This is a genomic window from Achromobacter insolitus (assembly GCF_002209555.1).
GTDB classification, from domain to species: Bacteria; Pseudomonadota; Gammaproteobacteria; order Burkholderiales; family Burkholderiaceae_B; genus Achromobacter; species Achromobacter insolitus.
In genome coordinates, this window is sequence record NZ_NJIF01000006.1 from 113,639 (window position 1) to 281,016 (window position 167,378).

At 65.1% G+C, this 167,378-nt stretch carries 157 protein-coding genes (1 of these 157 cut by a window edge); 68 read left to right on the top strand and 89 right to left on the bottom strand.

Annotation, left to right across the window (positions count from 1 at the left end; all coding sequences use genetic code 11):
- Together CEY08_RS19725 and CEY08_RS19730 are read left to right on the top strand one after the other, a co-directional pair.
- Positions 1-207, top strand: partial view of an MBL fold metallo-hydrolase RNA specificity domain-containing protein gene (locus tag CEY08_RS19725; protein WP_042794983.1) — the final stretch only. 1,152 nt of this gene lie to the left of the window's left edge; 207 of the gene's 1,359 nt are visible here — the last part of the coding sequence; its start codon lies beyond the left edge, outside the window; the stop codon is at positions 205-207.
- Positions 204-1,721: a thymidine phosphorylase family protein gene (locus tag CEY08_RS19730; RefSeq protein WP_076815316.1), complete on the top strand. Its 1,518-nt coding sequence runs from the start codon at positions 204-206 to the stop codon at positions 1,719-1,721. Before CEY08_RS19725 ends, CEY08_RS19730 begins: the two co-directional genes overlap by 4 nt.
- A 37-nt stretch (positions 1,722-1,758) precedes the next feature.
- On the opposite strand, the gene CEY08_RS19735 is transcribed toward CEY08_RS19730, so the two are convergent.
- From CEY08_RS19735 to CEY08_RS19765, 7 genes are all read right to left on the bottom strand, one after another.
- Positions 1,759-3,966 (bottom strand): TonB-dependent receptor, encoded by a 2,208-nt coding sequence (locus CEY08_RS19735; RefSeq protein ID WP_076815318.1) that lies wholly within the window; start codon positions 3,964-3,966, stop codon positions 1,759-1,761.
- A 101-nt stretch (positions 3,967-4,067) separates the two neighbouring features.
- On the bottom strand, positions 4,068-5,066 hold the full coding sequence (locus CEY08_RS19740) for a siderophore ABC transporter substrate-binding protein (RefSeq protein ID WP_076815320.1): 999 nt from the start codon (positions 5,064-5,066) through the stop codon (positions 4,068-4,070).
- Complete coding sequence (locus CEY08_RS19745; protein WP_076815322.1) at positions 5,063-5,839, bottom strand: iron ABC transporter ATP-binding protein; 777 nt, start codon at positions 5,837-5,839, stop codon at positions 5,063-5,065. Before CEY08_RS19745 ends, CEY08_RS19740 begins: the two co-directional genes overlap by 4 nt.
- The gene (locus CEY08_RS19750) at positions 5,836-6,783 is read right to left on the bottom strand and encodes an iron chelate uptake ABC transporter family permease subunit (protein WP_076815324.1); all 948 of its coding nucleotides are present in this window, start codon (positions 6,781-6,783) and stop codon (positions 5,836-5,838) included. Before CEY08_RS19750 ends, CEY08_RS19745 begins: the two co-directional genes overlap by 4 nt.
- Positions 6,783-7,724: an ABC transporter permease gene (locus CEY08_RS19755; protein ID WP_076815326.1), complete on the bottom strand. Its 942-nt coding sequence runs from the start codon at positions 7,722-7,724 to the stop codon at positions 6,783-6,785. The genes CEY08_RS19750 and CEY08_RS19755 overlap by 1 nt, the downstream gene beginning before the upstream one ends.
- Positions 7,724-9,478, bottom strand: coding sequence for an ABC transporter ATP-binding protein (locus CEY08_RS19760; protein WP_076815328.1), 1,755 nt, complete (start codon positions 9,476-9,478; stop codon positions 7,724-7,726). Before CEY08_RS19760 ends, CEY08_RS19755 begins: the two co-directional genes overlap by 1 nt.
- Entirely contained in the window at positions 9,472-11,274 is a 1,803-nt protein-coding gene (locus tag CEY08_RS19765; RefSeq protein WP_088607770.1) for an ABC transporter ATP-binding protein, read from the bottom strand. The genes CEY08_RS19760 and CEY08_RS19765 overlap by 7 nt, the downstream gene beginning before the upstream one ends.
- Before the next feature lie 142 nt (positions 11,275-11,416).
- On the opposite strand from CEY08_RS19765, the gene CEY08_RS19770 reads away from it, so the two are divergent.
- The 4 genes from CEY08_RS19770 (at position 11,417) to CEY08_RS19785 (ending at position 16,162) form a co-directional block, all read left to right on the top strand.
- Positions 11,417-12,046: a TetR/AcrR family transcriptional regulator gene (locus CEY08_RS19770; RefSeq protein WP_076815330.1), complete on the top strand. Its 630-nt coding sequence runs from the start codon at positions 11,417-11,419 to the stop codon at positions 12,044-12,046.
- A 96-nt stretch (positions 12,047-12,142) separates the two neighbouring features.
- Entirely contained in the window at positions 12,143-12,646 is a 504-nt protein-coding gene (locus tag CEY08_RS19775) for a sigma-70 family RNA polymerase sigma factor (protein ID WP_042794992.1), read from the top strand.
- Complete coding sequence (locus CEY08_RS19780) at positions 12,633-13,613, top strand: FecR family protein (protein ID WP_076815332.1); 981 nt, start codon at positions 12,633-12,635, stop codon at positions 13,611-13,613. Before CEY08_RS19775 ends, CEY08_RS19780 begins: the two co-directional genes overlap by 14 nt.
- 158 nt (positions 13,614-13,771) lie before the next feature.
- Positions 13,772-16,162, top strand: a complete 2,391-nt coding sequence (locus tag CEY08_RS19785; protein ID WP_063962254.1) for a TonB-dependent receptor — start codon at positions 13,772-13,774, stop codon at positions 16,160-16,162.
- 7 nt (positions 16,163-16,169) lie between these two features.
- On the opposite strand, the gene CEY08_RS19790 is transcribed toward CEY08_RS19785, so the two are convergent.
- Complete coding sequence (locus CEY08_RS19790; protein ID WP_076815335.1) at positions 16,170-17,612, bottom strand: M81 family metallopeptidase; 1,443 nt, start codon at positions 17,610-17,612, stop codon at positions 16,170-16,172.
- 449 nt (positions 17,613-18,061) lie between these two features.
- On the opposite strand from CEY08_RS19790, the gene CEY08_RS19795 reads away from it, so the two are divergent.
- The 7 genes from CEY08_RS19795 to CEY08_RS19825 are packed head-to-tail and all read left to right on the top strand — an operon-like array spanning position 18,062 to position 26,532.
- Complete coding sequence (locus tag CEY08_RS19795) at positions 18,062-19,501, top strand: M81 family metallopeptidase (RefSeq protein WP_076815337.1); 1,440 nt, start codon at positions 18,062-18,064, stop codon at positions 19,499-19,501.
- 57 nt (positions 19,502-19,558) lie between these two features.
- Positions 19,559-21,142: an ABC transporter substrate-binding protein gene (locus CEY08_RS19800; RefSeq protein WP_042794996.1), complete on the top strand. Its 1,584-nt coding sequence runs from the start codon at positions 19,559-19,561 to the stop codon at positions 21,140-21,142.
- Positions 21,143-21,176: 34 nt separating this feature from the next.
- Entirely contained in the window at positions 21,177-22,112 is a 936-nt protein-coding gene (locus CEY08_RS19805) for an ABC transporter permease (protein WP_042794997.1), read from the top strand.
- 18 nt (positions 22,113-22,130) lie between these two features.
- A complete protein-coding gene (locus CEY08_RS19810) occupies positions 22,131-23,033 on the top strand; it encodes an ABC transporter permease (protein WP_042794998.1) in 903 nt (300 codons plus the stop codon).
- A 9-nt stretch (positions 23,034-23,042) separates the two neighbouring features.
- The gene (locus CEY08_RS19815; RefSeq protein WP_063642722.1) at positions 23,043-24,110 is read left to right on the top strand and encodes an ABC transporter ATP-binding protein; all 1,068 of its coding nucleotides are present in this window, start codon (positions 23,043-23,045) and stop codon (positions 24,108-24,110) included.
- Entirely contained in the window at positions 24,107-25,114 is a 1,008-nt protein-coding gene (locus tag CEY08_RS19820; RefSeq protein ID WP_076815341.1) for an ABC transporter ATP-binding protein, read from the top strand. Before CEY08_RS19815 ends, CEY08_RS19820 begins: the two co-directional genes overlap by 4 nt.
- A complete protein-coding gene (locus CEY08_RS19825) occupies positions 25,111-26,532 on the top strand; it encodes an amidase (protein ID WP_076815343.1) in 1,422 nt (473 codons plus the stop codon). Before CEY08_RS19820 ends, CEY08_RS19825 begins: the two co-directional genes overlap by 4 nt.
- 22 nt (positions 26,533-26,554) lie before the next feature.
- Here the strand turns inward: CEY08_RS19825 and CEY08_RS19830 are convergent, their stop codons facing one another.
- Genes CEY08_RS19830 through CEY08_RS19860 form a run of 7 tightly spaced genes read right to left on the bottom strand, consistent with a single transcriptional unit; the run spans position 26,555 to position 33,034 of the window.
- Complete coding sequence (locus CEY08_RS19830; protein ID WP_076815345.1) at positions 26,555-27,532, bottom strand: Bug family tripartite tricarboxylate transporter substrate binding protein; 978 nt, start codon at positions 27,530-27,532, stop codon at positions 26,555-26,557.
- Between the two features lie 56 nt (positions 27,533-27,588).
- Positions 27,589-28,464, bottom strand: a complete 876-nt coding sequence (locus CEY08_RS19835) for an HpcH/HpaI aldolase/citrate lyase family protein (protein WP_063961820.1) — start codon at positions 28,462-28,464, stop codon at positions 27,589-27,591.
- Between the two features lie 7 nt (positions 28,465-28,471).
- Positions 28,472-29,245 (bottom strand): enoyl-CoA hydratase/isomerase family protein, encoded by a 774-nt coding sequence (locus CEY08_RS19840; RefSeq protein ID WP_076815347.1) that lies wholly within the window; start codon positions 29,243-29,245, stop codon positions 28,472-28,474.
- Positions 29,245-30,432: a CaiB/BaiF CoA transferase family protein gene (locus tag CEY08_RS19845; protein WP_084738597.1), complete on the bottom strand. Its 1,188-nt coding sequence runs from the start codon at positions 30,430-30,432 to the stop codon at positions 29,245-29,247. Before CEY08_RS19845 ends, CEY08_RS19840 begins: the two co-directional genes overlap by 1 nt.
- Before the next feature lie 13 nt (positions 30,433-30,445).
- Positions 30,446-31,378 (bottom strand): 3,5-dioxohexanoate:acetyl-CoA acetone transferase, encoded by a 933-nt coding sequence (kce, locus tag CEY08_RS19850; protein ID WP_042795001.1) that lies wholly within the window; start codon positions 31,376-31,378, stop codon positions 30,446-30,448.
- Between the two features lie 22 nt (positions 31,379-31,400).
- The gene (locus CEY08_RS19855) at positions 31,401-32,567 is read right to left on the bottom strand and encodes an acyl-CoA dehydrogenase family protein (protein WP_076815349.1); all 1,167 of its coding nucleotides are present in this window, start codon (positions 32,565-32,567) and stop codon (positions 31,401-31,403) included.
- Positions 32,568-32,578: 11 nt separating this feature from the next.
- Entirely contained in the window at positions 32,579-33,034 is a 456-nt protein-coding gene (locus CEY08_RS19860) for a MaoC family dehydratase (RefSeq protein WP_063642728.1), read from the bottom strand.
- A 122-nt stretch (positions 33,035-33,156) separates the two neighbouring features.
- Here CEY08_RS19860 and CEY08_RS19865 point away from each other — a divergent pair, with 122 nt between their 5' ends.
- Positions 33,157-34,173 (top strand): NADP-dependent oxidoreductase, encoded by a 1,017-nt coding sequence (locus tag CEY08_RS19865; RefSeq protein WP_076815351.1) that lies wholly within the window; start codon positions 33,157-33,159, stop codon positions 34,171-34,173.
- Positions 34,174-34,177: 4 nt separating this feature from the next.
- The gene (locus CEY08_RS19870) at positions 34,178-34,669 is read left to right on the top strand and encodes a MarR family winged helix-turn-helix transcriptional regulator (RefSeq protein ID WP_063642730.1); all 492 of its coding nucleotides are present in this window, start codon (positions 34,178-34,180) and stop codon (positions 34,667-34,669) included.
- Positions 34,670-34,685: 16 nt separating this feature from the next.
- Here CEY08_RS19870 and CEY08_RS19875 read toward each other — a convergent pair whose 3' ends face one another.
- Entirely contained in the window at positions 34,686-35,567 is an 882-nt protein-coding gene (locus CEY08_RS19875; protein ID WP_076815353.1) for a LysR substrate-binding domain-containing protein, read from the bottom strand.
- Positions 35,568-35,685: 118 nt separating this feature from the next.
- On the opposite strand from CEY08_RS19875, the gene CEY08_RS19880 reads away from it, so the two are divergent.
- The 3 genes from CEY08_RS19880 (at position 35,686) to CEY08_RS19890 (ending at position 38,653) form a co-directional block, all read left to right on the top strand.
- Complete coding sequence (locus CEY08_RS19880; RefSeq protein ID WP_076815356.1) at positions 35,686-36,309, top strand: glutathione S-transferase family protein; 624 nt, start codon at positions 35,686-35,688, stop codon at positions 36,307-36,309.
- Between the two features lie 98 nt (positions 36,310-36,407).
- Positions 36,408-37,367 (top strand): LLM class oxidoreductase, encoded by a 960-nt coding sequence (locus CEY08_RS19885; protein ID WP_088607777.1) that lies wholly within the window; start codon positions 36,408-36,410, stop codon positions 37,365-37,367.
- Positions 37,368-37,438: 71 nt separating this feature from the next.
- Positions 37,439-38,653: a hypothetical protein gene (locus CEY08_RS19890; RefSeq protein ID WP_076817894.1), complete on the top strand. Its 1,215-nt coding sequence runs from the start codon at positions 37,439-37,441 to the stop codon at positions 38,651-38,653.
- 12 nt (positions 38,654-38,665) lie between these two features.
- Here the strand turns inward: CEY08_RS19890 and CEY08_RS19895 are convergent, their stop codons facing one another.
- A complete protein-coding gene (locus tag CEY08_RS19895) occupies positions 38,666-39,913 on the bottom strand; it encodes a hypothetical protein (protein WP_076815358.1) in 1,248 nt (415 codons plus the stop codon).
- A 135-nt stretch (positions 39,914-40,048) separates the two neighbouring features.
- Here CEY08_RS19895 and CEY08_RS19900 point away from each other — a divergent pair, with 135 nt between their 5' ends.
- A complete protein-coding gene (locus CEY08_RS19900) occupies positions 40,049-40,708 on the top strand; it encodes a glutathione S-transferase family protein (RefSeq protein WP_063642733.1) in 660 nt (219 codons plus the stop codon).
- Positions 40,709-40,743: 35 nt separating this feature from the next.
- On the opposite strand, the gene CEY08_RS19905 is transcribed toward CEY08_RS19900, so the two are convergent.
- The 7 genes from CEY08_RS19905 to CEY08_RS19935 are packed head-to-tail and all read right to left on the bottom strand — an operon-like array spanning position 40,744 to position 48,642.
- Positions 40,744-41,490, bottom strand: coding sequence for a citryl-CoA lyase (locus CEY08_RS19905; RefSeq protein ID WP_042795010.1), 747 nt, complete (start codon positions 41,488-41,490; stop codon positions 40,744-40,746).
- A 32-nt stretch (positions 41,491-41,522) separates the two neighbouring features.
- Positions 41,523-43,694: an acetate--CoA ligase family protein gene (locus CEY08_RS19910; RefSeq protein WP_232033799.1), complete on the bottom strand. Its 2,172-nt coding sequence runs from the start codon at positions 43,692-43,694 to the stop codon at positions 41,523-41,525.
- Positions 43,655-44,152 carry a MaoC family dehydratase gene (locus CEY08_RS19915; RefSeq protein ID WP_063642735.1) on the bottom strand — a complete coding sequence of 166 codons (498 nt, stop codon included), beginning with the start codon at positions 44,150-44,152 and terminating at the stop codon, positions 43,655-43,657. Before CEY08_RS19915 ends, CEY08_RS19910 begins: the two co-directional genes overlap by 40 nt.
- On the bottom strand, positions 44,149-44,898 hold the full coding sequence (locus tag CEY08_RS19920) for an SDR family oxidoreductase (RefSeq protein ID WP_063642736.1): 750 nt from the start codon (positions 44,896-44,898) through the stop codon (positions 44,149-44,151). The genes CEY08_RS19915 and CEY08_RS19920 overlap by 4 nt, the downstream gene beginning before the upstream one ends.
- Before the next feature lie 60 nt (positions 44,899-44,958).
- Entirely contained in the window at positions 44,959-45,924 is a 966-nt protein-coding gene (locus CEY08_RS19925) for a Bug family tripartite tricarboxylate transporter substrate binding protein (protein ID WP_076815360.1), read from the bottom strand.
- A gap of 28 nt (positions 45,925-45,952) precedes the next feature.
- Positions 45,953-47,416 (bottom strand): aldehyde dehydrogenase family protein, encoded by a 1,464-nt coding sequence (locus tag CEY08_RS19930; RefSeq protein WP_082884753.1) that lies wholly within the window; start codon positions 47,414-47,416, stop codon positions 45,953-45,955.
- A gap of 11 nt (positions 47,417-47,427) precedes the next feature.
- Positions 47,428-48,642 carry an iron-containing alcohol dehydrogenase family protein gene (locus tag CEY08_RS19935; protein WP_076815362.1) on the bottom strand — a complete coding sequence of 405 codons (1,215 nt, stop codon included), beginning with the start codon at positions 48,640-48,642 and terminating at the stop codon, positions 47,428-47,430.
- Positions 48,643-48,702: 60 nt separating this feature from the next.
- On the opposite strand from CEY08_RS19935, the gene CEY08_RS19940 reads away from it, so the two are divergent.
- The 4 genes from CEY08_RS19940 (at position 48,703) to CEY08_RS19955 (ending at position 52,933) form a co-directional block, all read left to right on the top strand.
- A complete protein-coding gene (locus CEY08_RS19940; protein WP_063642739.1) occupies positions 48,703-49,524 on the top strand; it encodes an IclR family transcriptional regulator in 822 nt (273 codons plus the stop codon).
- A complete protein-coding gene (locus tag CEY08_RS19945; RefSeq protein WP_084738599.1) occupies positions 49,521-50,552 on the top strand; it encodes an NAD(P)H-dependent flavin oxidoreductase in 1,032 nt (343 codons plus the stop codon). Before CEY08_RS19940 ends, CEY08_RS19945 begins: the two co-directional genes overlap by 4 nt.
- A 253-nt stretch (positions 50,553-50,805) precedes the next feature.
- Positions 50,806-51,777: a Bug family tripartite tricarboxylate transporter substrate binding protein gene (locus CEY08_RS19950; protein WP_076815364.1), complete on the top strand. Its 972-nt coding sequence runs from the start codon at positions 50,806-50,808 to the stop codon at positions 51,775-51,777.
- Positions 51,778-51,781: 4 nt separating this feature from the next.
- Positions 51,782-52,933 carry an acyl-CoA dehydrogenase family protein gene (locus CEY08_RS19955; protein WP_042795016.1) on the top strand — a complete coding sequence of 384 codons (1,152 nt, stop codon included), beginning with the start codon at positions 51,782-51,784 and terminating at the stop codon, positions 52,931-52,933.
- A 47-nt stretch (positions 52,934-52,980) separates the two neighbouring features.
- Here CEY08_RS19955 and CEY08_RS19960 read toward each other — a convergent pair whose 3' ends face one another.
- The 4 genes from CEY08_RS19960 to CEY08_RS19975 form a co-directional block, all read right to left on the bottom strand.
- On the bottom strand, positions 52,981-53,919 hold the full coding sequence (locus CEY08_RS19960) for a VOC family protein (RefSeq protein ID WP_076815366.1): 939 nt from the start codon (positions 53,917-53,919) through the stop codon (positions 52,981-52,983).
- 47 nt (positions 53,920-53,966) lie between these two features.
- Positions 53,967-54,953 carry a Bug family tripartite tricarboxylate transporter substrate binding protein gene (locus CEY08_RS19965; RefSeq protein WP_084738600.1) on the bottom strand — a complete coding sequence of 329 codons (987 nt, stop codon included), beginning with the start codon at positions 54,951-54,953 and terminating at the stop codon, positions 53,967-53,969.
- Between the two features lie 68 nt (positions 54,954-55,021).
- A complete protein-coding gene (locus CEY08_RS19970; protein WP_082884756.1) occupies positions 55,022-56,041 on the bottom strand; it encodes a Bug family tripartite tricarboxylate transporter substrate binding protein in 1,020 nt (339 codons plus the stop codon).
- An 83-nt stretch (positions 56,042-56,124) separates the two neighbouring features.
- A complete protein-coding gene (locus CEY08_RS19975; RefSeq protein WP_076815368.1) occupies positions 56,125-56,979 on the bottom strand; it encodes a fumarylacetoacetate hydrolase family protein in 855 nt (284 codons plus the stop codon).
- Positions 56,980-57,092: 113 nt separating this feature from the next.
- Between CEY08_RS19975 and CEY08_RS19980 the strand changes: the two genes are divergently transcribed.
- The 3 genes from CEY08_RS19980 (at position 57,093) to CEY08_RS19990 (ending at position 59,171) form a co-directional block, all read left to right on the top strand.
- Entirely contained in the window at positions 57,093-57,800 is a 708-nt protein-coding gene (locus CEY08_RS19980) for a GntR family transcriptional regulator (protein ID WP_042795018.1), read from the top strand.
- 130 nt (positions 57,801-57,930) lie between these two features.
- On the top strand, positions 57,931-58,551 hold the full coding sequence (locus CEY08_RS19985; protein WP_076815370.1) for an NAD(P)H-dependent oxidoreductase: 621 nt from the start codon (positions 57,931-57,933) through the stop codon (positions 58,549-58,551).
- Positions 58,548-59,171: a TetR/AcrR family transcriptional regulator gene (locus CEY08_RS19990; protein ID WP_076815372.1), complete on the top strand. Its 624-nt coding sequence runs from the start codon at positions 58,548-58,550 to the stop codon at positions 59,169-59,171. The genes CEY08_RS19985 and CEY08_RS19990 overlap by 4 nt, the downstream gene beginning before the upstream one ends.
- A 31-nt stretch (positions 59,172-59,202) precedes the next feature.
- Here the strand turns inward: CEY08_RS19990 and CEY08_RS19995 are convergent, their stop codons facing one another.
- From CEY08_RS19995 to CEY08_RS20005, 3 genes are all read right to left on the bottom strand, one after another.
- Positions 59,203-60,216, bottom strand: coding sequence for a cyclase family protein (locus CEY08_RS19995; protein ID WP_063642744.1), 1,014 nt, complete (start codon positions 60,214-60,216; stop codon positions 59,203-59,205).
- A gap of 71 nt (positions 60,217-60,287) precedes the next feature.
- Entirely contained in the window at positions 60,288-60,968 is a 681-nt protein-coding gene (locus CEY08_RS20000) for a DsbA family oxidoreductase (RefSeq protein WP_088607774.1), read from the bottom strand.
- An 80-nt stretch (positions 60,969-61,048) separates the two neighbouring features.
- Positions 61,049-61,957, bottom strand: a complete 909-nt coding sequence (locus tag CEY08_RS20005; protein WP_076815374.1) for a LysR family transcriptional regulator — start codon at positions 61,955-61,957, stop codon at positions 61,049-61,051.
- Between the two features lie 305 nt (positions 61,958-62,262).
- On the opposite strand from CEY08_RS20005, the gene CEY08_RS20010 reads away from it, so the two are divergent.
- Both CEY08_RS20010 and CEY08_RS20015 read left to right on the top strand, forming a co-directional pair.
- On the top strand, positions 62,263-62,589 hold the full coding sequence (locus CEY08_RS20010; RefSeq protein ID WP_076817904.1) for a hypothetical protein: 327 nt from the start codon (positions 62,263-62,265) through the stop codon (positions 62,587-62,589).
- A gap of 305 nt (positions 62,590-62,894) precedes the next feature.
- On the top strand, positions 62,895-65,264 hold the full coding sequence (locus CEY08_RS20015) for a mechanosensitive ion channel domain-containing protein (RefSeq protein ID WP_076817907.1): 2,370 nt from the start codon (positions 62,895-62,897) through the stop codon (positions 65,262-65,264).
- Between the two features lie 58 nt (positions 65,265-65,322).
- On the opposite strand, the gene CEY08_RS20020 is transcribed toward CEY08_RS20015, so the two are convergent.
- Entirely contained in the window at positions 65,323-66,027 is a 705-nt protein-coding gene (locus CEY08_RS20020; protein ID WP_076815376.1) for a glutathione S-transferase family protein, read from the bottom strand.
- 104 nt (positions 66,028-66,131) lie between these two features.
- On the opposite strand from CEY08_RS20020, the gene CEY08_RS20025 reads away from it, so the two are divergent.
- Positions 66,132-66,461 (top strand): winged helix-turn-helix transcriptional regulator, encoded by a 330-nt coding sequence (locus CEY08_RS20025; RefSeq protein ID WP_042795024.1) that lies wholly within the window; start codon positions 66,132-66,134, stop codon positions 66,459-66,461.
- A gap of 15 nt (positions 66,462-66,476) precedes the next feature.
- Here CEY08_RS20025 and fes read toward each other — a convergent pair whose 3' ends face one another.
- The 5 genes from fes to CEY08_RS20050 form a co-directional block, all read right to left on the bottom strand.
- Complete coding sequence (gene fes, locus CEY08_RS20030) at positions 66,477-68,048, bottom strand: enterochelin esterase (protein ID WP_076815378.1); 1,572 nt, start codon at positions 68,046-68,048, stop codon at positions 66,477-66,479.
- 89 nt (positions 68,049-68,137) lie between these two features.
- A complete protein-coding gene (locus CEY08_RS20035) occupies positions 68,138-69,766 on the bottom strand; it encodes a PepSY-associated TM helix domain-containing protein (protein WP_076815380.1) in 1,629 nt (542 codons plus the stop codon).
- 15 nt (positions 69,767-69,781) lie between these two features.
- On the bottom strand, positions 69,782-70,072 hold the full coding sequence (locus tag CEY08_RS20040) for a hypothetical protein (RefSeq protein ID WP_063642752.1): 291 nt from the start codon (positions 70,070-70,072) through the stop codon (positions 69,782-69,784).
- Positions 70,059-70,346 carry a hypothetical protein gene (locus CEY08_RS20045; protein ID WP_042797334.1) on the bottom strand — a complete coding sequence of 96 codons (288 nt, stop codon included), beginning with the start codon at positions 70,344-70,346 and terminating at the stop codon, positions 70,059-70,061. Before CEY08_RS20045 ends, CEY08_RS20040 begins: the two co-directional genes overlap by 14 nt.
- A gap of 97 nt (positions 70,347-70,443) precedes the next feature.
- Positions 70,444-72,618 (bottom strand): TonB-dependent receptor, encoded by a 2,175-nt coding sequence (locus tag CEY08_RS20050; protein WP_076815382.1) that lies wholly within the window; start codon positions 72,616-72,618, stop codon positions 70,444-70,446.
- A 289-nt stretch (positions 72,619-72,907) separates the two neighbouring features.
- On the opposite strand from CEY08_RS20050, the gene CEY08_RS20055 reads away from it, so the two are divergent.
- On the top strand, positions 72,908-75,226 hold the full coding sequence (locus CEY08_RS20055) for a molybdopterin-dependent oxidoreductase (protein WP_076815384.1): 2,319 nt from the start codon (positions 72,908-72,910) through the stop codon (positions 75,224-75,226).
- Between the two features lie 96 nt (positions 75,227-75,322).
- Here CEY08_RS20055 and CEY08_RS20060 read toward each other — a convergent pair whose 3' ends face one another.
- The 5 genes from CEY08_RS20060 to CEY08_RS20080 form a co-directional block, all read right to left on the bottom strand.
- Positions 75,323-76,342, bottom strand: coding sequence for a Bug family tripartite tricarboxylate transporter substrate binding protein (locus CEY08_RS20060; protein WP_076815386.1), 1,020 nt, complete (start codon positions 76,340-76,342; stop codon positions 75,323-75,325).
- Positions 76,343-76,441: 99 nt separating this feature from the next.
- On the bottom strand, positions 76,442-77,221 hold the full coding sequence (locus tag CEY08_RS20065) for an SDR family oxidoreductase (RefSeq protein ID WP_076815388.1): 780 nt from the start codon (positions 77,219-77,221) through the stop codon (positions 76,442-76,444).
- Between the two features lie 28 nt (positions 77,222-77,249).
- Entirely contained in the window at positions 77,250-78,185 is a 936-nt protein-coding gene (locus tag CEY08_RS20070; protein ID WP_042795044.1) for a 4-hydroxy-tetrahydrodipicolinate synthase family protein, read from the bottom strand.
- A 49-nt stretch (positions 78,186-78,234) separates the two neighbouring features.
- Positions 78,235-79,443 (bottom strand): cystathionine beta-lyase, encoded by a 1,209-nt coding sequence (metC, locus tag CEY08_RS20075; RefSeq protein WP_076815390.1) that lies wholly within the window; start codon positions 79,441-79,443, stop codon positions 78,235-78,237.
- Positions 79,444-79,603: 160 nt separating this feature from the next.
- Positions 79,604-80,062: an Lrp/AsnC family transcriptional regulator gene (locus CEY08_RS20080; RefSeq protein ID WP_042795046.1), complete on the bottom strand. Its 459-nt coding sequence runs from the start codon at positions 80,060-80,062 to the stop codon at positions 79,604-79,606.
- A 212-nt stretch (positions 80,063-80,274) separates the two neighbouring features.
- Here CEY08_RS20080 and CEY08_RS20085 point away from each other — a divergent pair, with 212 nt between their 5' ends.
- Positions 80,275-81,234, top strand: coding sequence for a LysR family transcriptional regulator (locus tag CEY08_RS20085; protein ID WP_076815392.1), 960 nt, complete (start codon positions 80,275-80,277; stop codon positions 81,232-81,234).
- 137 nt (positions 81,235-81,371) lie between these two features.
- Positions 81,372-82,625, top strand: coding sequence for a D-amino acid dehydrogenase (locus CEY08_RS20090; RefSeq protein WP_063642758.1), 1,254 nt, complete (start codon positions 81,372-81,374; stop codon positions 82,623-82,625).
- Positions 82,626-82,677: 52 nt separating this feature from the next.
- Here the strand turns inward: CEY08_RS20090 and CEY08_RS20095 are convergent, their stop codons facing one another.
- Positions 82,678-83,571, bottom strand: a complete 894-nt coding sequence (locus CEY08_RS20095) for a LysR family transcriptional regulator (RefSeq protein ID WP_076815394.1) — start codon at positions 83,569-83,571, stop codon at positions 82,678-82,680.
- Between the two features lie 107 nt (positions 83,572-83,678).
- Between CEY08_RS20095 and CEY08_RS20100 the strand changes: the two genes are divergently transcribed.
- Positions 83,679-84,575 (top strand): NmrA family NAD(P)-binding protein, encoded by an 897-nt coding sequence (locus tag CEY08_RS20100; RefSeq protein ID WP_076815396.1) that lies wholly within the window; start codon positions 83,679-83,681, stop codon positions 84,573-84,575.
- Position 84,576: 1 nt separating this feature from the next.
- A complete protein-coding gene (locus CEY08_RS20105) occupies positions 84,577-84,810 on the top strand; it encodes a DUF2798 domain-containing protein (RefSeq protein WP_084738601.1) in 234 nt (77 codons plus the stop codon).
- Between the two features lie 34 nt (positions 84,811-84,844).
- Here CEY08_RS20105 and CEY08_RS20110 read toward each other — a convergent pair whose 3' ends face one another.
- The 3 genes from CEY08_RS20110 to CEY08_RS20120 are packed head-to-tail and all read right to left on the bottom strand — an operon-like array spanning position 84,845 to position 86,585.
- A complete protein-coding gene (locus tag CEY08_RS20110) occupies positions 84,845-85,477 on the bottom strand; it encodes a TetR/AcrR family transcriptional regulator (RefSeq protein WP_076815400.1) in 633 nt (210 codons plus the stop codon).
- Positions 85,474-85,791, bottom strand: coding sequence for a DMT family transporter (locus tag CEY08_RS20115; RefSeq protein ID WP_042795052.1), 318 nt, complete (start codon positions 85,789-85,791; stop codon positions 85,474-85,476). Before CEY08_RS20115 ends, CEY08_RS20110 begins: the two co-directional genes overlap by 4 nt.
- 56 nt (positions 85,792-85,847) lie before the next feature.
- Positions 85,848-86,585 (bottom strand): SDR family oxidoreductase, encoded by a 738-nt coding sequence (locus tag CEY08_RS20120; protein ID WP_076815402.1) that lies wholly within the window; start codon positions 86,583-86,585, stop codon positions 85,848-85,850.
- A 194-nt stretch (positions 86,586-86,779) separates the two neighbouring features.
- On the opposite strand from CEY08_RS20120, the gene CEY08_RS20125 reads away from it, so the two are divergent.
- Positions 86,780-87,670 carry an alpha/beta fold hydrolase gene (locus tag CEY08_RS20125; protein ID WP_076815404.1) on the top strand — a complete coding sequence of 297 codons (891 nt, stop codon included), beginning with the start codon at positions 86,780-86,782 and terminating at the stop codon, positions 87,668-87,670.
- A 53-nt stretch (positions 87,671-87,723) separates the two neighbouring features.
- Here CEY08_RS20125 and CEY08_RS20130 read toward each other — a convergent pair whose 3' ends face one another.
- Positions 87,724-88,596: a Bug family tripartite tricarboxylate transporter substrate binding protein gene (locus tag CEY08_RS20130; RefSeq protein WP_232033863.1), complete on the bottom strand. Its 873-nt coding sequence runs from the start codon at positions 88,594-88,596 to the stop codon at positions 87,724-87,726.
- 240 nt (positions 88,597-88,836) lie between these two features.
- Here CEY08_RS20130 and CEY08_RS20135 point away from each other — a divergent pair, with 240 nt between their 5' ends.
- The 6 genes from CEY08_RS20135 (at position 88,837) to CEY08_RS20160 (ending at position 97,228) form a co-directional block, all read left to right on the top strand.
- Complete coding sequence (locus CEY08_RS20135) at positions 88,837-89,793, top strand: helix-turn-helix domain-containing protein (protein WP_063642762.1); 957 nt, start codon at positions 88,837-88,839, stop codon at positions 89,791-89,793.
- Between the two features lie 103 nt (positions 89,794-89,896).
- On the top strand, positions 89,897-91,261 hold the full coding sequence (gene glcF / locus CEY08_RS20140; protein WP_076815409.1) for a glycolate oxidase subunit GlcF: 1,365 nt from the start codon (positions 89,897-89,899) through the stop codon (positions 91,259-91,261).
- Between the two features lie 7 nt (positions 91,262-91,268).
- Positions 91,269-92,795 (top strand): FAD-binding oxidoreductase, encoded by a 1,527-nt coding sequence (locus tag CEY08_RS20145; RefSeq protein WP_076815411.1) that lies wholly within the window; start codon positions 91,269-91,271, stop codon positions 92,793-92,795.
- Positions 92,796-93,055: 260 nt separating this feature from the next.
- Entirely contained in the window at positions 93,056-93,583 is a 528-nt protein-coding gene (locus tag CEY08_RS20150; RefSeq protein WP_063642765.1) for a sigma-70 family RNA polymerase sigma factor, read from the top strand.
- Positions 93,584-93,587: 4 nt separating this feature from the next.
- Positions 93,588-94,616, top strand: coding sequence for a FecR domain-containing protein (locus CEY08_RS20155; RefSeq protein WP_084738602.1), 1,029 nt, complete (start codon positions 93,588-93,590; stop codon positions 94,614-94,616).
- A gap of 131 nt (positions 94,617-94,747) precedes the next feature.
- Complete coding sequence (locus CEY08_RS20160) at positions 94,748-97,228, top strand: TonB-dependent siderophore receptor (protein ID WP_076815414.1); 2,481 nt, start codon at positions 94,748-94,750, stop codon at positions 97,226-97,228.
- A gap of 29 nt (positions 97,229-97,257) precedes the next feature.
- Here CEY08_RS20160 and CEY08_RS20165 read toward each other — a convergent pair whose 3' ends face one another.
- The 5 genes from CEY08_RS20165 to CEY08_RS20185 are packed head-to-tail and all read right to left on the bottom strand — an operon-like array spanning position 97,258 to position 102,000.
- A complete protein-coding gene (locus tag CEY08_RS20165) occupies positions 97,258-98,349 on the bottom strand; it encodes an SDR family oxidoreductase (RefSeq protein ID WP_076815416.1) in 1,092 nt (363 codons plus the stop codon).
- A 7-nt stretch (positions 98,350-98,356) separates the two neighbouring features.
- Positions 98,357-99,328, bottom strand: a complete 972-nt coding sequence (locus CEY08_RS20170; RefSeq protein ID WP_042795065.1) for a Bug family tripartite tricarboxylate transporter substrate binding protein — start codon at positions 99,326-99,328, stop codon at positions 98,357-98,359.
- 55 nt (positions 99,329-99,383) lie between these two features.
- On the bottom strand, positions 99,384-100,301 hold the full coding sequence (locus CEY08_RS20175) for an SMP-30/gluconolactonase/LRE family protein (RefSeq protein ID WP_076815418.1): 918 nt from the start codon (positions 100,299-100,301) through the stop codon (positions 99,384-99,386).
- An 11-nt stretch (positions 100,302-100,312) separates the two neighbouring features.
- On the bottom strand, positions 100,313-100,639 hold the full coding sequence (locus CEY08_RS20180) for an AtuA-related protein (RefSeq protein WP_042795067.1): 327 nt from the start codon (positions 100,637-100,639) through the stop codon (positions 100,313-100,315).
- Entirely contained in the window at positions 100,636-102,000 is a 1,365-nt protein-coding gene (locus CEY08_RS20185) for an acyclic terpene utilization AtuA family protein (protein WP_076815419.1), read from the bottom strand. Before CEY08_RS20185 ends, CEY08_RS20180 begins: the two co-directional genes overlap by 4 nt.
- Positions 102,001-102,108: 108 nt before the next feature.
- Here CEY08_RS20185 and CEY08_RS20190 point away from each other — a divergent pair, with 108 nt between their 5' ends.
- The 5 genes from CEY08_RS20190 (at position 102,109) to cysS (ending at position 107,884) form a co-directional block, all read left to right on the top strand.
- Positions 102,109-103,002 (top strand): LysR family transcriptional regulator, encoded by an 894-nt coding sequence (locus CEY08_RS20190; RefSeq protein ID WP_076815420.1) that lies wholly within the window; start codon positions 102,109-102,111, stop codon positions 103,000-103,002.
- Positions 103,003-103,947: 945 nt separating this feature from the next.
- Positions 103,948-104,460, top strand: a complete 513-nt coding sequence (locus CEY08_RS20195) for a GIY-YIG nuclease family protein (protein WP_076815421.1) — start codon at positions 103,948-103,950, stop codon at positions 104,458-104,460.
- A 167-nt stretch (positions 104,461-104,627) separates the two neighbouring features.
- Positions 104,628-105,350: a hypothetical protein gene (locus CEY08_RS20200; protein WP_076815423.1), complete on the top strand. Its 723-nt coding sequence runs from the start codon at positions 104,628-104,630 to the stop codon at positions 105,348-105,350.
- Positions 105,351-105,432: 82 nt separating this feature from the next.
- Complete coding sequence (locus tag CEY08_RS20205) at positions 105,433-106,080, top strand: hypothetical protein (RefSeq protein ID WP_076815425.1); 648 nt, start codon at positions 105,433-105,435, stop codon at positions 106,078-106,080.
- A gap of 400 nt (positions 106,081-106,480) precedes the next feature.
- Positions 106,481-107,884, top strand: coding sequence for a cysteine--tRNA ligase (cysS, locus tag CEY08_RS20210; protein ID WP_076815427.1), 1,404 nt, complete (start codon positions 106,481-106,483; stop codon positions 107,882-107,884).
- A 114-nt stretch (positions 107,885-107,998) separates the two neighbouring features.
- Here cysS and CEY08_RS20215 read toward each other — a convergent pair whose 3' ends face one another.
- The 6 genes from CEY08_RS20215 to CEY08_RS20240 all read right to left on the bottom strand — a co-directional run bounded on the left by CEY08_RS20215 (position 107,999) and on the right by CEY08_RS20240 (position 112,889).
- The gene (locus CEY08_RS20215; protein WP_076815429.1) at positions 107,999-109,054 is read right to left on the bottom strand and encodes an RNA methyltransferase; all 1,056 of its coding nucleotides are present in this window, start codon (positions 109,052-109,054) and stop codon (positions 107,999-108,001) included.
- A 36-nt stretch (positions 109,055-109,090) separates the two neighbouring features.
- A complete protein-coding gene (locus CEY08_RS20220) occupies positions 109,091-109,699 on the bottom strand; it encodes a hypothetical protein (protein ID WP_076815431.1) in 609 nt (202 codons plus the stop codon).
- 149 nt (positions 109,700-109,848) lie between these two features.
- Positions 109,849-110,394, bottom strand: coding sequence for a type 1 glutamine amidotransferase domain-containing protein (locus CEY08_RS20225; protein WP_076815433.1), 546 nt, complete (start codon positions 110,392-110,394; stop codon positions 109,849-109,851).
- A 146-nt stretch (positions 110,395-110,540) separates the two neighbouring features.
- Positions 110,541-111,209: a glycosyltransferase family 2 protein gene (locus CEY08_RS20230; RefSeq protein ID WP_042795082.1), complete on the bottom strand. Its 669-nt coding sequence runs from the start codon at positions 111,207-111,209 to the stop codon at positions 110,541-110,543.
- A complete protein-coding gene (locus CEY08_RS20235) occupies positions 111,181-111,804 on the bottom strand; it encodes a class I SAM-dependent methyltransferase (protein WP_076815435.1) in 624 nt (207 codons plus the stop codon). The genes CEY08_RS20230 and CEY08_RS20235 overlap by 29 nt, the downstream gene beginning before the upstream one ends.
- Positions 111,792-112,889: an acyl-CoA dehydrogenase family protein gene (locus tag CEY08_RS20240; protein WP_076815437.1), complete on the bottom strand. Its 1,098-nt coding sequence runs from the start codon at positions 112,887-112,889 to the stop codon at positions 111,792-111,794. The genes CEY08_RS20235 and CEY08_RS20240 overlap by 13 nt, the downstream gene beginning before the upstream one ends.
- A 295-nt stretch (positions 112,890-113,184) precedes the next feature.
- Between CEY08_RS20240 and CEY08_RS30005 the strand changes: the two genes are divergently transcribed.
- Positions 113,185-113,352 (top strand): hypothetical protein, encoded by a 168-nt coding sequence (locus CEY08_RS30005; RefSeq protein ID WP_164793032.1) that lies wholly within the window; start codon positions 113,185-113,187, stop codon positions 113,350-113,352.
- Between the two features lie 132 nt (positions 113,353-113,484).
- Here CEY08_RS30005 and CEY08_RS20245 read toward each other — a convergent pair whose 3' ends face one another.
- The 8 genes from CEY08_RS20245 to CEY08_RS20280 all read right to left on the bottom strand — a co-directional run bounded on the left by CEY08_RS20245 (position 113,485) and on the right by CEY08_RS20280 (position 121,327).
- The gene (locus tag CEY08_RS20245) at positions 113,485-114,108 is read right to left on the bottom strand and encodes a hypothetical protein (protein ID WP_232033797.1); all 624 of its coding nucleotides are present in this window, start codon (positions 114,106-114,108) and stop codon (positions 113,485-113,487) included.
- Positions 114,109-114,238: 130 nt separating this feature from the next.
- A complete protein-coding gene (locus CEY08_RS20250; protein WP_084738603.1) occupies positions 114,239-114,802 on the bottom strand; it encodes an SMI1/KNR4 family protein in 564 nt (187 codons plus the stop codon).
- A 79-nt stretch (positions 114,803-114,881) separates the two neighbouring features.
- A complete protein-coding gene (locus CEY08_RS20255) occupies positions 114,882-115,805 on the bottom strand; it encodes a DMT family transporter (protein WP_076815439.1) in 924 nt (307 codons plus the stop codon).
- A 267-nt stretch (positions 115,806-116,072) separates the two neighbouring features.
- Positions 116,073-117,068, bottom strand: coding sequence for a tripartite tricarboxylate transporter substrate binding protein (locus CEY08_RS20260; protein ID WP_082884766.1), 996 nt, complete (start codon positions 117,066-117,068; stop codon positions 116,073-116,075).
- A gap of 36 nt (positions 117,069-117,104) precedes the next feature.
- Positions 117,105-118,250, bottom strand: a complete 1,146-nt coding sequence (locus CEY08_RS20265) for an alpha-hydroxy acid oxidase (protein ID WP_076815441.1) — start codon at positions 118,248-118,250, stop codon at positions 117,105-117,107.
- Positions 118,247-119,155 (bottom strand): NAD(P)-dependent oxidoreductase, encoded by a 909-nt coding sequence (locus CEY08_RS20270; RefSeq protein ID WP_076815443.1) that lies wholly within the window; start codon positions 119,153-119,155, stop codon positions 118,247-118,249. Before CEY08_RS20270 ends, CEY08_RS20265 begins: the two co-directional genes overlap by 4 nt.
- A gap of 1 nt (position 119,156) precedes the next feature.
- Positions 119,157-120,350: a fumarylacetoacetate hydrolase family protein gene (locus CEY08_RS20275; RefSeq protein WP_063642795.1), complete on the bottom strand. Its 1,194-nt coding sequence runs from the start codon at positions 120,348-120,350 to the stop codon at positions 119,157-119,159.
- A 2-nt stretch (positions 120,351-120,352) separates the two neighbouring features.
- The gene (locus CEY08_RS20280; protein WP_042795087.1) at positions 120,353-121,327 is read right to left on the bottom strand and encodes a Bug family tripartite tricarboxylate transporter substrate binding protein; all 975 of its coding nucleotides are present in this window, start codon (positions 121,325-121,327) and stop codon (positions 120,353-120,355) included.
- Positions 121,328-121,599: 272 nt separating this feature from the next.
- Between CEY08_RS20280 and CEY08_RS20285 the strand changes: the two genes are divergently transcribed.
- The 3 genes from CEY08_RS20285 to CEY08_RS20295 are packed head-to-tail and all read left to right on the top strand — an operon-like array spanning position 121,600 to position 124,608.
- A complete protein-coding gene (locus CEY08_RS20285; protein WP_042795088.1) occupies positions 121,600-122,382 on the top strand; it encodes an enoyl-CoA hydratase-related protein in 783 nt (260 codons plus the stop codon).
- Between the two features lie 36 nt (positions 122,383-122,418).
- On the top strand, positions 122,419-123,639 hold the full coding sequence (locus CEY08_RS20290; RefSeq protein ID WP_076815446.1) for a CaiB/BaiF CoA transferase family protein: 1,221 nt from the start codon (positions 122,419-122,421) through the stop codon (positions 123,637-123,639).
- Positions 123,640-123,678: 39 nt separating this feature from the next.
- Positions 123,679-124,608: an amidohydrolase family protein gene (locus CEY08_RS20295; RefSeq protein WP_076815448.1), complete on the top strand. Its 930-nt coding sequence runs from the start codon at positions 123,679-123,681 to the stop codon at positions 124,606-124,608.
- Between the two features lie 19 nt (positions 124,609-124,627).
- On the opposite strand, the gene CEY08_RS20300 is transcribed toward CEY08_RS20295, so the two are convergent.
- From CEY08_RS20300 to CEY08_RS20315, 4 genes are all read right to left on the bottom strand, one after another.
- A complete protein-coding gene (locus CEY08_RS20300) occupies positions 124,628-125,590 on the bottom strand; it encodes a transcriptional regulator GcvA (RefSeq protein WP_084738605.1) in 963 nt (320 codons plus the stop codon).
- Between the two features lie 92 nt (positions 125,591-125,682).
- Positions 125,683-127,269, bottom strand: a complete 1,587-nt coding sequence (locus CEY08_RS20305) for an aldehyde dehydrogenase (NADP(+)) (protein ID WP_076815452.1) — start codon at positions 127,267-127,269, stop codon at positions 125,683-125,685.
- A 47-nt stretch (positions 127,270-127,316) separates the two neighbouring features.
- Complete coding sequence (locus CEY08_RS20310; protein ID WP_076815454.1) at positions 127,317-128,648, bottom strand: MFS transporter; 1,332 nt, start codon at positions 128,646-128,648, stop codon at positions 127,317-127,319.
- Positions 128,649-128,739: 91 nt separating this feature from the next.
- Positions 128,740-129,873, bottom strand: a complete 1,134-nt coding sequence (locus CEY08_RS20315; protein WP_076815456.1) for an iron-containing alcohol dehydrogenase — start codon at positions 129,871-129,873, stop codon at positions 128,740-128,742.
- Between the two features lie 129 nt (positions 129,874-130,002).
- Here CEY08_RS20315 and CEY08_RS20320 point away from each other — a divergent pair, with 129 nt between their 5' ends.
- From CEY08_RS20320 to CEY08_RS20335, 4 genes are all read left to right on the top strand, one after another.
- The gene (locus CEY08_RS20320) at positions 130,003-130,923 is read left to right on the top strand and encodes a LysR family transcriptional regulator (RefSeq protein ID WP_076815458.1); all 921 of its coding nucleotides are present in this window, start codon (positions 130,003-130,005) and stop codon (positions 130,921-130,923) included.
- A gap of 181 nt (positions 130,924-131,104) precedes the next feature.
- Entirely contained in the window at positions 131,105-131,392 is a 288-nt protein-coding gene (gene groES, locus CEY08_RS20325; protein ID WP_006221616.1) for a co-chaperone GroES, read from the top strand.
- A gap of 37 nt (positions 131,393-131,429) precedes the next feature.
- Entirely contained in the window at positions 131,430-133,070 is a 1,641-nt protein-coding gene (gene groL, locus CEY08_RS20330) for a chaperonin GroEL (protein WP_042795093.1), read from the top strand.
- A gap of 201 nt (positions 133,071-133,271) precedes the next feature.
- The gene (locus tag CEY08_RS20335; protein ID WP_042795094.1) at positions 133,272-134,198 is read left to right on the top strand and encodes a YihY/virulence factor BrkB family protein; all 927 of its coding nucleotides are present in this window, start codon (positions 133,272-133,274) and stop codon (positions 134,196-134,198) included.
- An 11-nt stretch (positions 134,199-134,209) separates the two neighbouring features.
- Here the strand turns inward: CEY08_RS20335 and CEY08_RS20340 are convergent, their stop codons facing one another.
- Complete coding sequence (locus CEY08_RS20340) at positions 134,210-134,707, bottom strand: MarR family winged helix-turn-helix transcriptional regulator (protein ID WP_063642803.1); 498 nt, start codon at positions 134,705-134,707, stop codon at positions 134,210-134,212.
- 140 nt (positions 134,708-134,847) lie between these two features.
- On the opposite strand from CEY08_RS20340, the gene CEY08_RS20345 reads away from it, so the two are divergent.
- From CEY08_RS20345 to CEY08_RS20365, 5 genes are all read left to right on the top strand, one after another.
- Entirely contained in the window at positions 134,848-136,305 is a 1,458-nt protein-coding gene (locus CEY08_RS20345; protein ID WP_076815460.1) for a 2-hydroxymuconic semialdehyde dehydrogenase, read from the top strand.
- Between the two features lie 25 nt (positions 136,306-136,330).
- A complete protein-coding gene (locus CEY08_RS20350; protein WP_042795096.1) occupies positions 136,331-136,783 on the top strand; it encodes a RidA family protein in 453 nt (150 codons plus the stop codon).
- A gap of 6 nt (positions 136,784-136,789) precedes the next feature.
- Positions 136,790-137,770, top strand: a complete 981-nt coding sequence (locus CEY08_RS20355) for a LysR substrate-binding domain-containing protein (RefSeq protein WP_076815463.1) — start codon at positions 136,790-136,792, stop codon at positions 137,768-137,770.
- Positions 137,771-137,897: 127 nt separating this feature from the next.
- Positions 137,898-138,449 (top strand): 3-hydroxyanthranilate 3,4-dioxygenase, encoded by a 552-nt coding sequence (locus tag CEY08_RS20360; RefSeq protein WP_076815465.1) that lies wholly within the window; start codon positions 137,898-137,900, stop codon positions 138,447-138,449.
- A 69-nt stretch (positions 138,450-138,518) separates the two neighbouring features.
- Positions 138,519-139,520 (top strand): amidohydrolase family protein, encoded by a 1,002-nt coding sequence (locus CEY08_RS20365; protein WP_042795099.1) that lies wholly within the window; start codon positions 138,519-138,521, stop codon positions 139,518-139,520.
- A 29-nt stretch (positions 139,521-139,549) separates the two neighbouring features.
- On the opposite strand, the gene CEY08_RS20370 is transcribed toward CEY08_RS20365, so the two are convergent.
- The 11 genes from CEY08_RS20370 to CEY08_RS20420 all read right to left on the bottom strand — a co-directional run bounded on the left by CEY08_RS20370 (position 139,550) and on the right by CEY08_RS20420 (position 151,699).
- On the bottom strand, positions 139,550-140,614 hold the full coding sequence (locus CEY08_RS20370; protein WP_088607775.1) for an Ldh family oxidoreductase: 1,065 nt from the start codon (positions 140,612-140,614) through the stop codon (positions 139,550-139,552).
- Positions 140,615-140,654: 40 nt separating this feature from the next.
- Positions 140,655-142,217, bottom strand: a complete 1,563-nt coding sequence (locus CEY08_RS20375; RefSeq protein ID WP_076815467.1) for a mannitol dehydrogenase family protein — start codon at positions 142,215-142,217, stop codon at positions 140,655-140,657.
- Positions 142,218-142,220: 3 nt separating this feature from the next.
- Positions 142,221-143,432 (bottom strand): D-mannonate dehydratase ManD, encoded by a 1,212-nt coding sequence (gene manD / locus CEY08_RS20380; protein ID WP_042795102.1) that lies wholly within the window; start codon positions 143,430-143,432, stop codon positions 142,221-142,223.
- 46 nt (positions 143,433-143,478) lie between these two features.
- Entirely contained in the window at positions 143,479-145,014 is a 1,536-nt protein-coding gene (locus CEY08_RS20385; protein WP_042795103.1) for a UxaA family hydrolase, read from the bottom strand.
- A gap of 24 nt (positions 145,015-145,038) precedes the next feature.
- On the bottom strand, positions 145,039-145,905 hold the full coding sequence (locus tag CEY08_RS20390; RefSeq protein ID WP_042795105.1) for a fumarylacetoacetate hydrolase family protein: 867 nt from the start codon (positions 145,903-145,905) through the stop codon (positions 145,039-145,041).
- Positions 145,906-145,934: 29 nt separating this feature from the next.
- The gene (locus CEY08_RS20395; protein WP_076815469.1) at positions 145,935-146,681 is read right to left on the bottom strand and encodes an SDR family oxidoreductase; all 747 of its coding nucleotides are present in this window, start codon (positions 146,679-146,681) and stop codon (positions 145,935-145,937) included.
- 14 nt (positions 146,682-146,695) lie between these two features.
- Positions 146,696-148,102, bottom strand: a complete 1,407-nt coding sequence (locus tag CEY08_RS20400; RefSeq protein ID WP_063642811.1) for a TRAP transporter large permease — start codon at positions 148,100-148,102, stop codon at positions 146,696-146,698.
- Positions 148,103-148,147: 45 nt separating this feature from the next.
- On the bottom strand, positions 148,148-148,777 hold the full coding sequence (locus CEY08_RS20405) for a TRAP transporter small permease (protein WP_197723195.1): 630 nt from the start codon (positions 148,775-148,777) through the stop codon (positions 148,148-148,150).
- Between the two features lie 64 nt (positions 148,778-148,841).
- Positions 148,842-149,816, bottom strand: a complete 975-nt coding sequence (locus CEY08_RS20410; protein ID WP_042795107.1) for a sialic acid TRAP transporter substrate-binding protein SiaP — start codon at positions 149,814-149,816, stop codon at positions 148,842-148,844.
- 61 nt (positions 149,817-149,877) lie between these two features.
- On the bottom strand, positions 149,878-150,912 hold the full coding sequence (locus CEY08_RS20415) for an L-idonate 5-dehydrogenase (protein WP_076817916.1): 1,035 nt from the start codon (positions 150,910-150,912) through the stop codon (positions 149,878-149,880).
- A 49-nt stretch (positions 150,913-150,961) separates the two neighbouring features.
- A complete protein-coding gene (locus tag CEY08_RS20420; RefSeq protein WP_042795108.1) occupies positions 150,962-151,699 on the bottom strand; it encodes a FadR/GntR family transcriptional regulator in 738 nt (245 codons plus the stop codon).
- Positions 151,700-151,881: 182 nt separating this feature from the next.
- Here CEY08_RS20420 and CEY08_RS20425 point away from each other — a divergent pair, with 182 nt between their 5' ends.
- The 3 genes from CEY08_RS20425 to pyrF are packed head-to-tail and all read left to right on the top strand — an operon-like array spanning position 151,882 to position 154,474.
- The gene (locus tag CEY08_RS20425) at positions 151,882-152,280 is read left to right on the top strand and encodes a diacylglycerol kinase (protein WP_063960534.1); all 399 of its coding nucleotides are present in this window, start codon (positions 151,882-151,884) and stop codon (positions 152,278-152,280) included.
- A gap of 49 nt (positions 152,281-152,329) precedes the next feature.
- On the top strand, positions 152,330-153,649 hold the full coding sequence (locus CEY08_RS20430) for an NAD(P)/FAD-dependent oxidoreductase (RefSeq protein WP_063642812.1): 1,320 nt from the start codon (positions 152,330-152,332) through the stop codon (positions 153,647-153,649).
- Between the two features lie 6 nt (positions 153,650-153,655).
- Entirely contained in the window at positions 153,656-154,474 is an 819-nt protein-coding gene (pyrF, locus tag CEY08_RS20435) for an orotidine-5'-phosphate decarboxylase (protein ID WP_042795111.1), read from the top strand.
- Positions 154,475-154,522: 48 nt separating this feature from the next.
- Here the strand turns inward: pyrF and CEY08_RS20440 are convergent, their stop codons facing one another.
- From CEY08_RS20440 to ribBA, 6 genes are all read right to left on the bottom strand, one after another.
- A complete protein-coding gene (locus tag CEY08_RS20440) occupies positions 154,523-155,089 on the bottom strand; it encodes a CinA family protein (RefSeq protein WP_042795112.1) in 567 nt (188 codons plus the stop codon).
- The gene (locus CEY08_RS20445; RefSeq protein ID WP_042797359.1) at positions 155,086-155,592 is read right to left on the bottom strand and encodes a phosphatidylglycerophosphatase A family protein; all 507 of its coding nucleotides are present in this window, start codon (positions 155,590-155,592) and stop codon (positions 155,086-155,088) included. Before CEY08_RS20445 ends, CEY08_RS20440 begins: the two co-directional genes overlap by 4 nt.
- A 55-nt stretch (positions 155,593-155,647) precedes the next feature.
- Entirely contained in the window at positions 155,648-156,613 is a 966-nt protein-coding gene (gene thiL, locus CEY08_RS20450) for a thiamine-phosphate kinase (protein WP_063642814.1), read from the bottom strand.
- 215 nt (positions 156,614-156,828) lie between these two features.
- Positions 156,829-157,323, bottom strand: a complete 495-nt coding sequence (gene nusB, locus CEY08_RS20455; RefSeq protein ID WP_042795114.1) for a transcription antitermination factor NusB — start codon at positions 157,321-157,323, stop codon at positions 156,829-156,831.
- Positions 157,292-157,822 carry a 6,7-dimethyl-8-ribityllumazine synthase gene (gene ribH / locus CEY08_RS20460; RefSeq protein ID WP_042795115.1) on the bottom strand — a complete coding sequence of 177 codons (531 nt, stop codon included), beginning with the start codon at positions 157,820-157,822 and terminating at the stop codon, positions 157,292-157,294. The genes nusB and ribH overlap by 32 nt, the downstream gene beginning before the upstream one ends.
- A 10-nt stretch (positions 157,823-157,832) precedes the next feature.
- Entirely contained in the window at positions 157,833-159,008 is a 1,176-nt protein-coding gene (gene ribBA / locus CEY08_RS20465; protein WP_042795117.1) for a bifunctional 3,4-dihydroxy-2-butanone-4-phosphate synthase/GTP cyclohydrolase II, read from the bottom strand.
- 151 nt (positions 159,009-159,159) lie between these two features.
- On the opposite strand from ribBA, the gene CEY08_RS20470 reads away from it, so the two are divergent.
- From CEY08_RS20470 to phnE (CEY08_RS20495), 6 genes are all read left to right on the top strand, one after another.
- The gene (locus tag CEY08_RS20470) at positions 159,160-159,975 is read left to right on the top strand and encodes an HAD-IIB family hydrolase (RefSeq protein ID WP_076815471.1); all 816 of its coding nucleotides are present in this window, start codon (positions 159,160-159,162) and stop codon (positions 159,973-159,975) included.
- Positions 159,976-159,987: 12 nt separating this feature from the next.
- Positions 159,988-160,806, top strand: a complete 819-nt coding sequence (locus CEY08_RS20475) for an IclR family transcriptional regulator (RefSeq protein ID WP_063642815.1) — start codon at positions 159,988-159,990, stop codon at positions 160,804-160,806.
- 161 nt (positions 160,807-160,967) lie between these two features.
- Positions 160,968-161,966, top strand: coding sequence for a phosphate/phosphite/phosphonate ABC transporter substrate-binding protein (phnD, locus tag CEY08_RS20480; protein ID WP_063642816.1), 999 nt, complete (start codon positions 160,968-160,970; stop codon positions 161,964-161,966).
- A gap of 6 nt (positions 161,967-161,972) precedes the next feature.
- Positions 161,973-162,743 (top strand): phosphonate ABC transporter ATP-binding protein, encoded by a 771-nt coding sequence (phnC, locus tag CEY08_RS20485; RefSeq protein ID WP_042795121.1) that lies wholly within the window; start codon positions 161,973-161,975, stop codon positions 162,741-162,743.
- Positions 162,740-163,624: a phosphonate ABC transporter, permease protein PhnE gene (gene phnE / locus CEY08_RS20490; RefSeq protein ID WP_063642817.1), complete on the top strand. Its 885-nt coding sequence runs from the start codon at positions 162,740-162,742 to the stop codon at positions 163,622-163,624. Before phnC ends, phnE (CEY08_RS20490) begins: the two co-directional genes overlap by 4 nt.
- A complete protein-coding gene (gene phnE / locus CEY08_RS20495; RefSeq protein ID WP_042795123.1) occupies positions 163,621-164,445 on the top strand; it encodes a phosphonate ABC transporter, permease protein PhnE in 825 nt (274 codons plus the stop codon). The genes phnE (CEY08_RS20490) and phnE (CEY08_RS20495) overlap by 4 nt, the downstream gene beginning before the upstream one ends.
- A 149-nt stretch (positions 164,446-164,594) precedes the next feature.
- Here the strand turns inward: phnE (CEY08_RS20495) and CEY08_RS20500 are convergent.
- The coding region (locus CEY08_RS20500; RefSeq protein WP_141099896.1) for an autotransporter outer membrane beta-barrel domain-containing protein at positions 164,595-167,378 on the bottom strand (2,784 nt) is incomplete at its 5' end.

Below are 167,378 nucleotides of genomic sequence, written 5' to 3' on the forward strand. Positions count from 1 at the left end.
GCCGAGGTGGCCGAACTGCCCATGCTGTCGGCCCACGCGGACAGCGATGAACTGATGCGCTGGCTGTCCGGATTCCATGAGGCTCCCCGTCGGGTCTTTATCGTCCATGGCGAACCCGAAGCCTCCGAAGCGCTGCGCGAACGCATCGAGCGCGAACTGAACTGGCATGCCACCGTGCCGCTGCAGGACCAGAGGTACGAGCTGTGAGCAGCATTCCCGAATTGAAGCCGCCCGCGCTGCGCGCCACGCGCATGCGTCTGCATGCGCAGCACCAGCCCATCGCGCTGATGCGCGCGGACTGCCACGTCTGCCGGTCCGAGGGACTGGCTTCCCGCTCGCAGGTCCTGATCACATCCAATGGCCATGAAGTCCAGGCTCAGCTGTACCAGATCGACAGCGACCTGCTGGCGCTGGACGAAGTGGCGCTGTCCGAGGAAGCCTGGGATGCCTTGGGCATCCGCGACGGCGACAGCGTGCACGTGCGGCACCCGCCGGTGCTCGAATCCCTGGCCGGCGTGCGCCAGCGCATCTACGGACGCCGCCTGGGCGAGGAAGATCTGGCCGCCATCGTCCACGACGTCGTGCGCGGCCGCTACACGGACGTGCACTTGTCGGCTTTCCTGACCGCCACGGCCACCCTGCCGCTGAGCATCGACGAGACCATTTTCCTGACCAAGGCCATGGTCGAGGTCGGCGACCGCCTGAGCTGGCAAGCCCCCATCGTGGTGGACAAGCATTGCGTGGGTGGACTGCCCGGCAACCGCACCACGCCGCTGGTGGTCGCCATCGCCGCCGCCAATGGCCTGGTCATGCCCAAGACCTCGTCGCGCGCGATCACCTCGCCCGCGGGTACCGCGGACACCATGGAGATGCTGGCACCGGTGGAGCTGGGTATCGAACGACTGCAGCAGGTCGTGCAGGCCGAGGGCGGCTGCATCGCCTGGGGCGGCGCCATGCGCCTGAGCCCGGCCGATGACATTTTCGTGCGCGTGGAGCGCGAACTCGACATCGACACCGAAGGCCAGTTGATCGCCTCGGTGCTGTCCAAGAAGATCGCAGCCGGCGCCACGCATGTCGTGATCGACATACCGGTAGGTCCCACGGCCAAGATCCGCAGCCGCGAGGCGGGCGAGCGCCTCGCCGGGCATCTGATAGAAACGGCCGCTCATTTTGGGCTGACCTTGCGCTGCCTGTACACCGACGGCAGCCAGCCCGTGGGCCGCGGCATCGGTCCGGCCTTGGAAGCCCGCGACGTCCTGGCCGTCCTGCGCAACGAAGCGGACCAGCCGCAAGACCTGCGCGAACGCGCCGCCCTCGTGGCGGGCGCCGTGCTGGAAGTCGGCGGTGCGGCGCCGGCAGGACAAGGCATTGCCCTGGCCCTGCGGACCTTGGACAGCGGCCTCGCCTGGGAAAAATTCAGACGAATCTGCGCCGCCCAGGGCGGGCTGCGCGAGCCGCCCCGAGCTGCCCACGTCGAACCCTTGGCCGCGCTGCAGGCCGGCCGCGTCACCCACATCGACAACCGCAAGCTTTCACGCCTGGCCAAGCTGGCCGGCGCGCCGGAACGGCCCGCCGCGGGAGTGTCCCTGCACGCACGACTGGGCGACGAGGTGGCGCGCGGGCAACCCTGGCTCTTTCTCCATGCGCAGACCCGCAGCGAAATGGCCTACGCGCTGGAGTACGCGCGGCACGCCGGGGATATCGTGACGATAGAAGCCTGAGGCGGGCGGCACAGCCATCCGCCATGCGGCGACACGCTTAGAAATCCATCGAGGCGGAAAGCATGAAAGTGCGCGGCGCGCCCAGGGCCAGGCTCGACAACTGCGGCATGCCCCAATAGGCCTTGTTCGTCAGATTGTTGACGGCCGCCCGCAGCACGATCGGGCGGTCGGCCACCTTGGTTGCGTAGCGCGCGCCCACGTCGTAGGTCGTCCGTCCCGCCACCGATAGCGAATTGTCGGCGCTGATGTACTGCTTGGACACGGCGGTCGCGTTGGCTGTCAACGTCAGGCCCTGCACCGCCGGCACATCCCACTCCACGCCCAGCTTGCCCTGGAGCTTGGGGATGCCGGTGGCCTGCTTGCCCTCATTGGCGGCGATGGCGGTCTTCGTTACCTTGGGATCGATGTATGCCACCCCTCCCATCAGGCGCAAGCCGCGCATCGGCTCGCCGAAGAAGCCCCATTCCACGCCCTGGTTACGCTGCTCGCCGCCGAACGAGAAAACGTTGGTGGCAGGGTCCGTGTAGCTGCTGGGCCGTTTTATCTCGAACAGGCTGACGGTATGGGTGAAGTCCCCCAGATCGACCTTGACGCCGACTTCTGTCTGCTTGGTCTTGTACGGCGCGAACAGCTGCCCCGCGTTGGCCGCGGTGACCGGCGCCGTCTGGCCCTTGCTCAAGCCTTCGATGTAGTTGGCATACACCGAAATATTGTCGGTCGCCTTGATCAGCAGCGCGGCGGCGGGCGTCGTTGCGCTGGCGTCGTAGCGGCTGGTCCGCGCCCCGGTCGTAACGCTGTAGCTATCGGTACGGACTTCCTGCCGCCGCGCGCCCAGCGTCAGCTGCACCCGGTCCTCTGCGAAAGACAAGGTGTCCGCCAGGCCATAACTGACCAGGCGCGTCTTGCTATGCAGTATCGGCGGCCAGCTGGTGTCGGGAGCCGGCCCCCAGACCGGGTGGTAGATGTTGGTCACCCAATCCGCCCCAGGCACCGTTCTGCGGCCATAGTCCCGCTGGTTGTCCGAATAGTAGGTGGCGTTCAGCACCCACTGGTGCTTGATGCCGCCGGTCTGCAGCTTGCCGCGCAAGCCGGCCTCGCCCGACGTTTTCTTCACGTTCATGTTCAGCTGGCCCATCGAGGTGCGATAGTCGCCCGCCTCGTTGAACACCTGCGCCACCATGGCGCCATTGTAGGTGTACTCGGACCGGCTCTTGCCTATGGCGGCGTAGGCCATCAAGTTGTCGCTGACGTCGAACTCGCCGCGGATCATGGCGGCCCTGTCCTGGTTCTTCACATAGGCCCAGTCCGGATTCAACAGGGTTTCAGGCTTGGGCGGCTTGGGCACGCCGATGCCGGGCGCCAGGTTGATGCCGCGGGTCACGCCGTCCACGCGCTCATCGCTGTCGTACATGTCAATGGAAATGCGCGCTCGTTCGCCGCGCCAGTCCAGGCCCAGCGCAGCCAGCTGCGCCTTCTTCTTCTGGTTATCGACCGGGCCGTCGCCATCCCTGTAGACGCCGTTCAAGCGCAGGCCGAACTGCTGGTTCTCGCCAAAGCGCCGTCCCAGGTCCAGGTGTCCGCCGAACTGCGAATCGGACATGTAGGTCGCGGTCAAGCGCGTCAGGGGCTCCGCGCCCGCGCGCTTGGGCACCAGGTTAACGGTGCCGCCGACGGAACCGCCTGGCGGCATGCCATTGAGCAAGGCCGACGGACCTTTAAGCACTTCGATGCGCTCGAACATTTCCGGCGTGGTCCGGTAGTACGGCGCCATGCCGAACAGCCCGCCAAAGGATATGTCGGTGGTGCTGGAACTGAAGCCACGGATCGAGTAGTTCTCGCTCCATGCCCCCGTCACGCCGTTGCTGAATACCGAAGGATCGGTCCGGGCGATCACGTCAGTGATGTCCTGCGCCTGCAGGTCCTCGATGTACTTTTCCGTGTAGCTGATGACGGAAAACGGCGTCTCCATGGAATCCTTGTCACCCAGGAAGCCCACACGCCCGCCATAGGTAACCTGTCCGCCGGCATAGGGCGTGGCCGGCGCTTCGGCCTGCCCCGTGACCGTCACCGTCGGCAGGGTTTTGACCGCGGCCTCGGCAGCTTCCTGGGCCCAGGCGGAAGGAGCGGCGCCCAGCGTCAGTCCGAACAAGGCCGCGGCCAGATGGTTGGGGGAAAAGATGGGGTGTGCGTGGCTGGCGTGCGATGAAGGACGTGCGACGCGGCCGCGATGGCGACGTTTGCTCATGGAATGCTCCGTTCGGTTGAGCGATGGGTCGCCTGCCATATCAGGCGACTGGGAATCATTTACATATGGACCGGCAACTTCCCCCGATCCCGGCACTGATATCAGTGCTGATAGGCCTTGATGACGTCGTCGATGATCAGCTTCAGCGAACTCACGCTGGCGGCCGTGACATACCAGGCCTCGGCATCGGCAAAGACCACGCGGCCGTTCTTCCAGGCCGTTGTCTGCCGCAAGAGCGGGTTGCCCAGCGTCTCGGCGTTGAGGACGGGCCGGCGCTCCATCACCGCCGTGCGATCCACCACATACAGAATGCCGGGGTTGGCCTGCTGGATGAACTCGCTGGAAATGGGCTGGCCGTGCAGTCCGGAGTCGGCTGCGGGGCTGGCGGACTTGACGCCAAGGGTCTTGAAGACAAAGCCGTAGCGGGACTGCTCGCCAAAGGCGCTGAAAGCGCCGTTGTTGTGCAGCACGATGAGCGCCGTCTCGGGACGGCCGTGCACAAGTTCTTTTGCCTGACGGACCTTTGCATCCAGCTCCGCCACCTGCTGACGGGCGAGATCTTCCTTTTCGAAGATCCGGCCCAGCGTCAGGAGATGGTCCTTGATGACCTCGATGTGGTTTGCCTGACTGTCCCGATAATCCACGTCGAAATGGATCGTGGGCGCGATCTCGCTGAGCTCCTTGTAGTGGTTCGCCTGCAGCGAGGTAATCAGGATCAGATCGGGTTTGGCCGCGTGCACCCGCTCCAGGTTGGGCTGGACAATCGCCCCCATGTCCTGCACGTCGACCGCGTGCCGGTACTTGGCCAGAAAGTGAGGCACGAAGTCCTTGGGCATGCCAACAACCTGGACGCCGAGCTCGTCCAGGTTATCGACTTCGTTCATGTCCAGCGCCACCACGCGCCGTGGCAGCTTCTCGATGACGGTCGTTCCCAGCTTGTGCTGGACGGTGATGCTGGCATAGGGCTGCCGGGAGGAAGGACTCCCCGCCGGCTCTCCCGCTGCCTGGGGTGGTTTGGCGGCTTCCTGGCCGCAGCCCTGTAGGGCGACCATTGCGGCCAACACCAGGGCCGGCGCCCAGGGCCTGTGTTTGGTGATCATTTCAGTTCTCCAGGGGGATTGAAGTAGTTGCACAGGCGCCCGCGGTCGCCTTGCATAATCTCGAAATCCAGTCCGTACAGTTCCCCCAGCTGATCCGCGGTCACGACTTGCGGTACGGTCCCCGCGCGATGCACCACGCCGCGCTTCATTGCGACGATGTGGTCGGAATAGCTGGCCGCGAAATTGATGTCGTGCACCACCAGGATTACCGTGCGGCCGTGCTCATCGCACAGGCGGCGTAGCGCGCGCATGATCTGAACGGCATGCTTGATATCGAGGTTGTTCAAAGGCTCGTCGAGCAGCAGGCAATCCGTCTGCTGGGCGATCGTCATGGCCAGGAACGCCATCTGGCGCTGCCCGCCGCTGAGTTCGTCGAGATAGGCCGCGCGCAGCGGTTCCAGCGAGAGGAATGCAATGGCCTCGCCGATCACGCGGCGGTCTTCCTGTGTCAACGCGCCGCGGCTGTATGGAAACCGTCCGAAGGCGACGAGCTCCTCCACCGTCAGCCGCAGGTTGAAATCGGGCGATTGACGCAACGTGGCCACGCGCTTGGCGTAATCCCCGATACGGATGTCCGACACCCTGGCGCCCTCGATCAGGATCTCTCCCCGGCTGGGTTCCAGCAGCCGCGCGGCCATCATCAGCAATGTGGTCTTGCCCGCGCCATTGGGGCCGATGAGCGAGGTCAGCCGCCCAGCGGGGAACTGCACGCTGACATCGCGCAGAACCGTCTTCGGCCCATAACTTTTCGAGAGATTCTTGATCGTGATCATGCGGTGCCCCGCGAGCGTGCCATCAGCGCCAGGAACCAGGCGCCGCAAACCAGGTTGACCAGGATGCCGACGCTCGTTCGATAGTTGAAGAGATGTTCAACCGCAAGCTGCGCCAGGATGAAAATGCCGACCGCGATCGCGCAGCCGGCGGGCAGCGTAGCTCGATGCCGGCGCGTGCGCGTCAGGGCATAGGCCGTGTTGGCGACGAAGATGCCCATGAAGGCGGTGGGTCCCAGCAGGCTGGTCGACACTGCGACCAGCACCGCAATCAGCGCCAGATGCAGCCGCAAGGCGCGCTGATAGTCCACACCCAGGGAGATGGCCTGGTCGCGTCCCAGCGAGATCACGTCCAGCGCCGGCAGCGTCTTGATGCCGGCCAGGCACACCGCCGCGACGGCGATCGCGGAAACCAGCAACTGGCCGGGTTCCGCCTTGTTGAAGGAAGCCTGGGTAAAGCCAAGCAAAATGGAGAATTCGCCAGGGCTGGTCTTCAACTGCACGAACTGCGTGAAGGTGCCGATCACCATCGTCAGCACCAGTCCCACCAGCAGCAGGAAGTACACGTTCTGCCTGCCATCGCGGAATAGCCAGCGTTGGATGATCCACGAATAGCCCAGCATCAGCAGCACGGACAGGGAGAAGTGCCCGTTTGCGCCCAGCAGGACCAGGCTCTGGGCCCCCATGGCCAGGATCATCAGGGATTGCAGCAACAGGTAGACGGCCTCATAGCCCATGATGGCCGGCGTCAGGATCCGGTTGCCGGCGATGGTCTGGAACACGATGGAGGACCACGCAATGCAGACGCCACCGATAAGCATGGCCGCAAGCCGGGCAAGCCGCCTGGGAATGATGTAGTCGAAGTCCAGGTTGGAACGGAACAGCAGGAAAGCCACGGCCAACGCGATGACCGCCACCCATACCGTATGCCGGGGAAGCGCGCGCATCACCGGTGCCTCCAGAAGATCAGCACGAGGAACAGGATGCCGCCCACGCCACCCGCGGTGAGGCCGATGGGCACCTCAAATGGGTAGATCAGAAGGCGGCCCAGGATGTCGCAGGCCAGCAGCAGCGTCGCGCCTCCCAGCGCGACGACGGGCAAGGTGCGGCTCAGGTTGTCGCCATAGCGCAGCGCGACCAGATTGGGGATGACCAGCCCCACGAAAGGAATTGCCCCGACGGTAATGACCGTGGCGGACACGGTGACGGCCACCAGGATCAGCCCCAGCGCGACGGTAGCCGGATAGTTCAGGCCCAGGCCCGCCGCCATGCCTTCGCCCATGCCTAGGACGGTGAAGCGGTGCGCGTAGAGATAGGTCAGCGCAACGATAGGCAGGATGAGGTAAATGATCTCGTAGTTGCCCTGCACGATCCTGGAGAAGTCGCCCAGCAGCCAACCCTGCATGCTCTGCATGATGTTGTTGCGATACGCGTAGAACTCCGCCAGGGCGCTCAGCACGCCGCCATACATCAGACCCATGACCGGCACGAGCACCGTATTTTTGAATTTGACGCGGCGGACGACGGCGATGAAGACCAGGTTGGCCGCGAAGCAGAAGCCCAGCGCGAATAGCATCCGTGCAGCCGGCCCGGCGGCAGGCATCGACAGCATCGACACCAGGATGCCGAGTTTGGCCGCATCCAGTCCGCCCGACGTTGCCGGCTCGACGAATTTGTTGCGCACGATGTGCTGCAGGATCACGCCGCACACGGCCAGGCCGATGCCTGTCAGCACCAGCGCCGCCAGGCGCGGTAGCCGGCTTGCGGTCAAGGTGAGCCACGCATCGCCCGATAGCGAGAACAGCTGCGGCCAGGCGATCTGGCGCGCGCCCACCAGCAGCGACGCGCCGCAAAGCACGAAGAACAGACCGACCAAGCTGACACGCATCAGGAGCGCGCCCCTGCAATGCGCCAGCCGCGGGCGGCCTTGCGCTGATCCAGGAATTGCGCGTATAGCCCCTGGCTCTCACGCAGCGCCGCGGGCGTGCCTTGCTCGGCGATCCGTCCGTCCTCAAGCACGACGATCTGGTCGGCCATCGCCACGGTAGAAAGCTGATGCGCGATCACCACCAGCGTGCGCTCCCCGCGCAGGCGCGCCAGAGCGCCGGTGATGATGGCCTGGTTCTCCGTATCCAGCGCCGCGGTCGCCTCGTCCACCAGCATGATGGGGGCATTATTGAGCAGCGCACGCGCGACGGCGATGCGTTGGCGTTCGCCGCCGGACAGGCGCGCGCCGCCCTCGCCTACCTGCGTGTCCAGCCCCTGCGGCAGGCGCGCGGCGACGCAGTCCACGCCGGCCCGACCTGCGGCTTCCATCAACTCGGCATCGCTGCAGCCCGGCCTGCCGGCGCGGATGTTGTCGGCGATGGATCCCGTGAACAGGTAGTTGTCCTGGAAGACCTGGCTGATCTGGCCGGCCAGCCTCGAGCTGGACATCTGCCGCACGTCCACGCCGCCAACCAGCACGCTGCCCTGGTTCACGTCGAAGAAGCGCGCGATCAGGCGCGCCAGCGTGGTCTTGCCCGAACCGGATGCGCCGACCAGGGCAATCATGCTGCCCGGTTCGATGCGCAGATCCACGCCTCGCAGTACCTCCGGCTCGCTATCCGCGTAGCGGAAATGCACATTGCGCAATTCGATCGACGCATCGCGCGGTTCCAGTGGCGCGTCGGGCTCGGGCAGCGGCTGCACGGCGTACAGCGCTTCGATGGCGTCGAGTTGTCCGCGCGCGCCGCGCAGCACCTCTCCATAGCCGGCCACCTCCAGCAACGAATCGATGTAGCGGACCGCGAGCAGAAGCGCGACGATCGCAGCCACGCTCTGTCCAGGTGCCAGCGGTTTGCCCAGGATACCGTCCAGCCACCAGGCCGCGGCGGCCAGCAGGACGGCAAAGACGGCCTGCACGGCCGCGAGGTTGAGAACGGCCGCCCCGGCCGATAGCCAGATCAGCCGAGCTCCGGACTGGCGCTGCCGCTCGACGGCCTGTTCGAGAAAGCGCGTGCTCCCGCCCTCGCCATTGAAGGCGCGCAGCACCGACTGGGCCTGGGCGAACTCGACCATGCGCTGGCTGGCATCGGCGAAGCGCTGTTGGAATGCCTCGTCCGCGCGCCGCGCCAGTCTTGCCGTGAGCGCCAGGACGCCGGCCAGCAGCGGCAGCGCCGCCAAGGCGATCAGACCCAATAGCCAGTGCTGCGCAAACAGGGCGACGACGAGCACCGCGGGCGTCACCACCCCGACGATGACGGGCGTAAAGACATGCGCGGGGAGCTGGGCCACGGACATCATTCCCTGCGTGACGACGTGCCCGAGACGGGCCGTGTTCTGCGGTGTGAACCAGCCCACGGGCAGGCGCGCCACATGGTCGCCGAGACGGTGGCGGGCGTCTTGCAAGATTGCGACGCCCACCCGCACGCCGGCCCGCTCCACATGGCGCCGCAGGCCCCAGCAGACCGCTACGCCGGCCAGCAGCGCGCCCAGCCACGGGGCGGCAGCCTGCACGTCTGCCGCAAGCAGATGCGTGAGCAGCGGCACCAGCGCGGTAATGGTTAGCCCGCAAAGCACGCCATAGGCCACGGCCATCCGGCCATAGCGGCGCAGCACGGATGCGTCCTGGCCAAGCAGCAGCATGAAGATCTTCAGCATGCGGCCACCTCTTTGTCCTCGGAAGTTTCATAACCGCCTTGCGCCCACAACCGCGCATAGCTGCCGCCTTGCGCGAGCAACTGTTCGTGTCTGCCTTGTTCGACAATGGCGCCGTTCTCGACGACGAGAATGCGGTCGGCGTGCATCACCGTATCCAGCCGGTGCGCGATCACCATCACCGTGCGCCCCCGGGCGAAGCGGGACAGCGCGCCCTGGACTGCCGCCTCGTTGCCGGCGTCGGCCCCGGCCGTGGCCTCGTCCAGCACCAGCACGGGCGGATCCAATAGCAAGGCTCGCGCGATGCTGGCGCGCTGGAGTTCGCCGCCGGATAGCTGCGCGTCCTCGCCGATCACCGAATCGTAGCCGCGCGGTAGCGCCAGGATGCGTTCATGGATACTGGCGCTGCGCGCGGCGTCCTCGATCTCTTGCCGGGTGGCGGAGGGCCGGCCGAGCGCGATGTTGTCGCGCACGCTGGCATGGATCAGGCGCACCTCCTGCAATACGAAGCCGACGCGCCGGTAAAGCTGCGCGCTCTCGATTCGCTTGAGATCTGCGCCGCCCAGCGTGATGCGCCCTTCGTCGGGGTCGAAGAATCGCAGCAGCAGCCGCGCCAGCGTGGATTTGCCCGCGCCCGAAGGACCGACGATGGCGGTGACCGTGCCGGGTTCCAGGGTGAAGCTGATGCCGGACAGCGTCCGGCGCTCCGCGCCATAGGAATAGCCCACGTTCTCGAACCTGACTTCATGGCCCTCCGGGATCTGCTCCTGGCCGGGCGCCAGGGGCTCCAGTACCGGTGTCTCCAGCAGCGCCTGCACGCGCTGCGCCGCGCTCGCGGCGCTGCCCAGATCATGCAGCAGCGTATGCAGCAGCAGCACCGGCGCGCATATGCCCGGCGCCACCAGCGCAAACGGCAGCACGTCCACGGGCGCCATCCAGCCCAGCCCGACGAACAAGGCGCCCGCGGCCAGCACCACGCCCAGCACGGTGACCGGCGCGATCATTGCATGGGCGTGCGCCATCGCCGCCACCAGCGGACGAGTAAAACTGGCGAAAGCTGCGGCAAAGGCGTCGACGGCCTCGCGGTAGCCGCGATGCGCCTTGCCCGGGTCGCCGAACGCCTTGACCACGGGCATGCCGCCCACGAACTCGACCGTTGCGCCATTGAGGCGCCCTAGCCGTTCGACGAACTCCTGCATGTTCGCCCCCCCGGCCTTCATGGCCCGGCGCAGGAACAGGAAGAAGCCGGGGAACGGCAGCAACGCCACCAACGCCAGGCGCCAGTCCTGCACGAACAGGTAGATGACCGCAATCGCGATGCCGCCCGCGGCGCGCCCCACCGCCGTGTAGAAATGCGCGGTCAGGCTGTGCAGCGTGCCGATGTCGTCCTGCATCGCCTGCTTGACCTCGCCCGACGCCCGGTCGGTGAACCAACCCAGCGACACCTGCGACAGCCGCTGCGCGGCGGCCAGGCGCAGGCGGTGCGTAAGACGGTTATCGGCCAGATGGGCCGTCAATTCACCGGCCGAGATCAGCGCCATGCCAACGAACATGGATGCCAAACTGGCAATGACAGTCCACCAGATTCCAGGCCAGGCGTGCGCGCCTGCGGAAGGCTCGGCGCCGGCGAGGGCGATACGGGCAATGTGCGCAATTCCCGCCAGCGGCACCAGGGTGAGCATGGTGCCCGCCGCGGCCAACGCTGCGGCGGCCATCAATTGCCTGCGTATCGGGGCCAGCACCAGGCCTAGCGGACCGGGTTTCCCGGGTCTGGCCGCGGTCGCTTCAGAACTGCTCATGAAATCAACTTATCCAGATGTTGGTGATAATTATTTGCATCACTATAAACTAAATTTCCGAATTAGTTGCATGACACTAAACTAAATAAATCGGGCCGGGTTAAAGTGCAGGTTGAATGACGCCACCCAACCAGGAACAGCCATGACACCGCCAGAGCGCCGCCCCGCGCGGGGACGCCCTCCTACGATCACCCGGGAACGTATCGCCGATGCAGGCATAGCAATGGGCCTGCCGAACATCACTTTCGTCGGACTCGCGGCGGCGCTGGGCGTCAGCCATATGGCGCTGTACAAACACGTGCCCAGCCTGGAGGAACTCAAGCGCCTGGTTGCCGAAGAGATCTTCAAGCGCTGGCAGATACCGCAGGCCTGTAGCACCGACCGCGGCGAACTGAAGGAATACCTGACCACGTTCGCCGCGTCCGTGCGGGAGTTCGTCAAGGCGCACCCAGGAGTCACGCCGTACGTGATCCGCAGACTGGCGGCCACGCCGTCCATGCTCGCGAAGATCGACGAGCAACAGCGCCATATCGCCAACGCCTACGGCATTTCAAGGGAGCAGTCCCGCATCCTGCTGGCGACCGTGGCCTTTCACGGCATGGCGGTCGCCGACACGGTGTATTCGGTCGCCGGGCTGGAGCCGGTCGTGGACGCGGAACGGACGGCGGAAGAATCCGAGATGGAAGTGGAATTGGACCAGGGCATGCAGGCGCTGATCGTCGGCCTGCTCGCCACGCTGGCGCTTGAAGATCCTCCGCGCGGTCCCGCATAAAGACCTGGGTTGTTGGCCGCAAGACCGGGGCGTCGCCGGCTCGCTTTCATATGCAAATAAAAAGCATTATCATGAAAGCCCTCCCGACCTCGCGCCATGCCATCACGTCCCCCCCGCCCGCAAGGCTTCCTGGCCTACTACGAAGAGCTGCTTGCGGTCTGGACCCGGAAGTTGGGCTGCCGCGATGCCGCGCGCGATCTCGCGCACGATGCCCTGGTCAAATGCCTGGAAACCGATCCCGACCGCGTGACGCAGCCCCGGGCCTATCTGCATCAGGCCGCGCGCAACATGGCCGTGGACAATTTCCGCCGGACGGACGGGCAGGAATGGGTACCGCTTGATACCATAGCCGGCCATCCCAGCACCTGGGGCGATCCCCTCGCCCAGGTCCGCACCGAACAACTGAGCCTGGCCTTGGAAACCGCGCTGGCCGAGCTGCCGCTCAAGTGCCGCCAGGTATTCATCTGGCAGCGCCTGGAAGGCCTGACGCAAGCGGAGATCGCGGAACGCATGGGCCTGAGCAAGAACATGGTCGAGAAGTACATGATCCGCACCGCTCTGCATCTGCGCGAACGGCTGGGAGCCTATGCCCCGAACTGACAATCCGCTCCAGGCGTCCGACGCTGGCGTCGATTCCGTCCGCAATGCAGCGGCGCGGTGGTTCGCGCGCGCGCACTCAGGCGAATGGAGTGCCGCTGCGCAGGCCGAGCTCGATGCCTGGCTCGCCGCGGATCCGCGCCACGCCGCCGAATACCAGATGCTGGAATCGATCTGGCAGGCGGCGGCCGCCCTGCCCGAGGACCGGCTGCGCGCGCTGGCGGAGGAACCCCGACGCGCGCAACGTCCGGCGCGGCGGCGGGCGCTGGGACTGGGGCTGTGCGCGTTGATGGGGGCCATTGCGCTAGGCCTCTGGCAGCACGCCGATCCCGTGACGGAATACCGTACGGCTGCAGGAGAACGCCGCAGCGTCACGTTGCCCGACGGCTCCACCGCTGAACTGAACAGCCGCAGCCGGATCGAGGTCCGTTTCGACGGAGCCCGGCGCCTGGTCCTTCTGCAAGAGGGCGAAGCCCTGTTCGCGGTGGAAAAGGATGCGGCGCGGCCCTTCGTCGTGGATGCGGGGCTGGGCAGCGCCAAGGTGACCGGCACCCGTTTTGACGTAAGCCGCGACGCGGATCAGCTGCGCATCGTGGTGGAGTCGGGCTCGGTCGAGGTGGCCGGCAGCGCGGACAAGACCGCGGTTGCCGTCCGCGCCGGCAGCGCGGTTCGCATCGATGCCGAGGGCCGTGCCGGCCAGGTCCGGGACTATCCCGTGGCCGCCGCGCTCGCCTGGCGCCAGGGTCAGATCGTGTTTGCCGATACAGACTTGGCCAGCGCCGTGCGCGACGTCTCGCGCTACCGCCCGCAGCCCATCCTCCTGGCGCCACACCAGGGATTGGAGACGCTGCGTCTGACCAGCGTGTTCCAGACCACCGACACCGACGCCTTCTTGACGGCGTTGCCGCACATCCTGCCCGTCGCGGTGCGACACCTGCCCGGCGGTCAGGCCGAAATCGTCGCGCGCTGACTCGGGCGGCCATCGCTGTTACAAAAAAAGCCGCCGCGGCGTTCAGGTATTTTCTGCGTATTGCGTCTTCTTCCTGATAACCAGGCGGGCATCGTGCCCGCCTACATGCTTCAGGAGCACAGGAAGTGGATCGCAAATCATGGGGAAGGCGCGCGCGGATGCGAGGCCTGGCAACGACGGCGCTGGCGGCGGTGCTGATGACGGGCGCCGCGGGCGCCCTGGCGCAGGCCGCACCGGTAGCGATCAATATGCCCGCGCAATCGTTGGACCAGGCTTTGCGCACGCTGGCCCAGGCCCATGGCTTGCAGATCTTCTATGCGCCGCAGACCGTCGCGGGCATGCAGGCGTCGGCCATCTCCGGAACGATGACGCCGCAGCAGGCGTTGTCCGCGCTATTGAAGGACCAGGCCCTGCGCGTGCGCCAGGACGGCGCCGCAACCATCATCGAGCCGGAAAGCGCGGGCCAGCCCCAGGTGATGGCGCCCATCGAGGTCTCCGCGTCTCGCACATCCAGCAATCTTGTCAGCCCCGTGCAGCAAACCATCGTGCTGGAGCGCGATGCCCTGCAGGAACTGCGCACGGGTTCTGACAGCCTGGCCACCGTGCTGTCCAAGACCGTGCCCGGCATGGCCGACTCCAGCCGCACCATGACCGATTATGGCCAGACGCTGCGCGGCCGCGGCGTGCTGGTGCTGGTGGACGGAATCCCGCTCAACACAAATCGGGACTCATCCCGCAACCTGGCGAACATCAACCCCGCCACCATCGAACGGGTCGAAGTGCTGCGCGGCAGCAGCTCGATCTACGGCGCCGGCGCGACGGGCGGCATCGTTTCGATCACTACCCGGCCTGCCGGCGGAGAGCCCGTATCCGAGACGACCGTGACCGCCGTCAGCCCGCTGAGCCGGCTGCGCGCCGACGGACTGGGCGGGCAGCTGCAACAGCACTTCGCCGGCAGCCAGGGCAAGCTGGACTATGCCCTGGACCTGGGCGCGCGCCACAATGGCGCCTCCTATGACGCGCAAGGCAGGCGCATCGCGCCCGAGCCCAGCCAGGGCGACCTGTTCGACTCCAACATCTACAGCCTGGGCGGCAAGCTGGGACTGCGCATCGACGACAAGCAACGCCTGCAACTGTCCGCCAGCTACTACAACGCAGACCAAGACTCCGACTACACCTCGGACCCCTCCGTCGGCCGCCTGCCACCAGGGTCGGCACGCGCCCTGCCCATGGACGGCCTGCGGCTGGCCGACCAGAACCAGATCCGCAACACGCTGTTGAATCTGGAATACGAACACCTCGACGTGCTGGGCAGCAAGGTCACGGCCCAGATGTACTACCGCGACTACTTCACCCGCTTCACGCCCTTCGACGCCCGTGCCGTCGTCACGCGCGGCAACAACGTGGACCAGGTGACGCAGAACACCAAGGTATTCGGCAGCCGGCTGACCGTAGACACGCCGCTGGGCGAGCAATCCAAGGTGCTATGGGGTGCGGACTTCAACCAGGAACGCAGCGATATGCCGATCGACATCTTCGATCCCGCGGCCTACGACCGCAGCGGCGGACGGGTATTCAACAGGATCGGCAGCCTCACCTACATGCCCGAGTTGACGACCCGCAGTACCGGTCTCTTCGCGCAGCTTGAACACCGCTTCGACGAGCAGTGGTCGGTGCAGGGCGGCGCGCGCTACGAATATGCTTCCGCCCGGTTCGGCGATTTCGTGCCGCTGTCGCAACTGCGCGTGCCCTCGCCTGCCACTGTCCAGGGCGGCTCCGTCAATTACGACGCCTTGCTGTGGAACTTCGGCGTCGCGTACGCTCCGGCGCGCGGCCAGGAGATTTACGCCAACTTCAGCCAGGGCTTCCAATTGCCCGACATCGGCGTCCAGATGCGCAATGCGCGTCCCGGCTTCGACATCGGCTCCTCTGACCTGCAGCCAGTCAAGACCAACAACTACGAGCTGGGTTGGCGCGGCGGCGCCGGCAATACCTCGGCGTCGCTGGCGGTGTTCTACACCACGTCGAAACTCGGCGACGTGCAGAGCTTCAACAACGGCCTGATCCTCACGCGCACCGAAGAACGCATTTACGGCGTCGAAGGCACCATTGACACCACCACCGACGACGAGAAGTGGGGCGCCGGCGGCACCTTCACCTGGATGAAGGGTCGCGAGCAACCGGATGGCGGCAGTTGGCAAGGCATGACCGGCTACCGCATTCCACCGCTCAAGTTGACGGCCTATCTGCAGTACCGGCCGAACGAGCGCTGGAACGGCCGGCTGCAGGCCAACTACTTCGGCGCGAAGGACTACCGCCTGGATGGAAAGGAGAGCTTCGGCCGCAGGGATGTCGGCAGCTATTTCACGGTGGACCTCATGGGCCGCTATCAGCCCGACCCGCGCAACACCTTCATTCTGGGCGTCGAGAACCTCTTCAACCGCGATTACTACCCGCTGTACAGCCAGCTGTTGCGCAGCAACACCAACACCAGCCGGCTCCCCGCCGCGGGAGCCGTGCTGACGCTGACCTACCAACACCGGTGGTGACGCGCCATCAGGCGATCGGCCATTTCGGCAACCTGGCCTTGCGGTAGGTCAGGCTGCGCCAGTCCGGGCTGGCTGAGCCGGGCGCCGCCACATAAAGCACCGCCTTGGCCAGCGGTGCGTACTTGGCGTGGAAATGGTGAGCGGACTTCACCACGATCAATCGCTGCGCGCTCAGGTCGCACCCTAGCTGCGTGAACAGATCCGTGTGATACGCCTGGGTGCGCAGCGAAACCAGCGCGACCAGGATGCCGTCCACGTCGACCAGCGCGCAGTCCCCCAGGGCGATGCGGGTGTTGGAATTGCCCGTCATGGTCATATCGGCATGCGTGGCCACGACCCGGCAGCGCGCATCCACCGGGCTGCCGGACAGCGGGCCGACCTTGCCGCCGATGCGCAAGTCCAGCACCGCGCCGGGGCCTGCGTCGAAGGCAATGCGGGCCGCTACTGGATCCCACATGGGACCGATGGCGGCATTGCGTATGCCGCGCTCTCGCATCCTGGCGAGCAGGTAGGTGGAGTCGCCCGCAGCGCCGCTGCCGGGATTGTCCGAGCGATCGGCCAGCACGACGGGACCGTCGCCGAAAGCCAGCGCTTCGTCCAGCGCCTGATCGACGCTACGGTACGGCACCATGAGCTGTTCACGCATGGCGATGAGTTCGTCGGCCAATTGACGGGCCAGCGCTTGCGCGCGGGCGGCATCGCCGTCGGCATAGACCAGCACCTTGGTGCCCATTTCCGGCACGTCGCCGGTGGCAAAGCCTTGCGCCGCCGAGATCGACAGGATGCCGTCGCGGCCTTCCAGCGCCTTGATGCGGCTGACGAAGCCCTGGGCCGGTTCGCGGGTGGTATGCATGGGCACGATCATTTCGCAGTCGACCAGCGCGGCCACGGGCCGCGTGCGGCCGGCCTGCGCGTCCAGGCACAGGGCCAGCAGGTCTTGGGCTCGCTCCAGCACATCGATGTGGGGATACTCCTTGAACAAGACCAGTACCGTGGCCTGCTGCACCATCAGCGGGCTCAGGTGCGCATGCGGATCCAGCTCCGCGCCGACCACGACGTCGGGGCCGACGATCTCGCGCACGCGGCGCAGGATGTCGCCTTCGCAGTCGTCATAGCCGTCGGCCACCATGGCGCCGTGCAGGCCCAGCAGCACCATGTCCACCGGCAGCGCCGCGCGCAGGTCGGCAAGCAACTCATCCCGCAGTGTCTCGTATGCGGCGCGAGTGGTCGTGCCGCCCGGTTGCGCGGAGGCCACCAGCCCCTCGACCAGCGTCCAACCCATTTCCCGCGCGCGCTGCCGCGCCGCCCACAAGGGTCCGGCATAGAAGGTCATGTGATCGGGATGCGTGCCCGCAGGCAGGTATTCCCGCGATTTGAACGCGGCAAGGCCGGTCGGCAAGGGCGAGAAGGTATTGGTTTCCGTGGCGAGGGCGCCAGTGAAAATGCGCATGGGGCGGCTCCAAGGCGCGGTGCGCCGTTCAGGGCAGGAAAACACCGGACCGCGGCTGGCCGACGGAACCGGAACGGATTCTGATTCTGGGCAAGTCCGCGCAAGCCAACAAATTCCAATTCATGAACTGTCCATAACCTTTCATATCCGTTGCGCACAGCCTTCCGGGCGCCCTATCGTTTTCCCTTAAAAAAGGTCCATCTGCACGCTTTTCGCCGCGATTTCCCCCGAAAAACCGCACACCATAACCTTGGGTTATCCATGGACGCACGTTAGCTATTTGTGCCGCGCTTGTGTGCCGCCGATGATCCGCGGTACGGAACGCAAGGCCCCCTTTTCATGTGGCGGCAGTGACGGTCTTCCGATCCATACAAGGGGAAATCTATGTCGTCGTACTGGAACGCCGCGCGCACCGCGGCGCATGCTCCAGCCTGTCGCGGAGCACGCCCATGAAAATCTTCAGCGCCGGCCTGGGCACGGAAACCAACACTTTCGCCCCCATGCCCACCAGCCTCGCCTCCTTCCAGGACCGCGACTACTATCCGGCGGGCACGCACCCAGACACGGTCACCTTTGCCGGAGCGCCCCTTTACGTGGCCCGCCAGCGAGGCCGCGAGGCCGGCTGGACCCTGGCGGAAGGCCTCGTCACCTCGGCCCAGCCAGGCGGCACGACGACGCGTGCCGCCTACGAAACTTTGCGAGACCAGATCCTGGCCGACTTGCGCGCGGCGCTGCCGGTGGACATGGTGCTGCTGGGCCTGCACGGCGCCATGGTGGCCGACGGCTATGACGACTGCGAAGGCGACATGCTGCGCCGCGTGCGCGAGATCGTCGGCCCCGACGTCGTGGTCGGCGCGGAGCTGGATCCGCATGCGCACCTGAGCCCGCTGATGGTCGAACAGGCCACGATCCTGGTGCTCTTCAAGGAATATCCGCACACGGACATCCGTGAACGCGCGGAAGACCTGCTGGCCCTGTGCCTGGACGCGCAGGCCGGCCGCACGCGGCCCGTGGCCGCGCTGGTCGACTGCGAAATGATCGTGCCCATGCACACTACCCGCGAACCGGCCCAGGGCTTCGTCAGCCGCATCAAGGCGCTGGAAGGCCGCGACGGCATCCTGTCGATCTCGGCGGCGCAGGGCTTTGCCACCGGCGACGTGCCGGAAATGGGCACCAAGGTGCTGGTCTATGCCGACGGCGATGCCGCCCGCGCGCAAGCGCTGGCCCGCCAACTGGCCGACGAACTCATCGCCATGCGTGAACAGCTCATGGTGCCGTACCGTAGCGTCGATCAGGCGCTGGACGAAGCGCTGGCCTTCGGCGACGGCCCCATCGTGCTGGCCGACCGCCCCGACAATCCCGGCAGCGGCGCGCCGGGGGACGCTACCTTCGTTTTGAGCCGCATGGTGGAGCGCGGCGTGACAAACGCGGCGCTGGGACCCATGTGGGACCCGGTATCCGCGCGCATCGCCTTCGACGCCGGCCCCGGCGCGGTGCTGGACCTGCGCATCGGCGGCAAGGTCGGCCCGCTGTCCGGCGATCCCCTGGACCTGCGCTGCACGGTCAAGGCCATACACGCCGAACTCGTAATGACGGGCCTGTCGGGCGCGCCGGCCGCCATGGGCGATTGCGCTCTGGTCGAAGCCCAAGGCATCGAGATCGTGCTGACCTCGCTGCGCAACCAGGCCATCAACATGGACCTGTTCACGCAGCTCGGCTGCGATCTGGCCGCCAAGCGGATCGTGGTCGTCAAGTCCGCCCAGCATTTCCACGCCTCGTTCTCGAAAGTCGCGCGGCACATCATCTATGTCGGCGGCAAGGGCGTCGCCACGCCCGACTGGAAAACGCTGACCTACCGCAATATCCGGCTGCCCAAGTGGCCGCTCTAAGACCCCGCCGGCGCGCCGACGCCGGCAAATCCACCAACACGATGGGAGCCTAGCGCGATGAAAAAACGCCTGCTTTGCCTGTTCTCGACGGCCACGCTCGGCCTGGCCTTCACCTTTGGCGCCGCGCCGGCGCACGCGCAGCAGGCCAAGACCCTGCGCATCGTGCCGCACGCCGACCTGAAGGTGCTGGATCCGACCTTTACCACCGCCTACATCACGCGCAACTTCGGCTACATGGTGTACGACACGCTGTTCGCGATGGACTCGCACAGCAAGCCGCAACCGCAGATGGTCGAAAAGTACCAGGCCAGCGACGACAAGAAAACCTGGACGTTCACGCTGCTGCCCGGCCTGAAGTTCAGCGACGGCCAGGCGCTCACGACCGCGGACGTAATCGCGTCGCTGCAGCGCTGGTCCGCGCGCGACAACATCGGCCAGGCCATTACGCGCGCTGGCGGCAAGTGGGAAGCCGTGGACGACGCCACCTTCAAGCTGACGCTGGACCAGCCGTTCGACCTGGTACTGGACGGCCTGGCGAAGGTGTCCAGCTATCCCGCCTTCATCCTGCCCAAGCGCCTGGCCTCGCAGCCCGCCGACCGCCCGCTGACCGAAGTCGTCGGTTCCGGCCCCTACGTCTTCAAACGCGCCGAATGGGTGCCCGGCAGCAAGATCGTGTTCGAGCAGAACCCCGCCTACGTCGGACCCAAAGCGCAAGCCGATGGCCTGGCGGGCAACAAGACGCCGAAGATCCCGCGCGTGGAATGGCGCGTGCTGCCCGACTCCAACAGCGCCACGGCCGCGTTGACCAATGGCGAAGTCGACATGATCGAGCAGGCGCCCGCCGACTACATCGATGCCTTGCGCGGCAACAAGAACGTCAAGATCGGCGTGATGGAACGCGCCCAGGGCTACATCATCCTGAACCAGTCCATGCCGCCCTTCAACAATGAGAAGGCGCGCCAGGCCGTCGCGCACCTGGTGGACCAGGACAAGTTCACCGCGGCGATGGGCTATCCCGACGACCTGCGCATGAAGTATTGCGCCACGGTCTTCATCTGCGGCGGCCCCCACGACACCACCGCCGGCGCGGCGCCCTATGCCAAGCCGGATCCGGCCCTGGCCAAGAAGCTGCTGGCCGAAGCCGGATACAAGGGCGAAAAGGTCGTGATCCTGCTGCCCACCGACCTGGCCTACCTGAACTCCGCTACGCTGGTCGCGATTCAGGCGCTGCAGGACATCGGCGTCAATCTCGACATCCAGTCCATGGACTGGGCGACGCTGACCGCCCGCCGCGCCCGCAAGGAACCCATCGACAAGGGTGGCTGGAACATCTTCCTGTCGGCCGCCTCCGAGTTCAACGTCGATTCGCCGATCAGCAACACGTATCTGGGCGCGGTATGCGGCAATAGCCTGCCCGGCTGGCCCTGCGACAAGAAGCTGGACGAACTGCGCGCCCAGTGGATTGCAGCGACTAGCTCGGACGAACGCAAACGTGTCCTCGACCAGTTCCAGGAACGGGCCTACGAGGCCTTCCCCGCGATTTCGGTGGGCCAGTACTCGCGGGCCTTTGCCTCGCACAACAGCCTGAAGAACGCGGACAAGATCTGGAGCCTGCCGAACCTGTGGGTGCTGGACAAGTAGTCCGCCGCCGGCACCATCGATACGCGAGACAACTATGGGTTACATCATCCGGCGAGTGCTCGCCATCGTGCCGGTCATGGCAGTGGTGGCGGTGATCGTCTTCCTGCTGATCCACCTGTCGCCCGGGGACCCGGCGGCGCTCATCGCCGGGGACTTCGCCTCCGCGGAAGACATCGCCAAGCTGCGTGTGGCGCTGGGCCTGGACGAGCCGCTCTGGCGGCAGTTCGGGCTATGGGCCGGCAAGCTGCTGCAAGGCGACCTGGGCACGTCCATTTTCACTCACGTGCCCGTGACCCAGCTGCTGGCGCAGCGGGTGGAACCCACCTTGTCCATCGCCGCGCTCACGATGCTGGTCTCCATCATCGTGGCCGTGCCTCTGGGTGTGCTGGCCGCCTACCGGGCGGGCACCTGGATCGACCGCCTCGTCATGCTGTTCGCGGTGCTGGCGTTCTCGGTGCCGGTGTTCCTGGTGGGCTACCTGCTCATCTATGGCTTCGCCATCAAGCTGCAATGGCTGCCGGTGCAGGGCTACGTCAGCCTGTCCGAGGGCGTAGGCCCCTGGCTGCGCAACCTGACGCTGCCCTGCATCAACCTCGCGCTGGTGTACATCGCGTTGATCACCCGCATGACCCGCGCGACCGTGGTGGAGGTGCTGCACGAGGATTACATCCGCACGGCGCGCGCCAAGGGCCTGGCCGTGCTGCCTGTGCTGGAGCATGCGCTGCGCAACGCCGCCATCCCCATCGCCACCACGGTGGGCGTGGGTATCGCGCTGCTGATCGGCGGCGTGGTCGTGACCGAAACGGTGTTCGCCATCCCCGGTATCGGCCGGCTGGTCATCGACGCGGTCCAGCACCACGACTATCCGGTGATCCAAAGCGTACTGCTGCTATCGGCGGGCACCTACGTGCTGATCAATCTGCTGATCGACCTCAGCTACCGGCTGTTCGATCCTCGCATCCGCTACTGAGCCGGGCAGGAAAAAATCATGTCAGAAAGTTCGATTTCGTCCAACGCTCCCGGCGCGCCCATCGTGCTGCACGAGGCGCTGAGCGCCAGCGGCCGCCGCTGGCGCTGGGTACGCAAGCACCCGACCCTCATCCTGGGCCTGGCCCTGCTGCTGATCGTGGCGGGGCTGGCGATCGCAGCGCCGTGGATAGCCACGCACAACCCCATCAACATCAATCCCCTGCAGCGCATGAAGCCGCCCTCGGCCGATCACTACTTCGGCACGGATGCGCTGGGCCGCGACGTGTTCAGCCGAGTGGTCTGGGGCGGCCGCGTATCCCTCGTGGTCGCCATCGTGGTGGCGCTGATCGCCACCGCGGTCGGCGTGGTGCTGGGCCTGCTGGCGGGCTTCGTGCGCTGGGCCGACGCCATCATCATGCGCATCATGGACGGCATGATGGCCATACCCGACATCCTGCTGGCGATCGCCCTGATGGCGGTGATCCGCGCCAGCCTGACCACGGTGATCATTGCGATCGCGATCCCGCAGGTACCGCGCGTGGTGCGGCTAGTGCGTTCCCTGGCGCTCACGCTGCGCGAGCAGCTGTACGTCGAAGCCGCGCATGCCGTGGGCACGCGCCTGCCCGTCATCCTGCGCCGCCACGTTCTGCCCAACATGGTCACCCCGCTGGTGGTGCAGGCGACGTTCATCGCCGCGACCGCCGTGCTGACGGAAGCCGTGCTGTCTTTCCTCGGGGTCGGCGTGCCGGCCCAGGTTCCCAGCTGGGGCAACATGATGGCCGACGCCCGCAACTACGTGGCCGTGGCGTTCTACACGATCCTGTATCCCGGCATCCTGCTGGCCATTACCGTGCTGGCGATCAACCTGATGGGCGACGGCCTGCGCGATGCGCTGGATCCGCGCCTGACCAACCAACGCTAGGAGCACGCCATGGCCATATCTCCCGCCGCCGTCGCCCCTGGCGACGTGCTGCTCGAAGTCGACAACCTGCGCACCTACTTCGATACCGTGTCGGGCACCGTTCGTTCGGTGGACGGCGTGTCCTACCAGGTGCGGGCCGGCCGCACGCTGGGCGTGGTCGGCGAGTCCGGCTGCGGCAAGAGCGTCACGGCACTGTCGATCCTGCGGCTGATCCCGACCCCGCCCGGACGCTATGCCGGGGGCCAGATCCGCTATCGCGGCACCGACCTGCTGGGCCTGACCGAAAAGCAGATGCGCCAGATCCGCGGCAACCGGATTTCGATGATTTTCCAGGAGCCGATGACCTCGCTGAACCCCGTGCTGACGGTGGGCCGGCAAATCGCCGAAACCGTGATGCTGCATCAGAAGCTCGGGCGCCGCGAGGCCTACCGCCGTGCCGAGGAAATGCTGCGCCTGGTGCAGATTGCCGAGCCCGAGCGGCGCGTGCATGAGTATCCCTACCAGTTGTCGGGCGGCATGCGGCAACGCGTGATGATCGCATTGGCCCTGGCCTGCAATCCCGAAGTGCTGATCGCCGACGAACCGACGACCGCGCTGGACGTGACCATCCAGGCGCAGATCGTGGATCTGCTGCGCAGCCTGCAGCAGAGCCTGGGCATGGGCATCGTGCTGATCACCCATGACCTGGGCGTGGTGGCCGAATGCTGTGACCGCGTGGCCGTCATGTATGCCGGCCGCAAGGTAGAGGAAGCGCCCGTCACCGAATTGTTCGACCGGCCCCTGCACCCGTATACGCGAGCGCTGATGGCATCGATGCCGTCGATGAACACAACCACGCAGCGCCTATCCGAGATCCCCGGCATGGTGCCCGCGCCCAGCGAGCTGGGCAAGGGCTGCAGCTTCGCGCCGCGCTGCGCCTACGCCACCGAGCGCTGCCGCGCCGAAGCGCCCGAGCTGATGGAACACGGCAGCGACCATGTGGTCGCCTGCCACGAAGCGGCGCGCGTCGCCGCGCAACCCGCCCCGCAGGCGGCTTCGGCGACGCCTGGCGACGCCCTGACTGGAGTCCGAGCATGAGCGCCCGCAACGAGCCCGCCGCCCCGGCCACGCCCTTGCTGGACGTGCGCGACCTGAAAATGCACTACCCGGGCGCGGGAGGCTGGTTCAAGCCGCGTCGCAAAGTCATCCAGGCCGTGGACGGCGTATCCTTCACCGTGGCCAAGGGAGAAACCCTGGCGCTGGTGGGCGAGTCCGGCTGCGGCAAGACCACCACGGGCAAATCCGTCCTGCGGCTGATCCAGCCGACCTCGGGATCCGTGCGGCTGGAAGGCGAAGAGATCCTGGCCCTGACCCCCGAGCAGATGCGCAGCCGCCGGCGCGACATGCAGATCATCTTCCAGGATCCGTATGCCTCGCTGAATCCCCGCCTGACCGCGGGCGAGATCGTCGGCGAACCCTTGCAGAACTTCCCTGCCTCGGGCGACCGTTCGCGCGCGGACGAGATCGCCTGGCTGTTCTCGAAAGTCGGCCTGCGTCCGGAGGCAATGAAGAAATTCCCGCATGAATTCTCTGGCGGGCAACGGCAACGCCTGGGGATTGCGCGCGCGCTGGCCTTGCGGCCCAAGCTGATCGTCTGCGACGAACCCGTGTCGGCACTGGACGTGTCGGTCCAGGCGCAGGTCATCAACCTGCTGATGGACCTGCAGCAAGAAATGGGCATCGCCTACCTGTTCGTCGCGCACGACCTCGCCGTGGTGCGCCACATCAGCCACCGGGTTGCAGTGATGTACCTGGGCCGTATCGTCGAAGTTGCCGACCGCGACACGCTGTTCTCGCGGCCGCAGCATCCCTATACCGAGATCCTGCTGTCCGCGGTGCCCGTGCCGGATCCGCACAAACCCGCGCAACGCAAGCTGCTGCAGGGCGACCCGCCCAGCCCGGCGAATCCGCCCAGCGGTTGCCGCTTCCACACGCGCTGCCCGCTGGCCCAGCCCTTGTGCAAGGAAAAGCAGCCTGTCCTGACGCAACGCCCTGGCGCCTCGGATGCCGGGCAACACTGGGTGGCGTGCCACTTCCGATGAACGTACCGCGCCTGCTGGCGGCCCCCCTGCCAGGCAACGATCCCGTCTTTGGCCGCGGTATTGCCGAGTTGCGCGCGGCCATGGACAGCGGACGCCTCGGCGCCATGGACCTGGTGCGCGCCTACCTGGCGCGCATCGCGGCCCACGATCAGGCCGGGCCCACGCTGAACGCGGTGCTGGCGATCAACGGCCAGGCGCTGGCCGAGGCCGCGCTACGTGACGCGGAAAGGCACGCGGCAAGTCGCCGCGAGGCGGTGCTGGGCCCTTTGCATGGCATTCCCATCCTGTTCAAGGACAACATCGATACCGCCGGCATGCCGACCACCGCGGGCTCGCTGGCCCTGGCCGCTCGTCGGCCGCAACGCGATGCCGACGTCGTGCGACGGCTGCGCGAAGCCGGCGCCGTGGTACTGGGCAAGACCACCCTGCATGAACTGGCCTGCGGCATCACCAATGTCTCTTCCCTCTCCGGCCGCACGCGCAACGCCTACGATGCCTCCCTGGTGCCGGGCGGTTCCAGCGGTGGCAGCGCCGTGGCGGTGGCGTCCAGTTTCGCGGCAGCCGCAATAGGCACGGACACCAGCGGTTCGATCCGCATTCCGGCGGCGTTCAACCAGGTATGGGGACTGAGGCCCACGGCCGGGCGGTACAGCACCGCTGGCGTGGTGCCGCTGTCGCCAACACTGGACACCGTTGGCCCCATGGCGCGCCGCCTTGGCGATCTGGAAATCCTGTGGGCCGCGATGACCGGCGCCGAACCGCCACGGGAAGCAGACCCGCGGCAAGCATCCCGCGTTTGGCGCATCGGCACGCTGGACGCCCTTTTTGGGTCCGCCCTGGCGGAAACAGAGGTGTCCGGGCACGTCCGCACAGCGCTCGGCGGCTGGCGGGCCGACGGCGCGCACGTCCAAGCCGTTTCCCTGCCTCTGGAAGACGCGCGGCTGGCGGCCGCCAACATCACCGGCTACGAATTCCGCGATGCGCTGGCGCGTTGTTTGCGCGACGCGGATCTGCCTGTGCAGAGCCTCACGGACATCCTGGATGGAGGCTATCCGCATCCCGAAGTCACCGCCCTGCTGCACGAACGCGACGCCATGCGGGACCCGGATGGCAGCGCGCGCCTGGCCGTGCTTGGACGCGCTCGGGCGCTGCGCGACGAAGTGCTGGCGGCGATGGAGCACGGCCAGCTGGATCTGCTCGCCTATCCCACCGTACGCGGCGCGCCGGCACGGCTGGGCGAGCCGCAGCGTGGCGGCAACGGCCTGCTTGCGGCGGTAACGGGACTGCCGGCCTTAAGCGTGCCCATCGGCTTTACGGCCAGCGGCGCCCCCGTCGGCCTGGAGTTGCTGGGCCCCGCAGGCAGCGAGCGCCTGCTGTTGGAGGCGGCGCGGCGCTTCGATGCTTGCGGGTCCGCGTAAATCCCGGCTTCCCAGAGGCCCGTCATTCCGGCTGTATGCCCGCCTGCTTCACTTTTTCGCCCCAGACCTTCAGTTGCTGCGCCACGAAGGGGCCTAGCTTCTCCGCCGGCGCCGGCGTGGGTTCGGCCCCCATCTGCGTCAGCTTTTGCTTGACCTCCTCGGAAGACACGACGGCGTAGAGTTCGTCGGCCAGGCGCTTGCTGACGGGCGCCGGCATGTTGGCCGGCCCGAAGATGCCGACCCAGGCCGCCAGGTCGAAACCCGGCTGCCCCAGGGCCTCGGACACGCTGGGCAGGTCCGGCGCCAACGCGCTGCGCTTCTCCGTGGTGACCGCCAGCGCCTTCAGGCTGCCGGCCTTGATCTGCCCCGCCGCCGAAGCCAGATCCACGAACATGAAGGTCGAGCGGCCGCCGATAATGTCGGTCATGGCCTGCGGCGTGCTCTTGTACGGAATGGCAGCCGCGCGCATCGAAGTCAGCTTGTCGAACGACGCGGCCGAGATCTGCCCGGTGCTGTTGCCATAGGCGTAATTGACTTTGTCAGGATTGGCCTTGCCGTACTTGAGCAGGTCCTGCACGCTGGACACGCCAAGCTTGTCGCTTACCACCAGCACGAAGGGAAAATTGCACACCTGCGCCAGCGGCGTGAAGTCCTTGACCGGATCGTAGCGCAGGCTCTTGTAGAGGAACGGGTTGGATGAATGCGTGGTGTTGGTGGCCAGCATGATGGTATAGCCGTCAGGCTGGGAACGCGCCACCAGATCGGTGGCGACCTGCCCCGACGCCCCTGGACGGTTCTCCACGATAACCACCTGGCCCAGCCGCGTCTGCAACCGCTCCGCGATCATGCGGGCGACGATGTCGCTGGCGCTGCCCGGCCCGAAGGCGGTGATCATTTTGATGGGCTGTTGGCTCGGGAAGTCGGCGGCCGCGGCGGCCGACGCCGCTCCCAGGAAAATAGCGGCGGCGGCACATAGCCGTCTTGCTGCGGAATGCATCATCTCAGTCTCCTTTGGTGAAACGCCGCCCGTCTCAGCGGGCGGTCGCATGGGGTGCACTACGGCATGTCGGGCGCCCCCGCCAGTACGCGCAATGCCTGTTTCAGATGCGGACGGTCCAGCATTTCGCCATCCAGCTGCAACGTTCCCACGCCTGGCGACTGATGAAACGCGGCGACAATCCTGCGGGCCTTTGCGATCTCGTCCGAGGAAGGCGTGAACGCCTCATTGATGATGGCGATCTGGTCCGGGTGGATGGCGATCTTGCCCAGAAAGCCCGCGCGCCGGGCGCGCTTGGCATCACGGCGCAAGCCTTCGGCATCGCGAAAATTCGCGCAGATGGTGTCGATGGGAATGACCCCGGCCGCCTGCGCGCCAAGCAGGCAGAGAGAGCGTGCCAGCCGGTAGCTGAACTCGTACTCGCCATCCTCTTCCCGGTTGCTGATGGCTCCCACCGCGGCGGCAAGGTCTTCCGCGCCCCAGGTCAGGCCGCGCAAGCGCGCACTGCAGTCCACATAGCTGCCCAGGTTGAACATGGCTGCCGGCGTCTCCGTTGCCACGGGGATGATGCCGATTCCGCCGATGGGCAGTCCTTCGCGGGCCTCCAGGGCGCGCAGATAGTGATCCAGGGTGACAATGTCTGCCCGCCCCTCGCACTTGGGCAGCAGAATGCCGTCCGGCGCCGCGCGCACCACGGCAGCCAGGTCGTCCAGGGCCAGGCCTGAATCCAGCGGATTGACGCGCACCCACAGCGCCGGGCCCGTCTGGGGACGCGCCTGCAGGTACTCCCGCACCATGCCGCGAGCCTGCGGCAGGCGCGCCGCGTCCACCGAGTCTTCCAGGTCCAGCACCAGCGCGTCGGCGCCGCTGGCGGGCGCTTTCGCCAGCTTGCGCTCGCTGTCGCCCGGTACAAACAAAAGAGAACGCATTGCCATGGCTACCTCATCGTCCGTTGAAAACAGGCGGGCGGCGTTCGGCGAACGCCTGCACGCCTTCCGTCACATCTTCCGAGCCCTGCAGCACCCGCAGGAAAAGTTGCTCCATGCGCAAGCCTTCCGTCAGGCTCAGGTCTCGGCTGCGCACAGCCAGCTCCTTGGCCGCCTGCACGGCCAAAGGCGCGTTGGCGGCAAGGCGCCGCGCGTAATCCATCGCCGCCGCCATCAGGCGGTCCTGGGCCACGATGGCGTTGACCAGCCCCCAGCGCTCGGCGCGCTCGGCATCGAAGGCATCGCCGAGCAAGAGCAGTTCCATTGCAATGGCGTGCGGCAGCTGCCGCGCGATGCGTTGGGTGCCGCCGTTGGCGGGAAAGACGCCGCGCTTGACTTCGGTCAGGCCAAAGCTCGCATGGGGCGCACAAACGCGGATGTCGGTGGCCAGCAGCAAAGTCATGCCTCCGCCCAGGCAGTAGCCGTTGACGGCGGCAACCACCGGCTTCCAGACCTCCAGGCCGCGGTTCAGCAGCTGGCCGCTCTGCGTCATCGCCAGCGCGGCCAGCGAAGGCGGCGCGCCCACGAAGGATTTGAGATCGGCTCCGGCGCAGAAGGCCTGGTCGCCGGCTCCGGTGATGATTGCGGCCCGGATCGACGTGTCGTCGCGCACCCTGCACCAGGCGGCCGACAAGGCGTCGTAGTGTTCCTGGTCCAGCGCATTGCGGCGTTCGGGCCGGTCTATGGTGATGCAGGCAATGGCGTCCTCGACCTCGAATCGGATAGGCATCAGCGTGGCTCCTGCGCGCGGGGGAAATCGCGCTGTATGGCGGCATCGTCGTAACCCAGCTCGCGCAGGACATCCTCGGTATGCGCGCCCAGCACGGGCGGCGGCGCGCTCGGCCGGGGCCGCTGTCCATCGAAGCGCAGCGGTTGCGACACGACGTTCAGGCTGCCGCGCGCGGGATCATTCAGCGCGTGGACCATGCCGCTGGCCTGCGTATGCGGATGCGCGATCAGTTCTCCCAGGCTGTGTATCGGCGCGCAAGGGATGCCCGCGCTTCCAAGCCGAGCGATCCAGCGCTCGCGCGTGTCCGTCAGCAGGATCCTGCCCACTTCCTCCAGCACCTGCGGCCGGTGGGCGACGCGCTGCGCATTGCTGGCGTAACGCGGGTCCGAGGCCAGGTCTTCGCGGCCAGCCTCGTTGCAGAAGGCCCGCCACAGCGTGTCGTTGGCCACGCCCAGCAAGAACGGCCCGTCGCTGGCCTCGAATACCTGGTAGGGACACAGCGACTCGTGTGCCGAGCCCCAGCGGCGCGGCTCCGTGCCACGCTCCCAGTAGCTCTGCATCACGTATCCCATGAAGCCTACCGCGGTGTCGAACAGCGAGGCTTCGATCTGGCAACCTTCGCCGCTGCGCTGGCGGCGCAGCGCGGCAGCAAGGATGCCGATGGCCGCATGCATGCCGGTGGCCTGGTCGATGGGGGAAATCGGGCTGCGCACCGCGGCGCCCTCTTCCTCGCCCGTCAGCGCCATCATGCCGCTGAACGCCTGCAGAATGACGTCATAACCCTTGGCCTGGCTAAGCGGCCCTTGCGTGCCGAACCCGGAAATACTGCAATAGATGATTTCCGGACGCAGTTCGCGCGCGCTGGCGTAATCGATCCCCAGCTTTGTGGCCACGCCAGGCCCATAGCTTTCCACCACGATATCGGCGCTGGCGATCAGGCGCCGGACGGCCTCCCGCCCGGCGTCTGACTTCAGGTCCAGTACGACGCTGCGTTTGTTGCGATTGGCGCTGAGGAACACCGTGCCGTCCTCGCCGCGAAACGGCGGCCAGCGCCGGGTATCGTCGCCGCCCAGCGGTTCGACCTTGATCACCTCGGCGCCCATGTCGCCCAGGTACTGCGTGCACAGCGGACCGGCCAGCACCTTGGAAAAGTCCACCACCCGCATGCCGGAGAGCGCATCCATCATGTTTGGCTCCTGCTCAGAACGCGACCTGGTCGCGGCCCTTGGTCTGGATCATGGCGCGTGCCTCGGCCGGGCTGGCGATCTCCAGCGACAGCGCTTCCAGGATGCCGCGTATCTTCGATACCTGCTGCGCGTTGGACGCGGCGAGCTGCCCGCGGCCCAGGTACAGGCTGTCCTCCAGCCCGACGCGCACATTGCCGCCCAGCAGCGCGCTGGCGGTCACGAAAGACATCTGGTGGCGCCCCGCCGCCAGCACCGACAGGTAATAGTCGTCGCCGAAGAGCCTGTCCGCGATCAGCCGCATGTGCATCAGGTTGTCGTGGTCCGCGCCTATGCCGCCCAGGATCCCGAAAATGCATTGCAGGAAGAACGGCGGCTTGGCCAGTCCGCGGTCCACGAAGTGAGCCAGGTTGTAGAGATGGCCCACGTCATAACATTCGAATTCAAAGCGCGTGCCGTTGTCGGACATGCTCCGCAACCCACGCTCGATCTGGCTGAAGGTGTTCGACAGAATGAAATCCCGCGTCATCTCCAGATAGGGCTTTTCCCATTCGTGCTTGAACTGGCTGATGCGCTCGCCCGCTCCCGCGATGTTGAAATTGAGCGAGCCCATGTTCATCGACGCCACTTCCGGCTTGGCCCAGAGCGCCGGCGCCAGCCGCTGCTCCAGCGTCATGCCCAGGCCGCCGCCCGTGGTCAGGTTGATGATGGCGTCGGTGCGCGCCTTGATGTCTGGCAGGAACTGCGCGAAGCGCTCCGGCGTCTGATCGGGCTGGCCCGTCTTCGGGTCGCGGGCATGCAAGTGCACCATCGCAGCGCCCGCTTCGGCCGCGGCCACCGCCTCGTCGGCGATCTGTTGCGGCGTGATGGGCAAGTGCGGCGACATGGACGGCGTATGGATGGATCCCGTCACAGCGCAGGTGATGATGACCTTCGGCGATTTACGCATGGCTGGCCTCCTTGAATTCGGATCAATAGGATTTCGGCAGGCCGAGCACTTTCTCGGCGATGTAGCAGAGGATCAGCTGCGGCGAGACGGGCGCGATGCGCGGCAGCATGGCCTCGCGCAGATAGCGTTCGACGTGGTATTCCTTCGCATACCCCATCCCGCCATGCGTGAGCACGGCCGTCTCGCAAGCGCGGAACCCGGCCTCGGCGCAAAAGAACTTGGCGGCATTCGCCTCCGCGCCGCAGGGCCGCCCCTGGTCGTACAGCCAGGCGGCTCGCCGGTACAGCAACTCGGCAGCCTCCAGGTCCACCCAGCGCTCCGCCAGCGGGTGCTGTATGCCTTGGTTCTTGCCAATGGGACGGTCGAACACCACCCGCTCGGCGGCGTAGCCCGCGGCCTTGCGCAAGGCCGCGCGTCCCAGCCCGGTCGCTTCCGCCGCCAACAGGACGCGTTCGGGATTGAGGCCGTGCAGGATGTAGGAAAAGCCCTTGCCTTCCTCGCCGATGCGGTCCTCGACCGGGACCTCCAGCCCGTCTATGAACAATTCGTTCGAATCCACCGCTTTGCGGCCCATCTTCTCGATCTCCCGCACGCTGACGCGGCGGCGGTCCAGGTCGGTGTAGAACAGGCTCAGCCCGCCGCCGGGCTCCGTGACCTGGTCCAGCGGCGTGGTGCGCGCAAGCAGCAGGATCTTGTTGGCCACCTGCGCCGTGGAAATCCAGATCTTCTGGCCGTTGACCACATAACGGTCGCCGCGGCGCACCGCCTGGGTACGCAGCTTCAAGGTGTTCAGGCCGGTGTTCGGTTCGGTCACGCCGAAGCATGCCCGCTGTTCTCCGCTGATGATGGGCGGCAGCCAGCGGGCCTTCTGCTCCTCGCTGCCATGCACGACCACCGGGTGCAGGCCAAATACATTCATGTGGATCGCGGAGGCGCCGCTCAGGCCCGCGCCGCTGGCAGACACGGTCTCCATCATCAGCGCGGCCTCCAGGATCCCCAGGCCGGCGCCGCCATAGGCCGCGGGCATGGCTACGCCCAACCAGCCCGCGCCGGCCATTGCCCGGTAGAAATCCTCGGGAAAGCCGCCCTCCCGGTCGCGCTCCAGCCAATAGTCGTCGTCAAAGCGCGCCACGGTTTCCTGCACGGCGCGCTGGATCGCCAACTGGTCTTCGTTCAGGGAAAAGTCCATCGCGCGCGTCCTCAGGCCTGGGGTTGGCGCAGCATCAGCGCGCTGCGACGGCATGACGCCACCAGTTCATTACGCTGGTTGAACGCCAGGTGCTCGAAGATGACGATGCCGTTGGCGGGGCGCGACTTGCTGTCGCGCAGTTCCAGCACCCGCGACTCCGCGCGCAAGGTATCGCCCGCGAAGACCGGCATTGGAAAGCGCACCTCGTCCCAGCCCAGATTGCCGACCGTGGTGCCCAGCGTGGTGTCCCCCACCGAGATTCCCACCATCAACCCCAGCGTGAACGCGCTGTTCATCAAAGGCCGGCCGAACTCGGTCGTCTTGGCGTACTCGGCGTCCAGGTGGATGGCTGCCGGATTGTGCGTCATCGTGGTGAACAGCACGTTATCGGTCTCGGTGACGGTGCGTCGCACGTCATGCACGAAACGCTGGCCGACATGGAACTGCTCGAAATACAGCCCTGCCATTCTTGTCTCCTTGGCGGTGTGTCCCGCAGTCGCGGCAAGCCGGTAGCTACGCTTGCGTCTTAATTTACGCTACCATACTGTATGCATGCATACAATATAAGTAAGAACCCGAGGAGACCCCCATGCCCGTCAATCGCCAGGTCGTCCTGACGTCTCGCCCCCACGGCATTCCGCAGGCGGAACATTTCGCCATTCGCGACAGCGCGCTGCCGGCGCTGCAGCCCGGAGAACTGCTGGTCCGGAACCTCTATCTTTCGGTCGACCCGGCCATGCGCGGCTGGGTCAACGCCGCCGCCAACTACTCCGATCCCGTCGCCTTGGGCGAGGTAATGCGCTCCTTCGCCGTGGGCCGGGTCGTGGAATCGCGTCACCCGGACTATGCCGCGGGCATGCACGTCATGGGCATGTTGGGATGGCAGGACTACGCAGTCACGGATGGCAGCCCCATCCGCCGCATCGTGCGCGAAACCGATCTACCCTTATCCCTGTCGCTCGGCGTGCTCGGGCTGAACGGCATCACCGCCCATTTCGCGTTGTCCACGCTGGGACGGCCGCAGCCCGGCGAGACCTTGGTCGTCTCCACCGCGGCCGGCGCGGTCGGCTCCATCGTGGGCCAGCTTGGCCGGCTGGCTGGCTGCCGCGTGGTGGGCATCGCCGGCGGCGAGGAAAAGCGCCGCATCTGCCTGGATGAATTCGGCTTCGACGCCGCCATCGACTACCGTGCTGGTGATCTGGCCCAGGCGCTGACGCAGAGCTGTCCCGACGGGATCGACGTCTACTTCGACAACACCGCCGGCCGTATCAGCGACGCCGTGCTGCCGCGCATCAACCGCCACGCGCGCATCGTGGTTTGCGGCACCGCCGCCATCGCCAGCTGGGATCCCTGGCCCGAAGGCCCGCGCGTCGAACGCCACCTGCTCAACAAGGCTGCGCAGATGTCGGGTTTTCTGGTCTGGGACTACGAACACCGCTACGAGGAAGCCGTTGCGCGCCTCGCTCCGCTGGTGCGCAGCGGTGCGCTACGCTATCGGGAAGAAATACAGGAAGGCCTGGAAAGCGCCCCGGGAGCCATCGCCGACCTCTACGCCGGCCGCAACCTCGGCAAACGCCTTATCCGCCTGACCTCCAACGATGAATGAACCTATGGCCAACAAGGCTGAAAAAAGCAGCTCCACCCCCGAACGCAACGTGTCCGAAAACTGGGATCAGCGCCTCGGATTCCTGATGCACGACGTCTCCCGGCTGCGCCGCAAAGTCTTCGACGAAGTCATGAAGCCCGAAGGCATCACCCGTTCCCAGTGGTGGGTGCTGGCCCATCTGTCACGCCATGACGGCATGTCGCAAAGCGACCTGGCCGATCGCCTGGACCTCGGCCGCGCCGCATTGGGCGGTTTGATCGACAGGCTGGAAGCCATGCGGCTCGTGCGCCGGGGCGCCGACGGCCAGGACCGCCGCGCCAAGCTGGTCTTCCTGACCGAGGACGGCGTGGCCATGATTGAACGGATGCGCGGCAAGAGCGACCGCATGAGCGAAGCAATTCTTGAAGGCTTGAGCCAGGCGCAACGCCACCAGCTGGCCGACATGCTCAGCCTGGTAAAGGCGAATCTGCTGGCTTTCGGCAAGCCCCTGGATTGAGAGCCGGGCCGGCGAGTCACGCCGCCGCCTCTTCCAGGATCCAATCGATAAAGGCCCGGACTTCGGGACGCTGCGCCGCGCCGGGACGGCTTACGGCGTAATAGGCGAAGCGCGAGGGCCAGGGCTTGTCCAGCACCTGCACCAGGCGTCCGGCGGCAATCTCCTCCTGGGCATGGGCTGCCGGCACTAGCGCAAGGCCCTGTCCCGATTCCGCCGCGCGGATCAGCAGAAAGTCATCGTCGAACGCATTGCCGCGCTGCGCCCTGGGATCCTGGGCAACGCCGTGCGCGCTCAACCACAGCGGCCAATCGGCGCGGTCCGCATCATGCAGCAGCGGGTAATCCAGGCAGTCCGCCGGTTCTGCCAGAGTCACGCTGGCGGCCAGCCCTGGCGCGGCCACGGGCACGAGCACCGGCGCCATCAAAGGCACCACGTCCAGCCCGGGATAGTCGCCCAGCCCATGGCGCAGGGCGACGTCCACATGGTCGCGCCGCAGATCGACCAGGGCGGGCGTGGCTTCCACCCGGATTTCTATGTGGGGATGCCTCTGCTTGAATCGTCCCAGGCGCGGAACCAGCCACGACGCCGCAAACGTCGCCACGGTGCTGACCGTCAGGCTCTGCCGCGCCTTCATGGCTTCAAGCATGTCCACCGCCTTGTCGATCTGCGCGAACGCGGCGCTCAGCATGGGATAGACATCCGCGCCTGCCTCCGTCATGCGCATGCCATGGCGTTCGCGCACCAGCAGCGCAATGCCTAGCCGTTCTTCCAGCAGGCGGATCTGTTGGCTGATGGCGCCGGGCGTGACATGCAAGGCCTGCGCAGCGGCCGTGATGCTGCCGCGCTGGCTCACCTCGACAAAAGTACGCAGCGCCTGCAGGGGAAGCATCGCCGTCATTTTAGGTTTCCTAAATTCAATGTTGAGAAATGATCGCTGTACTCGACACATAGACAAAAGCAGAATTCCAGGACTGCAGCAGATCCCGAATATTTAGCAAATCTAAATAGGCAAGCATATGTTGAATCTATACACCGATAGTTCGCCGAATGGCTACAAGGCAACGATTGCCCTGGAGGAACTGGGGCTGCCTTACCGCCTGCATCATGTGCGCATCGCCGAGGGCGATCACCGCCGGCCGGAATTCCTTGCGCTGAACCCGCATGGCCGCATCCCCGCCCTGACCGACGAAGACACCGGCGTCGTGCTTTTCGAGTCGGCGGCGATCCTGCTGTATCTCGCGGAAAAGACCGGGAAGCTGCTTCCCGCCGACACCCTGGGCAGGTGGGAAGCGATCAAGTGGCTGCAATTCCATTCTTGCAGCGTCGGCCCCATCATCGGACAGCGCGTGCATTTCGACGTGTTCGACAAGTCCGGCAACGCCGCCGCAATCGAACGCTACCGGCGCCTGACCGACGACGCACTGGCGGTGCTGGACCACCGCCTGGCTGAACACCACTATCTGGCTGGCGACACGTACTCCATCGCCGACATTGCGCATTTCGGCTGGAGCCATATCGCGCGGGTGATCGATTTCGACTTCAGCCATCACCGGCACTTGAGCGCATGGCACGAACGCGTGGCCGCCCGCCCCGCCGTCAGCCGGGGCATCACCCTGCCCGCGGCGGCAACCGGCGCGTGACGACCAGAAGGACACCCGGCATGGATACCACTCAATCGCGCCTGGACACAGCGGGCGCATCGTATTTCGCGTTTTCCGCCCATCCCGGCTATCGGCGCATGTTCGCGCCCGGCCGCCTGACACTGGGCATCTTCCTGCCACTGCGCTTCTTTGAAGGCAGCATGGCGGTGCTCGCAGGCCAGGCGGAACTGGTGAAGCAGATCGATCGGCAGGAGTTTGCCGCCGTGTGGGTGCGCGACGTGCCCTTGTTCTCGCCGTCATTCGGGGATGCGGGACAAGTGTTCGATCCGTTCACGTACCTGGCGTTTCTGGCGGGACACACAAAAAAGATCGCGTTGGCGACAGGCAGCGCCATCTTTGCCCTGCGCCACCCCATCGACCTGGCCAAGGCGTCGAATACCATCGACCAGCTGTCGGGCGGCAGGCTGGTGCTGGGAGTGGCGTCGGGAGACCGGCCGGTCGAATTTCCCGCTTACGGGCTGGAACATGACGAACGCGGCGCGCGTTTCGCCGCGGCGGTGGCGTACTTTCGCCAGTTGATGCGGCCCGGCCCGCTGGAAATCGATTCGCCGCTGGGACGCTTCAACCGCGCGGAGTTTCTGCCCAAGCCCGCCGCTGGCGTCATTCCGGTGATCGTGACCGGCTCGTCGGGGCAGCCGCTATCGTGGATCGCCGAACATGCCGATGGCTGGCTGACCTATCCCGATGCCACGCATACGCCCCAGGGGCCGCAACGCCTGGCGGAAAAAATCCGTGCCTGGCGCGCCTTGATACCCGACGGGGGCTTCCGGCCGCACATGACCAATGAGTGGCTGGATCTGACGGACGACCCGGACCATCCGCGCACGCCGTTGCACAACGGATTCGTGCTGCGCACGGGTAGAAAGGGTCTGATCGCCTTGCTGGAGGAATGGCAGGCGGCCGGCGTCAACCACGCCGCCCTCGGCATCCAGTTCTCGCAGCGGCCCCCGGCAGAAGTGCTGCAAGAACTGGCGGAGGAAGTGCTTCCGCTTTTTCCTTCACACCCGGGCCCGCCCACGCTGCCGGCCTCGTGGTAGCGACGCACGGCCGCAAGCCATGAACGGGGGCCGCTACGCTATCCTTGACGGTTTTCATCCCGAAGCCCGCCATGGCGCAGCCCTCCGCCCGCATACTTGAAGGAACCATCCACCAGATCCGGCTCGCCGTGCCCGTCGTGCGGCGCGATGCTTTCCTGCGCATCGGGACAGACAGCGTCATCGCCGCCGGACTCGAAGCGTCACAGATCAACCAGCTGCAGCGCATGCATGAGCAGGGGATCCCGCTGCGCGTCGGCGTGATGGACGGCAATGACGGCCAGCTCGTCTTCTCCTGGGCTGTTCCCGCAAGCGGGGAGCCCATTCCACCCCGCTACTACCAATCGTTGAAACGGCGAGGATGGCGCGAGGTTGCCATCGGCACGGCGGTGGGCGCGGCATTCCTCTGGCTGGCGTGGCTGCTTGGCATCGGCAGCCTCACGCGGGTGTTCTTGATGGTCTTCGCCCTGGTCGTCGCCCTGGTGGCGTTGATGGTGGCCGGGTCTGCTTTGCATGGTCTTTGGCACAACCGCCGCGACCGCCCGCTGATCCTGGCAAGCGAAGCGCTGTTCGATCCCCGGCGCAAGCCCAAAGCCGCCACCGCGGGCCCGCCGCCCAAAAGGCCACGGCTAGAGCCGCTGTCGCAAGAGGACGCTGGCGAGCCGCCCATCGCGCAGGTGCGGGGCCATATTTCAGGCCTTACGCACGAAACGCGGCAGGTCCACAAAGGGCCCAACTATGGCATCTATCGCTATACGGTCAATGGCGAGAACTTTGTGCTGCTCGCCCAGGAATCCTTCGGTGACGCGCTACCCTTCCTGGCCGAGGATGACCGCGTCGACATGGCGGTGCGCGCGGCCCCGGCCCATGACGGCCAGCGCGTCGTTTATGCGCTGCGTAATCTTGAAGACGGCCGTTGCTACATGTGCCACCGCTTCCATGGCGGCGAGCAAGGCAAGGACACGCCCATCCGCGTCGGCATGTCCCAGCGCGCGCGCCTGCTCAAGTTGATGGGCGGACTGATGCTGACAGCCTGGCTGTTGGTGGTCGGCCTGCAGTACTTCGCCGGCGCGGACGATCGGTCGTCACAGGATTTTCCGGAATTGGCCACGTTCCTGCTGGTGGCTTTCTTGGTCGTCTGGATGGCTTTTGCCCTGCCTCTGCTGTGGCTGGACACGCGCTGGCGCATGGGCAAGCCCACGCGGCGCCAGCGGTTCACGCAACGGATCTATGCGCTTCTGCAACTGGGCACGCCTTTCGCGCCATCGCAACGCGTCGAAGACGTGTAGCGCGCGCTGGCCTCAGTTATCCAGCAACTTCACGGTTTGCGGGTTGTAGCCGAAGTATGCGCCGCCGCAGCCCGTATAGGCTTGCGCCGCGGCGGGCAATCCGGTGGCGCGTACGAAGAGTTCTCCTCGCGCGCGGATCTCCTTGTAGCGCTCGGCCGCCACCGTTCCGTCAGGCAGGAAATACAGACGCACGCGCAACAGGCCTTTGTCCGGATCTTTTTTGCTCGCCGCAGTGAAGGCTGGCACGGTAATCGTCGCCTCGCGCCAGGCCCCGGGCGTCTCGATCGTCTGCCAACGTACCCGCACGGGTTGATCCAGATCCAGCAAGACCGGGCTGCCACCGCGCATGGGGTCGCAAGGCCGGGACAATAGGCTGCGCGCGGCGTACGAACCCATGTCGTAGGACTGGCCGTTGATCTCCACCCTGGCGATCGTCTGCTGCGTGAGATTCTCCAGGCCGAACAGGGCCAAGCCGGGAATGCCGGCAGCCTCCATCTGGCTCTCGGTCGTGCCGGCAAAGCGCGCGATGCCCGGCGCGACCTCGACGTGGTCCGCATAGTGGTAGTACTGATAGACCACCAGCGCGGCCTCGCCGTACGCAAACGCCGAAGGCAGCTTGCCCAGATCCGGATACGGCAGCCGGCGCAGCGGCAGGGAAGCGGCGGGCTCTCCATCCTGGCTGGAATACACGTAGCGATCCACGCCATCTCGCAGGCGCGCGCCCACGTAGGGGAACAGGTCGCCAGACGCGGATCCGGGGTTCGGATAGCGGTGAAGGTTCAGGAACATGCGTTGCTCAGCCGATGCGGGTTCCAGATACCGCGATGCGCCGGAAGATATGCTCCCGCCGCGCATGTCCGGCCAGATGCCATGGCCGCTCAGGTTGACGTGCGTTTCCTGGATCGCGGGGTTCGATTCCCGGAAGCTGTCCTGCCGGCTCCGCTCGATGGAGTCGCTGATGGGCACGATGGAAAGCGCGGACAACGCAGGCAGGAACAGCAGCGCATGGACGCGCCCCGGCACTCGCCCCTTGTCGCGCACCATGTACACGATCCAGCAGAGCGCCAACAACACCGCCAGCGGTCCGCCCAGGATCACCCCGTAGCTCAGCAGCGCCTGCGCCCCCCAACCCAGGTTGTCGGCGGACACGAACACGATGCCCAGGAATGCGAGCAGGCTCGCCAGCAGGAGCGAGACCGCGATGCCAAACCAATAATCCCGGAACTTCTTCAACTGGATCGTCCTCGTCGGTTGCGACATGGCCGAGTGTAGACGGTCAGGGCGTCGCATGGCATACGGCCGCCATGAGCCGGGTCCGGGAATTCCAGCTTGCGATAGTTCACGGCCTGGGCGATGCTAGGTCTCACCTCACGCGTTTCCGCCCGGAGCCCCATCATGTCGCTTGCGCTTTACGGCCACCCGTTCTCCTCTTACACACAGAAGGTGTTGATCGCGCTGTACGAAAACGGCACCCCGTTCGAGTTCCGCTGCATCGGTCCCGAAACCCCGCAGCACGCGGCGGAATGGCTGCGCCGCTGGCCCTTGCACAAGTTTCCCTTGCTGGAGGACGGGGACCGCAATATCGCCGAGACCAGCATCATCATCGAACATCTGCAACTGGAACATCCCGGACCGCAGCGCTTGCTGCCCGCCGAGCCCAAGGCGGCGCTGGAAGTGCGCTTCCTGGACCGGTTCTTCGACCTGCACGTCATGAACTGGACGCAGCATGCGGTGGGCGGCGCGCTCTCCGGCGACGAAGCCAAGCGCCGCGAAGCGCTGGCGCTGGCCGTGGAAAAGCTGGAGGTCGCCTATGCCTGGCTGGAAACCCATCTGGCCGGCAAGGCCTGGGCGGCTGGCGAAGCCTTCACACTGGCGGACTGCGCCGCCGCGCCCTCGCTCTTCTATGGCGACTGGACGCATCGCATTGCCGAGACGTATCCGGTGTTGCGCGCCTATCGGGCGCGCCTGTTGGCACGCCCCTCGTTCGCGCGCGCGGTGGAAGAAGCGCGGCCTTATCGGCCGCTGTTTCCATTAGGCGCGCCGGACCGGGATTGAATCCAGTCCTGGATCCGTAATGGACCCGTCGGACGTCACTCATTGCCCGCGGCCATGTCCCATACCTTCTGCGCAATGGGATTCTTCTGTTCCTCGATGATGTGCGCCATCAAGCCCACCGAGCGGCCGATCATCGTCAGCGCCTTGCCCAGTTCAGGCGTCAGGCCCATGTCCAGGACGATGGCGCCCTTGGCCCCCGTGGCATTCAGTGGAATCTTGCGACCCGACTGCCGGGCGGCCGCGGCCGCCAGTTCCACGGCAAAGCGCGAGTAGTTGCCGTAATAGCCGCAGTCCTTGGCGATCTCGAACATCTTCTCGCAACGAGGATCGCCGTCCACGTGTATCGGGTGCCCGACGCCGGGAATCTTGCGTTTGGCCGCCTTGTTGGCCTTGACGCATTCTTCGGCGTAATGGCGCAGCTCCTCATCCGTGTAGCGGTCCTGCTTAGGCAGCGCGTCGCGCAAAAAGCGCGCCGCGTATTCGATCACGCCCAGAAAGCGGCTCCCGGCGCCCAGCAGCCCGGCTGCCAGTGCGCCTTGCATGGCCTCGGGCGCGCCGTGCAGGGTCAACCGGGCCGACAGGGCGCTGGGCGTGAGGCCATGGTCGGTGGCGCTGACCAGGAACAAGTTGAGCATGGTCTTGAGCTGGGGCGTGGGGAACTCGCCCAGCAGCTCCAGGGCCAGCACGTCGATGAAGTCGCGCTTGAACAGGTCGTGCACCAGGTCATGGCCACGCACCAGAATGGTATGGGCGTCGCCGCCTCCGATCTTGCTGTCGAACATCTGAAATCTCCGTGAACTTTTTGGGCGGTCTGCTATTCAATGACGGCGTCCAGGGCCACCACGCCCCTGCCTTCGTCCAGCACGACCAGCGGGTTGACCTCCAGCGATTGCACGCCGTCTCCCAGGGCGCTGAACAAGGCGGCGATGCGCCGCACGGCGTCCACCAGAGCCTGCCTGTCGCGCGCCGGCAGGCCGCGATGGCTGGCCAGGCGCTTTGCAATGCGCGCCCGGTCAAGCGCGCGTTCGATCTGGGCGCGACTGGCAGGAAGATGGCAGCGCGCCACGTCGGCCTCCACCTCCACCCACACGCCTCCCGCGCCCACCGTCAGCACCGGACCGAAGACCTCGTCCCGATGCAGGCCCACCAGCATTTCCACGCCATCCACCACCATTTCCGACACGAGCACGCCGTGGATGGCCGCGGACGGCACCTTATGCCGCGCCGCATTCGAGAGGATGCGTTCAAAGGCGCCACGGACCTCGGTTTCATCGCGCAGCCCCAACTGCACTCCGCCGATCTCGCTCTTGTGCAGCACGCCGTCCGCCACCAGCTTCAGCGCCACGGGAAAGCCGATGGCACGCGCTGCGGCAGCCGCCGCGTCGGCGGTGGCTGCCTGGGATTCCCGCGGCGAACGCACTCCGTACTGGCCCAGCAGCGCCTTGGCCTGCGCCTCGTTGCAGGGGAACTGGATAGCGGGCGCCGCGACTGGCAGCCCCGCAGGCGGGGCATCCTGGGCGTCGTCCCGGCCCTGCTCCGCGTACCCGCTGACGCGCTTGAGCGCCAGCATTGCATTGCGCAAGCTGTAGAAAGGCGCGAAGCCCTCCTCGATGAGCAGATCGTGGGCCGGCCCGCGCCGGCTGCTCATCCAGACGGGCACGAAAGCCTTGGCGCCGCCTTGCGCAACGGCCAGCATGTTGCGCACCAGGCCCTCGGTGCTGGCCGAATAGTTGGAGGTAATGGGATAAAGCACCGCGTCAACGCCGGGATCCGCGAACAGCGGCGCCAGGCAGCGCCGGGCCAGGTCCGGATCCACCAGCGCCTTGGTGGTCAGGTCCACCGGATTGCTCAGGGCAGCATAGGCAGGCGCATGGCGCGCCATTTCAGCCACCGTGCCATCGGCCAGCACCGCCATGGCCAGGCCGGCTTCGCCCACCTTATCGGCGGACAACACGCCCGCGCCGCCCGACGACGAATACACGCAGATGTTGCGCAGGCTGCGCACCCCCACCCGCGACATCAGGCTGGCCACATCCAACAGCTCGTCCAGGTCCTCCACGCGGATGACGCCGTACTGCGAGAACACTGCATCGTTGACAGCATCTTCGCCCGCCAGCGATGCGGTGTGCGACTGCGCCGCCTTCTTGCCGAAATCCGAGCGGCCGATCTTCAACGCGATCAACGGCTTGCCCGCTCGGCGCGCGGCGGCCGCGGCCGCGATGAAACGGGGGCCGCTGCGTATGCCTTCCATGACTGCGCAGATCAGGTCGGTGCCGGGGTCCTGCGCCAGCCAATTGATGAAATCAGCGCTGTCGAGGTCCAGCTCATTGCCAGTGGAAAACCAGCGCGAAAAACACACGCCGCGCTCATTGCCCTGCATCAGCGACCGGCCCAGTCCGCCCCCTTGCGTCACCAGGCCGATGCGCGAGAGCCTGCCCGTCCTGCCGTCGTTGCGAAATTCAGTGGAGAAGGTCAGGCCCAGGCGTGGCGCCAACATGGTCATGCCCGCGCAGTTGGGCCCGTACAGGCGCATGCCGCTACCCTGGGCCACGGCCAGCATCTCGGCCTCGACCGTGCGCCCCGCGACGCCAAGCTCGGCGAACCCGCCCGTGAACACGATGACGTAGCGCACGCCCTTCTCTGCGCAGGCGCGCAGCGTGGCAACGGCGGACTCGGCCGGCACCAGCAGCAAGGCCACATCGATGCCCTGGACCGGCACCGCCGCCACGCTGGCGTGCAAGGGCTTGCCGAAAAGCTCTCCGCCCTTGGGATTGACCAGATGCACCTCGCCGTCGAAATCCGAATGCTCCAGCACGTTGACCACCGTGGTGTGGCCCAGCGTGCCCGGCGTGGTGGACGCGCCCACGATCATGACCGACCGCGGCTGCGTCAGCGCCACGAGATCGTCGAAACGGACGTCGGGATCGAACTGGGACGGACTCACGCTCATTTCGCCTCCTGCCGGCATTTCATCAGGGTGGTCCATTCCGACTCCACCACGATCTCGCCATTCTGGTTCTTGACCGTGCGCAGCATGGTCACGCGGCCCGTGCCGGGACGTTTCTGCGACAGCGCCTTTTCGCCGATGCTCAGTTCGACGTGGATGGTGTCGCCGATAAGCACAGGCTTACGCCACTGGCAACGCAGTTCCGTCAAGGCCAGGCGGGTACCATCCATCAAGCGGTACACGGGCATGCGAGTGGTCAGCCCCGAGGCGATGGCCAGGGTCAGCATGCCGTGGGCGGCGCGCTGGCCGAAGGGATGGCTGGCGGCGAACACCGCGTCCGTATGCAGCGCGTTGTAGTCGCCGGACAAGCCGGCAAATTGCACCACGTCGGCTTCGGTGACCGTGCGGCGCGGGCTTTCCCAGCACTGCCCGGAAGCCAGATCCTCGAAGTACAGGCGACGGCCCAGATGCTCGTCCAGATCGAATGGCGTGCTCATGCGTAGCGTCCTCCGGTTACGTGCACGGTCTCGCCCGTGGTGAAGCCGGCCAGCCGGGACGCCAGGAAGGCAACCGTGGCGGCCACGTCCGCGGGGTCTCCCAGGCGGCCGACCGGCGTGTTGGTCTTGGCGCGTTCGGTCAGCTCTTGGTAGTCGGGCCGCTTCTGCATGCGCGGAGTCGAAATGACGCCGGGGGCAACCGCATTGGCGGTAATGCCGAACTTGCCGGATTCCAGCGCCAGCGACCGCGTGAAGCCGATCAGGCCGGCCTTGGCGGCCGAATAATTGGTCTGCCCGGGATTGCCCAGGTGAGCGCGCGAAGCAATATTGATGACGCGGCCAAAGCGCTGTTCCATCATCAGCGGCAGGACCGCCCGCGAGCAATGGAAGGCCCCCTGCAGCGTCACGTCCAGCACCGCGTGCCAATCTTCCTCGGACATCTTGGTCAGATAGCGGTCGCGCGCGAAACCCGCGTTGTTGACCAGGATGTCGACCTTTTTCCAGCGCTCTACCGCCTGCTGCACGGCTTGGCCCACATCGTCCTTGTTCGTCACGTCGGCGCGCACGCCCAGCACCTGACCGCCCAGGGCCGACAATTCCTCGCAGGCGGATTCGATCGCCGCTTCATTGGCGTCGCACACCACCACGTTGCAGCCTTCCTGCACGAAGCGCCTGGCCATTGCCATGCCCAGCGTGCCCGCGCCGCCCGTAATGAATGCGGTGCAACCGTTCAATTCCAGATCCATGATGCCATTCCATTCAAGTTTCAATGTTCCTGCCGCGCGCGGCCCGGCTGGGCCCGGCGGTCAATCGACCTGCAACCGGGCTTGCTCCACCAGGGTCTTGGCGCCGGCTCTTTCCTTGGCCCAGAACGCCGCGAAGGCTTCCGGCGAGCTCCCCACCAAGGGCGTGTATATGCGTGCAAAGCGCTCCCGTACTTCCGGCATTTGCAGCGTTTCGCGCAGCGCAGCGGAGAACTTGTCGACGATGGGCTGGGGCGTCCCGGCCGGCATGACCACGGCCTGCCAGGTAGTCACCTTGAAGCCGGGCACGCCGGACTCGGCTACGGTCGGCACGTCCGGCATGTCGGACACGCGCTGGTCGCCGCTGACCGCCAGCGCGCGCAGGGTGCCTTCCTTGATGAAGGGTGCGGTGGTGGAGCGGCTGTCCACCATGAAGGACAAGCGTCCGGCGATCAGGTCCTGCAAAGCGGGCGCGCTGCCCTTGTAGGGCACGTGCGTCATGGGCGCGCCCAAGGCCAACGACAGCGCGGCGCCGGCCACGTGCATGGAGCTGCCATGGCCAGCCGATCCATACGACAGTCCTGAGTCCGGCTTCCTGGCGGCCTGCACCAGGTCCTCCATGGTCTGAAACGGCGACGACTTCGGCACCACCACGACCAGGGGCGAATCGGTCAATTGCGTCACCGGAACAAAAGCCTTGCCGGGATCGAGTTCCACTCCCTTGTAGAGATAGGTATTGATCGCCAGCGGCCCCACATTGGCCCACAGCGCGGTGTAGCCGTCAGGCTCGGCCGTGGCTACGGCCTGGTTGGCGATGTTGCCGTTGGCGCCCGGCTTGTAGATCGGCACCACCGGCTGTCCGAGCTTTTTCGAAAGCTCGTCCTGCACCATCTTGAAAGCGATGTCCGACGCGCCGCCCGGTGCAAAACCGATGACCATGCGGATGGGCCTGTCCGGCCACGCGGCATGCGCGGCCGCGGCCAGCATGCAGGCCGCGAAGCCCGAGGCCAGCTTGACGATGAATTTCATGTTGTCTCCGTTGCTAGCCGCTGACGCGCTAGATGGTGGTGTCGTACTTGACGTTCTTGAGTTGCGTGTTTTCGTAGATGGCTTCCAGCCCGCGTTCCTTGCCGATTCCGGACTGCTTGTAGCCGCCGAACGGCGCGTCGAACGACGTGCGCAGGCCGGTATTGATGGCGACGCTGCCCGACTGCAGGCCGCGCGCCATGCGCAGGGCCCGGCCCCCGTCGCGCGTGTACAGCACCGCGGCCAGGCCGTAGCGCGTGTCGTTGGCAATGCGCAGGGCCTCTGCCTCGTCGCGAAAGCCGATAAGGGACTGGACCGGGCCGAATATCTCGTCCTGCGCGCTTTGCATCCGCGCATGGGAGTTCAGCAGCAGCGTAGGCGGCACGAAATAGCCTCGGGCCGTATCGGCTTCCAGTTTCATCTGGCCGTAGCGCGCAGGTAGCGCGCCTTCTTCCGCCGCCAACCCCACGTACTTCTCGACCCGCTGTTTCTGCGCGGCGCTGACCAGGGGCCCCATCTCGGTGGCCGGGTCCGTGGGTGCACCGATGCGCACGGCGTCCAGGCGCTGCTGCAACAAGCCCAGGAACTCCTCGCGCACGGATTCCTGCACCAGCAACCGCGTGCAGGCAATGCACACCTGGCCGGAATTCTTGATGAGGTCCCCCGCGGCCACGGCGACCGCCTTGTCCAGCGGCGCGTCCTCGAACACGATCAGCGGTGACTTGCCGCCCAGTTCCAGCGTGACCCGCTTCACGTCGGCCGCCGCGGCCGCCTGGATGCGCGCTCCCGTCACCGTGCCTCCGGTAAACGAGACCCGCGACACCAGCGGATGGGTGACCAGCCGCTCGCCCACCGTGGCGCCCGGTCCGTTGACCACGTTGATGACCCCCGGCGGAAATCCCGCTTCCTCGAACAGCCGGGCCAATGCCATGCTGGATAGCGGCGTCACCTCCGACGGTTTGAGGATCACCGTATTGCCCGCGGCCAGTGCCGGGCCGAGCTTGTTGACCGTGAGGGTCATCGGATAATTCCACGGCATGATGAGCGCGCACACGCCCAGCGGCTCGCGGATCGTGAAATTGAGCACGTCGACGTTGCCCACGGGGATGGTCTCGCCGCGCAGGGCCGGGATGATGCCCGCGAAGTACTCCAGCGATGCCGGCATGCCCTTGAGCGAATCCAGCGAATGCGTGATGGGCTTGCCCACGTTCAGCGTTTCGATCCAGGCCAGTTTTTCTCGGTCACGCTCGAACAGCTCGGCCAGCCGCCGCAACAGCTTGCCGCGGTGGGCAGGCGTGGTGCGGCGCCAATGCGTTTCGTAGGCGGCGTGCGCGGCTTGCACCGCGGCGTCGACGTCGGCCGCCGACGCCTCATGCACGCGGGCAAGCACCTGCGCCGTTGCAGGATTGAAGGTATCGAACGTGCGGCCTTCGGCGCCTGCGCGCCAGCTTTCCCCGATCAGCAGATCATAGGGACGGGAATCAATGACATCCATGCGGGCGCTCCTTACGCGGCCATTTGCAGGTATAGGGATTGGATTTCTGCGGGCGCGAGGACCCTCGGATTGATGGGCATGGAAGCGCTCAGCATGGCTTGGCTTGCAAGCAAGCCAGCATCCTGTTCCGACAGCGTCAAATCCGCGAAACGCAGCGGAATACCCGCCAGCCGCGCCAGAGACTCGACCGCTTCGATCAGCGCCGTGGCGTCCTGGTGATCGTTGCCTGTGGCGGCGATACCCAGCGCGCGCGCGGCCGCGGCGTAGGGTGCGGCGGCGGTCTGCGCCGTATGGCGCGCCACCACGCTGAAGATCGGACCCAGTACTTCCGCATGCGCCATGTGGACGCGCGACTCCAATGGCGTGCACATGGCGTGCACGGCGTCCACCTTGCTCATGCCGATGGCCAGCCCCGCCATGTAGGCGCCCATCTGCATGTCGGCGCGCGCGCGCAGACTGTCCGGCGCGCGCAGCACGTCGGGCAGCGTCCGCATGCACAGGCGCAGTGCCTGCAGCGCCATCGCCTTGCCAACCGGCGATGGATCGGTATTGATCCACGCGCCCAGCGCATGCAGCACCGCGTCGAAGCCGCCTTGCGCTGTGGGGCGTGGCGGCAGGCTGAGCGTCAAGTCTGGCTGCAACGCCACCAGGGACGGCCGCGCGCGATTGGAACGGATCAGCCGTTTGCGTCCGTCGTCGCCCTGGATCAGCGCCGCCGAACTGCTTTCGCTGCCAGTGCCCGAGGTGGTGGGAACGGCAATAAAGAGAGGATCGGCCGCGTGGGCGGCGGCGGCCAGCCAGGCCTGTCCGCTGGGCTCCTGCAGGTCCTCGGCATCCAGTCCGCCCGCCAGGCAGGCGTAAACCGCCTTGGCCACGTCGATGGCGCTGCCGCCGCCGACGGCCATGACGGTGGCGCAACCCAACTCGCGGGCCGAGCGCAGCGCGGCCCGCACCTGCGCCATGGCGGGATTGGGCACTACCCCGTCATAGACGTGCCATTGCAGTCCTGGCACGGCCGCAAGCGCCGCCTCCACGCGAGTGCCCACCGCCCCCCAGGTGCCGGCGTCGGTCACCACGAGCGGTAGCCGCAGGCGCGTGCCGGCGGCACCCAAGGTCCGCGCCAGGGCATTGGCGCCCCAATGGCAAACGCCCGGCCAGGCCATCACGCCCTGGGCCTGGAGCGCACAATCCTGCTCACCGCTCACATCGTCCTCCTGATCTTGCATAATTTGCTATGCGAATTTATAATTCATTTAGTGAATTGATCATAAAAAAGGAGCTTGCCCGTGTCAAGAGCCTCATCCCGCGCGCCCAAGCAGGACGCCACCGAAGAATCCGCCGAACCCGACCGCCAATTCGTCACCGCGCTTGCTCGCGGGCTGGACATCCTTCGCTGCTTCAGCGCCGAACGGCGCATGCTGGGCACGACGGAATTGGCCCATCTGACCGGCCTGGCCCAGCCCACCGTCTGGCGCCTGTGCCATACCTTGCAGAAAACAGGGTTCCTTGCTGCCGTGCCCGGCAAGGACAAGCTGCAACTGGGCATCGCCGCCATTGCGCTGGGCGGCTCGGCGCTGGCAGGCCAAGAAGCGCTGGACGTCATCCGGCCCATGCTCCAGGCCTTGGCAGACCGCTATCAGGTGGCTGTGGCTCTGGGCCGGCGCGACGGCGACAGCATCGTCTACCTCCTGCGCTGCCAGGGGAACTCGCCCCTGCTGATGAACCTGCGCGTGGGTTCACGCATTCCGCTGTTCCACAGCGCGATCGGCTGGGCTTACCTGGCCTGCTGCTCGGCCGAGGAACGCGACGCGCTGCTGCAGGAAGCCCGCGCCTCCGGCAAAGCCGGAGACACGGCGGAACAGCAAGCCATCGCGGATGCCATCGCGCTGTACCCCGAACGCGGCTTCGTCTATCACGAGCGTCCCGCCTATCAGATCAACACAGTCGCCGCCGCGATCGACCTGCCCGCCGGCGAACGCTATGTCGTCAGTTGCGGCGGTCCCGCGGCGCTGCTGCCCCGCGCACTGATGCTCGATGAAGCCGGCCCTACGCTGCAGCAGCTGGCGCGCGAACTCCAACCCATACTGCTGATGGGGAGGCATGTGTGACGCCGCCCCTCGCGCCGGCCCGCGTGCCCGCCATTCCCCAAAGCTGGCCCACCCGCATCACGGAATTGATGGGCATACGTTGGCCCTTGCTGCTTGGCGGCATGATGTGGCTGTCCGATGCGCGCCTGGTAGCGGCCATGGTGCGCGCTGGAGGCATGGGATTCATTACCGCGCGCAGTTCGCGCACGGATGAAGATTTCAGGCAGGCGCTGCGCGACTGCGCCGCGCTGACGGACGGCCTGCCCTTCGGCGTCAATCTCACGCTGTCGCGCCGCGCCGCCCGCAATGACGCCATGCTTACCCGCCTGCGCATCGCGCTCGACGAAGGCGTACGCCTCTTCGAAACGGCGGGGCTGCCGCCCGCTCCCTTGCTACCCGCCATACGCGAGGCCGGCGCCATCGTCATCCACAAATGCGCGCACGTGCGCCATGCCGTCGCCGCGCAGAACATGGGCGTGGACGCGATCACCCTTGTCGGCATGGAAGAAGGCGGCCACCCCGGCAGCAACCAGCTGCCAACTTTCCTCAACGGCGCCTACGCCCTTGAACAGCTGCACATTCCGCTGGCGCTGGGCGGCGGCATCGGGCATGGGCGGCAGATCGCCGCGGCATTGGCACTGGGCGCCGATGCGGTGGTCATGGGCAGCGTCTTCACGCCAGCCCAGGAAACGCCTGCGCATGACGCCTATAAGCAACGGGTGGTCGCCACCAACGAACACGGCACTCGCACCGTGCTTGGCGGCCTGGGCGACACCTGGCGCATCCTCGACAACGAAAACGCCCGCAAAGTCGCCGCCCTGGAACAGGCGGGCGCGAACAGCTATGCGGACTTCGGCGAGCTGATCAGCGGCGAACGCACTCAGGCGCTTGCCTATCAAGCTGGCCTGCACGAAGAAGGCATGCTGTCGATGGGCCCCGCGGTGGGCTTTGCGCGCTGCATCGAGCCCGTGGAAAGCATCGTGCGGCGGCTGCAGCAGGAATGCATGCAGGCCAGCGCGCGCTTCCGGCGCATGGTCGATTCCGCCTGAAGCTTCCCGCGCCAGCGGCGTCCTTCCCCCTCTCATCCCTGCCCCGCCCCCAAAGCGCGGCAGGGATTTTTCATTGCCGCGTAACGCGCGCTCTCTCGCCAATTCACAACCCTTATTGCGGCGTGAAAACCGGCGCAGTATTATCAATTCATTAAACGAATTATTAATTCGTTATGCGAATTACAAACGGACCAGGCAAGAGTCCGTCCCGCGCGTCGCGAGCGCGTTCAATCCAAAAAAACAGGAGACAGGAATGGAGTTCAGCAAGATGGTTGCGGCAGTTCTGCTGGCCGCGGGCTTCGCAACGGCGGCCTCCGCCGCGGAATGGCCGGACAAGCCGATACGCGCGGTGATCGGGTTTGCGCCAGGAGGACCTTCGGATATCGCGTTCAAAATGATGCAGGACGAGCTCAGCAAGAAGCTGGGCCAGCCCGTCATCCCGGAATACAAGCCTGGCGCCAACGGCAATCTGTCGCTGCTGGCCGTGGCCAGCGCTCCCGCCGACGGCTACACCATCCTCTGGACCAATGCGGCCACCATCGCCGTCAATCAGTACCTGTACAAGGACCTGAAGGTCGATCCCGCCCAGGCCTTCGCGCCCGTCGCCCAACTGACGGATTCGCCCCTGGTGGTCGTGGTACCCAAGGATTCGCCCTACAAGACCATGGCGGACCTGATCGCGGCCATCAAGGCGGACAAGCAGGCCACGCTGACCTATGGCTCACCCGGTTACGGCAGTTCGGCGCACACCGCGGCGTCCTCCCTCGCGCTGGCCCTGAACACCAAGCTCACGCACGTGCCGTACAAAGGCAGCGCGCCCGCGCTGCAAGACCTGATCGCCGGACGGCTGACGTTCATGATCGACAGCCGCTCCAGCTCCCTCCCCTACATCAAAGACGGCATGCTGCGGCCCCTGGCCGTCAGTGGCGCCACCCGCGTCAAGGATCTGCCAGACCTGCCCACCATCGCCGAATCCGGCGTGCCCGGCTTCAAGGTCACCACCTGGCAGGCGGTGGTCGTCCCCACCGGCACGCCCAAGCCCATCATTGACAAGCTCGCGCGCGCCCTCGAAGACACGGCCGCCATGCCGATCGTGCAGGAACGCTTCGAACGCATCGCCACGCCGCTGGTCAGCAGTTCGCCCGAGGCGTTCGCCAAGTTCTGGGCGGAGCATCGCGAGGCCACCCGAGACCTGGTGGAACGCGCCAATCTGAAGATGGAGTAAGGGCATGAGCAACATTGACCTGACGCCAGAACAAGAAGCGCTGCGGGACAGCATCCGCCGCTTCATGCAGGCGGAAGTCGTGCCCATCGTGGCGCAGCACGAGAAGGCGCGGACGTTTCCGTTCGACCTGATGCCCAAGCTGGCGGAACTTGGCTACCTGGGCGGCAACCTGCCGGAAGAGGAAGGCGGGCACGGCATAGACATGCCGACGTGGGCCATGATGATGGAAGAGCTGGGATACCACTGGCTCTCCTTGCGCACCATCGTCAACATCACCAACGGCTCCATCAAGCGCCTGGCCGCGCACGGAACGCCCGCGCAAAAGGAGAAGTACCTGAAGCCGCTCATGGCCGGCCGCCTCAAGGCCTGCACCGGGCTGACGGAACCGAATACCGGCTCCAATATCGCCGGCATCCAGACCCGGGCCGAGCTGGTCGGCGACGAATGGGTCATCAACGGCCGCAAGCTATGGATCACCAATGGCTGCGACGCGGATTTCGTCATGGTGGTTGCGCGCAGCTTCAGCCCTACCTGCGAAGGCAAGCTGTCTACATTCATCGTCGAACGCGCGCTTGCCAACTATGACGTCCGCAAGCTCGACACCATGGTGCTGCGCTGCACCGGCACTGCCGAGTTGGGTTTCACGGATGTGCGCATCCCGAAGGAAAACCTGGTCGGCGTTGAGGGCGCGGCGCTCTCCGGCACGCTCAAGGGCCTGGACGCCGCGCGGCTGAACATCGCCATGGGCGCCGTTGGCGCGGCGCAGGCAGCGCTGGATCTGTCCACCGACTACGCCAGGCAGCGCGAGCAGTTCGGCCGCCCCATCGGCAGCTTCCAGCTCGTGCAAAAGCATATCGTCGACATGACGGTTCGCGTCGAAGCGGCGCGCGCCCTGGGCATGCGCGCCGCCCACGCGCTGCAAGCCGGCAAGGACGTGCGCCAGGCCTGCTCCATCGCCAAACTCTACGCAACCGAAGCCGCCCACGAAGTGGCAAACATGGCGTTGCAAGTGCATGGCGGCCTGGGCTATTCGGAGGAGTATCCGATCGAACGCATCTTCCGCGACACCCGCGGCGGCATGATTCCGGAAGGCACGACGGAGATCCAGACCCTGATCGCCGGACGCGAGATCCTGGGCATGAACGCCATCAGCTAGGCGGCGGACGCGGCTGCCATCCCCGTTCGGGAGCGCAGCCGCGTTGCTCAGGCATCCCCCTCGTAATTGACGATAAAGTCCGACGGCAATGCCGGGCCCCACACGTACAACGAATCCTCCGGCGGATAATCTCCCGACGGCCACTGCTGCCCTTCGGCGATGTAGTCGATGTCGTATGAATACTCCGCGTAGCTGCCCCAAGGATCGCGCACATAACGGAAGTAGTTGGAGCCCAGTACATGGCGGCCCACCCCCCAGCCCTCCGCGTAACCCGCCGCCCCCATCTGCTCCATGCCCAGTCCCACCGCATCGATGGACGACACGCACCAGCTGCTGTGATGCAGGCCCAGGCCATGGGATTTGGCCAGCGCGATCAGATGATGGTCGCTGCCGTGCGGACTGTGAATGAAGGCGATCACATCGCCCGAAATGTCCGACACACGCAGGCCGAGCGCGTCGACGTAGAACCGGGTCGCGCCGACCACGTCGGCGCTGAACAGCAAGATGTGCGACAGGTACAGCGGCTTGACCTGGCGCACCTGGCTGCGCGCAGGCGCGCGGCCGGCGTTGCCGCTGGCCTGGCGCGGTTCTTGCGGCGCGGGAGCCGATGGCGAGGACTTGCGGGCGATCCGCAGCTGCAAGGCCAGCCCGTCGGGAGCCTCGATCCAGAGCCCGCCGGGATCGGCGCCCGGCGGCGCGGCGATGCGCGCAATGCCCTGGCTGTCCAGGTGCGCGGCGAAGCGCTCCGCGTCGCTGGCGTGGATCCCCATGCTTAGCCACAGGAGGCGTTTGCGGTCCCCTTGCCGGATACGCGCCCAGCGTTGCGGATGACCATGGGTGTAAAGCGCCAGGTATTCGCCTTCATCCCGCACATCCAGGCCGAAGTTCGAATAGAAGCGCCTGGCCTCTTCGATATCGGGAACGCTGAACACGAACTCATCCACCGAGTGCACGGCGAGCGGCGCTGTCTGCGCATTCGATTGCATGTCTGTCTCCAGGAATCTTGTTCTGTTTTGGCCCGCATGCCCTGCATTTACTGCTCGACGGCTACTTTCCGCGCCAGGCCTTCATACAGGGCCGTCTCCGTTGCATAGAAGTCGCGCAGGTCCGCCAGAGTATTCTGCGCGGCCAGCTCCATTCCGGTCGAAACAACATACTCGCGAAACGCTGCGTCTTCCATGGCCTGGACGATCGCGCGGTTAAGGCTGGCGACAGTCGCATCCGGCGTCTTGGCCGGCACCAGGAAGGCTATCCAGGTCCCGTACACGAAATCCCGCAGCTTTACGCTGGACGCCGAGAGGGACGGAACTTGCGGCAACTTTGGGCTCGGCGAGGCGCCAGTCGTGCCGTAGGCCCGTATGCGCCCCGACTCGATCAGGTCCAGCGTCGAGCCGCCCAGGGGCAGGAAGCTCAACTCTATCTGTCCGCCCATCAGATCCTGCGTGACCGGCGGCACACCGCGATAGACGACATGATTAAGTTTGAATTCACTTTGCCGCGCCCATTGCTCCCCCAATAGGTGAATCATCGAACCCGGGCCGATATGGCCGAAGTTCAGCCCCTTGTCCCCCTGGTTCCGCGCGAGCTGGGTCAGTTCATCGAGGTTCCTGGCCGCAAGCGCATTGCTACCGGTCAGGATGTAGGGCAGGCGCGCCACCACCGCCACGGCGCGCAGGTTTTCGGCCCGATACTTCACATGCTGCATCGTGGCAGGCGTCAGGATGGGTTCGGTCTGGGACGCGATCAACAACATGCGCCCATCCGCCGGCGCGTTCAGCACCCGTTGCGTGCCGATCGAGCCGCCCGCCCCAGGTTGATTCTCCACAATGACGGTTCTGCCCAGCGCGGCCTGCAGCAGCGGCTGCAGCTTGCGAGCGACACCATCCGTGGGATTGCCCACCGGTTGTGGAACGACAATGGAAACAGGCGGCGCGTCGGCCTGCGCGTGCCCAGGAGTGAACGCCAGGACGCCGATCAGGGACTGCAGACATGCGGCAACGCCGCTAAGCAACGCTCTCATTGCTGGCCTTTCTGGTTGGACTCGTTGGACGGTGAGACGCCGCCGGCGATCAGTGTCCCGCAACGTCGTCACTCGAGTTGAAGGCGTGAAACCATAGGGCCGAATTGGGCGAACTGCCCTTTCAGCAGTGCGCTCATCTGGTCGGGGCTGGACCCGCTTGGTTCGGCCCCCAGCTCGGCAAGACGTTGGCGGATCGCGGGCTGCTGGACGGCACTGGCCACCGCCTCGCGTATACGCGCCACGACGGCATCGGGCGTCTGTGCCGGCACAAGTAGACCGTTCCATCCCTCGGTGTCGATACCGGTAAAACCCAGCTCACTGGCTGTGGGTACGTCAGGCAGGGATGGCGAACGTTGCGGAGACGTGACGGCCAGCGCAGTCAAGGAGCCGGCCCGGATGTCGCTCAACGATGAAGACAACTGGTCGCCGCCCATCTGGATGCGGCCCGCAAGCATTTCACTCTTCAGGGGCGCCGCGCCCTTGAACGGCACGTGCGTCATGGCGGCGCCGGTCTGCTCCTGGAACCATACGCCGAATACGTGGATGTAGGAGCCTGGGCCCGTCGAACCGTAGGCGTAGTGGGTGGCGGGATTCTGCTTGAGCAGGTCCGCGAACTCGCGCAGATTGCGCGCCGGCACCGAAGGCGTGGACGTGATGACCAGCGGCACGTTCGCCACCACGCTCACGCTGCGCAGGTCGGCCAAGGGATCAAAGTTCAGCCGCTTCGCCCCCTGCGCCACCAGCGCGGCCAGCGGGTAGGAGATATTGGCCATCAACAGCGTATAGCCGTCTGGCGCCGCCTTTGCGACGGCATCGGCGCCTAGCAGGCCGCCCACGCCCGGACGATTCTCGACCACCACCGCTTGCCCCAGCTGCTGCGACATAGGCGTCGCGATCAACCGCGCGATCAGGTCGGTGGTCCCGCCTGCCGCGAACGGCACCACGATCTTCACGGGCCTCGCCGGCCAGTCCGCGGCGCTGGCCACGCCCAGACTGGAGGCCAGCCCGGCCGCCAACAGCAGTTTCGCCCAGCGCCGGCGCGCGGGACTCGTCACGGATCGGTTCACAACGGAAGCTACGGTACGCATGTCTGGAATTCCTGGAAGGGAGCGGGGCTGCGCACCTCGGCGCCATGAATGGCGCCGAGGCCTCTGGATGCGTGGCGAACTGCCTAGGCGGCGGAGACTTCGTCGCGGATGCGGTTGCGCAACACGCCGATGCGTTCAATATCGACTTCGACGGTGTCGCCGTCCTTCATGTACAGCTTGGGTGTGCGGCCGAAGCCGACGCCCGCGGGTGTCCCGGAAAAAATGATGTCCCCGGCCTGCAGGGTGATGGCCTCGCTGACCGTCGAGATCACGGTGGCCACGTCGAACAGCATGTCACGGGTGTTGGACGACTGCATCGTCTCGCCATTGAGGCGGGTCTCGATCCGCAACCCGCTTCCGCCCGCCGGCAACTCGTCCGCCGTGACCACGTATGGCCCCCAGGTACCCGTGCCGTCGAAGTTCTTGCCCACCGTCCATTGCGGCGACTTGAACTGGTATTCGCGCACCGAGATTTCATTACCCACGGCGTAGCCGAACACATGGTCCAACGCCTGTTCCTTGGAAATCCTGCGCCCGCCCTTGCCCAGGACCACGACCATCTCGCCCTCGAAATCCAGCGTATCGCTGAGCGCGGGACGCTCCACGACGGCATCGTGGGCGCCCAGGCTCGTCGACACCCGCAGGAAAAGCGTCGGGTAATCAGGCTGCGCGTACGGGCTTTCCTTGGTGTGGTCCGCGTAGTTCAGGCCGACACAGAGAATCTTGGGCGGTTCGATCGAGGGCGATAGGAAGGTCGCGCGGTCGGGATCGACGAACTGCGTGGCCGCGGCGGCCAGGCGTTCCAGGTCCGTCAGCGTCTTGCCCTGGCGCAGCAGCGCGCCCAGGTCGGTGCCGGGAGCGGCAAGCAGCGCCAGGCGGCCTTGCACGAGAGCGGCGGCGCACGGCGCGCCGTCGATTTGTAGGGTGGCCAGTTTCACGTGATCTCCTGATGGTGAGGGCTGACCGAAGAATATGTAATCCTAAAAAATATATATATTCTGGTTTTCCCTGGATAACTTGAGCTTCATAGATAAAAACCTTATCGTTTCGCATGACTTCCGCCTCGACCCCATTCCGGACTGCGGCATCGGCCCTGGCCAATGACATCCGCGCAGACATCATCACGGGCCACCTGCCCCCAGGGGCACGCCTGCGCATCAAGGATCTCTGCGAACGCTACGACAGCGGGGCCATCCCGCTGCGGGAAGCGCTCTCGCGCCTGGCCACCAGCGGATTCGTGGTCGCGGAAGACCAGCGCGGCTTCCGCGTGGCCGACGTCTCGGCGGAAGAATTGCTCGACATCACCGAAACCCGGATCCACATCGAATGCGAAGCGCTGCGCCGCGCCATTGCGCGCGGCAGCCTGGACTGGGAAGAGCGATTGGCGGGCGCGCACTACCGCCTGAGCCGCCTGCCCCTGCATGCGCCCGACGGATCGGGGCTATCCGCCGAATGGGAACAAGCGCATTCCGCCTTCCATTCGGCACTGATCAGCGGCAGCGATTCGAAGTCGCTCATTGCTATCGCCGAACTGCTGCGCGATCAGACCGCGCGTTACCGCTACCTGTCCGTGCAACGCAATACCGGTGCTAAAAGCGCAACGGCCCCGAAGAAGGGCAAGGAACGCAACGTGGCTGACGAGCACCGGCAACTGCTGGAAGCCGCGTTGACCCGCGATGCCGACACCGCCGCCGAACTGCTGGCCCAGCACTTGCGCCAGACAACACAATTGGTACTGGCGCAGATTCCCAGCCACTAGGCACAAGGCCGGCCTCTCCGGCATTCCTTCATCGCAATCCGCTCGCAGGGCTTGACACTGCACGTCCAGTCTACAACCTACCAATAGTAGGTTACTATTGGTAGGTTAACTATCAATGGAGTGGATAGCCATGCACGCGCTCATCGTTGTCGCACACCCCGATCCCGCCTCGCTCACTCATGCGGTCGCAAGACAGGTAGCGGAAGGAATTTCCGCTTCCGGCTCGGGGCATACTTTCGAGATCGCGGACCTGACCGCGGAAGGATTCGACCCCGGTTTCACGCAACGGGACGTGCTGCTCGCCCAAGGCAAGGCAGAGCCGCTGCCGGAAATCGCCGCAGAGCACGCGCGCCTGGAACGCGCGGATGCCCTGGTACTGGTCTATCCGGTGTATTGGTGGTCTTTTCCGGGGCTGCTTAAGGGTTGGATCGACCGCGTCTTCACGCAAGGCTGGGCCTACGACGATACGGACGGCAAGCTGGTCAAGAAACTGCAGCGCCTCAAAGTGCATCTGATCGCCCTCGGAGGTGCTAACCAGCGCACCTATGCCCGCCACGGTTACTTCGGCGCGATGAAAACCCAGATCGACCACGGCATCTTCGGCTACTGCGGCGCCAGCGTGGCGACGTCGGAACTGCTGCTGCCGTCGGACGCCGGCTTTCCCGCCGCGCACCTCGCTACCGCCCGCACGGTGGGCGAGAAGGTTTTCGCTTCGCGTGCTGTAATCCGCGAGGAGGTAGTCGAACCATGACCATACAAACACCGGGCGTCGCCAAAGCAGCCACTCATCGCCGCTTGTCCAAGGACGAGCGGCAGCGCCAGCTGCTGGACGTCGCCTGGAAACTGATCCGCGACGAAGGCACCGACGCCCTGACCCTGGGACGACTGGCCACGGAAGCGGGCGTCACCAAACCCGTTGCCTATGACCACTTCGCCACACGCAACGGGCTGCTGGTCGCGCTGTATCAGGACTTCGATGTCCGCCAGACGGCGTTGATCGACGCCGCCATCGCCGCCAGCAAACCCGTCCTGAAGGAAAAGGCCCGGGTCATCGCATCCGGCTACATAGAATGCGTCATGACCCAAGGGCGTGAAATTCCCGGCGTGCTGGCGGCCCTGGGCGGCTCGCCGGAACTGGCTGCGGTCAAACATCGGTACCAGCAGGCCTTCATCAAGAAATGCCAGGCCATCCTGGCGCCTTACGCCGGCCCGGCCGGCATTCCGCCCGCCAGCATGTGGGCGATGCTCGGCGCGGCCGACGGCCTGGCGCATGCCGCCGTCACGCATGACATCAGCGTGGAACAGGCGCGCGACGAGTTGATGGAGACCATCCAGGCAATGGTCAAGCGCAGCAAGTCAGCAAGCGCATGAACGTCAGCGAAAAGCGTGCGCCCCCAGTCCCTCACCGCAAGGGCATCGCCACCGGGCGCAGCGGCGCGGCATCGCCGCCTCGGATCTTGAGCGGTCCGCCGATGAAGGCAAATTCATAGACCTTGTCGCGCGACAATTCGTCCAGGGCCGCCAACTCGATGATGGGCACGCCCTTTTGCGCCAGCAGATAGGTATGCAACGGCACATAGTCGTCGGCGACCTCGGAGGGGAAAGTCTCGAAGCTGAGATTGTCCGCGCCCAGGATCATGGCGCCTCCTTCCTCGACCAGATAGCGCGCCGCGTCCAGCCCCATGCCCGGCGGCTTGGCCATGTAGGCGGCGGGATCGTTGTACAACTTCATGCGGCCCGTGCGGATCAGGACGATGTCGCCTTCGCGCAGCTCGGTCTTCTGGCGCGCCAAGGCAGCCTTCAAGTCCTGTCGGGTGATGCGGTATTGGTCGGGCAGCATGTCCACCCCCTTGAGCGCGGCCACGTCGATCAACACGCCACGCGCCACCAACGGCGGGAATTTCTCGATCCCCGTGCGCTTCCAGCCGCGGTCGCCCAGATGCTCGTCGGCGCGAAAGCCATTCCAGATCTTGCCATGGATGCCGAAATGGTTGAGCGCATCGATGTGCGTGCCCGTGTGGCTGTACATCGAGAATGCCGTGCCTGTGTAGCTGCGCATGGCATTCATGTCCTTGCCCACGCCCATCGGGTCGTCCACTTCCGTGCCACGCGGCGTGTGCGTCATCCAGAACTGATAATGCGGATCGCCGGCGTCCTGCCAGCTGGGCATCCCCACGTAGTACTCCGTGGCCAAGTCATAAACCTTGCCGCCCGCCACGCGCGACATGACGGCGGCGCGCGACTCCGGCGTGATCAGATTGAGGCGGCCGATTTCATCGTCCGGCCCCCACGGACTGATGCCAACCTCCTGCCCCGGCGCGGGCGGCCGCGCGGGCGCGCCGTGCGCGAGGGCGTTGAAGCTGATGGCGGCGCCCAGCGCCAGGCCGAGCAATTTTTGGGTGTAGCGGATAGTCATGGTGCACCTTGTGCGTAGTTTCCCGTGCAGGGACGAGAAGAAGAAAGAGAATGAGGAAGACGTGCCAGCGATCAGACCGGGGCCGGAGCCGGCATCAGCGCCAGCAACCTGTCCCGCAGCTCGACAGTCGACATGGTGCGCAGGCGGGCGCGGTGCGGGCCGGCGATCAGCGTGGGGATGGAATCGATGGCCATCCGTGCAGCGGCCTCGCGGTCGGCTTGCACGCGCTGCAATGCCATAGGGCCGTGCATGTGGGCGGCGAACTCGTCACGGTCATGGCCGAGTTCAGTGGCGATGTCCAACAGCACGGCGCTATCGCCGACGTTGCGGTGCAGACTCAGATGCGCGTGCTGTATTGCATCGAACATGTCCCAGTGGCCCGCGTCGCCGCCGAGCAGGTGCGCGGCCTGGCATGCCAGGGCGCCCGCCATGCCGCTGGGATAGTCGAACGGTTCGGCGCGCATGCCCTCGACGTCGATGCGGGGCCGGTCGTCGTGGCGGGCGCAGGCTTCCCAATGGCCCAGGATCACCTGCTTGGCGCGCTCCATCGAGCCAAATACCTGGCACATCTGTTCGGGCGTATCCTGCAACACAAAGCTGCGCTGGCGCACGGCGATGCCCAGTTCGGCCGCGACCTGGCGCAGGCGGGGAGACATGACATAACACCAGCCGCAGACCACGTCGTGGAAGAAGTCCACGGTCAGCGGCGCGGAAGAGGCATTGTCGGGGGTCGAAATCATGCTGGCATCCATCTCGTTTCAATGGACGCCAGCTTAAGGATGGGCCGGCGCGGGAGTAAGGTGTCCGCCGGCAGGACTTTATTCGCTGGCCGTTAAGAATCGCCGCGCATGGCGGCGGGCAGATGCTCCGCCAGAAAATCCACGAAGGCCTTGACCTTGGGCTGCAGGTGGCGACTGGTCGGATAGACGGCATAGACATGGCGCGGCGCGGCCGGCCGGTCCGGCAGCACGCGAACCAGCTTACCCCTGGCGATCGCGGGCGCGGCCAGAAACGATGGAAGCGCGCCGATACCCAGCCCGTGTTCCAGCATGTCGCGCAGCATCAGGCTGTTGTTGACCTGAACCAGCGCGGAACCGGCCAGCGGGTCCGCCCGCGCGCCGCCGTCTTCGTCCGGCATGGTCTCCGGCCCCTCGGCCAGGGTATAGCTCAGGACGTCATGCCCATGCAGCGCTTGCACACCGTCCGGCCGCCCGCGGCGGTCCAGGTATGACGGCGCCGCGCAGAGCACCTGCGTCAGCGACGCCAGCCGACGCGCAATCAGCGTGGAATCATCCAGCTGCGCCCGCAGCCGGATCGACACATCGAAGCCCAGTCCCACCGCGTCGACCAGACGGTCTTCCATCGCCAGGTCCAGCCGCAGCTCGGGATACTGGCGCAAAAACCGCGCCAGCAGCGGCGACAGCACGCTCAAGGCAAAGGACACCGGCGCGTTCACGCGCAGCCGTCCCGCGACCAGCCGCGATTGCTGCTTGACCGACCTTTCCAGGGCATCCAGCTCATCAAGCAGCCGGCAGCATTCCGCGTAATAGGCAGCGCCCGTGTCGGTCAGGCTCATCTTGCGGGTGGTCCGTTGGATAAGCACCGCGCCCAGATGGGCTTCCAGCGCCCGCAATTGCTTGCTGAGGCCGGCGGACGACATATCCAGGTCCTCGGCCGCCTTGGCTAGGCTGCCCATTTCCACGATGCGCCGGAAGGCGCGCATGTAGTTGAAGGTGTCCATGAAGGCAGGAACGAATGATGACGAAGCCGGGATTCTGCGGGGAATCGCCACAATCGCCAAACCTGATGTCGCTTGCCACCCGCCGCAGCCCCCAAAACCGCGCGCGCCTGTGGAGGGCAGGACTGAACGACACATTTAGTTTCAAGGGTTCATAAGTCCATAACAATGAATAGGGCATATTGCTCCCCGCCACTGATATGCCTTTCCGGCTTTCAGGCGTGCACATGATTCCCTTAACGCACTGGAGACCTGAATTGCCGACTTTCAAGCAAGCTTGCGCCCTTGTTTCACGCCAAAAGGCGGTCTTGGCAGCCGCCGTCCTCGCCCTGGGCAGCGGCGCCGCTCTTGCGCAGCAGGCAGCGCCCGGCCAGATGCCGAGCCTGGCCGCCCTGAGCGGACAGATGCACGCGGCCGCGGAGTACTGCAATGCCTATCCGGCCGCCCAGCTTGACCAGATGAAGCAACAGCAGAAAACCGCGGCAGGCGCCCAGGGTCTCTCGGCCGCGGACTTTGATTCCGCGTTTGCGCAGGCCTACACCACCACCAAAGGCCAGTTGGCCACGTTGAGCGCAGCCGACAAGGAAAAAACCTGCTCGCAGCTAAAGGCCATATCGGCGGCGCGCCCGCAATAACCGGCCTTTTCGACAGGTCGGACCGTCTCCGCCTGCCCTGTGAACAGGCGGAAGCGCGGCGCCCGCGAGGCGCCGCGTTGGCGGCGCAGAACACTGTGGGAAACCACGGGCCTTTATCATCGGATCTACGGCGGCGTTGCGATCGCGATCGCGCACCGCTTTTCTTGGCCCAGATCACAGGAGACTCTCTAGTGGTTAGATCCGCAACGACAGCATCGATTTCTTTCCTGCCCCCAAGACATGCCACCAGCTTCTGGCGGCGCCGACGGGAGCGGCCCTGGCTGGCATTCCTGTTGCTGGCGGCGATGCTGTGTTGCCTATCCTACTCCTGGCCAGCGCAGGCTGCGGGACTGCTGCAACCGTCCGCAGCGGCGGCGGCGCCCGCCTCCGCGCTGACCCCGGCGGCGCTGGCCGACCTGCTGGAAAATCCCGACGCGCGCAAAGCCCTGGTGGACGAGCTGCGGGCCCAGGCGGCGGGAAGCAAGCCGCCGGCATCCTCCCGCCCCGCCACCGCCGCTCCGGCGCCCGCGCAGCCGGCCGAGCCCGGCCTGCAGGAACGCATGGCCGACAATGTGCAGCACTTCCTGACCGGCCTGGCCACCGATATGGGCCAGGGCGTCGAAGACATGCGCGCGCTGGCGTCGGGACACAGCCTGCGGATGGACAGCGGCGCCGCGGGACATGCGCTGCTGCCCCTGGCGCTGGCCGCGGCGGCCACGATCATCGCCTTCGTCTTGCTGCGGATGATCGCCATGCTGATCTACACCCGGATCGACCGCTGGGTGGCACGGCAGTGCAACGAGCCCGAAGCGCCACCGAAGCGCGGCGCGCCTGCGACCGTGCGCGCGCTGTACCGGCGCGTGGGCGCCATCGTGGGAGCCGTGGCCATCGACGCGGGCGTGGTGGTGCTGGCCGCCATGGCCGGCGGCGCCGCTGCCCTGTGGGGCACGCCGGGGCGCGGGGCGCTGGACGCGCTGGCCGCCGTTTTCCTGCGAGCCTTCGTGTCAGTGGAGATCGTCAAGGTATTGATCCGCACGGTGTTCGCCGTCAGGCATCCCCATCTGCGCCTCCTGCCCATGAGCGATGACCTGGCCGCGTATTGGGCCAACTGGCTGCTGCGCATCGCCACGGCGGCAGGCTACGGCACGCTGCTGATCGATCCGGTCGTGTCGGCCTCGCTGTCTCCCGCCCTGGGCCGGCTGGCCAACCTGCTCATCATGCTGGCGGTGTATGTGTACGCCGTGCGCGTCATCTGGCGCAATCGCCAGTCGGTGCGGGAACGCCTGGACCGCCGGGCCGCAAGCGCCACCACTTTCATGGGCTCGCGGCTGCATTTCCTGTCGCGCGTGTGGCACGTGCTGGGCATAGGCTACTTCACCATCCTGCTCGTGGTCAGCCAAGTGGACCCGATCAACGCGCTGCCCTTCATGGCCCGCGCCACGGGGCAAACGTTGCTGGTGATTGGCGTCGGCAGCCTGCTGATCCTGCTGCTGAACACGGTGCTGGCCAAGCCGATCCGGCTGCCCGCGGATCTGCGCCGCCGCCTGCCGCTGCTGGAGGCGCGCGTGAACGCCTACGTGCCCGCGACGTTGAAGCTGTTCGGCCTCATCATCCGGGTCGTGCTGGTGCTGCTGGTCCTGGACGCGTGGCGGGCCTTCGACCTGTCGCGGTGGCTGGCCTCGGACGCCGGAGGCGCGGCCATCAAAATGACGGTGAACATCGTCATCGTGCTGCTGATCGCGGCGCTGGCCTGGACCGTGATCGCCAGCATCATCGAACACCGCCTCAGCCAGAGCGAGGGACGGGGCATGCCCAGCGCGCGCGAGCGCACTCTGTTGGCCTTGTTCCGCAATGCCTCGCTGATCGTCATCGTGACGATGACGCTGATGGTGCTGCTGTCGCAGATCGGCATCGACGTCGGGCCGCTGATTGCAGGCGCCGGCGTGGTAGGCCTGGCCATCGGCTTCGGCGCTCAGAAACTTGTCCAGGACATCATCACGGGCGTTTTCATCCAGCTGGAAAACGGCATGAACGAGAACGACGTCGTGCAGGTCGCGGGCGTGTTCGGCACCGTCGAGAAAATGACGATACGTTCGGTGGGCATACGCACGCTGGACGGCGGCTATCACCTGGTGCCCTTCTCGTCCGTGGACGTGGTGGCGAACCACATGCGCGACTTTTCTTACCACCTGGGTGAATACACCATCGCGCATCGCGAAAGCGTGGACGACGCCATCGTGCACCTGCGCGCCGCCTTCGCCGAGCTGATGACCGATACGGTGCTGGGGCCAGAGATCCTGGAAGACATCACGGTGGCCGGCGTCACGGCGGTCAACGAAAAGGGCGTCACCATACGGATCCTGATTAAGACCACGCCAGGCATGCAATGGGCCGTACAGCGCGGCTACAACCGGCTGCTGAAAAAGCACTTCGACGCGGCCGGCATCGAACTGCCTTACCCGCACACCGTGGTGTACTTCGGCCAGGACAAGCGCGGATACGCGCCGCCTGCCAATGTGTACGTGCAGCCCGAGCGTCCCAGCACAGGCGAGGACGCGCCCCCCGCCGGACATACTCGCCGGCCCCTGGAGCCGGCGCCCCGCGGCGAGGACTCAGCCGAGGTGCTGGGCAACGAGCTGGAGGCGCGCGAGGAAAGCGACACGCCCCGCGCATGAGGACACGCCCGGCAGCGACGGCGGGCCGCCGCCCCCTTAGGCGGGACTGGCGGCCCGCCTACTTCCCGTACGTCGATATCACCGCTTCCAGCGGCACATGGCCTTTGCACAGCCCCGAGTACACGGGCTGTTCACCGGCTTCCACCGCCATGGCGTACTTGACCGCCGGGTCGTTTTCCAGACGTTGGCGCAGCTTTGCCAGTTTGGGCCAACGGGACGAAGCGGCGACCTGATGAAAATCCAGCCAGCGCGCGACCCCGACCAGCAAGGCATCCGCCAGTGTCGGACGGTCGCCCATCACGAACGGGGTGTCGCCCAGCATTGCCTCCAGCTTGTCGTGCCGCTCGATCACGCGTTGCGCCCCCCACTCGCGCAACGTCTTCTGCAATGCCGGGTCCGGCGGATCCATTTCCAGGGCGACCCAGTGCGGCGTAAAGGCGCCCGTGAAGCCTGTATTCAGGAAAGCCATGAACTGGTGCATGCGGTCGGACTCTGGAGAGAGCGGGTCAAAGCTGATTCTCCGCTCGCTGTCCCGGTTCTCTATCCACCGCGCAATCGCCATGGTTTCCGTGAATACTGCGCCGTGTTCGCTGACGAATGCGGGCGTCTCATGACGCGCGTTGATCCGCGCGTACGAAGGCAGCCGCATTTCGCCCAACATGTCCACGCGGCACAAGCGATAAGGTTTGCCCAGCCACTCCAGCGCAGCGACGAGCCCCATGGAACTTCCTAGCGGAAATCCGTATACAAGAATGGGTTCCAAGATGATTTTCTCCGTAGAAGATGGTCACGCTGCGCAGCGCAATGGATTCTACGGATCTGATGGGCCAAGTAAACTACGCACATTTTTGTGACCATGGCTCGTCAATGAAAGACCTGGTTTCGCGCTGCCCTATTGAAGAGGTCATGCAGATCCTGAGCGGCCGATGGCCGACGCTGCTGATCTATTACCTCAAGGACGGCACCAAGCGCTTCAGCGACCTGCGCCGCGACAATCCGACGATCTCCCACCGGATGCTGACGCTGGAGCTACGCAAGCTGGAACTGGCCGGTATAGTCCGGCGGACCGATTTCGACGGCTATCCGCGGCGTGTGGAATACGACCTCACGCCGTCGGGCAAAACGCTCGTCCCGCTGCTGGGGGCACTGGGCGATTGGTGGGACGAGGACGCTGCAGCGTCCGGGGACGCTCGCTGACCGGACCTGTCGCCGTCACGCCCCAGGATCCTGGCCGTCCGCTTTGCCCGTGCCGATCAGATCCACCAAACCATCCGACAAAGTACCGCGCCAGACCAGGTAATCGTGGCCGCCCGCCACCTCGCGGTGCGTCACCAGATAGCCCTTGGCCAGCAGCACGTCCCGCAGATGCCGGTTGGTTTCCAGAATGCCCGGCTGGCCGCCGCGCCCGGATTCGAACAAGCCTGCCCCGAGGAAGAAGCGCACCGGCAACTTGCGCACGGCGACGAATTGCCGCGTCAGCCACTGGTCCTCTTCACCCGCCGGTGACCACCAATAAGAACCGGACTGGCTGAGCACATTGCCGAAGACCTCCGGATGACGAAGCGCGGCATAGGCCGACGCCAGTCCGCCATAGCTGGATCCCCCGATGACCGTGCGCGCGGCTGGCGCAGCAATGCCCTGCTTGCGCGCCCAAGGCATCAGCTCTTTGGCCAGGAAGTCGGCGAAGTCCGGATTGGGCGGCAATTCCTGGCTGCGGGACTCAGCGGTGGGGTTGTCGATGAGCAGCGCCGCAGTGGGGGGAATGACGCCTGCGGCGATCATATTGTCCAGGATGGTGGGCGTGGGTACCCGGCCCAGATAGGCGCCGGCGTCAAACAGCACCAGCACGTGGTTGTTCGCGGCATCCGGCTGCCAGCCTGCGGGACGGTACAGGTGAATCTTGCGCGTGTTCTGCAGGCGCTCGCTGCGCAACTCCAAAGTCTGGACCGTGCCCTGCCGCACGTCCGCGCGGGGCTCTACCCAGGGTTGTGGCGGCGCATTCGCCAGTTCCACCATGGAGTTGGTCTGAAAGGCATCGACGCCCCGCTGCGGATAAGCCTTCGGGTTGTATGGATCCGCCTGAGCCGTGGCCAGGATCGCCCGGCGCCGCGCCATCCCGGACCCCGGAAGCTCCGGCACATCGGGCGCCAGGCGGTACGACAAACGCGTGGATCTGGGCACGACGAAGCTCGCGTACCAGACGTCCGAATCGCCCAGGCGCGCCAATTGCGCGTGGTCCGATGAGGGTCCGCCGAACAGGCGCACGTTGCGTTCCGCGCCGCGCCACAGGAATGTGACGCGGTCATGCTTGGCGTCCACCGCTTCGACCAGCGGCGCGCCTTGCCGAGCCACCTCTTCCCAGAAGGAATCCGTAGTTTCCCCCTGGGCCAGCGTGGCCGCGAGCGCGGCCAGGCGCGGGCTGTCGAGCGTCGACATCGGCGCGCGCTGTTGCGCCAGAGGCAGACGTTCCGTCACGGCCCAGCGGAACGCGCCCTGCCCCTGCGCCCGTACGGTGTAAAGACCGTCCGCGGGCGCCACCAGCATCAAGCCTCCCGCGGGCTTCTCCTGGTCGCTCAGCCGACGCACATGACGGCCGGCGCTGTCCAGAAGATCCAGGGTCACGCCGGCATCCGCCGCCCAGGTACCCGCAAGGAACTCTCCCTTTTGCAGGGATATCCGTTCGTCCACGCGGCCCTGGGTGGGCACGGTGCCCTGCTTGGACTGTGCTACCGCCATGCCCGGCGCGAGCCCAGCCATCGATACCGCCAGAGTCGCCGACGCCATCCACTCCCGCCATTCCAACCTATTCTGCTTACGCATATGCATCCATTCAGTTATCCACAATGCTGCCGTGTTCACGCGCGCGGCAGCCGCTATCCCTCGCGGGCCGCAAGCCGCCGGGGGGCCCATGCGCTATCTGGCGCTCCTTTCCCGATCCGACGCGCGCTCACGGCCGCCATCCAGCCAAAACCCAGCGCAGCCGCCAACGCCGTCGCATCCACGCCCAAGGCCGCCGCCGAGGTGTGCGCCCATAGCCCGGACGCGGGAAACAGGCCGCCCGCCAGCGAGGTCAGGGGAATTGCCAACGTCAACGCGGCCGCCGCCCATAGCAGGTGAACCCCCGCCACGGCGCCCCCGCGCAGAAAGGCCCAGGCCACGCAGGTAAAGAACGCGGCGTAGTACAGCCCCTGGAGCCACGCGTTCAAATCACCGACATGCCCGTTCAACCATTTGGCGGCAACCATCATCAACGAAATGCCGCATACGCATCCCAGGCAGATGCCGACGGTGGCCGAGGCCATCAGCCTCGTGTCCAGCCGCTGCACCGGGATTTCACCGGTCTGCCGATTGGCGCGCTTGCGGCGCGTTTCAATCCAGAGCAGATTGCCGCTGTAGAACAGCCATGCGCCCGCGAGCCCAAGCAGGAAGTAAAGCCACTGCACCGCCACGCCGCCAAAGGACGCCATGTGCAAGGCGAAAAAGCTGCTGATCCAGAGATTCGGCGCATCCTGCCCGCCAGGCAGGTAATCCCGATTGAGCACCTTGCCGGTATAGGGATCAAGCGCTACAAAGCCGCCCCGCGCCCTGGGCGACACCGCACTGTCGTCCTTGCCCCACACGCGCACCACGGCGCGCGCGCCGGTGACTTGCTGGTACTGCAGCGTATCGGGCTCGAAACCCGGCGCCAGGCCGCGAACCTCGGCCACCAGCTGCTGGGGTGTCAGCATGGTTGCGGGATTGCGGGTGTGCACCGCCTGACCGCCGCCCCCGGACCGTTGAAAGACCGACTCCAGCTTGCCTTCGTACATCAACTTGTCCTGCAGGTCGTAGATGCCGTCATGAAACGCAAACACGACAGAGCTGAGCGCCATGATGATGTGAAACGGCAATGACACGATGCCCACCACGTTGTGCGCATCCAGCCACATGCGTTTCAAGTTCTTGCCCACCCGCAGGGCAAAGAAGTCCTTGACCAGCGAAGGCAGCAGCACGATCACGCCCGAGACCAGCGCAAGCGCATACAGCGACGCGACGATGCCCATGAACCAGCGGTTGGGATCACTGTCCACGGGCAGGCCCACCACGCGATGGAGCACGTCGATGAACGGCATCAGCCCGCTGGGCGCGGAGGGCTCCAGCTTGAGTTCTCCCGCCGGATCCAGGTATGCCACGTAATGACGCACTGACGACTCGTCATGGTCGTCGGCGTGTGAGTCTCGGACTTCCCAAGCCAAGCGGGCCGGCACGTGCTCGGCGTCCTGCAGATGGATGCTGAAGCCCTTGGCCACGTCCGGCCGCGCCTCCACGGTTCTGGCGATGAGGGCCGGCACCTCGTCCAGCGGCACAAGCGGCACCGCGGCAGGCGGCGTCGCCCAACGCGTCAACGGGTCCTTGAACACGGTCAACGCGCCGGCATAGAAGGCGATGAAGAGCGCCATGCCTGCCAGGATGCCCGTCCAGGTATGGACCGATTTATAGATGCGTATGTAGTCGGCTCTCATGATTGCGATTTCCCCTCAGATCGCCTTGGCAAGGAACAGCCCGCCATAAAGCAGCGCGCACGCTCCCCCCAGCCATATCCAGGCACGCAGGCCGCTGGCGAAGAAGTACACGGTGCTGGCAATGCCCAGCCAGACCGGCGGCACCAGCCACATGGCAAGCTGCGATCGCGTCGCCAACGGAATGCCTGCCGTCACCGCCGCCAGCGCAGCGCTGGCACCCATGGCCAGGGCGAAGCCGAGCAATACGCCCGCAAGACTCTTGGAGATCCAGTCGCGCCGGATCGGCGCGGGCTTAGCTGGCTTCATGCGTATCGGTTCCGCGCAAGCCCGCCAGCACGCCCAGATAGGGAATCAGGCAGAAGAACAGCATCAGGGCCGTGCAAAACACGAATACGGCAGCCACGATGGAAAATGCACGCAGGCAGCCCCAGCCACCCAGCGCCAGCAACAATACGCCCGCGATGCGGGCGGGCAGGATCGGCCACGACGCAGCGCCCCATTGTTGGTTCGGCGAGGCGCGATAAACACAGAAGCAGCCCAGAAACAGGCTGGCCAGACTGAGGACGATGATAGTTGCCATGGTCATCCCTGGATGAAATGCGCGGTCGGTCTCCGCCCGCCCTCGGGCCCATGACGGCAGCCCGAGACACCCGGCGAGCGGGACGCGCCGCCGGCGTTCAGAAGCTGATGCTGGCGGAAGCGGTGACGGTGCGGGCGGGTCCGAGCGTCGCGATCGGCGTCGTGTCGCTGAAGCTCCCCGCGTAGTAGTGCTTGTCGAAGACGTTGTTGACGTTCAGCCGCAGCACCACGTCCTTGCCATTGACCTTCGTGGCGTAGCGGGCTCCCAGGTCCAACTGCCCCCAGCCGGGAATCTCCAGCTTGTTGGCCGCATCTGCGTACTGGCTGGACGTCGCTTGCACGCGGCCGCTCAACGTCAGGCCAGGCACCCAGGGCGTGTCCCATTCCAGCCCGGTATTGGCCTGCCAGCGCGGCGCTCCCACCGCGGTGTTGCCGTCATAGCGGCCGTATGAGGTCTTGACCTGCGTGCCTTGCGTGTACGTGACGCCTCCCAGCACGCGCACGCCGGGCACCAGTTCGCCGAAGGTGTTCCATTCCACGCCGCGCACGCGCTTCTCGCCGCCGTCCGCATAGGTCGGATTGGCTGCGGAGCCCTCCGTGACCAGCATGGGCTTGTCGATCTGGAACAACGCCAAGGTATTGGTGAACGTGCCCGCGTTCCACTTGACGCCCACTTCCTGCTGCTTGGTTTTGTAGGGAGCAAACACCTGCCCGTAGTTGCTTGCCAGCGTGTCCGTAACGCTGTCGCCTTTGCTCAAGCCTTGCACATAATTCGCGTACAAGGAGACATCCGGTCCCCAGGGCTTCACGACGATGGCCACGGCTGGCGTCACGGCATCTTCGTCGTAGCGGGACGTCGTCTTGCCTGTCTTGTCGAAGTTGGTGGTCTTCACGCGTTGGTTGCGCAGGCCGCCGGTCAGGAGCAGCTTGTCGTCGAAGAACGACATGGTGTCCACCAGAGCCAGGCTGGTGAGCGTGTTTTCCGCGGTCTTGGGCGCGCTACCCGGCACCGCAGGCATGACCGGCGTGATCGGGTCGTAGATGTTGGACTTGAAGGTCGATGGAGTCCCCGCGGCCGACCCGTCCTCCAGTTTCAACAATGAGGCCTGGAGCACCAGTTCGTGGCGCACGCTGCCCGTGTTGAAGCGCGAGCGCAGGCCCGCTTCGGCCGACGTGGCGTCCGTGTATGCGCGCTGCCCGACCATGTTGCCGGTGAAATTGCCATTGGCGTCGATCTGCCGCGCGTGGGTGCCGTTGATCAGCCCCGATTGGTGGCTGTCGCGCTTGCCCAGCCCGGCGAAGGCCGACACGCTGTCATTGAAACGATACTCGGCGCGCGCCACCACGGCGTTGCTCTGGATATTGCCGTAGCCGGTGCTGAACTGATTGATACGGGGATCGGGCGCGTCGGGCACGACCGAACCGCCGAACCAGAACATGGCGGGCGAGCCGCCCGAGAACGACTCCTGGCTATGGTAGGCGTCTATCGACGCGCTCAGGGCGCTGCCTCGATAGTCCAGGCCGGCCGAAAGAAACTCGCGCTTCCTGGACTGGCCGTCCAGCGTGGTGGCGCCGTCGCTGAAAGAACCATTGACGCGGGCGCCCCATTCATTCGCGCTGCCGAAGCGGCGTCCGGCATCAACTGTCGTACCCAACTGGCCGTCCGCCTGCCAATTCACGCCGAACGTGGCATTGGGCGTATCGTCCGCCCGCTTGGGCACCAGGTTGATCGTGCCGCCCACCGCGCCGCTAGGCGCCATGCCGCTGAACAAGGCGTTCGGCCCCTTCAGCACCTCTACCCGTTCGACGAATTCCAGTGGTGTGCGGCCCATGGGCGCCAGCCCGTACATGCCGTTGATCGCCACATCGTTCTGGTTGACGTCGAAACCTCGAATGCGGAAGTTTTCGTAGGCATGCCCGCTCGATGTCGTGAACCGTACCGAGGGGTCGTTCGCCATGACGTCCGCGAGCGTGCGCGCCTGCTGGTTCTGGATCAGTTCGGAGGTGTAGCTGGTAACGTTGAAGGGCGTGTCCATGACGTCCTGATTGCCCATCATGCCTAATCGCGCGCCCTGCGCCACTTGCCCTCCGGCATAGGGCGCCGGCAGTTCCTCGTCCGACACCGTGCCCGCAGTCACCGTGACGGGCTGCAGCGTCGTGGTTTGCGCGGCAGTCTGGGCGCTGACGCCGGCGGGAACCATCAATGACAAGGCAACTGCCGGACTGAGCCATTGAGCGCGCCGCGCGAGCGCCAACTGTGTTTTCTTAGACAAGATTCACCGCCCCAAAACGTAAATGAGAATGCGTATCAGAGGAATTATATGTCTATGAAAGCAGATGTAGGAAGCCGCCCAGCGTCAAAAGCTGATACAGGACAAACTTCATGAGGTTGATCTGCGGGTGCACCGAGGGCGCGCCAGTCAGCGCCCGGCTGGCGTCCGGGTGAAACTTTTTTCCTTAATCGGGCGGTAACCCGCCCTGAACGAAAGAACATTCTCCGGGAACGTTTGTATTATGGAATCGCCATAAGCCAATGGCCGCGATGACTAATGTTGGCAAGCCATGTCCGAAAAAATCCGCCGCTATCCTTCCCTTTCCCATTGGGGCGCATTCACTGCGGTCGTCGCGGACGGCCGCCTCGTCGATTGTGAACCCTTTGCCCGCGACTGCGCCCCGTCGGACATCCTGCGGTCCATGCCGGCCATGGTGCATTCCCCGCTGCGCGTGAATCGCCCTGCCATTCGCAAGGGGTGGCTGCGCGACAGGCACCTGAGCGATGGAAGCGAACGTGGGCGCGACGGCTACGTGGAGGTCAGTTGGGACGTCGCGCTCGCCGCCGTCCATTCAGAGCTCCAACGAGTACGGTCCCAACATGGCAGCGAGGCCATCTTCGGCGGTTCATATGGCTGGTCGTCGGCGGGGCGGCTGCATCATGCGCGTACCCAGACGCACCGCTTCCTGAATGCCGGCGGCGGCTGCACCAACCAGGCAGGAAACTACAGCTGGGGCACCGCGCAATTCCTTTTGCCCCACGTGATCGGCAGCTACACGCCCGTGACCGGACGCGTGACGGACTGGAACAGCGTAACGGCCCACACGCGGCTATTCATCGCATTCGGCGGCATGCCCCTGCGAAACACGCAGATCACCTCCGGGGGGGCCGGCGACCACCCTGTGTCCGGACAGCTCGAACGCGCACGGGCAGCGGGTGTCGAATTCGTCGTCATCAGCCCTACCCGGCGGGACGTGCCCGCCGGCCTGGAAGCGCGGTGGATACCCATCCGGCCGAACACCGACGCCGCCTTGATGCTGGCAATGATGCAGGCGCTGATAGCCGACGGCATCCACGATGCAACATTCCTGCGAACCCACTGCGTCGGCTTCGATGCCCTGTGCGCGTACCTCGAAGGAAAAACGGACGGCATTCCCAAGACCCCTGAATGGGCGCAGGCAATCTGCGACGTGCCCGCCACGGTCATCCGCGAGCTCGCGCGCGAGGCCCGCAATGTACGTTCGATGCTGACTTGCGCCTGGTCACTGCAGCGCGCCCACCGGGGCGAACAACCCTACTGGGCCTGCATCGCGCTTGCGGCGGCCCTGGGGCATATCGGCATGCCCGGCGGTGGCGTGGCGTTCGGCCATGCTTCCATGAACGGTGTCGGCAACCCGCGCATGGAGATCGCAGGCCCCGCCATGGAATCGGGGCGCAATCCGACCGGCTCGGTTATCCCCGTGGCCCGCGTCACCGACATGCTGCTGCACCCCGGAAAGACTTACGAATTCAATGGGCGCGAAAGCATTTATCCCGATATCAAGATGGTGTACTGGGCGGGCGGCAATCCCTTCCATCACCAGCAGGACCTGAATCGTCTGAGCCGGGCATGGGCCAAGCCACAGACCATCGTCACGCACGAGATCTGGTGGACGCCCATGGCGCGCCGCTCCGACATCGTGCTGCCAGCCACCACGACCCTGGAAAGAAACGACATAGGCGGATCGACGCGGGACCGCTACGTATTCGCCATGCATCAGGCATTGGCTCCGATTGGCTCCAGCCGCAATGATTTCGACATTTACCGGGAGCTGGCTGCGCTGGGCGGCTATGAAGAGGCCTACACGCAAGGCCGCGACGAGATGGCGTGGATACGGCATATTTTCGATTCCATGAGCAAAGCGTGGCGTGACAGCGGTTGCGAGGCGCCTGAGTTCGACGCATTTTGGGACCAGGGGTATGTGGCCATTCCCGAGCCCAAGCGGCCCTTCGTGCTGTTCGAGGACTTCCGCCATGACCCCGCGGGCCATCCTCTGCGCACGCCATCCGGCCGTATCGAGCTGTATTCGGAAAAAATCGCGGGCTTCGGCTATGCGGATTGCCCGCCCCACCCCGCCTGGCTGGCGCCAGCGGAATGGCTGGGATCGCCAGTGGCCGCCCGCTGGCCGCTGCACCTGCTTACCCCTCAACCCGCGGGCAAGTTGCACTCCCAGATGGATGGCGGCAAGGCCTCGACGGATCTGAAGATCAAAGGCCGTGAAGCACTGCACATCTCGCCCGCAGATGCCAAAGACCGGCGCATAAGCCAGCATGATCTCGTCAAGGTGTACAACGACCGGGGCGCCTGCCTGGCGGTGGCGGTGATCGACGCGGATCTTAAGCCGGGGGTCGTGATGCTGCCGACGGGCGCATGGTTCGACGCCGTGGACGAAGGACTGGAAGTCCACGGCAACCCGAACGTGCTGACGATGGACGTGGGCACCTCGCGGTTGACTCAAGGCAGCAGCGCCCAGTCGGCGCTGGTGGAAGTGGCGCCCTGGAAGGATGCCGCCCCGGTAGTCCGAGCCCTCGAGGCGCCCGCCATCACCGAGCTGGCGCACAACGCGTAGCTATCCGTGGTCCCGGCGTGTGCCGGGACCGCGTGGTTACCGCTCCCTGCCTATATCACGATGGCCGGGCCGGTTTGCATACCCCGGAGACTGGCCTCATTCCGCGGTGATGTTCGCTTTCTCGATAATGCTGCGGTATCGCGCCGTCTCGGACTGGATGTATTTCTCAAAGTCCGCGCTGTTCCTGTAGCCGCTTTCGAAGCCCAGGTTCTCAAGCTGCTCTTTCATGCTTGGAGCCGTCATGACGTTCTGCGCGGCCGCATCCAGCTTTTGGCGGATGGGCTCTGGCAGCTTTGCGGGTGCCCACAGTCCATACCAGGAATAGAACTCGAAATTCTTCAGCCCTTCTTCCTGCATCGTGGGCACGTCCGGCAACAATGGACTGCGCTTGCTTCCGGTCACCGCCAATGCGCGTATCTTGCCTGCCTTGGCCATGGGCAGGGAGGAGAGCATCGGATCAATCAGCGCCTGGACCTGTCCGCCCGCCAAGTCGCTCAAGGCGGGGCCTCCGCCCTTGTACAGGACGATGGGGATCTGCAGATCGGACAGACCCGCTTCATAGGCGAATTGCGCAATGGCAAGATGCCCCGCCGAGCCGAAACCCGTCGTTGCGAAGCTGTACTTGGCGGGGTCGGCCTTCACGGCGCCGACGAACTCCTGCACCGTCTTTGCCGGAACCTTGTTGCTTACACTGAATATCAACGCGCCTTGGGCGAGGCCGCTGATGGCGGTGAAGTCCTTCACCGCGTCGAAGGTCATCTTCTTTTGGTAAAGCAACGGATTGATGTTGTGGATAGACGCATTGAGATAGAGCGTATAGCCATCGGCCGCCGAACGTGAAACCACGCCGGCGCCTACCATCCCGGACGCTCCCGCCCGGTTGTCCACGATGATCGACTGCTTCAATTCCTCGCCCAGTTTGACGGCGAAGATGCGGGCCAGGCCATCCACGGATCCCCCGGGCGGATGCGGCACCACGATGGTTATCGGGCGGCTGGGATAGGCGGCGTCGGAATTTGCCTGCGCATGCGCGGAACCCATCAACATCAAGCCGCCAACGGCGGCGACCAGGGTTTTTACGCAATTACGGCGGGAGTACGGATAGGGCTTTCGCATGACAGCCTCATTGAAGATGAATGAAGGTGTAAACAGCGGTCCCGCCGCCGGCAACCCGGTGTCCACCGGATTGCTCAGAGGCTGGGAAACGCAGGCAGACTAGTAGGTGCCTGGGTAGGCGGCTCCGTCTATCAATATGTTCTGGCCGCAGACATAGCCGGCCTGGGCGGAACACACGTAGGCGCAAAGCGCGCCCAATTCCCCGGGCTCTCCGTAGCGCCCCGCCGGATTGCCTGACCCCCGGGTTTGCCAAAGTTCGTCAAATGACTTTCCGCCCGGTTCCAGCATGCCCTCGATGTGGCGTCGCTGAGCATCGGTCGCAAAGACGCCGGGCAGAAGGTTATTGATGGTGACGTTGTACCGAACCGTCTGGCGAGCCAGACCGGCAACGAATCCCACCAGGCAAGACCGGGCGCCGTTGGACAAACCCAGTTCGAGCTGGGGTGTCTTGACGCTGCGTGAGACGATGTTCACGATGCGCCCGAAGCGGCGCTCCATCATTCCATCCACCACTCGCCGAATCATGTCTATCGGCCCGAGCGCCATGGAATCCAGGGCGTCATGCCAGTCGGCCTGGGTCCATTGGCGAAAATCGCCGGGTGGCGCTCCATCGGCGTTGTTCACCAGGATGTCGGGACCGGGACAAGCCGCGAGAGCCGCCTCCCGGCCCGCATCCGTCGTGATGTCGGCAACCACATACCGGACCGGAGCCCCGGTCGCGGCGGTCAGCTCTGCGGCGGCCGTTGCCAGCGTGCTTTCGGTGCGCGCGGCGATGACCACGTCAACGCCTTCACTTGCCAACTGCGCAGCGCACGCGCGTCCCATTCCCTTGCTGCCACCAAAAACAAGCGCGCGGCGCCCTCGAATTCCAAGATCCATGGATTCCCCCTGTCGAACCCTGCGCCGTTCAAGCGGCTTTCAGCGCCGGAGAGCTCCAGCCATACTTCTTGTCGAGTTCCAGGTCCTTGATCACACGCAGCCCCTTGAGCAGCGCCTCGCCTTCCAGGCCGCGCAACGGCTTGCGCAGGTCGCCAGCGGGCAAGCCCACGGCTTTCATCAAGGACTTGATGGCTACGGGATTGATCGCCGAGTAGGAGTAATGCAGCAATTGCAGATTGCGTAGATATGCCTCGCGGAAGCTGGTGCTCACCTCGGGCGACGTCCAGGGCTTGGAGATCAGCGCCAGCTCCGCCGGCGCGATATTGCCCGTCATGTTGGCGGTACCGTGGCCGCCCAGGCTCATGGTCGGCACGACCAGGCCCAGGTTCGGCGAATCGCAACACATCACCGACACGTCGGGCGCGCCGCGCAACACCTGCGCCACCTGTCCCACCCGGGTCGTGGATTCTTTATGGACCACGTAGTTCGGATGCTTGAATATGCGCAGCAGCTGGTCCCAGTGCAGATCGCTCTTGACGCGAGGCGGGTTGTTGTAGATGCCCAGCGGCAGGTCCGTGGCGTCCGCGACCTCAAGGAAGTAATCCTCGATATCCGCCTCCGACGCGCAGATGTAGGCCGGCGCCGCCAGGATGGCGCCATCCGCGCCGTTTTCCCGCGCAAAGCGCAGATAGTCCTTGGTCGTCTCCGTATTGTTTCCGGTGCAACCATAAAACAGCTTCATCTTGCCCGTCTTCATCTTCGCGGTCTTGGCGATGATGTCGTAGCGTTCCTGTTGCGAAAGCATGGACACTTCGCCCGTGGATCCCATGATGAGCACGGCGCTGGTGCCGTTGTCCTCATGAAACTTGAGAAGCTCGCGGAATGCTTCGAAGTCGGCGCTGCCGTCTTTATTGAACGGCGTGATCAACGCCACGAAAGAACCGGTGAGTTTCATCTTGCTCATGCTTATTCCTTTGACTGTCAGGTTGAGAGAGTGCTTTTGAATATTCCGGCTATGCGGCGGTAGGCTCGGCGGCTTGCAGCAAGGATTTGCGGGCGGCCAGGGCTGCCAGCCCCCTGTTCAGGTCGGCTATCAGATCCTCGGGGTCTTCCAGGCCCACGTGCAAGCGCACCGCTTTGCCTGTGTACGGCCAGCGCGCCCCATGGTGCTTTCCCGGCGTGAACGGAATGGCCAGGCTTTCATATCCGCCCCATGACACGCCAATGCCGAAATGCTGCAAGGCATCGACGAAGGCAGCCACGGACTCATCCTCGCTTGCGCGCAGCACGACCGTGAACAAGCCGCTGGCGCCCCTGAAATCCCGCTTCCAGAGAGCATGGCCAGGATGCGAGGGCAAGGCGGGGTGCACCACCGCCTCGACCTCCGCCTGCTGCTCCAGCCACTGCGCGACGCGCAGCCCGGACGCCCAGTGCCGTTGCAAACGCACGCCCATGGTGCGCAGCCCGCGCAGTGCAAGATAGATATCGTCGGGCCCCGCGGTCTGGCCCATGTATTGCGTCGTCTTCTTGACTTGCGCCCAAGTGGCCTCATTGCAGGTAACCACGCCCAGCATGGCGTCCGAATGGCCCACGATGTACTTCGTCGCCGCGTGGATGGACACGTCGACGCCGTGCTCGAACGGCTTGAAGAACAAGGGCGTTGCCCACGTGTTGTCCATGACGACAAATGCGCCGTGGGCATGCGCAACGGCGGTGATGGCCGGAATATCCTGGATTTCGAGGGTTTCGGAGCCCGGCGACTCGACATACACGACCCGCGTATTGGAGCGCATGACAGACTCGATGTTCTTGCCGCGGCCCGGATCGTAGACCTCCACCTCGACGCCGAGCCGGCTGAGCACGTGGTCCAGGAATGAACGCGTGGGCGAATAGGCGCTGTATGTCACCAGCACATGATCGCCCGCCGAAAGCAGCGCGGTCAGCGTCGTGACTATGGCTGCCAGCCCGGAGGGAAACGCGAGCGATCGGTGTCCGCCTTCCAGCGCCGCAATGGCTTCCTCGAACGCATGCGTGGTGGCGGTTCCGTAGCGGCCGTAGGTGGTGGCTCCCGGCTCTTCCGCGGCGCGAGCACGCTTCATTTCTTCCCACTCCGCCATCGAACCCGCAAGAATGGTGGATGCTCGGCAGATCGGCGTGTTCACCAGGCCGCCGAATCGCTCCGGATGCCGTCCGACTGTGACCAGTTGAGTATCTTCCTTCATGACTTTCAATCTCCAAGAATGGGCGGCCTGAACACGGTCAATTGCCGCTGATGTTCTGGAGTAGTCTAGGAGCGGGTCCGGAGAAAACTTTTCGATTCTGAGTTCCCGGACGTCCGAAAAAGAGAATATTTATCTCCGCCTCCGGCAATGCAGGCATGGCTTAAAGGTAGTCCAGCGGGAGCGCCGTGGTGTACTTGATTTCTTCCATTGCAAAACTCGAGCTGACGTCGAAAAGCTCTGCAACCTGGATGAGTTTCTTGTAGACCAGATCGAACCCGGCGATATCCGGCGCCACCACCTTCAGGAGATAGTCGGTATCGCCACTCAAGCGATAAAACTCCACCACCTCGGGCATATCCTTCACGCCGAGCGAGAATTTCCGCAACCACTGCAGGTCGTGGCATCCCGTCTTTATCGACACGAACACCGTCACGCCAAGGCCGGCCTTGCAACGGTCCAGCAGGCAGACCTGCCGCCGGATGAGGCCGGATTCCAGCATGTGCTGGATGCGCTTCCAGCACGCCGTCGGCGAGAGATGCACTCGCTCGGCGATGTCGTTGTTCGACAGACGTGCATCATTCTGGAGAAACTCGAGGATGCTGCGATCTTTCTTGTCCATAGCGTTGAGCTGCGATCAGCTATTTGACTTAGCCGCGCGGCAAGGCGCTCGGGGACCGGCCCCAAAATGCGGCATCACATCCGACCACCGCAATGCAATACACGGCGGTCAACCTGGAACCCATTTTATGTACGGAATACCGTCGCAACGATACAATTCATAGGCTTAAACTTATAACTATATTTATAAGTTGACCGCCTACAGGAGTAGCCATGAAAGAGGTCAATCTCACCCTCACACAGACCTTTTTCCTCGCGGCCCAGGAAGGCACGTACTCGGCGGCCGCTCGCCGGCTGAACATTTCCTACCAGTCCGTGGCCAACCACATCCGGCGTCTAGAACAGCGCGTCGGCGAGAAACTCATCGTCGCCAAGCGCGGCGCCAAGTCCATCTCGCTCACGCCCCGCGGCACCAGTCTCTATCGGCTGCTCGAGCCCGAGTTCGATGCCATGCTGACGCGGCTCGGCAGCCTGATCGACAAGGAACGGCCGGTCATTCGTATCGGCATGCCGCAGGCGATTTTCTTCTACCTGCTTCCGCCCGTGCTGACGGCGTTCCGAAAATTCCACCCCAATGTTGAAATCGTCGGCTACGAACGTGATGTGTCGTTGCCGGACCTGATACACAGCGGTTCGCTGGACGTCTGCCTGAGCGAACGCTACTTCGGCAACACCGTCATGTCGCAACGGGTGGTCTGCCACTATCGGCCGGCGCTGGTATGCCCTGCCGGCTGGCCGCTGCCAGCCACCGAAGCCGCGGTACCCAAGTGGGCTCTCGGAAGGCCGCTCATCACCTATGAACCGGGGCAGATGTTGCGCAACATGGCATTGGAGTATCTGTCGATCGACAATGAGCGGCCCCGGGTCGTCGTGTCGACGTCGACCAGCGCAAGCGCCAAACGATGCGTCGACGAAGGCCTGGGCTTCGCCTTGCTGCCCACCTGGTGCATAGAGGAAACCGACAGCCGCATCCAGTGCGTCGCCCTGACCAATACCCCGAAGATTCCCATTTACTTCGGCGAGGCTACGTATCTGCGTTCCAATCCCTTCGTTCAATCGATGTACAGGCTTTGCCTGGATGTGCTGGCGAAATCCGTCGAAGAACGCGCGAACCGTTGCAAGCCTCTCAAGGCGCGCAAAGCGACTGCGCGCCCCGCGGCCGCCATACGTTGACCTGAAGTTTTTTTCCTATTGCGGCAGAGGGGACCGATAAAAGGAAATAATTTTTCCTGTCGCGTCTCTTACGCTTGCGAAAGTTCACCGCTTCGCAATCGCAACCGGCCTCCAGGTCGATCAAGAAATAGGAACCCATGAAGATCCTCGTCCTAGGCGCCGGCGTGGTCGGAATCTCCACGGCCTATTACCTGACCCGCGCGGGCCACGAGGTGGACGTCGTGGAACGCCACCCCGGCGCGGCGATGGAAACCAGCTTTGGCAACGCCGGGGGACTATGCCCCAGCTTTGCCGCGCCGTGGGCAGCGCCTGGAATGCCAATCAAAGTGTTGAAGATGGCATTGAAGGCCGATGCGCCCGTCCGCTACTCGCTTTGGCCCGAACTCGCAAGACTGCGCTGGACGCGCCTGTGGCTCAAAGAGTGCAATGCGCCACGATTCCGGGTCAACAAATTGCGCATGCAGCGCGTGGCGCACTACAGCCTCGCATGCCTGCGGGAACTCATGGCGGAAACCGGCATCGCATTCGACTTTCACGCCGACGGCGTCCTGCAGCTTTTCCAGACCAAGGCAGAATGCCAGTACGGCGATATTGCGGCCAGCGCCCTCAAAGAATTGGGCATCGCCCACCATCGGTTGGACAGGCATGGCGCGATCGCCGTGGAACCCGCCTTGCGGGACGCGACGATCAACATCGAAGGCGCGCTTCATCTGCCGTCCGACGCGTCGGGCGACAGCCATCTCTTCTGCCAGGCAATGACGGCATGGCTGCGGAACGCCGGGGTGCGATTTCACTTTGGGACCGAGGTCAGGCGTTTGCTGAAAGAAGGCGGCCGCATCGTTGGAGCGGAAACTTCAGCCGGCGCGCTCAAAGCGGAAGCGACCGTCGTCGCCATGGGCAATCAGGCGCCCGCGCTTGTCGCCCCCCTGGGGATCAAGCTGCCGGTGTACCCGCTCAAGGGATTTTCCATCACGGTGCCCGTGATAGACGGCGAGCAGGCGCCGAACATGTCGGTGATGGATGAACACAACAAGATCATGGTTTCCCGCTTGGGCAACAGAATCCGCGCCGCCGGCATGGCAGAACTGGTCGGCCACGATCTGTCGCTGGATCCGGGCCGCAAAGCCGTGCTGGTCCGTGCCGTGCGCAACATGTTTCCAAACGGCGTCGACTACGAAAACGCCAAATTCTGGGCGGGCCTGCGTCCCATGACACCGGACGGCCCGCCGATTCTGGGCCTGTCGGGCTGGGACGGGCTGTTTCTCAACAGCGGACATGGGTCGAATGGATGGACACAGGCTTGCGGCACGTCCCGCGTGGTTGCGGACCTCGTGTGCGGACGCAAACCCGCAATCGATCTGGAAGGGCTTACCATCGGCCGCTTCAGCTAGACCCGCCCCGCCACCGGCGCGGAATGGATGGCGGCCCCTGCCAGCCCTGCTTCTAGAGCTGATCCAGCCTCAGTCGTTCCACCAGGTGATCGACAAACGCGCGCACCTTGGCGGGAGGGAGTCTGTTCTCCTGCCACAACGCGTGAATAGGCACTGGCTTGGGTTCGAAATCCTCGAGTATGGTTTCCACCTGGCCCGCATCCAGCAAGTGTTTGATCTGCCACAGCGGCGAATAGCCGATGCCCAGCCCGGCGCTGACGGCGCGGTAGATTGCCGCCATCGTATTGGTACGGAAGGGACCGCGGACTCCCACCGCGCGCCGCTTGCCGTCAATCTGGAAAACCCATTGGCCGGGATGTTGATCGACGGTCCTGACAATGCAGGCGTGCTGGCGCAATTCCGACGGATGCGAGGGGCGGCCATGCTGCTCGAAGTAGGACCTCGCGCCGAATACGACCCGCCGCAAGGTTCCCAGCTGCCTTCCCTGCAAGCCTGAATCGGGCAGGTCGGCAATACGCACCACTAGGTCCAGGCCAGCACTGGACAGATCGGTAAACGAATCCGTCAGTTGCAGGTCGACTTCAACTTGTGGATAGGCTTGCATGTATTGCGCGATGACCGGAACCAGGAAGTCCGGACCGAACAGGATCGGCGCTCCCACGCGCAACAGGCCGGACGGCGCCGTCCGGCGATCGGCGACCTCAAGCCGCGCCTCGCCGATCTCCGCTACCGCCGGCTTCACACGCAAGAAGAATGTCTCCCCGGCTTCGCTGAGCGCGCAATGCCGGGTACTGCGGTGTACGAGCTGAACGCCGACATCCTGTTCCAGCGCAGCCAGGGAGCGGCTGACAGCTTGCAGCGAACGGTTGAGAAGGCGCGCAGCCTTTGTCAGGCTCCCGGTTTCAGCGATATGGATAAAGGCTTCAAGGTCTTCGAGGCGGCTCATTATTATCTCGAATAACGTGATTTAGATTCACATTTTGCACTTATTGTTTCGACAATACCGAGAATCTACACTGCCCTCGATCGTTCATCCATCCCGAGGAGAAACCAGTGGGCAGCGCTCAACCCATCGTTCTGGTCGTTGGGGCCACCGGCAAATTTGCAAGCCTGGTGGTTCCCGAATTACTGCGGCGCAAGGTCGCAATCCGGGCTCTCGTGCGCGATGCGGCGCGGGCAGCGGTTGCCCGCTCGCTCGGAGCGAGTGAGGTGGCCATCGGCGACCTCCGCAATATCCACAGTCTTGCCGAGGCAACGCGCGGCGTAGATGGCATTTTTCATATCGGCCCCGCGTTTACTGCGGACGAAGCCGCGATGGGCGTGGCGCTGGTTGCCGCGGCACAACGCAACGGCGTGCGGAAATTTGTCTTTTCGTCCGTCATCCAGCCGACGAACACGCGCCTTGCCAATCACGCCAGCAAGATACCCGTAGAGGACGCCCTATACGCGTCACGGCTGGAATATACGATCCTGCATCCTGCCAATTTCATGCAGAACATAGGCTTGGCCTGGCCATCCATCCGTGACCATTCCTGCTTCGGCGAGCCTTTTCCCAATGACGCAAGAATCGCGCGCGTGGACTACCGGGATGTCGCGGAGGTCGCCGCGATCGCATTGACGGAAGACCGGCTTGCCTTCGCCACGCTGGAGTTGTGCGCCGGCATGTTCGACCGCATGGACATCGTAGCCGCCTTGTCGGACGCGCTGGGTTATCCGGTCACTGCACGGCAGCCTGAATTCAACGCATGGGCGGCCAACGCCCGTCTGCCTTATGGCGACGAGCAGATCGTGTTGCTGTCAAAAGTGTTCGATCACTACCGGGCCGTTGGACTAGGGGGCAACAGCCTCGCCTTGACGGCCGCGCTCGAACGGGAACCGCGCTCGCTCCGCGCGTACATCAAAGACCTGGTCGCGGAGAAAAAATCTGCCCGCCAGGATAAGGATCATTGAAATGCCAAAACTCCCTCAAGGCTATGCCCGCTTTCTCATGCCACTGGTACTTTCAGTGTTCATGTCGGCCATTGTTTCGGCTGTGGCGACCGCCACAAGCGTCGGCGTGGGCGCCGATTTTGTCCTCAGTTGGCCCAATGCCTGGGGCGCCTCGTGGATCGTCGCGTTTCCTAGCCTGCTACTCCTGCTGCCCGTCGTGCGCCGGTTCGTCGCCTGGATGGTCGTCCAGGCATAGCGCCGCCCCCGGCCCCGAGGAGGCCTCGCCCCCGCTATCCCGCGGCGGGCCAGGCAAGCATGGCGGCGTCGATGATCACATTCAGCTTGTCCACGGAGGCGCCGTCACGGGCCTGAATGGAAAGCCCTTCGAGAACGGTGGTGTAAAAGGCCGCGAGCTGGCCGACATCCGCCGAGGAATCAAGGTCTCCCGCTGCAATACCTTGCGCAAGGCGGTCTCTCAGCATCGTTTCGCCGTTCAAGCGGTTTTCGGCAAGAAACGCGCGCACGCTCTCGTTCTCGGGAGCGCCAAGCAAGGATGACAATACGATCATGCAGCCGCGCGGCCCCTCTTCGACGACATAGGCTCGCGCGTTGGCTCGCAACATGGTCTCGACGGCTTCGCGGGCTGTGCCGGCCTTGGCAAGGCTCTGCGACGTCGCACGGCCCTCGATGCGATCGTAAAGCTCGACGGCTTCACGGAAGATCTCTTCCTTGCAACCAAAGGTGGAATACAGGCTGGGCTTGTTGACGCCCATGGCTGCGACCAGGTCCTGGATCGACGTGCCTTCATAGCCTTGCGTCCAGAAGGTTCGCATGGCGGCAAGCAAAGCCGCGTCCCTGTCAAATTCCCTGGGCCGGCCGATTTTCGGCGCTGGCGCCGATTTTGTTTTGCCACCGATACTCACGATTCAATTATCCGCAGACCCGCTACGCCTATCCCTATCAGCCCCAGGAACAGCAGCTTGGCCGATGACATGTGCTCGCCGAGCAGCAATGCGCCGAAAGCAGCCACGCCAAAGGCGCCAATACCCACCCAAATGGCATATGCGGTGCCAACGGGCAGATGCTTGAGGGCCAAGCCGAGCAGGACCAGGCTTAGCATTGCAACACTAACACCGATCACGCTGGGCCAAAACCTCGTCAATCCGTCAGCCTGCTTGAGCGCCAATGCCCAGACGATTTCGAGCATGCCGGCCAGTGCCAATAGTCCCCAGGCCATCTGAATCCTCACTGTTGTCCGCTTCGGCCAGCGGCTTGCGTTTGGTCCCTGCGCCGCTACGCTGTGAAGCCACCATCAATGGCCAGCGCAGATCCCGTGATGAACTGACTCTCGGCCGCTGCAAGATATGCAACGGCTGCCGCGATTTCCTCGGGTTTGGCGTATCGCTTGATCGCCATGAGTTCCAGTTCGGCCGCGACCGTCGGGCCGTCGGCCGGATTCATGTCGGTGTCGGTCGACCCTGGATCGACAATGTTTACCGTGATGCCGCGCGCCCCCACCTCGCGCGCCAGCCCCTTGGTAAAGCCGATCAGCGCGGATTTGCTCATCGCATAGAGCGTCACCCCACCATAGGGCACGCGCTGCGCAAAGCACGAGCCGATCGAGATAATGCGCCCGCCGCAACCCATGTGGGCAAGTGCCGCTTGAGAGGCCACGTACACCGCTGCGGCGTGGATCGCCAACGTATCGTTGATCTCCTGCAGCGTGGCGTCCTCGATAGGTCCTGAAGGAAATACGCCCGCGCTGTTGACGAGTATGTCCAGCCGGCCGAACTCCCTGGCGGTCTGATCCACCGCTGCGCGGACCGCAGCCATATCACGGCTATCCGCCTTGACGCCGAGGACCCGGCCCCCGGTGCCGCCCAGCTCCTGGACCAGGTCTCTGGCCGCCTGCTCCGACCTGGCGTAAGTAAAGGCCACATCCGCCCCCCTTTGCGCCAAGCGCCGCACGATAGCTGCGCCAATGCCACGCGTCCCTCCCGTGACCAGAGCAACCTTGCCTTGGAATTCCATCTTGACGCCCCTTTTATACCGATCGGTTAAAAATAGGCTACGTGAACTGGCATTCGCCGTCAAGACTTGCCATGCAAGCTGGGAAAAAAGGCCGGAAGCTGGCGTTGCCCTCTGCGCAGAACCGGTCAGGCACTGTGATTGCTGACGCGCAAGGCCCACGCCCACAGATCGATCCGCATCCCGAGGAGGCCCACATGACCGCGCATGTCCAGCACCGCCGCATCCGCGTCGACAACATCGACACCTTCTACCGCACAGCGGGCCGGCCGGACGCGCCCGCCATCCTGCTGCCGCACGGATATCCCTGTTCTTCCTACGAATTCCGCAACCTGATGCCCCGCCTGGCGGACCGCTGGCTCCTGGTCGCACCCGATTACCCCGGTGCGGGCTACAGCGCCACCCCCGATGGCTTTAATTACAGTTTCGATGGCTATGCGGTCTTCCTGGATCGTTTCGTCAAAACGCTGGGCCTGGACCGCTTTGCGCTCTACCTGCACGACTTCGGCTCACCCATCGGGGCGCGATTGGCCATGCTGGCGCCACACCGGGTGACCGCGCTGATCATCCAGAACGGCGACGTGCCATACGAAGACGCCTTGGGCCCCAAGTACGCGGACATCGAGGCCACCTGGGCGTTGCCGCCAGCGGAAATGCGCCTGGCCATTGGCGACAGCATTACCGAAGCGAGTTTTCAGGAAGAGTTCCTGAACCATGTCCGGCCAGACATCGCCGAGAGAATTTCGCCAGACCTATGGACGCTGCACTGGTCACTGATGACGGCACGCCGCAAGGAGGTTGCCATCGACCTGATCGCCGGGCTGAAACAAAACCGGTTCTGGTTCGCGCAGCACCGGCAATACCTGGCCAAACACCAACCGCCGACACTGATAGTCTGGGGCCCGCAAGACCATTACATGCCCGAAGCCTCGGCCCGCGCGTATCTGCGCGACCTGCCGGATGCGGAGCTCCACCTGCTGGACGGCGGCCATTGGTTGTTGGAGACGCATCTGGATGAGGTGGCCACGCTGATACGGACATTCCTGCAACGGGTGCATGCTGCCGGCGCGAGTGGCCACAACGCGTGAATCAGCCGCCCGCCGCACCGTTTCGTGGTGGCGTTCCAGCCCCGGCCATGCGCCTACTGTGCCGGTGACAGCTTGGCCGCCTTGGCCGCCGCCGCGTACATCGGAATCTCCTGGGCCATGGTATCTGCCAGGGTTTTCGATGCGCTGCCTACGGGATCGATCCCCAGTTCCAGCAGGCGCTCCGCCACGGCGGGATCGCGCACGGCGGCGGACACGGTGGCCTGCAGCTTCTCGATGACGGCCGGCGGCGTGCCCGCAGGAGCGTACAGGGACGACCAGAACGACATCGCGAAGTCCGGCGCTCCGGATTCGCTCACGGTAGGAACGTCAGGCAACAAGGTGAAGCGCTTCGCCCCCGTAACAGCCAACGCCTTCAACCGGCCGCTGCGGATCTGAGGCAGCACGGCCGCGGTATCGATCAACGCAAAGTCGATCTCATTGGCCAGCAATGCCGCGACCACGGCGGAGTTCCCTTTGTAGTTGACGACCTCCGTCGCCAGGCCGACACGCTTGGCGAAAATTTCGGTGGCAAGCTGGAAGGAGTTCGCGCCCGAGCCTGCAAACAATGGCTTGCCGCCCTTCTTTCCCTGGCCGACCAGATCCGCCACCGAGCGCGCCGAGCTTTCCGCCTTGACGGTGAGGATCATGGGAATGTCCCCAACCAGGGAGATCGGCGCAAAATCTGCGACGGGATCGTAGTCCAGGTTGTTGTAGATGGCCGGATTCACGGTCATGCCGCTGCTTGGCCCCACCAGCAAGGTGTAGCCGTCCGGCTCTGCCCGCTTGACGGCGCCGATGGCAATAGCGCCGCTGGCGCCGGGCCGGTTCTCCACGATGAAGGGCTGGCCCAGGCGGCGCTGGAATTGCTCGGCCATCAGGCGGGCAAGGATATCGTTGCCGCCACCTGGCGCGAAACCCACGATCATGCGCACGGGCCGCGCCGGATATTCTTGCGCAGCCGCATGACAGGCTGACACCGCGAGCAAAGCACCCATCCAAATAGACAAAAGCCGTTTCATGCCACGCTCCATTCGTTGAACATAGTGCGCCGTTACTGGGGAATGCACGGATGGCCCATTCTCCACCGCCTCGCTACATTGCGCATGACCCAACGTGCCAGCCAATGCCGCTGGCAGCGACAGCACGCGACGGACCCCGGAGCCGAGATGGCACCTGAATGGCACAACTGGAGCACCCTCGATCACGGCCAGCACGCCCTGGCGTTCTGGCAGGACGCGGTCTGCGCCGGCGTGCTCGACTCCGAATTCCGCGCCGAACCGGACGCCGGCTTCGCCGGCACGATGTCGAGCCAGAACCGCGCGGGGGTCCGGCTGGTGAACTTCGCAAGCTCCCCGCACATGATCCGGCGCTCCCAGCGGCAAGTCAGCCGTCTCAATGGCGATCACCTCATGCTCAGCCTGCAATTGCAGGGCAGCGCCGTGATGGCCCAAGGTGACGAGCAGCTGTGCCTGAGGCCGGGAGAATTCGGGCTGCTCGATACCGGATCCGCGTTCGACATCACGTTTCCCGAAGCGACCTCGCGCCGGCTGGTCCTGCTGCCGCGCCACGCCTTGAGCGCGCGCGCTCCTGGCCTGCGGCGGCTGCGCGCTCCGGCGAGCCTGCCGGCCGACATGCCGTTCGCGCCCGTGCTGGCCGAAACCATGCGCTTGCTGACAGACACCGGCGTCAAGCTGCAAGACCGAACCGTCGACACGCTGCTGAATACCGTCATCGAGATCGTCGCCCTGCATTGCGCAGCCATCACGGACGCCGCGGCGCCCCCCTCTACCGAACTGAGTTTCGTCGGCATCAAGCGCCACATCGATACGACGATCGCCGATCCTGGCCTGTCGCCCGCGACGGTAGCCGCCGCGTGCCGCATTTCGGTCCGCACCCTGCACCGCCTGTTCGCTCGGCACGCCCAGCTGTCATTCGAGGCGTACGTGGTCCAGGCCCGCCTGGCGCTCGCGCATGAACTGCTGGCGGCCGGCAAGACCCGTACAGTCAGCGAGGCCGCCTTCGCCTGCGGCTTCAACAATCTCTCCCACTTCACGCGGCGGTTCTCCGAGCGCTACGGCGAATTGCCCGTCAATCTCCTCAAGCTGGGGCAGACGCGCAACTGACGCCCTGGGCGGCGTCCGCTGGCGCGCTGGGCACAGCCCGGCATTCCTGGTGGCGACAGAATGAGCTTCATCCCGGCCCCGGCCGGCAAGCCTCAGTCGCCCCATGCCCAAGACCATTACCATCCACCGCCAGGAATCCGTCCGCGCCGCCGCCGAGAGTTGCGTGCATTTCGGCTTCTGCACCGCAGTCTGCCCGACCTATGTGCTCGATGGCGAAGAGCTTGACTCGCCCCGCGGCCGAATCGCATTGGCCCGCGAGATGCTGGACAGCAATGATGCGCCCAGTCCCGCCGCCGTGCGGCATCTGGACCGCTGCCTGTCCTGCCTGTCATGCGAGACCACTTGCGCGGCCGGCGTCTCGTACCACGCCATCATCGACGGCGCGCGCGAACACATCGAGAAAGCCAAGGTTCGTCCGCTGACACAGCGTTTGCTGCGCACTGCGCTGGCTCGCATCCTGACGACGCCCACGTTGCTGCGCCCCGCCGCGGCCATGGGCCGCTTGCTGCGCGGCGCCATGGGCCGCCTGGGCGGGCCGCTGGGCGCCTTGGCCTCGCTGTCCGCCGCCCCCGCCCTCGCAGCGCTCGCACCGCGAACCGTAGCGGCCCCGCAGCCGCCCGCCAACCCGACGCGCCGCGTGGCGCTGCTGGACGGCTGTGCCCAATCTGTGCTCGGCGCCGAAATCAATGCTTCCGCCACACGCCTGCTCACGCGCGCGGGCATCGAGGTCGTCAACGTGCCCGGCGTACAGTGCTGCGGCGCGCTCGAACTGCACATGGGACGGCGCGAGGCCGCCACCCGGCATATGGAACAGGCGGTCCGCAGTTGGTCGGCCGCGTTGGAAGCCGGACACATCGACAGCATCATCAGCACCACTTCAGGCTGCGGTTCGGTGATAAAGCGCTATGAGGAATTGCTGTCAGACCGTCCTGCCCTCTCGGCCCAGGTACGCAGAGTGGTCGAAGCCACCCAGGACATCACGCAGATTGCCGCCGGCCTGCCGCTGACCGCCACCGGCGCGGCGCTACGCCTGGCCGTTGCTTATCACGACTCCTGTTCGCTCAAGCATGGCCTCAAGATCGAGCGGCCGCCGCGCAGAGCGCTGGGCAAGCTGGGGATCGAGGTGCGCGACATCGCGGAATCGCATCTGTGCTGTGGCTCGGCAGGCACCTACAACATCCTCGAACCCGCCATTTCAGACCGCCTGGGACAACGCAAGGCGGCCCACGCCTCGGCCAGCCAGCCAGACGTAATCGCCGCCGGCAACATGGGATGCCTCGTGCAGATCTCGCGCTACACGCCAGTGCCCGTAGCCCATACGGTCCAGTTACTGGACTGGGCCACGGGCGGCCCGCCCCCCCGCGGCCTGGAGAACTTCCAGCCCCCGCCGCCGCTGGCGGCAGACGCTCCAACGCCGGCGGCCACGCCGGTTCCAACAACCGCCGGCAGCGGCGATCTTCTGTGGTGAACGACGAATGCCCTCCAATGACCCTATCGTAGATTTCGCCAATGCGGCCGCGGCCGAGCTAGGCGCGGACGCCATCACATTGGGCGAGGACGTCCTCGGCCGTTACGGCGAACATACGCTGCCCGGCGCCGACGTGCGGCCCGGGGCGGTCGCCTACCCGGACTCGACCGAGGCGGTGCAGACGCTGGTGCGACTGGCGAATCGCTTCCGGGTTCAGCTCTATCCCATCAGCAATGGCCAGAACATCGGCCTGGGCACCCGCTCGCCCATTCGTCCCGGCCAGGTGGTGGTGGACATGGGACGACGCATGAACCGCATCCTGGAAGTCAACGAAACGCTGGGCTATTGCGTGCTTGAGCCCGGTGTGAGTTTTCGCGCCATGCACGACGAGTTGCGACGCCGGGAAAGCAAGCTGATGATCTCGCCGACGGCAGGCCCCTCGCAGGGCAGCATCCTCGCAAACGCGCTGGACAAAGGCGGCGGCAGCGGCGCCTACGCCGATCACTTCGGCATGAGCTGCGGCATGGAGGTCGTGCTGGGAAATGGCGACGTGATCCGCACTGGCGACGGCAGCCTGACCGGTTCCTCGCATCCCAACTGGCATGTTTCCAAATACAGCTTCGGCCCGACACTGGACGGCTTGTTCTCTCAATCCAACTTCGGCATCGTTACCCGCATGGGCATGTGGCTCATGCCCCGACCGCCGCATATCGAACCCTTCTTCTTCACCTTCCCCGACGACGAAGATCTGGGCGAGATCGTTGAACGCATCCGCCCGCTGAAGCTGAGCAATTTTGTACCGACGCTGATCCGCGCCACCAATGACCTGTATCTCCTGTCCTCGGCGGCCACCCATCCGGAATATGCAGCCAACGGGGGCAAGCGCGCGCTGTCCGACGAAGGCCGTGCCGCCCTGAGACGGCAGTATGGCCTGGGATCGTGGACCGTATCGGGGGCTGTGTACGGCGCCAGCCGCGCCGCCGTCCAGCCGCAGATCGACCGCATCGCCCAGCACTTCCTGGCCTCGGGCAAAGGACGCCAGATCCCCATGGAGGAAGCGGAAGACATCGGCCCGCTGCACATCGCCATCAATTCCAACACCGGCGTGCCGACCGACAGCGAATTGAAGATGCTGGGCTGGCGTCCGGGCGGCGGCGCGATCTGGCTGTCGGCGGGATCGCCTGTCGCTGGTGACATCGTCAACGCCCTGCAGGCGCAGGCGCGCAGCATTTGCCAGGACCACGGGCTGGAGTACCTGTTGTCCAACGTGTGCGGCGCGCGATTCGCCCGCGCCATCCACGCGATCATCTACAACCGCGAAGACCCCGACGAGGCCGCCCGCGCGGACGCCTGCTACCGGGCGCTGGGCAAGCTGTTCGCCGATCGCGGCATCTTCGTGGGCCGCGCACCCACCATGTACCACGGGTTCCACCAGGCCCAACGCATGCCGGAAGTGGTGCGCGCCTGCGCGTCGATCAAATCCGCCCTGGACCCGAACGGGGTCATCGCTCCTGGCAAATACGGCATCGAATGAGGTGGGGTGCCCGGGATCGCAGCATCCCGGGCGCGCGGGCCGGGGCGCACCTTTGAATGCACATGTGACAGATGCCGTCAGGCAAAATAGCTGAACGTTTCACTCCAAACAGAGCCCGGTGAGACCTGGAGATGAGAGTGATTTCGCGCATGCCTGGCCCTTCTCCATGGTGTATGATTCACCTCTTTCTTGCGAATGCGAATTACTTTCGTTCGCAGCACCTAGACAGAGGGGCCCCACCGCCGCGGGCTTGAACAGGAATGAAGGCTGACGGATACGGTGCGGCACCGTCGATGGACGTGATCTACGGCGATCACCACGAATGGCTCCAAGGGTGGCTGCGACGCCGTCTGGGCAATGCGGCGGACGCCGCCGACCTGGCCCATGACGCCTTCCTGCGCCTGCTCAGCAAGCCGGCCTCGCAGGGATTCAAGAGTTTCCCGGAAGCGCGCGGCTATTTGCGCGCCATGGCCAATGGCTTATGCGCCGACTTATGGCGCCGCCGTGAAGTCGAACAGGCATGGCTGGACACACTGGCCGCGCGCCCCGAATCGTTCGAGCCCTCTCCCGAGCAGCGCGCGTTGATCATCGAAGCGTTGATGGAGATCGGCACGCTGCTGAGCCGCTTGCCGCACAAGGCCGCCACCGCCTTCATCATGGCACAGGTGGACGGCGTGCCTTACCGCGACATCGCCCAGACGCTCGGTGTGTCGGAACGCATGATCCAGAAGTACATTGCTCAAGGCATGTTGCAGTGCGCATTGATCGATGCGGGGCTGGGCAGGTAGACGGATGGGGCTGCCGTCAAGAAACCTGCCGGCCGACAGCGGCGCCGCGCCCTCGTCGGGAAGCGCGCTGAAAGCCGATTTCGACAGCCTGCAACAGGCCGCCGATTGGTTTGCCTTGCTGCGCGCGGATGGCGTGACCGATCAGGACCGGACCGCATGGCAGGCCTGGCTGCGCGAACGTGCCGAGCATGCGACCGCGTGGCGTCACATCGAAGCCGTCAGCCAGCGGTTCGAGCCGCTGCGTCCAGGCGGGGCCAAGGCTGCGCTGGCAGGCGCAGCCGTGGCGCGCAAGGGCGCGCTGAAGCGGCGCCAACTGCTGGGCAGCAGCGCCATCGCCCTCGGCACGAGCGTATTGGGCTGGCTGGGGTGGCGCTATACACCGCTGCGCGATCAGGCGCTGGCGTTTACGGCAGACTACGCCACGGGCACGGGAGAGCGGCGCGCCCTGCTGCTGGCAGACGGATCGAGAATATGGTTGAACGCCCGAAGCGCGCTGGACGTTGATTACCGCGACTCGGCGCGGTGTTTGATACTGCGGGCGGGCGAGATCCTGGTCGAAACGGCACGTGACCGCGCGCAACGGCCGTTCTATGTCGAATCCCGCTTTGGACACATGCAGGCATTGGGCACGCGCTTCAGCGTGCGCCAGACGGAAAGCCAGATCCAGCTGGACGTCTACGACGGCGAAGTGGCGGTACGCAACCACGCCGGCGCGTCGGTGAATGTAACGGCAGGCGGCCAAGCCCGCTTCGACGCCGACCTCATCGTGTCCACCGCGAGCGCCGACCCCGCCCGCGAAGCGTGGAGCCGAGGCGTGGTGGTCGCCGACAACCTGCCCCTGAAAGTGCTCGTCAATGAACTCGGGCGCTACCGCAAGGGCTATCTGGGCGTGGCGCCGGAAGTCGCCGACCTGCTCGTCATGGGCGTATTCCCCGCCGACGACTCCGACCGCGCGTTGGACATGCTGGAACGCAATCTGCCCGTGCGCGTGCAAAGGCCGCTGCCGTGGTGGACATCGATCGTCGCGCGCTGACAAGATTTTTTTTGAAAATCAGTTCGGGTTTTTGAATCTCATCCGATTTACGGAATGAGAGAAGATCAGATCGACGCGTCGATGACCTCCCTCTCGCTGCCCACCACCACGCCTTGAGGGACTTCCGCCTTATGCTTCGCCGCCGTACCCGCTTCTGCGCCGACCGCGCGCCCAACACTACCCCGCGTCTTGCTGTGCGGCCCCTGGCGCTCACACTGCACCTGGCCGTTGCCGGCCTGATCGGCGGCGCGGCGGCCTGGGCGCCGACGGCGCAGGCACAAGCCAACGAGGTCCGCGACTACGCCATCCCGGCCGGGCCCTTGACCGCCGCACTGAATCAACTGGCCGCGGACGCCGGCGTATTCCTGACCGCGCCCGGCGCGCTCACGCAAGGCAAGACCACCGCCGGCCTGCAAGGCCGCTACCACGTGCAGCCCGCCTTTCAGACGCTGCTCCTGGGTTCCGGCCTGCAAGCCGTCCGGCAGGCAGACAACACGTACACGCTGCGCGCGGATGGCGCCAACGCGAATGCGGCGACAGTTCTGGAACCGGTCGCCGTGTTCGGCGACTTCGACGCCCCCGCCAGCGAAGGCACAGGCAGCTACACGGTGCCGGTCAGCAGCACCGCGACGAAGATGAATCTGTCCATCAAGGAAACGCCGCAGTCGATCAGCATAATCACTCGGCAGCAGATCGAGGATCAGCAGCTCAACAGCATGACCGCCGTGCTGAATCAGACGCCGGGCATCACCATGTCGCAGGACGGCGGCGAACGCTTCAACATCTATTCGCGCGGCAGCGCCATGGATACCTATCAATTGGATGGCGTGACCACCACCCAGGTGAACCAGTCGCGCACCATGCCCAGCACGTTGCTCGACATGGCGCTGTACGACCGCGTGGAAGTGGTGCGCGGCGCCACCGGCCTGATGACGGGCGCCGGCAGCCCGAGCGGTACCGTCAACCTGATCCGCAAGCGGCCCACGCACGAATTCCAGGCTTACGCACAGGTGGGAGCCGGCTCATGGGACCTGTATCGCGCTGAAGCCGATATCTCGGGCCCCTTGGGCAGCAACGGGAAATTGCGTGGCCGACTGGTGGCCGCGAAGCAGGACAACCATACTTTCATGGACGCCTACACCCAGGACAAGGACGTCCTGTACGGCGTGGTCGAAGCCGACCTGACGGATACCACGCTGCTGCGTTTCGGCATCGACCACCAGCGGTACAAGGCGACGGGCGCGCCCGGTGTCCCCTTGATCTTCACCAATGGCCAGCAGACGGACTTCACGCGCTCGACGAGTTCGGGCGCGCGCTGGATGTACGACGAGTTCAAGACCACCAATTACACCGCGGCCTTCGAACAGGCCTTGGCGCATGACTGGCAGTTCAAGGTCGCCGCCAACTACATGGACGTGGAACGTTCCAATTTGAACGGCTCGTATCGGGTAGGGTCGGGCCGCTCATTCCTGGACCAGGCCACGGGCAACGCGGGCATGCTGGCCTACCGGGCTGGCGCGACGCAAACCCAGACCGGCGTGGACGTCACGATCCAGGGTCCCTTCGAGCTGGGCGGACGGACGCATGAATTCATTGCGGGCTTCAACTTCCAGAACTACGAGAACAAGCACAAAGGCTGGGACGTGGGCGTCTCCACGGTCGATTTCTACACCTGGGGCAACAACATGGCGAGGCCGGGCGACACCGGCACCGTAGGTGAGATCTTCAATGTGAAGTCGCGCCAGAGCGGCAGCTATGCCGCATTCCGCCTTAACCCCATCGATGACGTGCATCTGATTCTGGGCGCGCGGCGGTCCGACTACAACTACGATTATCACTATGAGAGCCCGACCGACAATTTCCTGCAAACCTACACCATGCGCGCGCGCGGTGAGATCACTCCCTACGCCGGCATCGTCTACGACCTGACGCCCGAGCAATCGGTCTACGCCAGCTACACCGACATCTTCCAGCCGCAATCCTCCCAGGACCGCAATGGCAACGTACTCGACCCCATCGTGGGCAAGAACTATGAGATGGGCTGGAAAGGGGAATTCCTTAACGGTCGCCTGAATACCAGCGTGGCGATATACCGGTCCCAGAAGGACAACGTCGCTGAGCTGGATCCGGGCTACACGGTACCGGGTACGGAAAACGCGGCGTACCGCGCGGCCAAAGGCGCCAGAACGACAGGTATCGACCTGGAAGTGGCCGGTGAAATCCGGCCGGGCTGGAACATGCATGCGGGCTTCAGCCACGCAAAAAGCGAAGACGCGCAAGGCGCGCAATTGCTGACCCAGCTGCCGGTCAACACATTGCGCCTGTGGACCACGTACCGGCTGGGCGGAACCTGGAACGGGCTGACGGTAGGTGGCGGCCTGGACTGGACGTCGAAGACTTCGTTGTACTTCAGCCGCTATGACAGCACGGTCAAGCAGGACGCGTACACGGTGGTCAACCTGATGGCGCGCTACCAGTTCAACAAGAAGCTGGCGGCAACGTTGAACGTCAATAACCTGTTCGACAAATCCTACTACCAGGGCATCGGCGGCAGCTACGGGCATTACGGCTCGCCACGGTTCGCGAGCGTGACGCTGCGCTACGATTTTTGACCGGCCGGGACGTCCTGAGCGCTCCTTCTCTAGTCCGTGCAGGGCGGAATGATCTTCCGCTCCATCAGCACCTTCAGCCAGTGCTTGACGCAAGCCTCTGTGTCGTAGGTCTGGGTGAAGCCGGCCTGCTTGATCTTCACCGTGCTGACAAAGGCCGGCGGCGGCGGCGCCTTCAGGCCGTAGCCGAACCGGGCGTCGGCGGAGTAATGGGATTCGCCCAGGATTTGGGCCATGGTCAGGGGCCGCAAGCTATGCTGCTTGACGATATCGTCCCACAGCCTCGCGCGGGTGGGCAGATACTCGGCCAGGCGGACGGGGCGGTCCGGGCCCGTTTCGACGCGCAAGAACTCTGCAAGCGACGGCCACAGGTCGCACCAACTGAAGACCTCGCCATTCGTGAGGTTGAAGTGTTCGTTCCAGGATTGCGGATTCTCCGCGGTCCAGACGCCCGCATCGCCGATGAGACGCACATCCACGGCTTCGCGCGGATAGGATATGTGACCGGGATAGCCGAACGGCTTGCCCTCGGCGCGGCATATCGCCGCATAGACACCGATGACCGGTACGGTATTCATGGCTACGCCCACGTTCGGACCGACCACGATCGTGGGACGGAATATCGTCCAGCCGAAGCCGCAGCGCGCCGCTGTTTCGCGGATGTAGTCTTCCTGGAACCAATACGAGTTCGGATGGTTGTCCCGGGGCTGGCGCTCGCGGGCGGGAACGCGGATGGGGTGCAGGTGTACGCCATAGGCCTTGGTGCCCTGCAGTACCGTGACATGGCGCAGACTACCGGTGCGGGTCAGCGGGTCGATCACGTTCCTGATCATGCTGAGGTTGGTGGCCATCTGCTCCGGATCCTGCCAGCCCGCAATGAGGCCGGGCTTTTCATAGACGGCCGCATAGAACACATGCGTGACTTGCGGCAAGGACTCGAAGGCGCGGCGGCAGGCGTCGGCGTCCTGCAGGTCCAACTGCAGATGGGTGAACGGCCGTTGGCTGAAGATCTCCGGACGACGTCGGGAGACGGCGACGACGTCCCAGCCGGCGTTCAGGAAGGAGTCGATGGCAGCGGAGCCAACCAGCCCGCTGGCGCCAGTGACGATAACGGTTCGCGACATGATTCCCTCAGTCCATCACAAGGTTGATCTGCTTGAACAGCTCCTTGAAGCGCACGTACTCATCCGCCATGCGCTTGCCGAAGGCCGCCCGGCTGTCCGCGGACGGCACAATGCCCAGGCCGGCGAACTTTTCTTGCGTTTCTGGAGTATTCACCGCCTTGATGATCTCGTCGTGGAGGCGATCCAGGATGGCCTGCGGCGTACCGGCGGGCGCCACGATTCCGTACCAGGCGACGCTTTCGGCGCCCGGCAGGCCGGCTTCGCCAACGGTGGGCACATCCGGCAGCAGCGGCGAACGTTTGGTGTCCGCCACGGCCAGGGCGCGCAGCTGGCCGGACTTGACGAACGACAGGATGGGCGGAACGCCGCTGATGACCATTTGGGTGCGCCCGCCCAGGGTGTCGGTAATGGCATCGCTATTGCCCTTGTAGGGCACATGCAGGATTTCGGTCTTGGACAAGTGCTGGAACAACTCGCCTGCGATATGGCCGCTGGTGCCAACGCCCGCCGAGGCGTAATTGACCTTGTTAGGATTGGCCTTGATGTAGGCAATCAGTTCCTTCAGGTTCGTCACCGGAATCGACGCGTTGACCAGGATGACGTTCGGTCCCGTAGCCACCAGGGCTACGGGCGCCAGGTCTTTGAGCGGGTCATAGGGCATCTTGCTGCGGGCATTGGGATTGACGGTTATCGGCCCGGCCGAGGCGAAGCCGATGGTGTAGCCATCCTTGGCGGACTTGGCGACAAGGTCGGTGCCCAGGTCGCCGCCGGCGCCTGGCTTGTTCTCGACGATCACCGGCTGGCCGAGTTGCTCGCCCAAAGGCTTGGCAACCAGGCGGGCAATGATGTCGATGGAGCTGCCCGGCCCAAAGGTGGCGATCAGGCGGATGGGACGCGCGGGATAGGAATCGGCGGCCTGTGCGCTCGTAACCGCGGCCAGGCACAGCGCCAGCCCGGCAATCAATCGGAAGAAAATCATGATGTTGTCTCCGGTATACGTGTTTTTTGCGTGAATGGTGTGCGTGGGATGCAGGTCAATCCATGTGCGAGTACATCGGCTTGCCGGGATGCGGCAGACGCGCGCGCAGGATGACGCCCTGCTCCGCTTCGGTGATGTACAAGCTGCGCATGTCGTCGCCGCCGAATGCGACATTGGTGCTGCGCATGCCCGCGCAGGACCGGATGCGGTAGAGGGGTTCGCCCAAGGGGCTGAACAGCCATACAGTGCCCGCCTGGGCATGGACGACCGCCAGGTTGCCAGCGCAGTCCAGGGCCATGCCGTCCGGCCCGGCTGTACTGCCGGACAGCTGGATGAAGCGACTGGCTTTCTTCATCTGGCCGCCGGGTTCCAGCCGCAGCGCATAGATCGCGTTGTCGTGCGTGATGGCCACATAGAGCACATTCTCGGCTTTGTTCATGACCAGGCCGTTGGGCCCTGCCAGGCCATCCATCAACAGGTCCACCGTCTTGCCATCGGCGCGCAGGCGGAACACGCGGCCGGTCGGATCCTCCAGGGCGCTCTCACCCTGGTCGGTGAAGTACAGGTCGCCATTGGATGCGAAGAACAGGTCGTTCAGGCCCTTCAGTCCTTCACGTTGCACGTGCTGCAGGTATGGCCGGATGCTGCGGGATTCCGGATCCAGGAGCATCAGCCCGTGCAGGTGATCGGCGACGAAGATGCGTCCGTCTCGATGGATTTTCAGGCCGTTGGGCTCGCCTTCGTAGCTGACGATGACCTCAAAGTTGCCTGCCGGGTCCACGCGCAGGATCCTCCCATGCGCCAGATCTACGCACCAGAGATTGCCGGCGCGATCGAAGGCCGGCCCTTCCAGGAAAGAGTGCATCTTTACGTGGCGCGCTGCCAGCCAGCTCGAATGCTGTTCGGTCAGGTGCAGGGATTCGGGCAGCCGGGCGAATACCTCGGTGCCCATGGGTTCAGCGGGAGGATACATTGCGGGTCCTTTCAGGATTGCGGTTGATCGGCCGAAAGCTCGATTCCCAGCATCAGCGAGCTGAGCGACTTGCCGTGCGGATCCAGGCGCAGCGAGCGCGTGACGCCGCCGGACAGCACGTTCGGAATAACGAAGTTCAGCGCTTTCAAGCTCTCTACCTCGTAACGACGCACCTTCCCTGCCCCCAGGTGCGCGAAAGCCTGTTCGACGCGTTCGGCGGTAAGCGCCTGGCGCAGCACCCGCCAACCTTCGTCGTCGTAGGCAATGACGGCGATGCTCGAGGTATTGCCCTTGTCGCCAGCACGCGCATGCGCCAGGTCGTAAACCAGAATGCTCATGGTCGAGCTCCCAAGGTAATCACTTCCGGGGTGACCCAATCGCGCGGGATCAGCAAGGAATCCACGGCGATGATCTCCTTCGCCCCCAGGTTGACCGGGCCGCCTGCGCCATAGGGTCCCTGCATATTCAGCTGCCGCACATGGTCGCCGAGCAGGTGGGCGCTCTTTCTGTCGGGGCAGCGCGCCGCGACCCGCAGCCGCACCTCGTAGGGATGGCTGGCCAGCGCTTGTGCGTGGTCGCCATGCAAGCTGCTGATGCCGATCAAGTCAACCTGGATTTCGCTGGCCACGCCGCCATCGAGACGGAACCGTTCCTTCACGGTGTCGGCCGCCAGCCGGGCCCGGGCAATGGCGTTCACGCCCGCGTAGGCGACTTCTCCCGTGCCTATCCAGCCGTCGAAGTAACCGACCACAACCTTATAGCTGTCGGTACGTGGCGCGGCGTGAATGCCGCGCACCGCCACCCGATCGGCGCTCCGCTCATCGAAATGCAGGCCGTCCAGATTCAGTACGCAATCCGGCGTGACATAGGCTCTCGGGTCGTGAATTTCGTACAGAGCCTGCTCGGCACAGGTCATGCGGTCCAGGCGCCCGCCAGAGCCGGAAGGCTTGCCTATGTAAAGCTCGCCGTCGCTATAAAGGTCGGCATAGGGATACGCCAGCTCGGCCAATCGCGGAACGTCCTTCTTGCCGGGGTCGGCGAAGTAGCCGCCGGTGATCTGGGCAGAGCATTCCAGCAGGTGGCCCATGATGGTACCGGCCGCCAGCCTGGGCAGGTCGTCGTAGTCCCACCCGTGGTGATGCAGGGCCACGCCCAGGAACAACGAGGGATCGGCGACTCGGCCAGTCATCACAACTTGCGCACCGGTGGCCAGCGCATCGCGGACGACATCGGCGCCCAGATACGCGTTCGCGGAGGCAAGCTGCGGCAGGATCGCTTCCAGCGGCAGGTCGCGGTCCATCAATCGTAGTTCTGGGTGCTGGCGCACTCGGTCAGCGACGTCGTCGCCGACGACGGCGGCGCATTTCAGGTCGCCCCACCCCATGTCGTGGCCGATGTCCAGCGCGGCCTGCGCGGCGCCGGCCGGATTGGCCGCGCCCATGTTGGACACCAGCCTCACGCCTTTTTCCCGGCACGCGGGCAGAAAGGCACGCATGCGCGCCTGCAGCATCGGGTTATACCCGTGAGCCCCATCGTGCTTGCGCGACAGCGTTTCGCGCGCGATCGTCCGCTCGGCCAGGCACTCGCACACCAGATAGTCGATATCGCAGTTTTCCAGCAATGGCATGGCGGGGCCGATGCGGTCATCGGCCATGCCGGCGCCAACGCCGATGCGCAGCCGCTTGCGCGGTTCATTCATGTCTGTCTCCGTCCGTCCTTACGGTCCAGCCCAGTATGGTGCGAGTTTCCTGATCTGGAAATTGATATATTTATATCTTGGTGATAACGCATACGCATTACCTACGCGATGACCCTGACCATTTCCGAATTGGAAGCCGTGCTGTTGGTGGCGGAGACGCTCAACTTCCGCATGGCCGCCGAACGCGCTCATATCTCGCAGCCGGCCCTGAGCCGCCGCGTGCAGGCCGCGGAGCAAAAGCTTGGCGCCCGGCTGTTCGACCGCGACAAGCACGGCGTCGCGCTTACCGCAGCCGGCGCGGAACTGATGCCCATTGCGATGCGCATGCTGTCGGAGTTCCGCGACTCCCTCAGCGATCTGTCAGAGTTCATTGCGGGACGTCGCGGCAGCATCAACGTCTGGGCGCTGCCCTCGGTAGCCTCCGCCTTGCTGCCCGCGGCGGCGCGAGCCTTCCAGAAGTCGCATCCCCAGGTGCGGCTCAATATCCACGCCGTCTCCGCGCGCCAGATCACGCAGGCCGTGTCGGAAGGCACCGCCGACATCGGCATATCGATTGAAGTGTCCGACCAGCCGGCCAGCGTGACCTTCTCTGCGCTGCTGCAAGAAAAATTCGTGTTGATCTGCCCCGTCGACGATCCACTGGCGCGGAAAAAGCGCGTGGACTGGAGTGTTTTCGCGGACCGTCCCTACATCGCGAGCGGTCCGGCCAGCAGTATTCGCCAGGTTACCGACAGGATTCTTGCCGCCTCGGGGCGGATGCCGGAGATGAACTACGTGGCCGACAATATTTCGGTGGTGGGCGCGATGGTAGCCGCCGGTGTAGGCATCGCGGCCGTGCCGCAGTTGGCTCTGCGCCTGATGGATGCCACGCGCCTATGCAGTTTGGCCCTGCATTCGCCCGTCGCATCAAGGGAGATCGGCATATTGCTCAAGAAGCAGCGCTCGTTGTCGGCAGCGGCGCTGCATTTCCTGGACACCTTGCGGCGGACGGATCCGGACTAGGATCGCGCAGGATGGGCTGGGGGTTTAGCGCATCGTCGATGCCCGAACACGCCGCCACAACATGAGCGGTCTGCGAAGTGCAGCAAACGATAAGCGGCGAATTCGCTCGCAAGGCAGACATCGCTCCACGACACCTCAATTACTGCAAGGCCGGGAGGCGAGCCATGGCGAAAGTCTGCTTCCGGCCATTTTCGGTCATTCGACGCCGTTGCTCAGATTGTCGACATAAGCACCCCAGATATTGAGATACCCGTTTCTCCGTGCACAAGTGCGCCTCTTACTTAAGAGGGGTACACGCGATAAACTTGTATCTGTTTCATGTGTGGCAGCATTAATTTCGCCAGCGTCAGTGCCGGGAGATTGTGCCGGTCGGAACCATTATGGGGCTGGCTGTTCGGCATACACCGGCAGCTTCAATCGCTAAGCTCCCGACAGGTAGGGGTTGCTGGCATTTACGCGGACGTCGGCGGCGCTGGGACCGGAAAGGTTTGTCCTGGCTTGCCAAGCGAAGGATTTGCGGCGCCCCGAGCACTCGTCGGCCTCGACTTCTGCAACGACCATTTAATCAACATGAGCTGATCAGCAAAACCACGCATTTACAAGCTCAACGCTAGGAAGCTCAACGCATTGCTGGAGGCAATTAAATTCCGCGAAGCCCCCTTGAAGCAGAGCCGCTTGCCAGCGAACATTGGACGAACGCACCCGCGCTTGATTTCGATATCTGACGAAGGACGCGCGCTAAAGCTACTCTTAATTCACCATCGAGCGCCTTCTCTAGCGACAGAGGGCTACGGTCATTCGCGAACATTTACCCCCGAAGCATGTGGTCGTGGACAAGACGCCACAGTTGAGTACGTGACTGGCGTCTGTACAAGTTCCAGACCTTTTAATTATCGGAGACCGTCCGGGTATGATCCGCAATCCGTACCTTTCCGGCCCCCCTGTATGCCCATCGACAACTGTACACATACCTTCGACGAACTGGCGACGACAGTTCTTCCGGCCCACTTGGACCGGTTGAATGCAGCGCTCGAAACACCGCTACCGGCCAACATGTTCGTGGGGTTCAAGAGCGCTCGACGTGAGTTGCTCACCAGGCTCGGACACTCCACCGACTTTCCCGGTTGTTACGTCTTCATCGACGGGGACCGCCCGGTTTACGTCGGAATATCCCGCGGAGTTGTCAAACGGCTGGTGCAGCACCTGAATTTCGAATCGCACTTCACCGCCAGCCTGGCCTACAAGATGGCTCGCGAGAACTACCCACACGAAATGAAACGCGACCAAGCCATGATGGACGAACAGTTTCGCAAGATCTTTCTCACCGCTCAGGGCCGCCTGCGGGACATGTGGGTCGCGTACGTCCCGATCGACAACGACCTCGAGTTGTATCTATTTGAGGTGTTAGCGTCCATGCACTTCGATACCGACACTTGGAATACCTTCCGCACACACTGACCACTCTAGCCCGCGCCCGATATATACGCACTGTCGCCAGTGAGAGGCATCTTCCGTCAATACATAGCCCAAAAACGCGTAACTCAAGCGCTTTGGGTTACATTTAAAACCCGCGTTAGGCGGGGCTTTCGGCGCACCGATGCGCGCACAGATAATTTTGGAATGCCATGGACGTGGCTTGGTTTCTTAATCGTCGTTTGGACTTTATCCGACAGCTTTACTCGCGGTCGTCGGCACCCTTCGCCGATATCCGCGCGAAGATTGAAAATGAAGAAGCGCCCTATGTGTCACCATGCTCTGAGGACGATGAACCTCCGTTCATGCTCGAATGGCAGGAAGCTGTCGACTCGATCGACGTCTTGGGCCACGCATGCTTGTGTATGGTCGTGTCGTCGTTGCAGGCTTACCTGCACACGTGCGTCTCGCGCTACTGCAAGAAGCTTTGTGATAAGGACCGAAAACGGGTATTCCGGAATGGCTGGGTAAAGGGATACGATCACATCTTTACCGAAGCGTTCGGCATTCCGTTCGCCGATGGACCCGTGTCCATCGCTGTCCTCGAAGACATCGTACTGACGCGCAATAGCATCCAGCACGGCCTTGAGATAACCAATAATCGGCCCAAGCACGCCCAGAAGACCCGCGGCGTCACTCGATCAGTGTTCATAAATGCTCGCGAGGTGGAGCTGCTCGAACGCCTGGATCCAGACGCAAAGACGTGGTTGGCGCCCCCCAGTGTGCATGTCAGTCAGACCTCGCTGGAAGATACCGTAAACACCGTGGAGATCTTCGTAGCCTGGCTTGATGCGGCCATTATCGAGAGGCTGTCCCAACTCGCACCAGGATCCGAGGATCTTGCGCCAATATGCGCGGCAAGTGGCAGAACATGAAAATGGGATGAAATCGCTCGCTGGGACGGACTAAAGTCCGGCCCTTAACTAAACCTTAGCTCGCCTCAGAAAAGGGATTTCGGTGACCCGACCAATCGCAGAACAACCACTCCTTAAAGCAAAGATCCTCGTTATTCTGCTCAAGCTGGCGGATGAGAAACGCGATGTTGACCTTAAGCAACCCGCTGCCGCGCAGCTTTGGGATCTAGATCGCCATGTCAATGACTATCTCTTCGAATTGAACGATGCCGACGCCATTGATTACGAGGAGATAGGAGAAGACGGCTTCGCACCGATTGTCATCTGCTCCGTCAGCCAGAAAACACTTGAACATCTTACTGGCTGCCTGGCCGCACTTACAGGCGACATAAACCTGCTTCATGAGAGAGTTCAATCTCTCCTCCGACATGATCCAAATAAGCTAAGGGAAGACCTTACTCAGTCGGAGCGGCACATAGCCGAAGCAAGGGATAAATTACAGAAGAATCCAATCCTCGCTCCGCTGAAGAAGCCGCTCGACGACATCAGCCACCACTTTGAGAGCATTCGTAAAGTCGCCGAAAACTACGACGACATCTACCGAAATATTCTTAAGCCAGTGCAGGATGAGGGGCGGAGTGGGGTCCGAGCTACCGTTCGCTGGGCAATCATTGGCATTGCCGCATCATGGTTTCTCACAAACTACAAAGACATTTTGGCGCTTATACAGGCCGTGCAAGGTACGGGCTAACCGTTCCATCAAGATGTCGTACCCCAGCAAGCTAGGGCCCAGCTTTTGTCAAACGTCTGACCGCTTCTGAGCATTTATTGCCTTTGGGGATCGGCGGCTTCGGGTCGGAAGCTGTCTGTCATCGACCGCCGCTTTCGACCACGAACGGTCACTCGGAAGGCATCGCGGAGAACAGTCATTCGCCAGTATTGACCTGCACAGCCCAAAGCCGATAGGATTGTTCGCATGGCTAGTCGCTCCAAATCCCTCCCTTCGCAGGTCCGTGCATGTTGTCAGAACGTGCCAAGGGGAGACTGCGTCTAGCACTTAGCTACACGTTGAATCAATCGCCTCTGGCCGCCCGTTGCAAAACCGGCGGCTTTTTTGTTTTCGTCTGCGCCTTTCGATACGGAGAAAGTTGATGTCACTTGCGTTGTATGACACCTGGTCGCGTCACGTGCGTTCGTTCACGCCAATCCACGCTGGCCATGTCGGCATGTATTGCTGCGGACCCACCGTCTACGACCATGCGCATATTGGCAATCTAAGAACGTATGTGTTTGAAGACATTCTCCGCCGGGTACTCATTCGCAACGGCTACGAGGTCCGTCACGTCGTTAATATCACCGACGTCGGTCATCTGACTTCGGATGCCGACGAAGGCGAAGACAAGATGGAGAAAGGTAGCAGGCGGACCGGGGAGTCCGCATATGCTATTGCTCAGCGCTACACCGAGGCCTTCGTCGCGGATTGGCATGCCCTCAACTTGCTTGAGCCGACGGTATGGTGCCGCGCGACCGATCACATCGCCGAACAGATCGCGTTTATCGGCGAGTTGGAGCGGTTCGGCTACGTGTATAGGACCAACGACGGCCTCTATTTCGACACAAGCAAGCAGGATGACTACGGCTTTCTGGCCCGACTCGACCGTGCCGGCCTGCAGGCGGGCAAGCGTGTAGCACTCGGCGCAAAGCAGAACATCACAGATTTTGCGCTATGGAAGTTCAGTCCGGAGGGCGTGGCGCGGCAGATGGAATGGGATAGCCCGTGGGGGCGTGGATTTCCGGGCTGGCATATTGAGTGCTCGGCCATGTCGGCGAAACACCTTGGCATCTGGTTCGACATCCACTGCGGCGGAGAAGACCACATCGCCGTGCATCACAGCAACGAGATTGCGCAAACACAAGCGGCCCACGGCACTCGTCTAGCGAACTTCTGGATACACGGACATTTTCTAACACTCAATGCCGATAGCAAGATGTCGAAGTCGACTGGGGATTTTGTTCGCTTGCAGACCTTGCGCAGTCGGAACATCGATCCGCTTGCCTACCGTTACCTGTGCATGACAGCTCATTACCGGAGCAAGCTGCAATTCAGTTGGGTGTCTCTTGGTGCAGCGCAGACCGCGTTAAACCGGCTGCGGCATCTCTATTCCGGTTGGTCGGACGGTGGCGGAATCGATCCGGATTTCGCCGCTCGCTTCAACGCCGAATTGAATGACGACCTGAATCTGCCGAGGGCATTGGCCGTGCTATGGGAGCTCGTCAAAAGCGAGCTCCCGCCAGCGACCTTGAAAGCGACTGTAGACAGCTTTGATTTTGTACTGGGCCTCGGGTTGCGCGATTGGAATCCAGTTGCGTCTGAAATTCCGGAAAGTATCCGGGTGCTGCTCGGTGAACGCGCTCAAGCCCGAGAGGCAAAGAACTGGGCAAAAGCCGATGAGATACGGAAGATGTTAAACACCCGAGGCTGGAGAGTCGAGGATGGCAACGACGGGCAACGCCTGACTGAAATCGCGACACCTCCCAAAGAAATCGGAAGCTAGTGAAACAGCATGGGCGCTCGGAACTGAAGCAAGGGTCGTGACGCATTCTTCCCGCGCCGTCGCCGCCGGGCACGTTCGAGTCGGTCGCTCGCGGCCGGGGATGGTGGTCCCAACCTAGGCGCTTGCCGGCCCGGGTACGCGCATGCGGCGCAATTCAACCACCTGCGCCGCGCCGACGGCGCGCGCGCGCAACTGGCCACAACCACCGTCCACATCCTGCCCTGCGCTGTTCCTCACCTTGGTCAGCACGCCACGGCTCTGCAAATAGCCGACGATCTCGCGGATTCTCTCGGAGTCGGGGCGCTGGTAGTCATCTCCTTCAAGACTATTGAAGGGGATGACATTGAGCACGCCATACTTGCCCTTGAGCAGACGCACGACTGCATCGAGTTCGTCATCGCCGTCGTTGATGCCCTTGAGCAGCGTCCATTGATACTGGATCGGATAGTCGGTGTCGCGAGCGTACTTCTCGCCGAGTTCAATGAGTTCTTCCGGCCGGATTTTCGGCGCGCGCGGCAGCAGGTGTTCGCGCAGCGCGGCTTTGGTCGTGTGCAGCGACAGCGCCAGTGCGGGCTTGACGCGTTGTCGCGGCAGGGCTTCGAACACGCGCATGTCACCCACGGTCGAGAAAACGAGATTCTTGTGGCCGATATTGCCTTCGGTGCCGAGCAGGTCGATGGCCTCGAGCACGTTGTCGAGGTTGTGCGCCGGTTCGCCCATGCCCATGAAGACGACTTTCTTGACCGCGCGCAGCCGCCGCGCCAGCACCACCTGGGCAAGGATCTCCATGCTCGTGACCTGGCGGATCAGGCCGCTCTTGCCGGTCATGCAGAAGCGGCAGCCGACCGCGCAACCGACCTGGGTGGAGACACAGAGTCCGTCGCGCGGCAACAGCACGCTTTCCACCATCTGCCCGTCGGCCAGTTCGACCAGCAGGCGCGAGCCGTCGTTGCCCGCGTGTTCTGACCGGACGCGCGCCAGGCCGTCCAGTTCCGCCGTCAGGGCGGGCACGGCTTCGCGCAGCGCCAGGGGCAGAAAGTTCTCGGAGCTCCGCCGTCGCGTGCCGGCGTCGAGGGCTTGCCCTTTCAGCCAGACGCGCACGATGCGGCCACGATGGACAGGCAGGGCGCCGAGAGCGGCAAGGCGTTGGTCGAAGTCGGAGTAGCGCATGGGGCGCGAATTTTACTCTGCGCCAGCAAGGGGCTCTCAGTCCCGCCGGCCAAACAGCATGGTTAATCCAAACAACGCCCCCAGCCCGCCGACGACGGCGAGCGACAGGGATGTCTCGCGCAAGCCAAGCGCCATGATCGCCGAGCCCGTCCCCAGAATGGTAATCAGCAAGCCCACCAGACGTCCGCCCGTGGAGCCATAGAAATGCTTGCGGCGCGCCGCCAGCGTACCGGCCGGCTGGCGTTTTTGCCACGCCGCTAACGCGTGCTCGAACTCGCGCAACAGACGTTCGCGCCTGGGCAGATCGACCGCGCTGACGAGTAAAGTCGGCAGTCCGGGACGGACCAGCTTGAGATAATCGTCCGTGCCCCAACTGGACAACTGGGCGTAAAGGACCGGAGCGCGGCGCGAAAACTCCAGCCCCTCGGGCGTCACCTTCACGACATTGCGCGTTGGAAAGCCTCTGAACGCCACCAGGGGCGGCAAAAGCAACCCCAGCACCGCCAGCACGGCCGCCAGGCCGATCGGCCCGCGGTTGAACACCACCAGCATGAAACCGCCCGCAGCCAGGGCGAACGCCAACGGCACCGATAACTGGTGCCATCGGGTATAGACCGACGCCTGGATCCCTTCGTTGCTAACCATGCTTGAGCCAATTGCGCATCGACTTCCTCGGGAATGGGTGCCGAGCAAGCGGCAACAAGCGCAATCATACCGAGAGCATCGGGCTGACGTCTGCGGTCTTGCACGCCACGGAGCAGGCGCAGTCCGCAGGTGTAACGCCGCTGGGGCTCCTAAAGGGCGCGCAGCACATCAATGAATGCGCGGCTGAAGGCAGGAATATCGTCGGGCTTGCGGCTGGAGATGAGCATACCGTCCACGACGACCTCCTCGTCCACCCACCGCGCCCCGGCGTTGCGCAGATCATCCTGCAACGACGGCCAGCTGGTGAGTGTGCGGCCTTCTATCACGCCGGACGAAATCAACAGCCAGGCGCCGTGGCAGATCACGGCCACGGGCTTGCCGGCGTCGAACATTGCCCGTACCAATTCCTGGGCCTTGGGATGCATGCGGATTTCGTCGGCGTTAACCACACCACCGGGGAGCAATAGCGCGTCGAAAGCCCCGGGTTCGGTAGCCGCCTGCAAAAATGTCAGATCCACGGGAAAGCGGTCGCCGGGCTTGTCGTGATGCATGCCCAGAATGGGGTCGGTACGCGCTGACACCAAGACGGTGCGAATCCCCTCGGTTTGCAAACTATGGCGTGGGCCGGTCAATTCCACTTGCTCGAAGCCATCGACGGCAAGTATCGCTACGGTGAGATCGTTCAGTATTGCCATGTTGGCTCCCGGTGAGTGGGCCCAGGAAAGACGGCAGCGGGCGGGCCGGGTCGCGCTGCCGTAGTGACTGCCATGCCTTGGCATGCCGACTCCATTCAGCAAATACCGTGCCGCCGCTGCGCCGCAATTCTTGTGCCGCCTGCATGCTAGGGCGGCGACGCCCAGCCCTCGCGCAAGGCGCTGGCAAATCCGCCCTCCACCCGCGAGTAAGGACGCGCGCTGGTGGTCACTCGCGGCAGGCAGGACCACGCGATGCGCGCCCCGTCTTGCTCGAGCCTGTCGACCAGAGCCTGGTCTTCGCTGCACGCAAGCGCCGCAAAGCCGCCGATGCGCCGATACGCATCAGCCTCGATTCCCAGGTTCGCGCCATGCACATGGCGATGGCCGTCGCGATCCTGATAGCGCTGCGCGAACCGCTTGCGGGCTGACGAGGCGTGCGCGCCATGCGCGCCCCATCCCGACACTCCCACCGTGCCGCACACCACCTCGGCCCCCAAGGACAGCTGCGCCACCAGCCAGCCGGCGGACACGCGGGTGTCGGCGTCGGTGAACGCCAGCCAGCGAGCGCCCGCATTCAGCAAATGCTGCGCGCCCGCCGCCCGAGCGGCGCCCACATTGCGTGCCCGGATGCTGAGGCAGTGCACGGGCCAGGCGGCCGACAACGCGGCCGTTCGATCCGCGCAATGATCCAGCACCACCACAATGCGCACCGCTTCCGCATGCAGACGGGGATGCCTGGCCGCGCGCGTGGCGGCGCGCAGGCAGGCGGCGATGCAGTCTTCTTCGTCATGCGCCGGGATGCAAATTCCGATCATGGCTCGTTTCCTCCGCTTGCCTGCGCCAGAGATCCATGCGGAACTCGGCCTCCAGATGGTGGGATTGCAGCGCTAGCCCCGGCAGCGCCGCCATGGCCTCGTGCAGGGCATCGGTCGACTGGAGCCGGTCATGAAATGCCTGCCGCCAATGGCAGGCAACGAGCTCGCCGCCGTGCGCCAGGGTCGCATCGAGTGCGCTGAGAAACTGCGCCAACGCCGCGTCGTCCAGGTAGTACGCCAGCTCTGACACGATGATCAAATCGAACCCCCCGGGCGGCGCCGGCGGCCAATAGCGGGGCAGGTCCAGGACCATGATGTCCACATTGCTGATGCCATCCGCCGCCAGACGCCCGCGGCAATGGCCTATGGCGGCGATGGACACGTCCACCGCGCAGAGGCGTGAGCAACGCCGCGCCAGAATTCGCGTCAAGTCACCCGCGCCACATCCGGGCTCGAAGGCATGCAGATAGGTTTCGCGGCCCAGCATGGCCAGAAGCAGCGCGCGCTTGCGCCGCTCATACCAGGCGGTCCCCACGTGCCAGGGATCGGCTTGCGCGCGGTAGAGCCGCTCGAAGTGCTCGCTCATAGCGCCCATGACGTGTCCTGTCTGAGAACAACCGCGCCGTGCGCTGCCTGGTCACGCTCCGCGTGGCTTTGTCGAATGAATACCGGCAGGTCGGCCATCAGTTGCGCAAACGCCGCGTCGCGGCAGAGCGGCCCTGCCCCAAGAGCCCGCGATGCGCGCTCCAGAACTTGCGATGCGGCCGACTCCACGGCGAGCCGGGCGCGCGCGCAGGCCAGTGCGCAATCGTCTTGCGGATGCGCATCAATGTGGCCGGCGGCTTCGCGCAACGCTGCGCGCGCCTGAACCATGGCGACGTCCACGGCGCCCAGGTGCGCCAGTCGATGGCCGTCGCACGATCCGGCAGAGAACGCCGGCGATAGTGCTGCGCGTAGTGCATCGGCGACGTGGTTCAAACCACCGTACCAGCAGGCGGCGACCCCTGCCCCTCCATGCAGAAAGCCCGGCCGACGAAGATAAGCACCCGGCGGACCGACCGCGACGCCGACGGCCTTGTCGAAGATCACGTCCACGCTGCCCGAGGCCCGCATGCCAACGGCGTGCCAGCCCTGATTCGTGATCGTCACGCCCGCTTGATCCAGGGCCACGGCCGCCAGGCAGGATTCGCCGTCGGCGTTCCAACCGCTTACCACGGCATGGCTCAGCGACGCCGCGCCTGAGCACCACGCCTTGACTCCGCTCAACGTGGCCGAGCCGTCTGGCATGGACAGAATGGTTACGCGGTGATCCGGAGGCTCCGCGCACCAGACGCCCCATAGCCGATGGTCATGCGCGACGTCGGGCATCGCCGACGCAGCCATGGAGGGCACAGTACGGGACGGCGCGGGAACGGATAGCTCCGCCAGGATCGCCAGCGCATCGGTGTGTCCCTCGAATAGCTTGGCCAGGCTGAGATCCACCGATGCCACGCAGGCCAATGCCTGCCAGCGGCCCAGGGTGTCGCCCTGGCCCGGTAGAGGCAACTGGTCAAGATCATGGTCCACCAGCATGCGCAGCGCGAGGCCGGGATTGCTCGGCTCGCGCACCCGGGCCAGAAGCAATTTCAGCGCATGCAAGGGAGATTCCAATAAGGAAACCGAACCAGGCAGATCAGTCATGGGAATTGACGAAAGGCAATGGTGATACGGAGCATGCGGATCAGTTAGCAAGCGCCGTGCCCGGGACGCAAAGTAGGCCCTGGAGATTCAACAATTTGTATGGGCCTTGGCGGTAGAATCTGCCCGTCTGCAGGGGTATGGCGCGCAATTTCTCACTGCCAAACCTCGTCTTCGGTCCCGGCGCGCAAGGTGGAATCGAGCTATGTGATCTCACACTCGCCGAAATCGGGCTGATGCTTTTCGTGGCCCCCCACGACTATCGTTCGTTTGTCTTTGCCGGGCCCACGAGTAGTGAATGAAGCTGCTGAAGCAGCGTTTTGAGGAAATGATGAATTTTTGGGTCCCTGTAATCTTCGGTACGTTCAAGCTCCTCGTGTTGGGCACGGGCATGTTCCTCGCCATTAAGTCGCATTACGACGGCGAGAAAAAAGAGAAGGCGGAGAAGGAGAAAAAAGCGCAGTAATGGAGACCTCGCTGCTATCGGGGAGGTCTCAGTTCGTGTGCATGCGCGCTCGCAGGAACCTGGGCGCGCCTTTGGCCGCCACATCGCAAGGCTGCGCATTTACCTGCTGATGGCTGGCCGCTGGCAGCACGCTCATAACGTCATGGTCGGCTGGTCTTCGATCCGGAAGAACAGGGGGCTCGGCCCCATGAAGCCCGTCCCGTCCAGATACTCGAACTCGACGCGCTGCCCCAGCAAGGCTGCCTGCCCGAAGTGCTCGACCCGGTACATCGCGCCTCCGATGCGATAGTTGTGAACCAGCGTGGACGCGCCCGAGTTGGTCGTGCGCACACGATACGTCACGGCTTCCTCGACCAGGCCGCGCACCCCATGCTTGTAGCGAGCACGCTTCAACCTGGGACTGCGCATGCCCAGGACGAGCCCCATCAGCACGAAGAAGCCGGCCAGCAGGATCAAGGGCCCCAGGAACAGGCTGCCGGCCAGCGGCAACAGGGCGAGCGCGTAGAAGAACTTACGCACGCTCAGTTCTTCCTTGCGCACGCCCCCCCGGTCGGCATCGCTGACTTCCTCGACCGAATTCCAGGCCTGCGCGCTCGTCGGGTATTCGGCCCGCAGCAGTACGGGCGGCGCGTCGGGGAGCAGCGTCAGCAGATGCAGGCGAACCCGCAGATCCGTCAGCGCCGCGGCAGCCATGGGCCGCGCCCCGTCGCGGGTGTCCCTCGTGATCTCGTTCCAGAACGGCAGAGCCACATCCACGCACTGCTCGCCAGCAGCAAGAACATCAAACCAGCGAACACCGCCGTCAGCGATCTGCCACTGCGGCCGCGGCGCAGCAGCAGCATGTCCTCCTCGGAAAGGAGTTCTTCCGTGACTTGCACGGGCGCAGTCATCCTCGCGTCGCCCGTTCGGCCAGTCGCAGCGCCATATCCTGCTGGCGCTGCATCAGATCAGCGATCTGCTCCGCGTAGAGGTCCGTGAGATCACCGCTCAGCGGCTCCGAATCGGTCAAGTCATCGATCACGACGACTGTCCCCTCCTGATCCACGCCCCAGATCCGGCTGCCATCACCCACGATCTTCAGCAAGGGCAGGATGCCGTGCAAGCCCGCCTCGGCGAGCTGGCGCTGCTGGGCCGATATGCTGGCCCATTCAGGTAGTTCCGGAGCGTCGATGCCCAACAGCACCAAGCCTCGCCAGAAGGTCCAGGCGGGCCCTACCTCGAACTCTTTCGCGTGCGGCCAGACTTCCTCGCGCGCCATCACGCACAAACCGTTGGTGCGCTGGCAGAAGGCCGCAAACGCCGCCGGCAAGGGGAAACCGACGGCGGCCTCAAGGCGGGCGATCGCTTCCGCGTCGGGCGCGGGCGCGGCCACAACCTCGAAATACTCGGAATCCACGGGATCCAGGATCTCCCATATGCGTTGATGGAACTGTTCGGCGGTCATGGTCATGCAAGCTTCCTGAATCAAAGACAAGTCCCGGTTCGCCGCAAAGGCGGGAACCTCGAGGGCGCCCACTCCATTGGGCGGGCTATCGGCGTTGCCGCGCCTCGGCGCGACGCCGCCCGACGTGCATCAGCGTCATGCCCGAGATGGCAAGCGCGGCGCCGATGAACAGGTTCGCAGGCGTGGCCTCGCCCAGCCAGAGGCTCGAGAACAGCACGCCGAAGACGGGCACCAGCGTGATGTAGCCGGAAGCCGCCCCGGCGCCCAGCGCCTTGACCCCTTCGAAATACCACGCGTAAGCGATCGCGGTGGCGCCGAACGCCAAGGCCAGCAGGCTGCCCCAGGCGCTGGCGGGCGCCTGCCCCAGTTTTTCCCAGGCGGGCGTACCCTCTACGATCAGGCTGGTCAGCAGCAGCATCAGCGCGCCGATAACAGTGGTGACCGTCGTCGTGGTCAAGGCGTCCACGCCCTTGAGCACCAGGCGGCCGATCAACGTATAGGCCACCCAGCATGCCACACAGCCAAGCAACAGCAGTTCGCCGATGCCCACCCCAGCCCCGGTCTGCGAGCCACCGCCGCCAATGGCGATATACGCGCCTACGGCCGACAGGACCATGCCGGCCAGGATGGCGGGATTGAGGTGCTCGCGGAACAGAATCGCGGCCAGCAGCAGGGTCGCGCCTGGATTCAGGGTCACCACGATAGCGGCCTTGCCGGCGGGCACCAGTTGCAGGCTCAACATGAAAAAGCTGGAGTAGCCGAAGACACCCGTCAGGGCAGCCGCGGCCAGACCAAGCCATTGATTGCGGGACAGCGACTTCAGGCCCCGCAGCGCTGAAGCGCGATGCATCCACAAGACCAACGCCACACTGGCCAACAGGAATCGGAGGCTGGCCGCGGCCAGCGGGGCCATCGACTGGGCGACGACCTTGCCCCAGGACCACGACGCGCCCCATAGCGCTGCCATGCCGACCAGGCGCAGGTGCGTGGCCATCAACGTGTTTTTCATGTGTGCTTCGATGGTGAGCGGCGGAGATCGCACGAGGGAGCCGTGCAAAGACAACGCGTCGAGGTCGCCAATCCGTGGCAGCCGTCAACGCCCGTGCGAGATTTTAGCTGGCCGCGGCAAACGTGCCGCCGGCCAGGAGATCGCAAGGGGGGGGCTGCGCTGCATTCCGGAATTCCTGCTCCGGTCGCAACCGCTCAGTCGCTCAGTGAGCCAAATCCCAAATCGAATGGGATCCGGCGCATGCCAACGTAGCACTTCGATGTTTTCTCAAGGCCGCAGTGCAATGCCGCTGGCGATCACCTTGAGATCCGCGCCTTCCTTATCCATGCTGGCAGCGAACGCGGGTGCATCCTCGTACGTGTCCGTGGTGAAGAACTGCTTTTCCATCACTTCCCGCAGTTCCGGATCGCGCATGGACTTCTCAGTCGCCTCGCGCAGCACCTGCACCACGGCGTCCGGCGTGTCGTTGGGCACGGCCAGCCCGCGCCAGGTTCCCAGAACCAGGTCCATATTCCGCTCGCGCAGCGTAGGCGTATTGTCCAAGCCTTTGATCCGCTTTTCCGACATGACGCCCAGGGCCCTGAGCTTGCCCGAATTCACATAGGGAATCACCTCCGGCGCGCTCGCGATCACGGCATCGATGTGCCCGCCCAGCAAACCGAGCAGCGCCGGCGCTCCACCCTGGTAGGGAATGTAGTTGAACGTGGCCTTTCCCTTCTCGGCCAGCGCGGCCGAAGCCATGTGCCACATCGACCCCTGGCCCGCGTTGCCGATCTGGATGTTGGCGTCGGGCTTGCGCGCCTGGGCCAGGAAGTCCTCGATGCTGGCATACGGAGAATCGCTGCGCACCACGATCACCGCCGGGTCCGCGTTCAATTTGGCTATCGGGCGCAACGCATGCTGATCAAACTTGGCCAGGCCGAGGTGATGCAGGAAGGTCAACTCCACCGTCGTCAGCGCCACCTTGTAGCCGTCCGGCTTGGCGCGGATAACTTCCTGCCAGCCGATAACGCCAGCCGCGCCGGGCTTGTTGACGATGACGATGCCCTGGGGCAGCACCTTGGCGGCCGCCTTGGAAAAAGCCCTGGCCATGACGTCCGCGCCGCCGCCGGCCTGGTAGGGCACGACCAGCTGGATCGGATGCTGCGGATAGTCGCCGGCCCCGGCCAGCGCAGGCGCCGCGGCCAGCGCCAGCATGGCCATGCCAGCAAGCAGCTGCCTGCGGCGGGCCGGCACCGAAGTCTTCGAAAGGGATTGGTGCATGAGAGTCTCCAGTTTTCTTATGTTCAGGAATCGTTGTCAGGCGGGCAGCAGGATGGATTCGTCCACGTCCCGTATGTCGGTCTTTCCGCAGAACGCCATCGTCAGGTCGAGCTCCTTGCGGATGATCTCCAGCGTCCGCGCCACGCCCTGCTCGCCCATGGCGCCCAGGCCGTACAGCATGGCCCGGCCGATGTAGACGCCCTTGGCGCCCAGCGCGACGGCCTTGAGCACGTCCTGACCGGAGCGCACGCCGCCGTCCATGTGGACCTCGATGTCCGAGCCCACCGCCTGGGCGATCGCCGGCAGCGCGCGGATCGAGGACGGCGCACCGTCCAGCTGCCGCCCGCCGTGGTTGGACACGATCAGGGCATCGGCGCCGCTGGCCACCGCCAGCCGCGCGTCCTCCACGTCCTGGATGCCCTTCAGGATCAGCTTGCCTTTCCACAACCGGCGGATCCAGGCGATGTCTTCCCAGCTCAACGCCGGGTCGTATTGTTGTGAGCTCCATTCGGCCAGCGAGGTCATGTTGTCGACGCCGTCGACGTGGCCGATGATGTTGCCGAAAGTATGCCTGCGGGTTCCCAGCATTCCCAGGCACCAGCGCGGCTTTCCGGCCATATTCAGCAGATTGAGCAAGGTGAGCCGGGGTGGCGCGGAGAGGCCGTTCTTCAGGTCCTTGTGGCGCTGGCCGCTGATCTGGAGATCCAACGTCACGACCAGCGCGGAGCAGCCCGCGGCGGCGGCCCGTTCGATCAACCGCTGGACGAACTTGCGGTCGCGCATCACGTACAGCTGGAACCAGAACGGATGCCCGTCCGTGCCCTCGGCCACGTCCTCGATGGAGCAGATGCTGACCGTAGACAGCGTGAACGGCACGCCGAAGGCCTTGGCCGCGCGCGCCGCCAGGATTTCGCCGTCGGCGTGCTGCATGCCGGTCAGGCCCGTGGGCGCGATGGCCACCGGCATCGCCACGTCCTGGCCGACCATGGTTGATGCCACGGAGCGGCGCGAAAGATCGTGCGCCACCCGCTGGCGCAACAGGATGCGCTGGAAGTCTGCGGTGTTGGCCCGGTAGGTGCTTTCGGTCCAGGAGCCCACATCCACATAATCGTAGAACATGCGAGGCACGCGCTTTTCCGCCAGCGCGCGCAGGTCCTCGACGCAGGTGATGGTTCGCTTCATGCGTCCTCTCCCTTGGCGCCGGCCCGTCCCATTTCGTACAGGCGGATGAGGGATGCCGAATCGGCAAGCGCTCCGCCCGCTTCGACGTAGCGCGAAAACAGCCTCGCTGCCTCTTCCACCATGGGCAGATCGCAACCCGCCTCGCGGGCGTGCGCCTGCACCGCCGACATGTCCTTGGCCAGCTGGCGCGCATAGCCGATTGGGGGATCGAAACGCCGCTCAAGAATGCGCGGGTAAAGTTTCTGCAGCAGCACGCTGTCCGCGAACCCTCCCTTCAGGCAGTCGGGCAGCCTTGCCGCGTCGATGCCGGACGCCTCCGCCAATAGCACGGCCTCGCTCATGAGCGCGAAGCCCGCACCGACGATGGCCTGGTTGATGATCTTTGCTGTCTGTCCGGCGCCGACAGGCCCCATGAGCGTCACCTGGCTGCCCAGCGCCTGTAGCACGGGGCGGGCCTGCTCGAAATCCTCCGGGCTCGCCCCCGCCATGATGGTGAGCTGACCATCGCGCGCGGCTTGCGGTCCCCCGGACACCGGCGCGTCCACCCACCCCATGCCTGCCAGCCGCCTTGCATGCTCCGCCAGCGTCCGCGTGGTGGCGGGCGCGATCGTCGAGAAATCGACGACCAGCTTGCCCTCGCCGCCGCTGGCCTGGACGATGCCCTGCGGGCCCCGGGTGCAGAAGTCGACCGCCCCGTCGTCCAGCACGCACATCAGCACCACGTCGCTCTGGCGCGCGACCTCGGCTGGCGATGCCAGCGCAATGGCGCCCGCCGTCTCCACCGAGGCCAGCCTCTCGGGCTCGCGGTTCCAGACGAATACCGGATAACCCAGGTCTCGCAGGCGCAGCGTCATGGCTTCGCCCATCAAGCCGATGCCGATAAAGCCAATGCTAGGGAAATTCATGTCAGATAAGCTCTCTTGCGGCCAGATTGCGCATCAGCGCGCCGATGCCGAAGGTCCAGGCCGGCAGGCGATTGCTCAAACCGACCCGGTTGAACAACCCGCCCAGCCGGGCACTGTAGATGCACACTGCGTCGTCCACATGGTGGGTAAAGCCCGCGCCGGGCGCGCCGCGGTCCTCCGTCGGGGCGAACATGGTGCCGCAGAACAGGAAAATGCCGTCCGGATACTGATGGTGCGCGCCCATGGCGTGCGCGACCAGGCTCTCGGGCGAGCGGCTGATGCATTGCATGGAGCTACTGCCTTGCAGGACGAAGCCGTCGGCGCCGGATATGGTCATTTGCACGTCGGCAGAGGCGATGTCGCGCAGCGTGAAGCTTCTGTCCAGCAAGCGCACGAACGGTCCGATGGCGCAGGACGCATTGTTATCCTTGGCCTTGCCGAGCAGCAACGCGCTGCGCCCTTCGAAGTCCCGCAGATTCACGTCATTGCCCAGCGCGGCTCCCACGATCTCGCCGCGCGAATTCACCGCCAGCACGACCTCCGGTTCCGGATTGTTCCACTGCGATTCCGGATGCAGGCCGACGGCGGCGCAGTGGCCCACCGAGGACAGCGGCGCCGCTTTGGTGAACACTTCGGCATCGGGCCCGATGCCGACCTCCAGGTACTGCGACCACAAGCCCTTGCCCGACAACATTTCCTTCAGTTTGCGCGCCTCGTCGGAACCGGGCTCGATGGCCGATAGGTCCTCGCCTACGATGGCGGTCATCGACGCCCGGATCGCATGGGCCTTGGCGGGCTCGCCGCGGGCCTGCTCTTCGATCACGCGCTCCAGCATGCTTGCCGCGAAGGTGACCCCTGCCGCCTTGACGACCTGCAGATCGCAGGGCGCCAACAGATGCGGATGCCGCTGATCGCCACCATGGCGCAAGCTGCTCTCCAGCCAATCCTGCACCGGCCCCAGGTCCGCGCCCGGCGCGTGGGCTGCCAGCGCCAGGCGGTCTTCACGCTCCAGCAAGGCGGACAGCGTGGGCACCTGGACGCTCAGGTCAACCAGGCGGCCATTGCGCACCGCGACCACGCAGGGGCCCTCCAGGCTGCCGTCCGCGCCCCCGGGACGCCACACCCTGCCCACCAGCGCGGCTGCGGCCAGGTCTTCGGGAAGGGTGCGTTCAATTACGAATTTATCCGTGTTCATCTTCAGACAGTCACATTTGCATCACGAATCACCTGGGCCCATTTGGCTTTCTCGCTCGCGATGAACGAAGCGAATTGCGCCGGCGACCCACCGCCGTCTTCCGCGCCGAGCGACAGCAGCTTCTCGGCTACCGCCGGCACTGCCAACGCGTCATTGATATCCCGGCTCAGCGCCTGGACCAGGGCATCGGGCATGCCGCCCGGCCCCACGATCCCATACCAGACCCGGGCATCGAAACCCGGATAGCCGCTTTCGGCGAGCGTGGGAACCGAAGGCTGCGCCTGCGCGCGCCTGAGACTGGTCTGGGCGATGGGCACCACCGCCCCGCTCTGGACCTGGGGCGATGCCGACGCCATGGTTTCAAAGCTGTAGTCGATCTGGCCGCCGATCAAATCGGAAATCATGGGCGCCGATCCCCGGTAAGGAATGTGCAGCGCCTTCACGCCCGTGCGCAACTGGAACATTTCCAGTGCCAGATGTTGTATCGAGCCCGCGCCCGCCGAACCGAAACTCACCGAGCCGGGGCTTTCCTTGCAGCGCCGTACGATGGCCTCCAGCGTCTGCGCGCGCTGTTCCTTGCGACAGATGAGCAGGCAGGGCGTGGTTCCCACCAGCGTAATGGGTGTGAAGTCGCGCTCGACCACATAGCCGATCTTGGGGTACAGGCTGGGCGCCACCACGTGGTTGCTGAAATTGGTCATCAGCAAGGTCGTCCCGTCGGCTTCCTGCTTGGCCACGTACTCGGCTGCGATCACGCCCGCCGCGCCAGTCTTGTTCTCTACGACGACGGTGCGCCCCCAACGGCTGCCCAGCTGCTGCGCCAGAACCCGCGTGACCACGTCCGTCCCGCCTCCGGGCGGAAAGCCCACCACGATACGGATGGGGGCCTTGGGCAGCAGCTCGCCCGCGCTGGCGGCCCTGGCCATGCCGTGCATGGCGGCCAGCCCCGCCGCTACCAGAAATTGGCGTCGTTGCATGTCTCGTCTCCTTGGTTTCCTGCTCCGCGCCTGCTTCTTTGGTGAGGTCCGGATGGCCTCCTCAGGCTGTGGTCGAAAAAAGTATAGGAGCCGCCATTCGGCCCAACAACGTGGAATATTTCAGGCGATAGACAAGTTTTTCTCATGCACCGCTAGCTGAGTTTTTCTTGGGCAGACACCCAATTTTTCTCGGTTGAGCGCGTGGACCGCGCTTCCTACACTTTTCGCATGCGATGGCAACTTCGCCCCACCCGATACAAGGCATTCGATCCATGGAAGACGCAATCCTCCTGTCCCGAGACGAACAACAGATCGTCACCCTCACGCTGAACAATCCGCTCAAGATGAACGCCATGAACCTGGAAATGTGGCAAGGCCTGGGCGACCTGATGCAGGAGCTGGATGCCGACGACGCTGTGCGCTGCATCGTGGTGCGCGGCGCGGGCGAACGCGCCTTCTCGGCAGGCGCCGACATCGAGGAGTTCCCCCGCACCCGGCTGAACAAGGCGCAGGCCATGGCCTACGGCAAGGTGACGCACCGGGCCATGCAGGCGGTCTCGGCCAGCCGGCATCCCACGCTGGCCGTCATCCAGGGCGCCTGCGTGGGCGGCGGACTGGAACTGGCCTCGGTCTGCGACATGCGCGTATGCGGCGAATCCAGCCGTTTCGGCGCCCCGATCAATCGCCTGGGCCTGGTGATGTCCTATGGTGAACTCGGCGGCCTCGTGACCCTGGCGGGCCCCGCCGTCGCGTTGGAAATCGTGCTGGAAGGCCGCGTGTTCGACGCTGCCGAAGCCCTGCAAAAAGGCCTCGTCAACCGCGTGGTGCCCGACGCCTCGGTATTGGAGGAAGGCTACGCCGCCGCCCGACGCATTGCCGCGGGCGCGCCGCTGGTGGCGCGCTGGCACAAGGATTTCGTGCGGCGCCTGGCCCAGCCCCACCCCCTGACGGACTCGGAACAGCAAGTGGCGTACGACTGCTTCGAAACCGAGGACTTCCAGATCGGCTACCGCGCCTTCCTGGCCAAGCAGCGCCCTGCCTTCGTCGGCCGCTGAGCCACTCCGCCCACTCTTCCCTTCTTTACCATAGCGATGACTCTTCCTCTTTCCCGAATCCGCGTACTCGACGTCAGCCAGATCATGGCGGGCCCCTATTGCTGCATGCTGCTGGGCGACATGGGCGCCGACGTCATCAAGGTGGAAACGCCCGGCGTGGGCGACCAGACGCGCCGTGCCATGGGCTTCAAGCTCAAGGGCGAGGACAGCGGCGGCTTCATCGCCCTGAACCGCAATAAGCGCAGCGTGGAGATCGACCTGAAGAATCCGCAGGGGCTCGAAGCGTTCTACGAACTGGTGCGCAGCGCGGACGTCCTGGTGGAGAACAACCGGCCCGGCGTTGCCGCTCGGCTAAAGATCGACTACCCCAGGCTGCAAGCCATCAATCCACGCCTGGTGTATGCCAGCATTTCCGGCTTCGGGCAGACGGGCCCCTGGGCGCTGCGCCCCGGCCTGGACTTGATCGCGCAAGCCAGCTGCGGCGCAATGAGCGTGATGGGCGAGCCCGGAGGCGAACCCATGAAGTCCAGCGTACCCTTCGCGGACCTGGGCGCGGCGCTGTTTGCCGCCTATGCCATCCTGAGCGCCGTGATCGGCCGCGGAGAAACCGGCCTGGGCCAGTACATCGACGCCTCGCTCTTCGAAACCGCGCTCGGACTGTCGATCTGGGAAACCGCGGAATTCTGGGGCACCGGCCGGGTACCCTCGCCCCTGGGCAGCGCCAATCGCATGAGCGCTCCGTACCAGGCGATCCGCGCCGCCGATCGCCACCTGGTGATCGGTGCCGCCAATCCCAAGCTGTGGGCGGCCCTGTGCGCAGTGATCGATCGGCCCGACCTGCTCGCCGACCCGCGCTTCCGCGACAACGTGGAACGTCTCAAGAACCGGAAGGCGCTGATCGCGTTGCTGGAACAGGAGTTCGCCCGCCGGCCCGCCGCCGAATGGGTGGACCTGCTGCTGGCGGCCGGTGTACCGGCCGCGCCCATACAAAACTACGAGGAAGCCCTGGACTGCGAGCAGGCCCGGGCCCGCGACATGGTCGTGGAGGGCGAGCATCCCGTCGAAGGCACGGTCAAGATGCTGGGCTTTCCCGTCAAGCTGCGAGGCACGCCGCAGCAGATCCGCCGCGTCGCGCCCTTGCTCGGCGCGCACACCGCAGAGGTCTTTTCCGAGCTGGGACTCTCGGCCGAGCGCATCGAGCAGCTGCAGGCAGCCGGCGCTTTTGGCACTCGGGACAAAGCCGCCGTAGCCGCATAAGCGGTACATTCCATCGACCCTCCGCGGCCTTACCCCGCCATGACTCCTGCAGACAACGACATTCCGGCATTCATCGACGCGCACCAGCACTTCTGGGACCTGGACCGAAATCCCTATCCCTGGCTGCAGGGCGAGACCGTCGAAGGTTTCCGCTATGGCAGCTACGAAGCGCTGCGGCGCAACTACCTGCCGGAAGACTTCGCGGCCGACACCCGGGGCTGCGCGCCGACCGCCACGGTCCATATCGAAGCGGAGTGGGATCGCCGCGGGCCGGTGGACGAAACCCGTTGGCTGACCGGGCTGGCGCAGCACCATCGGCGCCCGTCGGTCCTGGTTGCGCACGCCGATCTGGACGCGCCGGACGCCGGGCAGGTCTTGGCGGCCCAGGCTGCGTTCTCCATGGTCCGCGGCATCCGCCACAAGCCCGCCGTGTCGCCACGGGCGGCCGACGCGCGCCGCGGGCAGCCGGGATCGATGGACGATGCCCGCTGGCGCGAAGGCTATGCGCTGCTGCAACGCTTCGGCTTGTCGTTCGACCTCCAGGCGCCATGGTGGCATCTGGAACAGGCACTGGAATTGGCGCGCGATTTTCCGGCCACCCCGCTGATCCTCAACCACACCGGCCTGCCTTCGGATCGCAGCCCGCAAGGACTGGCGGGCTGGCGCAAAGCGCTGGAGACGCTGGCCCTCGCGCCCAACGCGGCGCTGAAGATATCGGGATTGGGCCAAGTCGACACGCCATGGTCGGCGCAAGCCAACATTCCATTGATCCGAACCGCTATCTCCATCTTCGGCGCGGAACGCTGCATGTTCGCCAGCAATTTCCCGGTCGACAGCCTTGTCACCAGCTACCCCGCCATCGTGGCGGCCTTCGCCGAGGCCATCGCGCCCCTGGCGGCCGCGGAACGGCATGCGCTGTGGGCCGGCAATGCGGCCCGCATCTATCGGATTGGCGCCCACGCGCAATGAGCGGCAGCCCGGCCCGCCGCTAGGCGGGCGTGTCGCGAGCCAGTTCTTCGCGCATCCAGTCGACAAAGGCCGCAATGCGTGGATCTTCCAGGCGATTGCGCGGGAACACCAGGTAGTAGGCGAATTCGATGGGCAGGCTGTGCTTCGGGAACAGCCGCACCAGTTTGCCGGATGCCAGGTCCTGGCTCACCCAGCTCTTCTTCACCAGCGCCACCCCCTGCCCATCGATCGCCGCATCGATCACCAAATGGCTGGGCCAGAACGAGGGTCCGCGGGTGGCATCCAGGTCATGCACGCCCATGTGCGCCAGCCAGGTACCCCAATTCGGATTGCTGACGTCGTCGTAGGTGCTGTCGTCGTGCAGCAGCACGTGGTAGCGAAGGTCGGCGAATTCATGGATGGGATGCGGCCCTTGCTGGAGAGCGGGGCTGCAAACGGCGAACACTTCCACGGGCAGCACCAGTTCCGAGTACAGTCCGGCGTACACGCCGCGTCCGTAGCGGATTTCCATATCTACGGCATCGCGGGAAAAATCCGCCATCAGCTTGGAAGTGGAGACCTTCAGGTCCAGGTCCGGATGTTGACGGCTGAAGCGGCTCAGCCGCGGGATCAGCCACTTGACGGCAAAAGTCGGTGGCAGATTGATCTTGAGCAGCGAGGTGCTCTTCTCGCGGTGCAGCTGATAGGTAGCGACCTCCAGTTGCCGGAACGCCTCCTGCACGCCGGGCAGGTAAGCCTTGCCCGCCGGGGTGAGCGTAAGGATCTTGGAGTCGCGGACGAACAAGGCGATGCCCAGGTTCTCTTCCAGCGACTTGACCTGATGGCTGACCGCCGAAGACGTCACAAACAATTCTTCGGCCGCTTTGGTGAAGCTCATGTGTCGCGCCGAGACCTCAAATGCGCGCAGCGGATTCAAAGGGGGGATTTTTCTAGCCATAGGAGAAGCGCGCATCCATCCGGAGTTGCAAAAAAAGTCGCTCATTGGGTGCCAATGAGCGACTTTACTTGGCCTCATGCGAGCCGCGGCGGACTGCGGCGCCGCCGTGTGACTCGTGACCGGATTCTACCCCCGCTTCAGGGCTGCTCCATCGCGCCATCGACCAGGCGCCACACGCCCTGCGGATTCGCCTGCTGCAAGGCAGCGGGAAGCAATTCGTCGGCGATGTCCTGGTAGCAGACCGGCCGCAGGAACCGGTCTATGGCGCTGCTGCCCACCGAGGAGTACATGGCATTGGAGGTAGCCGGGAACGGCCCGCCATGCACCATCGCGTGGCAAACCTCGACGCCGGTCGGAAAACCATTGGCCAGGATCCGGCCGCACTTGCGTTCCAGCACAGGCAGCAAGCGGCGCGCGGCGCTGTGATCACCCTCGTCCAGGTGCAGGGTCGCTGTAAGCTGGCCTTCGAGCAGGTCGGCCACCTGCAGCAGTTCGTCGAGGCTGCGCGCCTTCACCACCACGGACGCGGGGCCGAACATTTCGGCCTGCAGCTCGGGCGTGCGCAGCAGGCGCTGGGCATCCGTCACGTACAGCGCTGCCTGGGCGGCATTGGCCTGGCCGCCGGCCTGCGCGCCGCTGGCCACTCGCTCCACGCCTTCCAGAGCATCCACCTGCGCGCGGCCGCTCTCATAGGCGGCGTGGATGCCTGGCGTGAGCATGGTCTGCGCCGCCTTGGCGCTCAGCGCCTTGCCGGCCGCGGTCACGAAGCGCTGCAGATCGGGTCCGTCGATCGCCAGCACCAGGCCGGGATTGGTACAGAACTGGCCGGCGCCCATGGTCAGCGAGTCGGCAAAGCCCTGGGCCAATGCCTCGGTCCGCGCCGACAGCGCCCGCGGCAGCAGGAACACGGGGTTGATGCTGCTCATCTCGGCATAGACCGGAATCGGCTCGTGGCGGCTGTTGGCGATGCGCAGCAGCGCCAGGCCGCCCTGGCGCGAACCCGTGAAGCCGACCGCCTTGATGCCGGGGTGCGCGACGAGCGCCTCTCCAATGTCCCTGCCCGCGCCGATCAAGAGGGAGAAGACGCCCTCCGGCATGTCCAGCCGCTCGGCCGCCTTCTGTATGGCCCGGCCGACGAGTTCCGAGGTGCCCAGGTGCGCGCTGTGCGCCTTCACGATGACTGGCGCACCCGCCGCAAGCGCGGAAGCGGTATCGCCGCCGGCCACGGAGAAGGCCAGCGGGAAGTTGCTGGCGCCGAACACGGCCACCGGGCCCAGCGGGATCTTGGCCAGGCGCAGGTCGGCGCGTGGAGCCGGCTGGCGCTCGGGCTGGGCCGTGTCGATCGTGGCGCGCAGGAAATGCCCGTCGCGCACGACCTGCGCAAACAGTCGCAGTTGGCCAGCGGTGCGCGCGCGCTCGCCGGTCAGGCGGGCCACCGGCAGGCCGCTCTCGGCGTGGGCTCGCTCGATCAGCGCATCGCCCAGCGCCAGGATCTCTTCGGCAATGGCCTCTAGGAACGCGGCGCGGCGCTCCAACGGCAGATTGCGATACGAGTCGAAAGCGCGGGTCGCCAGATCCACGGCTCGCTCCACGTCCTCGCGCGAGCCCAGGCCGAATTCCGGCTCCGGGATCTCGGCATTGGCCGTGGGATTGAAAGCACGCTGGCTTCCAGCCTGTCCGCGGATGGCTGCTCGGCCGATCAGCATTTCTCCAGTGAGTTGCATGGGATAGGTTTCCTGTTGGATGGTTGGAATGGGAGTTTGTGGTGGATTCAGTCGTCCAGCGGCTGGCCGCTGCGGTCGCGCGCCATGGCCACGGCCCCGATGGAGACCACTGCGCAGACGGCGAGGAAGAGCACCACGGGCACATAGCTGCCGCTGAAGTAGGCGATCAGCGCTGTCGCGATCAGCGGCATGGGGCCGCCGACGAGCGCGGCGCCGATCTGGTAGCCGAGCGACATCCCGGTGTAACGGATCGAAGCCGGAAACGCCTCGGCCAACAGCGTCCCGATCATGGCCCCGTAGCTGGCCCAGATGATGCCCAGCCCCACGACGATGGCCAGCGCCGCCGCAGGGACGGACTTCTGGTCCAGCAGCCAGAAATACGGGAAGATCCAGGCAAGGAACGCCAGGCTGCCCAGAATGAAGACCTTCTTGCGGCCGATCCTGTCGGACAGGTAGCCGAAGAACAGCATGAAGGGGAACGCGATCAGCGCGCAGACCAGCACGATGTTCAGGATGGTGGAGCGTGCAAACCCGTGGTCCATCATGTAGGAGACGGTGAAGGTTGCGTAGAGGAAGAAGGTCGAGGTCTCGATGACCTTTGCGCCAATGGCGATCAGCACCTCGCGCCAGTGATGCTGCAGTGTCTCCTTGAGCGGAATGCGCGCACTGCTGCGGGTAGCCTGGATTTTCTTGAACGAAGGCGTCTCGCCCACGGCATTGCGGATCCACATGCCGATCAGCACGAGCACGATCGAGCCCACGAAGGGAATGCGCCATCCCCAGGACAGGAAGGCTTCCTCGCTCATGCTGGCGCTCAGCATGGACGTGATGATGTTGCCCAGCGCCAGGCCCAGCACCGCGCCCGTCTGCGGCACGGCGCCATAGAAGCCGCGCTTGGTGCGCGGCGAGTACTCCACCGCCAGCAATACGCCGCCGCCCCACTCGCCGCCCAGCGCCAGGCCCTGCAACAGACGCAATATGGTCAGTAGTATGGGCGCGGCCAGGCCGATCTGCGCGTAGTTGGGTAGGAGCCCCATAAGCACGGTGGACAGGCCCATGATGGACAACGTCATGGCCAAGGTCTTCTTGCGGCCGACGCGATCGCCGATATGCGAAAAGATCACGCCGCCCAGCGGCCGGATGAGGAACGCCAGCGCGAAGGTCGCCAGCGCCAGCATCTGGCTCACCAGCGCGTTGTCGCTGGGGAAGAACTGCTTGGCAAAAATGATGGACGACATCGTTCCATAGAGGAAGTAGTCATACCATTCGATGGTGCTGCCGACGGCGCTCCCGAAGAGTGCGCGGCGACGCTCGGCGTCCGGAACCATGGTCTCCTTGGAGCTCATGGAATCCATTGCGTTTAAAGAGGTGCTGCTCATGTCTCCACCTGCTTCTTTCTATGTTTGGCTATGGTTTCGTCATGCACGCCCATGAGCGGCCCGGCTGCGGCCGCCTGGGCATGCGTGGAATTCACATCGATTGCCGCAGCATCTCGACGTAGTCCGCGGCGGACGCTTCCCGCGGGTTGGTGCGGTGGCTGTGATCGGCCAGCGCGCCCTGCACGATGCGGTCGAACAGCGCTTCGTCCACGCCGAGCTGCCCCAGGCCCGTCGGCAACTGCAGTGCGCGGGACTTGGCAACCAGCGCATCCTCGATCGACACGGAAGCCGGCAGGCCCATGGCCTGCGACAGGCGCGCGATCTTGTCCTCGCGCACCACCGATTCGGCGCCGCGGTTGTAGCGGATCACCGCCGGCAGCAGGATCGCGTTGAGCGTGCCATGGTGCAGCTTGGGATTGATGCCGCCCAGCGAATGGCTGAGGCTGTGCACGCATCCCAGGCCCTTCTGGAACGCCAGCGCGCCCTGTAGCGAGGCGCTCATCATGTTGGTGCGCGCTTCGATATCGGCAGGCTCGTGAAAAGCCCGCTCGATGTGGCGCCAGGCTCGCCACAGGCCGTCCAGCGCGATGCCGTCCGCCGGCGGGTTGAAGGCCGGGGCCAGGAAGGTCTCGATGCAATGCGCGATTGCATCCATGCCGGTCGCCGCCGTCAGTCCGGCGGGCAGGCCCAGCGTAAGCGCCGGATCACAGATCGCCACCTTGGGAATCACATACGGAGAGAGGATGCCGACCTTGCGCCCGTCGTCGAGGATGATGATGGCGCCACGCCCGACTTCGCTGCCCGTGCCTGCGGTCGTCGGAATGGCGACTATGGGCAGCGTGGCGGCAGTGATGCGCTGCAGCCCGCCCTCGATCAGCGCGAACTGGCGCAACGGCCCTTCGTGGCGGGCAGCCACGGCCACCGCCTTGGCCAGGTCGATCGACGAGCCCCCGCCCACGGCGACGATGCCGTCGCAGCCACCGGTCTTCAGGGCTTCGACACCCGCGCGGACTGCCGATTCGGACGGGTTGGACGGCGTCTCGTTGAAAACTGTGCCCGGCTGGCCGAGCACGGACTGCACCTTCTCGACGATGCCGGCGGCTTGCACGCCCTTGTCCGTCACGATGCAGGGTTTCGCAATACCCAGCTTGTCGCAGACCTCTTTCAGTTCAGCCAGGGCGCCGGCGCCGAAACGCACTTCGGTCACGTAATTGATCAAAGCCATATTGCCTCTTCGTTAAAACAGTTTGCGAAGGGCAGTCTAGGGAGGCGGCCGATTTCGGTACACTGACAGCTTGCGATAGAGATATAACTTTTATTCATAGTGAATCCCGCGCCGAGTCTGAATTCCGTGATGTCGCGGCTGCACGCGAAGCAGTTGCGGCTGCTCATCGCCATCGAGGAAAGCGGCTCCCTGCTTGGCGCGGCGGACAAGGTCGGACTCACCCAGCCCGGTGCGAGCAAGGCCTTGCGCGAGCTGGAACAGACCTTCCAGGTCGAACTCTTCGCACGCACCAACCGAGGGTTAATACCTAATGAAGCCGGAAAGTGCGTGTTGCGGTTTGCGCGACTGATCCAGGCCGACATCAATAACCTGAGGTTTGAGCTGGAAGCGATTGCCAGCGGCGCGGGCGGCCGGCTGGCGATCGGGACCATCATGGGCGCGGTGCCCCTGCTGACCGACGTGATCTCCGACCTGCTCCAGCAGCAGCCTCGCACGACCGTGGAAGTGGTGGAGGACACCAGCGAAACCCTGCTGGACCTGGTGGACCGCGGCCGCCTGGACGCGGCCATCTGCCGCTCCTCGGTAAGCAGGACGCCGGACATTTACGAATCGATCTTTATCAAGGACGAATCGCTCTCCGTGATCGCCAACGTCGACCACCCCGCCATGGGATCGGAATCCGTCGAGTTGACCGACCTGCAGGACAGCCGCTGGGTGGTCTACCGCGCCCACATGCCCATGCGCCGGCTGCTGGAACGCGAGTTCCACGAAGCGCAGCTCAACTTCCCGCTACACCTGGTCGAGACCACCTCCACGCTCACCACCCTATCCCTGCTCAGCCGCAATACCGACCTGGTGGCCCTGGTGTCCGACGACGTGGCGAACTACTTCTGCCGCCACCACCTCGTCGGCGTGCTGCCTCTGCACCTCAAATCGCGCAGCGAACCTTATGAGCTGGTGCTGAGAAATGGCGCGCCACGCAGCCCCACGCTCAACCTGTTGCTGGAATCCCTGAACCGCGTGCTGACCGCCGGCTCGCTCCAGGGTTGACCCCAGGTTCCGCCTCGTTCAAGGGAATTCGACGGCAGCCGCCAATATGTAACAGCGCGCCTTCCCCCCTTGAACCCTAGAACATCATCCCTATAATTAGCACTCGACACCGGTGAGTGCTAACAACGTTCCCGGGCCTAACCGATCATTTCCTTCTCTTTTTTTGCAACAGGAGTTCCTCATGGCCTTGCGTCCCCTGGGCGATCGCGTGATCGTCAAACGCCTCGAAAACGAGCGCAAGACTGCATCGGGCATCGTTATCCCCGACAGCGCCGCCGAAAAGCCCGATCAGGGTGAAGTCGTGGCCGTCGGCCCCGGCAAGAAGACCGAAGACGGCAAGATCCTGCCGGTCGACCTGAAGGCTGGCGACAAGGTGCTGTTCGGCAAGTACGCCGGCCAGTCCGTGAAGGTTGACGGCGAAGAGCTGCTCGTCATCCGCGAGGACGAAATCCTCGCCGTGGTCCAGTAAACCCCGCCTCAAACGAATTTTCGAAGGAAGCTAAGAAATGGCTGCCAAGCAAGTATTGTTCGGTGATGACGCCCGCGTGCGCATCGTCCGTGGCGTGAATGTCCTCGCCAACGCTGTCAAGACCACCCTGGGCCCCAAGGGTCGCAACGTCGTGCTGGAGCGCTCGTTCGGCGCCCCGACCGTGACCAAGGACGGCGTGTCCGTCGCCAAGGAAATCGAACTGAAGGACAAGTTCGAGAACATCGGCGCCCAGCTGGTCAAGGACGTCGCCTCGAAGACCTCCGACAACGCCGGTGACGGCACCACCACCGCCACCGTGCTGGCCCAGGCCATCGTTCAGGAAGGCCTGAAGTACGTTGCCGCCGGTTTCAACCCGATCGACCTGAAGCGCGGCATCGACAAGGCTGTCGCCGCCGCCGTCGCTGAACTGAAGAAGCAATCCAAGCCGGTCACGACCAGCAAGGAAATCGCCCAGGTCGGCTCGATCTCCGCCAACAGCGACACCTCCATCGGCCAGATCATCGCTGACGCGATGGACAAGGTCGGCAAGGAAGGCGTCATCACCGTCGAAGACGGCAAGTCGCTGGAAAACGAGCTGGACGTCGTCGAAGGCATGCAATTCGACCGCGGCTACCTGTCGCCCTACTTCATCAACAACCCGGACAAGCAAGTTGCCGCGCTGGAAGATCCGTTTGTCCTGATTTTCGACAAGAAGATCAGCAACATCCGTGACCTGCTGCCCGTGCTGGAACAAGTTGCCAAGTCGAGCCGTCCTCTGCTGATCATCGCTGAAGACGTCGAAGGCGAAGCCCTGGCTACCCTGGTTGTGAACAACATCCGCGGCATCCTGAAGACGACCGCCGTCAAGGCTCCTGGCTTCGGCGACCGCCGCAAGGCCATGCTGGAAGACATCGCCATCCTGACGGGCGGCACGGTGATCTCCGAAGAAACCGGCATGTCGCTGGAAAAGGCCGGTCTGGCTGAACTGGGCCAAGCCAAGCGCATCGAAGTGGGCAAGGAAAACACGACCATCATCGACGGCGCTGGCGACAGCAAGTCGATCGAAGCTCGCGTCAAGCAAATCCGCGTCCAGATCGAAGAAGCCACCTCCGACTACGACCGTGAAAAGCTGCAAGAACGCGTGGCCAAGCTGGCCGGCGGCGTTGCCGTGATTCGCGTTGGCGCTGCCACCGAAGTCGAAATGAAGGAAAAGAAGGCTCGCGTCGAAGACGCCCTGCACGCCACGCGCGCTGCAGTGGAAGAAGGCGTTGTGGCTGGCGGCGGCGTTGCTCTGCTGCGCGCCAAGCAAGCCATCGCTGACCTGAAGGGCGACACGCCTGACCAGAACGCCGGCATCAAGCTGATCCTGCGTGCTGTGGAAGAGCCGCTGCGCACCATCGTCACCAACGCCGGCGAAGAAGCCAGCGTGGTCGTCAACACCGTGCTGAACGGCAAGGGCAACTACGGCTACAACGCCGCGACCGGCGAGTACACCGACCTGGTCGAGCAAGGCGTGCTGGATCCCACCAAGGTGACCCGCACCGCCCTGCAGAACGCCGCTTCCGTCGCCAGCCTGCTGCTGACCGCCGAAGCTGCCGTGGTCGAACTGGCCGAAGACAAGCCCGCTGCTCCGGCCATGCCCGGCGGCATGGGCGGCATGGGCGGCATGGACTTCTAAGTCCAGCCCTCCTTGCAAGGCCTCCCCGGCTCCGGCCGGGGAATGCAGTATCCCGAAAAACCCCCGGTCCTTCGCCCCGGGGGTTTTTCTTTTCCCGCGCAACGCGGCCTCACTAGCGAACACGTTTGCGCACAATCTGCGGGTTTCGCCGCGGCGCATGCGTCCCTACAATGAAGGCTCCCCCAGAAAGAGCCGAGCCCCATGCGTTTTCCGAAGACCCTGTTGCGTACGCTGCACCCGTCCGAAATCGGCGGGCTGCTGATGGACTCCGCCAAGCAGTGGTCGACCCATCGCGCGTCGAGCAAAGGCGCGGCGCTGGCGCTGTACATGGTGTTTTCGCTTGCGCCCATGCTGATCCTGGTGATCGCGGTGGCGGGCGCATTCTTCGGCGAGGACGCCGTGCGCTCGGAGTTGTTTTCGCAGCTGCGCGACCTGACCGGCGAACGCGGCGCTGAAGTCATCCAGACCGTGCTGGCCAGCGCCCATGAATCGGGCAAAGGCTGGATCGCGGCCCTGATCTCCATTTTTGTGCTGATCTTCAGCGCCACCACGGCCTTCGCGGAACTGAAGGCCAGCCTGGACGAACTATGGGAGGTCTCGGCCAACCAGAAAGGCGGGCTGCACGGCATGGTCCGCAGCCGCATGCTGTCGTTTGGACTGGTGCTGGTGCTGGCGCTGTTCCTGTTGATCTCGCTGACAGTGAACGCCGCTCTCGGCGCCGCGCGCACCTACTACGGCGATTTGTGGACGGCGTCGTCGTTCGCCTTGGTGGCGGAATGGATCTCCAGCCTGTTTTCGTTTTCCATCGTGGTGGCGCTCTTCGCGGTCATCTATAAGCTGCTGCCCAGCGCCAGGATTTCGTGGCCGGACGTGATACCCGGAGCCATCGTGACGGCGGCGCTGTTCCTGGTGGGCAAGTGGGGCATTGGCCTCTACCTCAGCCGCGGCGCGGCCGTGTCCGCTTACGGCGCGGCGGGATCGCTGATCGCGCTGCTGCTGTGGATCTACTATTCAGCGCAGATCTTCTTCTTTGGTGCGGTGTTCACGCGCCAGTTTGCGCTGCGGTTCGGCAGGAAAAACCCGCCCGGGACGGCCACGGTGGATTCAACCGCCGCGCCCGGCTCCTGAACGCCGCACCGTCACGTCGCGGCGCCGTCCTGTTGTTCCAGCCCTGCCATCAGGCGCAGGCATTTCAGGAACACGGGCCGCAGGTCCTCCGGTATGGGCGCCAGCACCTCCGCTTCCACGGCGGCATCCTGCGGCAGGATGCGCGCCAGCAACGCAACCCCCTCTTCCGTGATCTCCAGCGCGTAAGCCCGGCCGTCCTGCGCTGAGCGCTTGCGGCGCACATAGCCCTTCTTGGTCATGCGGGCAATCATCTCGGCGAAGGAATTGCGGTCCAGCGCGATCAGTTCGGCGATCCGGTTCTGCGTTGCGCCCGGATTCTGGTAGACGGTGATCAGCAGCGCCTTCTGGCGCGGCGTCAGGTCTTCATCGGGAAAGGCCTGCGCAAACAGGGCTTCGGCGCGGAAATGGGCGCGACGCAGCAGATGGGAGGCGACCTGGGTCAGGTCGAACGCCTGCAAGGCCTGGGGAGCGGCCTGCTCGGCACGGGCGGGTCTGGCGTTGGCGGTCATCGGGCTTCCAAGGGATACGCCTGGCGATTGTAGGCGCTGGCATGGACAAAATCGGCCATGGAGGGAGACCTTGCGCTTCTTTTGATCCGCCAATATAGTACGTATACGTATTTATTTTACATCCCCACCGAGTGCTGGACATGACGATCCGACAATTGCGCAACTACATCGACGGCCGCTTCGAAGACGGCGCGTCCACCTTCAACAAGCACAGCCCGGTGGATGGGCGGCTGATCGCACACGTCCACGAAGCGGGCCGCGACCAGGTGGACCGCGCCGTCGCGGCTGCGCACCGCGCTTTGCCGGCCTGGGCGGGATTGCCGGTGGCTGCGCGCACGGATTATCTGCTGGCGCTGGCCGATGGCATCGCTCGGCGCTTCGACGACTTCCTGCAGGCCGAGATCGGCGACACAGGCAAGCCGGTGGGCTGGGCGGGCAAGATCGATATCCCGCGCGGTGCGGCGAATTTCCGCGCCTTTGCCGAGCTGGCGCGCACGCTGGACATGGAAAGCTACATGACGGACACCCCGGACGGCAGGCAGGCGCTGAACTATGCCTACCGCAAGCCGCTGGGCGTGGTGGGCGTGATTTCCCCGTGGAATCTGCCGCTGCTGTTGCTGACCTGGAAGGTGGCGCCCGCGCTGGCCTTCGGCAATACGGTGCTCATGAAGCCATCCGAAGTCACGCCCTCCACGGCCACCCTGCTGGCTGAAGTGGCCCACGAAGCCGGCCTGCCAGCCGGCGTGCTGAACCTGGCGCATGGCTTCGGTCCGGCTTCGGCGGGGGAATTCATGACCACGCATCCTGACATCGACGGCATCACTTTCACGGGAGAGTCCGCGACGGGCGCCGCCATCATGCGGGCCGTAGCGCCCGGCGTGAAGCCGGTGTCCTTCGAGCTGGGCGGCAAGAACGCCGCGCTGGTGTTCGCCGACGCGGACTTCGACGCTGCCGTGGACGGCGTGACGCAATCCGTGTTCGCCAATTGCGGGCAAGTCTGCCTGTGCACCGAACGCGTCTACGTCGAACGTCCGATCTATGAACGCTTTGTCGCGGCGCTGGCGGCGCGGGCCGAAGCCTTGCGCATCGGCTGGCCCATGGACCCCGCCACCGAGATGGGGCCGCTGGTGTCGCGCGAACATCGCGAGAAAGTGCTGTCCTACTTTGCGCTGGCGCGCGAGGAAGGCGCAACGGTCGTGACCGGTGGCGGCGTGCCGGCGTTCGGCGACGCGCGCGATCACGGCGCCTATGTGCAACCCACGATCTGGACCGGTCTGGCGGAGGACGCCCGCTGCATCAAGGAGGAGGTCTTTGGCCCGGTCTGCCATGTGGCGCCTTTCGACACGGAAGACGAAGCCATCCGCCTGGCCAACGATACGCGCTATGGCCTGGCCGCCGCGGTATGGACCCAGAACCTCGCGCGCGGACACCGCGTGGCCCAGGCCATGAAGGTGGGGCTGGCCTGGGTCAATTGCTGGTTCCTGCGCGACCTGCGCACGCCGTTCGGCGGCAGCGGGCTGTCGGGGATCGGCCGCGAGGGCGGCCGCCATTCGCTGCATTTCTATACCGAACCCACCAACGTCTGCATTAAGCTCTGACCCACCCCACGCAAAGGAAGATGCGATGAATCCGTCCCAGCCCCAATCGGACCCAGCCGGCAGCACCGCCACCGTCGTCGCCGGCAAGGCCACGCCGCGCGGCAAGTATCCGCACATCAAGCGCGCCGGGGACTTTCTTTATGTCTCAGGCACCAGCTCGCGCCTGCCCGACAACCGCATCGCTGGCGCCGAGGTCGATGCGATGGGCACCGCCACGCTGGACATCCAGGTACAGACGCGCGCCGTCATCGAGAACATCCGCGATATTTTGGCCACGGCGGGCGCCACGCTGGCCGACGTGGTCGAGATCAGCACCTTCCTGGTCAACATGAACGATTTCGGCGGCTACAACAAGGTCTATGGCGAGTACTTCGACTCCGATGGCCCGGCCCGCACCACCGTCGCCGTGCACCAGCTGCCGCACCCGCAGCTGCTGATCGAGATCAAGGCGGTCGCCTACAAGCCGCAGGCGCGCTAGCGGCCCATGGCGGACTTCCGCATCACGCCCAACGCGCTCAGCCGCAAGCTGAAACTGCACCAGCTGCAGATCTTCGAGCGCGTGCTGGCCTGCCGGTCGCTGTCGCGCGCCGCGAGCGAACTGCACCTGACCCAGCCCACCGTCACCAAGGCCATCCACGAAATGGAGGCCTTCTTCGGCGCCACCCTGTTCGACCGCTCCAATCGCGGCGTCACCCCGACGGAACTGGCCATGGTGCTGGGCCGCCGCGTGCATGCCATGATGGCCGAGATCCGCTACATGGCCGACGACATCGACGCGGTGCTGGGCGGCGCCAGCGGCCACGTGGTGGTGGGCACCCTCATCGCCGCCTCTGCCAAACTGCTGCCCGAAGCCATCGCGCGCCTCATGACCGCGCACCCCGGCATCCAGGTCAGCGTGCGCGAGGGACCGACCGCGCAACTGTTGCCGGCGCTGGCGACAGGAGACCTGGACATCGTGGTCGGCCGCCTGCCGGGCGCCGACATGGCGTCCATCTCTGGCGTGGCGGTCGATCATCACAAACTCTACCGGGAAGAGCTATGCCTGGTGGCGCGCGCCGCCCATCCCCTGGCCGGCGCGCCGCCTGCGGCACTGGCCGACCTGGCCGACCACATCTGGATCCTGCCCGCCCCCAGTTCGCCGCTGCGCGCCTCGATAGAACGCAGCTTTCTCGACGCCGGCCTGCGCCTGCCGACCCGGCATGTCGAGTCGCTGTCGCTTTTGACCAATATCGGCGTACTCATGCATAGCGACGCGCTGGCGCTGTTGCCCTACGACGCGGCGGCGCCGTTCCTGTCCATGGGCATGCTGGCCCGCCTGCCCACCGATGCCTTCGGCGCCTTTGGCGACGTGGGCTACTCAGTCCGCGCGGACCGTCCGCTGACGCCGGCCTGTCAGCGCCTGGTGGATTATCTGAAGCAAAGCGCGGCGCAACGCGTCGAGACCGGGGGCTGGCACACGACCTAGGGTTATCCCGCCATAGACATCAGGCATGGCCGACCGCGTAATTTCTATTGTGCAGACCCGCCAGGTCCCGCCTAGACTTCACGCTATGGGGCGGCCTCGGTTCGCCCCCAGACTTCCGGAGATCCCGATGCCCGCCTATGGCCCGCCGTTGAATTTCCAGCGCTGGATTGACGATCACGCCCATCTGCTCAAGCCGCCGGTCGGCAATCAGCAGATCTGGCAGGACGCCGACTTCATCGTCACCGTGGTCGGTGGCCCGAACCACCGCACCGACTACCACGACGATCCGCTGGAGGAATTCTTCTACCAGTTGCGCGGCAATGCCTGGCTGTCGCTGTGGGTGGACGGCAAGGCGGAACGCGTGGACCTCAAGGAAGGCGACATTTTCCTGTTGCCGCCCCACGTGCGTCATTCGCCGCAAAGGCCCGAGGCCGACAGCGCCTGCCTGGTCATCGAACGCCAGCGCCCGCAAGGCCTGCTGGACGGTTTCGAATGGTACTGCCCGTCCTGCGGCAGCCTGGTGCACCGCGTGGAGGTGCAACTCAAGAGCATCGTGACCGACCTGCCGCCGCTGTTCCAGGCCTTTTATTCCAGCACCGAAAAGCGCACCTGTCCCGGCTGCGGCGAGATCCATCCGGGCAAGGGGCATGCGCCCTCCGCTCAGGCGGGGCCGGCCTAGATGCCTTTTCAGCCAGACCAGCCTTGCGGCAAGCCGCCGCACGCCCGACCGACTTCCTTTCTTTTGCACATGACCCAAAAAATCGACATGCACGCGCACTTTTTCCCGCCGATCACCCGGCAGGAAGCGGCGGCGCTGGACCCCGTCAACGCGCCCTGGCTGCGGTTGGACGGCGACGGTTCGACCGGCCAGATCATGGCGGGCGACCGCCCGTTCCGCCCGGTGGACGCCACCTTGTGGGACCCGGCCCTGCGCCTGCGGCAGATGGACCGCAACGGCGTGGACCTGCAGATCCTGTGCGCGACGCCCATCATGTTCGGCTATTCCTATCCCGCGCAGGCTGCCGCGGACTGGGCGGCCCGCATGAACGACCTGGCGCTGGAGCATTGCGCGCATGCGCCGGCGCGCCTGAAGGCGCTGGCGCAAGTCCCGTTGCAGGACCTGGAGCTGGCCTGCAAGGAAGCGTCGCGAGCCCGCGCCGCCGGCCACCTGGGCGTGCAGATCGGCAATCACGTCGGTCCCCGCGACCTGGACGACGAGACCCTGGTGCAGTTCCTGATCCACTGCGCCAACAATGACATTCCAGTGCTGGTGCACCCCTGGGACATGATGACCGACGGGCGCATGAAGAAGTGGATGCTGCCGTGGCTGGTGGCCATGCCCGCGGAAACGCAACTGGGTATCCTGTCGCTGATTCTCTCTGGCGCCTTCGAGCGCATACCGCGCAGCCTGAAGCTCTGCTTCGCGCATGGCGGCGGCAGCTTCGCCTTTCTGCTGGGGCGCGTGGACAATGCCTGGCGCCATCGCGACATCATCCGCCAGGACTGTCCGCAATTGCCCTCTTCCTACACCGACCGCTTCTACACCGATAGCGCGGTGTTCGATCCGCGCGCGCTGCGCCTGCTGATCGACGTAATGGGAGAAGACCGGGTGTTGCTGGGCTCGGACTACCCCTATCCGCTGGGCGAGCAGGAAGTGGGCAAACTGGTGGCGAACGCCGGCCTGCAGCCCGAGGTGCAGCAGAAGGTCTTGAGCCGCAACACGATGGAGTTCTTCGGCCTGGCCCCCTGATACTTCTTGCGTAGGCGGGACGGCTGCGCTCAGGCCTCGCCGTCCAACGGCACAAACGCCGGCAGCGGGAGCCCCAACCTGGCGCTCCACTCGGCCATTTCAACCTTCAACGCCGGCGGCACCGGAATCCCCCCGGCCTGGCGCTGCGCCTGCGAGGCCAGTTCGGGATCGCCCGGCACGCGGGGCGATCCGGGCTGCGCCGCCAGTTCGGCCGCCATGCCCGCCGCCACGGCAGCCAGTGCCGCGCCGCCCGCGAACCGGGCGGGATCCATGACGATGAAGAACGCCCCCAATTCGCGCGGACGATCCAGCTGCTCGTACATGGGACCGATGTGCGGTCCGTAAGGATTGCCGTTGAGCGGCCCGCACAAGAGCTCGATCATCATCGCCAGGCCGTAGCCCTTGTGGCCGTAGTCGCCGCCCAAGGGCGTCAAGGCGCGGACACGCTCCGCGTCGGTCACGCTACGCCCCTCGGCATCCAGTGCCACCCCCGCGGGCAGTTCCACGCCGTCGCGACGCGCATTCATGACCCGGTTCCACGGGATTGAAGTCGTCGCCATGTCCAGGCATAGCGGCTCGCCGCCCTGCCTGGGGAAGGCGAAGGAAATGGGATTCGTGCCGAAATACGGTTGCCAGCCGCCGAATGGCGCGGCAATGGAATCGGAATGCGTGAAGGCGATGCCGATCAGTCCTTCCTTGGCGGCCGCGCGCGTGTACAGGCCGATGGCCCCGCAATGCGAGGAATCGCTGACTCCCACGGCGCTCACGCCTGCTTCTCGCGCCAGCGCCATCGCGGCCGCATTGGCTCGGTGAGCCACCACGATGCCGTGGCCCCTGCCGCCATGCACCTGCGCGGTCGCCGGCCCGCTCTGCTCGATACGGATTTGCGGCCGCGCCAGGATGGAGCCATGGACGACCCGGTTCAGGTAATGCGGCAGCCGCGCGATGCCATGGGAGTCGATGCCCCACAGGCTGGTCTGCGCCAGGCTGGATGCCAGGCACTGCGCGTCGGCCGCGCTGAAATCCAGGGCCCGCAAGCAGGCTTCGGCCCATTGCCGCCACTGCGCCGCGTCCACGTTTTCGCGCCTGTCCATGCTGCGCTCCTTATCGATGCTGGCGGCATGCCGCCTGAGGTCATGCGGCCGACACAGGCAAGGGTGCGCCCGCCTGGGCCGTGTCCCGCTCCAGGGCTTCCAACGCGCCCAGCACACCCAGCGTCCGCAGCCGCTCCCACTGCACGGCCAGCACTTCGACGAAAGCAGGCTTGCCGCCCAGGTCCCCGAAAACGGGCCGGAACCCGGCCACCACCATGGCGCGCCGGTGCGCCGCCTGCGACGGGGCCGAGGCCGTGGCGGCCACTTCTGCGCGCGCCAGCAGCTTGGCCAGCGCCTCGGCTAGCGGATCCTGTATGGAATAGGTGTTGCCCTGCTCGTCATATCCGCGCAGATAGTGCAGCCACGCGGCCACGGCCAGGGTCAGCCGGGCGAAATCCTCTCCGCGTTGCTTGCGATCGCGAATGGCAGCGAGCAGGCGCTGCGGCACCTTCTGCGAACCATCCATCGCGACCTGCCGGGTGAGGTGAGGCAGCGCCGGATTGGACACGCGCGCCAGGAAGCGCTGGCGATACTCATCCAGCCCCGATCCCGGAACGCCGCGCAGCGTGGGCGCAAGCTCCAGCCGCATCATGTCGTCGACATAGCGGCGCAGCGCCGGCGTCGCGGCGGCCTCGCTATTGGTGCGCAGACCCAGCATCGCGCCCAGGTACGCGAATGCGGAATGCGGCGCGTTGACCATGCGCAGCTTCAGGCGCTCGTAAGGCGCGGCGTTGCGCACGAAGTTCGCGCCGGCCGCGTCCCAGGCTGGCCTGCCGGCCGCGAACTTGTCCTCGATGACCCAGTTTAGGAAGGGCTCGCCCACGACCGGCCAGGCGTCCTCGAATCCCAGGCGCGCTGCCACGCGCGCGCGGTCTTCATCCTGCGTGCCCGGCACGATGCGGTCCACCATGGAATTCGGAAAAGTGCAGTTGTTGTCGATCCATGCGGTCAGGCCCACATCGACCCGCAAGGCGAAGGCGAGCACCAGGCTGCGCAGCGTGTCGCCGTTGGCGTGCAGGTTGTCGCAGGACAGCAGCGTGACGGGGGGCAGGCTGCGTTCGCGCCGCAGCGCCAGGCCATACACCAGGATGCCGATGGTGCTGCGCGGCCTGACCGGATGCGCGAGGTCGTGAACGATGTCCGGATCATCCCAGCGCAGGTGGCCGGTAGCGGGTTCGTGGCTGTAGCCCTTTTCGGTGACCGTCAGGCTGACGATGCGCGTCTGGGCGGACGCGATGCGTTCCAGCACCGCCTGGGGGTCTTCCTCGGCCACCACGACCCGCAACACCGACCCGACCACCCGCAGTTGCTCGCGCTCGTTCCCTTCAGGGTCGGCGTCGCGCAGCGCCAGGGTGTACAGACCGTCCTGCGGCGTCAGCGCATCGCGCGTGGCGGGGCTGCGCAGCGAAACGCCCACGATGCCCCAACTCAGGTCCCCGCTTGCCGCCATGGCCAGGTCTGTCACGACCGCCTGGTGGGCGCGATGGAAAGCGCCAATACCCAGGTGCACGATGCCGGGCGTCACCCGGCTGCGGTCATAGGCGGGAGATTCCACATCTTCGGGCAGATGCGGGAGCGACTCCGAGTTCAAGCGTTCGAGCATGGATTACCAGTGCCATAGTGCGCCATCATGCGCCTGCCGGTTGACTGGCAGGTAGGCGCGTTGGTAGGGATATCTGGCGGCGAGCTTTTCGTCGATGTCGACGCCATGGCCCGGCGCGTCGCCAGGGTATAGCATGCCCTGACTGAAGCTGTAAGCATGGGGAAACACTGCGTCGGTTTCGTCAGTGTGCCGCATGTACTCCTGGATGCCGAAATTCGGCACCCACAGGTCGAAATGCAGGGCCGCGCCCATGCAGGCAGGCGACAGGTCGGTGGCGCCGTGGCAGCCGGTGCGCACCTGGTATAGCGAGGCCAGATCGGCGATGCGGCGCAGATGCGTAATGCCGCCCGCGTGCACCACCGTGGCGCGGATGTAGTCGATCAGCTGGTGTTCGATCAGATCCTTGCAGTCCCAGATGGTGTTGAAGACCTCGCCCACGGCCAGCGGCGTGACGGTGTGCTGGCGGATCAGGCGGAAGGCTTCCTGGTTTTCCGCCGGCGTGGCGTCCTCCATCCAGAACAGGCGGTACGGTTCCAGCGACTTGCCCAGCCGGCCGGCTTCGATGGGTGTCAGCCTGTGGTGCACGTCGTGCAGCAGATGGGTCTCCCAACCGACCGCATCACGCACCCGCTGGAACAGGCGCGGCGCATGGTCCAGGTATTTCTCCGTGGACCAGTCGTGCTCGGAAGGCAGCGAGGCATCGGCCGGTTCGTAGAACATGCGGCCACGGCCTACGCCGTACACCGAGTTCAGCCCAGGCACCCCGCTCTGGGCGCGGATGGCCAGGTAGCCCATTTCGCGATAGCGCAGCACCTCGTCCACGGTTTCATCGATGTCGCGGCCATTGGCGTGGCCGTAGACCATGACGCCCGAACGGCTCTTGCCGCCCAACAACTGGTACAGCGGCATGCCCGCCGCCTTGGCCTTGATGTCCCACAACGCCGTGTCCACGGCGGCGATCGCGGACATGGTGACCGGTCCGCGCCGCCAGTACGCGCCACGGTACAGGTATTGCCAGATGTCCTCGATCTGCTGCGGGTCGCGGCCGATCAGGCAGGGAATCACGTGTTCAGTCAGGTAGGCCGCCACGGCCAGCTCGCGCCCGTTGAGCGTGGCGTCGCCGATGCCGTACAGGCCTTCATCGGTCTCGATCTTCAAGGTGACGAAATTGCGGCCCGGGCTGCAGACGATGACGCGCGCTTGGATAATCTTCATGAGTGGTCCTGTGTAAGGCTGAAAATTCCTGGCGGAAGCCGGACGCCTACATCACCGCGCCCAACTGCCAAGGCACGAATTCGTTCTGGCCGTAGCCGTGTTCCTCGCTGCGCGTGCGCCGTCCCGAGGCCGTTTCCAGCATCAGGCGGAATATGCGCTCGCCCATCTCGGCCACGCTCTGCGCACCATCCACCACTTCACCGCAATTGATGTCGATATCGTCGGACTGCCGCTGCCACAAGGCCGTGTTGGTCGACAGCTTCAACGACGGCGCGGGCGCGCAACCATAGGCCGAGCCGCGGCCGGTGGTGAAGCAGATCAGGTTGGCGCCCCCGGCGACCTGGCCGGTGGCGGAAACCGGGTCGTAGCCTGGCGTATCCATGAATACCAGCCCACGCTCGCGGACTGTCTCGGCATACTCATACACATCCGCCAGGCGGGTCGTGCCGCTCTTGGCGATGGCGCCCAACGACTTCTCCAGAATGGTGGTCAGCCCGCCCGCCTTGTTGCCGGCCGACGGGTTGTTGTCCATTTCGGCATCGTTGCGGGCACAGTAGTCCTCCCACCAGCGCAGCCGCGCCAGCAGCTTGGCCGCGACCTCGGGCGTGGCGGCGCGCCGCGTGAGCAGATGCTCTCCGCCGTAGATCTCCGGCGTCTCCGACAGGATGGCGGTACCGCCGTGGCGCACCAGCAGGTCCACGGCGGCGCCCAGCGCGGGGTTGGCGCTGATGCCCGAATAACCATCAGACCCGCCGCATTGCAGGCCTACGGTCAGCCTGCTTGCAGGGACGGGCTGGCGGCGCGCGCGATCGGCCTGCGCCAGCATGGCCTGGACCAGTGCGATGCCGTGCTCCACCGTCTTGCGCGTGCCGCCGGTCTCCTGAATGTTGAAGGTGTGCAGCAATCCGTTTTCGCGCAGCCCTTCCTGCTCCATCAGGCCGCCGATCTGATTGGTTTCGCAGCCCAGGCCCAGCACCAGCAGACCCGCAAAGTTGGGGTGCCTGGCGTAGCCGCCGAGCGTGCGACGCAGCACGCGCAGCGGCTCGCCTTCGCTGCCGGTGGCGCAGCCCGCGCCATGGGTCAACGCCACCACGCCGTCCACGTTCGGATAGGCAGCCAGCGCGTCGGGGTGGATGTCGCGGCGGAAATGGTCGGCGATGGCGCGCGCAGCCGTGGCGGAACAGTTCACGCTGGTGAGAATGCCGATGTAGTTGCGGGTGGCCACGCGGCCGTCGGCCCGCAAGATGCCGTCGAATTGCGCCGGCGTTTCGACGTAATCGGTGGCGCGCGCATCGGCGCCCACGGCGTAGTCGCGCTCGAAGTCGGAGAACTCCAGGTTCTGCGTGTGCACGTGCGAACCCGGCGCGATGTCGCAGCGGGCCACGCCGATCACCTGGTTGTAGCGGCGTACAGGCTCCCCGGCGGCGATAGCGCGCGTGGCCACCTTGTGCCCAGGCGGCACCAGCCCGCGCACCGTGACGTTCTCGCCGGCCAGGCGTGTGCCGCCGGCCAGCTGGCGCCTGGCGATCACCACATTGTCCGCCGGGTGGATGCGTATGACCGCGGTATCGGTTTCAGACATGGATGGCTCCTGGCGCGCGCGCCGCTAACCGTCGATCAGCGAAGGATCCCAGGCGTGGACGCGCTGGCGCTGCTCGCCCAGCCCCTCGATGCCCAGCCGCATCTCGTCTCCCGCCTTCAGGTACACGGGCGTAGGCTTTTGCCCCATGCCCACGCCCGGCGGCGTGCCGGTGCTGATCAGATCTCCCGGGTACAGGGTCATGAAGCGGCTTACGTACGACACCAGCTGCGCCACGCCGAACACCATGGTGCGGGTACTGCCATTCTGATAACGCTTGCCGTTGACATCGAGCCACATGCCCAGCGCCTGTGGATCGGCGATCTCGTCGGCGGTGGCCAGCCAAGGGCCAACCGGGCCGAAGGTGTCGCAGCCCTTGCCCTTGTCCCACGTGCCGCCGCGCTCGATCTGGTATTCGCGCTCGGACACGTCGTTCACCACGCAGTAACCGGCCACGTGGCGCATGGCATCGGCTTCGCTGACGTAACGGGCCCGCTCGCCAATAACCACGCCCAGTTCGACCTCCCAGTCGGTCTTGACGGAGCCCTGCGGCAACACCACCGGATCGTTGCAGCCCACCACAGCCGAGGTAGGTTTCATGAAAATCACCGGTTCGGCCGGCACCTGCAAGCCGGACTCGGCCGCATGATCGGCGTAGTTCAGGCCGATGCAGATGAACTTGCCCATGCCGCTCCATGGCGGGGCCAGGCGGCCCGGCCGATCCACCAATGGCAGGCTGGCCGGGTCCAGCTCGCGCAGCGGCGCCAGCCCGGCAGGCGTGAGCATGGCGGCGGCAATGTCCGGCACGATCGCCGACAAGTCCCGCACCTGCCCGCTGGCGTCCAGCATCCCCGGTTTCTCCGCGCCTTTCGCGCCATAGCGCAACAATTTCATCGTATGTTCCTCATGTGTGTTGTGAGTATTCAGTTCGACCAGCCGCCGTCGATAACCTGCGCCGTGCCGGTGGTGAAGGCGGATTCGTCGCTGGCCAGATACACCGCCAGCAAGGCAATTTCCTCCGCGCTGCCAATGCGCCCCATAGGCTGACGGGCAACGAAGGCGGCCTCGACAGAGGCCAGCGTCTGCCCGCCGGCTTGCGCCTGTGCCTCGATGCGCTGGCGCAGCGAAGGCGACTCCACGGTGCCCGGGCAGATGGCGTTGCAGCGTATGCCCTGGCCCACGTAATCCGCGGCCACGGACTTGGTCAGCCCGATCACCGCCGCCTTCGTGGCGCCGTAGACGCAGCGATTGGGCGCGCCCTTGATGCTGGAAGCCACCGAGGCCATGTTGACGATGGAGCCGCCGCCGCGCGCCAGCATACCGGGCAGGCAGGCGCGGATCATGCGATACATCGACTTCACATTCAATTCGAACGAGAAGTCCCAGGCCTTTTCGTCGCAGTCCAGAATAGTCCCGGCGTGGACGAAGCCGGCGCCGTTGAACAGCACGTCCACCGGCCCCGCCTCGGCGGCCAGCGCGCCGATCGCGCCGGCGTCGGTCACGTCCAGCGTCCGCCGCCGGCATCCCGCCAGCGTCTCCAGCGCCTCGCCATTGATATCCAGCGCCAGCACGTCGGCGCCTTCGCGGACGTACGCCTCGGCCACGGCGCGGCCTATGCCCTGGCCTGCGGCGGTGACGATGGCGATCTTGCCTTGCAGCCTTCCAGTCATGACGTTTTCCTTTTTTACTTGGCCATGCCCATGACGGTGGGCAGCCAGAGCGTGATCTGCGGGACGTAGGTGATGGCAATCAGTGCCAGGAACAGCGGCACCAGCCAGGGCAGGATCGCAACGGTGGTCCGTTCCACCGACAATTTCGAAACGCGCGCCAGCACGAACAGCACCATGCCCATGGGCGGATGCAGCAGTCCGATCATCAGGTTCAGCGTCATGATCAGGCCGAAATGGATCGGGTCGATGCCCAGCTTGAGCACGATGGGCAGCAGGATCGGCACCAGAATGGTGATGGCGGCGATGGTGTCGATGAAGCAACCCACGATCAGGATCAGCACGTTGGCCATCAGCAGGAACACCCACTTGTTCTGCGTGACGCTGAGAATGCCGTCGGTCAGCGCCTGCGCGGCCTGGGTGGTGGTCAGCAGCCATGCGAACACCGAGGCGGCGGTCACGATGAACAGCACCGACGCGGTGGTCTCAATGGTGTCGAACGTAGCCTTGGCGAGCGTGCGCAAGGTCATGGAGCGATAACGCACCAGCCCCAGGAACAACGCCCATATCACCGCGGCCACGGCGGCCTCGGTGGGCGTGAACCAGCCTAGCGTCATCCCGCCGATCAGGATCACAGGCGCCATCAACGCCATGACCGCCGAGAAGTTGTAGCGCCAGTCCAGCGCCAGCAAGACGGCAAAGGCGATGGCCGCGGCCAGGTTGGCCGACATGCCGGCCAAGGTCATGAGCCAGATCGCCAGCGGGAACGCCAGCACGATGCCGACTTCCAGCGTGGCGCCCCCCAGCCGCTTCCAGTCGAAGGACACGTCGCCGCCCCAGTTGTTGCGGCGCGCGTAGTAGGCCACGGTCAGCATCATCAGCACGGTCAGGACCGCGCCGGGAATCAGGCCGGCCAGGAACAGCGAACCGATGGACACGTTGGCCATCATGCCGTAGATGACGAAAGGCAGCGACGGCGGAATGATGGGACCCAGCGTGGCCGAGGCCGCCGTCACGCCCACCGCGAACTCGGTTTCATAGCCATGGTCCTTCATGGCCTTGATCTCGATGGTGCCCAGGCCCGCGGCATCGGCGATGGCGGTGCCCGACATGCCGGCAAACACCACCGAGCCGATGATGTTCACCTGCCCCAACCCGCCGCGCATCCAGCCCACCAGCGCCACGGCGAAGTTGTAGATGCGGCCGGTAATGCCGGCGATGTTCATCAGGTTGCCGGCCAGGATGAAGAACGGCACCGCCAGCAGCGGAAATGACTCCACGCCCGCAATCATGCGCTGCGCCACCACCACGTCGGGCACGCTGCCCGAGATCAGCACGAACAGCAGCGACGCGCCCGCCATGGCCACCGCCACCGGCAGGCCGAAGATCATCAACAGAAGAAAGGTCCCGATCAGTATGCCCATGTCTCGCTTCCGGTTGTCGTTGTCGGATTCCGGGTGCCGCCCCGGCTAGTCCTGCGACTCGTAGGCCGCGGGGTTTTCCAGGATGGAGTAGCCCTGGCGCCAATTGCACATCGACACCTGCACGGAACGCAGGAACATCAGGACAAAGCCCGCCAGCGCCATCCAATAGACGTAGGCCTTGTTCCAGAAAAGCGTGGTCATGGGTTCGTCGCCCACCAGGGTGATGTAGCGGTACGTCAGCCACACCGCATAGCCGAAGAACGCCGTGCGCAGCAGATCGATGACGGTGGCCAGCGCGCGGCCGACGGGGCGCGGCAGGTAGCGATACAGGAAGTCCACCTGGATATGGCGACAGGTGCGCACGCACATGGCCGACCCGATGAAAACGACCCCGATCAGGCAGTAGACGGCAAGCTCCTCGGTCCATGCGTAGGAGTCATTGAGCACGTAGCGCGAAAAGAACTGCAGAAAGACCAGGAGGGCCATCGCCCAGAATATGCCCAGGCAGATCCAGTCCTCGGGTTGGTAGCCAGCCAGGCTGACCTCGTGGTGGTCTGCCTCCTCGAAACTATGGACGATATCCTCCGCCGTGGCCGGCGGGGGCTGTTGCCCGGCGGGCCGGACAGGATTGTTGCTGGCGGCCGCCATGACGGCGGCCTTGGCATCGGAATGCATGGCGTTCCCCTTGTGCGCAATCGGACGGGGCGCTGCGGAGCCGCCTGAGCGGCCCCGGGCGCGCTCACTTCACGGCCTGGATCCGTTCCCAATCCGATTTTTCGTAGCCGTATTGCTTGAACGGCACTTTCTCCAGCACGGTGTCGCGGAAATCCTGCACGTTCACTTCCGCCACGTTCAGGCCGCGCTTGCGGAACACCTCGACCATCTTTTTCTCGCTTTCCGCGACCTCGGCGGACGCCTTCTCCGCCGCCTGCTGCGCCACTTCGGCGAAGATTTTCTTGTCCTCGTCGGACAGGCTCTTCCACAACTTGCCCGAGATGACGGTGTTCAGGTGATCGACGATGTGGCCCGTGAGAATGATGTTCTTCTGCACTTCGTAGAACTTCTTGGCCTCGATGGTGGTAAGCGGATTCTCCTGCGCTTCCACGGTGCCGTTCTGCAAAGCCAGGTAGACCTCGGCGAAGGCGATCGGCGCGGTGTTCGCTCCGCAGGCACGCGGCATGGCCAGATAGGCGGCCACATCGGGCACGCGGATCTTCAGCCCCTTCATTTCGGAACACTTGGTGAAGGGACGGTTGGACGTGGTCTGCCGTGTGCCGTAGTAGGTGGTGGCGACGATATGGTTACCGCTCTTTTCGTCGTAGCCCCGCGTGAGCTCTTTGTAGATGTCGCTCTTGGTGTAGGCGATCAGGTGCTCGGGATTGCGGAAGATATAGGGGTAGTAGGTGACGCCGATGCGGGGAAAGCTCTTGGCCGCGAAGCTGGACCCCGAAATGATCATGTCCACCGTGCCCAGGGTCAGGCCCTGGTTGATGTCGTTTTCCTTGCCCAGCTGCGAAGCGGGGTACACGTCGATCTGGTAACGGCCATTGGTGCGTTTGCCGATCTCCTGCGCCGCCCAGACGGAAGCGGTATGGAAGGGTTCGGATGTCTCGTACACGTGGGCCCATTTGAGCTTGGTCTGCGCCAGCACGCTACCGCTGGCGGCGAGCGCCAGGGCGGCAACCAGCGCCTTGACGGCGTTGCCTAGGTTCATGTCGTCTCCTCGTTGTTTTTCGGATGGCCGGTCTGGCAGCCCTTGCCGGGCCGCCTGCGGGTCATGCTTCAACTACAAGTTGCACCTTGGTACTGCGACTGCGATCCGCCGCCAGCTCGAAGGCCTCGAATGCCCGCGACAACGGCAACTGCGCGCTCATCAGGGGCCGCACGTCCACCTTGCGCGTACGCAGGTAAGAGACCGCCCAATCGAACTCCACGCCCGCGCGGAACGCGCCGACATAGTCGAGCTCCCGCGCCATGATGTTATTGGCGGGAAACGCGATGCCCTCGGCGGGCAAGGTTCCCACTTGCACGATGCGGCCGCCGCGCCGCGTCGCTCCCAGGCAGGTCGCCAGCGCCGCGGGGCTGCCTGCGGCCTCGATGCTGACGTCGGCGATATCGGCCAGTTCGGCTGGCGCGAGCAGGTCGCTGCGCAAGGCCTCGTCGGCGCCGACCCTGCGTGCCATGTCCAGCGGCCAGTCCGCCACATCCATCACGGTCACGCGCGCCGCGCCCGCGAGCCTGGCGGCCAGCACGGTCATGCAGCCTATGGTGCCGCCGCCCGTCACCAGCACGCTCTTGCCCATCAGCGGCCCGGCTCGATTGACCGCATGCAGGCCGATGGATAGCGGCTCGGCACAGGCGATCTCGCCCAGCGACACGTCTGCTTCCGGCACCGGCGTGAGCTGACGCTCGCCCATTACGAAGCGTTCGCGAAACATGCCTTGCACATGGGGATAGATGCTGGCGCTGCCCAGAAAGCGCATGTTGCGGCACAGGTTGTCGCGGCCGGCGCGGCAGTACTCGCAGCCGCCGCAAGGATGGGAAGGGTTGATGGCGACCCTCATGCCCGGCTCCACCGAGCGCACGGCCTCGCCGGTCCGCAGGACGACGCCCGACGCCTCGTGGCCCGGAATAAGGGGTTCGCGGATGACGAAGGCACCCACGCGGCCATGCAGGAAATAGTGCAAATCGGATCCGCAGATGCCCGCAGCGCCCAGTCTCAATTCCACGTCGTGCGGCGCCAACGGCGCGACCTCATCCGGTTCCAGGCGCAGGTCCCGCGCCCCGTGGATACGACAGGCCAGCGTCATGGCGACTTCCTCCTTGGCGTTCCGAGCGGGCGGCATCCGCGGGCGATGCTCATGGTTCCAGCTGCTCCCGGTTGTCGAGTTGCTGGACGGGCGCATCGGCGCCGGGCCAACTGGCGGTAAGGCGATCGTGGGAGCAGGCCAGATGGTGGTGCATGGCGGCGCGCGCGCCGCGATCGTCGCCTGCGCGGATGGCGTCGATCACCTTGCGGTGCTCGGCGATGGCGCAAGCCCAACTCGCGGGATTCTCGAAGTAGTCGCCCAACTTCACGGACAAGGGGTTGTGGCGTTCGTCGAACAGCTCGCTCACGACGCGCACCAGCACGGCGTTGTTGGCCATCTCGGCGACGCGCAAGTGGAACAGGCGGTCGCCACGAATGGGCACGTTGCCGGCCAGCGCCTCGTCTTCCATGGTCCCGACCGCTTCGGCCAAGCCGTCCACCAGCGCGGGCGTGTTGCGCAGCGCGGCCTGCGCGGCCAGTTCGCCCTCGATCACCTGGCGGGCACGTATGGTTTCCAGGGGACTCTCGGCCATCAGGCTGGCGCGCGGTGCCCCGGCCAGGCTTTGCACATAGACACCTGAACCCATGCGGACTTCCACCCAGCCCTCCACCTCCAGCGCGATCAGGGCTTCGCGCACGGATGGGCGGGACACGCCGAGCTTGAGCGCAAGGTCGCGTTCGGGCGGCAGGCGCGCGCCAACCGGAAACTCGCCCGCCTCGATCAGCAACCGCAGCTGGTCGGCGATCTGGCGGTACAGGCGGCGAGGTTCGATGGTCTGGATAGGCATGGACTGCAGGAGAAAGGTGAGGAATCGAGCCAAAAAGGTAAAGTGGCCTTACCAATTGACCAAAATCTTGCGCCGACCGGCGATGCGTCACAATTAGGGTTTGCCCAAAGACGCGCGCGATACCCTCACGGGCAATGCTTATCTGTTAAAAAGCCGCCACACCCAGCCCACTTTCCGCACCCATGTCACCGAATCCGCATCATTCGCCCTACAAGAGCACCGGCGGCCTGCGTCGCATCCTGAACGCGCTGCGCTACTCCCTGCAGGGCCTGCAGGCCGCAATCAAGTACGAGGCGGCCTTCCGCCAGGAACTGGCCCTGGCCGTCTTGATGATCCCGGCAGCGTTCTTCCTCGGCCGGACGACGGTCGAAGTGTTTTTCCTGGTGGGCACGGTGATCATGGTGCTGGCGGCAGAGCTACTGAACTCCGCCATTGAAGCGCTGGCCGATGCGCTGTCGGTCGAGTCGCACCCGCTGCTGGGGCGCGCCAAGGACCTCGGCAGCGCCGCCGTGATGCTGCTGCTGATCTTCGCCGGCACGGTCTGGGTGGGCGTTGCCATCAGCCGTTTCGTCATGCATTGACACGGCTGGTTATCTCCCCGGAGATGCGACGCTACTTATACTGGAAGCCATGATGCCTAGATCGACGCCCGACTCCACTGAGCGCATTGTCATCGTCGGCGGCGGCGCGGGCGGCCTGGAATTGGCCGCCAAGCTCGGCCGCGTGCATGGCCGCCAGCACATTACGCTGGTCGACAGCCGCCCCTTCCATATCTGGAAGCCCTCGCTGCACGAGGCGGCCGCGGGCACGCTGGACATCCACCAGGAAGGCCTGTCCTACCTGATGCTGGCCCACATGAACGGGTTTTCGTTCGCGCAGGGCCGCCTGGAACAGGTCGACCGCGAGCAGCGCCGCATCACGCTGGACGCCGTGAACGATGCGCAGGGCCTGGAAGTCCTGCCACGCCGCGAACTCGCCTACGACACCCTGGTGCTGGCCCTGGGCAGCACCTCCAATTTCTTCAATACGCCCGGCGCGGCCGAACACGCGGTCACGCTGGACTCCACGGAAAACGCGGAGCAATTCCGCCTGACCATGCTCAAGGCCATGGCGCAGGTCGACCTCGCCAAAGTGCGCAATCCCTCGGCCCGGCTGGACCTGGTGATCGTGGGAGGCGGCGCCACCGGCGTTGAACTGGCCGTGGAACTGGTCGAGGCCAGCCATGTGGTCAGCGCCTACGGCCTGCCCAATTTCCGCGCCGAACGCGACCTGGCCATTACGCTGGTTGAGGGCGCGCCTCGCATCCTGTCAGCCCTGCCCGAGAAAATCTCGGTGGCGGCCACCAATCGCCTGACCGAGCTGGGCATCCGGGTGGAAACGTCCTGCCGGGTGTCCGAGGTCACCGCCGACAGCGTCAAGACGGCCGACGGCCGCGAATTCCCGGCCCAGCTGTGCATGTGGGCGGCAGGCATACAAGGCCCCGCTCTGCTCGCCGACCTGGACCTGCCGCTGAACAAGGTGGGCCAGCTGGAAGTCAACGAACGGCTGGAAACCGCCGATCCGCACATCCTGGCCCTGGGCGATTGCTGCGCGGCGCCCTGGCGCGAGGGCCGCACCGTCCCCGCCCGAGCCCAGGCCGCGCACCAGGAAGCCGACTACCTCGCCAAGAAGCTCACCGCGCGCCTGCGCCATGCCGCCGAACCCACCGGACCCTATGTCTACGAGGACCACGGCTCATTGGTGTCGCTGGGCCAGGACGCCGGCGTGGGCAGCCTGATGGGCAAGCTTGCCGGACGGGGATTGTTCGTAAGCGGTACACTGGCACGCCTGATGTACATGAGCCTGCACCTGATGCACCACAAAGCGGTGCTCGGCATCTCGCGTACCGCCTCCCTTGCCCTGGCCCGCCTGCTCATGCGGCGCACGCGCCCGCGGGTCAAACTGCACTGAACTCCCATGAATTTCCTGCAAAAACTCGAACACGCCTGGACCACCAGCAACTCGCTCCTGCAAGTCGGGCTGGACCCCGATCCGCAGCGCTTCCCTCGCGAGCTGCAGGACAAGCCGGACGCCATCTTCCAGTTCTGCCGCGACATCGTGGACGCCACGGCGCCCTACGCCTGCAGCTTCAAGCCGCAGATCGCCTACTTCGCCGCCCATCGCGCCGAAGAGCAGCTGGAAGCGCTGTGCCTGCATATCCGCGAAAAGCATCCGGACCTGCCTATCGTGCTGGATGCCAAGCGCGGCGATATCGGCTCCACCGCCGAAAACTATGCCCGCGAAGCCTACGAACGCTACCAGGCGCATGCGCTGACGGTCAGCCCTTACATGGGCCTGGATTCGGTCGAACCGTACCTGGCTTGGCGCGACCGCGGCGTGATCGTGCTGTGCCGCACCTCGAATCCGGGCGGTTCGGACCTGCAATTCCTGAATATGGACAATGGCGAGCCGCTGTATCTGCACGTCGCGGGCCTGGTCGCCGACAAATGGAACGCCAACGGCCAATGCGGCCTGGTGGTGGGCGCCACCTTCCCGAATGAGCTCGCCGCCGTGCGCCAGCGCATCGGCGACGCGGTGCCCCTGCTGGTGCCCGGCATCGGCGCCCAGGGCGGCGACATCACCGCCACCGTGAACGCGGGCGCCAACGCCGCCCGCAACGGCATGATGATCAACTCGTCCCGCGCCATCATCTACGCCAGCGGTGGCGATGACTGGCGTGAAGCCGCCGGCGAAGCCGCCAAGGGCCTGCGCGACGCGATCAACGCGGTGCGCTGATCTTCGCGGCATGGGGGCTTGCCCCCCCTGCCGCCATGCGGTTCTTCTTTAGCGCCGGTTGACGGACGCGCCCAGCAATTCCAGCACCCCGCGCAGCGCGTAATCCACCGCCGCCTGGCGCACTTGCGCGCGGTCGCCGGGAAACACATGCGTCACGGCGCGGCTGCTGATGCCCTCCCCGGCGCGCAGCGCGAAGCCAAAGCACACCATGCCCACCGGCTTGCCGGGCGTTGCCCCGCCCGGGCCTGCGATGCCGGTCGTGGACACCGCCACGTGCGCGGCAGGGGACGCCAGCAGGACGCCATTGGCCATCTCCAGCGCAACCGGCTCGCTGACGGCGCCGAAATGGTGCAAGGCGTCGGGCGATACGTCCAGCTCGGACACCTTGGCCTCATTGCTGTAGGTGACGAAACCGCGTTCAAACCAATCGCTGGAACCCGCCACCGCCGTCATGGCTCCGGCCAGCAGGCCGCCCGTGCAGGATTCGGCCGTGCCCAGCATCCAGCCCTTGCGCCGCAACGTCTCGCCCAGCCGCTCGGCCAATGCCAGCGACGTGGCCTGAGCCAGTTGTTCGGCCGACAGATTGGGCCGGGTACTTTCTTGTTGTCCGCTCATCCCAAGACTCCTGTGCGCACGACCAGCGCCATGACCAGCAAGGCGTATGCCGCCGCGACGATATCGTCCCACATCACGCCGAAACCGCCCTTGATATGGGCGTCGAAGAACTTGATGGGAGGCGGCTTGACGATGTCGAACGTGCGGAACAGCACGAACGCCAGCGCCTGGGGCAACCAGCCGGCCGGCGTCAGCCACAGCACCAGCCAGAACGCCACCATCTCGTCCCAGACCATTCCGACATGATCCGATTGCTGGAGTTCACGGCCCACGCGATGGCAAGCCCAGCAGCCGTACAGAAACGCCAAGGCCAGGAACGCGCCGATCGCCAGATCCGACGCGGCGGGCGCCGCGGCGACCCAGATCGCCCAGGCCAGCAGGGTGCCCCAGGTGCCCGAGGCCGGCCGGATCAGGCCGCTGCCGAACCCGAACGCGATGAGCCTGCCCGGATCGCGGCAGACCCAGGACAAAGGCGGGTATGCGGTCCGGGCGCGGTCGCGCATGGAGGTGGGACGGGTGTCGGTCGGAGCCATGGTTCAGGGATGAAAGCGCGGAGGATCAGGCCGCGGGGAAGTGATCAAATCCGGCGGGCAGCTCGGCCAAAGGCTGGCCCTGGCTGTCGAGTACCGCCAAGCCGGCCTGCGCCTGCGTCTGCCCGATGCAGGTCACGCGCGCGCCGGCCGTTGCTGCCGCAGCCAGCACCGCGTCGCGCCGGGAGGCGGGCGCGGTAAAGCATAGCTGGTAGACGTCCCCGCCCCCCAGCACCGCGCGGCGCAGCGGCGCCTCGTCCAGCGATGCGAGGGCCCCGGCCACGGGCATCTGTGAGTAGTGCAGCGTAGCGCCCAGGCGGCTGGCGTCCAGGATGTGGTTCAGGTCTTGAAGCAGGCCGTCGGATATGTCGATGGCCGCGTGGGCGACGCCGCGCAGCGCCAGACCCAGCGCCACTTGCGGCTGCGGCCATTCCAGCGCGCCGCGCGTTGCCGCGAGCATGGCCGGATTGGCGGGATACTGCCCGTCCAGCAGCCGGTAGGCGACATCCGCCGCCCCCAGCTCGCCCGAAACCCAGATGTCGTCGCCAGCCTGCGCGCCGTCGCGGCGCAAGGCCTGTCCGGCAGGCACCGCGCCGAACACGGTGACGCTAATGGCAAGATCATGCGCGCTGCGCGTGGTGTCGCCGCCGATCAGCGGGCAGCCGTGAGCGGCCGCCAACGCATGAAAGCCTTCCGCAAACGCCGCCAGCCAGGGCTCGTCCAACCGCGCCAAGGCCAGGCCCAGCACGCACCCGATGGGACGCGCGCCCATCGCCGCCAGGTCGGACAGGTTCACCGCCAGGGCCTTGTGCCCCAGCGCCTTCGGATCCACGTCGGGAAAGAAATGGCGGCCTTCCAGCAGCAGGTCCGTGCTGGTAGCCACCTGCTCGCCGGGCGGCACCGGGAACAGGGCGCAATCATCGCCCACGCCCAGCAAGCCCGTGGGGGCCGCGCGGGTGAAATAGCGCGCGATCAAATCAAATTCGGACGCCAAGGCAACTCCGCAGTCCGGCGCTGCTGGCCGGCATTGAATCCCACGGGGCTTACACCCCACAAATCATGCGGCGCTCTCATACAACGGGAGAGGCCGCCCGCTCTGCCTCTGGCAAGAAAGAGGTGGTCCCATCAAAACGGGGCCGCGCGGATCCGGCCCCGCCGGTCCGCAGCGGCGCCCCCCCGGAGGGGGAAGCGCGCAGCGCTTCGGGGGGGCTACCTCTTATTCACCTCGTGCGCGCGCACGTCGGCAGCCAGCTTGTCGAGCACGCCATTGACGAACTTGAAGCCGTCGGTGCCACCGAACGACTTGGCCAGTTCGACGGCTTCATTGATGGCGACCTTGTAGGGCACTTCGACGTGATGAATCAGTTCGAAGCTGCCGATCAGCAGGATGCCATGCTCGACAGGCGACAGTTCGGCCAGCGGGCGGTCGACGTAGGGCGTGAAACGCTCGCGCAGGGTGGGCGCTTCGCGCAGAACGCCATGCAGCAAGGTCTTGAACCACTGCGCGTCGGCCTCGGAAAAATCCTCGGTGTCGCGCAGATGGGCGTCGATCTCGCCGGCGTCCTGCGTGCCTTCGCCGCCGCGCAGCAGCCACGCGTACACGCCCTGCAGGGCGAATTCGCGTGCGCGGCGGCGCGCGCTGCGCGCGTTGGCGCGAGCCTGCGCCGCGCTATCAGCGCTGGTCGTCGTCTTCTTCGTCGTCAAAATCTTCGTCCTCGTCTTCGTCGTCTTCGTCGTCTTCCTCGGGTTCCAGGGCCGCTACCAGGTTGGCCATTTCAACGGCGACCTGGGCGCAATCGCGGCCCTTGCCGGCGGCGCGCGCCTGCGCCTGCTCGTCGGTATCGACGGTCAGCACGCCATTGGCGACGGGGATGCCGGTTTCCAGGGAAATACGGGTGATTGCCGTGGCCATTTCATTGCTGACCACTTCAAAGTGATAGGTTTCGCCGCGGATGACCGCGCCCAGCGCGATCAGGGCGTCGAATTCAAACGTTTCGGCCATATGGGACAGGGCCACGCCCAGTTCCAGGGCGCCCGGAACGGTAACGACCATCACGTCGCGCTCGTCCACGCCCAGTTCGGCCAGTTCCTTCAGGCACGCTTCGAGTTCGGCCTGGCCGATTTCCTCATTGAAGCGGGCGCGTACGATGCCGATGTGCAGCCCTTCGCCGTTCAGGTCGGGGGTAAGGATGTAAGGGTTCATATGTCGGCCTTCAGTGTGTTGCGGGAGTATTCGGAGGGTCGCAATCGTAACCCGTAATGGTGAGCGAGAAGCCCGCCATGCTGGGCATCTTGCGGGGCCGGGCCAGCAGCTTCATCTGGCCCACGTTCAGGTCACGCAGGATCTGCGCACCAATTCCGTAGGTGCGCAGGCCGTAACGGTCGGTCTTGCCCTGGTCGGCCTGGGCCTTCGGGTCATTCCAGCCAGCGATCTGGCCAAACAGATGTTCCGTGGACGATTGGCAGTTCATCAGCACCAGCACCCCGGCAGGCGCGGCCGCGATGGCCTGCAGGGCCTGCGCCACCCCCCAGCTGTGCGGGCTGGCGCCAGTGTCCAGTACGTCCAGCACGGAGGCCGGCTCGTGCACCCGCACCAGCGTCTCGGCGTCGGGAGTCACGTTACCATGCACCAGCGCCAAATGGGCGGAGCCGGTGGCGGCGTCTTCGTAGGCAACGGCCTCGAATTCGCCCCAGGCCGTCTGCATGGTCCGCTTGCCAACGCGTTTGACGATGGATTCGTGTTCGCTGCGGTACTGGATCAGATCGGCGATGGTGCCGATTTTCAGGCCGTGCTCGCGGGCGAAGTGCACCAGGTCCGGCAGGCGGGCCATGGTGCCGTCGGGCTTGAGGATTTCACAGATCACGGCGGCGGGCGTCAGGCCGGCCATGGCGGTCAGGTCGCAACCCGCCTCCGTGTGGCCTGCGCGCACCAGCACGCCACCAGGCACCGCGCGCACCGGAAAGATGTGGCCGGGCTGGACCAGGTCCGAAGGCTTGGCGTCGCGCGCCACCGCCACCTGGATGGTGCGGGCGCGGTCGGCGGCCGAAATGCCGGTCTCGACGCCTTCGGCGGCCTCGATGGACTGGGTGAAGTTGGTGCCGTAACGCGTGCCGTTGCGGGCCGCCATCAAGGGCAGGTCCAATTGGCGGCAGCGGTCTTCGGTCAGGGTCAGGCAGACCAGGCCTCGGCCGTGCGTCACCATGAAGTTGATGGCTTCAGGCGTGACGAACTCGGCGGCCATGACCAGGTCGCCTTCGTTTTCACGGTCTTCTTCGTCAACCAGGATGACGATACGGCCGGCGCGCAGCTCGGCGATGATCTCGGCAACCGAAGCGATGCCGAAGGATTCCGGCTCGGAGCCGGGCAAAGGGGACAACTGGACGGACATGGCAGGCACGTAAACCAGGCGGGAAAGCCCGGATTTTACCGCCCCTCGAGGCGGAAGCCCTATACGGCCCCGCAGGCCCCGCCAGCCGGGGGCGTCCGGTAAACTTTCGCCCGGAGACCACCCCTTAAAAATCCAGCCAAGGAAACCCCACATGCAAGCCCTTGCGGCCATGCCTTTGACCGTCGCGGCGGCCGTCCGCGTCGTGCTGACCGACATCGACGACACGCTGACCACCGAAGGCCGCCTGCCGGCCGAGGCCTACGCGGCGCTGGAGCGCCTGGAACAGGCCGGTATCCAGGTCGTGCCCATCACCGGCCGTCCGGCCGGCTGGTGCGACCACATCGCCCGCATGTGGCCGGTGCGCGCCGTGGTCGGGGAGAACGGCGCGTTCTACTACGCCTATGACCGCCAGGCCCGCCGCATGACCACGCACTACTGGACGGATGCCGCCTCGCGCCAGGCCAGCCGCAGGAAGCTGGACGCCATCCGCGACCGCGTCCTGGCTGAAGTCCCCGGCGCCGCCGTGGCCAGCGACCAGGACTACCGGGTGGCCGACCTGGCCATCGATTTCTGCGAGGATGTGCCCGCCCTGCCCGATACGGCGATCACCCGGATCGTGCAGATTTTCGAAGAAGCCGGCGCCCAGGCCAAAGTCAGCTCCATCCACGTCAACGGCTGGTTCGGCGACTACGACAAGCTCACCATGACGCGCACCATGTTCCAGCGCGAATTCGGCGCGGACGTGGCGACCGCCCTGGACAGCACCCTGTTCATCGGCGATTCTCCCAACGACGAGCCCATGTTCGCCTACTTCCCGATTTCGGTCGGCGTGGCCAACATCCAGGCCCAGTTGCACCGCCTGACGCACCGCCCCGCCTTCGTCGCCGCCTACCATGGCGGCGCGGGCTTCGTGGAAATGGCCGACCGGCTGCTTGCCGCGCGGTCCTCCCAAGCACAGCCGGCCTGAGGTCCGCATACCGTGGCGACATCCCATACCGCTTCATCCACGGCCGCAAACGACGGCCGCCGCAGCATCCAGTCGATCGAAGTCGGGGTGCCGCTGCTGGCCGCCCTGGTCGACGCCGGCAAGCCCCTGACCCTGCGCGACCTGGCGGCCGGGGCCGGCATGACCTCGGCCAAGGCGCATCCCTACCTGGTCAGTTTCATCCGCGTCGGCCTGGTGCAGCAGGACGCCATCACCGGGCAGTACGAACTCGGCCCCTTCGCGCTGCAAATGGGGCTGGTCAGCCTGCAACGCCTGGATCCGGTGCGCGTCGCCATGCCGGAAATCGCCAAGCTGCAGTCGGAGATCGGCCACACCCTGGGCATCGCCGTGCTCGGTTCGCACGGCCCCACCATGATCCACATGACCGAAGCCAGCTACCCGGTCCACGTGAACATGCGCAAGGGCACAGTGATGTCCATGCTGCATACCGCCACCGGCCTGGTATTCGCGGCCTGGCTACCGCCCAAGGTCAGCGAACACTACATCGCCCGCGAAGAAGGCGATACCGCCGTCATCGCCAGCATGCCGCCGCCGCGCAAGGCCTCGCGCGCCAATATCGAGGCGCAGCTGGCCGACATCCGTGTGCACGGCATGGCGCGCGCGCTGGGCAATCCGCTGCCGGGCGTCGACGCGCTATCGGTGCCGGTCTTCGACAACACCGGCAATATCGCCCTGGCCCTGACCAGCCTGGGCCCCACGGGGCTGTTCGACGTAGCCTGGGATGGCGCCATCGCCCGACCGCTGCTGGCCTGCGCGCAGGAAATCTCGCGCAAACTGGGCTATCGGAGCTGAACGGCCGAATTTCGCGCAAAAAAGAACATTAAACGAACAAAACGAACAAAAGGCGAAAAGAAAGGCAGGGACTTTCCCGAGTGCGTCCCCTCCTCTTCCATGTTTGAATTCAGGTTGAATTAAGTGACACGTCACACAAACAAAGAAAGAGGAGACACAAGATGCAAGCTCTGCGCCTGCTTCAAGCGGCTACGCTGGCCGCCTTCGCCCTGGGAGCGTCCGCCGCGCAAGCCGCCGACACCTGCGCCAACCGCGGCGACCTGGACCAGATGTACTGCGACGCCAACAAGGATCTGGTGGCCGACACGCCCACCGATCCGGCCAAGCTGAAGACGCCGTCCACCCTGGTGTTCACCTACACCCCGGTGGAAGACCCGGCGGTCTACGAAGACATCTTCAAACCCTTCACCAAGCACCTGTCCGAATGCACGGGCAAGCGCGTGGTGTTCTATCAGGTGCAAAGCAACGCCGCCGAAATCGAAGCCATGCGCTCGGGCCGCCTGCACGTCGGCGGCTTCTCGACCGGCCCCACGGCTTTCGCGGTGAACATCGCGGGCGCCGTGCCGTTCGCCGTCAAGGGCTACGCCGACGGTTTCCAGGGCTACAACCTGATCGTCATCGTCAAGAAAGACAGCCCCTACCAGAAGCTGACCGACCTGAAGGGCAAGAAGCTCGCGCATACCGCGCCCTCGTCGAACTCCGGCCACATGGCGCCTGTCGCGCTGTTCCCCAAGGAAGGCCTGACCCCCGACAAGGACTACAAGGTCATTTTCTCCGGCAAGCATGACCAATCCGTCATGGGCGTGAATTCCGGCGACTACGACGCCGCGGCGGTCGCGTCGGACGTGTTCAAGCGCATGGTCGAACGCGGCCAGGTCAAGGAAGCCGACTTCCGCGTGATCTACAAGAGCGAGAAGTTCCCCACCTCGTCGTTCGCCTATGCGCACGACCTGGAGCCGAAGTTCCGCGACCAGATGCTCAAGTGCTTCTACGACTACCGCTTCCCGGCGGAAATGTCGAAGGCCTTTGACGGCGCGGACCGCTTCTATCCGGTTACCTATCAGAAGGATTGGGCCATCGTGCGCCAGGTCGCCGAATCCGGCGGCGAGAGCTTCAACCGTGCCGCCTACGACCGCGAATCCGCCAAGAGCAAGAAGTAATTCCGTATGACGACGTCGCTACGCATTTCCGGCCTGGTGAAGGAATACCGGGCCGGCCGGCCGGTACTCAACGGCATCGACCTGCAAATCGCGGGACAAGGACTGACCGCGATCATCGGCCCCTCGGGCACCGGCAAAAGCACGCTCCTGCGTTGCATCAACCGGCTGATCGAACCCACCAAGGGCGAGATCGTGCTCCAGTCGCAGGATGGGTCCGTGGACCTGGCCCGCGTGCGTGGCGCGTCGCTGCGCCGTGCGCGCCGGCGCATCGGCATGGTGTTCCAGGAATACAACCTCGTCGAACGCCTGACGGTCATGGAAAACCTGCTGACCGGGCGGCTGGGCTACACCTCTGCCGTCAAGGCCTGGATGCGCCGCTTCGAGCCCGAGGACATCCAGCATGCCTACAAGCTGCTGGACACCGTGGGCCTGGCCGGCTTTGCCGATCAGCGCGCCGACGCCTTGTCGGGCGGCCAGCGCCAGCGCGTGGGCATCGCCCGCGCACTGATGCAGCGCCCGCAGCTCCTGTTGGCCGACGAACCCACCTCCTCGCTCGATCCCAAGACTTCCGTCGAAATCATGGAACTGCTGTCCGAGCAAGGCAATGCCACGGGCATTCCCGTTATCGTGAACATCCACGATGTCGAACTTGCCCGCCGCTACGCCACCCGCATCGTCGGCATGTCCGGCGGACACGTGGTCTATGACGGCGATGGCCAGGGACTGGACGCCACCATGCTCAAGACCATCTACGGAGGCGAGTCTTGGCTGGAATGATCCAACCCAAAGGGGCTCGCCCCTTCGCCATGTCCGGACGCGCCAAGGCCGGGATGCTGTTGCTCCTGGCCTACACGCTGTACGCCGGCGCGCAGCTGGACTTCAGCTGGGCGCGCTTTGAAACCGGCATGGGCCACGCGTCCACGTTTCTTGCGCGCATGTTTCCGCCCAATTTCGAAAAGCCCGCCACTTTGTGGAAGGGCATCGCGGAAAGCCTGGAAATCGCGGTGCTGGCCTCGGTGCTTGGCATCATCATCGCGCTGCCTGTCGGCCTGCTGGGCGCGCGCAACCTGATGCCCACCTGGGTGTCCTGGCCTGCCCGCGCCATCGTGGCGCTGTGCCGCGCGCTGCATCCCGTCATCGTCGCCATCCTGTTCGTCAAGGCCGTGGGCTTCGGCGCGCTGGCCGGCATCCTGGCGTTGACGGTCGCGTCGGTCGGCTTCATCGGCAAGCTGTTCACCGAGGCCATCGAGGAAATTTCGCTCAAGCAAGTAGAAGCCGTGCGCGCCACGGGCGCCTCGTTCGCAAACGTCATCATCTTCGGCGTGTTGCCGCAAGTGTTCGCCCGCTTCATCGGCTTTGCGACTTACCAGTTCGACTCGAACCTGCGCAACTCCACCATGGTGGGGATCGTGGGCGCGGGCGGCGTGGGCGGCACGCTGTTCTCGGCGTTCCAGCGCTTCGACTATGACTTCGTCAGCGCCATCCTGCTGACCCTGATCGCCATCATCATGCTGGGCGAAATCCTGGCGGGCTTCGTGCGCGCCGTGTTCCTGGACAACCTGGGCTTCGAGCGCATCCTCCAAGGCCGATTCAGCGGCGCCCGCGGCATCGGCGGCAGCACGACGGCCGTCAAGCGCCGGGCGGAGGTGGACGAATGAACGCCCACGCCTCTACCTTGAACCCCGCAGGCTCGCCGCGCGTCTGGCAACGCTACAGCATGGGCCAGCGTCTGCTGCGCTTCGCGCTCTACCTGCTGGTGGTCGCGGCCATTGTGCAGGCCATCCGGGGCGTGGAGATCATTCCGGAGTTCCTGTACGACGCGCCCGAACAGATGGCCGACCTGTTCCAGCGCATGTGGCCGATAGACTGGGCTTACTACCCGGAAGGCGTGCACGGCGCGCTGATCGAAACGCTGCACATCGCCACGCTGGGCACCATCCTGTCCGTGGTGATGGCGGTGCCGGTGGGCCTGCTGGCGGCCAACAACCTCACGCCCAGCAAGACCGTCAACATGCTGGCCAGGTTGATCCTGGTTTCCAGCCGCTCGGTCAATTCGCTGGTGTGGGCGCTGCTGTTCATCGCCATCTTCGGACCGGGCGCGCTGGCCGGCACGCTGGCCATTGCGTTCCGCTCCATCGGCTTCGTCGGCAAGCTGGTGGGCGAAGCGATCGAAGAGGCGCAACGCGGCCCCATCGAGGCCGTCACCGCCACCGGCGCCAGCAAGGCATCGGTAATCTGGTATGCCTATTGGCCGCAGATCCGTCCGGCCTTCTGGTCCATCGTGCTGCTGCGTTGGGACATCAACGTGCGCGAATCGGCTGTGCTTGGGCTGGTGGGCGCAGGCGGCATAGGCATGGCGCTGGATACGGCGCTGAACCTGTTCCAGTGGGACCGCGTGGCCCTGGTGCTGGCCGCCATCTTCGCAGTGGTCGTGGTGGCCGAAATCATCATTACGCAGGTCCGCAAACGCATCCTCTGACGCGTCCGCGAGCCCTCAACCGCGTTCCTTTGCTCCGCCCGGAAACGGGCGGTTTTTTTTTGGAGGGAGATTTGCATGCGGCAGGCACGGCCTGCCGCCATGGACCTGGGCGGCGCCTGCCGGGCGCCGCCCCTCCCGGCGCAGGCGGCTCAGAAACGGATGTTCAAGCCGGCCCTGACCCCGTGGTCCTGCGTCGAGCTGGCGAGCTGGCCCTGATAGGACAAACCGAAAGTCGCCCGCGACGTGATCTGAACGTCCACGCCCGCCTCGATCACGGCGCTGTCTTTTGCGATGGGCACCCCCGCCACGGTAAAGGAATTTCCGGCCGACAAAGTTTGCGCCGCAACCGGATTGACGTCGCCGAAGGCATGGCGCCAGCCCAGCGATCCGCGCGCCGCAGCCTGCGCGCCGGCCAGCTCGAAGCTGGACGAGGCGCGCGTTCCCAGCGTCGTAAACGTGGTGTCGGTAGTCTGCCCCTTTGCGCGCAGAGCGGCAGCGCCACCACTCTCGGTATAGCCGTCCGTCTTCAGATTGACATACGCCACGTTCGCAAACGGCTCGAAGGACACCGAGGACATATCGATGCGATAGCTCAGGTCCGCGAATACCTGCGCCGTGCGGCCGTCGTAATTGGCCTTGAGCCGGTCAGTGAAGCTAGGGATGGAGACCGACCTGCGGGTCGTAATGTCGTGCCAGCTGTAGGCCACGCCCCCCCGCAGGCCCAGCGCGCCCCACTGTCCGCCGCCATAGGCCCCGAGGTGATAATTGTCGCTGTTCCCCGACGATGCACGGTCCTGCACATCGAAGTCCGTGCGGCTGTAGCCCGCCATCATGCCAAGGCGCCAGGCATCGGACACAGGCGTGTCGGCTCCCATCAGAAAGCCCCCGGTCGAGCTCTTGACGCGCGCGGCGTTGCCGTCGCTAACGATATGACTCCAGGAACCCATGGCCTGGATCCAGCTGGCCGGCCCCTTGGCCGTGGCCGGCGCCAGGCGCTGGCCGCTACCGGCGGAAGCGAGAACCGGCGCGGAGGATGCCGCGACACCCCCGACAGCCGAACGCAGGCGCTCGCCGACCGCGTCGCGCACATAGCGGCTGTCCTGCAACAACACGGTTTTGGCCGACGCGTGAATCTCACCCGACAGCTGGTCGAAGCTGGAGCGAAGCAGCCCCTTGTCGTCCGGCATTTTGGCAATCGCGTCGTAGACTTGATGTCCGCGCGCAATGCCAATGCTGTCGATGGCGCCCGCGGAAGCCCGCTGGTTGCGCGTGGCCGCGGCTGAAATCATGGCCTCATCGTTGCGCGCCAGATCCAGCGTGACGCGCCGCCCGTCATAGTCGTAGGCAAGCGTCGGCTTCAAAAAGGCGAAGTCGGACGTGACTGCGTCGAACTCGCCCGACAGCGCGCCATCCGCGGCGAGGATCGTGTAGCTGGAGCGCAATCCATAGTTGCCGTTAGCGCCGATATGGGCCACCGAGCCGCCATTGAGCGCCGCGCTGCCGGTGACGCGCACCAGATCGGCGTCCGCGCCTGCGGGATTCGCTTCAACCTCGAAGCGCGCGCCAGGCTGGACCATAAGATCTCCATCGACGGTCAACGTGCCGATCGAATTGCCGGGAGACAGGATGCCGCCGGGCGCGACCGTGACCGTCGAGCCCGCGCCGGAGCCGATGGTGCCCGAACCGCCGAGCACACCGCCCGCACCGATGCTGATCGATCCGCCCAAGCGTCCATTCAGGGCCAGCCGGCCGCCATTGATCGTGGTGCTGCCGGAAAAGCCCGAACTGTCGCCCGTCAGGCCCAGCGTGCCGGCGCCGTTCTTGATGAACGCGCCGTCGCCGGAGATCGCGCCGCCATAGAATGCGTCCACCGGCTGCTCGAACACGAGTGTGCCGCCGTTGTCGACGTTGCCCCGAAGCGAGCCTGCATTGGCAATCAGTGTGCCCGCCAAGATGCGCGTGTCGCGGTAGGTGTTGCCGGCATTGTCCAGGCGCAGGGTGCCGGCGCCCGCCTTGATCAGGTCTGCGCTGCCCGCCACCGTGCCGGCCAGGCCCAACAGCGTCCCGGCAGCCACGTCGAAACGGCCTGCCTGCACGAGCGTGATGGCGCGCGAGGTGTCGAAGGAGCCGGTGGCCGCCAACGTGCCGCCGCTGAACGTCAGGCCACCCGTGGCCGCGCCCAGGTTCGCGTCCCGATCGACTTGCAGCGTGCCGCCCGCGAGCTGCGTGCCTCCGGTGTAGCTATTGTTGCCAGCCAGCACCAGCGTGCCTGCGCCAGCCTTGGTCAGCGTCCGGCCGTCCCAACCCGTCGCGGCGTTGGCCATCTGATCGACCAGCGGCGCGCTCACCACGAAGCGGTCCGTGGCGTTGGCCAGCGTGAAGGTGCCATGGCTAAGATTGTTGCCGGCCGTCCAGGTCAGGCCATAGGTCGCAAGGTACTGCCGGTTGTCCGCCGACTTGCGCGTGTTGACGTTCAAATAGTCCACCGCGCCCGTAAAGCCGCCCACGCTCACCGAGCCAAACTCGCCGCCGATACCCGAGCGGGTATCGATCAATACCTTGTCCAGTTGGCTCGCGCTGGAGATTCCGCTCAGCCTGAACGCCACGCCATCGCCCAGCGTGATGGTGTCGGCCGTGATGGACGGCCCGCCCGCGCCCGCGGCGATATCCAGCACCGTGTGATCGGCCAGGCCAATGTCGCCCGCCACCGCCAAGGTCGCAGGGCCTTGCACCGACAGCGTGCTGCCGCCCCCCACTCGCAGATTTCCGCCCAGGCTGCTGGCCGCGCCCGCCACGCCATTGCCGAACTGCAAGACGCCCCCAGCCACGTCGGCCAGGCCGCTCAACACACCCTGCACCACCAGCTTGCCTTCCGACACCGTGGTCTTGCCGGTGTAGCCCGCGTGATTGCCGGTCAGGTCCAACGCCCCTGC

Bases quoted from the DNA above. Each gene is read 5' to 3' on its own strand.
- CEY08_RS19735 (WP_076815318.1), bottom strand. From the start codon at position 3,966: ATGAGCAAACGTCGCCATCGCGGCCGCGTCGCACGTCCTTCATCGCAC.
- CEY08_RS19740 (WP_076815320.1), bottom strand. From the start codon at position 5,066: ATGATCACCAAACACAGGCCCTGGGCGCCGGCCCTGGTGTTGGCCGCA.
- CEY08_RS19745 (WP_076815322.1), bottom strand. From the start codon at position 5,839: ATGATCACGATCAAGAATCTCTCGAAAAGTTATGGGCCGAAGACGGTT.
- CEY08_RS19750 (WP_076815324.1), bottom strand. From the start codon at position 6,783: ATGCGCGCGCTTCCCCGGCATACGGTATGGGTGGCGGTCATCGCGTTG.
- CEY08_RS19755 (WP_076815326.1), bottom strand. From the start codon at position 7,724: ATGCGTGTCAGCTTGGTCGGTCTGTTCTTCGTGCTTTGCGGCGCGTCG.
- CEY08_RS19760 (WP_076815328.1), bottom strand. From the start codon at position 9,478: ATGCTGAAGATCTTCATGCTGCTGCTTGGCCAGGACGCATCCGTGCTG.
- CEY08_RS19765 (WP_088607770.1), bottom strand. From the start codon at position 11,274: ATGAGCAGTTCTGAAGCGACCGCGGCCAGACCCGGGAAACCCGGTCCG.
- CEY08_RS19770 (WP_076815330.1), top strand. From the start codon at position 11,417: ATGACACCGCCAGAGCGCCGCCCCGCGCGGGGACGCCCTCCTACGATC.
- CEY08_RS19775 (WP_042794992.1), top strand. From the start codon at position 12,143: ATGCCATCACGTCCCCCCCGCCCGCAAGGCTTCCTGGCCTACTACGAA.
- CEY08_RS19780 (WP_076815332.1), top strand. From the start codon at position 12,633: ATGCCCCGAACTGACAATCCGCTCCAGGCGTCCGACGCTGGCGTCGAT.
- CEY08_RS19785 (WP_063962254.1), top strand. From the start codon at position 13,772: ATGCGAGGCCTGGCAACGACGGCGCTGGCGGCGGTGCTGATGACGGGC.
- CEY08_RS19790 (WP_076815335.1), bottom strand. From the start codon at position 17,612: ATGCGCATTTTCACTGGCGCCCTCGCCACGGAAACCAATACCTTCTCG.
- CEY08_RS19795 (WP_076815337.1), top strand. From the start codon at position 18,062: ATGAAAATCTTCAGCGCCGGCCTGGGCACGGAAACCAACACTTTCGCC.
- CEY08_RS19800 (WP_042794996.1), top strand. From the start codon at position 19,559: ATGAAAAAACGCCTGCTTTGCCTGTTCTCGACGGCCACGCTCGGCCTG.
- CEY08_RS19805 (WP_042794997.1), top strand. From the start codon at position 21,177: ATGGGTTACATCATCCGGCGAGTGCTCGCCATCGTGCCGGTCATGGCA.
- CEY08_RS19810 (WP_042794998.1), top strand. From the start codon at position 22,131: ATGTCAGAAAGTTCGATTTCGTCCAACGCTCCCGGCGCGCCCATCGTG.
- CEY08_RS19815 (WP_063642722.1), top strand. From the start codon at position 23,043: ATGGCCATATCTCCCGCCGCCGTCGCCCCTGGCGACGTGCTGCTCGAA.
- CEY08_RS19820 (WP_076815341.1), top strand. From the start codon at position 24,107: ATGAGCGCCCGCAACGAGCCCGCCGCCCCGGCCACGCCCTTGCTGGAC.
- CEY08_RS19825 (WP_076815343.1), top strand. From the start codon at position 25,111: ATGAACGTACCGCGCCTGCTGGCGGCCCCCCTGCCAGGCAACGATCCC.
- CEY08_RS19830 (WP_076815345.1), bottom strand. From the start codon at position 27,532: ATGATGCATTCCGCAGCAAGACGGCTATGTGCCGCCGCCGCTATTTTC.
- CEY08_RS19835 (WP_063961820.1), bottom strand. From the start codon at position 28,464: ATGGCAATGCGTTCTCTTTTGTTTGTACCGGGCGACAGCGAGCGCAAG.
- CEY08_RS19840 (WP_076815347.1), bottom strand. From the start codon at position 29,245: ATGCCTATCCGATTCGAGGTCGAGGACGCCATTGCCTGCATCACCATA.
- CEY08_RS19845 (WP_084738597.1), bottom strand. From the start codon at position 30,432: ATGATGGATGCGCTCTCCGGCATGCGGGTGGTGGACTTTTCCAAGGTG.
- kce (WP_042795001.1), bottom strand. From the start codon at position 31,378: ATGCGTAAATCGCCGAAGGTCATCATCACCTGCGCTGTGACGGGATCC.
- CEY08_RS19855 (WP_076815349.1), bottom strand. From the start codon at position 32,567: ATGGACTTTTCCCTGAACGAAGACCAGTTGGCGATCCAGCGCGCCGTG.
- CEY08_RS19860 (WP_063642728.1), bottom strand. From the start codon at position 33,034: ATGGCAGGGCTGTATTTCGAGCAGTTCCATGTCGGCCAGCGTTTCGTG.
- CEY08_RS19865 (WP_076815351.1), top strand. From the start codon at position 33,157: ATGCCCGTCAATCGCCAGGTCGTCCTGACGTCTCGCCCCCACGGCATT.
- CEY08_RS19870 (WP_063642730.1), top strand. From the start codon at position 34,178: ATGGCCAACAAGGCTGAAAAAAGCAGCTCCACCCCCGAACGCAACGTG.
- CEY08_RS19875 (WP_076815353.1), bottom strand. From the start codon at position 35,567: ATGACGGCGATGCTTCCCCTGCAGGCGCTGCGTACTTTTGTCGAGGTG.
- CEY08_RS19880 (WP_076815356.1), top strand. From the start codon at position 35,686: ATGTTGAATCTATACACCGATAGTTCGCCGAATGGCTACAAGGCAACG.
- CEY08_RS19885 (WP_088607777.1), top strand. From the start codon at position 36,408: ATGTTCGCGCCCGGCCGCCTGACACTGGGCATCTTCCTGCCACTGCGC.
- CEY08_RS19890 (WP_076817894.1), top strand. From the start codon at position 37,439: ATGGCGCAGCCCTCCGCCCGCATACTTGAAGGAACCATCCACCAGATC.
- CEY08_RS19895 (WP_076815358.1), bottom strand. From the start codon at position 39,913: ATGTCGCAACCGACGAGGACGATCCAGTTGAAGAAGTTCCGGGATTAT.
- CEY08_RS19900 (WP_063642733.1), top strand. From the start codon at position 40,049: ATGTCGCTTGCGCTTTACGGCCACCCGTTCTCCTCTTACACACAGAAG.
- CEY08_RS19905 (WP_042795010.1), bottom strand. From the start codon at position 41,490: ATGTTCGACAGCAAGATCGGAGGCGGCGACGCCCATACCATTCTGGTG.
- CEY08_RS19910 (WP_232033799.1), bottom strand. From the start codon at position 43,694: ATGGACCACCCTGATGAAATGCCGGCAGGAGGCGAAATGAGCGTGAGT.
- CEY08_RS19915 (WP_063642735.1), bottom strand. From the start codon at position 44,152: ATGAGCACGCCATTCGATCTGGACGAGCATCTGGGCCGTCGCCTGTAC.
- CEY08_RS19920 (WP_063642736.1), bottom strand. From the start codon at position 44,898: ATGGATCTGGAATTGAACGGTTGCACCGCATTCATTACGGGCGGCGCG.
- CEY08_RS19925 (WP_076815360.1), bottom strand. From the start codon at position 45,924: ATGAAATTCATCGTCAAGCTGGCCTCGGGCTTCGCGGCCTGCATGCTG.
- CEY08_RS19930 (WP_082884753.1), bottom strand. From the start codon at position 47,416: ATGGATGTCATTGATTCCCGTCCCTATGATCTGCTGATCGGGGAAAGC.
- CEY08_RS19935 (WP_076815362.1), bottom strand. From the start codon at position 48,642: ATGCAAGATCAGGAGGACGATGTGAGCGGTGAGCAGGATTGTGCGCTC.
- CEY08_RS19950 (WP_076815364.1), top strand. From the start codon at position 50,806: ATGGAGTTCAGCAAGATGGTTGCGGCAGTTCTGCTGGCCGCGGGCTTC.
- CEY08_RS19955 (WP_042795016.1), top strand. From the start codon at position 51,782: ATGAGCAACATTGACCTGACGCCAGAACAAGAAGCGCTGCGGGACAGC.
- CEY08_RS19960 (WP_076815366.1), bottom strand. From the start codon at position 53,919: ATGCAATCGAATGCGCAGACAGCGCCGCTCGCCGTGCACTCGGTGGAT.
- CEY08_RS19965 (WP_084738600.1), bottom strand. From the start codon at position 54,953: ATGAGAGCGTTGCTTAGCGGCGTTGCCGCATGTCTGCAGTCCCTGATC.
- CEY08_RS19970 (WP_082884756.1), bottom strand. From the start codon at position 56,041: ATGCGTACCGTAGCTTCCGTTGTGAACCGATCCGTGACGAGTCCCGCG.
- CEY08_RS19980 (WP_042795018.1), top strand. From the start codon at position 57,093: ATGACTTCCGCCTCGACCCCATTCCGGACTGCGGCATCGGCCCTGGCC.
- CEY08_RS19985 (WP_076815370.1), top strand. From the start codon at position 57,931: ATGCACGCGCTCATCGTTGTCGCACACCCCGATCCCGCCTCGCTCACT.
- CEY08_RS19990 (WP_076815372.1), top strand. From the start codon at position 58,548: ATGACCATACAAACACCGGGCGTCGCCAAAGCAGCCACTCATCGCCGC.
- CEY08_RS19995 (WP_063642744.1), bottom strand. From the start codon at position 60,216: ATGACTATCCGCTACACCCAAAAATTGCTCGGCCTGGCGCTGGGCGCC.
- CEY08_RS20000 (WP_088607774.1), bottom strand. From the start codon at position 60,968: ATGGATGCCAGCATGATTTCGACCCCCGACAATGCCTCTTCCGCGCCG.
- CEY08_RS20005 (WP_076815374.1), bottom strand. From the start codon at position 61,957: ATGGACACCTTCAACTACATGCGCGCCTTCCGGCGCATCGTGGAAATG.
- CEY08_RS20015 (WP_076817907.1), top strand. From the start codon at position 62,895: ATGCTGTGTTGCCTATCCTACTCCTGGCCAGCGCAGGCTGCGGGACTG.
- CEY08_RS20025 (WP_042795024.1), top strand. From the start codon at position 66,132: ATGAAAGACCTGGTTTCGCGCTGCCCTATTGAAGAGGTCATGCAGATC.
- fes (WP_076815378.1), bottom strand. From the start codon at position 68,048: ATGGCGTCGGCGACTCTGGCGGTATCGATGGCTGGGCTCGCGCCGGGC.
- CEY08_RS20035 (WP_076815380.1), bottom strand. From the start codon at position 69,766: ATGAGAGCCGACTACATACGCATCTATAAATCGGTCCATACCTGGACG.
- CEY08_RS20040 (WP_063642752.1), bottom strand. From the start codon at position 70,072: ATGAAGCCAGCTAAGCCCGCGCCGATCCGGCGCGACTGGATCTCCAAG.
- CEY08_RS20045 (WP_042797334.1), bottom strand. From the start codon at position 70,346: ATGGCAACTATCATCGTCCTCAGTCTGGCCAGCCTGTTTCTGGGCTGC.
- CEY08_RS20055 (WP_076815384.1), top strand. From the start codon at position 72,908: ATGTCCGAAAAAATCCGCCGCTATCCTTCCCTTTCCCATTGGGGCGCA.
- CEY08_RS20060 (WP_076815386.1), bottom strand. From the start codon at position 76,342: ATGCGAAAGCCCTATCCGTACTCCCGCCGTAATTGCGTAAAAACCCTG.
- CEY08_RS20065 (WP_076815388.1), bottom strand. From the start codon at position 77,221: ATGGATCTTGGAATTCGAGGGCGCCGCGCGCTTGTTTTTGGTGGCAGC.
- CEY08_RS20070 (WP_042795044.1), bottom strand. From the start codon at position 78,185: ATGAGCAAGATGAAACTCACCGGTTCTTTCGTGGCGTTGATCACGCCG.
- metC (WP_076815390.1), bottom strand. From the start codon at position 79,443: ATGAAGGAAGATACTCAACTGGTCACAGTCGGACGGCATCCGGAGCGA.
- CEY08_RS20080 (WP_042795046.1), bottom strand. From the start codon at position 80,062: ATGGACAAGAAAGATCGCAGCATCCTCGAGTTTCTCCAGAATGATGCA.
- CEY08_RS20085 (WP_076815392.1), top strand. From the start codon at position 80,275: ATGAAAGAGGTCAATCTCACCCTCACACAGACCTTTTTCCTCGCGGCC.
- CEY08_RS20090 (WP_063642758.1), top strand. From the start codon at position 81,372: ATGAAGATCCTCGTCCTAGGCGCCGGCGTGGTCGGAATCTCCACGGCC.
- CEY08_RS20095 (WP_076815394.1), bottom strand. From the start codon at position 83,571: ATGAGCCGCCTCGAAGACCTTGAAGCCTTTATCCATATCGCTGAAACC.
- CEY08_RS20105 (WP_084738601.1), top strand. From the start codon at position 84,577: ATGCCAAAACTCCCTCAAGGCTATGCCCGCTTTCTCATGCCACTGGTA.
- CEY08_RS20115 (WP_042795052.1), bottom strand. From the start codon at position 85,791: ATGGCCTGGGGACTATTGGCACTGGCCGGCATGCTCGAAATCGTCTGG.
- CEY08_RS20120 (WP_076815402.1), bottom strand. From the start codon at position 86,585: ATGGAATTCCAAGGCAAGGTTGCTCTGGTCACGGGAGGGACGCGTGGC.
- CEY08_RS20125 (WP_076815404.1), top strand. From the start codon at position 86,780: ATGACCGCGCATGTCCAGCACCGCCGCATCCGCGTCGACAACATCGAC.
- CEY08_RS20130 (WP_232033863.1), bottom strand. From the start codon at position 88,596: ATGATCGTGGGTTTCGCGCCAGGTGGCGGCAACGATATCCTTGCCCGC.
- CEY08_RS20135 (WP_063642762.1), top strand. From the start codon at position 88,837: ATGGCACCTGAATGGCACAACTGGAGCACCCTCGATCACGGCCAGCAC.
- glcF (WP_076815409.1), top strand. From the start codon at position 89,897: ATGCCCAAGACCATTACCATCCACCGCCAGGAATCCGTCCGCGCCGCC.
- CEY08_RS20145 (WP_076815411.1), top strand. From the start codon at position 91,269: ATGCCCTCCAATGACCCTATCGTAGATTTCGCCAATGCGGCCGCGGCC.
- CEY08_RS20150 (WP_063642765.1), top strand. From the start codon at position 93,056: ATGAAGGCTGACGGATACGGTGCGGCACCGTCGATGGACGTGATCTAC.
- CEY08_RS20155 (WP_084738602.1), top strand. From the start codon at position 93,588: ATGGGGCTGCCGTCAAGAAACCTGCCGGCCGACAGCGGCGCCGCGCCC.
- CEY08_RS20160 (WP_076815414.1), top strand. From the start codon at position 94,748: ATGCTTCGCCGCCGTACCCGCTTCTGCGCCGACCGCGCGCCCAACACT.
- CEY08_RS20165 (WP_076815416.1), bottom strand. From the start codon at position 98,349: ATGTCGCGAACCGTTATCGTCACTGGCGCCAGCGGGCTGGTTGGCTCC.
- CEY08_RS20170 (WP_042795065.1), bottom strand. From the start codon at position 99,328: ATGATTTTCTTCCGATTGATTGCCGGGCTGGCGCTGTGCCTGGCCGCG.
- CEY08_RS20175 (WP_076815418.1), bottom strand. From the start codon at position 100,301: ATGTATCCTCCCGCTGAACCCATGGGCACCGAGGTATTCGCCCGGCTG.
- CEY08_RS20180 (WP_042795067.1), bottom strand. From the start codon at position 100,639: ATGAGCATTCTGGTTTACGACCTGGCGCATGCGCGTGCTGGCGACAAG.
- CEY08_RS20185 (WP_076815419.1), bottom strand. From the start codon at position 102,000: ATGAATGAACCGCGCAAGCGGCTGCGCATCGGCGTTGGCGCCGGCATG.
- CEY08_RS20190 (WP_076815420.1), top strand. From the start codon at position 102,109: ATGACCCTGACCATTTCCGAATTGGAAGCCGTGCTGTTGGTGGCGGAG.
- CEY08_RS20195 (WP_076815421.1), top strand. From the start codon at position 103,948: ATGCCCATCGACAACTGTACACATACCTTCGACGAACTGGCGACGACA.
- CEY08_RS20200 (WP_076815423.1), top strand. From the start codon at position 104,628: ATGGACGTGGCTTGGTTTCTTAATCGTCGTTTGGACTTTATCCGACAG.
- cysS (WP_076815427.1), top strand. From the start codon at position 106,481: ATGTCACTTGCGTTGTATGACACCTGGTCGCGTCACGTGCGTTCGTTC.
- CEY08_RS20215 (WP_076815429.1), bottom strand. From the start codon at position 109,054: ATGCGCTACTCCGACTTCGACCAACGCCTTGCCGCTCTCGGCGCCCTG.
- CEY08_RS20220 (WP_076815431.1), bottom strand. From the start codon at position 109,699: ATGGTTAGCAACGAAGGGATCCAGGCGTCGGTCTATACCCGATGGCAC.
- CEY08_RS20225 (WP_076815433.1), bottom strand. From the start codon at position 110,394: ATGGCAATACTGAACGATCTCACCGTAGCGATACTTGCCGTCGATGGC.
- CEY08_RS20230 (WP_042795082.1), bottom strand. From the start codon at position 111,209: ATGATCGGAATTTGCATCCCGGCGCATGACGAAGAAGACTGCATCGCC.
- CEY08_RS20235 (WP_076815435.1), bottom strand. From the start codon at position 111,804: ATGGGCGCTATGAGCGAGCACTTCGAGCGGCTCTACCGCGCGCAAGCC.
- CEY08_RS20240 (WP_076815437.1), bottom strand. From the start codon at position 112,889: ATGACTGATCTGCCTGGTTCGGTTTCCTTATTGGAATCTCCCTTGCAT.
- CEY08_RS30005 (WP_164793032.1), top strand. From the start codon at position 113,185: ATGAAGCTGCTGAAGCAGCGTTTTGAGGAAATGATGAATTTTTGGGTC.
- CEY08_RS20250 (WP_084738603.1), bottom strand. From the start codon at position 114,802: ATGACCATGACCGCCGAACAGTTCCATCAACGCATATGGGAGATCCTG.
- CEY08_RS20255 (WP_076815439.1), bottom strand. From the start codon at position 115,805: ATGAAAAACACGTTGATGGCCACGCACCTGCGCCTGGTCGGCATGGCA.
- CEY08_RS20260 (WP_082884766.1), bottom strand. From the start codon at position 117,068: ATGCACCAATCCCTTTCGAAGACTTCGGTGCCGGCCCGCCGCAGGCAG.
- CEY08_RS20265 (WP_076815441.1), bottom strand. From the start codon at position 118,250: ATGAAGCGAACCATCACCTGCGTCGAGGACCTGCGCGCGCTGGCGGAA.
- CEY08_RS20270 (WP_076815443.1), bottom strand. From the start codon at position 119,155: ATGAATTTCCCTAGCATTGGCTTTATCGGCATCGGCTTGATGGGCGAA.
- CEY08_RS20275 (WP_063642795.1), bottom strand. From the start codon at position 120,350: ATGAACACGGATAAATTCGTAATTGAACGCACCCTTCCCGAAGACCTG.
- CEY08_RS20280 (WP_042795087.1), bottom strand. From the start codon at position 121,327: ATGCAACGACGCCAATTTCTGGTAGCGGCGGGGCTGGCCGCCATGCAC.
- CEY08_RS20285 (WP_042795088.1), top strand. From the start codon at position 121,600: ATGGAAGACGCAATCCTCCTGTCCCGAGACGAACAACAGATCGTCACC.
- CEY08_RS20290 (WP_076815446.1), top strand. From the start codon at position 122,419: ATGACTCTTCCTCTTTCCCGAATCCGCGTACTCGACGTCAGCCAGATC.
- CEY08_RS20295 (WP_076815448.1), top strand. From the start codon at position 123,679: ATGACTCCTGCAGACAACGACATTCCGGCATTCATCGACGCGCACCAG.
- CEY08_RS20300 (WP_084738605.1), bottom strand. From the start codon at position 125,590: ATGAGCGACTTTTTTTGCAACTCCGGATGGATGCGCGCTTCTCCTATG.
- CEY08_RS20305 (WP_076815452.1), bottom strand. From the start codon at position 127,269: ATGCAACTCACTGGAGAAATGCTGATCGGCCGAGCAGCCATCCGCGGA.
- CEY08_RS20310 (WP_076815454.1), bottom strand. From the start codon at position 128,648: ATGAGCAGCACCTCTTTAAACGCAATGGATTCCATGAGCTCCAAGGAG.
- CEY08_RS20315 (WP_076815456.1), bottom strand. From the start codon at position 129,873: ATGGCTTTGATCAATTACGTGACCGAAGTGCGTTTCGGCGCCGGCGCC.
- CEY08_RS20320 (WP_076815458.1), top strand. From the start codon at position 130,003: ATGTCGCGGCTGCACGCGAAGCAGTTGCGGCTGCTCATCGCCATCGAG.
- groES (WP_006221616.1), top strand. From the start codon at position 131,105: ATGGCCTTGCGTCCCCTGGGCGATCGCGTGATCGTCAAACGCCTCGAA.
- groL (WP_042795093.1), top strand. From the start codon at position 131,430: ATGGCTGCCAAGCAAGTATTGTTCGGTGATGACGCCCGCGTGCGCATC.
- CEY08_RS20335 (WP_042795094.1), top strand. From the start codon at position 133,272: ATGCGTTTTCCGAAGACCCTGTTGCGTACGCTGCACCCGTCCGAAATC.
- CEY08_RS20340 (WP_063642803.1), bottom strand. From the start codon at position 134,707: ATGACCGCCAACGCCAGACCCGCCCGTGCCGAGCAGGCCGCTCCCCAG.
- CEY08_RS20345 (WP_076815460.1), top strand. From the start codon at position 134,848: ATGACGATCCGACAATTGCGCAACTACATCGACGGCCGCTTCGAAGAC.
- CEY08_RS20350 (WP_042795096.1), top strand. From the start codon at position 136,331: ATGAATCCGTCCCAGCCCCAATCGGACCCAGCCGGCAGCACCGCCACC.
- CEY08_RS20355 (WP_076815463.1), top strand. From the start codon at position 136,790: ATGGCGGACTTCCGCATCACGCCCAACGCGCTCAGCCGCAAGCTGAAA.
- CEY08_RS20360 (WP_076815465.1), top strand. From the start codon at position 137,898: ATGCCCGCCTATGGCCCGCCGTTGAATTTCCAGCGCTGGATTGACGAT.
- CEY08_RS20365 (WP_042795099.1), top strand. From the start codon at position 138,519: ATGACCCAAAAAATCGACATGCACGCGCACTTTTTCCCGCCGATCACC.
- CEY08_RS20370 (WP_088607775.1), bottom strand. From the start codon at position 140,614: ATGGACAGGCGCGAAAACGTGGACGCGGCGCAGTGGCGGCAATGGGCC.
- CEY08_RS20375 (WP_076815467.1), bottom strand. From the start codon at position 142,217: ATGCTCGAACGCTTGAACTCGGAGTCGCTCCCGCATCTGCCCGAAGAT.
- manD (WP_042795102.1), bottom strand. From the start codon at position 143,432: ATGAAGATTATCCAAGCGCGCGTCATCGTCTGCAGCCCGGGCCGCAAT.
- CEY08_RS20385 (WP_042795103.1), bottom strand. From the start codon at position 145,014: ATGTCTGAAACCGATACCGCGGTCATACGCATCCACCCGGCGGACAAT.
- CEY08_RS20390 (WP_042795105.1), bottom strand. From the start codon at position 145,905: ATGAAATTGTTGCGCTATGGCGCGAAAGGCGCGGAGAAACCGGGGATG.
- CEY08_RS20395 (WP_076815469.1), bottom strand. From the start codon at position 146,681: ATGACTGGAAGGCTGCAAGGCAAGATCGCCATCGTCACCGCCGCAGGC.
- CEY08_RS20400 (WP_063642811.1), bottom strand. From the start codon at position 148,102: ATGGGCATACTGATCGGGACCTTTCTTCTGTTGATGATCTTCGGCCTG.
- CEY08_RS20405 (WP_197723195.1), bottom strand. From the start codon at position 148,777: ATGCATTCCGATGCCAAGGCCGCCGTCATGGCGGCCGCCAGCAACAAT.
- CEY08_RS20410 (WP_042795107.1), bottom strand. From the start codon at position 149,816: ATGAACCTAGGCAACGCCGTCAAGGCGCTGGTTGCCGCCCTGGCGCTC.
- CEY08_RS20415 (WP_076817916.1), bottom strand. From the start codon at position 150,912: ATGACGCTGGCCTGTCGTATCCACGGGGCGCGGGACCTGCGCCTGGAA.
- CEY08_RS20420 (WP_042795108.1), bottom strand. From the start codon at position 151,699: ATGCCTATCCAGACCATCGAACCTCGCCGCCTGTACCGCCAGATCGCC.
- CEY08_RS20425 (WP_063960534.1), top strand. From the start codon at position 151,882: ATGTCACCGAATCCGCATCATTCGCCCTACAAGAGCACCGGCGGCCTG.
- CEY08_RS20430 (WP_063642812.1), top strand. From the start codon at position 152,330: ATGATGCCTAGATCGACGCCCGACTCCACTGAGCGCATTGTCATCGTC.
- pyrF (WP_042795111.1), top strand. From the start codon at position 153,656: ATGAATTTCCTGCAAAAACTCGAACACGCCTGGACCACCAGCAACTCG.
- CEY08_RS20440 (WP_042795112.1), bottom strand. From the start codon at position 155,089: ATGAGCGGACAACAAGAAAGTACCCGGCCCAATCTGTCGGCCGAACAA.
- CEY08_RS20445 (WP_042797359.1), bottom strand. From the start codon at position 155,592: ATGCGCGACCGCGCCCGGACCGCATACCCGCCTTTGTCCTGGGTCTGC.
- ribH (WP_042795115.1), bottom strand. From the start codon at position 157,822: ATGAACCCTTACATCCTTACCCCCGACCTGAACGGCGAAGGGCTGCAC.
- ribBA (WP_042795117.1), bottom strand. From the start codon at position 159,008: ATGTCCGTCCAGTTGTCCCCTTTGCCCGGCTCCGAGCCGGAATCCTTC.
- CEY08_RS20470 (WP_076815471.1), top strand. From the start codon at position 159,160: ATGCAAGCCCTTGCGGCCATGCCTTTGACCGTCGCGGCGGCCGTCCGC.
- phnD (WP_063642816.1), top strand. From the start codon at position 160,968: ATGCAAGCTCTGCGCCTGCTTCAAGCGGCTACGCTGGCCGCCTTCGCC.
- phnC (WP_042795121.1), top strand. From the start codon at position 161,973: ATGACGACGTCGCTACGCATTTCCGGCCTGGTGAAGGAATACCGGGCC.
- phnE (WP_063642817.1), top strand. From the start codon at position 162,740: ATGATCCAACCCAAAGGGGCTCGCCCCTTCGCCATGTCCGGACGCGCC.
- phnE (WP_042795123.1), top strand. From the start codon at position 163,621: ATGAACGCCCACGCCTCTACCTTGAACCCCGCAGGCTCGCCGCGCGTC.